Below are 193645 nucleotides of genomic sequence, written 5' to 3'. Positions count from 1 at the left end.
CCTGACCCTGATGAACCGCTACATCAGCGGTGACAACGTGCACACCGCCACCGTCGATGATGGCAAGGAATGGGGTCGCGAGAGTGAGCTGGCCTACACCGTGCAGAGCGGCGTCTTCAAGAGCCTCAACGTAAAATGGCGTAACTCGTCGCTTCGTCGTGACTTCAGCACCAACGAGTTCGACGAAAACCGTCTGATCTTCAACTACCCGATTTCGCTCCTGTAACACCCATGGAACCCGTGCCACGAGCGCCTGCCAGCGCCATGGCATGCCCCGGCAAGGATGCCGACCTAGAGCGGTTCGTCGATCAAACGTTGACAAGGTAGCGGAAGGATAAGGATATTCCCTCTCGGTCGTACGACAACTTATAACAACTGTACCTCTCACTGTTTGCTCAGGTAATGCCATGACCACCACACAGATCCGCCACCCCTTCAATCGCCTGCTGCTGACCGGCGCCGCCGGCGGCCTTGGCAAAGTCTTGCGCGAACGCCTCAAGCCTTATGCCCGCCACATTCGCCTGTCGGACATCGCCAACATGGCTCCGGCCATCGACGAAAGCGAGGAAGTGGTGCCGTGCGACCTGTCTGATAAGCAGGCCGTGCACCAACTGGTGGAAGGCGTCGATGCCATCCTGCATTTCGGTGGGGTATCGGTTGAACGCCCGTTCGAGGAAATCCTCGGCGCCAACATCAGCGGCGTGTTCCACATCTATGAAGCCGCGCGCAAGCACGGTGTCAAACGCGTGATCTTCGCCAGCTCCAACCACGTCATCGGTTTCTACAAGCAAGACCAGACGCTTGACGCCCATTGCCTTCGTCGTCCGGATGGCTACTACGGCCTGTCCAAGTCCTACGGTGAAGACGTCGCCAATTTCTACTTCGATCGCTACGGCATCGAGACCGTGAGCATCCGCATCGGCTCGTCGTTCCCGGAACCACAGAACCGTCGGATGATGAGCACCTGGCTGAGTTTCGACGACCTCACCCAACTGATCGAATGCTCGCTCTACACGCCGAAAGTCGACCACACCATCGTCTACGGCGTCTCCGCCAACCGTGACGTCTGGTGGGACAACAGCCACGCCGCGCACCTGGGCTACAAGCCCAAGGACACGTCGGAAATCTTCCGCGCCAAGGTCGAAGCGCAGCCAATGCCGGCCGCCGATGACCCGGCCATGGTTTACCAGGGCGGTGCCTTCGTGGCTGCCGGCCCGTTCGACAACTGATTCGCCTGTTGTACATGGGATACACACGAACCAAGGAATCACCATGCAAGCCGAATTGATCGTCGACGCACGCAATGCCGTCGGGGAAAGCCCAGTGTGGGTCCCCGAGGAAAATGCCCTGTATTGGGTGAACATCCCCAGCGGTGGCCTGCAGCGCTGGAACGCCAGCAGCGGAAAGGTCCAAGGCTGGGAAGCTCCCGAAATGCTCGCCTGCATCGCCCGCCACCAGGACGGCGGCTGGATCGCGGGTATGGAAAGCGGTTTCTTCCGCCTGCATCCCAATGACGACGGCAGCCTCGACAGCGAATTGTGCGCAAACGTCGAGCACACTCGCACCGACATGCGCCTCAACGACGGCCGTTGCGATCGCCAGGGCCGTTTCTGGGCCGGCAGCATGGTGCTGAACATGGGCGCCAACGCCGACGAAGGCCGGATGTACCGTTATGACGCCGGGCAACGCAGCCCGGTCGAGGCGCAACTGAGCAGTTTCATCGTGCCCAACGGGCTGGGTTTCAGCCCCGACGGCCGGACGATGTACCTCTCCGATTCGCACCCGCTGATCCAGCAGATCTGGGCCTTCGACTACGACATCGATAGCGGCACGCCGTCCAATCGGCGCTTGTTCGTCGACATGATGCCGTTGGCCGGGCGCCCGGATGGCGCGGCGGTGGACGCCGATGGTTGCTATTGGATCTGCGCCAACGACGCCGGGCTGATTCACCGCTTCACCCCGGACGGACGTCTCGACCGTTCACTTGAAGTGCCGGTGAAAAAACCGACCATGTGCGCCTTTGGCGGCAGCCAACTGGACACCCTTTTCGTGACCTCGATTCGACCGGGTGACGACAACGATCCGCAATCCCTGGCCGGTGGCGTGTTCGCCCTCAAGCCTGGCGTCAAGGGCCTGGCTGAACCTGCGTTCGGAGGATGGAAACACTCCGCCAACTGATCTGCTTTGCCGCTTCACATCGATAGACATAAAAACAACAACACTGGAGATTGACCATGAATTTCAAACGCACACTTCTGATCGCGGCCTTGCCCCTGGCCTTCCTGGCCCAGGCGGCACACGCTGAACTCACCCTGAAAATCGCCGACATCCACCCCAAGGGCTACCCGACCGTGGTCGCTGAGGAGTCCATGGGTAAAACCCTGGAAAAGGAGAGCAAGGGCGAACTGAAGTTCAAGTACTTCCCAGGTGGCGTACTGGGTTCTGAGAAAGAAGTCATCGAGCAGATGCAAGCCGGCGCGATCCAGATGTCTCGCGTCAGCCTGGGCATCGTCGGGCCTGTGGTGCCGGACGTGAACGTCTTCAACATGCCGTTCATCTTCCGCGACCAGGCGCACATGCGCGCCGTCATTGACGGTGAAGTGGGCGATGCGATCCTCGACAAGATCACCAACTCTGAATTCGGCCTGGTGGCCCTGGCCTGGATGGATGGCGGCACGCGCAACCTTTACACCAAGAAACCGGTGCGCAAGATCGAAGACCTCAAAGGCATGAAGATTCGGGTAATGGGCAATCCGATGTTCATCGAAACCTTCAACGCCATGGGCGCCAACGGTATCGCCATGGACACTGGCGAGATCTTCAGTGCCTTGCAGACCGGCGTGATTGACGGCGCGGAAAACAACCCGCCGACCATGCTTGAGCACAACCACTACCAGAACGCCAAGTTCTACAGCTTGACCAATCACCTGATCCTGCCCGAGCCGATCGTGATGTCGAAAATCACTTGGAACAAGCTCACGCCAGAGCAGCAGGAGATGGTGAAAAAGGCCGCCAAGGCTGCCCAGGCTGAAGAGCGCCAACTGTGGGATGAAAAATCCGCCAAAAGTGAAGAAAAACTCAAGGCTGCCGGCGTCGAGTTCATCAAGGTCGACACAAAGCCCTTCTACGACGCCACCGCACCGATCCGGGCCAAATACGGTGCTCCGTATGCCGACCTGATCAAGCGCATCGAAGCTGTCCAGTAAGGCCTCTCAATCTGTACTCATGAAACGGCTGGGCGCGCCTGCGGTTAAAAGGCGCGCCCGGTTACGGTGGAACCCGATGAAGAATTTGCTGCTGCGTATCAACGACACGATCTACATGACTTGCATCTGGGTCGCCGGCCTGTCTGTCCTCGCCGTTGCGCTGATGATCCCTTGGGGCGTGTTCGCCCGCTACGTCCTCGGCACCGGCTCAAGCTGGCCGGAGCCCACCGCGATCTTGCTGATGATCGTATTTACCTTCATTGGTGCTGCTGCCAGCTACCGCTCCGGCTCGCACATGGCCGTGGACATGGTCACCAGCCGCATGCCCCCGCACTTGCAAACCCTGGCTTCGGTGTTCACCCAGCTATTGATGGCGGCGGTGTGCATTTTCATGACTGTCTGGGGCACCAAGCTGTGCATGACCACCTGGAACCAGTTCATGAGCGCCATCCCTACCCTGCGCGTTGGCATCACTTACATGCCGATCCCGATCGGTGGGTTCCTGACCCTTATTTTTGTCCTGGAAAAACTCTTGCTGGGTGACCAAAGCAAGCGTCGGGTCGTGCAGTTCGACCTGGTCGAAGAAAACGAAGGTGCCGCTTAATGGACGCTCTGATTCTGCTGGGCAGTTTTTTGCTGTTGATCCTGATCGGCATGCCGGTCGCCTACGCATTGGGCGCCGCCGCCCTGATCGGGGCTTGGTGGATCGATATTCCGTTCCAGGCCATCATGATCCAGATAACCGGCGGGGTGAATAAATTCTCGCTGTTGGCCATTCCGTTCTTCGTCCTGGCCGGCGCGATCATGGCCGAGGGCGGCATGTCCCGCCGCTTGGTAGCATTCGCCAGCGTGCTGGTCGGTTTCGTCCGTGGTGGCCTGTCCCTGGTCAACCTCGTGGCCTCGAGTTTCTTTGGCGCGATCTCCGGTTCCTCGGTGGCGGACACCGCGTCGGTTGGTTCGGTGCTGATCCCGGAAATGGAACGCCGTGGTTACCCGCGTGAATTCGCCACCGCCGTCACCGTCAGTGGTTCGGTACAGGCGCTGCTGACACCGCCAAGCCATAACGCCGTGTTGTACTCGCTTGCTGCCGGCGGCACCGTCTCCATCGGTTCGCTGTTCATGGCCGGCATCGTCCCCGGCATCATGATGAACCTCTGCCTGATGGCGCTGTGCCTGGTTTTCGCGAAAAAACGCAATTACCCCAAGGGCGAAGTGATTCCGCTCAAGCAAGCGTTGAAGATCTGCAAGGAAGCCATGTGGGGCATGATGACCTTGTTCATCATCCTTGGCGGCATTCTGTCCGGCGTATTCACCGCCACCGAATCCGCCGCCATCGCCGTGGTGTGGGCGTTCTTCGTGACTATGTGCATCTATCGCGACTACAAGTGGAGCGAGTTGCCGAAACTGATGCACCGCACGGTGCGCACCATCTCCATCGTGATGATCCTGATCGGCTTCGCCGCCAGCTTCGGCTACATCATGACCCTGATGGAAATCCCGGCGAAGATCACCACCGCGTTCCTGACGCTGTCGGACAACCGCTACGTGATCCTGATGTGCATCAACGTGATGCTGCTGGCCCTGGGCACTGTGATGGACATGGCGCCGCTGATCCTGATCCTGACGCCGATCCTGATGCCAGTCATCGTCGGCATCGGCGTGGACCCGGTGCAGTTCGGCATGATCATGCTGGTGAACCTGGGTATCGGCCTGATCACCCCGCCGGTGGGCGCGGTGTTGTTCGTCGGCTCCGCCATCGGCAAGGTCAGCATCGAAAGCACCGTCAAGGCCCTGCTGCCGTTCTACGGCATGCTGTTCCTGGTCCTGCTGCTGGTGACCTACGTGCCTGCCATCTCGCTGTGGCTGCCGAATCTGGTGCTGTAACCCAACAGTGAGCAAGCCCCCCTTGTGGCGAGGGAGCTTGCTCCCGCTGGACTGCGCAGCAGGCCCCTCCGTGTCAATCGGGGCGCCTGCTTCGCAGCCGAGCGGGGGCAAACTCCCTCGCCACAAGAGCTTTCTGCCCCTTTGAAAAAGACCCTGCCATCATGACGCCCCCTCTCCTCCACCTCCAAGACGAACTCACCCGCCTCACCCTGGCCCCGCACCTGGGCGCCAGCTTCGTTGAATGGACCTTGCGCAGCACCGGAGCCCCCCTGCTGCGCCCTCCTGCGCCACAAGCGGTGGAAAATGGTCTGCCGGGCAAGCTCGGCTGCTTCCCATTGATCCCCTGGTCCAACCGAATCGCCCAAGGTGGTTTCGATTGCCCCGGTGGCTGGCTCGCCCTGGACGCCAACAGCCCCAACGATCCGTTTCCCATTCACGGCAGCGCCTGGCAGCAACCTTGGCAGGTGGCCGAACAGAGCGCACAGGAAGTCTTGCTGCAACTCGACAGCCAAACACCGTTCGCCTATTGCGCCAGCCTGCGGATCCGCTTGAGCGGCGGCCAGCTGCAAATCGCCCTGCACGTCACGCACATGGCCGAACAGGCTGCCTGGCACGGGTTGGGTTTGCACCCATATTTCCCGCGCACTGCCGGTACGCGCCTGCAAACCCGCGCCAGTGAAGTCTGGATGTGCGACGCCGCGAAACTGCCGACGGAACTGACGGACGTTCCTTCTGACTGGGATTTCCAACAAGCACGGTCGCTGCCGAAGACCCTCGTCGACAACGGTTTCGGTGGTTGGGACGGACGATGCCTGATCCAACAGCCGGACCTGGGTTACGAACTGGAATGCCGTGCCAGCGGCAGCGGGTATTTCCTGTTGTACTGCCCTGTGGGTCTGGACTTTTTCTGCATCGAACCGGTGAGTCATCCGGTCAATGCCCATCACCTGCCAGGACGGCCGGGGCTGCGATTGCTGGAGCAAGGGCAGTCGGTGGCGCTGGGGTTTTCGATGCAGTGCCGAGAGCTCTAGGCGGCACACGATCCCTTGCTCGACGATAAGAATCTCTCAAGCCGCGCACGCCTGTTGTCAGGTGTGAACGCATTTGCAGGCGCCCTGTGCCTCACTTAAGCTGCGGACCCTATGTTGTGAATCTCCAGGATTGCAACCGCTTCTTCCCGCACAGGTCCGCTGTCATGCCCGCGCAGATCCAAAGCTTCCTTGATGCTGCTTCGAAGACCTACACCTATGTCGTTTACGAACAGGATGGCGGGCAGTGCGCAGTGGTCGACCCGGTGCTCGACTACGACCCGGCCTCGGGCCGCAGCGGTACCGCGCAGGCTGATCGGGTGATCGCTTTTGTGCGCGAACATCGATTGACGGTGCAATGGCTACTGGAAACCCACGCCCACGCCGACCACCTGTCCGCCGCGCCTTATCTGCGCCGGGAACTGGGCGGCAAGATCGCCATCGGCGAGTCTATCGGCCAGGTGCAGAACGTGTTCAAGGCCCTGTTCAACCTGGAACCACAATTCGCCGTCGACGGTTCGCAATTCGATCATCAGTTCGCACCGGACGAGTCCTTCCTCATCGGCAATCTCAAGGCCACTGCACTGCATGTGCCCGGCCACACCCCGGCGGACATGGCCTACCTGATCGACGGCGATATGATCCTGGTGGGCGATACGCTGTTCATGCCCGACGTGGGCACCGCTCGCTGCGACTTCCCGGGCGGCGATGCCCACCAGCTCTACACCTCGATCCGCAAGCTGCTGGCCTTCCCTGCTGGCGTACGGTTATTCGTGTGCCACGACTACCCGCCGCAGGGACGCGAGCCTCAGTGCATGAGTACGGTGGGTGAGCAGCGCCAGTACAACATCCATGTGCGCGATGGCATCGACGAGACGTCGTTCGTGGCCATGCGCACCCAGCGCGACAAGACCCTGGGGATGCCGACGCTATTGTTGCCGGCGATCCAGGTGAATGTGCGCGCCGGACACCTGCCGCCGGCCGAGGGCAATGGTGTGACCTACCTGAAGATTCCGATCAACCAGCTCTAGGCATTCGGGACTGCAGCGCGAAGCGGTCCCAAAGCCCTTTAATGCTCAAGTGCCCAACGTCAACCCATTGGCCGGCAACGGCAGCGCGGTCTTGTAGCGCACCTGCTTGAGGGCGAAGCTGGAGCGGATGTTCGCCACGCCCGGGACCTTGGTCAAAAAGTCCATCATGAACCGCTCCAGCGACTGGATCGTCGGCACCAGTACGCGGATCAGGTAATCCGGATCGCCCGCCATCAGGTAGCACTCCATCACCTCCGGCCGGTCGGAGATCGCCTCTTCGAAATGCTGCAGCGCCTCTTCCACCTGCTTCTCCAGGCTGACATGGATAAACACGTTGACGTGCAAACCCAGCAGGTCGGCGTCCAGCAGCGTGACCTGCTCACGGATGACCCCTAGCTCCTCCATCGCCCGGACGCGATTGAAGCATGGCGTCGGCGACAGGTTGACGGAACGGGCGAGATCGGCGTTGGTGATGCGGGCGTTTTCCTGAAGGCTGTTCAGAATGCCGATGTCGGTGCGATCCAATTTACGCATGAGACAAATAATCCTGTTTTTTATCGTTGTGCAGATTTTTTATCTGCAAATGATCTGAACAGCAAGCCAACAGAGAAAAATATTCTTCTTCGTCGAGCCTATGATTGTTGTAGGACAATTTCCCACCTACCCAGGGAAATTCGTCAGCTAGCGCGCCCACTACAAGAAATTCACAAGATCGAGCGTAGAAAGCCATGAACCCAGCGTACGAACCGCTACGCCTGCACGTTCCCGAACCTTCGGGCCGTCCCGGCTGCAAGACCGACTTTTCCTACCTGCATCTGTCCGATGCCGGCACGGTGCGCAAACCTCCCATCGACGTCGAACCCGCCGACACCGCCGACCTGGCCCGCAGCCTGATCCGCGTACTCGATGACCAGGGCAACGCCTTGGGCGACTGGGCCGCGGACATTCCCGTCGAGATCCTGCGCAAGGGCATGCGTGCCATGCTCAAGACGCGCATCTACGACAACCGCATGGTCGTCGCCCAGCGTCAGAAAAAAATGTCGTTCTACATGCAAAGCCTTGGCGAAGAAGCCATCGGCAGCGCCCAGGCCTTGGCCCTGAATATCGACGACATGTGCTTCCCCACCTACCGCCAGCAAAGCATCCTGATGGCCCGGGAAGTGCCGCTGGTGGACTTGATCTGCCAACTGCTGTCCAACGAGCGCGATCCGCTCAAGGGCCGGCAATTGCCGATCATGTACTCGGTCAAGGACGCCGGGTTCTTCACTATTTCCGGCAACCTCGCCACCCAGTTCATCCAGGGCGTGGGCTGGGGCATGGCCTCGGCGATCAAGGGCGACACCAAGATCGCCTCGGCCTGGATCGGTGACGGCGCCACTGCCGAATCGGACTTCCACACCGCCCTCACCTTCGCCCACGTCTACCGGGCGCCGGTGATCCTCAACGTGGTCAACAACCAGTGGGCGATCTCCACCTTCCAAGCCATCGCCGGCGGTGAAGCCACCACCTTCGCCGGACGCGGCGTCGGTTGCGGCATCGCCTCCCTGCGGGTGGATGGCAACGATTTCATGGCCGTCTACGCCGCCTCGCGCTGGGCCGCCGAACGCGCCCGCCGCAACCTTGGCCCGGCGCTGATCGAATGGGTCACCTACCGCGCCGGCCCGCACTCCACCTCGGACGATCCTTCGAAGTACCGCCCCGCCGACGACTGGAGCCACTTCCCGCTGGGCGATCCGATTGCCCGCCTCAAGCAGCACATGGTGAAGATCGGCCAGTGGTCCGAAGAGGAACATGCCGCCGTCACCGCCGAACTCGAAGCCGAGGTGATCGCCGCGCAGAAGGAAGCCGAGCAGTACGGCACCCTCGCCGGTGGGCAGATTCCAAGCGCCGCGACCATGTTCGAAGACGTCTACAAAGAGATGCCGGAGCACTTGAAGCGCCAGCGTCAGCAGTTGGGGATCTGACATGAACGATCACAACAACAATATTGCGTTGGACACCGCCATGACCACTACCACCATGACCATGATCCAGGCCCTGCGCTCGGCCATGGACGTGATGCTCGAGCGCGACGACAACGTCGTGGTGTTCGGCCAGGACGTCGGTTACTTCGGCGGCGTGTTCCGCTGCACCGAGGGCCTGCAGAACAAGTACGGCACCTCGCGGGTGTTCGACGCACCGATTTCCGAAAGCGGCATCGTCGGCGTGGCGGTGGGCATGGGCGCCTACGGGTTGCGGCCGGTGGCCGAGATCCAGTTCGCCGACTACGTCTACCCGGCGTCGGACCAGATCATTTCCGAAGCCGCGCGCCTGCGCTATCGCTCGGCCGGCGAGTTCACCGCGCCGATGACCCTGCGCATGCCTTGCGGCGGCGGCATCTATGGCGGCCAGACCCACAGCCAGAGCATCGAGGCGATGTTCACCCAGGTCTGCGGCCTGCGCACCGTCATGCCATCCAACCCCTACGACGCCAAGGGCTTGCTGATCGCTTCCATCGAAAACGATGACCCGGTGATCTTCCTCGAACCCAAGCGCCTGTATAACGGCCCGTTCGACGGCCACCACGATCGTCCGGTAACGCCGTGGTCGAAACACCCCTCGGCGCAGGTGCCGGACGGTTACTACACCGTGCCGCTGGACGTCGCCGCCATCACCCGTCCGGGCAAGGACGTGACGGTGCTCACCTACGGCACCACGGTCTACGTTTCCCAAGTGGCAGCCGAAGAAACCGGCATCGATGCCGAAGTCATCGACCTGCGCAGCCTCTGGCCGCTGGACCTTGATACCATCGTCAAATCCGTGAAGAAGACCGGCCGCTGCGTGGTCGTCCACGAAGCCACCCGCACCTGCGGTTTCGGCGCCGAGCTGGTGTCGTTGGTACAAGAACATTGCTTCCACCACCTGGAAGCGCCCATCGAGCGTGTCACCGGCTGGGATACTCCCTACCCGCACGCGCAGGAATGGGCGTATTTCCCTGGGCCGTCCCGTGTGGGCGCGGCGTTGAAACGGGTCATGGAGGTCTGAATGGGCACGCACGTTATCAAGATGCCGGACATCGGCGAAGGCATCGCGGAAGTAGAATTGTCGGTGTGGCACGTCAAGGTCGGCGACATGGTCGTCGAGGACCAAGTGCTGGCCGATGTCATGACTGATAAGGCGATGGTGGATATTCCTTCGCCAGTGCATGGCCGGGTCATCGCCCTGGGTGGCGAGCCGGGTGAGGTCATGGCGGTGGGCAGCGAACTGATCCGCATCGAAGTCGAAGGCGCGGGCAACTTGAAGGAATCGGCCCAACCGGCTCCCGTTGCGGCGGCTGTACAGGCACCAAAAGCAGCGCCAGTGGCCAAGCCTGAACCGGTGGCGGAAAAAACCACCGCGCCACGCTGCGCCCCGCAAGCGCCTGCGGCCCGCGCGCCTGAAGAGCGCCCACTGGCCTCGCCGGCCGTGCGCAAACACGCATTGGACCTGGGTATCCAACTGCGCCTGGTCCAGGGCAGCGGCCCTGCCGGGCGAATCCTGCATGAGGACTTGGAAGCCTACCTGGCCCAGGGGTCGTCACCCCAGGCCAAGGGCGGTTCGGGTTATGCCGAACGCCACGACGAGCAGCAGATCCCGGTGATCGGCATGCGCCGCAAGATCGCCCAGCGCATGCAGGAAGCCACCCAACGCGCCGCCCATTTCAGCTACGTCGAGGAAATCGACGTCACCGCCCTGGAAGAGCTGCGGGTTCACCTGAATGAAAAACACGGCGCCAATCGCGGCAAGCTGACCTTGCTGCCGTTCCTGGTCCGCGCCCTGGTCGTGGCCCTGCGCGACTTCCCGCAGATGAACGCCCGCTATGACGACGAAGCCCAAGTCATCCACCGCTCCGGCGCGGTGCATGTGGGTGTTGCCACCCAGAGCGATGTCGGCCTGATGGTGCCGGTGGTGCGTCACGCCGAGGCTCGCAGCCTGTGGGACAGCGCGGCGGAAATCTCGCGCCTGGCCACGGCCGCACGCAATGGCAAGGCCAGTCGCGATGAGCTGTCCGGTTCGACCATCACCCTGACCAGCCTCGGCGCGTTGGGCGGTATCGTCAGTACGCCGGTGCTGAACCTGCCGGAAGTGGCGATTGTCGGCGTGAACAAAATCGTCGAGCGGCCCATGGTGATCAAGGGCCAGATCGTGATCCGCAAGATGATGAACCTCTCCAGTTCCTTCGATCACCGGGTGGTCGACGGCATGGATGCGGCGCAATTCATCCAGGCCTTGCGCGGTTTGCTCGAACAACCCGCCACCTTGTTTGTGGAGTAAGTGATGCAGACTTTGAATACCACCCTGCTGATCATCGGCGGCGGCCCTGGCGGCTATGTGGCGGCGATCCGTGCCGGGCAACTGGGCATCTCGACCATCCTGGTGGAAGGCCAGGCGCTGGGCGGTACGTGCCTGAACGTTGGCTGCATCCCGTCCAAGGCGTTGATCCATGTGGCCGAGCAGTTCCACCAGACCCGCCACCACAGCCAGGGCTCGGCCTTGGGCATCACCGTTGCGGCGCCCACCCTGGACATCGGCAAAAGCGTGGAGTGGAAGGATGGCATCGTCGATCGCCTGACCACTGGCGTCGCCGCGTTGCTCAAGAAGCACAAGGTCCAGGTCATTCACGGCTGGGCCAAGGTGGTCGATGGCAAGACGGTCGAGGTTGGCGACACCCGCATCCAGTGTGAACACCTGCTGTTGGCTACCGGCTCGAAAAGCGTCGACCTGCCGATGCTGCCGGTGGGTGGACCGATCATTTCTTCCACCGAAGCCCTCGCCCCGTCTTCGGTGCCCAAGCATCTGGTGGTGGTCGGCGGTGGCTACATTGGCCTGGAGCTGGGCATTGCGTATCGCAAGCTTGGCGCCGAGGTCAGTGTGGTGGAAGCCCAGGAGCGGATCCTGCCGGCCTACGACGGTGAGCTGACGCAGCCGGTGCACGAAGCGCTCAAGCAATTGGGCGTGAAGCTGTACCTCAAGCACAGCGTCGAAGGTTTCGATGCCCAGGCCAATACCTTGAAGGTGCGTGATCCCAATGGCGACACCCTGAGCCTGGAGACTGACCGGGTGCTGGTGGCCGTCGGTCGCAAACCCAACACCCAGGGCTGGAACCTCGAAGCGCTGGACCTGGCGATGAACGGCTCGGCAGTGAAGATCGACAATCGCTGCCAGACCAGCATGCGCAACGTCTGGGCCATCGGCGACCTGAGCGGCGAACCGATGCTCGCCCACCGGGCCATGGCCCAGGGCGAGATGGTCGCCGAGCTGATCGCTGGCCAACATCGCGAGTTCAACCCGACCGCCATCGCGGCGGTGTGCTTCACCGATCCGGAAGTGGTCGTGGTCGGCAAGACGCCGGACGAGGCCAACGCTGCCGGACTGGACTGCATCTTATCGAGCTTCCCGTTCGCCGCCAACGGCCGGGCCATGACGCTGGAATCGAAAAGCGGTTTCGTCCGGGTCGTGGCGCGCCGGGACAATCACTTGATCGTTGGTTGGCAAGCGGTTGGCGTGGGGGTGTCGGAGCTGTCCACAGCGTTCGGCCAATCCCTTGAAATGGGCGCGCGCCTGGAAGACATCGCCGGCACCATCCACGCCCACCCTACGCTGGGCGAGGCGGTGCAGGAAGCAGCCTTGCGGGCGTTGGGGCATGCGTTGCACTTGTAATAGCCGTGGGTGAATAACTTGTGGGAGCAAGCCTTGCTTCCACAATCCCTCACAACGACCGCAGGGCTGTTTTCAGCTGCAGGATTCATGTAACAGGCTGCGAAACACCCCCGGAATGAAGTATTGTTGTCCCCATTCAAAACGTCAGAAGCCTTGAACCGTTTCGACGGTTGTCAGGAAATAGAGGGTGTCATGGGTAACGAGAGCATCAATTGGGACAAACTGGGCTTTGACTACATCAAGACCGACAAGCGCTACCTGTCGCACTGGCGCGATGGCGCCTGGGACGCGGGCACCCTGACCGACGACAACGTGCTGCACATCAGCGAGGGCTCCACCGCCCTGCACTACGGTCAGCAATGCTTCGAAGGCCTGAAGGCCTATCGCTGCAAGGACGGTTCGATCAACCTGTTCCGCCCGGACCAGAACGCCGCCCGCATGCAACGCAGCTGCGCCCGCCTGCTGATGCCGCACGTCGACACCGAGCAGTTCATCGAGGCCTGCAAGCAAGTGGTCCGCGCCAACGAGCGCTTCATCCCCCCGTATGGCACTGGCGGCGCGCTGTACCTGCGTCCGTTCGTGATCGGCGTGGGTGACAACATCGGCGTGCGCACCGCACCGGAGTTCATCTTCTCGATCTTCTGCATTCCGGTCGGCGCCTACTTCAAGGGCGGCCTGACGCCGCACAATTTCCTGATCTCCAGCTTCGACCGCGCCGCCCCGCAAGGCACCGGCGCCGCCAAGGTCGGTGGCAACTACGCAGCCAGCCTGATGCCCGGCTCCCAGGCCAAGAAGGCCAGTTTCGCCGACTGCATCTACCTGGATCCGCTGACCCATTCGAAAATCGAGGAAGTCGGCTCGGCCAACTTCTTCGGCATTACCCACGACAACAAATTCATCACCCCCAACTCCCCATCGGTCCTGCCGGGCATCACCCGCCTGTCGCTGATCGAACTGGCCAAATCGCGCCTGGGCCTGGAAGTGATCGAAGGCGACGTGTTCATCGACAAGCTGTCGGATTTCAAGGAAGCCGGCGCCTGCGGTACCGCAGCGGTGATCACGCCGATCGGCGGCATCAGCTATAAGGACAAGCTGCACGTGTTCCACAGCGAAACCGAAGTCGGCCCGATCACCCAGAAGCTCTACAAAGAGCTGACCGGCGTACAGACCGGCGACGTGGAAGCGCCGGCGGGTTGGATCGTCAAGGTTTGATCAAAGCCCCCTGGGCACTTGGGGGCTTTTTCTTGGCGAGGGGATTTATCCCCGCGGGGTTGCGAAGCAACCCCCAGGTATTTGGGTGAGCCACAAAAACCATGCGAGCGCTTCGCACTCGAGCGGGGCGGTGCGACGTTTCGCTGAATCCTCTCGCCACAGGGTTGCTCACCTGAGTAAAAAGCCCACCGCTGTCCTTGCAGGGGTGGGCTTTTTTACATCTTCTTTCAGTTACTCCCGAGGCAAACCGGCCATCGCCCCCAACGCTGGCGAAACCAGCCGTAACCGCTGACCAGCAGTATTTTCGCTCGATACCAACGTCGCGCCAACGGTAAAGTTCGGCTCCAGCGGCTCGTCCTCCCGCACCGGCATGCCTGGGGTGAGTTCGTCTACGCCTACAGCGGCGTGATGGAAATCGAGATCGCCTGGCACCGTTACCTGGCTCCGCCGCAAGATCCCTCGTTTTTTGTTCAGCGCAGGTCCATTGTGGGCGCGAGCCTGCCCGCGAAAGCGCCAGTGGACTCAACCTCCGTCTCGGGACTAATCCCAAACCGCGCCGCCATCTCCCGCTGCCCAGTGACGGTCAACCCCAGCGCCCGGCTGTCCAGGTCCTGGATTACCCATTTGCGCTTGATCGCCACTTGCAGCAACGCCGCCCCCAAGGCACCGCCCAAGTGCGGCCGGCGCATGCTCCAGTCCAGGCATGGGCAGGCGAACCGGCGTCGTTGGGCCGTCAATGCCTGCGCATCAATGCCCAAGCTTTCAAACAGCACCTCACCCGATTCACTCAGCCGATAACCCTGCCCTTCTCCATCGAGCAACCACCCGACTTCGAGCAAGCGGTCGTGCAGCCGCACCGCCAGGGTGCCGGCCATGTGGTCGTAGCAGGTGCGGGCAAACTGCAGGCGATCCGGCGTGCGCGGCGTGAACCTCGGCGCGGCGTTCTGGCCTATCACCATCAATGCTTCAAGAGCTTCTGCGACGCGTTTATCGGCGAGGCTGTAGTAACGATGACGACCTTGCACGTGCAAGCGCACCAGGGCCAACTCCTTGAGCTTCGCCAGGTGGGCGCTGGCGGTGGAGGTGCTGACCTCGGCGATGCTCGCCAGCTCCGTACTGGTGCGGGCGTGGCCGTCCATCAGGGCGCAGAGCATTCGGGTACGGGCCGGTTCGGCAATCGCCGCGGCCACCTGGGACACTCCAACATCGTGTTGCTCTGCGCTCATATTTCGCTCCCGGACGAATCAAGCCATGCGTGGACTGGAGAGAGTAGCAGCACTTTCCACTCAAACGAGGCCTCCGTCATGGATCCGATCACCGCCGCGACACATACCGATCCCTACCCTTACTACGCGACCCTTCGCGCCAGCGGCGGGCTGAGCTTGCACCCAGGATCGAACCTGTGGATCGCCAGCAGCGCCGAAGCGGTGTGTGCCGTCTTGCATCATCCCGACTGCCATGTGCGCCCCGCGAACGAGCCGGTGCCGAAGGCGATTGCCGAGGGTCCCGCGGGCAAGGTATTCGGGCAACTGATGCGCATGAACGAGGGTGAACGACAACGCTGCCCAAGGGCGGCGATTGCGCCGAGGTTGCAGGATATCGATCCCCGCGAGGTCGAGGCATTGGTCCAGGCGCGTTTGCTCAGGAACGGCGCCGAGGGTGTACACCAGGCGCAGTTCATCGGCCCCGTCAGCGTGGTGGCGCAATTGCTGGGTTTCAACCCGACGGACAGTCATCTGGTCAGCGAGCTGACGGGGGATTTCGTCGCCTGCCTGTCGCCGCTGAGCCAGGCGAGGCAACTGGAAGCCGCGCACCGGGCCAGCGAACAACTGACCAGGCTTTTCCAGGAGCGGATCGTCGCGCAGGACAGTCGGTTGTTGAACGGGATATGCCAAGGCTTGGAAGACGTCGATCCAGACAGCCGGATCGCCAACCTGATCGGCCTCCTTTCGCAAACCTATGACGCCACGGCCGGCCTGATCGGTAATGCGTTGCTGGCGTTGATCCGTGATCCCACCTTGCACCACGCCCTTCGGGATGATCCCTCGCAGATCAGCCTGTTACTGGCTGAAGTCCAGCGTTTCGACCCTGCGGTGCAGAACACCCGACGCTTCATTGCCGCCCCGTGCGAGATTCTCGGCGCTGCGCTGAAGCAGGGCGACGCTGTGCTGGTGCTGCTGGCCTCGGCCAACCGCGACCCACAACTCAATCCACAGCCCGACACCCTGCTGTTGGATCGCCCGAATCGGCGCAGTTTCAGTTTCGGCAGCGGCCGCCACGAATGTCCAGGCCAGGCCCTGGCAATGGAGATCGCCCGCGCGACCTTAAGTGCAATCCTGGAAGCCGAGCCGCGCCTGGATCAGTTGGCCTGGCACCACCGCGCCTCCGTCAATGGACGCATCCCATTGTTCAGCAACCGACCATAAACGAAAGCACCCTCAATCATCCCGCGTCAGGACTTCCAGCAACTCGATTTCAAAGATGAGGTCGGCATTGGGCTTGATGTGGGCGCCCATGGACCGTTCACCATAAGCCAGGTGGGCCGGCACCAGCAGCTTGCGCTTGCCGCCCACCCTCATGCCCATCAGCCCCATGTCCCAGCCCTTGATGACCCGGCCCGTGCCGATCACGCATTGGAACGGCTTGCCGCGGCTGTAGGAGGAATCAAACTCCGTACCGTCTTCGAGGGTGCCGCGATACTGGGTGGTAATCAGCGCGCCCTTGACTACGCTTTTGCCATCGCCCTCTTCCAGGTCGATGATTTGCAGCGCTTCAATCATGGTGTTATTCCCGTGAGATCCAGGCGCGGGGTTTTCGCAGAAACTTGCGCGACAGGCAACCTTTTGCGGCAAAGGGAACCGCAACGACCACTTCGGTTCACATGGGTATCGACCCTGCATTTCAGATAAGGATGTTCTGATGATCGACTCTCGCCCGCTCCACGGCTTCATTCCGCCTTACATTCTCAACCGCATCATCGCCCATGGCTCCGAACAGCAACGTTCCAGCGCCCTCGGCACCCTCACTCATGTCAAGAACCTTCGCCACAACCCAGGCCCGCCCAGCAACCTACCCGCTACGGCCAGGCTCCCCAAGCCCGGCGAGGCCGGCCAACCAACGCGCAGCATCCACGACGCCCAGAACGGCATGGAACTGCCGGGCCAGCCAGTGCGCCTGGAGGGCCAGCCGGCCAGTGGCGACCCGGCGGTGGACGAAGCGTACGACGCCCTCGGCGCGACCTATGATTTTTTCTGGCGAGTGCTGGAGCGTGACTCCATCGACAACAAGGGGTTTGCCCTGGTCGGCAGCGTGCACTACGGCAAGGACTACGAAAACGCCTTCTGGAATGGCGCGCAGATGGTATTCGGCGACGGCGACGGCGAGATCTTCCAGCGCTTCACCCGCTCCCTCGACGTGGTGGCCCACGAATTGGCCCATGGCGTCACCGAGAGCGAAGCCGGCTTGATCTACGCCAACCAGTCCGGTGCGTTGAACGAGTCGATTTCCGATGTGTTCGGCGTGCTGGTCAAGCAATTCGTACTGGGCCAGACCGTCGAGCAGGCCGACTGGCTGATCGGCGCCGACCTGCTCACTGACAAGATCAACGGTGACGGCCTGCGCAGCATGTCCAACCCCGGCACGGCCTACGATGACCCGCTGCTGGGCAAGGATCCCCAGCCGGCGCACATGCGCGAGTTCGTCATCACTCGCGAAGACAACGGCGGCGTGCACATCAACTCGGGCATTCCCAACCGGGCCTTTTATCTGGTGGCAACCGCGCTGGGCGGATTCGCTTGGGAAAAAGCCGGGCGAATCTGGTATGACACGCTGTGCGACCGGAAACTGGCCAACGATGCGTCCTTCAGTGCCTTTGCCCGCCTGACCGTCGAGCATGCCCGCCAGCGCTTCGGCGAGCGCGAAGTCAGGGCGGTACAGGAAGGCTGGGCACAGGTGGGCGTCGACCTGAACGAGGAGAACGGATGAAAAACCTTCCAGACCTAGGCGACAAAGCAGTCGTGAAGCTGTCGCGCCAGGGCGGCGTCGCGGCGATCCACGCCTTGACCAGGCCCCGGGAAATCGAGTTCGCCCAATGCGACCTCGACCAACGCACGCGCATCTGCTCGGTGCTGGAGGGGTGCTTGCCACTCACCTCCTCCACGCCCGGCCGGGGCGACCAGCGTTATTTCCAGATCGAGGTGCGCTACCGGTCCAACGACCACGACGACGAGATGGTGCTGCAGGTGCCCGAGGACCAGGCACCTGGCGAATTGGTTCATTTGTGGGATAAAGGCGAAGTGCTTTAGCGTGTTGCCGGAACGATCTTGACGATAGCGCCGGACACGGTTTCGATCAGCAGGTATTTATCATCGATGTGCACCCATTGCTGTTCTTTGGTCGGCTGCTCGAGTTTTTTCTGCTTCCAGTCCTTCATTGCCCTGTCGGCACGCTGATAGTCCGCCGGAACGCGGTCGTTTTCCACCAACCGGCGGCCATTGCTCGGCGAATGCTCCAGGGCGTCTCCGGTTTTCTCGACGGCTTGCGCGACTGGCCCAAAGGCTCCGAGGCCGGCGACCAGGACAAGGCTGGCGATGAGGGTTGGTTTGCGCATAAAAAACTCCAATTAGTCCAAGGTACTGAATCTGGGACTTCGGCGGCGGCGAATCATTCCTTTTTCAATAGGACTGGCACAATCCGTGGCGAGGGAGCTTGCACCCTCGCCACGGATTGTGCCTGGCATGGCATAGTGATGAGCCTTGGCCCAACACCTGCCGGACGGACCCACCATGAGCACCACCCCCTCTTCCCCTGCCCTCAAGGAAATCTTCAACAGCGCCCGTCTCGAACATATCGCCACCGAAACGCGCGCGGTGTACCCAGCCTTCGATGCCAAGGCGTTCCTGGACATGGCCAACGATGGGCTCGCGCAGTTGTCGGTGATGCAGCGCATGGCGCGAGTCAGCGAATGCCTGCATGCGGTCCTGCCCCTCGATTACGAAGCTTCGCTGCAAGTCCTGCGTGCCCTGGCGCCCCGGCTGAACAGCATGTTCGTCAGCATGTTCCTGCCGCACTACGTGGCGTCTTACGGTCGACATGCCTTCGAATCCTCCATGGACGCGCTCAAGTACTTCACCCGGTTCGGTTCTGCGGAGTTTGCCGTGCGGCATTTCCTGCGCGATGACCTGGCGCGCACCCTCGCGGTCATGCATGACTGGGCACGGGACGCCAACGAGCATGTGCGCCGTCTCGCCAGCGAAGGCAGCCGCCCGCGTTTGCCATGGTCGTTCCACCTGGAACCGATCCAGGCCAACCCGGAACTCACCGCCGCGATCCTCGAAACGCTCAAGGCTGACGACAGCCTGTACGTGCGAAAATCCGTCGCCAACCACCTGAACGATGTGACCAAACAGCATCCCGGCTGGGTCCTCGACCGCATCGAAAGTTGGCCGCTCCAGGACCGCCACACCGCATGGATCGCCCGGCATGCCCTGCGCAGCCTGATCAAGCAAGGCAATCCTCGGGCGCTGGCGGTGATCGGAGCGGGTGGCAAGGCGCAGGTCGAGGTCTCGGATCTGCAAGTGCTGCCGGCAGTGATTCGCCTGGGCGAGCAAGTCACGCTGTCGTTCAAGGTGCAGTCGACGCTTCCCGAGAACCAGCGTTTGGTGATCGATTACGCCATCGACTACGTGAAGGCATCCGGCGGTACGTCGGCCAAGGTATTCAAGCTCAAGACTTTCGACCTGCCAGCCCTGGCGTGCGCCAATCTCAGCCGCTCCCAGCACATTCGCGAGCTGACCACGCGCCGGCACTATGAGGGCCGGCATGCGGTGCATGTGCTGATCAACGGCGAGCGGCTGGGCAGCACCGCGTTCGACATCGTCCCCTGAGCAGCCGCCTCAGGCGATTGCCATGCGCGGGAACTGGCGGATGCTGTTGAGGAAATGCTCGGCGGGCTGCGGATGCCCCAGCAGATAGCCTTGCAATGAATCGCAGCCCAACTGGGTCAGGAAGTCCTGCTGCACGTCGGTTTCCACCCCTTCGGCGACAATCCGCAGGCCCAGGGCCTGGCCGAGGGCGACGATGGCCGAGACGATGGCCGCGTCGTCGCTGTCGTGCTCCAGGTCACGGACGAAACCGCGATCGATCTTCAATTCGTTGGCCGGTAAGCGCTTGAGGTACATCAGGCTCGAATAGCCAGTGCCGAAATCATCGATGGACAGGTCCACGCCCATGTCCGACAACTGCTGCAACACCGTCATGCTCGCGTCCGCGTCGCTCATGGCGGTGGTCTCGGTGATTTCCAGGGTCAGGCTGTTGGGCGGCAGGTGGTGCGTCTCCAGCGCCTTGGCGACGCTCTGCACCAAGCCTGCGTGACAGAACTGCAACGCCGAGAGATTCACTGCGATGCGCCAGTCGGTGTAGCCCAGCACGTACCATTCGCGCATCTGCCGGCAGGCTTCGTTGAGCACCCATTCGCCGATCGGAATGATCAACCCGGTCTTCTCCGCCAGGTCGATAAAGGTGTCGGGCATCAACAGGCCCTGGGTCGGGTGGGTCCAGCGCAGCAATGCCTCGGCGCCCACCGGACGCCCCTTCGCGGCGTCGAACTTGGGCTGGTAGTGCAGGCTGAACTGCTTCTGTTCGACGGCGATGCGCAAATCCTGCAGCAATTGCAGTTGCTTGCGGGCGTTACTGTTCATCGAGGCGTCGAAAAAGCTGTAGCCGTTCTTGCCGGCGCCCTTGGCGTGATACATCGCCGCGTCGGCGTTCATCAGCAACTCGTCGGCGCTCTGGCCGTTACCGGGGTAGAGCGCGATGCCGACGCTGGCGGAAATCTGCAAGTCGTGGTCGGCGACCCGGAACGTACGACCGATCAGCCCGACCTGACGTGCTGCCAGGCGCAAGGCGTCGTCAGGCTCGGCCAGTTGCACCAGCAGCACGAACTCATCGCCGCCGATCCGCGCCAAAGTGTCCTGGCTGCGCAAGTCTTCACGCAGGCGCAAGGCGACGTCCCTCAGCAGCAGGTCGCCCATGTGGTGGCCAAAGGCGTCGTTGACCGGTTTGAAGCCGTCCAGGTCAATGAACATCAAGGCGAAGCACCCGCCCTGCTCCTGCACCCGGTGCATGGCCTGGCCGATGCGGTCCGCCAGCAACACGCGGTTGGGCAATCCCGTCAGCGGGTCGTGCAAGGCCAGTTGGGTCAGCTCGCGATTGGCCTGCGTCAGGGACCTGGCCAACTCAGCAGTACGGGCTTCCAGGCGTGCGTCGAGGATTGAGGTCAGCAAGGCAATCGCCAGCACGGCCAGGGTGGTGATCAGTACCAGATTGTCCAGGCCCTTGCCGCTCAAGCCATCGAGGGAACCGCAAAAACTGCCCTCGCTGAATTGCGCCGCCGCCATCCCGGTGTAGTGCATGCCGACGATGGCAACACCCATCACCACCGCGGCACCGGCGCGGGCCAGGCGTACATGGGGCGTGTTCTGGCGAAGATGAAAGGCAATCCACAACGCTGCCGCGCAGGCCACCACGGCGATCAACAAGGAGGCGCCGAACAACGTCGGGTCATAATCGATGCCCGGCTGCATCCGCAACGCGGCCATGCCGGTGTAATGCATGGCACTGATGCCGGTGCCCATCACCAGCGCGCCGAACGCCAACTGCCAGGCCCGCAGTTGGGGCTGGCTGACCAACCACAAGGCAAAGCCGCTGGAAAGAATGGCGATCAACAGCGACAGTGCGGTGATCGCCACGTCGTAGCCAAGCTCCACCGGCAACGTGAAGGCGAGCATGCCGATAAAATGCATCGACCAGATGCCCACGCCCATCGCCAGCGCGCCACCGGCCATCCAGAAATGCTTGGCGCGGCCCTGGGCCGTGGCGATACGCCCAGTCAGGTCCAGGGCGGTATAGGACGCCAGGATGGCAACAAACAAAGAAATCGAAACGAGAGCAGGTGAATAGCTACCGATTAGCATGGGTTTTTCTCGTGACCAGAAGGCCGTACTGCGTCCATGCCCGGTTGAAAAGTCGGCGATTGTACACAATCGGTACGGCCGTGCACGGACCGCACATCAAAAAGCCATCATCCTTGGAAGAATTGCGACGAAAGACACTGGGTTGTTAACGACCGGTGGTTTGTGGGAGCAACTGTCGCGGATGATTCATACTTCGAGCCTCGCCACGCGACAGTGAAGCCCCATGCCACGTCTTACCCGCACCCATCCGCGACTCTCCCTGGCCACCGTCATCGGCCTGGCAGCAGGCCTGTTGATCCCGACGGATTCGATCATCAGCAATATCCTTATCGGCTGGAACACCGGGGTCTGGAGCTATCTGCTGCTGATGTTCTGGCTGACGGTGAGGGCCAAGGCGCCAGATGTGAAGCGCATCGCCGAAATGGAAGACGAGAATGCCGGGTTGGTGCTGCTGATGGTCTGCATCGCGGCACTGGCGAGCCTGGCGACCATTACCTTTGAACTGGCCGGCAGCCGCGAGCTGCAAACCGCCGACAAGTTGCTGCATTACGGCGTGACCGCGTTGACCGTGATCGGCTCATGGTTGTTGATCGGGGTGATCTTCAGCGTTCATTACGCCCGCTTGTTTTACACCTGGAACGGCAAGGAGCCGGCCCTGCGTTTTGCCGAGGGACTGACGACACCCAACTATTGGGACTTCCTGTACTTCTCGTTCACCATCGGCGTGGCGGTGCAGACCTCGGACGTGGGGGTTGCCACGCGGCAGTTGCGCAAGATTGTGCTGGCGCAGTCGTTGATCGGGTTTGTGTTCAACACGGCGATATTGGGGTTTTCGATCAATATTGCGGCGGGGTTGTTTGGGTGACTTGTTTTGGGGCCACGTTGTGGCCCAGCGGGAGCAAACTTCCACGGTGTCAGGCTTCAGGTGTCGGCAGCCACAGCCTGAAGCGTGCCCCTCCTAGCGGCGAATTCTCGACCGTCAGCGTGCCGCCCTGGGCTTGCAGGGCGCGGCGGCTGATCGCCAGGCCGAGGCCGAAGCCGCCGGTGGCGCGGTCGCGGCTGCGGTCCAGGCGATAGAACGGCTCGAACACGCGCTCGCGCTCGCTGTCGGGAATGCCGATGCCGTCATCGTCGACCCAGATTTCACACCCCTGTTCGCTGACCAGCACACCGACCTGTATGCGCTTTTCACAGTAGCGCATGGCATTGCGCAGCAGGTTCTGCAAGGCGCGGGCGGTGAGGCGCGGGTCCAGCACAAAACGCTCCAGCGCCCCGTGCAGCAGCACGTCGATCACCACCTCCGGCGCGGCCAGGTCTTCATCGAGGCTGCCGAGGATGCTGTCGATGAACTCGTCCAGCGGCACTTCGACCCGCTCCGGCAAACACTCCGGGTTTTGCAGACGACTGTAGGACAACAACTCCAGTACCAACTCGTCCAGCTCACGAATGTGCGCTACCAACCCTTGCAGGCGCTCGCGGCTGGCCGCTGGCATGTCCTCCGACAACGCCAGGGCCAAGCCGAAATCGAGCCGGGTCAGCGGCGTGCGCAGTTCATGGGATACGGCGTTGAGCAGGTCCCGCTGCTGGTTGAGCAGGTTCTCGATGTCGCCGGCCATGGTGTCGAACACATGGGCCAGGCTGCCGATGTTGGAACTCGGCGCGATCTTCGTACGCTCACTTAAATGTCCCTTGCCGAAACGCTCGGCGGTGAACTTGAGGCGCTCCAGATCACGCCAGTGCGGGCGTAGCCAGAGCAGCAGGCAGGCCAGCATCGTGGCGCCGATCAGCACATTGATGCTCCAGTAGAGCCAACTCACGTCCGCCGGGTCGGGCGGGACGATCATCTTTACCGCCGTGCGCTCGTCCAACGGCGCCGCCGCGAGGGTGCGCCAACCCCAGTCGCCGATGCGCACCACGTTCTCGCCACGCTTGAGGCGCGCCTGCTCGGTGTCGGTGAAACCCGTGTCCTCGGTGGTCGCCAGCTCGATGCGCAACGGCTCGAACTCCTTGTCCATCTGCGCCGCCAGCGCCGGCCATTGCTCGCTGGGCACGGCGCGGAACTGCTTGACGATCAAGGTTTGCAGCCCACGGGAATAATCGAGGTTGTACGCCTGGAAGCGCTCATGAAACAGGCGGATCACCAATTCCGGCATCAGGTAGATCGCCGCGCTGTAGGAAACGATGGTGACGAGATAGAGACGAATCAGCAGCTTCCACATCGATCAGCATTCCCACTCGGAGCGGCTGAACAGGTAGCCCTTTCCCCAAACGGTCTTGATCTTGCGCGCCTCGCCGGCGTTGTCGTCGAACTTGCGCCGTAGCTTGGAAATGGCCACGTCCACCGAGCGATCGGTGCCATTGAACTCGATGCCGCGCAGGCGTTGCAGGATCTGATCGCGGCTCAGCACTTCGCCTGAATGCCGGGCCAACACCACCAGCAGGTTGTACTCGCCACTGGACAGCTCCACCGGTTGGCCGCGCCAGGTCACCGTGCGCTCGGACAGGTCGATGCACAGGTTGCCCATGACGATGCGGTCGTTAACGGTCTGCGGTTCGGTCAGGCTGCTGCGCCGCAGCAACGTGCGCACCCGAGCGAGAAGCACCCGCGGCTCGCAGGGTTTGGTGACATAGTCGTCGGCGCCCATCTCCAGGCCCAGCACCTGGTCGTGGCTGTCGTCCCGGGCGGTGAGCATCAGGATTGGCAACGTCGCCGAATCGGCCCGTAGCAGGCGGCAGACCTGCAAGCCGTCCAGCCCCGGCAGCATCAGGTCGAGAATCACCAGGTCCGGCGGATTGGCCCGCGCCCGCTCACGTACGTGATCGCCCCGGTTAAGCACGCTGACGTGATAGCCGTTGCGCTCCAGATAGCTGGCGATCAGTTCGCAGAGGGCGGCGTCGTCTTCGACGAGGAGGATGTTGGGCATAGGTGGGTCCGCTAAGTGCTGTGGCGCCTGGCAGGGCCTCATTGCGAGCAAGCTCGCCTCCACACAGGTCTTCGGTACGGCGCAAAAGCACTGTGGGAGCGAGCTTGCTCGCGATGGCGACATATCCGGCGCAGGAAATCTCAAGCCGCCAAGGATATACGCCCTCGTCCACCCATGAGCAAAACCCTTACACAATTTCACACACGCCCACGGCGTTATATCGCAAATAAAGAAATGCCCCGACATTTGTCGAGGCATTTCAATTCAACCCAAAGCAGGAACCATTACTTAGAAGAAATAGCTCACCCGCAGGCTCCCGCTCCAATCCTGGCTGACCGTTGTCCCCTTGCTGCCGCCGACCTGACCCGACACCTGCCAGTTACGCTGAGCTGGCGTCCACTTCAAGCCCGCGCCGTATTCAAACGCGGTACTGGCACGGTCGTCATCGAAGCTGTCATCGTTGATCCGGACTTCGTTGGTCTTCACGAACTCATGGTTGACGCCGGCCGACAGGCTAGGCTCCAACAGGCTGCCGTTGTCGAGACTGATTACGCGCCCGCCCCTTACGCCGACATTTCCCTGCACGGAGCGCATGGTGTCGGCCTTGACCTCAAGGCCGTTGTCGAGTCGATAGCTGTCGCTCTGGGTCACGCCCATCGAGACCCGCACCTGTGGCTCGATGAAGTAATCATCTTGCAAGCGAATGTGCTTGCCCACAGCCACCGAACCGCTGGCACCCAGCGCCTTGTAATCACCCTTGGAGCGCGTCCCGTCGCTCATGGTCACCCTGGCCTTGTTGTTGAACTGGTTGATCTTTGCCATGGCATTGACAAATACACCGCTCTGGACGTCGAAGGTGCTGCCGTAAACCCCGAAGTTCACGCTGTCGACCGTTGCGCTGGACCCATAACGCAGGTCCATGTTGGTGTGGCTGGTACCCACGAACCCACCCAGGACCCATGCGCGATCACCGATATCCACCAGGGTATCGGCGCCGCCGGTGATTCCGTTCTGGTTCTGCGAATAGCCATCACCATAGGCATTATCGACGCTGTACTGATTGCCGTAGGTGCGTATCCAGACACTGTTACTCAATTTGCTGTCGTTATCGGTGGCCGAACGCATCGACGCATCGGGCCGTGCGCTGAGCCCTCGGTCACCGATCTGGTCATTGAGCATGTTCATCTCGGCGTTCAACACGCTGCGAGCACTGCCGGCCAAGGCCAAGGCAGTATTGGTGGACGGGCTGACGGTGTCTCGGTCGGGATTGAGGTACAAACCTTCCCCGTCCTTCTTCAACCGATAGACGAACGTGCCGGCATCGACTGTCTCACGACCACCCAGCGAGAAACTCGCGTCGCCAGCAGCGATGTTACCGATCTTGACGGCTTCGGCACTGGTTGGGGTAGTTCCCGTTGCGGAGACAAGTAATTGATGTTGGCCACTGGCGGTACCGGTCACATTGAGGAAGTCCGTGGTGCCGTTCCCCAGGTCGGTGCCCATGACAAAGGTGCCGTTACCGGACAGCTCGCCGATATTCAATTGTTGGAATTGCTCATTGGTGCCCATGCGGACCACACCACTGCTCAGACCGAGGCGCTGCACGGTACTGTCACCCGTCATCACCCATTGCGCCGCATTGTTGATATTCAAGTTACTGGAGTTGGTGATCTGGCCGGTCAGCACAGATCCGTTATTGAGCAATACGCTACCGTTGGCATCCGAGAGGACGTCGCCGGTCATCTGGCTGTTGTTGTCCAGCTTCAGGTCGAATACGTTTTCCACGTTACCGTTGATCACCGAGCCGTTATTCAAATTAACGACCGCTCCCGTACCCGCAACGGCCAGTACGTTGCCGTTCAGCGTGCTGTTGCTGTTGAGGTTGGTGTTGGTAACATTTTGCAGATTGCCTTCAAGGGAAGAGCCATTCTGCATCAGCCACGACACGGTGCTGCCGGTGTCGGCAATGATGTTGCCGCGTAACGCGCTTGCATCGACATTGACATTGACGGTGGAGCTATTGGCGGCCTGCAACAGCGTCCCGTTACCACCGTTCAACTGCGAGCCATTGAGCACGTTGATATTCGCAACAGCACCTGGCGCACCGAAGGAGCCGACGACGATTGCCGAGCCCGTGCCCCCCGTTACGAGTGTACTGTTCAATGTCACCGTACTGGAATTGACGCCCGTAATGTCCACGCCGACTTGTAGGCCGTCCTGCCCACCGGTAATGGTACTTCCGGTCGCCGAAAGCGTGGCCCCTTCCAGCCGAACGCCATAACTGGTGGCGCCGGTGCCACGCAAGGTCGAGTCGTTGACTGTCAGGACGCTGAAGCCCACGGCATCTGCACCGCCGATAACACCGCTAATGGTGCTTCCGCCAGTAACCGTGGCACTGGAGGCGGTCGGAGTATTGACGTTGCGCCCCAACAACAGGCCCATGCTGTTAGTGCTGGTAATGGTGCTGGCATCGATAGTGGCAGCGCTGTCGCTAAGGGCGAGCCCCCCCCTTCCCGTCGAGCTCGTCACAGTCGCACCAGACATCGCGACGTTGGAGCCCTCGCGGGCTTCAATCCGCTCACTCTGCCCACCATTGAATACGACATTGGCATTTTCCGAACGGATCGTGAGCGCGTTGGCACTATTTATCGTTAATGTTCCGCCCTGGGACACAGCCCAGGCTTCTGGCGCCGGAGGATTGGTGACCGTTGCACTTTCGCCGGGAACAAGAACTCTGGCATGAACTGCAGGGGTACCGACAAGTAATATGGCGAGCAGGCATCCCGCCTTCTTAGGTGTTATAAACAATGGTAAATCAGACATAAGCACTCCGGACGACAAGCTTCAGGAAACCTTTCGCAAAGACAAAAAGTCATTAAAAAACGTTCGCTAGACTAAACAGCAACCAGAACGATAGATGTCGGAATTTCCTTCATGAGAAGTAGGATTAATCCGCTTATAAGGACTGTCATAACAGCTCGCCGGGCCAACAGTATCGCGAGAGAGCCTGTCTCTCCCGCGACACATACCTCATGATGTTTTAGGGAGCAGCAACAGCCGCTGTCCTGTCGCAATACTCGAAACTGTTCGAGATGTTATCCATCTGCTTGATGATGGGGATCGAGCTTTGCGTACCACTAATATTGGCGGTGTACCAGTACTTGCCATATGCAACTGTATTGCGGAATGGCTGCGCAAGTTTAAATACTGCAGCATCGGCAACGGTAGCGACATCGGGTGTAGCGGCGTCCAGAATAGTATGCGAGTTTGAAACATCCGTCCCCGTGATGAGATTAGTTCCAGCGGCATCCGTATAAGCGGCAAAATGTACCGTAATGATCGTGCCCGTTGGAAGGTTGGTTGGATCTTTAGGAATCGTCATTGATAAAGTCCAAGTGGCAGTCGTAACAGGCTGAAGCATCGCAAAACACTCTATAAAGTCCCTGACGGCAGGATTGCGAACCCTGATAATTGGGGGCTGTAGATCAATCCTCCGCCCTTGAACAGTGACTGTTTGGGAAGGCGATCTAATTACATTTTTGTCGATCCCTGTTTTCTGCCGCGTCCAGTGAGCGAGCACGGAAGGGGTGGGAAGCGCGGCTATGACAGTCGCCAAAATAGGCACTTCAAATTCGTCCGCGTTATTAAAAGGTGAAAAGTCGCCCACGAGCTGATTATTCACATAACACTTGACCGTTTCCGATGGCGCGATAGGCGGATCCGTCAGGGCGAGCACCACTTTAAACTTACCGGCTTTGTCGCGATCTCCTGGTTCAAGCACGTTGGGCGTCTGGGATTGCCCCGTTACTACAGGCAACTGAAATGCTGGGTTGGTCAGGTCAGGCAATTCCGGATATAGCCCACCTGGAGGATAAAGATCCAACCAGAAATTCAGAATAGGAGAAGCAAATGCCGTTATTGGCGTCCCCCTTTCCAATTCAACATAGGCTCTGACTTCCATGGGATCGGTTGAGGCACCAAAAATATCGGCCAGCCCATTATCATAAGGAATTGGGAAATTCAAATCGACATCGGCAAGGGGTTGGGGGCCAAACACTATATAATTGGTCTGGTTACCTGGCTGATCAATGTAAAACTTAATTTGGTCACCGGGTTCCGCATTATCGATGGGTAACCGCTCGACGATACCCAACACTCCGCTGCCGGCAAAATCATCGAGGTATATGGCTGTCGCCCCGTCCGGATCAGTGACCGGGACTAAAGGACGCTTATTCAAGACAGGATCCAGCGCAAGCGCCAACGTCAGCACGGCGGCGGACGTTGAGCTCGCACTTCTGTTTCCAGGGAGGTCCGTCCAGAAATAATGGATGTTGACGCGCCCGTTCGGCAGCCCTCGTAATTCGCTGCTCGCTACCGTAAAAGCGCCAGTAGCACCGACTGCTGCGTTAAAGACCTCAAGATCCACACCGCCTGCAGTAAGATGGACCTCTAGCACATCGTCCAAACGACGCAGCGGATAGGCGACATTGACCGTAAACTCCAAATTTGCGTTAGCAGCCAGCCACGCTTCGTTGATGGTTCTCAATGCATCCGAGGGCCCATTGGTCAAGGTCGGTGTAGGTGCAGGCGGGCCTTTTCTTCGCGTTGGGAACTTGACTTCGAACGGTGCCGTTCGGTCTATGTTGAACTCCACGACATTTGACGGATCATCGACGCCTCCGCTCCCTTTATACATAATCAACTTAACCTGCCAACGGGTAGACTCCGGGGGCTGGGCATCCTCGGTAAAATCATCCGCTGGAAACTCAATAGGTATGGTGCCCGAAGGCCGATCAGCGATATCCCCAAGTTCTACCGTGTATTTAGGATCCCCAATATCTCCTCCTGCCTTGGCATAATACAAATCTACGTTATCGAGATTGTCTTCGTCCAATGGCCGCGTTAATTTCACAATAAGTTTACCGGACTCCAAAACAACAATCGGAATTGACTCATCCGCCAATGTATCGACAGCGATATCTATTGAAGCAATACCCGAATGCGTCGAGATGGGGCGCGGTTTCGGAGGAAGTAATTTCATAGCCATTTCAGTGTCTCCAGTTGCATTAATATTTGAAGGACCACTTCCACCAGATGTAGCCCTGTCTATTTTTACCACCCCTTCACTTGACTCCGCCACGAGCCGCCCCCCTTGGAATATCTGATAAACAACCACGGCAGAGTCATTATTAAATAAACGACTAATGTATGATTCAAACGGAACAACCAAATCAAATCCATTTGCTATGTCTTGTACTTGAAGCGTCCGTTCCCAAACACCGAAGGTTCCAGGCACTGGCGGACCGCTGCCATTCAGGCTTGAATAACCTTGCCATTGAACCTTTGCCTGATCCCCTGGCAGCGCAATATTGGTCAAACTCGGCACTCTGATCGTAGCGCCACTGGTCATCGGCGGATCGCTCCGATTATTCAAATAGCCCCAGTCATTTGCCTGAGGGAAGCTTGGTTCGTCCAATATGATGAGTGGCGTATGATCTATGGTGAGTTGTCTCTTGGGAGAGGGATCATCAATGCCGCCTGAAGCCTTCCATATCTTATAGTAAAGATGTGCCACGCCATCATTTTTCAAATGCTGAGGTGTCAAATCGAAGTATAAAAAAACGTCACTCAACGGTACTGGATAAAGCTTTTCATACAGATTTGTCTCTTGTCCATTTTGAACCCAAATAATCCAGAGCTCATCTTTGGGCTCCGGGGCCGGCCAATACGGAATAACAATTTTAGTCCCTAGCTGTAAAATGTCGCGAGACACATGACCTTCCAGATCATTATCATCTACGCCTTCCACCGTGAGGGGCTTCGCCAGAACTCCGCCACCAGCGCTTTGCACGTGATTTTCTTCTAACGAAGCCATCATGATCACCTTGTCAATGACTTGAATCGAAGTCTTCGAAACCCGTAAGGCTATTTAGCGCCCGGCGATAATTATTTCCTACTGTCAGATCTGACAGGTAACAGCGCCGTTCATCCGATAAACAAGAGAACCGAGGCTTGATTAAACGGAGGAAGGAATCAAACAAATTACGAGGGGGGAAGGCCCCTTGATAGCGGACGAGCCCCTCTCCGTTACCAATGGATCAGAATGGGATCAGCGCTAACTTAATGGTTAGACAGAAGCATCTACTAGCCGCGTGGCGCAATCTGCAATCCGTCCACAAGCAACGGCCAGTTGCCTCTTGTCAACCACCAACCCAATCCGAATATGCCCCGCCGCACTCTGCCCGAACGCCTCCCCCGCCAGCACCGACACGCCATAACCGTCCAGCAGCCGCTCTGCAAATGCCTGAGCTGCCAAACCGGTCTCGCGTACATCGACCATCACGAACATGCCGCCGTCGGGCCGCACGGGTTTGAGGCCGGGGCAGTTTCCAAGCGCTGCGCACACCAAATCCCGACGCTGGCGATATTCCTCACGCATCCGCGCCACTTCAGGCAGGTCCTGCTCCAACGCAACCTGGGCGGCGCGCTGAACGAAGTCGGGCAGGCCGAACAGCATGCACAGCGACAGGTTGGACAGATGTTCGGCAAGGGATTCGGGGCCGATGGCCCAGCCGATGCGCCAGCCGGTCATGGCGTGGGATTTGGACAGGCTGTTGATCGTCGCGGTGCGCTCGGCCATGCCCGGCAGGCCGGCCGGGCTGATGTGTTGGCCTTCGTAGAGCAGATCGCTGTAGACCTCGTCACTGATCAACCACAGGTCATGGTCGATGCACAATTGCGTCAAGGCTTGCCAGGTGGACAGCGGCAGGCTGGCGCCGGAGGGGTTGTTGGGGCTGTTGATGAGCATGGCGCGGGTGCGCGGGGTGATCAGCCGGGCGACATCGTTCGGCTGGACGCGGAAGCCATTTTCCGGCGTCACCGCCACCGGCACCACTTTCGCCCCGCAGGCACCAAAGACAGCTTCGTAGGTGACGTACATCGGCTCGGCGACAATCACTTCATCGCCGGGGTCGAGCAGGCATTGCGCGACGGCATAGACGGCACATTGCGCGCCGGGCAACACCGTAACGTGCTCGGCACCCACCGGTTGGCCGCAGCGCTGTTGGTGTCGCCGGGCGATGCTGGCGCGCAGCGAGTGCAGGCCTCGGGTATCCGAATAATGGGTGTCACCCGCCCGCAAGCTGGTGACGGCGGCTTCGACAATGGCCGGCGGCGTGTCGAAATCCGGATCGCCCACCGAGAGCAACAGGACTTCCCTGCCCTCCTCGCGCATGGCCAGCGCCCGGTCATGAATTTCCCAGGCGGCGGCGCCGTCACCGGTGATGCGTTGGGTCAAGGCTGAGAAGCGCATGTGTTTCTCCTGTGGGCGCGGTGTCCGGTCTCAACCCTATCTCAATCAATCACAGATGCCAGTCAACGGCTGCAAATGGGTACGACCTGTCAGGTCTGACAGTAGCACCAGCGCACCGCCGTGCCATTTAATCGAGGGGCAATATCTGCGCACCGTCAATGACAAACCGCACAGCGGATGTCGGGAGGTAGGAATGGAAATGCTGACGCCGCTAAAGGTCTTTCACGCCCTGAGCAGCCACAAGGACGAGGACGGCGCGTACTACAGCGAAGAGAATCTCTTGCCCGATTGGGCAACCCAATTCGATCTGCTTCTGCAAATCCAGCACCCCTGGCCTGGCTCGGCCGTAGAAAACCAGAAGGACACGTTGCAACTATGGATGCTCAAGCCAGGCCGCCATGTTTATGAACAGGTTGAAACCTTCGTTCTGGAAGGCCTGATTACCTTTCCGCGCTTCATAACGCTGGGCAAAGAGCATTTGGAAGAAGGCGTCAGCAAAGTGAAATTTGAGGTGATAACCCAAGCGGGTGAGTTTCATGAGTCCGAAGCAGTGACGTTCACCGTCGACAAACGGGTTCCCTTGAACGGTCAGAGACCGGTCGAAGCCGTGATTGATAACGAATTGACCGATGAGGGCGTGACCAATGCGTACCTGAAAGCGCACTGCTACATGGTCCCGGTAGTCATCCCGGTCTACGAAGGTCAGACCACCGGACAGCAGATTACCGTCTTCTGCGGAGGTCCCGACGCCCCGCCGGTGGCCGTGGCCGTGGTTCGCACCCCGGACCCGCTCAATGTGCCGGGAGGGCAGGCATTGCCGACGGTCGTGATGATTGCCGACTATGTCTTTCACTCTCTCGCCAACGGGGTACACATGCTGTTCTACCGGATCGCCAACCGCGCCGGGCTACAGACGACTAACTCCATGGGAGTTTTCATACGCGTCGGGCATGCCGGTACCGGCTCGGCAAACAAGCCCCGGGACGGTGGACTACCCGCATGACCGGGCCTGCGCATTGACGCCCCGCCCTCGACCATGCTCTCCTGTGCGCCAGTTTGGGTGCCCTTCACAGGGTGAAACGGGAAACCGGTGAATCGTGTGCTTTACTTCAAGCCCACGTCAGTCCGGTGCTGCCCCCGCAACGGTAAACGAGCGAAGCGTCGAATCCACTGTGCATGCGCATGGGAAGGTGACGTTTGCTGGCACGGCCAAGGCCCTGTCCCTCGTGAGCCCGGAGACCGGCCCATGACTCATTGACAACAAACCCGCGGTGGGCGGGCGCTGTTCGAATCCCGGCGAGCCTTCGCCCGGGTTCTCATTGCGCTCGTTCCGCCCGCTGACAGACCAGAGGGAAGCGCCATGTCGACCATCAGCAGCACCGCCCGCACCATCAGCAGCACCGTCACCCTGAGCCAGCGCCTGGGCGCGGCGGTCCTCGCCTCGATCCTCGGCGCGGGCCTGGTTTATTTCGCCGGTTTCTCCCACATCGAAGCGGTGCACAACGCGGCCCACGACACACGGCACAGCGCCGCGTTCCCGTGCCACTGAGACCCAACGACATGATCAAGCGTATCGCGCAAACCGCTGGGTTCAGCGGGCTACTGGCCGCCCTGCTGCTGACCCTGCTGCAAAGTTTCTGGGTATCGCCGTTGATCCTCCAGGCGGAAACCTTCGAGAAGGCGCCGACGACCGAACTCCATGAACACGCCGCAGGGGCCGCACACACCCATGACGCCGAAGCCTGGGAACCGGAAGACGGCTGGCAGCGCGTTCTCTCCACCACGGGCGGCAACCTGGTCGTCGCGGTGGGTTTCGCGCTGATGCTGGCGGGCCTGTACACCTTGCGTGCGCCGACGCGCACGTCGCAAGGTTTGCTCTGGGGCCTGGCCGGCTACGCCACCTTCGTCCTGGCGCCGACCCTCGGCCTGCCACCGGAATTGCCCGGCACGGCAGCGGCGGATCTGGCCCAACGGCAGATGTGGTGGATCGGCACGGCAGCGTCCACGGCGGTGGGCATCGCGCTGATTGCGTTCGGTCGGCATTGGCTGTTGAAGGTGCTGGGCCTCGCCATCCTGGTGACGCCTCATGTGATCGGCGCGCCCCAGCCCGAAGTGCATTCGATGCTGGCTCCCGAGGCGCTGGAAACTGAGTTCAAGCTCGCCTCGCAATTGACCAACATTGCGTTCTGGTTGGCCTTGGGCCTGATCAGCGCCTGGCTGTTCCGCCGCGGCGCCCAGGCCCACCACGACGCATGAACGGCAAGCCGATCCTGGTGGTCGGCCTCGGCTGCCAGCGTGGTTGCCCGGCCAGTGTACTGCGGGCACTGCTTGACCAGACTTTGCAGGTCCACGGCATTACGCTCGATCAGGTACGGGCGTTGGCCAGCATCGATCTCAAGCGCGACGAACCGGGCCTGTTGGAGCTGGCAGGGCAGTTGTCGTTGCCGCTGACGTATTTCAGCGCCGCGGAACTGGCCAGCTATCAAGCGCGGCTCAGCCATCTATCCGAAATCGCCTTCGCACGTACGGGCTGCCATGGCGTCGCCGAAAGCGCCGCTCTGGCACTGGCCGATCGATTGGGCAATCCGCCCGCGACATTGCGGGTCACGCGTCAAAAAGACCCGCAGGCCACGTTGGCATTGGCGGTGACTTCGTAACGCTCGATAATCGCCCGCCGAATCATGAGCGCTGCTCATGCAAGCTCCCATCTTTCTACAGGAATCGGTCATGACCGTTTACTTCATCGGCGCCGGCCCCGGCGACCCCGAACTGATCACTGTAAAGGGCCAGCGGCTGATTCGCAGTTGCGCCGTGATCATCTACGCCGGTTCCCTGGTGCCGGCAGCGGTCCTGGAAGGCCATCGCGCCGAACAGGTGGTCAACAGCGCCGAGCTGCACCTGGAACAGATTATCGATTTGATCAAGACCGCCCACCTCAAAGGCCAGGATGTGGCCCGTGTGCATTCCGGCGACCCAAGCCTTTATGGGGCGATCGGCGAGCAGATCCGTTGCCTGAGGGAACTGGGCATTCCTTTCGAAATCATTCCCGGCGTGACCGCCACCTCAGCCTGCGCCGCCCTGCTGGGTGCCGAGCTGACGTTACCGGACGTCTCCCAGAGCGTGATCCTGACCCGTTACGCGGACAAAACCGCCATGCCCACGGGAGAAGAACTGGTCAGCCTGGCGCAACACCGGGCGACCATGGCGATCCACCTGGGGGTCAATCATCTGGAAAAAATAGTCGACGAACTGCTGCCCCACTATGGCGCGGATTGTCCGATAGCGGTGATTCACCGGGCAACGTGGCCGGATCAGGATTGGGCGGTGGGGACGCTTGAGGATATCGCCGTGAAGGTGCAGGCCAAGGGCTTCAGGCGTACGGCGTTGATTCTGGTGGGACGGGTGTTGGGCAATGATGTATTCAGCGAGTCGTCGCTGTACCGCGCCGGGCATGCGCATCTCTACAGGCCGTGACTTGTCGGCTCAACCGATTTTATGTGGGAGTTTTTGTGGCGAGGGGATCTATCCCCGCTGGGCCGCCCAGCAGCCCCATAATCCTGAATTTTGCGGCTGGATGAGGGGGCGCTACGCGCCCCAACGGGGATAAATCCCCTCGCCACGGCTAAATCCCGTCGCCACGGAGATCCCCTCGGCACAGAGATCCCATCGCGACAATCAGTAGTAGGCGTTTTCTTTCTGCGTGTGGTCGGTCACGTCGCGCACGCCCTTGAGTTCCGGGATGCGCTCGAGCAAGGTGCGCTCGATGCCTTCCTTCAAGGTGACGTCGGCCTGGCCGCAGCCTTGGCAGCCGCCGCCGAACTGGAGCACGGCGATGCCGTCTTCCACCACGTCGATCAGCGATACCTGGCCGCCGTGGCTGGCCAGCCCCGGGTTGATTTCGGTTTGCAGGTAATAGTTGATGCGCTCGTTGACCGGGCTGTCGGCGTTGACCATCGGCACTTTCGCGTTCGGCGCCTTGATGGTCAGTTGGCCGCCCATGCGGTCGGTGGCATAGTCGACCACCGCATCGTCCAGGAAAGCTTCGCTGAACGAGTCGATGTATGCGGTGAAGCTCTTGAGCCCCAGCGCGGTGTCCTCGGATTTTTCTTCCCCCGGCTTGCAGTAAGCAATGCAGGTTTCAGCATACTGGGTGCCGGGCTGGGTAATGAAGATGCGGATCCCGATACCCGGGGTGTTCTGCTTGGACAGCAGGTCGGCCAGGTAATCGTGGGCGGCATCGGTAATGGTAATGGCGGTCATGGAAACTCCTCGCAGGCTTGCCGGCAGTTTACGCCAATCATCGCGCCGGACAAAGTCCCAGTATTTTTGTCAGGAAAGCAGCCGACGGCGCAAGGGCCCGCCGTCGGCTGCTTGTTCAGAGGTTCTGGTAGCGATTCATGTCGAGTACGCCCGCTTCCACGGGGTCGGTTTCCTGGATGTATCGGCTCAAGTCATGGAAATACTGCCAGAACTGCGGGTGACTGCGCCGGATCCCCCAGCGCTCGACGATGCGCTCGAATGCCGCTGCGTCCGGCGCGCGTTCCATTGCATCGACGAACGCCGGCACCTGCCCGGCGGGGATGTTGAAGATGAAGTTCGGATAGCTGCTGAGCACACCCGGGTAGATGGTCAGCGTGTCCAACCCTGGCTGGTAGCGGCTTTCTTCGCCCAGCAGGAACGCCACGTTGCTGTGGGCGCGGTTGCGCAGCAGGCTGTAGACCTCACGGCGACCGCTCGCGGTTTCGACGCGCAGCATCGTCGCCTCCGGCAATTGGTCGATCACCTTCAAGCCCGCCGCCGGGCGTGACACCAAGCGATTTAACGCCTGCTCGGCGTTCTGCAGCGTTGGATCGATGTTCGGGCGCGAGCAATAGGCGCCGTCGCAGCGATTGATCGGATCGGGACGAGCGTTCAGTTCGCCATAATGGGCCAGCAACTGATGGGCGAAATCGCGCTTGGGGTCCGCCTCGCTGAGCTTGAGGGCCGTCGGTTTATCGTCGTCGATCGCCTCGTAATCGAGCCACATCTTGAACTTCCCTCCAGCCTGATACCAGTCGTCCAGATAGCCCTCGCGGGAATCGGCTGGCATCAGGCGCAGGAAATTCTGTTCCGCGCCATTGCGGATCAAGTCGAAATACAGCCGGGTCTGGGCCTGGTGGGAGACGTTGCCGAACACGTCGAAATTCACCGCCAGTTGATAATAGGTGCGCTCCAGCAGCGGGAAGTCGAACAGCCACATCGTCTGCGGCACGTCGCCAATCAAGCCCTTGGTCACCGAGGCACTGTCGAAATGCCGGAAGATGCTCAGCAGCGCATTGTCATTGCCGGCCCACAGCGTCGACCAGCTCGGCGCCGGCAGCTCGGCGTAACTGTCGCGGCGCAGGGCTTCGTATTCGTTGCGCTTGTCGCGATAGTCGAGCCAGAGGCTGACGACACTCCCCACGTCATCGTTCTGCCCCGGCATCGCCAGTAGCGGCGTGGCCTGGCCGCGGTAGTTCGGGTCGGTGATGTACAGGTCGTGCTCGGGCGCCTGGAACAGCGCCCAGAAGTTATCGCGAATCACGTCCGTGGCGATCTGGCCCCGGCACACCGGACCGCGGATGAAGGTACGCACGAAATACTCGGCGTTATCGAGCATGAATTGGTAGCGGGCCTGGGCCGGGATCGCCTCGAACGTGGAAAACGGATTGGCCCGGCGCTCCGGCCCGTAGCCCGGCAACGCGCTGACCTGCCAGTTGCCGCTATAGAACAGGCTCTTGATCCGCGCCATTTTTGCCGCGCTCAAGCCATAGGTGATATGGGTCTTGTGCACGATCACCCCCTGCACCGGCCACAGCCGGTAATAGATGCGGGTACCGGGGTCATCGTTGGGGCGACGGGTGTTGATCAGGTCGATCGGCTGGCCGGTGGGCGTGCGCGAACGCACCCACTGGAAGAAATGCCCCGGCTCGCCGCCCTTGAAATAGATGTGCGCTAAAAACCAATGTTCGAACAACCAGCGGCCCACCAGGCTTTCCCGTGCGCCGGGGGCGTTGAGCAGGTTTTCCCATTGCACCACCTGCAGGGCTTCGGCGGCGCTCGGTGCCAAGGCCTGCTGGTCGATAGGCGCGCCGGCGGCCAGCCAGCGCTGCAGCGTCTGGTATTGCTGATCGGTCAGGCCAGTGACCGCCAGAGGCATGCCTTCCTTTGGATGGATAGCCGCGTAGGCTTCAAATTGGTCTGGCATCGGGCAACTGTTGTTGCGATTGAGCCCAAGCACGATGTCTTCGGGCAACTTGGCGTTCGGCTGCAATGGCGTGCTGTGCCCTAGCTCCAGCATGCGGGCCATCAACGCAGCCTGGCTGCCCTGGGCATCGATGACCGAATAGAAACCCTTGCGCTGCCAGGCCCGCTGGCCGGACGCATCATAGAACAACCGAGTCGGATCGGCGGCCTGGCGTCGTTCGCCGTCGTACACCGACAGCTTGCTCGCCCCTCGTGCCGCACCTTCGCCGCTGCCCAGGTTCAACTGGCAGGGAGAGTCGTAGCAGGCATGACAGGCCACGCATTTCTCTGTGAAGATCGGCTGGATGTCGCGGGCGTAGGAAATCGCGGGAGTGGGATTCCCGGCGGCTGCGGTAAAAGACAACAGCAGCAACAGACTGCCGAATAAGACGCGGTACGGCATGTCTCGGTCCCTAAGAGATAATTCGGCGATTCTACCGGGCCAGCATCGCCTTGCAAACATGAGCAGCTTTCATGCAAAAGCCTCACATGATCAAATCCTACGCAGGTTTGCTATTATCCGGGCCTTCGTAATGGTCTTTTTTTCCGGGTAGTCCTATGTCTGATCGCAGCGCTCGCCTTTATCTTCTCCAGCAAGCCCTCAAGGAACGCATCCTGATCCTCGATGGCGGCATGGGCACGATGATCCAGAGCTACAAGCTGGAAGAACAGGACTACCGTGGCAAGCGTTTTGCCGATTGGCCAAGCGACGTCAAGGGCAACAACGATCTGCTGGTGCTGACTCGCCCCGACGTGATCGGCGCCATTGAAAAAGCCTACCTGGATGCCGGCGCCGACATCCTGGAAACCAACACCTTCAACGCCACCCAAGTGTCGCAGGCCGACTACGGCATGCAGGGCCTGGCCTTTGAGCTGAACCTGGAAGGCGCACGCCTGGCCCGCAAGGTCGCCGATGCCAAGACCCTCGAAACGCCGGACAAGCCGCGCTTCGTTGCCGGTGTGCTCGGCCCGACCAGCCGCACCTGCTCGCTGTCACCTGACGTGAACAACCCAGGCTACCGCAACGTGACCTTCGACGAACTGGTGGAGAACTACACCGAGGCCACCAAGGGGCTGATCGAAGGCGGCGCCGACCTGATCCTCATCGAAACCATCTTCGACACACTCAACGCCAAGGCCGCCATCTTCGCCGTGCAAGGCGTCTATGAAGAATTGGGCGTCGAGTTGCCAATCATGATTTCCGGCACCATCACCGACGCCTCCGGCCGCACCCTCTCCGGCCAGACCACCGAAGCCTTCTGGAACTCGGTGGCCCACGCCAAGCCCATTTCCGTCGGCCTGAACTGCGCCCTCGGTGCCAGCGAACTGCGCCCGTACCTGGAAGAGCTGTCGAACAAGGCCAGCACCCACGTATCGGCCCACCCCAACGCCGGCCTGCCCAACGAATTCGGTGAGTACGATGAACTGCCGGTGGACACCGCCAAGGTCATCGAAGAGTTCGCACAGAGCGGTTTCCTGAACATCGTCGGCGGCTGCTGCGGCACCACCCCGGCGCACATCGAAGCCATCGCCAAGGCCGTGGCCGGCTATGCCCCGCGGCAGATTCCGGAGATTCCACGGGCGTGCCGCCTGTCGGGCCTGGAACCGTTCACCATCGACCGCAACTCGTTGTTCGTCAACGTTGGCGAGCGGACCAACATCACCGGCTCCGCCAAGTTCGCCCGGCTGATCCGCGAGGACAACTACACCGAAGCATTGGAAGTGGCCCTGCAACAGGTCGAGGCCGGCGCCCAAGTGATCGACATCAACATGGACGAGGGCATGCTCGATTCGAAGAAGGCCATGGTGACCTTCCTCAATCTGATTGCCGGCGAACCGGACATTTCCCGGGTGCCGATCATGATCGACTCGTCCAAATGGGAAGTGATCGAAGCGGGCCTCAAGTGCATCCAGGGCAAGGGCATCGTCAACTCCATCAGCATGAAGGAAGGCGTCGAGCAGTTCATCCACCACGCCAAGCTGTGCAAGCGCTACGGCGCCGCCGTGGTGGTGATGGCCTTCGACGAAGCCGGCCAGGCCGACACCGAGGCGCGCAAGAAGGAAATCTGCAAGCGCTCCTACGACATCCTGGTCAATGAAGTCGGTTTCCCGCCGGAAGACATCATCTTCGACCCGAACATCTTCGCTGTCGCCACCGGCATCGAAGAGCACAACAACTATGCCGTGGATTTCATCAACGCCTGCGCCTATATCCGCGACGAACTGCCGTATGCGCTGACCTCCGGCGGCGTGTCCAACGTGTCGTTCTCGTTCCGCGGCAACAACCCGGTGCGCGAAGCGATCCACTCGGTGTTCCTGCTGTATGCGATCCGCGCGGGCCTGACCATGGGCATCGTCAACGCCGGCCAACTGGAGATCTACGACCAGATCCCGGTAGAGCTGCGCGACGCCGTGGAAGACGTGATCCTCAACCGCACCCCCGAGGGCACTGATGCCCTGCTCGCCATCGCCGACAAGTACAAGGGCGACGGCAGCGTCAAGGAAGCGGAAACCGAGGAATGGCGCGGCTGGGAAGTGAACAAGCGCCTGGAGCACGCGCTGGTCAAGGGCATCACCACTCACATCGTCGAAGACACCGAGGAGTCGCGGCTGTCGTTCGCCCGGCCGATCGAAGTCATCGAAGGCCCGCTGATGGCCGGCATGAACATCGTCGGCGACCTGTTTGGCGCCGGCAAGATGTTCCTGCCCCAAGTGGTCAAGTCCGCCCGCGTGATGAAGCAAGCGGTGGCGCACCTGATCCCGTTCATCGAGGCGGAAAAAGGCGACAAGCCTGAAGCCAAGGGCAAGATCCTCATGGCGACGGTCAAGGGCGACGTGCATGACATCGGCAAGAACATCGTCGGCGTGGTGCTGGGGTGCAACGGCTATGACATCGTCGATTTGGGCGTGATGGTACCGGCGGAGAAAATCCTGCAGGTGGCCAAGGAAGAGAAGTGCGACATCATCGGCCTGTCCGGCCTGATCACCCCGTCCCTGGACGAGATGGTGCACGTGGCGCGGGAGATGCAGCGCCAGGATTTCCATTTGCCACTGATGATCGGCGGCGCCACCACCTCCAAGGCCCACACGGCGGTGAAGATCGAGCCCAAGTACAGTAACGACGCGGTGATCTACGTCACCGACGCTTCCCGCGCCGTCGGCGTGGCGACCCAGTTACTGTCCAAGGAACTCAAGCCGGCGTTCGTCGAGAAAACCCGCCAGGACTACATCGACGTGCGCGAGCGCACCTCCAACCGCAGCGCCCGCACCGAGCGCCTGAGCTACCCCGCCGCCGTGGCCAAGAAGCCGCAGTTCGACTGGAGCAGCTACCAGCCGGTCAAGCCGACTTTCACCGGCGCACGGGTGCTGGACGACATCGACTTGAACGTGCTGGCCGAGTACATCGACTGGACGCCGTTCTTCATTTCCTGGGACCTGGCCGGCAAGTACCCACGCATCCTCACCGACGAAGTGGTTGGCGAAGCGGCCACCGCGCTGTACGCCGATGCCCGGGCGATGCTGCGCAAGCTGATCGACGAAAAGCTCATCCGCGCCCGCGCCGTGTTCGGCTTCTGGCCGGCCAACCAGGTGCATGACGACGACCTGGAAGTCTACGGCGACGACGGCAAGCCACTGGCGCGCCTGCATCACCTGCGCCAGCAGATCATCAAGACCGACGGCAAGCCGAACTTCTCCCTGGCCGATTTCGTCGCGCCGAAGGACAGCGGCGTCACCGATTACGTTGGCGGCTTTATCACCACCGCCGGCATCGGCGCCGAAGAAGTTGCCAAGGCCTATCAGGAGGCCGGCGACGACTACAACTCGATCATGGTCAAGGCCCTCGCCGACCGTCTGGCCGAAGCCTGCGCCGAATGGCTGCACCAGCAGGTGCGCAAGGAGCATTGGGGTTACGCCAAGGACGAAAGCCTGGACAACGAGGCGCTGATCAAGGAGCAATACACGGGCATCCGCCCTGCCCCCGGCTACCCGGCCTGCCCGGATCACACCGAGAAAGCCACCCTGTTCCGCCTGCTCGATCCAGAGGCCAGCGAACTGAAAGCCGGGCGCAGCGGCGTGTTCCTTACCGAACACTACGCGATGTTCCCGGCGGCGGCGGTCAGCGGCTGGTACTTCGCCCATCCCCAGGCGCAGTACTTCGCCGTGGGCAAGATCGACAAGGATCAGGTGCAGAGCTACACCGCGCGCAAGGGTCAGGACTTGAGCGTGACTGAACGCTGGCTTGCGCCGAATCTGGGTTACGACAACTAAGTCCTTCAGAACGGATCGCAGCCTTGGCGCGCTGCGATCTTTTTCCATGGGTTGTCTATGCTTGTCCCAAACCCATGGCAGACGAGGGATTTATGGACGACAACAAACCGCCAACGCTGTTGCAGATGATGCACAGCGTGCTTGCCGCCGCGTTCGGTGTGCAGAGCGGCAAGAACCGCGCCCGGGATTTCACCCATGGCAAGCCGAGTCACTTCGTGATCCTTGGCATCGTGTTCACGGTGATCTTCGCCCTGACGCTGTTTGGCATCGTCAAGCTGGTGGTGCATCTGGCGGGGTTGTAGCTCTATCTACCTGCGACACAACCTTGTGGGAGCGGGCTTGCTCGCGAAAACGGTGTGTCAGTCACTGTCGATGTTGACTGAAACACCGTTTTCGCGAGCAAGCCCGCTCCCACATTGGGATTGCGTTGACGACAAATTATTGATGACTGACCCAGAACACTGCGGTGCCCACCACCAGGATAATCAGGAACAGAATGGCCCAGGCATCAACAGTGCTGTCGCTTTTCCTTGCTTTGGTCGGATTGCTCATTGCATCGCCTCTTGTCGGTTTTGTAGGTGATTGCATAGGGACTCGTCCACAGTTAAGACGATGATTGCCCGCACGACAAATGTGGGTTAGGCAATAATCAATCTCATTAGTCGATTTGGTTCTTTACATATACTCAAACATCACTTTTGCGCATAACCCAAAACAGGTATCTTGCACCGGCTCCCCTAGGAGTGCGCGGCCGTGCGCGCAGAATTGCCGAGGCAGAACCCGATTCCAGCGAGCCAACATGCAGCTGTTTCTGATCGGCCCAAGCCTGAGACCGAGACTTATATGTACGTATATGACGAGTACGATCAGCGGATCATCGAGGACCGCGTCAAGCAGTTCCGTGATCAGACCCGACGCTATCTGGCAGGCGAGCTGAGCGAAGAAGAGTTCCGCCCTCTGCGCTTGCAGAATGGCCTGTATATCCAGCGCTTCGCGCCGATGCTGCGCGTGGCCGTGCCTTATGGCCAACTGACCTCGCGCCAGGTGCGCAAGCTGGCCCAGATTGCCCGCGACTATGACAAGGGCTACGCCCACATCAGTACCCGGCAGAACGTCCAGTACAACTGGCCGGCCCTGGAAGATGTCCCTGAGATCCTGGCCGAACTGGCCACCGTGCAGATGCACGCGATTCAGACCAGCGGCAACTGCCTGCGCAACGTCACCACCGACCAGTTTGCCGGCGTCGCGGCCGACGAGCTGATCGATCCACGTCCATGGTGCGAAATCGTTCGTCAATGGACGACGTTCCACCCCGAATTTGCCTATCTGCCGCGCAAGTTCAAGATCGCCATCAACGGATCGAGCTCGGACCGCGCGGCCATCGAAGTCCATGACATCGGCCTGGAGACGGTCTACAACGCCGCCGGCGAGCTGGGCTTCCGTGTGCTGGTGGGCGGCGGCCTGGGCCGTACACCGGTGGTCGGCGCGTTCATCAACGAATTCCTGCCGTGGCAGGACTTGCTCAGTTACCTCGACGCCATCCTGCGGGTGTACAACCGTTATGGCCGTCGCGACAACAAGTACAAGGCGCGGATCAAGATCCTGGTCAAGGCCCTGACGCCTGAAGTGTTCGCCGAGAAGGTCGAGGCCGAGATGGTCCACCTGCGTGGCGGCCAGACCACCCTGACCGAAGCCGAAGTGCATCGTGTCGCCAAGCACTTCGTCGATCCAGCCTATAAGGCCCTGGACAACCAGGACGGCGAACTGGCTGCCCTCGACAAGGAACACCCGGGTTTCGCCCGCTGGCGTACTCGCAACACCCTCAAGCACAAGAAGCCGGGCTACGTTGCGGTGACCCTGTCGCTGAAACCAACCGGCGTTGCGCCTGGCGACATCACCGACAAGCAACTGGACGCCGTGGCCGACCTGGCCGAGCGCTACAGCTTCGGCCAACTGCGCACCTCCCACGAGCAGAACATCATCCTGGCGGACGTTGAACAGAGCCAGTTGTTCACCCTGTGGGGCGAGCTGCGCGAACAAGGCTTTGCCACGCCGAACATCGGCCTGCTGACCGACATGATCTGCTGCCCGGGTGGCGACTTCTGCTCCCTGGCGAACGCCAAGTCGATCCCGATCGCCGAATCGATCCAGCGCCGTTTCGACGACTTGGACTACCTGTTCGACATCGGCGAACTGGACCTGAACATTTCCGGGTGCATGAACGCCTGTGGCCACCACCACGTCGGCCACATCGGCATCCTCGGCGTGGACAAGAAAGGCGAAGAGTTCTACCAGGTCTCCCTCGGCGGCAGCGGCAGCCGCGACGCCAGCCTGGGCAAGATCCTCGGCCCATCGTTTGCCCAGGATGACATGCCGGACGTGATCGAGAAGCTGATCGACGTGTACATCGAACAACGTACCGAAGACGAGCGTTTCATCGACACTTATCAACGTATCGGCATCGACCTCTTCAAGGAACGCGTCTATGCAGCGAATCATTAAGAACAACGAAGTCATCGACGAGACCTGGCACCTGCTGCCCAAGGACGCGACTCTCGATGGCATTTCCAACTGCGACGATCTGATCGTGCCCCTGGCCCTCTGGCGCGATCACGCCCACGCCCTCAAGGCCCGCGACGGCGGCCTGGGTGTGTGGCTGGACGCCGACGAGGAAGCGGAAGAAATCGGTGATGACGCCAACCAGCTCCAAGTCATCGCCCTGAACTTCCCGGCCTTCACCGATGGGCGCAGCTACTCCAATGCCCGCCTGTTGCGTGAACGCTATGGTTTCAAGGGTGAATTGCGCGCCATTGGCGACGTGCTGCGCGACCAGTTGTTCTACATGCGCCGTTGCGGGTTCGACGCCTTTGCCCTGCGTGCCGACAAGGACCCGTACGAAGCCCTTGAAAGCCTCAAGGATTTCTCGGTGACTTATCAGGCCGCCACTGACGAGCCGCTGCCGCTGTTTCGTCGTCGCTGAAACCTGATGCATGAAAAAGCCCTGGACCGGGTGACCGGTCCAGGGCTTTTTTTGTGAGCAAGCCCACCTCGAATCCATTGTGGGCGCCAGCACTTTCTGGCTAGTTACCAGAACCGCTGCTGGGTCAAACGGCTCCACCAATTGAGCAACACCCGATCCACCGAACCGCTCGCTGCCATGCCGATGCGCTCCTGCAGGCTTTTGCGCTCGGCATAGTGCAGGTGATAAAGCTCGGCGCCCTTGGCTCGTTCGGCCAGGTATTCATCGCTGGTCTTGAGCTCGTCTACCAGGCGCTTTTCCAGCGCGGCAACACCGAGCCAGACTTCGCCGGTGGCCACTTCGTCGATTGCCAGTTGCGGACGGTAAGTGGCGACGAAGTTCTTGAACAGCTCATGGGTGATGTCCAGGTCTTCCTGGAATTTCTCCCGGCCCTTCTCGGTATTCTCGCCAAACACCGTCAAGGTGCGTTTGTACTCGCCAGCGGTCAGCACTTCGAAATCGATGTCGTGTTTCTTCAGCAGGCGGTTGACGTTGGGCAACTGGGCCACGACGCCGATGGAGCCGAGAATGGCGAACGGGGCGCTGATGATCTTCTCGCCGATGCACGCCATCATGTAGCCGCCGCTGGCCGCCACCTTGTCGATGCACACCGTCAACGGCACGCCAGCCTGGCGGATCCGCGCCAGTTGCGACGAGGCCAGGCCGTAGCTGTGGACCATGCCGCCACCGCTTTCCAGGCGCAGGACCACTTCGTCCTTCGGGGTCGCCAGGGTCAGCAGCGCCGTGATTTCGTGGCGCAGGCTTTCGGTGGCGGATGCCTTGATGTCACCGTCGAAATCCAGCACGAAGACCCGGGACTTGGCCGCCGGTTTGTCCTTTTGTTTTTCTCGGCTTTTTCCGCCTTGCCTTGGCTCTTGCGCAGGGCCTTGAGCTGGTCCTTGTCCAGCAGGGTCTGCTCCAGGCGCTCACGCAGTCCTTTATAGAAGTCGTTGAGCTTGCTGACTTGCAACTGCCCCACCGACTTGCGCCGCCCCTTGCTGCGCAGCGCAGCGAAACTGGCCATGACCACCAGGATGGCAATCACCAATGTCACCGTCTTGGCCAGGAAACCGGCGTATTCGACAAAAAACTCCACAGCGACTCCTTAAATGCAATGCGCCACTGAACGCAGGCGCGTAACGCTGCCAGCATACCCATGCGCCTGCCCTGCTGCCAGCCATGAAATCTGTGGTTACGTTCGCTTGGACACGCCACGATAAGGCTGTAACGAGCATTTCAAACAAGCGTATGTTTTTTCATTGACAGGCCACCGCCATCCTCATAACCTCGCCAAACCTTCAACGTACCGGGATGACGCGGACGTGGGCAGCATTTATCTGATTCGACATGGCCAGGCCTCCTTTGGTGCGGATGACTACGATGTCCTTTCGCCCAATGGCATTCGCCAGGCGCAAGTGCTGGGCAGTCACCTGGCGGAACTGGGTGTCGTGTTCGATCGCTGCCTCTCGGGTGACCTGCGTCGCCAGCAAGACACCGCCACCGGCGCGCTGGGCCAGATGACTACCGCCGGCCTGCCGGTTCCCGAACTGGAAATCGACGCTGCCTTCAACGAATTCGATGCTGACGCGGTGATCCGCGCCCTGCTGCCGGACATGCTGTCCCAGGAGCCCGAAGCTCTCGACATCTTGCGCAACGCCGCGCAGAACCGCGCCGAATTCCAACGCATCTTCGCCCTGATCGTCGAGCGCTGGCTCAGCGGTCGATACGACCCACCGGGCCTCGAAAGCTGGCTGGGTTTCGTCGAGCGAGTCCAGGCTGGCCTGCACCGCATCCTCGACAATGCCGACAAGACCCACAAGATCGCCGTGTTCACGTCCGGCGGGACCATCACCGCCCTGCTCCACCTGATTACCCAGATGCCCGCCAGACAGGCCTTCGAGCTGAACTGGCAGATCGTCAACACCTCGCTCAACCAACTGAAATTCAGGGGGCGCGAGGTGGCCCTGGCTTCCTTCAACAGTCATGCCCACCTGCAGCTGTTGAAGACCCCGGACCTCATCACCTTCCGCTGAGTCCGGTTCGCTGTAGACCCTTGCTGTATCACCCCGAATAAGGATCGAAACCATGACCTCCGTAGCCGACGCCGTAAAAGCCATGCAAGCCAAGTTCAACCCAGCCGCCGCTGCCGGCCTGGACCTGGTATTCGGTTTCAACATCACCGACGAAGACAAGCAGTATGCCCTGATCGTCAAGGACGGCACTTGCGACATTCAAGAAGGCGAGAATCCAGACGCCAACTGCACGCTGGTCCTGGACAGCGAGACCCTCAAGGGCATCGTCAGCGGCGAAACCGACGGCATGCAGGCGTTCATGGGCGGCAAGCTGCGGGTTGAAGGCGACATGATGCTGTCGATGAAACTGTCCGAGCTGTTCCCAGCCTGAGATCGGGTCCGAATCCTGGCTGTACCCAAATCCCGCCCTCGTGGCGGGATTTTTTGTTTCTCGCCTGAAACTCTTACAATGCACGTTCCATCCGCCTCGGCCTGAATATGGACATCGACCTCGCCCGTACCTTTCTGGAAATAGTTCGCCATGGCAGCCTTGCCGCTGCGGCGGAAAAACTGCATGTCACCCAGACGGCGATCACCGCCCGGGTACAGAAGCTCGAAAGTCAACTCGGCTGCGCGTTGTTCGTGCGCAACCGCGCCGGCGCACGACTGACCACCGATGGCGAAGCCTTCGTGGTCTATGCCAACCAGCTCGTGCAGACCTGGGAAGCCGCCCGTCGCGACCTGCCATTGCCCGAGGGCTATCGCAACGTCTTGCATCTTGGTGGCGAGGTCAGCTTGTGCAATCCGTTGATGCTTGCCTGGGCCGGGGAGCTGCGCCAGAAGATCCCCGGCCATGCCCTGCGCATGGACATCCGCGACGGCGAGAAACTGTTGCAGCAATTGGAATTGGGGCTGCTGGATGCCGCGGTGGTGTATCAGCCCGAGTATTGGCCGAGGCTGCAAGTCGAGCAATTGCTGGAAGAAAAGCTGATCCTGGTGCGCCTGGCCGCTCGCCCCGAGCCCTATGTCTACATCGACTGGAGCGCCGACTTCCGACGGCAGCACGACACGGCACTGCCGGACAAGGCCAAGGCCGCCGTGACGTTCAATCTTGGCCCCCTGGCGTTGCAGTACATCCTGGAAAACGGCGGCAGCGGTTATTTCCGCACCCGGGTCGTGCAGAGCTACCTGGACAGCGGCATCCTGGAGCGAGTGGCCAAGGCGCCGGAATTCAATTACCCCACTTATCTGGTGTATTCCAGGGACCGGGATTCGGCAGCATTGCAGCAGGCATTCGAAGTCCTGCGGGACATCGTCAAGACCGGCAGCGACTGGTCCCAGCGCTGGGATCCGCTGGGCTGATGAGTTCGGGTGGGGCCGCCTCGCGGCCCAACGGGAGCAAGCTCCCTCACCCCAAAAACGCTTGGCAGATGGCCGTTACGGCTAATTCTGCATCAGCGCGGCGATCTGGTCCTTGACCTGCAGCCGTTCCTTCTTGAGCGTCTCCAGAGCGGCGTCGGACAGCACAGCGGGTGGTTTCTCGGCCTTTACCACCTCGGCATCAAGCTTGGCGTATTTTTTGATCAGCGCGTCGAGACTCTCGTCCTCGCGGCGTTTTTTCAGGATGTCTTCTTCTGTGCACTTCAGATCCTGGCAGAGATCATGGGACACCGGCATGGAGCACCTCCTTAGTGAGTTCGACGGCACGCGCTTTTCGGGGCGCTGCCTGTCAGCAGCATGGCCTTGCCGGTCGGGTTCTGTCGACCGCCAATCCGACCAGCGGTGACCGTTCGTCGTGCCACGACGCGCTCCGATCAAACCTTCCGCCGCGCTTTCCCCTCCATTGATCAGTACCACGAGAATCACCTGTATAACCTGTGTGGAGACTGACCTATGGACAGATTTACCCTGCGTCAACTCGGCCTGGCTGTTGCCCTGAGTAGCAGCATGGGCATGGCATGGGCCGCGACGTCCAACGACTTTGTCGACAACGCGGCGGCCGGCGGCATTGCGGAAATCGAAACCAGCAAGATGGCGCTGCAAAAAAGCCAATCGGCGGACATCAAGGAGTTCGCCAACAAGATGATTGCCGATCACACCAAAGCCAACGAAGAGTTGAAGGCACTGGCGCAAAAACATGACATCGAAGTGCCTGACGACACCACGTTGATGAAAAAAGCCAAGGCCAAGATTCTCGACGTGCGGGACGAGTCCTTCGATCCGGCCTACGCCAACAACCAGGTGATGGCCCACGAAGAAACCATCGCCCTGTTCAAGAAAGAAGCAGAGACCGTCACGGACGACAAAAAACCTGGCAGTACTGAGCTGAAAGCCTTTGCCCAGAAAATGCTGCCGGATTTACAGCAACACTTGGAGATGGCCAAGAAACTTCAAGCGGCCCACCCGAGTAAATAACGCCATATAGGAAAGCCCGACTATCGAGTCGGGCTTTTTGTTATCAGCTATCAGCCGTATCAATATCAGCATCAGTCTTGTCACCGGGCCCGGCCCGATCCGGCTCCGGCTTGAAACCCGGGCTATAGGTATTGTCATTATCCTGATGGTGATTCTTCTGATCGACCTCATGGGCAGCACTATGAGCCTCGTGCGCTCCAGCCGGGCCGGCGGGCTGGCTACCCGACACTTGAGGGTCGACGGCCGGATCGTTACGCGAGGACGGGTTTTGCGTCTGGCCTTGTTGCTGGGTATTTGCAGGATCGCTCATTGGACACCTCATTCATGACAAGGCCGGAGAGTGATCGGCCCTGGTCATTCGAAGGCAGAACAGCGGCTTGGGTTCCATTTTTTACAACCCCGGACTCAATTGCCCAGCACCGAACTGATCATTCGCACCAAGGCATCCGGGCTGTAGGGTTTGCTCAGCAGGTGCGTATCGGGGCTCAACTGATGGTTGCGCGAAATGATGTCGCGGGTGTGCCCCGACGTGAACAATACCGGCACCGGCGGGGTCTGCATCTTGGCCCAGGCCGCCAGGTCGGAACTCTTGATCAGGCCGGGCATGACCACGTCGGTAAAGATCAGGTCCACCGAAACGCCGTCGAGCAGCAGTTTCATGGCCTCGTCGCCGTTGGCGGCGGTTAGCGTCCGATAGCCGAACTGCTCCAGCAACTCCACCGAGGCGCCGCGCACCTCATCGTTATCCTCGACCACCAGGATGGTTTCCTCGAGGCCTGGCTGAAGCTCGCGGGGGTGCGTCTGTTCCGGAGCTTCGGGCTTGTGGCTGCGGGGAAAATACATATGCACTTGAGTGCCTTCACCCGGGAGGCTGGAAATTTCGATATGCCCGCCGCTCTGCTTGACGAACCCGAACACCATGCTCAATCCAAGCCCCGTGCCTTGGCCGTCGGTCTTGGTGGTGAAAAACGGCTCGAATACCTGGTTCAGGACTTCGGGAGCCATTCCAACGCCACGATCGACCACCGAAAGTCGCACGTAATCCCCCGCTGCAACCCCTTTGCCGGCGCAGGACGATTCGTCCAAGGCAATGTTTTCCCCCAGCATGCTGATGACCCCTTCGCCCCCCATGGCGTCGCGCGCATTGATCGCCAGGTTCAGCAAGGCATTTTCCAACTGGTTGCGATCGACGTGGATGCACCACGGCTCAGGGGGCAACGACACCTCGATGCGGATGGTTTCGCCCAGCGCCCGCTGCAACAATTCACCCAGGCCATCATAGATGCGCCGGGGATTGTAGACCGCCGGGGACAACGGCTGGCGACGAGCAAAAGCCAGTAACTGCGACGACAGCTTGGCGCCCCGCTCCACGGCTTCAATGGATGCGCCGACCCGCCGTTGCACGTTGGGATTGTCAGGCTCATGGCGAGCCAGCAAATGCAGGTGGCCGGCGATCACTTGGAGCAGGTTGTTGAAATCATGGGCGACGCCTCCGGTGAGACCGCCGATGGCTTCGAGCTTCTGCGATTGGCGCAACTGCTCCTCTGCCGCCAACCGTGCCTGTACCTCATTGGCAACGCGTTGTTCCAGGTCGCGGGTGAATTTGAGCAGCGACGCTTCGGCGGTCTTGCGCTCGTTGATGTCGATCAGCACACCCGGAAAACGCAGGGGCTTGCCCAATGCATCGAACTCGCATCGACCACTGGCCAACACCCAAAGGTAATCGCTTTCGCCGCGGCGCAAACGATATTCGGCGGTGTAGGGAGCACCCGTGCGCACGGTCAAGTCGACCCGTTGTTCGACGTCGTCGATGTCATCGGGATGAATTCGCTGCCGAGCGATGTCGATGGGCAGTGCGTCCAGCGGGCATTCGGGCGGATAACCAAACGTACGGGCGAAACGATCGTCGCCCGACAGTGTGTCGGTGGCGATATCCCAGACGAACGACCCTAGCAACGGCCCGGCCGAAAGCGCCAGCTGGATACGCTCGTTGACCGCTCGATAGCTGCGCTCGGCCTCTTGCCGGGCCCGCTCGCTCAGCACCAGCTCGGTGGTTTCTACCACGATCGCCAGAACGCCCGCGGGCGATTGGTCATCGTCGGGCACCGGGCTGTAGTAGAGGTCCATCCAGACGTCTTCAGGCTTGCCGTCGCGCAGCAGCACCAGCTCCTTGTTGCGGTAGGACAAGGTGCCGCCAGCCAGGCACACGTCCAGCACGTGGCGGTTGAATTCGGCGACTTCCGGCCATCCCAGCTCCACCGCGCTCCCCAGCAGGTAGGGATGGCGACCGCCAGCGAATTCGGCATAGGCGTCGTTATAAATCATGAAGCCTTGGCGGTCCCACAACATGACCATCGGCAATGGCGAAGCGAGCATCAGCTGGACTGCGCTGCGCAGGCTGGCGGACCAGTGCTCGATCGCACCCAACTCTGTGCGACTCCAGTCGTAGGCACGGATTCGCCGGGCCATTTCTCCGTCCCAACCGGGACACCCGTTACTCTGGGATAAGAACTTCATGGAACGTCTCTCACCTCAAGCTACCAGCAGGGAAGCGGCATACCACAAGTCCCTTGTGCTAGTGCTTCGAGCGCGGGGTTGGCAATTGGTTTCATGTTGAAATCCTTGCGCCGATTCCTGTGGTGAGGGAGCAAGCTCCCTCACCACAGGGTTCGGGGTGTCTAGCGGAAATCCCGACTGCGCACATGGATGCCCGCCAGCAACTCGCTCAGGTCGCTCAGGCGTCCGGCGATCAGGTGGCGGACCTCGCCGACACTCTCCCAGCGCCCATCCACCCTGAGCAATTGCGACCCTACCAGGACCTTGCGCTGGCGTTCGGCCAAATCACGCCAGACCACCACGTTGAGATTGCCGAATTCGTCTTCCAAAGTGACAAAGGTCACGCCACTGGCCGTGCCCGGGCGTTGGCGACCGGTGACCAGCCCGGCGACGCTGACGTTGCGGCCATGTTCGACAGCCTGCAGTTCCCGCGAGCTGCGGCAGCGCCGGGCACGCAATTCGGAACGCAGCAGCGCCAACGGATGAGGCCCCAACGTCGTGCCCACGGTGGCGTAGTCGGCGAACAGGTTTTCCCCGACTGTGGGCGTCGGCAAGGCCACGGGCGGTTCCTCCTGGCTGGGCAGCCCTGCGAACAGGCCCAGCTGTTTTTCCACCCCGGCGATTTCCCAGCGGGCGCGATGGCGGTCGCCGGCCAGGCCGCGCAAAGCGTCGGCGTCCGCCAGTTGTTCCAGGGCACGGGCATCGAGTCGCGCGCGCTCACCCAGGTCGGCTACATCGATGAAAAGCCGCTGCCTGCGTGCCGCCTCGATACGCCGGGCATCGTCCTCGCGAAAACCCTTGATCAGGCGCAAGCCCATGCGAATCGCCGGTTGCCGGCCTTCCATCGGTTCCAGGCTGCATTCCCAATCACTGGCTCGCACGTCCACCGGACGGATCTGCAACTGATGCCGGCGGGCATCCTGGAGGATCTGGTCCGGGCTGTAGAAACCCATGGGCCAGCTATTGATCAGCGCGCAGGCGAACGCCGCCGGCTCGTGGCATTTGAGCCAACTGCTGGCGTAGGTCAGCAAGGCAAAACTGGCGGCGTGGGACTCAGGAAAACCGTAGTTGCCAAAGCCCTTGATCTGTTCGAAGAGCTGCGCGGCATATTCAGGTTTGTACCCTTTGGCCTCCATGCCATCGGCCAATCTTTTCTTGTGCGGTTCAAGCCCGCCGTGGCGCTTCCAGGCGGCCATGGATCGGCGCAACTGGTCCGCTTCGCCCGGGCTGTAGCCGGCGGCGACGATGGCGATCTGCATGACCTGTTCCTGGAACAGCGGAATGCCCAAGGTACGGCCCAGCACCTCTTTCAATTCCGGCGACGGATAAGTGATCTTCTCTTCCCCATTCCGTCGCCGCAGGTAAGGGTGCACCATCCCGCCCTGGATCGGTCCCGGCCGCACGATCGCCACCTCGATCACCAGGTCGTAATATTCCTTGGGCTTGAGCCGAGGCAACATCGCCATCTGCGCCCGGGATTCGATCTGGAACACACCGATGGTATCGGCGCGGCTGATCATCTCGAAGGTGGCCCGATCATCCTTGGGCAACGACGCCAGGGTATGGCGCACGCCCCGGTAATGCGCGATCAGGTCGAAGCAACGGCGGATCGCGCTGAGCATGCCCAGGGCCAGGATGTCCACCTTGAGCAGCCCGACCGCATCGAGGTCGTCCTTGTCCCACTGGATGATGGTGCGCTCGGCCATCGCGGCGTTTTCCACCGGCACCAGGGTGTCGAGCGGCTGCTGGGAAATCACGAAGCCGCCGGGGTGCTGGGACAGGTGCCGGGGAAAGCCGATCAGTTGCTGGGTCAGGCTCAGCACCCGGCGCAACACCGGGCTCTGCGGGTCGAAGCCGCCCTCGCGCAAACGCTCCACCGGCGGCGCTTCATCGCTCCAGCGCCCGCAGCAATCGGCCAGCGCATTGACCTGGTCCGGCGGCAGGCCCAGGGCCTTGGCGACGTCGCGCACCGCCCCGGCACCGTGGTAGCTGCTGACCACCGCCGTCAACGCCGCGCGATGCCGACCGTAGCGCTGGAACACGTACTGGAGGACTTCTTCACGACGCTCGTGTTCGAAATCGACGTCGATGTCCGGCGGTTCATTGCGCTCGCGGGACAGGAAGCGTTCAAACAGCATGTCCGTCTGGGCCGGGTCGATTTCGGTGATGCCCAAGGCGTAGCACACCGCCGAGTTGGCTGCCGAGCCCCGGCCCTGGCAAAGAATGTGGCGACTGCGGGCAAAACTGACGATGTCCTGCACGGTGAGGAAATAACTGTCGTAGCCCAGTTCGGCAATCAGCTCCAGTTCCTTGTCGATCTGCGCGCGCACCTTTTCTGTCACGCCCTCCTTCCAGCGTTCACGCAAACCGCGCTCGGTCAGTTCCCGCAGCCAGGACGCAGGATCATGGCCCTCGGGCACCAGCTCGCGGGGGTATTCATAGCGCAACTGACCGAGGTCGAACGTGCAGCGCCGGGCGATCTTCAAGGTTTCATCGAGCAAGGCGCGGGGATAGAGACCGGCCAGTGCCTCAAGGCTACGCAAGTGGCGCTCGCCGTTGGGGTGCAGGCGCTGGCCGGCCTCGGCGACGGTGACGTGGTGGCGGATGGCGGTCATGGTGTCCTGCAAGGCGCGGCGGCCCCGCACATGCATGTGCACATCGCCCGTGGCGACGGCCGGCAGGCCCAAGCGTTCGGCCAATGCGAGCAAGTCCGCCAGCCGCCGTCGGTCGTCTTGCCCGCAATGCAGCTGCACGGACAACCAGAGTCTTGCGTTGAACACCTGTCGGAGCCAGCGCCCTTGCGCCTCGGGCTCCTTGCCATCGGGCACCCACAACGCGAGCAGCCCTGGCAGCGGCTCGTCGAAGTCTTCCCGGACGATGCGATAACGGCCTTTCTCGCTGCGGCGCCGGGCGCGGGTGATCAGTCGACACAAGGCTTGGTAGCCCTCAAGGTTCTCCACCAACAACACCAGCTTCGGACCGTCCTCGACCTGGATCTCGCTGCCGACGATCAACTGCAGCTCCAGTTCCCTGGCCGCCTGCCAGGCCCGGACGATGCCGGCCAGGGTGCATTCATCGGTGATCGCCAGGGCCCGATAACCCTGCTGCCTGGCGCGACGGCACAGTTCCAACGCACTGGAGGCGCCGCGCTGGAAACTGAAGTTCGACAGGCAATGCAGCTCGGCATATTCGACATTCATGCGAACCAGCCTTGCAGCCACAACGGCCCGCCCTCGCCCACCGGCCGATAGGCCCAGCCGCGTTGGCCGGCGCGGGTTTCGACCAGGTAGTAATCACGCCGTACATCAGCCCCGTCCCACCAGCCGGATTCGATGCGCTCCGGGCCCATGAGAATTCGCACTTGGCCCTCGGGCAGCGCCTGGGGCTCGCCGAGCAGCCAGCCGGGACGCTGGATATCATCGCGCAGCGGGCACGCCTGTTGTTGCGGCTGGGGTTTCATCTGCCAAGCGCATTCGGGTCGATGATCATCGCCAAACCCCAGCCCTTGCACGGCTTCATCCCCCAGGCGCGCCCGCAGCCGTTCGCGCAGTTGCTCCCACGGCAAGGACTGCTGGGGACGTTCATCGAACAATTCCAGGCGCTGGGGCACGAAGCTCGGCAGGTCTTCGGCACACAAGCGAAAACCGCGTACCGGAGCCTCGACCTGCACCTGTTCGAGACGGCCACGGGCCAGCTCGAACAACATCGAAGCATCCCGCTCGGCGCTGAGCAGGCCGACCTTGATGATCGTGTCCGGCAAACCGGCATGCTCCAGGTGCAAGTCGAAACGCTGCACGCCGCTGTCGCGTCCGCACAGGTAGGTCGACAGATCGCCGGTCAACCGGCGCAGCGGAAACAGCAATGCCTGGTGGGACTGCACGTCATAGTTGAGTTCGATGCGCACATCGAAACGGTCCGGGGGCAGGTAGAACGACAGCGCCAGGGTACGGCTGCCCACCAGCGCGTCGAGGTGCTTGAGCATGCCGGCTTCGAAACGCCGCGCCAAGGTGTGCCGGGGCAAGGCCTGGACTTGGCTGAGCTGGCGAAGGCCCATGCGCGACAAGGCCGTGGCAACCTCGGGTGCCAGGCCGACCCGGTCCACTGGCATTTGCCCAAGGTACGCTTGCAAGGTCTCGTTATCGGGTACCACCAGGGCGTCGTAGGCATTGGCCAGCATCCGCGCCGCCACGGGATTGGGGGCGGCGACGATGCGATGGCGAAAGCCCAGTTCAGTCAGTTCGGCCCGCAAACGCGCCTCGAATACCGGCCACGGCCCGAACAGCCCCAGGCTCGATTCGATTTCAAACAGCACTGTGCGCGGGTAATGCACGCTGACCTGGGAGCTGAAGCGGTAGGCCCACGCCGCGAGGAATTGTTGCCAGTATTGGATTTGCGTCGCGTCGTACTCGGCAGTGGCGAACCCTTTACTCAAGGCCTGGGCGGCGGTCATGCTCTGGCCGGGGCGCAGGCCCAGGGCGCGGGCCGGTTCGTTGACCGCTTGCAGCACCCGGCGCTGGGCCGGACCGGTCAGCAGCGCCAGGGGCGCGTCGGGATCGGGGCGCTGGCGCAGCGCGGCGTCCAGCGCCAATTGCGGGAAAAGGATACAGACCCAGCGCATCGCAACCTCAATGCCCTGCGTACGCGGGAAACGCAATCGGCGCCGAACGCGCCAGCCCGCCCCGGGACTTGAGCACCCGCAATTGCGCGGGCCGGGCATCGATGGCGATGCGCAAGGCCGCCGGGGACGGGTTGATGGCTTCCTGGAGCGAGCGCCAGGCGAACGCCAGGGTCTGGCCGGTTTCCGCGGCGACCTGCAAACGGCGCAAGGCTCGGTCATCCGCCTGGCGCGGCCAGCACAACACCGCGCCGCAACTGCCCGAACGCAGGCATTGCTCGGTGGCCCACAAGGCTTCCCGTGGATCGGCCTGGATGATCGACAACTGGCGCAAGTCCACCCCGGCATTTCGCCAGGCCTGGGGATAGGGCACGAACGGTGGCGCCACCAGCACGATCCGCTCCCCCGCCGCCGACAACCGCGCCAGGGTCGGCCACACCAGTTGCAACTCACCCACGCCCGGCGCGCCTATGAGGATTTCCGTCAGCGCCGCTTCCGGCCAGCCACCACTGGGCAATGCTGCGTCCAGCGCCGCATGACCGGTGGGTTGTGGACTGGCGGCCGGTGGCGCAGGCCGGCCCTTCCAGACCTGGCCGCCATTGAACAGCGTGTCCAGCGCAACGACGGCCCCCATCAGCCTTGCCTCACCAGGCCACAGAACACGCCTTCTATCGCCAGGTCCTGGTCGGCTTCGACGATGATCGGCTGATAGGCCGGGTTGCGGGGCAGCAGGCGTACGCGCTCGCCGACGCGCTCGAAACGCTTGATGGTCACCTCACCGTCCAGGCGCGCCACGACGATCTGCCCGTTGGCGGCCTGGGGCGTACGTTGCACGCCCACCAGGTCGCCGTCGAGGATACCGTCCTCGATCATCGAGTCGCCTTGGACGCGCAACAGGTAATCCGGCGCCTTGGTGAAAATCGCAGGGTCCAGCAACAGGCGGCTGTGGACCTCCGCATCGGCGCCAATCGGCCGGCCGGCGGCCACCCGCCCCAGTACCGGTACGTCCAGCAGCTCGGGGCGCGGCGGCTGGTTCAACAGCCGAATGCCTCGGGCCTGGTGCGGATTGACCTCGATGAAACCGGCCTCGGTGAGCGCCAGCACATGCTTGCGCGCTACGCTGCGAGAGGCGAAACCAAACGCCTCGCTGATTTCTGCAAGGCTGGGAGGCTGGCCCTGCTCGGCGATGCGTTCGCGAATAAAGGTCAGGATGGCGCTACGGCGGGGAGTGAGAGTCGTCATGGAGTACATTTGTACTCCTGTCGGTTTTTTCTGACAAGCGCCGCCAGTCAGTTCACAACCGCTTATGGTTTCGCCCTTGCGCGCTCAATGCTGGTTTCTTTGGGAGCCGTGGCGTGATCAGGGCAGCAACAATCCCTGCTCGCGCTCGCACAACTGCACAACGTAATCCCACAGCACGCGCAGCCGCACTGATTTATGCAGTTCGCGGCGGGTGCTGATCCAGTAGCTGCGGCAGATGGTTTCGTCCGGCAACAGCGGCACCAGCGTCGGGTCGCCGCTGGCCATGTAGCACGGCAGCACGGCGATCCCCAGGCCCGAGCGCGCGGCCTGTTGCTGGGCGATGACGCTGGTGCTGTGGAACACGACGCGGGGCTTTCGGCAAAAACTGTTCAGGAACATCAGCTCCTGGCTGAACAACAGGTCATCGACGTAGCCGATCCAGGCATGACGGGCCAGGTCCTCGCGGCTGCGCAAGGGGGGTGAGCGATCCAGGTAGGCCTGGCTCGCATAGAGCGCCAGGCTGTAGTCGGTGAGCTTGCGCGTCACCAGCAGGTCGGCCGCGGGACGTTCGAGGTGAATGCTGATTTCCGCTTCGCGGTTGAGGATGCTGACGAATCGCGGCACCGCCACCAACTCCACCTCCAGCCCTGGATAGCGCTGGAACAACCCGTCCATGCGACTGGCCAGGAACATGATGCCCAGCCCTTCCGTCACCCCCAGTCGGATCTTCCCCAAGGGTGCGCTGGATTGGGTGATGTCCTCCTGGGCCAGCAGCGCGACGTTTTCCATGGCCTCGGCATGCTTGAGCAGCGTCTCGCCGGCTGGGGTCAGCTCATAGCCCTGGGCATGCTGGACAAACAGCGCGGTGCCGAGGCTTTTCTCGATGGCCTCGATGTGCCGGGCCACCGTGGCATGTGTGGTGTTCAGGCGCCGTGCAGCCGTCAATAGACGCCCGCTGCGTTGCAATTCCAGGAAATAGCGCAGGTCATTCCAATCGAACATGGGGCGATCCTTGAACGCGCCTGACGGCAGTGGTGTTTATAAACGCACAGCAGCTGCGCAAAAACTAACATTCTTTTGACGAAAACTAACAACTAGGATGGATCTCACAAAAACAAGAAATGAGGTCGCGAATGCAACCTGTCGTCGATGAATACGATTACGTGATCGTGGGCGCCGGCCCTGCCGGGTGCTTGCTGGCCAATCGGCTTTCGGCCGACCCGCAACACCGGGTGCTGCTGCTCGAAGCCGGCGGGCGCGACAACTACCCGTGGATTCACATTCCGGTCGGCTACCTGTTCTGCATCGGCAACCCGCGCACCGACTGGTGCTTCAAGACCGAGGCACAACCGGGCCTGCAAGGGCGTGCCCTGAGCTATCCGCGCGGCAAGGTATTGGGCGGCTGCTCGTCGATCAACGGCATGATCTACATGCGCGGCCAAGCTGCGGACTATGACGGCTGGGCCGCGGAAGGCAATTGTGGCTGGGCCTGGGACGACGTGCTGCCACTGTTCAGGCAGAGCGAAAACCACTTCGCGGGGGACTCCGAACTCCACGGCGCGGCCGGCGAATGGCGAGTCGAACGCCAGCGCCTGTCATGGCCGATCCTTGATGCCTTTCGCACCGCCGCCGAGCAGAGCGGCATCCCCAGCATCGACGACTTCAACGGTGGCGACAACGAAGGCTGCGGCTATTTCCAGGTCAACCAGAAGGCCGGGGTGCGCTGGAACGCGGCAAAGGCCTTCCTCAAGCCGATTCGCAATCGCTCCAACCTGACGGTAATGACCGACGTCGAAGTGGACCGCCTGCTGTTGCGCGATGACCGCGCCGACGCCGTCAGCGCTCGCTGGCAAGGTCAGACAATGCGCTTCAAGGCCCGCAAGGAAATCGTCCTGTGCGCCGGTGCCATCGGTTCTCCCGGCATATTGCAGCGCTCCGGGATCGGCCCGCGCAGCCTGCTGCAACGCTTGGGTATCGGCGTGGTACACGAGTTGCCGGGCGTGGGCGGCAACCTGCAGGATCACCTGCAACTGCGGCTGATCTATCAACTGGAAAACGCCCGCACCCTGAACCAGATTGCCGGCACGCTGCTGGGCAAGATGGGCATGGGCCTGCGCTATCTGTATGACCGCAGTGGCCCGCTGTCCATGGCCCCCAGCCAACTCGGCGCGTTCGCCCGCTCGGGACCGGAACAGACCTCGGCCAACCTCGAGTATCACGTGCAGCCATTGTCCCTGGAGCGTTTCGGCGAACCGCTGCACAGCTTCCCGGCGTTCACCGCCTCGGTGTGCGATTTACGCCCGATGAGCCGCGGTCGCGTGGACATTCGTTCGGCCGATCCGGCTGAAGCGCCGTTGATCCAGCCCAATTACCTGAGCCACCCGGAAGACTTGCGGGTCGCCGCCGATGCCATTCGCCTGACCCGACGGATCGTCGCCTCCCCGGCCCTCAGTGCCTTCAAACCGGTGGAATACCTGCCCGGCCCGAGCCTGCAAACCGAAGAAGAACTGCACCAGGCCGCCGCCCGCATCGGCACGACGATTTTCCACCCGGTGGGCACCTGCCGCATGGGCCAGGACGGCGATGCGGTGGTGGATGCGCAACTGCGCGTGCACGGCATCAAGGGCCTGCGCATCGCCGATGCCTCGATCATGCCGCGCATCACCTCGGGCAACACCTGCTCGCCAACGTTGATGATTGCCGAGAAGGCGGCGCGAATGATCCTCGAGCCCGCCATGACGAGCATCACGCTGCAAAAGGAGCCCGCCACGGTCTGAAAAGACAGAAAGAACCCTGGTGGTAGCGAGCCTGCTCCCACAGGCGCATGAGTCGATTCAAGGAAAGTGTGTCATATCAGGAGACGCCCACCCGGCGTCGCAGTGGAACAACAAAAACAATCACTGTGAGGGATACCGCTATGTCCGAGCATGTTCAGACCCTGGAAGCCACGCGCAGCGCCGGCACCAGCCAGGAAACCCAGAAAGTCATATTCGCCTCGTCCCTGGGGACGGTGTTCGAGTGGTACGACTTTTTTCTCTATGGCGCCCTGGCGGCGGTGATCAGCAAACAGTTCTTTGCCGGGGTCAACGACACCACCGCGTTCATTTTCGCCCTGATGGCCTTCGCCGCCGGTTTCATCGTGCGGCCGTTCGGTGCGCTGGTGTTCGGTCGGTTGGGGGACATGATCGGGCGCAAGTACACGTTCCTGGCCACCATCGTGCTCATGGGCCTGGCGACGTTCTGCGTCGGCCTGCTGCCCAACTACGCCAGCATCGGCATTGCCGCGCCGATCATCCTGGTGGTGTTGCGCATGCTCCAGGGCCTGGCCCTGGGCGGTGAATACGGCGGCGCGGCGACCTATGTGGCCGAGCACGCGCCGATGGGCAAGCGCGGCTTCCATACCAGTTGGATTCAGTCCACCGCCACCCTCGGGCTGTTGCTGTCGCTGCTGGTGGTGCTCGGTTGCCGCTACTTCACCGGCGATCAATTCGAGGTCTGGGGCTGGCGCATTCCGTTCCTGCTGTCGATCCTGCTGCTGGGCATTTCCACCTGGATTCGCCTGAGCCTGCACGAGTCGCCCGCCTTCCTGAAAATGAAAGAAGAAGGCAAGTGCTGCAAGGCGCCGATCCGTGAATCGTTCGGCAAATGGGAAAACCTGAAAGTGGTGCTGATCGCGCTGTTCAGCATCAACGCCGGGCAAGCGGTAACCTTCTATGCCGCGCAATTCTACGTGCTGTTTTTCCTCACCCAGTTCCTCAAGATGGACCCGGCCCTCGCCAATAGCCTGCTGATCGTGAGCGTGGTGATCGGTGCGCCATTCTTCATTTTCTTCGGCTGGCTGTCGGACAAGGTCGGGCGCAAACCGGTGCTGATGATCGGCCTGTTATTGGCGACGGCGTTGTATTTTCCGATCTTCAAGACCCTCGCCCACTACGCCAACCCGGCCATCGACCTGGCAAGCCGCCAGGCGCCGATCAGCGTGATCGCCGACCCGGCCACCTGCACCTTCCAGTTCGACCCGGTGGGCAAGGCGCGCTTCGACAGCCCCTGCGACAAGGTCAAGACCTTCCTGGTCAAGCAAGGCCTGCCCTACAGTAGCGTCGCGGCACCGGCCGGCAGCACCGTGCAGGTCAGCATCGGTGACGTGAAGCTCGAAGGCTACGACGAAGCCGCCCTGCGCGGCGCGGTAACGTTGGCCGGCTATCCGCAACAAGCCGACGCCCAGCAGATCAACCGGCCGATGATCGTGGCCTTGATCGTCGCGCTGATCATCATCTCGGCGATGTGCTACGGCCCGCTCGCGGCGCTGATGGTCGAGCTGTTTCCAACCAGGATCCGCTACACGTCGATGTCATTGCCGTATCACATCGGCAATGGCTGGTTCGGCGGTTTCCTGCCTACGGTGTCGTTTGCCCTGGTGGTCTACACCGGAGACATCTTCTACGGGCTGTGGTACCCGGTAGTGATCACCGGCGTGAGCCTGGTGGTCGGGATGATCTGCCTGCGGGAAACCCGCAACGTGGACCTGGACACTAACTGAACCCGAGTGTGGCGAAGGAATGAACGTCCTTCGCCACAGATTTCAGAAACGTGCCTTCACCGTCGCGGTGAAGTTGCGGGGTTCACCGTAATAGTTACCGAAGCTCTCCGTCCCGATGGTGGAGTAGTAACGCTTATCGAACAGATTGTTGCCATTGAGCGCCACTGACCAGGTGTCATCGATGCGGTAGCCAACGCGGCCGTTCCATACGGCATAACCGGCCTGGGTGATCTTCTCGCCGCTGGCCGGCGACACGCGGAAGTTATCGCTTTGGGCATTGACCCCGGCGCCAACGCTGAAGCGTTCCAATGCCCCGCCGAGGGCGTAGTCGCCCCACAGACGCAGCATATGGCGTGGCACGTAGCTGTTGAACGAGCCACCGTTGAGGCTGGTGTCTATGTCGTCGAGGGTCTTGGTCTGGGTGTAGGTGTATCCGGCCAGCAACTGCAGCCGCTCGATGACCTCGCCGCTGATCTCGGCTTCGAAACCCTGGGCGCGAACCTTGCCGGCGTTTTCGTAGCAATAGCCATCCGACGACGCACAGCTTGAGTTGTAGTCGGTCTGGGCCTGGTCTTTCTGCACAGTGCGGAACAGGTTGAAAGCGGTGTTCAAGCGGCCCTCGAACCATTCGCCCTTGATCCCCAGTTCGTAACTCTCGCCCATTAACGGCTTGAGCGCCGAACCACTTTGCGAGCGGTAATTGCCTTGGGGCGTAAAGATGTCCGAATAGCTGGCGTAGGCGGTCAGGTGTTGGTTGAGGTCCAGCAACACACCGGCAAACGGCGTGACCTGGCCGGTCTCGGTGCTCCTGGCGTGTTCCGTACCGCCCGTGAGAAATACCGAGTCACTCTTGGAGCTGTACCAGCTCACCCGGCTACCCACTACGAAGGTCAACGGGTCCGCCAACTTCAGGCGAAGCGTCGAATACACGCCGTGCTGCTCGGTTACAGTCTTGACCGGCCCCCCTCGCGTCGAGTTTTCGATGAAGTAGCTGTCGTCCGGTTCGGGAATGTGCCGGTCCGGATCGAATACATTCTGCTTCTGCGGCAACAAGGCGACCGAGTAGAAATCGTCTTTGTCCGAACGACTGGCATTGACGCCGAAGATCAGCTCATGGCGCTGGCCGAAGGCGTCGAACTTGCCGTCCAGGTAGGCGTCGAGACCGTAATCGACCTGATCATAGTCGTACGTGCTGCCGAGCAAATTAGTGGTCGAGGAACCGGGTGCCACCGAGCCCGATGCAAAGGCGTATTTGATGTCCTGGGTATTTTTCGTATAGACCCCCGCGAGCTTCACGGCCCAGTCGTCGTTGAGCTGGTGCCGCAGGTCGCCGAACACTGTGGTCCGCTGGCTGCGCCAGGTATTCCACGACGGGTCCAGGCAAGTGGAACGACTGAGCTTCAAATCGCTGCCATTGCGGTAGCGTGGAAGCCCACCCCAGCACGGGCTCGCATCGACGTCCTCATAGGCCACGCCCAGGCCAAGCGTCGTGTCGGGGGTCAGGTCGACGTCCAGGGCGCCGTAATAGACCTGGTCCTTGCGCCGGGCATCGTCGTAAAAATAATGCCGGCTCTGCTCGGCGATCACTGCCCTGCCCCGTACAGTGCCGGCGTCGTTCAGGGGGCCGCCTGTATCGACTTGCCCGCGGTAGTTGTCCCAAGTGCCACCCGAGAGGCTGAGTTCAGTCTGGGGCGTGGCCTGGCCGCGCTTGCGAACGAAATTGACGCCACCTGAAGTACCGCCGGAACCTTTCATCATCCCGGCGGCGCCGCGCAGGACTTCGACTCGATCGTAATAGGCCATGTCACTGCTGAAGCTGTCCGCCTGGACATAGCTGTTGCCCATGTCCAGCGGAACACCGTCGTACTGGTATTGACCCGACATTCGGAACCCGCGGGAATAGAAATACTTGCCGCCCATGGTCGAATCGTAGACGGTGATGCCGGGCGTTTTTTCCATGACCTGATCGATGGTGTTCAGGTTCTGGTCGTCGAGCATCTTGCGGGTGATCACCGTGACCGATTGCGGCGTCTCGCGCAGCGCGTGTTCGCCTTTGCCGATGGTGACCGCTCCGGTGGTGTAGGAGCCGCTATGTTCGGTGGTCGCCGTGAGCAGTTGCCCGTCAATGGTGGTCGTGCCCAATTCCATCGCCGAACCGCGAGACGGCACGGCCCGAAGCCGATAGGTCCCGCTGGCCTGGGGCTCGGCTTGCAGGCCGCTATCGCCCAGGATGCGAGCAAATCCGTCGGCCACGCCAAAGGAACCGTTCAAGCCTGGCGACTGCAATCCGTGGAGTTGTGCGGCATCGAACGAGAGTGCAACACCCGCCTGGCTGGCGAAGCGCGTCAGCACATCCATGAGGGTACCTGCGCCAATATCGTAAGCCTGCACCGAACGTTGCTGGCTCGAAGCGCCTGGCATCGTGCTCGCCTGTACCATCCAGGCACTGGACGACGTAGCAGCCAACAACCCGATTTTCATTGCAATCGCCAGACGACCTGGCGCGTTCACGCGAGACATGCGTCCCCTCCCCACAGTCAAGAAATTCACTGAGGGATGAGCCGAACGATGCCGACAAAAAGTGCAAAACATTTTTAATTGCACGGGGGGCAAGGGTTATCCGCTATGGGACACCTGAACCCAGAACCGGCTGTATCGAGTCACCCGCAATGGGAAACCGCTCTCGAGCGCCGCAAGGGCAAGGTCGGTATTGTCGATGGGGAAAACCCCGGAAACTTTCAAATCGCCAATCGCCGGGTCGCAACGCAGTACTCCCATGCGATAGCGCGACAGCTCTGCCAGCAACGCATCCAATCGACGGTCGATGGCAATGATGCTGCCTCGTTGCCAGGCGCCGACCGATACGTCGTTGGCCCTTGGCCTGCCCAGCGACCGGTCGCTGAAATCCAGCTGGCTACCGGCATCGACCCGCGTCGCGGGGCCGCCACTGCGCAAACTGACCTCGACGGCCTTCTCAAGCACCGCCACCTCGCCACGCTGGGCCTGGGCGCGGACGATAAAACGGGTTCCCAAGGCCAACACTTCGACTTGTTCGGTAATGACCTTGAAGGGGCGCTGCGCAGGATCGACTGCAGTTGTGACGATAATCTCCCCCCACAACAGACGAACAACGCGTTGTTTGCCATCGAAACGAACGTCGATCGATGTGTCAGTGTTGAGCAGTACGGTGCTGCCGTCCGCCAATTGGAACGCTCGCCGCTCGCCGATGCCGGTCCGGTAATCGCAACGCAAGTTCTGCGCGGTCTCGCTTCGCCAGCCCAACCACCCCAGGCAACCGGTGGTCGTGAGCAACAAGGCGCTTCGCAACACTTGCCGTCGCGAACGGCCAGGAAGTTCGCTCAAGGTGGGGGCGGCCAATGCGCCCGGCACGCTGGCCATTTGTTCAGACACCGCCGCCATGCGTTGCCACGCCTGATCATGCAACGGATCCGCGGCCAACCAGGCACGCCATCCGGCCCGATCCGCGTCAGCCGCGGTACCGGAGTGAAGCCGGGCGTACCATTGCGCCGCGGCACGAATGGCTTGCAGTTGCTCGGGTGACAGGCTCATGCAAGCTGCAACTGGATCTGCATCAGGCAGCAGTGTTCCATGGCCTTGGCCATATGGTTATTGACCGTGCGCACGCTGACGTCCAGGCGCTCGGCGATCTGCGGGTACGTCAGGCCGTTGAATTGCGACAGGATGAACACTTGCTTGACCCGCGGTCCCAGCCCTTGAAGCAGCCGATCGATTTCCATAAGGGCCTGGAACAGGATCGCCTGCTCTTCCAGCGACGGCTGCTGCCGTTCAGGCATGGCGGCCAGCGCATCCAGGTACGATTGCTCAAGGGAGCGGCGGCGAAAAAGGTCAACCAGCAAGCCTTTGGCGATCATCGACAGATAGGGCCGCGGCTCGCGTATATCCAGGGCCGAGCGCGCCTTGATCACGCGAACGAAGGTATCCTGGGCCAGGTCTGCCGCATCAAACGTGTTACCCAGGCGCTTGCGCAGCCAGCCTTGAAGCCAGCCGTGATGGTCGCAATACAGATCGTTGACGGCACTGCGTAGGTACAGATCGTTGGCGGACATGACAATGGAATAATTCGCGACTGATAATGAATCGCATTGTCATCGCAGCAACCGCCGCTTTGCAACCCAAACATGCGCGGACGGTCCCTGCCCTGTCGCTCCGGGGTCAGTGCACTGAATGGCTTTTCACGGTGCTTTCCACCAGGTCCAGCATCTGCCCCAGCGCCCATGGCTTGGCGATGAACGAGGCCTGGTGCTTGATCCCGGCGCTTTCCGGGGTCTCGAACCCCGACATGATCAGCAGCGGTATCTGCGGCCAACGATCCCCGGTCAGATTGGCCAGGTCGGCGCCGTCCATTTCACCGGGCATGGTGATGTCGGTCAGTAGCAGGTCCACGTAATCGGCGCTCTCTTCCAGGAATGTCAGCGCCGAATCGGCGCTTTCCCTTGGCTCGACGACAAACCCTTCTTCCTCCAGGATCTCACAGAGAAACTCCAGGATGGTCGGATCATCCTCAACAACGAGAATCAAACGTGTGGTCGCCTGTCCGTTGCCCTTCGGCATCGAATTCATGAAAGTGACTCTCCTTGATTCCATTAACGTGCGTCGCGGTTTGAACCGCTCTGCAAGTTATGAGCGATGCCCTTGCGATTAATTCATTCTGCTTGCCCATGCAGGCGCCGGGCTGCCTCGTCTAACGGCGGTTGTAACGCAGCGCAACGTTTTTATCTGTATATCCATACAGATAAAGCTTGCCCCGGCGCCAATCCCTGACCATGCTAGCGCCCCATGAAACCTGCTCAGGAAGAGGCGTTATGCGGTTGTACCTGTGTGAGAAACCGTCCCAGGCCAAGGACATCGCCGCGGTGTTGGGTGCCACCCGTCGCGGCGACGGTTGCTGGCTGGGCGCGAACGTCACGGTGACCTGGTGCATCGGCCATTTGCTGGAGACTGCCCCGCCGGACGCCTACGATGCCCGCTACAAGCGCTGGGTGCTGGCCGACCTGCCCATCGTGCCGGCCCAATGGAAGATGAAGGTCAAGCCGAAGACCGCGAGCCAGTACAAAGCGGTCAAGCGGCTGCTGGCAGAGGCAAAGGAACTGGTCATCGCTACCGATGCCGACCGCGAGGGCGAAATGATCGCCCGGGAACTCGTCGAACATTGCCGCTATCGCGGGCCGATCCAGCGACTCTGGCTGTCAGCCCTCGACGAAGCCTCGATCCGCAAGGCCCTCGCCGCCCTCAAGCCGGGGGCGGAAACCTTCAACCTGTATCACTCGGCCCTCGGTCGCTCCCGGGCCGACTGGCTGATCGGCATGAACATGAGCCGCCTGTTCACGCTGCTGGGGCGCCAGTCCGGTTATCAAGGCGTCCTGCCGGTGGGCCGCGTGCAGACACCAACCCTGCGTCTGGTGGTGGATCGCGACCGCAGCATTGCCGATTTCGTACCGGTCGCCTATTGGGCCATCGACGTGCAACTGAGCCACGCCGGAACGGCGTTCACCGCCCAGTGGCGCGCCGACCCGGATGCCTGCGACGACCAGGAGCGCTGCCTGAACCAGGCCATGGCCCGGGAGGCCGCCCAGGCCATGAGCAACGCCACAACGGCGCGAGTGACCAGGGTTCGCACCGAGCGCCTGCGCGAGGCGCCGCCGCTGCCGTTCGACCTGGGCACCTTGCAGGAAGTCTGCTCGAAGAAACTTGGACTCGGCGCCCAGGAGACCCTGGACATTGCCCAGTCGCTCTACGAGACCTACAAGCTCATTACCTACCCGCGCAGCGATTGCGGTTTCCTGCCCTTGAGCCAGCACAGCGAAGCACCCGCCATCCTGGCCGCCCTCGCCCAGGCCGATCCGGGCCTTGCCCCGCTGCGCGATCACCTGCAGCCACAGCGCAAGTCCCGGGCCTGGAACGACGCCAAGGTCAGCGCGCACCACGGCATCATTCCCACGGCGGCGGCGAAGAGCCTCGACAAGCTCGCCGGCAAGCAACGCGCCGTCTATACACTGATTCGCGCACGTTACCTGGCGCAGTTCCTGCCCCACCATGAATACGACCGGACCCAGGCCGACTTCGATTGTGCCGGGCAGGACCTGCGTGCGGTGGGCAAGCAGATCGTCGAGCCCGGCTGGAAACGCGCCCTGCCCGAAGCATTGGCGCCCGCGCGAGGGCGGGAAGCCCCCACGCCGCAAACCCTGCCGCCGCTGGCCGAGGGCCGCGACTGCAACGTCGACGCGGTGACACCAAAGGATTTGTGGACCCAACCGCCCAAGCCGTTCACCGAAGGCGACCTGATCAAGGCGATGAAAAACGTCGCCAAGCTGGTGGAAGATCCACTGCTCAAGCAGAAACTCAAGGACACCACAGGCATCGGCACCGAAGCGACCCGGGCCTCGATCATCCAGGGCTTGCTCGACCGTGGCTACCTGCTGAAGAACGGCAAGGCCCTATCCGCCACCCCGGCGGCCTTCAGCCTGATCGACGCGGTGCCCCGGGCGATTGCCGACCCCGGCACCACCGCCATCTGGGAACAAGCACTGGACATGGTGCAAAGCGGTGAGATGAGTTTGGAGGAATTCGTCACCCGGCAAGCCGCCTGGATGAGCAAGCATGTGGCCCGCTGCCAAGGCATGAGCCTGACCATCAACGGCCCGGCCAGCCCCGCCGGACGAGGCGCCGCGCCGTGGAAGAACAAACGCAAGCCGTCCAAGCGCAAGGCTGGCGGTGCGCCGCGCAAGGCGAGCAAGGCCACTTGAACTCAAAGGAGGTCCTGTGGCGAGGGGATGAATCCCCTCGCCACAGATGAATACCTCACCAAGGATTAGGTCACCCAACTCAGGTGGTTTTTCATACCCAAACCATTTTGTCCGACAATATGTAGTGACCAAAAATAATCACTACAAAACCGTTGACGCCTCCGATTTCGCCTTGCATGATGCAGACGTCTCCCCGATCGGGAGTACAGGCAAATGTTTGAGCAAGCTCGTCTGACCGCCGAGCTGTTTTTTGGATAAGGGACTGCTCACAAGGCAGATTGAAGGTGCTGACCTGGCATGACCGTCCGGTAACAAGGACGAGAAACGCTGGCGAATCAATCCTCATGACGCATGGGCTCGACCTTTGAAGTCGACACTGGCCTGAAGATTCTTCGCTGTTTCTCTTCGTTGTAGCGCATTTGCGTAGCAGCCCTTCGATTAACACTACATAACCGATTGCACGACCCCGCAGAAGTCCTGCGGATGAATGCTGACGGCCTGATTTCGGTATCAGGCAGGCACTTACCGAACGGCGAAGTTTTGCGAACCACCAGACAGATCAACCAAATGGTCAAGGGGCTTACACATGAATCTGAATAATCAACCATCTATTGATGAACTGGCTCGCATGTTCGCAGCACACAAGGACAGCCTGGATAGTCATATCCTGTGGATCAGCAAGACCGGCCAAGTCCATATGGACTGCCTCTCGCCTTTCACCCAGGAAGAGGAATTCGACAAGCACCAGCAGGATCTCTGCGCTCGACTGAAGATGTACCGCCGCGGGCAAGGCTACGTCGGCAAGAAAGCCGCGGCCGACAAAGACTTCATGGGCCGCGTCCTGCAGACGCTGACCCAGGCCTGGCAATCGGTGCAGCATTCGTCTGAGGTCCGGGTCATCGACCGCCTCTGCTGATAGCCCACAAACAAAAAGGGCCCGCTCCTGATTCAGGAGCGGGCCCTTTTTTGTGCAACGGGAAACTAGAACACCGACCAGCCAATCCGTTGGCTGAGCAATTCCAGCGCCGCCATGCCGGCCAGGGAGTTGCCGGCCGCGTTGAGCTCCGGCGACCAGACGCAGACCGTGAACTGCCCTGGCACCACGGCGACGATCCCGCCGCCCACACCGCTCTTGCCCGGCAAGCCGACACGGTAGGCAAAGTTGCCCGCCTCGTCGTACAGGCCGCTGGTGGCCATGATGGAATTGACTTGCTGAGTCTGGCGAGCGCTGAGGATCTGCTCGCCGCTGTGCTTGCAGAAACCGTCATTGGCGAGAAAGCAGAACGCCCGGGCCAGGTCGATGCAGTTCATTCGCAGCGCGCAATGGCTGAAATAACTGCGCAACACCGCTTCCACATCGTTATGGAAATTGCCGAAGGATTGCATCAGGTAGGCCATCGCCGCGTTGCGGGCACGGTGCTGATACTCCGACTCGGCGACCTTGCCGTCGACCATCACCTGGGGATTACCGGACAGACGCCGTACGAAATCACGCATCGACAGCGCCGGAGCGGCAAAGCGTGACTGGTTGATATCACAGATCACCAAGGCTCCGGCATTGATGAATGGATTGCGCGGACGGCCCCGTTCGAACTCCAGTTGCACCAGGGAGTTGAAAGGCTGGCCGGAGGGCTCATGGCCCAAGCGCTCCCAGATGGCCTCGCCGGAATGCCCGATGGCCTGCACCAGGCTGAATACCTTGGAAATACTCTGCACCGAAAACGCGGTCTCGGCGTCGCCCGCGCAATACATCTCGCCGTCATTGCTATAGACGGCAATGCCCAACTGATTGGCCGCCACAGTGCCAAGGGCGGGAATGTAGTTGGCCACCTTGCCCTGACCGATCAGGGGGCGAACCGCATCGAGGATCTCGTTCAACAGTGCTTGCATATGCGCAGGGTCCAATCATTCCCCGTTCGAGTGCGGGGATACAGACGCTAGACGCCGATGGGCAGGTTCAGAGCACACTGGGTCGGCTAAAAAAACGTGGCGAGGGAGCTTGCCCCCTCGCCACAAAAGCGGCGTCCGACCATGACTTTCAAAAAGCTGCGCGGGCGCTAGTCACGAAATCCAGCGGTCTATAGTCAAGGATCAACCGGCAGGAGGTAAACGATGCGCCAAATCATGCAAAAAGAACCCTGGTGGGCCGCACCGCCCCAGCCCGGGCAGGATGAAACTGAATTGGAGTGGGGATGGCTGGTGATCTACAGCGAAGGCGAGCCGCGCTTCGAATTCATCAAGGAACGCCCCACGGACGAACAGATCCGCCATCGCAAGGGTTGTCGCGTCACGCTGGGGTCGGACTAGGAAAAGGGCCTCTGGTCAAGGCACGACGGCAGGCAATTCCACCGGCCGACCGGAAAGATCGGCTTGCATCAGGTTGTCGTCGATTTCCCCGGCCAGGTAATACACCGGAGCCATCACCCCGCTGAGGGGATGCTTGAGGGACTTGAACCAGGCTTCGTCGAAAGCCGCGCTCAGGCTCTTGCGGATCTGTGCTTCCATGTCCTCCCGTTCACCCTCGTGGATCATCGCGCGGATGCCCGCCACGCCGACTGAAATCAACGCCCCTGCGGCTTTTCCGGCCACCGCCGCTGCCGCCCCGGCCGCCCCTCGCGTGGCGAATTGCGCTTCGATTTTTTCACTGGTGCGTTGCGCCACTGTCGCTATTACCGCGTCCGACGGCCCTGAACCGGTGTCCGCCGCCCTGTCGACATGATCGATCAACGCCGCGTAGGCCGGTAGCGTATTGAGCGGTTCGGTGTGGACCATCTCGTACAACGACGCGTTGCGGGCCGCTGGTGGGCCCAGGTTGATGGCGGTAATGGCGTGCAAGCGCCGGTTCATCACTTCGGGCGGGATGCGATGTCGCTGGGCAATCACCGGGATCTGCTGATTGAGCAAGCGCACGTAGTACCCGGTCGCGTTGGCCCTGATCGCCTCGGGATCGATTTCCACCGCGACGGGCGCCAGCACCTGCTCGCGATACTGCTCCTGCAAGTATGCCGCCAGGCGCTTGGCCGCCGAGTCCGCCTCGCCCTCGGCGCTGGCTGAATACCAACTGACTTTCAACGCCAACCATTCCTGGGTCCAATAACTGCTGAACCACGGGATGAACTCAGCCTCCGTGCGCTCGTAGACCAACACCCGCCAATGCTCCATCGAGCCGCGCGCGTACAGCTGAGCCTGTTCGAGGGCGCTTTTCGACGCGGCGATGATCTGCCGGTCAACCTGTCGCCAAGTGTCCTGGGCAATCGCTACCGTGGCGACCTGCTGGCCGCGTTGTGACGTGGCGCACCCCGCCAGGACGAGCATCACGACCAGCATCAGCGAACGCAGCACGATTGCGCCACCCGGGCATCAAGGGATCCATGGACTTGAGTATAGGCGTTGCAATCGTGTCGGTCCCTGTGACGAGGGTCGCAGCAGTCAGAACCGGGTGAAGTGCGCGAACTGCCAGTCCTGCGCCGATTCCTGCGCGGTAGGCTTGGGGCTGGCGCCACTGGGTGTCCAGTCGGTGCGCTGGCCCACCAGCGTGCCCAGGTAGGGCCTGGCGATTTCCAGCACGCGTTCGTAATCCATCTGTTCGGGTTCGACGATACCGCGATCCGGATGCTCGACCGCCCAGACGATCCCCGACAGGACCCCCGCCGCCACTTGCAGGCTGGTGGCGTTGTTGAACGGGACCAGCGCCCGGGCTTCGTCGATGCTCAACAGCGAGCCGAACCAGTAGGCATTCCAGTCGTGCCCCATGAGCAACACGCCCAGAGCATCGACCCCGCCGCTGTCGATTTCACCGTTGAGGATGCGTTGCCGGGTTTGGGTCTGCCAGCCTCGGCCGATCAGCTCATGAACCGACAGCAACGCGTCATTGCAAGGGTGATAGGCGTAATGCAGCGTTGGCCGATAGATCAATTTGCGTTGATCCTTGACGGTCAGCAGGTCGGCCGTCGAAGCGGTCTCGTGATGGGTGATCATCATGCCCAGGCATGGACCGCCCAAGGGTGTCCAAGTCTTTACCAACACACTGGCGCTCGGCCGCTCCAGATAGATCGCGTTACGGCTGCCGAAGCGGTGTCGCCGCGCAAAAGACGGCCACGTGCGCTCGTGACTGCCCCAACCCAGCTCCGCCGGCTGGCTACCCTCACTGATAAATCCGTGCACCGACCAGGTGTTGACGAACTCATCATCCTCTTTGAGACGCTGGGAGCATTGGGTATCGCGTTCGGCAAAATGAATGACCTTGATGCCCAGTCCCATGCACAACCTGGCCCAATCGATCCCCTCACCGGCCTCGGGTAGCGGATGGCCCAACTGCACGGCCAATTCCATCAGCCCAGCCTTGAGCAAATGCGTGATCAAGCCAGGGTTGGCGCCGTGGGCAACCACTGCCGTCGGCCCCCTGCCCAATCGCTTGCGCAAATCCAGCACCTGGTAGCGCAATGCATAATTGGTGCGGTGGGAAAGGTCCAACTGTGGATCGTTGTAGCCGCCGGCCCAGGGCTCGACGCAGGTGTCCAGGTACAGCGCGCCCTTGTCGGAAGCATAGGCAATGACCGCCAGGGAGCTGACCTCCACCGACAGGTTGACAATGAAATCCCCCGGTTGGACGAAGCGATCCAGGGTTTGCGCGAAGTTCTGCTCGGTCAACGCCTCACAGATAAACTGAATACCTCGCTCCTTGAACCAGATGTTCTGCTCGATTACTGGGGCGATGACGGTGATCTGTTGGACCTCGATGTCATCTTGTCCCAGCAGCAAGGGCAAGGTGGCCCGGGCAATGGAGCCGAAGCCGATGAAGACCAGATGGCCGGTGAACGGGACCTGATGTTTCATGTGTTGCTTCCTTGAGAACGGTGTATTTCCCATGAAATAACCGAACGACGACCGAAGCTACTGTCAAGGTTGACAGGTGCGGCGCGGATCCAGCCGCGCCGCACCTGCTTGCGCCTACGAAGTCCCCAGCCCGCCGGAAAGATCCGCGCCGGAATGCACCCGTCCGTTGGCCGGCGTGACGCTAGGCTCATCACGATGCTCGGTGGTCTTGCTCACCGTATCACGCACCGTTTCGTAGCCCTCGCGAGCCTTTTGCTTGGCCTTGTCGGCCAAGCCGGCGCTGGTCTTGCCCATCACCCGCTGTTCGGTGGAAGTGCTCGGCAAGGCTGCGCCCAACATGGCGCCCAAGGCGATACCCGCGGCCGCCATCATCAACGGTTGCTCCTTGAGCAGGCGGCTGAACTGATCGCCCAGGTCGTGCGAACCCTGGCTCATTCGATCACCCGTTTCATGTGCACGATTGCGGGCATGACGAGCACTGGCGCTCAAATCATCGGCCATGTGCGAGGCCTTGTCCTTGAGGTGGTGAAAGCCTTCGCGCAAGGAGTCGGTGGTGTCATGCAAATGGTTCCTGGCACTGCCCAACCCACTGGCCAGCCCATCGGTCCAGCCGCTGGAATCCTGGTCAGGACCGACACGATAGCCAACCCGTGATGGGTGGTTCTGGCCGAGCATCAACCAGCACAGGCCAACCGTAGTCAGCACGGTCGGCACCGGGTTGTTGCGCACCGTAGTGCCCAGGTTGCCAAAAAAATCCGCGCCATTTCCCTTCACCAGGCCCAAGGCCTGATCGAGCATTTGCCCTGGGGTGAATTTGCTGCCCAAGGCATCGACGATGTGGCTGATATGGGCGCGCTGCTCATCGATCTCGCGCTCGATGGTCTCCGGGCTTTTCTGCGATTCGGTTTTGAATTCATCCTTCATGAGGCTTTCCTCCGCAGGGCTTCCTGATCTTTGTTCAAGGCGTCGAGCGTTCGGTCAGGCTTGAAATGGGACGGTTCGAATTGCTTCTTGCCGGACTGCACCATGACGAAACCGATGATCATCGCCACCACGCCCACGATCAGCGCGGCCAGCCAGGGCGCCATCATCGTGCTCAGGCCATACACCACCGCCATCAGCAGAATGATGAAGCCGGCCATCAGCACCATCGCGCCGCCCGCCACCCCCGCGATACCCGCCTTCAAGGTGTTGAGGCTGGCTTGGAATTCCGCCTTGGCCAATGCCAGTTCCTTGGTAAACAGTGAGGGCACTTCGTGGGTCAACTGCCTGAGCAGGCCCATGACCGAGGCATCGTTTTCGGGCACCGAGGCCCCTGCGGAACGCTGGATATCCGGGTCTGGTCGATTCATCACAATTCTCCTCTGGTATTGGCCGAGCCCGGCAGCGAGCCGGTAGCTGAATCACTGGGATGGTCCTGCACGCTGGGTGAAGTCGGGGTGACGCCCGTGGCGAGTCCGCTGCTAGTCGCCGCACCCGGACCAATAGGGTCGGGCATCGGATCGAAGGGCTGGGCGCCGAAGCCTTCGGCCGGTGGCTCCGCCCGTTCGGCGCCAGCGTGGTCGACCTCTGTGGCCATCGCAGAAGTGCCGGCCTTGAGGAACCGCGACAGCCCGAAGCCCACTGCGATACTGCCGGCGAGGAACAGGCCCGGGTTATCCCGCGCCAAACGCGAGCCGTCATGCAACAGTTGCTCGGCGCTCTTGTTGCGCAACTTGCTGGCCAGGCCACTCATGCTGTCGGCCATGTCTGCCAGGTAATGCGACAAGCCCAGCGTGTCATTGGCTTCGAGTTCCGACATGGCTGACTTGGCGCCACGCGCCAATGCATCGATCTGGTCCGCCGCGGTATCGCGGTACTGGCCGAAATGCGCATCGGCCTGCTCGCGAGCGCTGCCGATGGCTTCGTTCACGTCATCCTTGATGTGGTTCAGGGGTTCTCCAGCTCGCCCCTGGCTTGCGGTGCCGCTTTGTCGCTCGGGGTTGTTGTCCGGGATAGTCATGTCTGTCCATCGCCTCCGTGATGAAAAACTCAACATCAGGCACTGCCTGGGCCATGCCTGGACCAGTGCCTCTCAGAACAAGTGACGGGACGCGCGGGAGCCGAGTTCCAACGAGTTCCACGGTTTGACGCCGTGTGGTCGCAGGGGCCGCTGGGTTGGGTTTCGCTAGAAAAAGGGCATTGGTGAGAACACCAATGCCCTTTCTGGTACAGGACCGATGGCGAGGGAGCTTGCTCCCTCGCCACAAAAAGCGGTTATATCGACATCAAGACTCCATCGTCGCCGCCTGGTTGCCACCCTGCTCGGCTATCTTGGACAGCTTCTCGTCGGTGGCTTTTTCTTCCTTGAGCGTCGCCAGCAGCAGGCCGACCACTTCATCGCCCAGGTTCAAATGCTTGGCCATGGCGATCAAGGTGCCGTAGCTGGCGATTTCGTAGTGCTCGACTTTCTGCGCAGCGCCGATCAGCCCCGCGTCGAGCACCGCACCTTTGTCGATTTCCTCGATCAACTCTTTGGACTCTTCCACCAGCCCTTCCATGGCGATGCACTTCATGCGCTTGAGCTTGATGCCCGCCACTTCGACCAAGGTGTCGATGCGTTCGATCTGCCCTTGGGTTTCTTCAAGGTGATCGTTGAAAGCCTGAGCCAATAACGGATTGGTGGTGGCGCGGGCCATCCGCGGCAACGCGCGGGTGATCTGCTTTTCAGCGCTATAGACGTCGGACAGCTCGTGAATGAACAGGTCCGTCACTGTTTTTCTGGCCATCTGGAGATCCTCCGATCGGTGAATGGTGAAGCCACGCTTCACCTGTTCAACACTGACTCGGAGGTTTTTGTGGATGTTCAAGAAATCTGCGAACGGCTGGACGGAGGGTTGCGAGGCGCAGCGTCAACCCAGCGCTGTGTCCAGGAACATCATCACTGCGAACCCCATCATCAAGCCCAGGGTCGCCGGCGTTTCGTGGCCATTGCGGTGGGTTTCCGGAATCACTTCGTGTGACACCACGAAGATCATCGCCCCGGCCGCCAGGCCCAGGCTGATGGGATAAGCCACCGCCACGCCGGAAGACATGCCCAGCCCGATTACCGCCCCCAGGGGCTCCATCAAGCCTGAGCCGACCGCAATCAGCGCGGCGCGCAACGTGCTAATCCCGGTCACTCGCAGCGCCATGGCGATGGCGAGACCTTCGGGAATGTCCTGGATCGCGATGGCGGTGGTCAGGGGCAGGCCGACCTTGAAGTCGCCGTTGGCAAAGCTCACGCCAATGGCCATGCCCTCCGGCAGGTTGTGCAAGGTGATTGCCAGGACGAACAACCAGACCCGGTTGATGCGCTTGGCCTCGGGGCCGCGCCGTCCACTCAACTCGTGTTCATGGGGTACGAAGCGGTCAAGGCCGATCATCAGTGCCACGCCCAGCCCCAGGCCAATGACGACGACCAGGGCGGCGAGCAATTGGTTGCCGCAGATGACCTGCGCGGCTTCGATGCCCGGCAGGATCAGCGAAAACGAACTGGCCGCGAGCATCATCCCGGCCGCGAAGCCCAACATGATGTCCTGGGTACGCGATGAAATATCGCGCAGCACCACCGCCGTCATCGCGCCCAGCGCCGTAGCGGCAAAGCCGGAGGCCCCGCCCAGTGCCGCATAGCCCAGGTTCTGGCGATCGGCCCCCACCAGCGCGTTGTAGCCGCTATAGAGCAACAGCACGGCGACCAGGGCCAACCCGAGCCAGAAGGTCAACCCCAGCAGCAGATTGTTTTGCACAGGATCAAGCCATGTACGCCAGGGCGATCGGATCCGGGAGGTGGGCTGGTCCATCGAGTGTCCTTGTTGGTTTAACCACACGGTGCTTGATCGTCACCCGCAACCACAGGGACGATCAAGTCATATGTTCAGGCGAGGGAGCCAGGCCCCTCGCCAACGCCTCACAGCTTCTCGTTTTGCATCCCTGCGCCCAGGTCAGCACCTGTCGTGGGATTGCTCTCCGGGTTGGACATCGTCCGCGCCTTCATGTCCATCAATAGCGCTTCGTCTTTCTCACTCAACTGCACGCTGGCCAAGCCATCTCCACCATCGACCGCCGGCGTTGGGTTCTCGACGAATTCCCAATCGTCCCCCTGGTTCCAAGGCCCGCGCACCGAAGGTTCGCCCTGGGACATGTTGAAGTACACGTTGGTGAACTCCGGCATGCCAGGCAGCTTACCTTGCGGGAAGTTGGGCTGGATGGAATGAAGGGCTTTTTCGAAGGACAACTGGTGGGCAATTTCACGGGTCATCAGGAAGCCCAGGGCTTCTTTTACCCCAGGGTCGTCAGTCACGTTCATCAACCGCTCGTACACGATTTTCGCCCGGGCTTCGGCGGCGATATTCGAACGCATGTCCGCCGTGGGTTCGCCGATGGTGTCGATATACGCAGCGGTCCAAGGCACACCGGCCGAGTTGGTCAACGGCGAACCGGCGCCATACAGCACGCTGGTGATGTGGGAGTCATTGCCGGCGCCATTGATCTCGCGGTACAGCTGGCCCTCCTGCTCGACACCTTCGGCCATCTTGCCCTTGGCGCCCTTGTTCAGCATCACGATGATCGAGCCGATCACCTCCAAATGGCTGAGCTCCTCGGTGGCGATGTCCATCAGCAGATCCTTGCGGCCCGGATCATCCTCCGACAAGGCCTGGGTGAAATAACGCGACGCCGCCGCCAGTTCGCCCTGGGCGCCGCCAAATTGCTCTAGCAACAGGTTGGCGAGTCCTGGATTGGGCTCGGCGACACGCACGGTATATTGCAATCGTTTGTTATGAATGAACATGATTGAACTCCTCGGTCAGGACACAGTTCATGGGAACCCTGCCGACGACAGGCCCATGAAAGTCAGAAGAAGTTGAACGTATAAAATTTATTTTTTATTCACAACAAAAGACGAATGGTAGTGGCAAGCCATACAAAACCATCCACGCCTTGATAATGAATAAGTTAAGCGAAGCCGGGCATGACATGCCCGACTATAAAAAACACTTCTATCAATAACCGGTACAAGCCTCATGCCAGTGGCATGAGGCTTGTAGACCACGGAACATTACGATTTGCGACCGCCGCCGTGGCTGTTTTCACCACCTTTCTTGCCGGCTTCGGAAGCTTTTTCCCGGTCATTGGCGAAGTTGCCGCCAGAGGCTTGGCCCCCTTTGCGGCCGGCTTCCGATGCCCGTTCAGGGTCGTTGGCAAAATTGCCACCCGAGGCTTGTCCACCTTTGCGGCCCGCCTCTGCGGCACGTTCCGGATCGTTGGCAAAATTGCCACCCGACATATGGCCACCCTTACGGCCGGCCTCGGCTGCGCGTTCCGGATCGTTGGCGAAGTTGCCACCCGATGCCTGGCCGCCTTTCTTGCCGGCTTCCGATGCTTTCTCACGATCGTTAGCGAAATTGCCAGGGTTGTTATTACCTGTATTTGCCATTTCATTCACCTCGTTAGTTGCTATTTGCGAACCCCGTTGGCTCGTACTTATTCGGAAAACATGACGCATCCAAGGTTTGAAGAAAGTTCTTCAAAGGGCGACGAACGGTCAATGACTTATTTATATACCGCTGCGCTTGCAACCAATTGAAATCCGCTATCAAGCAAGCGACGCTCAATTAACACAATCGCCATGCGTAACTATGTGAGGGCGAGCTTGCTCGCGAATGCAATTTACCAGTCGACCTGACTGTTTAACTTTCAAGTGCTTTCCCGAGCAAGCTCGGTCCCACATTGGCCCACGCCGAAGATTCGAAACAGTGCGTGTCTTTCCACGCTGTCCGCCAAGGGCCGGATGGCGCCGGCACCCCTCTGCACCGGTCTCGCCACCCTGGCCTCGCGCCGTTCCAGGAAGCCAAAACTCGCGGGCTGCCGGTGTTGTCTTGCACCACCGCACTGACCGGCTTGCGGCGTCCGGGTACCCTGTCGCCGATACCCGGATAAAGCGTTATTCAGGGCGAGATAGGGTCGCTGGCCGGGAACGTCTCCTCCAGCGCTTCATCCAGCTGATTGTTGGTAATGTCCCGCTCGCCGACCTTGCCGCTGCGTTCGCAATGGCAGTCCTGCGCCGGGCATGGCTCGCCGTTTGGATGTTGTTCTGCGCAGGCCTGGCTGCAATACGCCTCGCCGTCATGATTGAACACCCGCTCGGGATCGACGTCGCAATGGCAGCCAGGGCAGCCACATTTCAATTCACTCATGTTCTCCTCCTGCACTTGCGGCTATCAGGATCCCACCAGCAATTGCACCTCAAGGTTCGCTGCCGCAACGCCATGCTTGGCCACATACACCTCATCTGCCCAACCTTTGGTCAGGTTGCGATAGGTCTGGGTGCCCACGGCCGTGCCGCTGTCCCATTCAATGACATCGCCAATATCAACGTCGTTGGCGGGACCCAGTTCGAGCACCGTGTGGCCGTCCTCTTCCGTCACGTAGACGCCCACCCTGGCGCTCTGTCGATTGATGGCTCTTACCTCACCGGTGGTCTGCTTCATACCTGTCCTCTTTGCGTTTGACGGCAGGTTCGGGCGTGGCCGGAACGTGTCCGGCCGCGCCTTTTCATGCGGCTCCAACCTCAGCGCTTGGCTTCGGTATGCGGGTTGGCCGAACGCTCCAGGAACGCCTGGGTGATTTCCGGCAAGTGATCGCGCAGCCAATCGGCCATGGCGATCTCCTGGGGCAGGATCTGTTCGCAAGCCCGCTGGGTTTCCACGTCCCCGGCCACTTTTGCCGCTTCGATCAGCACCGTGTAGGAAGCGATCTCGAGGTTCTCGAATACATAGCCACTCATGGCGCCCTTGACCACTTCGTCACTCATCGCCATGCCGCCCATGGCCTGACCGAACGCCATCAGCTTGCCGGCCATGTCCTTGAGCATCGACGGGCTGCCGCCCAGGCGCTGGATGCATTGTTCCACCAGCTTCTGCTGCCCCAGCGTCTCTTCGATGTGCTGTTCGATCCGGGCCTTGAGCACCGGATAATGCTCCAGGCGCTCAGCCTGGGCCTTGAGCATTTTCTCCGCTTGCTGTTCCATTGCATGAGCATCGTTGAGCCAATCCAGCAGGTTTTCTTTAGGGGTTGCCATTGCGTTCTCCTTGTTCAGTGTTCATTGACGCACTGTCGTGCGAGAGCTCTGAAATACCGCACATAAGGTGGATGTTCCCCGCACCGGGAAAGTTTGAATAAACAGCGCCGCAGAGCGACGAAAGGCGTACCGAGAGGACGATGCTAACCTCAACGACTCCTAGCCAGCGGAGCACAGCAATGCCCGACGATCTTCACCGTGAACCGATCGAACAACTGCAGGAATACCTGGCCGGGCGCCGTTTCCTGGTGCTGACCGGCGCGGGCATCAGTACGCCATCCGGTATCCCCGATTACCGTGATAGCGACGGCGTTCGACGGGGCCGGCAACCGATGATGTACCAGGAATTCCTCGCCAAGCCCGAGGCCCGGAGGCGCTACTGGGCGCGAGCCATGCTCGGCTGGCCACGCCTGCGCCAGGCCCGCCCGAACCTGGCTCATGAGGCCCTCGCGGCATTGCAAGTGGCGGAGCGCATCAGCGGGCTGATCACCCAGAATGTCGATGCCTTGCATGACCAGGCCGGAAGCCGCCAGGTCATCGAGCTACATGGCAGCCTGCATCGAGTGCTGTGCCTGGATTGCAGCCAGCGGAGCGACCGCCAGCAAATCCAACTCATGATGGAAACGCAGAATCCTTACCTGGCCGGCGTCGACGCGGTACAAGCCCCGGACGGCGATACGTTGCTGGATCCGGCATTCGAGGCGCGCTTCCAGATCCCCCGTTGCCCTCATTGCAATGGCGAGCGGCTGAAACCCGATGTGGTTTTTTTCGGAGAAAACGTCGCCGCCCCCACAGCGTCCCGCGCCATGCAAGCCGTAGAACAAGCGGATGGGCTGTTGGTGGTGGGTTCTTCGTTGATGGCGTATTCGGCCTTTCGCCTCTGTCGGGCAATCAAGGATCAGGGCAAGCCGCTGCTGGCGATCAACCGGGGCAAGACCCGGGCTGATGAGTTGCTGGATTTGAAGGTGCAAGTGCCGTGTGAAGAATTGCTACCGCTGCTGATCTGAAGCGCACAGCCATCCCCTGTGGGAACGCGATCACCAAGGAAACAGGTCGGCTTCAAGGCCGCCCCGTCCAGCTTTTGATCTGCGGGCCCGGTGGTCACCCCACGATCAACTGGGTCCCGATATCCTGATCCCTGAACGTATCGAACAACGCCTGGGCCGCCGCCGACAACTCGTAGCCCGGCTTGGTCAGCACGCCGATGGCCCGTTCGATCACCGGATCGCCGAGGGTGATGCAGCGGGCGCCCAGTTCGTGCATCTGGCCGACACACAAGGCCGGTACGGCGCTCACGCCGAGGCCGCTGGCAACCATTCGCCCGACGGTCGCCAGTTGATGACTCTCGAATTCCACCGGCAATTTCATGCCTCGCGCTTGCAGATGTTCCTCGAGCATCACCCGCACGGTAGAGGGCCGTTGCAGGGTGATGAACGGCTGCTCCAGCAGGGTCTGCCATTGGACTTCGTCGCGCTGGGCCAGTGGCGAATCCAGGGGCACCACCGCGACAAAACGATCGAGGTACAACGGCGTGAACGCCAATGACGAGCCCTGCATGGGCTCGAACGCCACGCCCAGTTCCACATGACGATCGCGGACCATTTCCAGCACCTGCTCGTTGATCACATCGTTGACCGTGACGTTGACATTCGGGAAGCGCGCGCGGAAGGTCTTGAGGATCGGCGGCAACAGGTTGCCGGCGAAAGATGGCATCGCGGCCAGCGTCACGCGGCCACGCTGCAAGGTGAAGCGCTGGCGCATTTCGTCTTCGGCGTTGTCCCAGTCGGCCACCAGCCGACGGGCCAGTGGAAGTAATGATTCGCCTTCGGGCGTCAACGCCACGTTGCGCGTGTTGCGGCTGAACAGGCGACCACCGAGCCCTTCTTCCAGGGCTTTGATCGTCAAGCTCAGGGCCGACTGGGAGAGATGCAGCCGCTCGCAGGCCACGGCGAAGCTAAGGCTCTGGGCCACGGCCAGGAACGCACGGATTTGCTTGAGGGTCATGGTCGCTGCGCTCCAAGGGCAATTGTTGAGTTTTATCAATCAATCAAATCTAAAAATCAACTTAACAAATATATGACTTGGCGCAACACTGCATTTCATTGCGACCCCATTCAAGAATAAAAGAGGTGTCTATGGCAGGTTTCGACAAACGCGTGAATTCTTACGAAGAAGCGCTGGACGGCTTGAAGGACGGCATGACCATCATCGCCGGCGGCTTCGGTCTGTGCGGCATTCCGGAAAACCTGATCGCCGAGATCAAGCGCAAGGGCACCCGTGACCTGACCGTGGTCTCCAACAACTGCGGCGTAGACGGCTTCGGCCTCGGCGTGCTGCTGGTGGACCGCCAGATCCGCAAGGTGGTGGCTTCCTACGTGGGTGAAAACGCCCTCTTCGAACAGCAACTGCTGAGCGGCGAAATCGAAGTCGTGCTCACGCCCCAAGGCACCCTCGCGGAAAAGATGCGCGCGGGCGGCGCAGGCATCCCGGCCTTTTTCACCGCTACCGGCGTCGGTACCCCCGTGGCCGAAGGCAAGGAGGTGCGCGAATTCCATGGCCGCCAGTACCTGATGGAAGAATCCATTACCGGTGACTTCGCCATCGTCAAAGGCTGGAAAGCCGACCATTTCGGCAACGTGATCTATCGTCACACCGCCCAGAACTTCAACCCGCTGGCGGCCACCGCGGGCAAGATCACCGTGGTGGAAGTCGAAGAAATCGTCGAACCCGGCGAGCTGGACCCGGCACAGATCCATACCCCCGGCATCTACGTCGACCGGGTCATTTGCGGCACGTTCGAAAAGCGCATCGAACAGCGCACCGTCCGTAAGTGATCCCCTGCCCCCGGCCCGAATGAAGGAATGACACCATGGCACTTTCCCGCGAACAAATGGCTCAGCGCGTCGCCCGCGAAATGCAAGACGGCTACTACGTGAACCTCGGTATCGGCATTCCGACCCTGGTTGCCAACTACATCCCCGAAGGCATGGAAGTCATGCTGCAATCGGAAAACGGCCTGCTCGGCATGGGCGCGTTTCCCACCGAAGCGGAAGTCGACGCCGACATGATCAATGCCGGCAAGCAGACGGTCACCGCGCGCATCGGCGCTTCGATCTTTTCCTCGGCCGAATCCTTCGCCATGATCCGTGGCGGCCATATCGACCTGACGGTGCTCGGCGCGTTCGAAGTGGACGTCGAAGGCAACATCGCCTCGTGGATGATCCCCGGCAAGCTCGTCAAGGGCATGGGCGGCGCGATGGACCTGGTGGCGGGTGCCGAGAACATCATCGTCACCATGACCCATGCGTCCAAGGACGGCGAATCGAAACTGCTGCCCCGTTGCAGCCTGCCGCTGACAGGCGCCGGCTGCATCAAGCGCGTGCTGACGGACCTGGCCTACCTGGAAATCCAGGACGGCGCCTTTATTCTCAAGGAACGTGCCCCCGGCGTCAGCGTCGAGGAAATCGTCGCCAAGACCGCCGGCAAACTGATCGTGCCGGACCACGTCCCTGAAATGCAGTTCGCTGCCCAGTGAGGAGAAATTCGATGCAAGAAGTCGTGATTGTCGCCGCAACCCGCACCGCCATCGGCAGCTTCCAGGGTTCGCTGGCTTCCATTCCCGCGCCGGAGCTCGGTGCCGCGGTGATTCGTCGGCTGCTGGAACAGACCGGCCTGTCGGGCGAGCAAGTCGATGAGGTGATTCTCGGCCAGGTGCTGACCGCAGGCTCCGGGCAGAACCCGGCGCGCCAGGCGTCAATCCTCGCCGGCCTGCCCCACGCGGTGCCGGCGCTGACCTTGAACAAGGTCTGCGGCTCGGGCCTCAAGGCGTTGCACCTGGGCGCCCAGGCGATCCGCTGCGGCGATGCCGACGTGATCATTGCCGGCGGCATGGAAAACATGAGCCTGGCCCCCTACGTCTTGCCGGCCGCCCGTACCGGCCTGCGCATGGGCCACGCAAAAATGATCGACAGCATGATCACCGATGGCTTGTGGGATGCATTCAACGATTACCACATGGGCATTACCGCCGAGAACCTGGTGGACAAGTACGGTATCAGCCGCGAGGCGCAAGACGCCTTTGCCGCCGCGTCCCAGCAGAAAGCCGTCGCCGCCATCGAGGGCGGCCGCTTCGCCGATGAAATCACGCCGATCCTGATTCCCCAGCGCAAGGGCGACCCGGTGGCCTTCGCCACCGACGAACAGCCACGCGCCGGCACCACCGCCGAATCCCTGGGCAAGCTCAAGCCGGCGTTCAAGAAAGACGGCAGCGTCACGGCGGGTAACGCCTCGTCGCTGAACGATGGCGCCGCCGCCGTGATCCTGATGAGTGCGCAAAAAGCCAAGGCGCTGGGGTTGCCGGTTCTGGCGAAAATCAGTGCCTACGCCAATGCTGGCGTCGACCCGGCGATCATGGGCATCGGCCCGGTCTCGGCCACTCGCCGCTGCCTGGACAAGGCCGGCTGGTCGCTGGACCAATTGGACCTGATCGAAGCCAACGAAGCGTTTGCCGCCCAGTCCCTGGCCGTGGCCAAGGAACTGGAATGGGACATGGACAAGGTCAACGTCAACGGTGGCGCCATCGCCCTGGGCCACCCGATCGGTGCTTCGGGCTGCCGGGTGCTGGTGACGCTGCTGCATGAAATGATCAAGCGCGACGCCAAGAAGGGCCTCGCGACCCTGTGCATCGGCGGCGGCCAAGGCGTGGCCCTCGCATTGGAACGGGCGTAACCGACAACAGGCACGACGGTGGCGGCGCGGACCCACGATATTCGCGCAACCATCGGCACCACCACCGGCGCGGCTTTGGTTGCGCCGGTTTTTTTATGCCTTGAGTTTGCTCCGTCAGCCTGAACAGCCAGATCCCCTGGCCAGAGTTTTTTTTAATGCCAAGGGCATTGGATAGTTCTTCAGCCCCCCGCACCAAAGCGGTCACGGCTGTTGGTCAGATGCAGCCACATCGCCGCGCGGGCGGCGTCGGGGTCCTGGCGCTTGATGGCGTTGAAAATCGCTTCGTGTTCCAGGTTGGCAAACTGGGCGAGCCTGCCCAGGTCCGCCTGGCCACGTTCGGCCAAGTTCACCCGCGTACGTGGAATCATCGCGCTGCCCAGGTGCTGCATGATTTCGACAAAACAGGTGTTATCCGTGGCTTCGGCGATCAACAGGTGGAAACGCCGGTCAGCCTCGACGCAACTGTCATTGCTGCTGAGCAACTGCTGATAGTCATCCAGGGCCTCGCGCATCTGTTGCAACTGTCGCTCGCTGCGACGCTGGGCGGCCAGTGCCGCCGCCTGGGCCTCCAGGCCAAGGCGCAACTCCAGGATTGCCCGGACGCCCGCCGCGGTATCAACGTTGAGCCGCAACCCCGGCTCCCCGGTCTGCTCCAGCACAAAAGTGCCAATGCCATGACGGGTCTCAACCAGCCCCGAAGCCTGCAATTTGGAAATCGCCTCGCGCACCACCGTGCGGCTGACCCCGTGCTCGCGCACGATGGCGCCTTCGGACGGCAGTTTCTGCCCCGGCTTCAACTGCCCCAGCAAAATGCTCTGGCTCAACTTCGCCACCAGGTCATGGGCCAGGTTGTGGGTGCGCTTGCGCAGGGGCGCTTCTGTGTCTTGCTGCATCGGGCGGGCTTCCTTGAAGACAGGCTTGTCGATCCTATCACTGGCGGCGTTGCAAGTACTCCTCGGAACACTCTCAACTTGTATGACAACACGCAAGATTGACCTTTATCTAACGCTGAGCCTGGGCAAATATGGCAGGTCTTCCCAAACTCAGAAGCCCTGTAAAAACCCTTCGATAACGGCGAACAGCGCTATAAATAGGGCATAAAAAGCTTCAACAACCAATCCAATCGAACTCAAAAACAGCTTGTCAGACAAAAAAATCGACTTGTATGATGTCTATCAACATCGACACCTGCCCAATACCGCGCATAAAAACAATAACTCAAGGATTCCATACACGATGACTACGCCAGAAACCAGCAAAGCCCCGATCATCACCAGCATGCAAGTCGTCCCGGTGGCCGGCCACGACGGCATGCTGCTGAACCTCAGCGGTGCCCATGGTCCGTTCTTCACCCGCAACATCGTTATCCTCAAGGACAACGCTGGGCACACCGGCGTCGGCGAAGTGCCCGGCGGCGAGCGTATTCGCCAGACCCTGGAAGACGCTCGCTCGCTGGTGGTCGGCAGCCCCATCGGCACCTACCAGAAAATCCTCAACAGCGTGCGCCAGGCTTTCGCCGACCGGGATGCCGGCGGCCGAGGTCTGCAGACCTTCGACTTGCGCATCACCATCCACGCCGTCACCGGCCTCGAAGCTGCGTTGCTGGATCTGCTCGGGCAGCACCTGGATGTCCCGGTCGCGGCCCTGCTCGGCGAAGGCCAGCAGCGCGACGAAGTGAAGATGCTCGGCTATCTGTTCTATGTTGGTGATCGCCAGCAGACCGACCTGCCCTACCGCAGCGAACCGGACGCCGATAATGACTGGTTCCGCGTCCGTCATGAAAAAGCCCTGGATGCCGACGCCGTGGTGCGCCTGGCCGAAGCGGCCCACGCGCATTACGGTTTCCAGGACTTCAAGCTCAAGGGTGGCGTGCTCAAGGGCGACGAGGAAATCGAAGCCGTGACGGCGCTGGCCGAGCGCTTTCCCCAGGCGCGAATCACCCTGGACCCCAACGGCGCCTGGTCACTCAAGGAAGCGATTCGCCTGTGCCGCGACCAGCACAAAGTGCTGGCGTACGCCGAGGACCCTTGCGGCGCAGAGAATGGCTATTCGGGCCGTGAAGTGATGGCCGAGTTCCGCCGCGCCACCGGCCTCAAGACCGCCACCAACATGATTGCCACCGATTGGCGCGAGATGGGCCACGCCATCACGCTGCAATCCGTGGACATTCCCCTGGCCGACCCACATTTCTGGACCATGCAAGGTTCGGTGCGCGTGGCGCAGATGTGCAATGAATGGGGCCTGACCTGGGGCTCGCACTCCAACAACCACTTCGACATTTCCCTGGCGATGTTCACCCACGTCGCGGCCGCCGCACCGGGGGACATCACCGCCATCGACACCCATTGGATCTGGCAGGACGGCCAACGGCTGACCAAGGCGCCGTTGCAAATCAAGGGAGGCTGCGTGCAGGTGCCGAAGAAACCGGGGCTGGGGATCGAGCTGGACATGGACCAGTTGGCCAAGGCTCACGAGCTGTACAAAGGCATGGGGCTCGGGGCGCGGGACGATTCGGTGGCGATGCAGTATCTGATCCCGGGCTGGACGTTCAACAACAAGCAGCCTTGCCTGGTTCGCTAGCATTCAGCAACTCGATTCTTCTGTGGCGAGGGGATTTATCCCCTCGCCACAGTCATCTGCTGCTGTTTCGCTATTAACCCTCCGGCCGCAAAATCAGCACCGCCAGCGGCGGCAGGTTCAGTTCCAACGATAGTGCCTGGCCATGGCTGGGGATCGCCTCGGTGGAGGCGCCGCCGCCGTTGCCATAGTTGGAGCCGGCGTAGGTGTCGGCATCGCTGTTGAGCAGTTCCACCCAACGACCGCCAAACGGCACGCCGACCCGATACGCCTCGCGCGGGACCGGTGTGAAGTTGGCGACCACCAACACCGGCCGACCGTCCTTGCTCCATCGCAACCACGCATAGACGCTGTTGAGCGCATCGTCGCCAATCAGCCATTGGAAGCCTTGGGGCGCATCGTCCTGGTCGTGCAGCGCCGGCTCTTCCCGATATAGACGGTTCAGGTCGCTGACCAGTTTCTGCACCCCCCGGTGCTCGGGATATTGCAGCAGGTACCAGTCCAGTTGCTGGTCATGGTTCCACTCGCGCCATTGGCCAAATTCGCAGCCCATGAACAGCAACTTCTTGCCCGGGTGGCCCCACATGAAACTGAGATAGGCCCGCAGGTTGGCGAATTTCTGCCAGCGATCTCCAGGCATCTTGTCGATCAGCGAGCGCTTGCCGTGGACCACTTCGTCGTGGGAAATCGGCAGCACGAAACGCTCGGACCAGGCGTACACCAGGCCAAAGCTCAACTCGTTATGGTGGTGGGCGCGGTACACCGGATCCTGCTGAATGTAATGCAGCGAGTCGTGCATCCAGCCCATGTTCCACTTGTAGGCGAAACCCAGGCCGCCCTGTTGCGTGCTCTGGCTGACGCCGGGCCAGGCGGTGGACTCTTCGGCAATGACCAGCGCGCCCGGGGTTTCCAGCGCGACCACATCGTTGAGGTGCCGGAGGAAATCGATGGCTTCCAGGTTCTCCCGTCCGCCGTGGCGGTTTGGCACCCATTCACCGGCCTTGCGCGAATAGTCGCGATACAGCATCGAGGCCACGGCATCCACCCGCAGGCCGTCGACGTGAAAATGCTTGAGCCAGTGCAACGCCGACGCCAGCATGAAACCGTGGACCTCGGTGCGTCCGAGGTTATAGATCAGCGTGTCCCAATCCTGGTGGAAACCTTCCAGCGGGTTACCGTATTCGTACAGCGCGGTGCCGTCGAACTGGGCCAGGCCATGGGTGTCGGTCGGAAAGTGCGCGGGCACCCAGTCCAGGATCACGCCGATGTCGGCCTTATGGCAGGCGTTGACGAAGGCGGCGAAATCATCGGGCGAACCGAACCGCGCCGTCGGGGCAAATTGCGACAACGGTTGATAGCCCCACGAACCACCGAACGGGTGTTCCATGATCGGCATCAGCTCGATGTGCGTAAAGCCAAGATCCTTGACGTAGGGAATCAACCGCTCAGCCAGTTCATGCCAGTTGTATTGGCGGGAGACTTCGCCCGCCTCGTCGATCTCGCACTGCCAGGATCCGGCGTGCAGCTCGTAGATCGACAGCGGCGCGCCCGGTAGCTGGCGTTCACGGCGGCTCTGCATCCACTCGTCGTCATGCCATTCGATGTTCAGTGGCGAAGCGACCTTGGACGCCGTGTCAGGCGGCAACTGCGTGGCCAAGGCCACCGGGTCGGCCTTGAGCGGCAGGATGCCGTGGGCACCGAGGATCTCATACTTGTACCCTTCGCCCGGCCCGAGCCTGGGGATGAATATTTCCCACACGCCGGACGGATAACGGATGCGCATCGGATGCCGGCGTCCGTCCCAGACGTTGAAGTCACCTACCACCGAAACCCGGCGTGCGTTCGGCGCCCAGACGGCGAAGCGCACGCCATCGACGCCGTCCACCGTTTTCAGTTGCGCACCGAGGCAGGCACTGAGGTCGCGATGGTTACCTTCGGCAAACAGGTAGAGATCCATTTCCCCCAGCAGCGGGCCGAAGCTGTACGGATCCTCTGCGACCTGCTCGCCGCCGGCCCAACGGGTGCGCAACAGGTATGGCTGGGCACGGTCGAAATGGCCGACGAACAAACCCGGGGTCTCGGTGATCTGCAACTCGCCCAGCTCTTCCCCGCCGTCACGGGCGAGCACATGCACGCTCAACGCACCGGGCAGGTAGGCCCGGATGAATTGCCCACCGGCCCCATCGCCATGAGGGCCCAGGATCGAAAACGGGTCGTGGTGTTCGGCGCGCACCAGCGCGTCGATGTCGTGGGGGGCCGGCAGCAATGACTCTTTGGCCTGCCCCTGTGATTCCTTGTTCGAGACGCTCATGATTCTCTCCACTAAATCGGTCCGGCTAAATCGGAAAAGGGTTTGAGCCCACTCAATAACCCGTACAGGCCGTGCAGCGGCACGGGCAGCCAGGCAGGGCGATTCTCGGCTTCATAAGCCACTTCGTAGGCCGCCTTCTCCAGGCCGAACAACGCCAATGCGGCGTCCTCGCCTTCAGCATCCTTCCACTCATGGGCAAGACTAGCTGCCGCCAGCCGATATGCCTGGACAAATGCCTGGCGAGCCTCGACCAGATAACGGTCGGCGACACGTTTGCGCGCCGCGTCGGCATCGGCCGTGCTGTCGACGGTGTGCAGCTGGACCGCCATCGCCGCCGCGTAGTCGAAGGAGCGCAGCACACCGCTGACGTCCTTGTACGGGCTGTGCTTGCCACGTCGTTCGTGTAGCGGTCGCGCCGGCTCGCCTTCGAAGTCGATCAGGTAGGCATCACCCTTGATCACCAACACCTGCCCCAAGTGCAAATCGCCATGTACCCGAATGCGCAAGCCGCCGGCGGCCTTGCCGGCCAGTTCCTGGACGTGGGCCAGCACGGTTTTCCTGTGTTCCAGCAAGCGTGCGACCATCGCCTGGTCCGCAGGGTTCAATTGGTCCTGGTTCTGCTTGAGCAGACGCAAGGCGTTTTCCACCTGGGCGGCGACATCCTTGCCGATGGCCTGGGCTTCCTTGGCACTGGTAGGCTGCGGCGCAAAGTCCGGGTTGTCGGTTGGCTGGGCGAGCACCTGGTGCATTTCCCCGAGACGCTGGCCGAGCATGCCGGCGAAATCCTTCAGTTCGCCCAAGGCGTTGTAATGCTGTTCCTGCTCCGACACGGCATCCGCCAGCTCGTCGCGCAACGCCCGTTCGAGGTTGTTCTGGGTCCACTCCCAGGCATCGCCCTGATTGCTCAGGTAACCCTGGGCGATCATCAGCAAGGCATCTTCGCCCTGGGCGTCGCGGCGAATCACCGAACCCAGCAGCGGCGAGATGTTGCTGAAGCCCGCCGCAGTCAGGTAAGCGCTCATCTCCAGTTCCGGGTGCACGCCGGACGCAACCTTGCGGATCAACTTGAGCACCAGGCTGCCGCCCACCACCACCGAACTGTTGGACTGCTCGGCGGACAGGTAGCGAACTTCGGGCTCGGCCCCCAGGTTCAGCGCCGCCAGGCCCTCGGTAGGTTCAAAGCGCAACTCGCCGTCGGCGCACGGCAACACCGTGCCGGCCTGGATGCCTTGGAGCACGGCCCGAATGAAGTTTTCCAAAGTGAACGCATCGGTGATCAAGCCGACCTGGCGACCCCGGCGCACCCGCGACAAAGCTAATTGCTGAGGCAGCGCGGCGCCGACCTGATCCTCGGCCAGCAGACCGAACGGCAGTTGATAACGCAAGGTTTGGCCAGCACTGGTGACGTCGATTTCGCTCAACAACACAGGGTGTTGCGGATCGCCAAAACGCACGCCATAGACGATGTCGACTTTCTCGATGGCGCTGTCCTTGCCGGCAAACCAGCGGCGGTTCTGCAGCCAGTTCGGCAGGATGCCCTGCTCCAACGTGGCGCGCGACGGCGCTTCAAGCAATTCTTCCAGGCGTTTCTTCAGCACCAGCGTGGTGAAGTCCGGCAGGCTCTGGGCGGGCTCGACGTGCCAGCTCGGCATCTGGTTTTCCGCTGCCAGGGCGAACCAATAGAAGCCGTATGGCGCCAGGGTCAGGAGGAAATTCAACTGGCCGATGGGCGGGAACGCATTGCCGCCGAGCATTTCCACCGGGACCATGCCAGCGTAGGCCGACAGATCCAGCTCGGCAGCCTGGGCGCTGCGCGACACGTTGGCCACGCACAAAATGATTTCGTGCTTGCCGTCCGGGCCGGTGTACTCGCGGGTGTAGGCCAGGATCCGCCGGTTGCTCGGCGACAGCATCTTCAACGTCCCCCGGCCAAAGGCCTTGGATTGCTTGCGCACGGCCAGCATCCGTCGGGTCCAGTTGAGCAATGAATGAGGGTCACCGGACTGGGTCTCGACGTTCACCGACAGATAGCCATACAGCGGGTCCATGATCGGTGGCAACACCAGGCTGGCCGGGTCGGCGCGGGAAAAACCGCCGTTGCGGTCGATGGACCACTGCATCGGCGTGCGCACGCCATCGCGGTCGCCCAGGTAGATGTTGTCGCCCATGCCGATCTCATCGCCGTAATACAAGGTCGGCGTGCCGGGCATCGACAGCAACAGGCTGTTGAGCAACTCCACACGGCGGCGGTCGCGCTCCATCAGCGGCGCCAGGCGTCGACGAATGCCGAGGTTGATGCGCGCTCGACGGTCGGCGGCGTAGTAGTTCCACAGATAGTCGCGTTCCTTGTCGGTGACCATTTCCAGGGTCAGCTCATCATGGTTGCGCAGGAAAATCGCCCATTGGCAGTTGGCCGGGATCTCCGGCGTCTGGCGCAAAATGTCGGTGATGGGGAAACGGTCTTCCTGGGCCAGCGCCATGTACATGCGCGGCATCAAGGGGAAGTGGAACGCCATGTGGCACTCATCGCCATTGAGGCCTTGGGCATCGCCGTCGCCAAAGTAAAGCTGGGTATCTTCCGGCCACTGGTTGGCCTCGGCCAGCAACATGCGGTCGGGGTAATTGGCGTCGATTTCGGCGCGGATCAGCTTGAGGACGTCGTGGGTCTCGGGCAGGTTCTCGTTGTTGGTGCCGTCGCGCTCGATCAGGTACGGGATTGCGTCCAGGCGCAGGCCATCGATGCCCATGTCGAGCCAATAGCGCATCACCGACAGCACGGCCTTGATGACCTGCGGATTGTCGAAATTGAGGTCTGGCTGATGCGAATAGAAGCGGTGCCAGAAGTATTGGCCGGCCACCGGGTCCCAGGTCCAGTTGGACTTCTCGGTGTCGAGGAAAATGATCCGCGTGCCGTCGTATTTGTGATCGTCATCGGACCAGACGTAGAAATCCCGGGCCTTGGAACCTTTCTTGGCCTTGCGCGCGCGCTGGAACCACGGGTGCTGGTCGGAGGTGTGGTTGATGACCAGCTCGGTGATCACCCGCAGGTTGCGCTTATGGGCCTCGGCGATGAAACGCCGCGCGTCGGCCATGGTGCCGTAGTCGGGGCTGACCCCCCGGTACTCAGCGATGTCATAGCCGTCGTCACGCCGGGGCGAGGGGTAGAACGGCAGCAACCAGATCGTGTTGACGCCCAGGTCGGCGATGTAATCAAGCTTGTCGATCAGCCCAGGAAAATCGCCGATCCCGTCGTTGTTGGAGTCGAAATAGGATTTGACATGGACCTGATAAATGACTGCGTCCTTGTACCAGAGCGGGTCATTGATGAACGTGGCAGACCGGGGTTTCTTGGCCATTTGCAACTCCTGCTGATTCTATAAAGCCGCGGGTTACAGGCTTGTTCTTTGGTATTACGCAGTGTTTTGTGGCGAGGGGATTTAATCCCCGCTGGGCTGCGAAGCAGCCCCCTGAAATCACGACTGCTGCGCAGCCGAGCGGGAGCAAGCTCCCTCGCCACAAGCGCCGGTCCTGCGCCTTATGTCACGCTGATCCGCCAGATCCCGAACGGCTGGTACGCCGGGTCGATGCGCATGAACTGGTACTTGCCATACCAGGTCCAGCGGTGGCCGTTCATCAAATCCTCGCCTTGGGTCTGGGCGTCGTCCGGCAGGCCCATCTCCCACAGCGGCAATTCGAAATTGGCTTCCTGTGGGTTATGCGGATCGAGGCTCACCGCCACCAGGATGAAATTGCTGCCGTCCGGCGTGCGCTTGCCGAAGTACAGAATGTTGTCGTTCCAGGCGTTGTAGATCTTCAGGCCCAGATGCGTATGCAGCGCCGGGTTCTGGCGGCGGATACGGTTGAGCTGGGCGATCTCGGCGATGATGTTGCCCGGCGCGGTGAAGTCCCGAGGGCGGATTTCGTATTTCTCCGAATCGAGGTATTCCTCCTTCCCCGGCACTGGCGCCGATTCACACAACTCGAAGCCGGAATACATGCCCCACAGGCCCGAGCCCATGGTCGCCAGCGCCGCACGAATGAGGAAGCCCGGGCGTCCCGAGTGATGGAGGAACGCCGGGTTGATGTCCGGCGTGTTGACGAAAAAATTCGGCCGGTAGCATTCGCGCCAGGGCGATTCGTTGAGTTCGGTGAGGTACGCCGCCAGCTCGGCCTTGGTGTTGCGCCAGGTGAAATACGTGTAGCTCTGGGAATAACCGACCTTGCCCAGGCGTGCCATCATCGCCGGCGTGGTGAAGGCCTCTGCGAGGAAGATCACCTCAGGGTGTTGCGCACGAACATCGGCAATCAACCACTGCCAGAACGGCAACGGCTTGGTGTGGGGGTTGTCGACCCGGAAGATCTTCACCCCCTCGTTGACCCAGCCGACAACGACGTCGCGCAGTTCAAGCCACAGGCTGGGAATCGCATCGGCGGCGTAGAAATCGACGTTGACGATGTCCTGGTATTTCTTCGGCGGGTTCTCCGCGTATTTGATCGTACCGTCCGGCCGCCAACTGAACCAACCCGGATGCTGCTTGAGCCAAGGGTGGTCCTGGGAACATTGGATGGCGAAATCGAGGGCGATCTCCAGGCCGTGGTCGGCGGCAGCGGCCACCAGGCGACGGAAATCATCCCGGGTGCCCAATTGAGGATGGATCGCCTCGTGGCCGCCCTCCTCGCTGCCGATGGCATAAGGGCTGCCCGGATCGTCTGGACCGGCGGTCAGGGAATTGTTGGGGCCTTTGCGGAAGCTGCGGCCAATCGGATGGATCGGCGGAAAATACAGCACGTCGAAACCCATGTCCTGAATCACCGGCAGGCGCGAGTGCACGTCGTTGAAGGTGCCATGGCGATTGGGATCATCGGTGATCGAGCGGGGGAACAGTTCGTACCAGCTGGCGAACTCGGCCCGCTCGCGCTCGACGTCCAACGGATACTCTGCGCTGATGCTCAGGTAGGGCCGATGGTCGGCCAAGGACATCAAGTCGGCGCTGCGCGGCGTGAGGAACAACGCCACTTGCTCCTCCGGCAACAAGCCTGAGAGTTCGTGATGCAACGCCGCCAGTTGTTCGCTCAACTCGCCGTCGCTACGCTCGGCGGCGTGTTGCACGTGGTTGCGGCCTTCCTGCAACTCCAGGCTGATGGGCACCCCGGCGGCGTATTTCTTTTCCAACTCGTAGCGGAAGCTGGCGAACTGGTCGAACCACGCCTCGATACAGAACACGTAGCGGCCGACAGCCGGTACCGTGAACTGACCGCGCCAGCCATTGTTGCCCAGCTCGGTCATGACCTCGCTGTTCCAGATTTCGTCCTCCAGCGCCCGCCAGCGGATTCGCACGGCCAATTTGTCATGGCCATCGGCGAACACCTTGCTGGTCACCGTCACGTCCTGCCCGGCGAGTGCCTTGGCGGCAAACTGCCCGCCATCGATCACCGGCATGGTGTCTTCAATTGCAATACGCGGCAACAACAAGGCCTGGGACAACGGCAAATGCGGGTTGTAATCCAAGTCGGTCGGCTGTTCGGCAGTCATCGAGCATCGCTCCTTTTACGCCCCATGGACGCGCTTGTGGCGGTAAAGGCCCAACGGGTCCCTGATTAAACTCACTTAAGCTCCGAACCGGACCGGCAGCCAAAAGTTCAGCGGGATGTACCGGCCGGCTACGGGGAATCAAACCCGTCGAACGGTGGTCAACCGTACAAGCACGACTCAAGCCACTTGCGTCCCGGAGGCCCGACCCGATGACCATTCCTATCCCGGCCGAAACACCCGACCCGAACATCGACGACCCCAACCTGCCGCCACCCGGACCCGATCCGGAGCCGATTCCCGAAAAAGACCCACCGCTGGATCCGCAGCCGCCCCTGGGCGACCCACCGAGCGAGGCGCCGCCGGAGCGGGTTTGATAGACAGACCGGTGGATCATTTGTGGGAGCGAGCCTGCTCGCGAATGAGGCGCGTCATTCAGCATAGATGCTGGAATGCTCGCCGCCATCGCGAGCTAGCTCGCTTGGATACGTAGCCTGGCTCGTGGACGGGCTACAACTTCTCGTCCTTCTCCAACGCCCGCACTATCACCGGCATCACACTGAAAATCGCCAACGCCAGCACGGTGCTGAGCACCGCCGTCGCCTCCCGGCCGAGCCCGGCGGCGACGCCGATGGCGGCGGTCATCCACAGGCCTGCGGCGGTGGTCAGTCCCTTGACATGACTTTCGTCGCCGTCGGTATTTTTCAGGATGGTGCCTGCGCCGAGGAAACCGATCCCGGCGACGACGCCCTGTATCACCCGGCTCATCGCGTCAGCCTGGGACCCGGACATCTGCGGCACCAGCACGAACAACGCAGCGCCCAGCGCCACCAGCATATGGGTGCGCACCCCGGCGGCCTTGCCCTTGTGCTCACGCTCGAACCCCAGGATGCCCCCCAACAGTGCAGCCATCACCAGGCGCACCGTGACCCGCGTCATTTGCTGGGCATCGGTGATGTCGGCGAACTCCGCTTGCAGGGTTATCCAGACTTCATCCCACCACGATTCCATGGACCATCCTCTCTTCGCTCGATAAACGATTGACCGCAAGCGATGCGAGACGTGCGACCGCTGATCAGCCACGAAGAACCCTGCCGGTCGGCTGACGCCTAACGTTCAGACATACAGGAAGGAGCAGTACCATGACTGTACGTATCGACGATAACCGGACCTGTCATTTCGACACCCCCAACGGTTCGGAACAACGCCCGGCCAGCGAGCTGACCATCATCACCGACCCGGACAAGGCCATGTCGGCCGTGGAGCTCAATGGCGGGCGGGTCTACCTGACTGAAGCGGAGGTGGATGCCCTGACCGTGGCCGGGGCGGTTGATGGGAGGCAGAATCTGAAGGCGACGGATGGGGGATCGGTTATCTGATTGTTTCTAGATTCATCCTGGGATTGGTGTGTAGATCCGTTGCCGCAGGAACGGATCTACACACCAATCCAGAAGGTGCTTCAAACTGTCGCAGACCAAGGCCTCCACGACATCTGATCCGGTTTTTATCAATCCACCTGAGTCTGTTATGCAAACAGTTCGATGGTCATAGTGCCCCGGCCAGATAGCGGCTGATGAGCGACCGACCATGAGCGAAAGAATCCCCGCCCAACTGATACAAACATTCGACCCCGCGCCCAACAAGATCAAGGCCAGGACCACCGACAACCTGATCCATACCCGCAGCTTCACCGGCGTGTTCCGCACCTTGCGCATCAGCGGTGCCGGTGTGCTGTTTTTGCTGTTCTTCGGCACGGTATGGCTGAACTGGGGCGGTCGCCAGGCGGTGCTCTGGGACCTTAGCGAAAGCAAATTCCACATCTTCGGCGCGACCTTCTGGCCCCAGGATTTCATCCTCCTGTCCGCCCTGCTGATCATCGCCGCGTTCGGCCTGTTTGCGATCACCGTTTTCGCCGGGCGCGTGTGGTGCGGCTATACCTGCCCGCAGAGCTCATGGACCTGGATATTCATGTGGGTCGAGAAAGTCACCGAAGGTGAACGCAACCAGCGCATCAAGTTGCAGGCTGCGCCGTGGGGCTTGAACAAGTTGGCGCGGCGCTCGGCCAAGCACACGTTGTGGCTCGCCATCAGCCTGCTCACCGGCCTGACATTCGTGGGTTACTTCACCCCGATACGTCCCCTGGCCGAGGAACTGCTGACCTTGCAAATCGGCGGTGCCAGCCTGTTCTGGGTGCTGTTCTTCACCGGGGCCACTTACCTCAACGCCGGCTGGCTGCGCGAAGCGGTGTGCATGCACATGTGCCCCTATGCGCGATTCCAGAGCGTGATGTTCGACAAGGACACGTTGACCATTTCCTATGACGTAGCCCGTGGCGAAATTCGCGGCCCGCGCAAGCGCGAGGTGAATCCCGCCAATGTCGGGTTGGGCGACTGCATAGACTGTCAGATGTGTGTGCAGGTCTGCCCCACCGGCATCGATATCCGCGATGGCTTGCAAATGGAATGCATCGGTTGCGCGGCGTGCATCGACGCCTGCGACTCGATCATGGACAAGATGGGCTACGCACGCGGCCTGATCAAATACACCTCCGAGCACCAACTGCAAGGGGGCAAGACTCATCTGCTGCGGCCACGGCTGGTGGGCTACACGGCGGTATTGCTGGTGATGATCGGTGCCCTGGCGGTGGCGCTGGCGGAGCGCCCGATGGTGTCGCTGGACGTCAGCAAGGACCGTGGGCTGTTCCGTGAAAACAGCCAGGGCCAGATCGAGAACATCTACAGCCTGAAAGTCATCAACAAAACCCAGCAACACCAGGCGTACGAGTTGTCCTTGGTAGACGGCGACGGCTTCGTCCTGCAGGGCAAGACACACCTGAGCCTGGCGCCGGGGGAAATCGTCGACGTACCGGTATCGGTGGCGATGCTCAGCGAACGGCCCCGGAGCGGTTCCCAGGAGATGACCTTCAAGGTCGCCGACAGTGACCAGCTGCAAGTCTATAGCGTGGCCAAGAGCCGTTTTGTCGCACCGATGAACCGCTGAACCCGTAAGATGCCGAGCACCTGTGAGACCATGCCTGGTTGCACAGGTGCAACGTCCCTCATGACCGGACCCGCCATGAAACGCTACGAAAAATTTGCCGATGACATCGCTGAACTGATCCGCTCCGGCATGCTCGGGCCGGGCCAGCGGGTGCCGTCGGTGCGCTACGCCAGCCAGACTTATGGTGTCAGTCCATCCACTGTGTTCCAGGCCTATTACCTGCTGGAGCGACGCGGACTCATCCGGGCCCGGCCGCGCTCCGGCTACTTCGTCAACAATCATGCGCCGCGCCCGTTCTGCGAACCTGTCGTCAGCAACCAGGTGCACGAATCCACGGCAGTCGACGTCAGCGAACTGGTGTTTTCGGTGCTCGATTCGATCAAGGATCCCGCCACCGTGCCATTCGGCTCGGCGTTCCCCAGTCCCACGCTGTTTCCGCTACAGCGACTGTCCCGCTCGTTGTCCAGCGCCACCCGGGACATGGACCCGCGCGTGGTGGTCACCGACATGTCCCCGGGCAATCCGCAACTGCGCCGCCAGATCGCCTTGCGCTACATGATCGGCGGGCTGATGTTGCCCATGGAGGAACTGTTGATTACCAACGGTGCCCTGGAAGCCTTGAACCTGTGCCTGCAGGCCGTGACCGAGCCGGGCGACCTGGTGGCGATCGAAGCTCCCGCGTTCTACGCCAGCCTCCAAATACTGGAACGGCTGAAGCTCAAGGCCGTGGAAATTCCGGTTCATCCGCGTGACGGCATTGACCTGGAGGTACTGGAACAGACCCTCGCGCGCCATCCAATCAAGGCCTGCTGGTGCATGACCAGCTTCCAGAATCCCATGGGCGCGACCATGCCCGAAGCGCGCAAACAGGCGTTGGTGGAACTGTTGCGCCGACATCAGGTTCCGCTGATCGAGGACGACGTCTATGCCGAACTCTATTACGGCCAGCAGGCCCCCAAACCGGCCAAGGCCTTCGACACCGAAGGGTTGGTGATGCATTGCGGCTCGTTCGCCAAGAGCCTGGCCCCGGGTTATCGCATCGGCTGGGTCGCCGCCGGGCGCTACGCGCAGAAGATCGAACGGCTCAAGCTGATGACCTCGCTGTGCGCCTCGATGCCAGCCCAGGCCGCGATCGCCGACTACCTGCAACATGGCGGCTACGACCGGCACCTGCGCAAGTTGCGCTATGCCCTGGAAGAACAGCAGAGTGCGATGCTTGCCGCCATCGGCCGTTATTTCCCGGACCAGACCCGCGTCAGCCAGCCGGCGGGCGGTTACTTCCTCTGGCTGGAACTGCCGGAACAGATCGACTCGCTGAAGCTGTTCCAGATGGCATTGGCGCAAGGCATCAGCATCGCGCCCGGGCCGATCTTCTCACCGACCCGGCGTTTCCGGAATTGCATTCGGCTGAACTATGGCGGGCCTTGGACCGAAGTCTCGGAAAAAGCCATGGAGACGTTGGGGCGGATTGTTCGCTCGTTCTGAGCGCGATGTCGTCCTTGAGGTTGTCTTTGCGAGCAGGCTCGCACACAGGGACCGCGTTCAACATGTGGGCGAGCCTGCTCTCGAATAGGCGGCACTGACTACGAATGGCTGAAAATCAGCGCCCACCACCAAGGTCCACAAACGTCCCGGTCGCATACGAAGCCTTGTCCGACAGCAACCAGATGATCGCTTCGGCCACTTCGTCCGGACGCCCGCCCCGGGCCATGGGAATCGCCGATTCGAGTTTGCTGACCCGGTCCGGATCGCCGCTCAGGGCGTGGAAATCGGTGTAGATATAGCCCGGACGGACCGCGTTGACGCGAATGCCCTCGCCGGCGACCTCCTTTGACAGGCCGACGGTGAAGGTGTCCAGCGCTCCCTTGGAGGCCGCGTAGTCGACATATTCCGACGGTGCGCCCAAGCGGGCGGCAACCGACGAGACGTTGACGATGCTGCCACCCTGCCCGCCATGCCGGGGCGACATGCGCAGCACCGCATGCTTGGCGCACAGGATCGGCCCCAACACATTGGTCTTCATGATCTTGAGGATGCGGAACTCAGACATTTCATCGAGCCGGGACTTGTGGGCGACCGTACCGGCGTTATTCACCAGGGCGGTAACGCGGCCCAGTTCGGCGTCAACGCGGTTGAACAGGCCGACCACCTCATCTTCGATGCTCACGTCGGCCCGCACCGCAATGGCTTGCGCGCCTTTGGCCCGGACCTGTTCGAGCACGTCCTGGGCCGCGTTTTCATCGGACTGGTAATTGATGCAGATCCGATAGCCCAGGTCGGCCGCCAACAGCGCCGTGGCCGCCCCGATTCCGCGTCCGCCACCGGTGATGACGATGACTTTATCCACGCTTGCTCTCCCGTTCCACGCAAACACGTCGGGCCCAAGAATAGCGTTGACCCGACGTTTTGCACAACGCGGCTCGCTTACCGGGGCGGTGGCACGCCCTAGCGGGCCAGCGCGCGCAGGTCCAAGCGCCCGTCCAGCAGCGGTGGGCACCAGTAATAGCCGCCGGTAATCGGCCGGCTCATGCGGTACAAGCCATCTGTGATGCCGTCTTCGAGGCCGCTCATGCGGCGCAGTTGCGCCTCGAATGCGTCCAGGGAGAAACCGAACGCCAGGAACATCAGGCCAGCACGATCACCTTCGATCCACGGCATGGAACGGCGTACGACGAAGGCCTCCGGGGCAAAGCTCTCCTGGGCAGTACGCTTGACGTGGGCCGACTCCGGCGCCTCTTCGATTTCTTCGTTGTCGCTTAGGCGCCGGCCCATGATGTTGTCGCGCTCATGGGGTTGCATCGCGGCAAATCCGTCCAGGTCGTGCTGCCATTGCTGGATCGCGGCGAAGCTGCCACCGCGCAATCCATCGACACCCTGGGCCAGGGCGGCAGCGATCGCCGCTTCATCGTGGGGGTTTTCGGTGCCATCTTCGTAGCCGGTCAGGTCATGGCCGGTCATATGGCGGAAGGTTTCGTTCATCTGCACCAGGCGCAGGGCCGGTGCCAGCGCCGCTTCAAGGGCGCGACTGCGGTGCATCAACTCGCCCCGGTCCTCGCCATGCAACCAGCACCAGAGCGCGTGCTGGGTCGACGGGTTATCCACGCCGACCCCGGCCAACGCAGGAAACGCCCGCAAACCTTCAACCTGAGCCCCCAAGGCCTGCACCAGCGACTCACCGAAGCCGACAACCGCACGGCCATCCAACTGCAGCAGCAACTTATCGATCGCAGCCGGCAGTGCCTCGACCGATTCCAGGGCAAAAAACAGATGACGAGCCTGAGGCGGAACAGGGGTGGCGAGAATGCCGGGCTGGTAGTAACTCATGGGAACTCCTTCAGAAAGAGCCGCGAGTTTACCCGGCGGCCGCCGCTTTGTGTCGTTTGGCTTGAGGCCTCGGGAAACCGAGCCATTTTGTGGGAACGCTCCCACAGCCCTGTGGGAGCACTCCGAAGCAAGCCTGCTGCCCATGGCTTCGGATTGCCGGGCAACCAAAAACGCCCTAGATTGACCATCCCTCAAGGAAGGCCAACGAGAGCTGTCCATCATGCACATCGCCAAAACGACACTTGCCGGGATTTTTTTCCTGTTCTGTGGGACGTCCGTGGGCTTTGCCCAGGAGCGCATTGAAGAAACGGTCAATGCAGTTATCCAGCCCCTGATGAAACAGCAGGACATCGCGGGCATGGCGGTGGCGATCACCCACAACGGCCAGCGGCAGTTTTTCAATTATGGCGTTGCCTCCAAGGACACCCGCAAGACCGTGACCGACCAGACCCTGTTCGAAGTCGGTTCAGTCAGCAAGACCTTTACCGCAACGCTCGGCGCCTATGCCCAGGCCCAAGGCAAGTTGCAACTGTCGGACTCCGTCGGCGGCCATGCCCCCGAATTGCGCGGCAGTGCCCTTGAAAACGTGCGCCTGCTGGACCTAGCCACCTACAGCGCCGGCGGCCTGCCTCTGCAGTTTCCCGATGATGCCGACCATCCCGACCGGATGTTCAGCTATTACCAGGCCTGGAAGCCCCTCTACCCGGCCAGCACCCAGCGGCTTTATTCGAACCCGAGCATCGGCCTGTTCGGCTATCTGGCGGCCCGAAGCCTGGGACAGCCTTTCGATGATGTCATGCAGCAGACATTGATGCCTGGGCTGGGTCTCAAGCGCAGCTACGTACGGGTTCCGCAAGATCAACTGGGTCGATACGCCCAGGGTTACGCGAAGGATGGCAAGCCCGTGCGCGTCGGACCTGGTGCCCTGGATTCCGAGGCGTACGGGGTAAAGACCAGCTCAGCGGACCTGATTCGTTTCGTCGAGGCCAACCTGCGACCGCAAACGCTGGACGAGCCCTTGAAACAAGCCATCGCCACGACCCATACGGGTTTCTATCGGGTTGGCCAGATGAACCAGGGCCTGGGCTGGGAGTTCTACCCCGCCCCGTTCACCCTGGAGGATTTGCTCGCCGGCAATACACCGCAGATGGCCCTGACCCCACAAAAAGTCGAAGCGCTCAGCCCGCCCCGCCCGGCGCCGGACGGCAGCTGGATCAACAAGACAGGCTCAACCAACGGCTTTGGCGCCTATGCCGCGTTTGTGTCTGGAAAGGATTTGGGGATCGTGATCCTGGCGAACAAGAACTACCCGATCGAAGAAAGAATAAAGGCCGCGCACAAAATCCTGGCGGCCTTGGAACAGCAATGAGGTCCGCTTTTGGTGGCGCGGGAGCCTGCTCCCTCGCCACGCAAGACCTTGTCGCTAGTCCTCGAGCGCCTTCGGCGCGGGCGCAGGTTTCGCCGCTTTACCCGGTTTGGCACCTTTTGCGTCTTTAGCGGGTTCGGGTTCCGGCGCTGGTGGCGGGGCTGGCACCACGGCTTCCTTTTCAGCAGAGGGCAATTTGTCGACGGTATCGAACAGCTCGCTCAGTTTGATCTCGCCGGAATGCTCAAGCTTCTTTTCCCCATCCTTGCCCACCAGGATGATCTTAGGCAGCGCACCGGCGCCCAGCTTGAGGGAACGGATCAGCGCCATGGTGCTTTGCGGGTCAAGATCCTTGCCATCCCGTTGCCCGATGGTGTTGAACACGGTGTAGAGCATCATGTTTCGTTGGGAAAATCCCTGCTTGCCCTCTGGCTTTTCAAGCTCTGCTTTCAACTTGGACCATGCAGGATCGACGGAGCTGGGCGCGATAATGATCAAGGGGCGGGTCTTGCCCACCTCCGCCACCAGGGGTGAGTCGCCGTCAGCGGCGAACAAGGGGCCGACGAAGGCCAGCAAGGTTGCGAAGGTCAACGACCGAATAAGCATGCGCCTCTCCTTTTGATATTTACGCTGTACTGATTGCACATGGCGGCGATTGTTCCGCGAGAGTCGCCCGATACCGCAGTTGCCTGCCCTGAAGCTTAGGCCACCGGCCCCATAGCGCAACCGCGTCACACCGGGTTCAAAGGCCGAACGGGAAGGTATCCTCCTCATGCTCCAGGGTGTGAGGCGTGGGCAGCGGCGTGACCGCTTCGGTCTGTTCGAACCAGAGCCAGGCGTCGAACTGCTCGGCCAGGACCGCTTCGAAATAATGGCTATGGCGTTCGGTTTCAGGGCGGTAGATTACGCCAATGGCGCGTTCGAGCAGCGGCTCGGACAACGCGTCCAACAGTGCCTCGTCAGGACTTGCCCGCCAATCTGTCAGTGATGCGCGGACACCCGCCTGGAGAAATTCCCGCTCCCAACTGCCGGCCAATGCCGGCTGCACCTGCTTGATTTTCATCGGCGAGTCCCAGTCATCGGCCGCCGCCACGCTGCCATGGTCGGTCCCCATGCCCAGCAGCACCGCGTCGCGGCCGTAAGCCATGCGACACAACTGGCCAACATTGAATTCGCCTTCCCAACCCATGCGCGTCGCCGCGGCATTGCCGATGTGGGAGTTGTGCGCCCAGACAATCGCTTTCGCATCGGGCCCGCGGTGTTCCAACAGGCTTTGCAGGGTGTCGAACATATGCCGGTCCCGCAGGTTCCAGGAAGACTTGCCGCCGCGATACATCGCTCGGTAGTACTGCTCGGCAGCACGCACCACCCGGGCATTCTGGATGGCGCTGAAGAAGCCTTCGTCATCCTTGATCAATGGATCGAGGCGTTCGGCGAGCAACGTGTTGAGCTGCTCGACCACCGCGTCCTCGCAGGTCGCCAGGTTGCCGCGCTCGGTAAAATGGCCGTAGAGCGCCGGTTCGTCGTGCCACGGCGTCAGGCAGCCATAACGATGCCGGGCATCACGGGCCAGATGGGGATGTGCCTTGTCGAGGTAGTTGAGCACCTCGTCGATGGAGTGCCGCAGGCTGTAGACGTCCAGCCCACGAAACTCCACGCGCCGAGCGTCCGGCTGCCCGAGGTTGTAGTCGCGCAGCCAGCGGACGAAGGACTGGACATCCGTATTGCGCCACATCCAGCTTGGAAACCGAGCGAAAGCCTGCTGTTTCCAGGCCGAGGGCCCGAGATTGCGCACGCAGCGGTCGACTTGACCAGCATCGGGCCAGTCGGCTTCGACGGCCACAATCCCGAAGCCATGATGCTCGACCAGATGGCGGGTGATGGCGGCGCGGGTGCGGTAGAAATCATGGGTGCCATGGCTGGCTTCGCCGATCAGCACCACCTTGGCATCGGCGAAGCGATCAAACATCTCGCCAAAGGCCGGGCTGTCCTCGGCGGGCAACGGTTCGGCGTGATGACGCAGGATATCGGCAATGTCGGTGCGAGGTTCGGCGCGACGACGGCGCAGGCGTTGCAGCAGATCTCTGGCTGGGCTATTCATGGATCGAGGCCTCATCAGTACCTGGTTTACAGGTATGACTATCCCTAGCGCCCCATGACTCCGAGCAAATCAGAACGCCAGTTTGAAGCCGATCATCGCCAACATCACCGCCAGGCAAGGGCGCAGGAGCTCGTCGGAAATACGCCCCGACAAGTGGCTGCCCAGGTAGATGCCCGGCAATGAACCGATCAGCAAGAAGCCGAGGATGTGCCAGTCCATATTGCCCATGCTTGCGTGACCCAGGCCGGCCACCAGGGTCAGCGGTACGGCATGGGCGATTTCGGTGCCCACCAGGCGCTTGGTAACCAGGAACGGATAGAGGATGAACAGCGCGACAGTGCCCAGGGCGCCGGCGCCGATGGAGGTCAACGCGACCATCGTGCCCAGCACCAACCCGGTGATCACGGTAAGGAGGTTGAGTCGCGAGCCGCTGGGATTGTAGTGGCCGCCGGCGCGGTCGTGGGCGAATTGCAACAGGCGCTTCTTGAACAAGATCGCCAGGGCGGTGGCAAACAGCACAAAGCCCAAGGCTTGCTTGATCACCGCGTTCATCGCGTCCGGCGAGCTGTTCAGGCTGCTGAGAAACCACAGGGTCAGCCCGACTGCCGGCACGCTGCCCAAGGTCAGCCAACCGGTGATGGCCCAGTCGATATTGCGGTTCCTGGCGTGAACCAACACGCCGCCGGACTTGGTGATGGCCGCGTACAGCAGGTCCGTGCCCACCGCCGTTGCCGGGTTGATGCCGAACCACAACAGAATGGGGGTCATGAGCGATCCGCCACCCACGCCAGTCATCCCGACGATGAAACCGACCACCAGGCCCGCTACGACTAAACCGACATTACCGAAATCCATCAAACCCGTCTCAGCACGACCGCGTGAAAAATCTGGCCGCGAGCATAGCGATTTTTCTTATAACCCCCCTATATCGATGTGATCTATCTTTATTCCATTATTCGCTACTGTACCGGCAGGAAATTCAGGAACAGCAGGCTCTGCGCGTAGTTCAACCCTATCCGTCGGTAGCGCTCGTCAAGCATCTGCGTCAACAGGTCCAGGCGTGCGACGATTTTCCCGAACTCGACGGCAAAGCTCAGGTTGCTGCCCTCCTCCGAAATTTCATTGGAAAACAGCACCGGCGTGCCGTCCTTGTTCTGCCGTTGGCCGAGCAGCCACGTTGCCTTCTCGATATTGCGCGCGGCGTTGCTGACAAAGCGCGGATCGATAGTGTCGGTCATGTAGAACTCGAGGCGGTTGCCGTGGGCCGTTACCAACATGCTGCCGATGGCGTAGATGAACGCACCGACGCGATCACCGAGAAATTCCGGACTCATGGCGTAACTCAAGGCCGCCAGGTCTTTTCTATTGCCCAGGGCCGGCAACGGCTGCTGTTGCTCGATGGCTTGGCGCACTTGCTTGACGGCGATGCGGGCATCCAGGAAGCCTGATTTGCGCAACTCTTCCGGGTTGCGCAGATAAAGCTTGTGCATCAGCAGATACAGGCTCTGCAAATTATCGTGCATCGAGAGCGTGGCCATGCGGTCGACGCTGGTCTGCAAGAATTCCTGGGGCCTGGCGTTGCTGAACTGCGTGACGATGTCCTGGCCTTGCTGGTGGCTGCAGCCGCTAAGCAACAGCAACAGGCCCGCCAACAGCGAGCCGCAGCGACGTGGCGACACCATCATGGAAAGTAAAACACCCATCGAATCTCGTCTGGACAGGGGGAAACGGTGGGGCTCGCCGCTTCCTGGCCATGGATAGAGCGGGAAAAACCTTGAAAGTGCAGTGCCTTGGCGCAAAAGCTCACGCTTGGCCAAGGTTCGCCTCGATGAATTAGTCTTACTTTTTAATTGATAAATCCCAATTTATGGCTATAAATCCCTTCTCCACCCACAAATAGAAAGACTACTGAACAGAAAAACCTTCATCGCTGTCCGACCAAGTGACGGACTCGACCCGCGTTAAAACAACAACAAAACAACAGGAAGGAAGGTCACACTCATGCTTGAATCCAGACATCTGCTCACGGCCCTCGGAGTTTCTCTGATGATTGCCACCTCTTCCCAGGCCGCCGGCCTGACCAATGAACGCGTCGCCTTCGGCAAGACTGACGACGGCACGGCGGTTGAAAAATACATACTGCGCAACAGCCACGGAATCGAGGCGACGGTGATCACCTACGGCGGCATCCTCCAGTCGCTGATCGTGCCGGACAAAAATGGCATGACCACCGACATCGTCCTCGGCTTCGACGACGTCCAGGGCTACCAGAAGAACGGCAACGTGTATTTCGGCGCGACCATCGGCCGCTTCGGCAATCGCCTGGCTGGCGGCGCGTTCGAGCTGGACGGCAAGCGGTATCAGGTGCCGCAGAACGACAAGGACAATTCGCTGCACGGCGGGCCGCAAGGGTTCGACAAGCGCGTCTGGAAAGCCGAGGCGAGCAACGACAAGGACTCGGTCGGCGTGACCCTGACCTACCTGTCCAAAGATGGCGAGATGGGTTTCCCGGGTAACCTGAAGACTGACGTTACCTACAGCCTCAATGACAAAAACGAACTGCGCATCGACTACAAGGCCACCACTGACAAACCGACCGTGCTGAACCTGACCAACCACAGCTACTTCAACCTGGCAGGCGCAGGCAACGGCGACATCCTCAAGCAAGTCGCGACCCTGCACGCGTCCCGCTACACACCGGTGACCGCCAAGCTGATTCCCACCGGCGAACTGGCGCCAGTCGCCGGCACACCGATGGATTTCACCAAGCCCACCGCCATCGGCACGCACATCAAGGCGGATCATCCGCAGTTGAAATTCGCTGAACCGAAACAGGGTGGCTTCGATTTCAACTGGGTGCTCGATGCCAAGGGTGACGTGGGCAAACTCGCTGCCGATGTCCAGGATCCGCAGTCGGGACGGCGCCTGCAGCTGTACACCACCGAGCCGGGCGTGCAGTTCTACACCAGCAACTTCCTAGACGGCACGATCAAGGGCAAGCAAGGCAAGGTGTACCCGCACTGGGGCGCATTCACCCTGGAGACCCAGCATTTCCCCGACTCGCCCAACCAGCCGGATTTCCCGACCACGCGACTTGATCCGGGCCAGACCTACACCCAGACCATGGTGCTGAAGTTTTCGGCCGAATAATCTCCTGCAACCGATCGTTCCCGCCTTTCGCGCGGGAGCGATCAAACCTGAACGCCTGGTCTATCCTGCTGCCACAGCTTTCTCGATCAGCACGACAGGAGACGTGAATGAAAACTCTGGAATTGGCCGGCGTATCCGTTCCGGTAATCGGCCAGGGCACTTGGCGCCTGGGTGAAGAACCGTCCCATCACAAGAAGGAAGTGGCTGCCCTGCGCTTGGGTATCGAGCTGGGCATGACCCTGATCGACACCGCCGAAATGTACGCCGAGGGTGGCGCCGAAAAAATCGTTGGCGAAGCGATCACCGGGCTGCGCGATCAAGTGTTCCTGGTGAGCAAGGTCTACCCCCATAACGCCAGCCGCAAAGGCGTCCCGTTGGCTTGCGAACGCAGCCTGCGGCGGCTCGACACCGATTACATCGACCTCTACCTGCTGCACTGGCGCGGCCAGTACCCTTTGGAAGAAACCGTCGAAGCGTTCGAGCGCCTGCGCGAAGAAGGCAAGATCGGGCGCTGGGGCGTGTCGAACTTTGACGTTGACGATATGGAGGAACTGGCATCGCCGGCCTGCGCCACCAACCAGGTGCTGTACAACTTGCAAGAACGCGGCATCGAATTCGACCTGCTGCCCTGGAGCCAACGGCAACACATGCCGATCATGGCTTACTGCCCGGTTGGCCAGGGCGGACATTTGCTAAAGGATCACACCGTGCAGCAAATCGCCGAGCGCCACCGTGCAACGCCGGCACAGATCGCCCTGGCCTGGCTGGTGCGCCAGGACAACGTCATCGCCATTCCCAAGGCCACGCAGCCTGAACATGTACGCCTGAATGCCGAGGCGGCGAATCTGCAACTTGAGTCCCAGGATCTGGCGGCGCTGGACCTGGTGTTCCCGAAGCCTGATGGGAAGCAGCGGTTGGCGATGGTTTAGTTTCCCTACGAGGGTTGGGCACCACCCACAGGTTCGTGCTTGGTAGCTATAACAGGGAACTAGAACAACCCCATCTGCCCGCCAATCAACGTCGAGAAATCATCGTCGACAAACGGCAGGATCGCATCCGCCACTGGCTGTAGCTGCTTGGTCACGTAATGGTCGTAATCGATCGGCGCACTACGGGTTTCCAGCGGCTCGGGACCGGCGACGGTGATCACGTAGCTGATCCAGCCTCCGTTCTGATACTGCCGGGGCCGCCCCTGGCGTTCATTGAACGCGTCGGCGAGCCGCGCCGCCCGTACGTGGGGCGGCACGTTGCGTTCGTAGTCATCCAGGGGCCGGCGCAGGCGCTTGCGGTAGACCAGGCGTTCATCGAACGCACCGGCCAGCGTCTGCCGCACATAATCGCGCACGTAATCCTGATAGGGCTGTCGATGGAAGATCCGTCCGTACAGCTCCTGCTGGAACTGGCGGGCCAGCGGCGACCAGTCGGTGCGCACGGTCTCCAGGCCTTTGTAGATGATTTCATCGCTGCCGTCGGCACGGGTCACCAGGCCGGCGTAGCGCTTCTTGCTGCCCTCCTCCGCACCGCGGATGGTCGGCATCAGGAATCGCTTGAAATGAGTTTCGAATTGCAGCTCCAACGCGCTCTCGAGCCCGAACTCTTCACGTACCTGCTCGCGCCACCAATGGTTGACGTAAGCCACCAGTTCGCGGCCGATCACCGCGGCCTCTTCCTGGCCGTGGGGGCGGCGCAACCAGACGAAGGTTGAATCGGTGTCGCCGTAGATCACCACGTGCCCCCGGGCCTCGATCAACTGCCGGGTGCGCTGCATGATTTGATGACCGCGCAGTGTGATGGACGACGCGAGGCGCGGGTCGAAGAAGCGACAACCACTGGAGCCGAGTACGCCATAAAACGCGTTCATGATGATCTTCAGCGCCTGGGACAACGGTGCATTGTGTTCACGCTTGGCAGTTTCCCGGCCTTCGGCAACCCGCGCCACGATTGACGGCAGGCAATGTCGGGTACGAGAGAACCGCGCCCCGCGAAAGCCTGGGACCGATTCATGATCGCCTGGATGGCGAAGCCCTTCGATCAAGCCCACCGGGTCAATCAGAAAGGTGCGGATAATCGAGGGATACAGGCTCTTGTAGTCGAGCACCAGCACCGACTCGTAGAGCCCCGGTTGCGAATCCATGACAAACCCGCCAGGGCTGGCCTCGGGCGGACGCTGGCCGAGGTTCGGCGCGACAAAGCCCTGGCGGTGCATCAGCGGCATGTACAGGTGCGTGAACGCCGCCACCGAGCCTCCGCTGCGATCCGCCGGCAGGCCGGTGACACTGGCGCGCTCCAGCAAGAATTCCAGCAGATCGGTCTTGGCGAAGATCCGCGTGACCAATTCGCAGTCCTTGAGGTTGTAACGGGCAAGGGCCGGCTTGTCCTCTGCAAACATGCGATTGATCTCGTCCATGCGTTGGTACGGGTTGTCGATGGACTTGCCTTCGCCCAGCAGGGTTTGCGCGACGTTTTCCAGGCTGAAAGACGGGAAGCTCCAGGTCGCCGACCGCAAGGACTCGATCCCGTCGATGATCAATCGGCCGGCCGCCGAGGCGAAGAAGTGATTGTTGCGAGCGCCATGTTCGCGCCATTGCATTTCCTCACCGCCACGCCCCAGCCGCAACGGTACGGCCAGCCGGCGGGCATGCTCGTGCAGCACGCGCAAATCGAACTGCACCAGGTTCCAGCCGATGATTGCGTCGGGGTCGAAGCGGGCGAACCACTCGTTGAGTTTCTTCAACAGCAGCGTTCGGGACTCGCAGTACTCAAGCTGGAAATCTACGTTGCTATCATCACCATTCGGCGGCCCGAGCATGTAGACCTGGCGTTCGCCACAGCCTTCCAGGGCGATGGAATACAACTCGCCTTGGGCGGTGGTTTCGATGTCCAGGGACACCAGTCGTAGCGGCGGCCGGTATTCGTGGGCCGGTTTCATCTGGGCGTCGAGCAGCAGGCCATCGGCCGTTGGCGTGCCGCCGAACCAGACCGGGGCGGTGATGAAGCGCTCCATCATGTAGCGCTCCGGTGGCCGGATGTCGGCTTCGAACACCTCCACGCCGGCGCGCCGCAGCGTAGTGTCCAGGCGCATCAGCTGGGCATGTTGTCGGCAATACAGGCCCAGCACCGGGCGGTGCTCGAAATCCAGCAGGTCCAGGGGACGCAGTTCGACCTCTTTTTCGCCCTGCAACAGCGCTTCGGCCTGGCCACGCTGGACCTGCGGCACAAACGCCACCGAAGGCTGCAACGGCAGGCGCACGCGCCGGGGGCCGGCATCGGTCGCCAGCCAGAACTCGACTTCGGTGCCCGCCGGGGTGTCGCGCCAATGCCGGGTGAGGACGAAGCCCTGCTGTAGATCCACCGCTAAAACCTCGAAACCTGGATGTCACGCATTCTACCCGTGGCGCGCGCGCTCATCCCACCGAGATCTGTTTCACGCGCCATGACGCTTTTGGACGACTGACTGCCGCTTTATCGCTTGCCCTTCGCCGTTGGGTCTACGATTCTTTAACCACCCGCAAAAAACGACACCTGAGGCCTCCCATGAAAACCGTCGCGCAGTTGCTCCGGATAAAAGACGAGAAGAACCAGCAAGTGCACACCATTTCACCGGACGACATGGTTTTGCAGGCCCTGATGCGCATGGCCGAGAAAAACGTCGGTGCCTTGCTCGTGGTCAAGAACGACGAAGTGCTGGGCATCATCAGCGAGCGTGACTATGCGCGCAAAATGGTCTTGCACGGGCGCTCCTCGGTGGGCACGAAAGTGAGCGATATCATGGTCTCCCCTGTCGTTACCATCGATCCACACCAGAACGTCGAGACCTGCCTGAGCATCATGACCGAAAAACACCTGCGGCATTTACCAGTGGTGGAGGACGGCAAGCTCGTCGGCCTGTTGTCCATCGGCGACCTGGTAAAAGAGGCCATCGCCGAGCAGGCGGACCTGATCAGACAACTGGAGCAATACATTCGCGGCGAATGATCGCTCGGGCGGGTTGCTCATTTGCGACTCACTTCTATATTGAAAGAGTTGCCCTTCCGAGCATCCCCATGGCCGCTACCGAACGACTGATCATTTGTGAACATTGCGATGCGGTGTACGAGCCTGTCGAGCTCGTCCCGCATCAAAAAGCTTCGTGCGTGCAATGCCATGCCGTGATCCAGCGCTACAACGGCCTGACCATCGAACAGCGCCTGGCCCTGACCATTACCGCTGCCGTGCTGTGGGCCTTCGCCAACGTCTATCCGGTGATGAGCATCCGCCTCCAGGGCCTTAGCAACAGCGCGACCTTGTGGGATTCCGTCGTTGCCCTTAGCCAAGGGCCCATCACCTTCATCGCCCTGGTCGCCGCGGTCGCGATCATCATTGCCCCAGCCTTTCAACTGGCCCTTTTGCTTTGGGTGCTGGGCTACGCCTACTCCAATCGGCGGGCACCGGCTTTCAACCTGTGCATGCGCAGCCTGGAAACCCTGCGTCCGTGGAGCATGCTGGAGGTATGCCTGCTGGGGGCGTTGATCGCAGTGATCAAGCTTGCCGGGTTACTGGATGTACTGCCCGGCATCGGCCTGTTCGCCCTGGCAGCCTTGAGCCTGCTGATGATCCGTATTGCCGGCCGCGATGTCCGCGATCTTTGGGACACCCTGTGAACGGCCCACCGCCGGGCAACCCGCCCCAGGCCAGTGACCTTAACCTGTGCCTGTGCCACAGCTGCGGCCTGGCTTGCGACATGAGCGACGAGCCCGAGACCTGCCCGCGATGCGATGCGCCGCTGCACCGGCGCAAGCCCGACACCCTGGCCCGCACGTGGGCCTATATGCTGGCGGCGCTGGTGTTCTACATCCCGGCCAACCTGTTGCCGGTCATGAATACCCAGATGCTCGGCGATGGCGCGGACAGCACGATCATCAGCGGCGTCGTCGAGTTCTGGCACAGTGGCGCCTGGGACATAGCCCTGATCATCTTCATCGCCAGCATCGCCGTGCCAGGGATAAAGTTCGTCGTCCTGACGCTGCTGCTGGTGACCGTGCAGCGGCGCAGCACCTGGGCCCAGGTCCAGCGAGCGAAGCTGTATCGGTTGGTCGAGGTCATCGGCTACTGGTCGATGCTCGATGTGCTGGTCGTCGCACTGGTGGCGGCACTGGTGAAATTCCAGGCCTTGAGCGACATCGAACCGCGACCGGGAATCTTGTTCTTCGGCCTCGTGGTGCTGTTTACCATGCTGTCGGCCATGAGTTTCGATCCACGGCTGATCTGGGATACCCAACCATCCGAGGAGGTCATGGATGAAGCCACAAGCCACTGATGGACAGCCCGCACCGGGCCGGGCCCACGTCACCCGCCGTCGCTGGTCGGTGTCGCTGGTGTGGATCGTGCCGATCATCGCCGTGCTGGTCGGGGTGTCCCTGGTGGTCCATAACTGGCTTCAGGAAGGCCCGACCATCACCATCACCTTCAAGACAGGCGAGGGCCTGACCGCGAACAAGACCCCGGTCAAGTACCGCAACGTAGTGATTGGCCAGGTGACCGACGTGCAACTGAGCGCCGACCAGAAAAACGTGACCGCCACCGTCAAGCTCGCCAAGACCGCGGACACGTTCACCCATGAAGACTCGGTGTTCTGGGTAGTCCGGCCGCGCATCGGCGCGGGCGGTATCTCCGGGATCGATACCTTGCTGTCCGGGGATTTCATCGGCGCCGACGCCGGCCATTCGACGGTGCGCGCCAAGTCCTTCACCGGGCTGGAGGCCCCGCCCCCCATCACTTACGGCGAACCGGGCAAGCGCTTTACCCTGCACTCCCAGGACCTCGGTTCGCTGGACATCGGCTCGCCGGTGTACTTGCGCAAGATCCCGGTGGGCCAGGTGGTTTCCTATGCATTGGACGCCGATGGCAAGGGCGTCAATATCGAAGTGTTCATCAATGCGCCGAACGATGCCTATGTCACCGAGAACACCCGTTTCTGGAACGTCAGCGGTGTCGACGTAAACGTCGGTGCCAACGGTTTCGCGGTCAAGACCGAATCCCTCTCTGCCCTGCTGGTCGGCGGCATTGCCTTCCGGGCCCCGGAGTACAGCCCCAACGACACTCCCGCCGCTGAAAACAAGAATTACGAACTGTTCGCCGACCAACAGAGCGCCCTCGCCCCGCCCAGCGGCAAGGCGCAATACCTGGCTTTACGCTTCGACCAGGCTTTGCGCGGCTTGCGCGTCGGTGCCCCGGTGGAATTCCTCGGTATCGAGATCGGCCGGGTGGTCTCCATGAATCTGGACTTCGACGAGAAGCAGCGCTCGTTTCCCGTCAATGTCGGCATCGTGATCTACCCTCAATTGCTGGGCAAGGCTCATGAAAAGCTGCTCAAGACGCTCAATCACAATCCGGAAGACGAAGCCGCTGCCGCCCGGCTGGTCGGCAGTTTCGTCGAGCGGGGGCTGCGCGCCCAGGCGCGTAGCGGCAATCTGCTGACGGGGCAGTTATACATTTCCCTGGATTTCTACCCCAAGGCGGAAAAGGTCGCCTTCGATCCGGCAGCACGCCCCCTGCGGATCCCGACGATTCCGGGCAGCCTGCAGCAGCTGCAGGAACAACTGCAAACGGTGGTCGAGCGCATCAACAAGCTGCCGCTGGAAAGCATCGCCAGCAATCTGGACGGCAACCTCGTGGAACTGCGCAAAGGCCTGTCGCAGTTCAACAGCAAGACCCTGCCGGGCGTACAAAGCACCCTGCAGGACGTGAGCAAGACCTTGCAGTCGGCGAACTCGACGTTGGCCGAAGATTCGCCCCAGCGTGAACAACTGACCCAGACCCTGGACGACCTGGGCCGTATGTCGCGATCGCTGCGCGAGCTGTCCGACTACCTTGGCCGGCACCCTGAATCGCTGCTTCGCGGCCGTCCGAAAGACGCGCCGGCGCAGAACCTGACTTTTCCGGTGAAAGAATGATGACAGGAGCACGCTTGATGCCGCTGACGCTGAAGTCTTCATTGATCGCCCTGGCGCTGTTGCTTGGTGCCTGTCGCAGCGATCCCATTCACTATCACACCCTGAGCCCGGTCAACCCGGCGGGCCAGGCACGCGTGGGTGCGGATATCCAGATCGAGCAACTCAGTGTCCCGCCGCAAGTGGATCGCACCCAGATGGTGGTGCGCCAGGGCGAGAGTGGGCTGGCCATCCTCGAAACCGAGTGGTGGGGCTCAAGCCTGGCCGATGAACTGCGCAGCAGCCTGGACGAGCAACTGAGCAACCCCGGAACGCCAAAGCGATTACTGCGGGTGGAGGTGCAGCGCTTCGACTCGATTCCCGGTCGGTATGCCCGCATGGACGTGCAGTGGCGGCTGCGCACCCTGGGCAGCGATGCCCAGGCCCTTACCTGTCGCAGCAGCCTGCAAACACCGGCCACGGGCAGTATCGATGACTTGGTGAAGGGCCATCAGAACAACGTCCGCCGATTCGTCGACCTTGTCGGGCAAGCGGCATCGCGCAACGCCTGCCCTTGATTCAATCGGGCCAATGCAGTGAAAGCACGGGCGCAACTCGCGGGTGACGATCGATGCGCTCCAGCAAGGCAAAGAATTGCGGGCGGGCGCTGAGCATCGCTTCACGGGTTTCGACCCATTTCGTGATCACCGCCGCCAGGATATCCAGCGCCCCGGGCTCGGCCCCGCCGAGGAACGGCGTGGCTGGAAACTGGTCGGCAAACAATGCCCAGTTGCGATACAGGCGCTGTTTCGTGCCGGCCACCAATCGTTCCCGTGCGACCTCATCCGCGTCAGGCAGCCAGCGCCGGGGAAAATCGATAATGCCAATGGGCGTGTAGCAATTGGCGGCGATATAGACCAGGCCGCGTATGCCCTGCGCGCGCTGGGCCGGGTCCTGCGGCAGCAGTTTCGATTCAGGGAACGATAACCCCAGGTGAATCAGGATCGCCGCCGCCTCGGTCAGGACCGAGCCGTCTGGCAACAGCAGGGTCGGTACCTGTTTTTGCGGATTCAACGCCTCGAGTTCTTTCGCCGCGTCGTTGTCCTCGGTCGAATAGGTATCCACACGACGATAAGGCACGCCGCAGATGTTCAGGGCGACCTCGACCGCCGCGGAGCCGGACTGGCTGTGGCCGAATAATTGATACATGGACTTGCCTCCTGAAAAGGGACTCTGCCGGTAGAGCTCGCCGTCCCATGAGTGTTCCATCAATCTGACTGCCCCTCCCCCCGACGAGGTATCACCGCCGTCGATGTTCACCATCACGTCAATGAAGTTCTCATGCTCCCTGCCCGGCGCAACAATGGCCCCACACAAACAACACCCCCCGGAGCACACCATCATGAAACGCCAAATCATCCTCAGCTTCGCTTTCTCGGTACTGGCAGCCAACGTATTCGCCGCCTCTTCCCAACCAGTCATTGCCGAAGGTGGTTCCGACCGCCTGATCGAAAACCGCGTCGCCGAAGGCGGTGCTGATCGCCTGCTGGAACGCCGCGTCGCCGAAGGTGGCTCCGATCGCCTGCTGGAACGCCGCGTCGCCGAAGGTGGCTCCGATCGCCTGTTGGAACGCCGCGTCGCCGAAGGTGGCTCCGATCGCCTGCTGGAACGCCGCGTCGCCGAAGGTGGCTCCGATCGCCTGTTGGAACGCCGCGTCGCCGAAGGTGGCTCCGACCGCCTGCTGGAACGCCGCGTCGCCGAAGGTGGCTCCGACCGCCTGTTGGAACGCCGCGTCGCCGAAGGTGGCTCCGACCGCCTGCTGGAACGCCGCGTCGCCGAAGGTGGCTCCGACCGCCTGGCTCAGAACCGTGCATGAGTGGCGTTACCGCGATGCCTGACGCGCTTCTAAATGACCTTCAATATGAGTCATGGCGAGGACACCCCCTCGCCATGACGGTCCAACCCACTTGCAAGTCATCCCCCTGAAAGCCCGGCCTCAACCGCCGGGCTTTTTCATGGCCAACGGTTTCAGCGCCCAGAAGCCCGCGCCATGCACCGCTGATAGCGTTCATCCACGCGCTTGGCGAACCATGCGGTGGTCAGTTTTCGAGTGATCTTCGGACTCTTGAGCACGATGCCCGGCAGCACCGCCCGAGGCAGCGGCTTGCCCTCGGCGTTCTCAGCCAGTTCGAATACCCGCTTGTAGAGCTTGCTGTCTTCGAACGCGAGGCTGTCACCCAACTCCAGCTGATCGCGGATGGTCGGGTTGCGCATTCCCAACGACTTGCCCAAGGTGCGCACCGCCAGTTCCGTGCTGCCCGGCATGATCGAATCATGCAGGATCAAATCGCCATCCAGCGCCAGGGAAATGCCCGAAGCGCGACTCACTGCATGCTGGAACGCCGCGTTGCGACTGGCGTACCACCCCGCGTTGAAGTCGGCGAATCGGTACAGCGGTTCGGTGTAGCTCACCGGATAGCCCAGCAAATGGGCAATGCCGAAATACATGCCGCCCCGACGGCTGAACACTTCCCGCCGAATCGAACCATCAACCGTGTAGGGATAATTGCGCGCATTGGCTTGGGCGAACGCGATACTGACCTGCATCGGGCCACCCGTGTGTACCGGGTTGAAGCCGTCGAACAGCGTCTTGCCCAGCGGCACCATGCTGATGAAGTCATCGAAGATCGCACTGAGTTCTTTCTCGCTTCGCGCCGCGTCGAGGCGGTCGCTGTAGCTTTTGCCATTGGGCGATCGTACCTGGAGCGCACCGCTGACGAGGAATCCGGGAATGTGCACCTTGGCCGCGCGACGATCGATTTCCTGCCGGGCGATCTTGCCCAGTCCCGGCACGGCGGGATCGGCCTGGAAAGTCGACTCCTGTTCGGTCACCGCCAGCACCGAACAGATGTTCTGCGTCGTCGTTGGGATCTGCTGCGCGGAAAAGGCCACGTAGATGTCCGTGGCCCAGCCTGCCCGATCAGCAGTCTTGGCCGGCATCAACCGAACGATCTGCGCCTTGACTTCGCCAGGCTGGCGCTCAGGTTCCTGGGCCTGGCGAGTGCCGCAGCCGGCCAGGGCCAGCAAGGCGACCAGGCTGGTCGTCAAATGATTGAGTTGCATGGTGCTCCATCAAATCCATTGTTCGGGAGCAACCATACGACCAAAAGCCGGCAGAAATCCAATGTCGCAGCGAGCTTGCCCGCACCAGCAACGGACCGTGCCCGGTCAGATCCCACTCAACGCCAGGTCCATCGCAAAGTAGGTGAAGATCAAATCCGCCCCGGCCCGCTTGATCGCGCCAAGGCTTTCTCGCACCACGCGGGCTTCGTCGATGGCGCCGGCCTGGGCGGCGAACTTGATCATCGCGTATTCGCCGCTGACCTGGTACGCCGACAAAGGCAGGTTCGAGGCCTGGCGAATGTCGCGAATGATGTCCAGGTAGGCTCCGGCGGGCTTGACCATCAGCGCATCGGCGCCTTCCTGCTCGTCGAGCAAGGACTCGCGCAAGGCTTCGCGACGGTTCATCGGATTCATCTGGTAGCTCTTGCGGTCGCCCTTCAACGCGCTGCCGCCGGCTTCGCGGAACGGGCCATAGAGCGCCGAGGCGAATTTGGTGGAATAGGCCATGATGGCCGTCTGGGTGAAGCCCGCGTTGTCCAGGGCCTTGCGAATGGCCTGGACTTGCCCGTCCATGGCCGCCGACGGCGCAATGACATCGGCCCCGGCACGCGCTGCCGCCACGGCTTGCTTGCCCAGGTTGACCAGGGTGCGGTCGTTATCCACTTCATGGCCGTGCAGCACGCCGCAATGGCCGTGATCGGTGTATTCGCAGAAGCAGGTATCGGACATCACCACCATTTCCGGCACGGCATCCTTGCAGATCCCGGCCATGCGCGACACCAGCCCCCGCTCGCTCCACGTGTCGCTGCCGTCGCTGTCCAGATGATGAGACACGCCAAAGGTCATTACGGACTTGATACCCGCACGGGCGTAACGCTCGATCTCGCCGGCCAGTTTCGATTCGGGGATGCGCATCACGCCCGGCATGCTCTTGATCGGCACAAAATCGTCGATTTCTTCCTCGACGAAAATCGGCAGGACCAGATCATTAAGGGTGAACTCGGTTTCCTGGAACAGGCTGCGCAAGCTCGCGTTGCGGCGCAGACGGCGTGGACGTGCTTCGGGGAACTGGCTGGACATGGGACTCCGGGGGCAGGTTTGGATCACGAGGAAAAGCTTATGCCCTGGCCGGCCAGGGCACAAACGTCGGTGGAAAAACAGAGTATTACCGCCAAGGCAATAATCCACTCACAAGGTCAGCGAGCCATTGATGCAAGTCACCACTGCGCCGCCAATCCAGACCTCATCGCCAATCTGCTCGACATGAATCCGCCCGGCACGCCCCATCGTGACCCCTTGGCTGACCACGTAAGAGGATGGCGCCAACTGCTTGCCCAGCATCCACTGGGCGAGCCCGGCGTTCAGGCTGCCCGTGGCAGGGTCCTCCGGCATGCCATCGCCCGCGATAAAACCGCGTACTTCGAATTGCGCGTCGGTGCCGTCCACCGCTGGGTTCCAAGGCGCGACAACGCCCACGGCCAGATCTTGCAATTGCTGATAATCAGGCTTGAGGGTCAAGACCTGCTGGCGGTCCTTGAGCATCAAGGCCAACCAACCGGCGCCGTTGTCGACCCACTGCGCTTGGACAATCGCCTCGGCCGCGAGACCCAGCCCCTTGCGCACTCGCTCGCGTACTTCAAGCTCCAGCGGGCCGGACTTGAGCAAGGGCGGCGCGAGAAAGGCCAGCCCGTATTCGCTGCGGCGAACCCTGACCAGCCCAACGCCACATTCCTGCACGATTTCCTGCCCTTTCGGCACGCCCCCGGCTTCCAACCATGCATGGCAACTGCCCAGGGTCGGGTGCCCGGCGAACGGCAGTTCGGTCGATGTGGTGAAGATACGCACCCGGTAATCGGCTTCCGGGTGCTGGGGCGCCAGTACAAACGTGGTCTCGCTGAGGTTGGTCCAATTGGCAAACGCAGCCATGCGTTCATCACCCAAGCCATCGGCCCCCAGCACTACCGCCAGCGGATTGCCCTTGAGTGACGCTTCGCTGAACACATCCAACTGCTTGAAATCGAACCGACGGGGCATTGTCATTGTGGAATCTTCAAGCCGCGAGCCACCGCCGGCCGCGCCAGGAAACGCTCCAACACCCGTGTGACATTGGGAAAATTCTCGATACCCACCAGGTCACCCGCCTCATAGAACCCAAGCAGGTTGCGCACCCATGGAAACGTCGCGATATCGGCGATGGTGTAGCGCTCGCCCATGATCCAGTCCCGGTCTTGCAGACGGCCATCGAGGACATTGAGCAGGCGTTTGCTTTCCTCGACATAACGGTCGCGCGGTCGCTTGTCCTCGTAATCCTTGCCAGCAAATTTGTTGAAGAACCCCAGCTGTCCGAACATCGGCCCGATCCCACCCATCTGGAACATCAGCCACTGGATCGTCTCGTAGCGCGCCGCCGATTCCTGGGCGAGCAATTGACCGCTCTTGTCCGCCAGGTAGATCAGGATCGCCCCCGACTCGAACAACGCCAGCGGCTGATCCCCAGGACCATGAGGATCGAGAATCGCCGGAATCTTGTTGTTGGGATTGAGCGACAGAAACTCGGGCGATAGCTGATCGTTGCTGGCGAAATCGACCTTGTGAGGCTCGTACGGCAGGCCGATCTCTTCGAGCATGATCGAGACCTTCACGCCGTTGGGGGTTGGCAAGGAATAGAGCTGGATCCACTCCGGGTACTGGGCAGGCCATTTTTGGGTGATGGGGAATGAGGTCAGGTTGGGCATGAGCTGGATTCCAAGTGTCAGCCAGAAAGCAGAAGCATAAATCAGCTGATCCAGCTTTGGGCCATCGCCCCTTCTTAAATCCGCAATATCGCGTAGCTAACATTCGCGTCATTACCTGGAGGGATGCTGTAAGGCCAGGATCGAACCAACGGGTGGAAACGGACTCAGAGAACTGCCCCGAGGAATCGAAGCGGCGTAACGACAAGGAAAAACACCCAAGCCCACAGGCTTCGCGGTGCCGAGGTTTGTCAGCCTGAATCGAGACCATCGAAGACGTCTATCCCATGATGAACCCACAGAGATTCACCCCGTACTTCAAACGCCGTTCGTGGCTGGTACTGCCGACGCTGCTTGTGATCTGCGGATTGGTGTTGTCGCTGGAGTCGAGTGTCAGCCGCGCCCAGCCAGTCGACGGAGTCCAGACACTGGTGTTCCTGCGTCACGCCGAGAAACCTGCCGCAGGCTTGGGGCAACTCAACTGCCAGGGCCTCAACCGCGCCATCGACCTGGCGACCCTATTGCCGGAAAAATTCGGCAAGGCCGACTATGTATTCGCCGCCAACCCGACCCGAAATGTGGAGGAAGGTGAGCTGGACAACTCCTACAGCTATATCCGCCCGTTGATGACCATCAGTCCCAGCGCCATCAAGCTGGGTTTGCCGGTAAACATCGAATATTCCGCCAATGACACCCGTGACCTGGCCGGCGAACTGATGGACGACAAATACCACAACTCCACCATCTACACTGCCTGGTCCCATGGCTACCTGCCGGACCTGATCAACGAGGTTGCAGGTGAAGCGCTGGGCAAGCGGCATACGATTACCGACGACTGGGCGTCGAGCGATTTCGATTCACTGTACGTACTGACCCTGACGTGGCACAACGGCAAGGCCAGCCTCACCAGCCAGAGCTATAAGCAAGGGTTGGATAACGGGCAGGAGACGTGCCCGACGTAAGCAACAGGCCACTTCTATCGGCTGAACTTGTGGAAGCGAGCCCGCTCGCGAAAGCGGTTTTTCGGTCATTGAAGTGGTGTCCGCACTGACCTCCTCGCGAGCAGGGGCTCGGTTCAGGATGGCGCCCTACCCGCCCCGACCTGCACGCTCGCGCAGGTATTGCAACACCGCCGCCTGCTCCCCGGCGAACTCGATGCGCCCGCCCTTCTTTTCCCGCTGGAATACATACATCGGGTCGTAATATTCGCGCAGCAAGCCTTCGATCCAGTCGCGATGCAAATCGACGGCTCCGGTATTGGCTTGCTCGGCCAGGGCCGCTTCCATGATGTCCATCAATCGCCGATGACGGTCGCCACCCAGGCGCCTGTGAATGTTGTCGAGGCTCGACAGCAGTCGTTCGGAAAACAGCGAGAAGCCTTCGTCGCCATGCACATCGATGAATTCGGCGCAGAGGTTGATCACATAATCGCGCAGGATTCGCTCGACTCGCCGCTCCAGGCTGTCTTCCAGCCAGACCATCGGCACCTGCTGCATGCGTTGGTACAACGGCAGCGGGACGGCACAGCTGCCCACCATCCGGCTTTCGTCTTCCAACACGAAGTGCTCGATGCCGGCAGCGCGCTTCTTCAGCACATCCACCGCCAGCAGGTTTTCGAAATCGATGTTGGAGGGCTGCCCGGTGGCGCGCTTGCCGAAGCTTGAACCGCGATGGTTGGCATAGCCTTCCAGGTCCAGGGCGTTGGGCAGTTGCGCCAGCACTTCGGTCTTGCCCGTGCCGGTCATGCCGCCCAACAAGACCAGGTCGCACTGGGCCGCGGCCTGCTCGACGGTGTCGAGCAGGAAGGTCCGCATGGCCTTGTAGCCACCACCGACCCGGGGATAATCGATGCCGGCTTCATCCTTGAGCCACTGCTGGACAATTTGCGAGCGCAAGCCGCCACGGAAGCAATAAAGCACCCCGTCGGGATTGGAACGGGCAAATTCGGCCCAGGCCTGGATGCGTCGGGCCTTGGTGTCGCCGCTAACCAACTGATGCCCCAGGACGATGGCGGCTTGCTGCCCCTGCTGTTTGTAGCAGGTGCCGACGCGCTGCCGTTCGATGTCGGTCATCAAGGGCAGGTTGACCACGCCGGGAAACGCACCCTTGTGAAATTCAATGGGCGCGCGGGTGTCCATCATCGGACGATCGTTGAGGAAGATGTCGCGGTAATCGGTAATGTCATGGGGCATCAAGACACCTCGACCGCGTGGCTCTGTCGCTCGACCAGTTCGCCAATCGGCTCCAGCGCAAGGCCCAGCTCGACGGCGACCCGCAGGAACTCCTCCTCGCCTTCTGGCGTGACGGCAATCAGCAGGCCGCCGCTGGTCTGCGGGTCGCACAGCACGCGCTTGTGCAGTTCCTGGACACGGCCGACCTTGCTGGCGTAACTGTCATAGTTGCGCAGCGTGCCGCCCGGCACGCAGCCCTGGTCGAGGTAGTACTCGACGCCCGGCAAGCGCGGTACCGCGTCGTAGCGGATGCGTGCGGTGAGCTGGCTGCCATCGGCCATTTCCACCAAATGTCCGAGCAAGCCGAAACCGGTGACATCGGTCATTGCGGTCACCCCGTCGAGTTTGCCGAAACGGCTACCCGGCTTGTTGAGCGTGCACATCCAATCCCGGGCCAGGCCGACGTCGGCAGCGCGCAATTTACCTTTCTTTTCCGCAGTCGTGAGGATGCCGATGCCCAGGGGTTTGGTCAGGTACAAGCGGCAACCCGCGATGGCGGTGTCGTTGCGCTTCATGTGGCGTTTTTGCACGAGGCCGGTGACCGCCAGGCCAAAAATCGGCTCTGGCGCATCGATCGAATGCCCGCCCGCCAACGTGATACCCGCCTCGTCACACACCGAGCGGCCACCGCGAATCACTTCCCGGGCGATTTCCGGCGCCAGTACGTTGACCGGCCAGCCGAGGATCGCAATCGCCATCAGCGGGTCGCCGCCCATGGCATAGATATCACTGATGGCATTGGTGGCGGCGATGCGTCCGAAGTCAAACGGATCGTCGACGATCGGCATGAAGAAGTCGGTGGTCGAGACCACCCCGCGCTCGTCGTCGATGGCATACACGGCCGCATCGTCCCGGGAGGCGTTGCCTACCCACAGCTTGGGGTCAAGGTTCTGCGCACCGCTGCCGGCCAGGATCACCTCCAGCACCTGGGGCGAAATCTTGCAGCCGCAACCGGCACCGTGGCTGTACTGGGTCAGGCGAATCGGCTCGCTCATGGGCATACCTCTCGTAAGTCAAGGTCGGCGATTCTACCAGCAACGCCCACCGTCCACCGCCAGTGGCGATCATTCGCCGCGCATCCGACGGAATTTTTCCGATGTCGCACGACTCACTTGAACAATAGCCGAGCCTTCACCGGGAGATTGCCGATGGACCCAAACCCAGCCGCAGACACTCATCTTGATTACGGTCTCGACACGCTGTTCGGTCGCGAGACCAAAAGCGTCGATTGCCAATTCGATGTCAAGCGCCTCGATGATGGCGAGCCGCCGTGGTTTGCCCTACATGTATTCCCGCCGTTGCCAGAAGACCTGGCCAAAGCCCAGATCGTGGTGTTCAGCGCCGAGGGTCGGCGAATGAGTGGCATCGTCCGACGTACCGAGCGCTTGGCTGATGACAGCCTGCAATTGGACGTCGAGCCGGACTGAGCCGTTCAGGCGCGCGGCGTACTGCTGCGGTACATGAACACCAGCGCCAATGCCAGGCAGGCCATGGCCAGCAGGCGGCTGCTGGACAGCTCGATAGCCGGGTTGCCCAGCCAGCCGAAGTTGTCGATCAGCATGCCCATGCCCAGTTGCCCGACAATGACCGCCACGGTTGCTACGGCCGTGCCGACTCGCGGCACCGCGCCGACCATCACCATCATGTACACCACGCCAAACAGCGCGCCGCAGAGCTGCCACTTGGGCACCTCCAACAGACTTACCGTATGGGCCGGCTCGAAAAACACGATCAACAGCCCGGTGACCACCGTGCCCACCACAAAGGTCAACAGGCTGCTGCGCAGCACGCCGACCGTCTCGCCCAGGCGCCCGTTGATGGCGGCTTGCACGCTCAGTACTGCGCCGGCGGCGACCACCACCAGCAATAACAGGATGATGCTCATCTCAACCTCGGGCAATCAGGACAAGGGCCACGACAATCAACGCCAACGCCAGCCAGCGCTCGCCGTTGACGCGCTTGCGAGTGGCGCCGAACCAACCGAAATGGTCGATCAACACGCTTTTGCCGACTTGACCGGAGAGGATCGCGATCATTGTCATGGCAACGCCGATGTGGGGGGTGGCGAGCGTCAGCACCACCACGTAGATCGGCCCCAGGAAGCCGCCGATCAATTGCCAGCGCGGCAGCTTGTCCAAAGATGGGCCTCGCTGCGGCCCGCTGAGCAACAGCAGAAGGAACAACAGCGCCGAACCCACGCCAAAGATGCTCAACGTCGCCCAAAGGTGGCCGACCTGGACGCCAAGCGGCCCCAGCAGACCCGCCTCCACCGACAGCCCCATGCCCGCGAGGATGACAAGGGGCAGCAGCAGCCACCGCAAGAATGTTCGAGGTGATGCCGCAGCAGTGACCGGCGCGGCCGTGTTGGTTGATGTCGATTGCATCGGGTAAACCTGTCTGGAAAAGAAACGATGGGCATTATCGGCTGGCACTGTTGTGCGATAAATGGGAGCATCCCAACAACACTTTTGCGTAACACGCACAGCGGACTCTTCCCATGCAAGGTCTTGATGAACTGGGTTTCAAGGCGCTCCGATTGTTTGTTGCGGTGCTCGACCAGGGCAGCTTCTCGGAAGTGGCCCGGCGCGAGGGGCTGGCACCGTCATCGATCTCCCGCCAGATCCAATTGATGGAGCAGGCGCTGAACCAGCAATTGCTCTATCGCCACACACGCGCCGTATCACCCACCGAAGCCGGCCGCCTGCTCGGGCACCATGCACGGTTGTTGCTGGTGCAGTTGGAAGAAGCCGAACAAGCCTTGCAGGAACAGCACAGCGAGCCGGCCGGTCTGGTACGGATCAACGCCCCCGTGGTATTCGGACAGCGACACCTGACGCCCTGGCTGGGCACGTTGTGCGAGCGCTATCCCAAGCTGCAACTGGATATCCAGCAGACCGACAGTTATGTCGACCCGCTGCAGCAAGGTGCCGACCTGCTGTTTCGCATCGGCCCGTTGCACGATTCCAGCATGCAGGCACGAATCGTCGCGCCGCACCGTTTCCTGATCGCGGCGAGCCCCGCCTACCTGGCCCGCCATGGCACGCCACGCAAGCCCCAGGACCTGGCTGCCCATCAGTGCCTGGCCTACAAAGGTGTGACGGGCCAACAGCGCTGGTTTTTCCGACGCCCCGGTCAAGCCTGGACGCCCTACAGCGTCAGGGGCCCAATCACCGGAAACCACGCCGATACCCTGACCCAGGCCGCGGTGCAAGGCCTGGGCCTGGTGATGTTCCCGTCGTGGCTGATCGGCGAAGCCGTGCGCACCGGCACGCTGGTGCCGGTGCTGAGCGACTACGAAGCATCCAATAGCCTCGAACCCCAGCAAATCGCGATTCTCTGGCCGGGCAGCCGACGCCTGTCGGTGAAAGTGCGCACGGTGATCGACTTCTTTCTCGAGCGTTTCGGAGAGGTGCCCTACTGGGATCGTCCTTGATGGCCGGGCGCTGGAGTCAAGGGCCCGGCACGTGGGATGATCGAATTCCCGATCGAGCGTCCATGGAGCGTTTCAATGTCATCGCTGAGTAAACCAGCCACCGCCCTGCTGCTGATGGCTTTCGCCAGCCTGGTCGCATTGCCTGCCTTGGCGGCCCAGCCCAAAGCCGTAGCGCAGGCACCCGCACAGAAGGTTTCGATGCTGGGCGGCAAGTTCAGCTTCACCCTGCCCAACGGATTCACGGCGACGCCTTTGTCGGCGGGTGAGGTAGATCAAGGGACCGCTGGGGCGAGCGGTACGATGTACAGCAATGCCACCACCAGGACAGTAGTGATCGCGGCGGAGAACACTCTGGTTGGCGGCGCGAACGTAAAAGACAACGACGCAGCCTTTCTCGACGCCACGTTCGCTGATTTCGCTGTTCAGAAAACCAAGGCCCTGCCGGATGCCAAGATTCTTGGCGAACAGAGCCTGACCCAGAAAGCGACCGGCCTGGGCCTGCGCCGGCTCGATACCAAGGCCACGCAGGGTGGCGGACCAACGTTGGACACCACGTTGATCGCTGCGTCCGGCACACGCATGGCGGTGGTGCAGATCATTTCCCGGGCCAGCGACCAGGTGGGCCATGAGGCGTTGGTGAAGCAGATCGCCAGCGGGAAGTGATGACCTGCTGCGATGTGCCTGACCTGTGGGCCGGTGTGTGCATCAGGGATTGAGTCGTTCCAGCCAGGCCCGCAAGTCCTTCACTTCCTGCGCACTGATGCTATGACCAAGACCTGGATAGCCGTGGAACTCCGGCTCCAAGGCCAGCGTTTTGAGGAAAGTATCGGCGCTGGTGCCGTCATCGTAGGGAATGATCGGATCCATCGTACCGTGGCCAATGAACACCGCCAGCGCCCTGCGCTTTTCGTCGGGCGTCAGCTCGGCCCGCAGCACCGGCAGGATTCGCCCGCCCATCGCGGCAATGCCACCGACGGCTTCAGGGTGTCGCAAAGCGATTTCGTAGCTCATCATCGCGCCCTGGCTGAACCCCACCAGGTAGACGCTGCTCGCATCGGTCGGGTACTTGGCCCGAGCCTTGTCGATAAACTCCATGAGCATCTGGCCGCTGTCCTTCAGGTCCGAAGCTTCACCGTCATACGCGCCTTCTCCCTTTTTGGCGAACCACTGGTAGTGACCCGGTTCCATGACCTTGGGTGCGCGCACCGAGAGGTAGTTGTAGTGCCTGGGCAGTTCATCCGCGAGCCTGAGCAGGTCTGCTTCGTTGCTGCCCGAACCGTGCAGGAAAATCACCAGCGGCCGGTTCCGGGCCTGCTCGTCGGCGCGGGCCAGGTAATTGAGCGGCAGGTCCGTGTGCAACGACGGTTGGGCCTGCACGCCGGCGGATACCAGCAGCAGGAACAGGGCGAACGCTTTGAGCATCAGTCTTCCTCCATCATTTGATAGCCGCACGGCAACGACCGTGCGGTGAGGTAGACAGCACTTATCAGTCGTTGATCAATTTCCCCGCCCGGATCGGCTCGCGCCCGGCGACTTTCGCCTGCCAGATGCCCGGCTGGGTGTAGCGCCCACGGTCCAGGGCAAACAGTACCCCGCTGGTGCCCGCTCGGACAACGGTGACCCGGTCATTCAACGGATCGACCACCTCGAACAGCGGATCGCCCCGCTCCACCCACTCCCCGGCTTCACGCAGGAAACTCACCACGCCATGGTGCGGCGCGAACAGGTATTGCGTGCCTTCGAATGGCAACCCCTCGCAGCACGCCTGCGGCGCGGCCGGCCAGTCACCATCGATCAAACCCTGCTCCGCAAGGAATCCCAGGATGGCTTCGCAATTGGCCTGGGCCTGCTCGACCCGGGTGTCGCCCATGCTGCCCAACTCCAGCGTCGTCGCCAGGTTGGCGGGCGGAATGGCCGCCTGCGGGAAAATTTTCCCCAGGCGCAACCACGGCGTCGAGCAAGACTCATCGAACGAACTGCCGCCGGAGTCTTCACACAACAACGCCACGCCGGCTCCCAAGCGCGCGGCCAATGAGCGCCACTGCGGCCACTGTTGCGGCAAGGCATACAAGTGGATCGCGGCCTCGAAATCACAGTGCAAGTCCAAGGTCACATCGGCATCGCAGGCGTGGCGGAGCAATAGCCGGTGCAGCGCTTCGAGTTGAGAAGGAGGTGGCGGCAGATCATCCAGCACCTCGACCATCGTCTGGCGGATCAAGGTGATATTGGCAGCCGGGTCATCCCCGAGGCGCTCACCGATGCGTTGCGCCACCGGGGCGCTGAGTTCGACGAAGGAACGGTTGAAATTCTTGCCACTGCCGAGCTCGAAACGCCCCATATGAGCGCTTTGCAGATGCTGATCCAGGCCGATGGGATTGGCCACGGGAACGAGCTCGATCACCCCTTTGAGCAGGCCTCTGGCCTCGAGATCGTTGAGTCGTTTCTTCAATTCCCATGCCGTGCGCATGCCCGGTAATTCATCCGCATGCAGGCTCGCCTGGATATACGCCTTGCGCGGCCCATGGCCGTAACGAAACACGCTGAGCGAACGCTCCGTGCCCAGGTGGCTCCAGGGCAAGGTATGGTCGATGCGTTGCATAGGCTCTCCAGATATCGGTTTCTCGACAGGCGCAGGGTAAAACAATTGCCCATGAAAAAGGTGGCCGGCCGGGTCAGCGGCGGGCCACCTGCAGGCTTCAGCGATTAATGCCCGTAGACATCAAAGGCGAAGTACTTGTCTTGCACTTTTTTGTACGTGCCGTTGGCGCGGATTTCAGTGATGGCCGCGTTGAATTTATCGGCAAGCGCCTTATCACCCTTGCGCACCGCAATACCTGCCCCGCCGCCGAAGTACTTGGCGTCCTCGTAGGTCGGCCCCACGAAGGCAAAGCCTTTGCCGGCGTCGGTCTTCAGGAAGCCTTCGTCGAGGGTGACGGAGTCGGCCAGCGTCGCGTCGAGGCGACCGGCAACCATGTCCAGGTTGACTTCCTGCTGGGAGCTGTAGCGCACCAGGTTGATCCCCGCTGGCACCAACACTTCGGTGGCGAAGCGGTCGTGGGTGCTGGCGCGCAACACGCCGACTTTCTTGCCCTTGAGCTCGGTCAGCGGGTCCTCGACGTCGGTGCCCTGCTTCATCACGAAACGCGCCGGGGTGTGGTAGTACTTGATAGTGAAGTCGACGTTTTTCTTGCGATCATCGGTAATGGTCATGGACGACAGGACCGCGTCGATTTTCTTGACCTTCAGCGCCGGGATAAGGCCATCGAATTCCTGCTCGACCCAGACACACTTGACCTTCATCTGCGCGCACAGCGCGTCGCCGATGTCCACATCGAAGCCGGCCAGCTTGCCGTCGGGGGTTTTCATCGAAAAGGGAGGATAGCCGGCCTCGATCCCGAGACGGATCGGCTTGGCGTCTTCGGCCACGGCTGAGAAGGATAATACGGACAGTGCCAGGGCACCGAACATGACAAGCTTCTTCATTTTTGCTCCTGAGTGCGCAGGTTCTTTTGATCGTTATTGGCAGATTCGGAAACAGCGTTCGGTCTGGAAAAACCGAAGTGGGCGGGAGTCTAGAGGGGCACTCGGGAGGGAAATTGCGTCAAGGCGACGGATAGTTATAAAAATATGCTGCTGCGTTGTAACACCGCATTACAGTGGAAGCGACCTGGATCGCTTCCACTTCAGGCGTGCAGTTCAGCAATCGCAGCCGATTGCCTGCTCCGCCACGCGCTCTACGGAACCGGTCAGGCGAAAGCCCTCGTCGAGCCAGCCCATGACACCGCCGATCATTTCCTTGACCGGGTACCCGAGGGTCGCCAGGCGCACCGCAGCCTTATTGGCGCCGTTGCAGTGTGGCCCGGCGCAATAAACCACGAACAAGGTCGTCGGGGGATAGGCCGCCAGCGCCTGCGCCGTTAGCGTACGGGTTGGAAGGTTGATTGCGCCCGGTACGTGCCCGCGTTCGTAGGCCAGCGGTCCGCGCACATCCACCAGGACAAAATCGACGTCGCCCGTTTCCTGGCTGGCATGTACGTCGGAACAATCGGTTTCGAACATCAGGCGCTGGCTGAAGTGTTGCAATGCCAGGTCGGATGGCGCGGCAGGCACTGCTCTAACGGGGCTGGTCATAGGTTCTACTCCTGGAACAAAAAGGGCTCGAAGAGACTTTATCGAGCTGGTGCGTACCGCTACAGTGGCGGATACGACACTCTGTGGGAATTTTCCGTCAAATGCAGCCTGCTCCCGGCCTCGTCGCAATCCTTGCCTACGACGGTCTATGCACGTTCGAATTCGGCGTAGCCGTCGAGATATTCGGCCTGGCCCGGCCCGAGTTCGAGTTTCCCTGGTATGAGCACCGCATCGTCGCCGTCGACGACGGCCCGATGCGCGCCATGGGCGGCTTCCAGGTGCTGGCCGATGGTGGTATGGAACTGCTCGACTGCGCCCGGACGATTATCGTGCCGGGCTGGCGCATTCACAGCGGCCCGCCTTCCGAGGCACTGCTCCAGGCCCTGCGGCGAGCCCATGATCGCGGCGCCCGCTTGCTGTCGATCTGTTCAGGCGCGTTTGTGCTCGCCGCGACCGGACTGCTCGATGGCCTGGGCGCCACGACTCATTGGCGCTACACCGATGAACTCGCCGCGCGATACCCGGCAATCGATGTAGACCCTGACGTGCTGTATGTCGATTCCGGCCAAGTGATCACGTCGGCTGGCAGCGCGGCCGGCATCGATGCGTGCCTGCATCTGGTCGCGCGCGATTGCGGAGCACAAGTCGCCAACGCCGTGGCACGTCGGCTGGTCATGCCGACGCAACGCACCGGTGGCCAGGCACAGTTCATTCCGTCACCGGTCAGCCGCACGCCGCGCAGCGATCTGTCCGGCGTCATGCAATGGGCCCGGGAGCGTCTCCACGAGCCGCTGGGGGTGCGCGAACTGGCGAGTCACGCCGCCATGAGCGAACGAACATTGCTGCGCCGCTTCACCCAGGCATCTGGCCTCTCACCCAAGGCCTGGCTGCAACATGAGCGCCTGGCGCGGGCGCGGGAATTGCTGGAGAGCACCAAGGACAACACCGACATCATTGCCCAGCTCTGCGGTTACCGCTCGGTGGAAAGTTTTCGCGTGGCGTTTCGTAGCGTAGTGGGGGTGGCGCCCTCGGTGTACCGGGAGCGGTTTGGCCGGGGATAAAGGCGCCATCACTTGCGCAACAGGTATGTATCCATGATCCAGCCATTGGCCTGACGCGCTGCCTTGCGGGTGCGCTCGATGTCATCAGCCACGTCCCCCAGCCGACCTGCGACGAGGATTTCGCCTGCCGTTCCCACATAGGCCCCCCAGTAGATCTGCAGGTCAGGATCGTTCACCTGGCGATACGCATCCTCTGCATCGAGCATCACCACCACGCTCGCGGCGTCGCCGACCTGCCCCGCCGCCAACCGTCGGCCAGTGGTAATCTCCAGCGAACCGCCAATGCTGTTCAACGGTACTTTATGTCGCGCCGCGAGGGCCTGGATGCTGGTAATGCCTGGGATCACCTCGAACTCGAAGACGCAGCGTCCCGCATCGAGGATCGCCTGCAGGATTCGCAGCGTGCTGTCGTACAACGATGGATCGCCCCACACCAGGAAACCGCCGCATTGCCCGTCTGAAAGTTCCTCTTCGATCAGCCTTTCAAAAATGGCCTGCTTCGCGCTGTTCAGCTCGGCGACTGTGCTTGCATAGTCTGGGTCGCCACGCTGGCGCTCGGGGCAGCAGGCTTCGACAAAACGGTACGGATGATCAACGATGTAGCGTCGACAGATGTCGCGGCGCAGGTCCAGCAACGCGTCCTTGGCAGGGCCTTTGTCCATCAGGAAGAACACGTCCACCTGATTCAAGGCTTTCACCGCCTGCATCGTCAAGTAGTCCGGATCGCCTGCTCCAATGCCAATCACTAGAAGCTTTTTCATCATGGTGCCTCCAAGGCTCGCAAGCGCCAGACCTCGTTGAATCGCAGGTCAACGACGCCAAGGGGCTCGATATCGATACGGTTGAACATGGCAGGTGAACAGCCCAGCACATTCACCACGGCGGCGCGGATCACGAATGGATGGGTGACGGCCAAGCAATGGCCAGGGGTCGTTTCCAGGGTCGTCAGCCAGTCACCGACACGCCGACACAAGTGACTGACGGATTCACCGCCGTGCGGCGCGGCATCCGGATCGTCACGCCAGGTCCGCAGGTGTTCCGGCTCGCTGGCGAGCAACTCGTCGACGGACATCCCGCGCCATCGTCCGAAATCGCAATCGGCCAGCGCCGGGACCACCCTCGGTGTGTCACCCAACAAGGCCGCCGTCTGGCGCGTGCGCAGCTCGGGCCCGCAGAGCAGATGCCGGACATCACGGTATTGACGACCGACCTCGGGACGCTTCGCCAGCCAGCCGGCATCCAGCGGTTCGTCCAGGCCGAAGCGAGCGGCTTTCTGAGCGACGGTGCGGCCATGGCAAATCAAGGTCAATCGGGTGGTTTGCACGCTGGGTACTCGGGCGAATGGATGGCGTTCGTGACAGGAAAATCCCGTCATTTCTTGTACATCACCTTATATGAAGTTAAATAAACTTGGACAAAAAGGCGTTAAGTCCGACACCAACTGAAGCAATACCTGACATATGCGGCCACCTCAACCAAACCCTTGCCCTACAAGGGCTACACATAATTCCAGACTTTTTAAACGGAACGTAAAAACCTCTGGACACGTAGCACCTGCTACCCAAATACTATTTTCGACTTAAGGAAAAACAACCCCGACACCCATCCAGGCAAGGAGCACGGATGCCTCTCTCCAGAGACCAGACCAGCGATCCGTGCCTGTTTTTACCGCCATCGGGACGCCGGGCCGTAGGTGCCCTGCGCAAGTGGATGCTGTTCGAAGCTGCGTCCAACGCGCCGGTTCAAACCAGTCCTGCCTTGGGGGCCCGGGAGCCGGCCTCGCCCAAGGCGCCGCCACCTGCCGAACTTTGTGAACACTATGCGTGAATCCATTGAATGCGCCGAATCGGGTCTATACACCAAGCCTGCTTTTCGATTGCTGCGGGGAGAGTCTGAGCACCCGCTGCTGCTGGTTTGTGAACACGCCAGTCGATTCATCCCAGGCGCGCTGAACGACCTGGGCCTGGATGAGACGGCTTCCCAGGATCATGTCGCCTGGGACATCGGCGCACTGGCCTTGGCCGAGCGATTGTCCGAGACCCTCGGCGCGACGCTGCTGTCGGCCAACTACTCGCGGCTGTTGATCGACTTGAACCGCCCGTTACACGTCCCCGACAGCATTCCGGCGCAAAGCGAGATCTACCAGATCCCCGGTAACCACTCGCTGGACGACGCCACGCGCCAATACCGCCAGCAGTGCCTGTTCCATCCATTCCACGATCAACTGCGAGCCCTGATCGACCGGCGCCTGGCCGACAACCGGGTCGTGCGCGTGGTGGGTATCCACAGCTTCACCCCGGTGTTCTACGGTCAGCCGCGCGCACTCGAGGCCGGCGTGCTGTTCGGCGAAGCCAGGGAATACGCCCAGCGCATCGTCGAGGGGCTGGCCAGGCATTCGCTGCGGGTGGCCGGCAACCAGCCCTACAAGGTCAGCCCGTTGAGTGACATGACGGTTCCTGTCCATGGCGACGGTCGCGGCCTGGATTCGGTGTTGATCGAAGTACGTAACGACCAGTTGCGCTGTCCCGAGTCGGTGCGGACCTGGAGCGCCTACCTCGCCCCCCTGCTATAAACACGACGGTTCGGGATTTTCAGCCGCAAGGCTAGCAATGCGTGGACAACGACAGTGATCGTCAAGCCCGGTATCCATCAGCGGGCTCTTTGGAACAGGAGTGCAATCCATGCTGGCTTTACGTCCAGTTCAATTGACCGATTTGCCGCAACTGCAACAGCTGGCCCGCGATAGCCTCGTAGGCGTCACTTCGCTTCCTGACGACATCGACCACCTGCGGGAAAAAATTCTCGCGTCGTGTGCTTCGTTCGAAGCCGAAGTGCAGACCCCAGGTGGGGAAAATTATTTTTTTGTCTTGCAGGACCTTGAATCGGGCCACCTCGCGGGCTGTTCCGAAATCGTCGCCACCACGGGGTGCGGCGAACCGTTCTACAGCTTGCGTAACCGACCGTTCTCCAGTGAATCCCGGGAGCTGAACATCCAGCACGGCGTACCCGCGCTGTCGCTCTGCCAGGATCTGAGCGGCCAAACGCTGCTACGGGGGTTCCACATCGACGCCTCACGTGTTCGCACGCCGCAGTCGGAGTTGCTCTCCCGGGCACGGCTGATGTTCATCGGTGCCCATCCCCGGCGCTTTGCCGACTCGGTGATTACCGAAATCGTCGGTTTCAGCAGCGAGGATGGCCAGTCGCCCTTCTGGGACGCCGTGGGGCAGCATTTTTTCGACCTGCCCTACATCGAGGCCGAACGTCTTTGTGGCCTGCGCAGCCGGACCTTCCTGGCTGAGCTGATGCCTCAATACCCGATTTACGTCCCCATGTTGCCGGCCGCGGCCCAGGCCTGTATCGGGCGAGTCCATCCCGAGGGCCAGGAAGCCTTCGATATCCTCGAGCGCGAAGGTTTCGAAACCAACAACTACGTGGACATCTTTGACGGTGGCCCCACCCTGCACGCCCGAATCGCGAACATCCGCTCGATCGCCCAGAGCCGCTTGGCTATCGCGCGCCAGCGCCGACAGATCGACGCCACGGGTCGTTACCTGGTCAGCAATGATCGCCTGGGTAATTTCCGCGCCATCGTCGCCGACCTGGAAGTCAACGGCGAAAGCTCTGTTTTTCTAGCTCCCGACATGCTGGCCGCACTGGACATCGCAGAGGGTGACTGGATCCGGGTGGCCAGCTTATGAATGCCCGGCATGATCAAGGAGCGACACCATGATTGTCCGCCCGGTCGTCCTGACCGACCTGCCTGCATTGATGGACCTGGCGCGCTGTGCCGGCCCTGGGTTTACCAGCCTGCCGGCGAATGAAGAACGCTTGGCGCACCGGGTGCGCTGGGCCCAGCGAACGTTCGCCGGGCAGGTTGAACGGGCCGATGCCGACTACCTGTTCGTGCTGGAGGATGATGACCGGCAGGTGGTGGGGATCAGTGCGCTGACCGGTGCGGTTGGGGTACGCGAGCCCTGGTACAACTATCGCGTGGGTGTGACGGTCAGCTCGGCGCCTGAATTGGGCATCCAGCGACAGATCCCGACGCTGTTTCTCAACAACGAAATGACCGGACAATCGGAAATCTGCTCGTTGTTCCTGCGTCCCGAGCAGCGCCGGGGCCATAACGGTCGTTTGCTGTCCTTGGCGCGCTTGCTGTTCGTCGCCGAGTTTCCGACCCTCTTTGGTGAAAAACTCATTGCCGAACTGCGCGGCCATGCCGATGAGCAGGGCTGCTCGCCCTTCTGGGACAGCCTGGGAAGGCACTTCTTCCAGAAGGATTTCAGCTACGCCGATCAGCTGTCCGGCATGGGTAACAAGTCATTCATCGCCGAGCTGATGCCGCGCCAGCCGCTCTATACGTGCCTGCTCACCGAACAAGCCCAGGCCGTGATCGGCAAGGCTCATCCCAATACCGAACCGGCCTTGAGGATCCTCAGTGCCGAAGGTTTCGCCCACAAGGGATACGTCGATATTTTCGATGCTGGCCCGGTGGTCGAGGCAACGGTGTCGAAGATCCGTAGCGTGCGCGACAGCCAACCGCTGACGTTGGCAGTCGGCATACCGGACGAACAGGCGCCGGTCTGGCTGATTCACAACCGGCGCTTGGAAAACTGCCGCGTCACCAGCGCCCGCGCCCACTTGCATGGCCACAACCTGCTTGTCGACCGCATCACCGCCAAACGCTTGCAAGTGCAACCGGGGGACACGGTACGGGCCGTACCGCTGCATAAACAAGGCCGGCAGGCGAAGGCGGCATAACGACCCGCTGTATTTCTTTGTAATTACTTGCCCTCATGCAACGTGAGGGCAAGGCAACACAAGCAACGGACAACAACTTCCCCGTCAGCCGACATAGCGACAAAGTACAACTAGCAATACTTATCAACAAATGCAAAGTTGCTCCATCCCCGGGCCAACCCCATACTTTGCGACATCGCCCCGCCGCAATGAAAATGATCATGATAAAAAATCTAATCTCCAAGAAAAATTCGCCTACAGACATAGCGAAAACAATTAAAGAATTGGACATGACATCGGAAGCACGACAACTGATTTCTCAACTGATGGCCGAACCAGCCTTCGCCACGGCGCAATCCCGGCGGGCAACAATAATGAACATCACAAACACACATACGAGAACCCTGGTACTGCACAAGACCAACAAGGTCAACATAAGTATCAAATTATCCAAGTTCGACCCTACCCCCGCCCCGCTGTATTCAGTGCCCGGCCAAAGCATTTTATTCGCGCTCGACCAACCATTCGAGATCCAGCGATACACTGTCAAGGAGGGTCGTATCGAAAAGGCGGCCATTGCAATGATCGACAAGAAAAATCCGTTGATCATCGATGGTCATCATATGTTGTTTGACTATATCCAAACACGTCGGGAGCCAGCCAAACTGACAGGGAGAATTAATTTTCCAAACAGAGCCATGGATATCAGCGTATTTGATCGTGTCTCGCTGCGTAAGATCGCCTGGTTACCTCACGATGAAAGTGCTGCCCGTTATCTGGTGAGCCTGGAACTGCTCGACACAATTCAGGACCCTGAAATGCACAGGGTCGCGGGGGAACTGATCTACCACTATCACCCCGCCGTGGCATGGAAGGCCTTTCAGATCCTCTATCGGACCGACCGATTAAACGCTTTGAACTACGTCCAACTGCTGAAAAAACACCAGAACGCCCGACTGGACGACTTACTCCGGCCTCTGGAGGCAGCATGAACCTAAAGACATTTATCACGCGCTTGGAAACTTATGATAGGCAGCGAGACAATACGAGGATTATCGAAGACCTACGGCAACTAGCCAGAAACCGTTCTTTATTGAGCGATCATATTTATGCAACGATCCAGCAGGACGGTTTTAGCACGCACAACAGTATTTACAATGCTTATGTATTTGTTCTGCATAGCAATGAGGAATTCACCCTTCGCCTGGGCTTCTGGTCACCCGTCAACAGCACCGATGAGAGCGAAACATTTATCTATGATTTAAATCATAGTCATGACTTTGAGATGTATGCTGCCGGCTACAGCGGTGATGGTTACATAACCGTCATCCGGGAAATACTCGACGACTTGCCATTGAAAGCGGGTAAATCTCCCCGACTGGGAGAAGAACGCAAAATAAAACTTGCACCGGGTGAAGTCCTTTACATGCCTGCATTACGAGAAGTCCATAAACAAAGCGCGCCGCAGGCAATGTCCGCATCCCTGAGCTTACTCATTCACCCTGAAGGGTTGATAAGGACCGACGAAGCATGGTGCTTCGATAGAAACCATGTCCCGCTTTACCCTGGCATTACTTCGCAAGAGACGGCGCTGTTTACAGACACGCTGTCGTTGCTAAAAACCGAGCTGCCCTGGGCCGCTCAATAATCGGAGATGTAAACCAACCATGAATCATTCGATGAAAAACTGGGATGAAGCTCCCTTGCTACGTGCAGCGGCCAAAGCGCTGGATACAGCCGTCCAATTGAAACAGGAAGGCGACATGCCCTGCGGCGAATACACGCTTCGCTACAACGTCGCAAACATCCATGAAATAAAAAATATATGGCGGGCAACAGCTCAGGAGGATGACAAATAAGTTATAGGGGTTTTTTCATGGCTGCAGACCTTCCCGGTCTGCGGCCCTTTTTTGGTGCACTGCAAAGCATGGCCCATGCGCGTTCGACATAATCTTTTATCCCCACAGCGTGATAGCCTTTGGCTCTTTGGCGTTGACACTTTTGCTCAAGCCTTTCCATTCCATTGGTGGATCTCATATGTCCAGGCTTTCCCATCAAGATTTGCGTCGCAACTTCCGGCAATTGCTGGCCTCCAAGACGTGCTACCACACCGCCTCCGTGTTCGACCCGATGTCGGCGCGCATTGCCGCCGACCTGGGTTTTGAGGTGGGGATCCTCGGCGGCTCGGTGGCGTCATTGCAAGTGTTGGGCGCACCGGACTTTGCCTTGATCACCCTCAGCGAATTTGCCGAACAGGCGACTCGGATTGGCCGCGTGGCACAATTGCCGTTCATTGCCGACGCTGACCATGGCTACGGCAATGCGCTTAACGTGATGCGTACCATCATCGAACTCGAACGCGCCGGCGTGGCTGCGCTGACCATCGAAGACACCTTGCTGCCGGCCCAGTTTGGCCGCAAGTCCACCGACCTGATCAGCGTGGCCGAAGGCGTCGGCAAGATCCGCGCCGCCCTGGAAGCGCGCGTCGATCCGGAGATGGCCATCATTGCCCGGACCAACGCCGGGATACTGCCGGTCCAGGAGATCATCAGCCGCACCCAGCAATACGAACGTGCCGGCGCCGACGGTATCTGCATGGTGGGCGTCCAGGATTTCGAGCACCTGGAAAAGATCAGCGAGAACCTGAACGTGCCGTTGATGCTGGTGACTTACGGCAACCCGTTGCTGCGAGACGACAAGCGCCTGGCCGAGCTGGGTGTTCGGATCACCATCGATGGCCACGGCGCCTATTTCGCCGCGATCAAAGCGACTTACGACAGCCTGCGGGAGCAGCGTCAGATCTTCACCCAGGCATCAGACCTGAGCGCCACCGAGCTGACCCATACCTATACTCAACCCGAGGAATACATCCGTTGGGCAGAGGAATACATGAGCGTCAAGGAGTAACTGGCTCAGTGTCGAAGCGGCCATCATCGCGAACAAGCTCGCTCCCACAGGGTTTACCGGTGGGAGAGCTCACACCTTCAGCGCTCGCTACGCAACATCTCCTTGGGCACGTATTTGCCGATCTCGAACTTGCCGATAGCGGCGCGGTGGACTTCATCCGGGCCGTCGGCCAGGCGTAGCGTGCGCTGCATGGCATACATGTAGGCCAGTGGAAAATCGTTGGAAACCCCAGCCCCGCCGTGAATCTGGATCGCCCGGTCGATGACTTTCAAAGCCACGTTCGGCGCAACGACCTTGATCTGGGCAATTTCGCTCTTGGCCACTTTGTTGCCGACGGTGTCCATCATGTACGCCGCCTTCAACGTCAGCAGGCGAGCCATGTCGATTTCCATACGCGAGTCGGCGATCTTGTCGATGTTGCCGCCCAGGCGCGCCAACGGCTTGCCGAATGCGGTGCGACTGATGGCGCGCTGGCACATCAACTCCAATGCGCGCTCAGCCATGCCGATCGAGCGCATGCAGTGGTGAATCCGACCTGGGCCGAGGCGGCCTTGGGCAATCTCGAAACCGCGGCCCTCGCCCAACAGGACGTTTTCGTAAGGCACCCGCACATTGTCGAACAGCACCTCGGCGTGGCCGTGGGGCGCATCGTCATAACCAAACACAGGCAATGGCCGGACGATCTTCACCCCGGGCGTGCCCACCGGCACCAGGATCATCGAGTGCTGGGCGTGACGGGGTGCGTCGGGATTGCTAAGGCCCATGAAAATCAGGATTTTGCAGCGCGGGTCGCAGGCGCCTGAGGTCCACCACTTCTTGCCGTTGATCACCCACTCGTCCCCGTCGCGCTCGGCACGGGCAGCCATGTTGGTGGCGTCGGAGGACGCGACGTCCGGTTCGGTCATGGCGAAGGCCGAGCGAATTTCGCCCCGCAGCAACGGCTCGAGCCAGCGTTGCTTCTGTTCTTCATTGGCGTAGCGCACCAGCACTTCCATGTTGCCGGTGTCCGGCGCCGAGCAGTTGAACGGCTCCGGCCCCAGCAGCGAGCGCCCCATGATTTCCGCCAGCGGCGCGTATTCCAGATTGGTCAGTCCGGCGCCCAGTTCGGATTCGGGCAGGAACAGATTCCACAGCCCCTCGGCCCGGGCCTTGGCCTTGAGCTCCTCCATGATCGCCGTCGGCTGCCAACGGTAGCCTTCGGCCACTTGTCGTTCGAAAACCGCTTCGGCCGGGTAGACATAGGCATCCATGAACGCCGTGACACGCTCACGCAGTTCCTGCACCTTGGGGGAATAGGCAAAATCCATGGGAAAGCACCTTCTTGGCAGAGGTTGTTTTAGGTCATGGAATCGATGCTAGTTGAGCTACGAAAATTTACCTAACCTATTCTCGGCGTGTATTAACATTCATCACCGATATATGGTTCACTGATTTGCATCGCCACCCGGCACCTCATACAAGCCCAAGAATAAGAGTGCAGCGCCATGAATCTGAGCAAGGTCGACCTCAACCTTTTCATTGTCTTCGATGCGATCTACACCGAAGCCAACCTGACCCGCGCCGGGCAGATCGTCGGCATCACTCAGCCGGCCGTGTCCAATGCCCTGGCGCGTTTGCGCGAGACCTTCAACGACCCGCTGTTCGTGCGCACCGCCCAGGGCATGGTGCCCACGCCGATGGCCCAGAACATTATCGGGCCGGTGCGCAACGCCCTGTCGCTGCTGCGGGTGTCGGTGCAGGAAAGTCGGATCTTCAACCCGCTGCAAGCGGTCAAGACTTATCGCATCAGCATGACCGACCTCACCGAGGGCGTGATCCTGCCGCCATTGTTCCAGCGCCTGCGTCGGCTGGCGCCGACCGTGGCCATCGAGAGCTTCCTGTCCAAACGCCGGGAAACCACCAAGGAACTGGCCGCCGGGCGCCTGGATTTCGCGGTCGACGCCCCGCTCAACACCGATCCACAAGTGCGCCACGTCAAGCTGATGGAGGACCGTTACGTCTGCGCCATGCGCAAGGGCCATCCGTTGGCAAACAAGGAAAAACTCAGCCTCGACGATTACCTGGCCCAGACCCACGTGCATATATCCAGTCGCCGCAACGGGCTGGGTTACGTGGACCTGGCCCTCGGCAAAATGGGCATCCAGCGCAAGATCGCCCTGCGCTCCCAGCATTACCTGATGGCTTCCCAGGTGCTTCAACAAACCGACATGGTCATGACCGTTCCCGAGCGCTTCTCGCGCCGCCATGACTTGCACGCGTTCCTGCTGCCCGTCAATGACGTGCCGCCGGTGGAAACCCATCTCTATTGGCATGAAAGCACCGATCAGGATCCGGCCAACCGGTGGATGCGTGAACAGATGATCGAGCTGTGCCAACAGGTGACGGCCCATGAAAAGAAGCTAGAGAAGGTTTAGGGCGGTCGGCAGATGGTGGGAACGAGTTTGCTTGCTCCCACAGGCCCCGATTGCTTGACGCGCACGTCAACCTGCCATTAGCTTAGCGCCAACTCCTATCGTTTCGAGCGCTTCCATGAGCAGCCAGACCTACAGCATCTCCGACCTCGCCCGCGAACTGGATATCACCACCCGAGCCATCCGCTTCTATGAAGAACAGGGCCTTTTGCGTCCGGAGCGTCGAGGCCAGGAACGTGTCTACTCGCCACGGGACAAGGTCAGCCTGAAACTGATCCTGCGGGGCAAGCGCATTGGTTTTTCCCTCGCCGAATGCCGTGAGCTGATCGAGCTGTACGACCCCACCAGCGGCAATCAGAAACAGCTGCACAGCATGCTGGCAAAAATTGCCGAGCGTCGCGAGCAACTCGAACAGCAACTGCTGGATATCGAGCAGATGAAACTGGAACTCGACACCGCCGAGGAACGTTGCATCCAGGCATTGGAACAGACGATCAAAAGCGAAGAAATCGTCCAGTAAGGACATCGTCCCACACCGAGCCCACCTTTATTACTACAGGTCAATCCTCATGTCCCTTCCCTCTTTTGTACGCCTGATCGAAGTTGGTCCCCGCGACGGCCTGCAGAATGAATCGCAACCGATCAGCGTCGCCGACAAGGTCCGCCTGGTGGATGCCCTGAGCGCCGCCGGCCTGGGTTACATCGAGGTCGGCAGTTTTGTCTCACCCAAATGGGTGCCGCAGATGGCCGGTTCGGCTGAAGTGTTCGCGCAGATCCAGCGCAAGCCCGGTGTTACCTACGGCGCCCTGGCACCGAATCTGCGGGGGTTCGAGGACGCACTGGCGGCAGGCGTCAAGGAGGTTGCGGTGTTCGCGGCGGCGTCCGAAGCTTTTTCCCAGCGCAACATCAACTGCTCCATCAAGGAAAGCCTGGAACGCTTCGCACCGATCATGGACGCCGCCAAACAGCACGGTGTCAGCGTGCGCGGTTACGTCTCTTGTGTGCTGGGCTGTCCTTATGAAGGCGCGGTCTCTCCCGAGCAAGTCGCCTGGGTCGCCAGGGAACTGTATGGCATGGGCTGTTACGAGGTTTCCCTGGGCGACACCATCGGCACCGGCACCGCCGGCGCCACACGCAAGATGTTCGAAGTGGTTTCGGCCAACATTCCTCGGGAAAAACTGGCGGGACATTTCCATGACACCTACGGCCAGGCAATGGCCAACGTCTATGCCAGCCTGCTGGAAGGCATCGCGGTGTTCGACAGCTCCATCGCCGGCCTCGGTGGCTGCCCCTATGCCAAGGGTGCCAGCGGTAACGTTGCGACTGAAGACGTGCTGTACCTGCTTAATGGCTTGGGTATTGAAACCGGTGTAGACCTGGACGCCTTGATCGCTGCGGGCCGGCAGATCTGTGACGTGCTCGGCCGCCCGTCCGGTTCGCGCGTCGCCAAGGCCCTCAATGCACAATGAGGTGTTACCGCTGGCTTTGTAACAGCAGCGAAACGAGTAACACGGAAACAATTTGTCAGGTTTGGTCCGACGATATTTTTAGCGAAAATACTCAACTATTTGATTTATATGGATTTTTAAAAGTTGGCACGGCACCTGCTATATCTCTGGCACAACAAGAATAAAAAAACGCAGCAAACCTAATAAAAACAAGACGAAACGACTCTGGCATAACAAAAACAACACGGCAGAGACGCAGCTAACAGATTTTTTTGGAGAAGGTGTGCTTTTCAGGGTGCTTCCAGGAGCAACCCGCAACCGGGCAGAGAACAATAAAACTACCTTCAGGTAGCTCCCGAATCGGTTGGATCGCCAGGCGAAAAAGCAGATCAGCGCTCAAAAAAATACGTTTGCTCTTGATCCCGGATGGGGATCGCCAAAAACAGCGGTAAAGGGCCACGGCTGCCAAAAACAACAACAGGCCGCCCCTCAATAATAAAAAAAGAGCACGCGACGACAAAATTAAAGGGGAGCTTCGGCTCCCCTTTGTGCTTTCCGGGATTTGGATTTTTCGATCAATCCTTGAATGCGGCGTGTCAGTTGTCGACGTTTTGCAAGACACACCGCATCGCAAGCAAGCTCGCCCCCCGCAGTTATTACTCAGCCGTCATGATCGCGCAGCTCCTCCATGCTGATTTCCCGCATGCGGAATTTCTGGATCTTGCCGGTGACTGTCATCGGAAATTCTTCGACAAATTTGAAATGACGCGGCGTCTTGAAGTGGGCAATGCGCTCCTTGCACCACGCCTGCAGTTCCTGCTCGGAGGCGCTGTGGCCGGGATGGAACTTGATCCACGCCACGATTTCCTCGCCATAGCGCGAGCAAGGAATGCCGATTACCTGCACGTCGGCCACTGCGGGATGGGTGAAGAAGAACTCCTCCAGCTCACGGGGATAAACGTTCTCTCCGCCGCGGATGATCATGTCCTTGTTCCGCCCGACAATGCGCACGTAACCCTGCTCGTCCATGGTCGCGAGGTCGCCGGTGTGCATCCAGCCCTGCGAATCGATGGCCTCGGCGCTGCCCTTGGGGTTGTTCCAATAGCCGAGCATCACGCTGTAGCCCCGAGTGCACAGCTCACCGATGGTCCCGCGAGGGACGATATCGCCCGCGGTGTCGATGATCTTGCTTTCAAGTTGCGGCTGGGTTCGTCCCACTGTGGTCACGCGTAATTCCAACTCATCCGTAGGACCGGTCTGCAACGACACCGGACTGGTTTCCGTCATGCCGTAGGCAATCTGCACCTCAGCCATGTGCATCTCGCTGATGACGCGCCGCATCACCTCGATGGGGCATGTGGCGCCAGCCATGATCCCGGTGCGCAGGCTGGACAGGTCGAAATCCCCTCGCTGGGGCTGGTCGAGCATGGCGATAAACATAGTGGGAACGCCATACAACGCAGTGGCCTTTTCCTCGGCAACGGTACGCAGGGTCAACAATGGGTCGAAGGCATCGCTTGGGTAAATCATGGTGCTGCCGTGGGTCACGCATCCCAGGTTGCCCATGACCATGCCGAAGCAGTGATACAGAGGCACCGGGATCATCAGTCGGTCGCCAGCGGTCAGGCCCAGGCTTTCGCCGACCATGTAGCCATTATTGAGAATATTGAGGTGACTGAGGGTCGCGCCCTTGGGAAACCCGGTGGTGCCGGAGGTGTACTGGATATTCACCGGCTGGTCGAAATGCAGACTCTCCTGGCGCTCGGCCAGCTGCCGTGGCGACACCGCAGCGCCGAGGGCAGCCATCTGCGACCAAGGAAGAAAGCCCGAGGGCGGCTGCGAATCAAGGCTGATCACACCGCGCAGGTCCGGCAGGCGCTCGCTTCGCAATTGCCCGATCGATTGCTCCGCCAATTCCGGCACCAAGGCTTGCAACATGGCGTGGTAATCCGAGGTCTTGAACGCTCCCGCGCACACCAGCCATTGGCAACCGGATTGCTGGAGCACGTATTCCAGCTCGGCGGCGCGATACGCCGGATTGATATTGACCAGAATCACGCCGATTTTCGCAGTGGCAAACTGACTGATGCACCACTGCGCGCAGTTGGGCGCCCAGATGCCCAAGCGGTCGCCGTCCTGCAAGCCCAGCGCCAGGAAGGCCCGGGCATGCAGATCGACAGCTTCGGCCAGTTCTCGCCAGTTGTAGCGCAGGGACTGGTGACGAACCACCAGCGCCTCGCCGTCGGGGAATTGGGCCGCCGTCTGGTCGAACGCCTGGCCGATGGTCTGCGCGAGCAAGGCCTTGGCCTGGGAGCCGCGGGTATAGCTGGGTTGCGGTTGAGAACCGGGTTGATCCATGACGCGCCCTCTTATCTTTTTTAGTGGGGGTATCGGTGAATCTCATGCAAAAGCGGCCCTACTCTCGCCCAAGTTGACGTTAACGTAAAGAGCAATTGACAGCCGTTCGTCACGAGCTTACGTTAACGTAAAGGTGAGAGCAGCCCTGCTACTTTCCGCACCCGACAAAAAAGCCAAAAGGTGTCCCATGAGCTACCCATCCCTGAATTTTGCCCTCGGCGAAACCATCGATATGTTGCGTGACCAGGTCCAGTCCTTCGTCAAGGCAGAGCTGGCGCCTCGGGCGGCCCAGATCGACATCGACAATCTGTTCCCTGCCGACATGTGGCGCAAATTCGGCGACATGGGCCTGCTGGGCATCACCGTACCGGAAGAATACGGCGGCGCCGGCCTGGGTTATCTGGCCCATGTCGTCACCATGGAAGAAATCAGTCGCGGCTCGGCCTCGGTCGCCCTCTCCTACGGCGCTCACTCCAATTTGTGCGTCAACCAGATCAACCGCAACGGCACCCACGAACAAAAAAGCAAATACTTGCCCAAGTTGATCAGCGGCGAACATGTCGGCGCCCTCGCCATGAGCGAACCGAACGCTGGCTCCGACGTTGTTTCGATGAAGCTTCGAGCCGACAAGCGTGGCGACCGCTACGTGCTCAACGGCAGCAAGACCTGGATCACCAACGGTCCGGACGCCAATACTTATGTCATCTATGCCAAGACCGACCTCGAAAAAGGCCCGCATGGCATCACCGCTTTCATCGTCGAGCGCGACTGGAAAGGTTTCAGCCGCAGCAACAAGTTCGACAAGCTCGGCATGCGCGGTTCGAACACCTGCGAGCTGTTCTTCGATGACGTCGAAGTGCCGGAGGAAAACATCCTCGGCGTACTCAATGGCGGCGTGAAAGTGTTGATGAGCGGCCTCGACTACGAGCGTGTGGTTCTGTCCGGCGGCCCGACCGGCATCATGCAGGCCTGCATGGACCTGATCGTGCCGTACATCCACGACCGCAAGCAGTTCGGCCAGAGCATCGGTGAGTTCCAGCTCATCCAGGGCAAGGTCGCCGACATGTACACCCAGCTCAACGCCAGCCGCGCCTATCTGTACGCAGTGGCCCAGGCATGCGAGCGCGGCGAAACCACCCGCAAGGACGCCGCCGGGGTCATCCTCTACAGCGCCGAGCGCGCCACGCAAATGGCGCTGGATGCCATCCAGATATTGGGCGGCAATGGCTACATCAATGAATTCCCGGCTGGCCGTCTTCTACGGGACGCCAAGCTGTACGAAATCGGCGCCGGCACCAGTGAGATCCGTCGGATGTTGATCGGCCGCGAACTGTTCAACGAAACCCGCTAACGGAGCTGACCATGGCCACGCTGCATACTCAGCTCAACCCACGTTCGCCCGAATTCATCGCCAACCGCGACGCAATGCTTGGGCAGGTCGAGGCCTTGCGCACCCTGCTCGCCCACATCCAGCAAGGCGGCGGCCCCAAGGCACAGGAGCGGCATACCTCCCGGGGTAAATTGCTCCCACGCGAGCGCATCAATCGCTTGCTGGACCCGGGTTCGCCCTTTCTCGAAATCAGCCCACTGGCGGCCTACGAAGTGTATGGCGAAGACGTCCCGGCGGCCGGGGTGATCGCTGGCATCGGTCGCGTGGAGGGCGTCGAATGCATGATCGTCGCCAACGACGCGACGGTCAAAGGCGGTTCGTATTATCCCCTGACCGTGAAAAAACACCTGCGGGCCCAGGCCATCGCCCAACAGAACCGCCTGCCGTGCATTTACCTGGTTGACTCCGGCGGCGCGAACCTGCCGCGCCAGGACGAAGTGTTTCCCGACCGTGAGCATTTCGGCCGGATCTTCTTCAACCAGGCCAACATGAGTGCCCAAGGCATCCCCCAGATTGCCGTGGTCATGGGCTCCTGCACTGCAGGCGGCGCCTACGTGCCGGCGATGGCGGACGAGGCGATCATGGTCCGCCAGCAAGCGACGATTTTCCTCGCCGGCCCGCCGTTGGTGAAAGCCGCGACCGGCGAAGTGGTCAGCGCGGAAGACTTGGGTGGCGCCGATGTGCACTGCAAGATTTCCGGGGTAGCCGACCATTATGCCGACAGCGATGAGCATGCCCTGGCATTGGCCCGTCGCAGCGTGGCCAACCTCAACTGGCACAAACTCGGTCAGCTGCAGCAACGCCAGCCCATCGCTCCGCTGTATGCCAGTGACGAGCTCTACGGTGTGGTGTCGGCCGATGCCAAACAGCCGTTCGATGTGCGGGAGGTGATCGCGCGGCTGGTGGACGGCTCGGTGTTCGATGAATTCAAGGCGCTGTTCGGAACGACCCTCGTGTGCGGCTTCGCCCATTTGCACGGTTATCCGATCGCCATCCTCGCCAACAACGGCATCCTGTTCGCCGAGGCCGCGCAGAAGGGCGCGCACTTCATCGAACTGGCCTGCCAGCGGGGGATTCCCCTGCTGTTCCTGCAAAACATCACGGGGTTTATGGTCGGCCAGAAATACGAAGCCGGTGGCATCGCCAAGCACGGCGCAAAACTGGTGACCGCAGTGGCCTGCGCCCGGGTGCCGAAATTCACAGTGATCATCGGCGGCAGTTTCGGCGCAGGGAACTACGGCATGTGCGGTCGCGCCTATGACCCGCGCTTGCTGTGGATGTGGCCGAATGCGCGGATCGGCGTGATGGGTGCCGAGCAAGCTGCCGGCGTACTCGTGCAGGTCAAGCGCGAACAGGCCGAACGCAGCGGCCAGCCCTTCAGCGCCAGCCAGGAAGCCGAAATCAGGCAGCCGATTCTCAATCAATACGAAGAACAGGGACACCCCTATTACTCCAGCGCACGACTGTGGGACGACGGCGTCATCGACCCGGCGCAGACCCGCGACGTGCTGGGGCTGGCCCTGTCCGCGTCGCTGAACGCGCCCATCGAACCGAGCCGCTTCGGCGTGTTCAGGATGTGACCTGGAAGATGCCCATGAACCATTACAACACGCTCGAACTGCTCACCGACCCTCGCGGCTTTGCCACCCTGTGGCTCAGCCGCGAGTCGAAAAACAACGCATTCAATGCCGAGATGATCCGCGAGTTGATTCTCGCCTTGGACGAGGTCGGCAGCGATCCAACCTTGCGTTTTCTGTTACTCCGCGGTCGTGGCAAACACTTCAGCGCCGGCGCCGACCTGGCCTGGATGCAACAGTCCGCCGAGCTCGATTACCACACCAACCTGGACGACGCCCGGGAACTGGCGGAGCTGATGTACAACCTCGCCAAGTTGAAGATTCCAACCCTGGCGGTCGTCCAGGGTGCCGCGTTTGGTGGAGCGCTGGGCCTGATCAGTGCCTGCGACATGGCCATCGGAGCCGACGAGGCACAATTCTGTCTGTCGGAAGTGCGCATCGGCCTGGCCCCGGCGGTGATCAGTCCGTTCGTGGTGCAGGCCATCGGTGAGCGCGCGGCGCGACGTTACGCCCTGACGGCCGAACGCTTCGGCGGGCAACGTGCGAAAGAAATCGGCTTGCTGTCGGAAAGTTACCCGGCCGAGGTGTTGAACGATCAGCTCGGGCAATGGATCGACAATCTGTTGCTCAACAGTCCAGCGGCCATGCGCGCCAGCAAGGAGCTGCTGCGTGAAGTCGGCAACGGTGCTCTCACGCCTGCGCTACGCCGCTACACCGAAAACGCCATCGCTCGGATACGTGTCAGCCCTGAAGGCCAGGAGGGCCTGCGGGCTTTCCTGCAAAAACGCCCACCTGGCTGGCAAACCGAGTCGAACAACAAGGAGCCGCGTCAATGACCGCCCCTGCCCTCACTACGTTACTGGTTGCCAACCGGGGCGAAATCGCCTGCCGCGTCATGCGCACAGCCAAGGCCATGGGCCTGACCACCGTTGCCGTGCACAGTGCCACGGACCGTGACGCGCGCCATTGCCGTGAAGCCGATATCCGTGTCGACCTGGGTGGTAGCAAGGCCGCCGACAGCTACCTGCAAATCGACAAAGTGATCGCCGCAGCCCAGGCCAGCGGTGCACAGGCCATCCACCCCGGCTACGGTTTTCTTTCCGAGAATGCCGGGTTTGCCCGGGCTATCGAAAAAGCCGGGCTGATCTTCCTTGGCCCTCCCGCCTCGGCCATCGACGCCATGGGCAGCAAATCCGCCGCCAAGGCCTTGATGGAAACCGCCGGCGTGCCGCTGGTGCCCGGCTACCACGGTGAAGCCCAGGATCTGGAAACCTTCCGCGCCGCTGCCGAACGCATCGGTTATCCGGTGCTGCTCAAGGCGACCGCGGGCGGCGGCGGCAAGGGCATGAAGGTCGTTGAAGACGTCAGCCAATTGGCCGAAGCACTGGCATCGGCGCAGCGCGAAGCGCTATCGTCGTTTGGCGACGCGCGCATGCTGGTGGAAAAATACCTGCTCAAGCCGCGCCACGTGGAAATCCAGGTGTTCGCCGATCAACACGGCCACTGCCTGTACCTCAACGAACGCGATTGCTCGATCCAGCGCCGGCATCAGAAAGTCGTCGAGGAGGCGCCCGCTCCCGGCCTCAGTCCGGCGCAGCGCCAGGCAATGGGCGAGGCCGCCGTGCGCGCCGCCCAGGCCATCGGTTATGTCGGCGCGGGCACGGTGGAGTTCCTGCTGGATTCGCGGGGCGAGTTCTTCTTCATGGAGATGAACACCCGGCTGCAGGTCGAGCATCCAGTCACCGAAGCGATCACAAGTCTCGACCTGGTGGCCTGGCAAATCCGCGTGGCCCAGGGCGAGCCGCTGCCCATCACGCAAGAGCAAGTTCCGTTACTGGGCCATGCCATCGAGGTGCGGCTCTACGCCGAGGATCCGACCAACGACTTCCTCCCCGCCACCGGTCGCCTGGCGTTGTACCGCGAATCCGCTGGGGGCGAAGGTCGGCGGGTCGACAGCGGTGTCGAGGAAGGTGACGAGATTTCGTCCTTCTACGACCCTATGCTGGGCAAGCTGATCGCCTGGGGTGAAAACCGTGAACAGGCCCGTCTACGGTTGCTGGCCATGCTGGACGAGTTCGCCATCGGTGGCCTGAGGACCAACATCGGCTTTCTGCGGCGCATCGTCGGCCATCCGGCCTTTGCAGCGGCGCAACTCGATACCGGATTTATCCCACGCCACCAGGCGCAATTACTGCCTGAACCTGGCGAATTGGATGATGATTTCTGGTACTCGGCAGCCCATGCCTTTGCCTCGGGCATGACATCACGCGTTCGCGCTGATGACGTCAATTCCCCTTGGGCCGATAACACCGGCCTGCGCTTGGGAATGCCAAGGGAAACCACCCTGCATCTGAGCTGTGACGGCCGGGACCGGGCGGTGACCTTCGACGTGACCGACCGTTGGGCCGAGCTCAAGGGCGAGCATCTGGTCATCGAACGCAACGGTCTGCGTCGCAGCCATCGGGCCATTCGCCAGGGCGACAGCCTTTATTTGCAATGGGGAGGCGATCTGCATCGCATCGATTCCTACGACCCGTCAGCCGCCGCCGAAGCCAGCCACAGCCACCAGGGCGGCCTGCTCGCCCCCATGAACGGCAGCATCGTCCGGGTGCTGGTGACAGCCGGTCAAACGGTGGAAGCCGGCACGCAGTTGGTGGTGCTTGAAGCCATGAAGATGGAGCACAGCATTCGCGCGCCCAAGGCAGGCGTGATCAAGGCGCTGTATTGCCAGGAAGGTGAGATGGTCAGCGAGGGCAGCGCGCTGGTGGCACTGGAATAGGTATCGGCCCATCCCGGGCCGATACGTTTCAGAACCTGATGGTTGCCTGCACAACCACGCCGATAATGCGGCATTGCTCGGTGTACAGGGTTTTTGGGTAAGTAGGATTGAGCGGGACCAGATAACGCTGGCCGCTCTCTTCGATCAGTTTGCGAAAAGTTGCATCGCTGCTGCCGGGCAGTTGCGCGATCACCAGTTTGCCGGGCACCGCCTCGATGGCAGGATCAACCAGGATCGACATGCCTTCGGGGATGCTCAGCCCGCTCGGCGCGGTCATCGCGTCACCCACCACGACCAGCCAGAAAGCGTCTCCCTGGGCATGGTAGTCCGTCAGCTCGTAGCGCGGCGGCTGGTATTCGACCAGGTCGCCCTCGCGGACGGCGCCGATGTCATGCCAGTCGTTGACCGGATAGCGGAAGTACGGGTTGTACTTCTGCGCCAGCGCCATGCCTTCGTCAGTGGAGGTGTCCGGTTCGCGGATCACCATCGCCACTTCAAGGAACTCGAGTCCGAGCTCCTGAAGCACCCTGTTCATGTCTTCAAGACTGGGTTGCCGACGCTTGGTCAGCCAATGGCCGACACCGCCCTGGGACATCCCCAAACGTTCTGCAAGCACCACTTGCGTGATGTGCAGCTCCTTCATCTTGGCCTTGACCAACTCTATCCATTTATCCATGAACGGCACGATACGTGGATGACCACGCCCATCAAAACACAAATTGTAGTATTTAAATCGTCGTCACAATTACGAAGCGTACTAAGCTGGATCCAGGATTTCATACCAACACGGAGAAACTCGACACCATGGACAAGCCCAACAAAGACGAGCCCGCCCTCCTTCCAGACGGCCATTTCCCCTCGCTTCAGGATTGCCCTGCGGCCAAACGCGCCTTGGACTATTACTTGAAACCAGGTATTGCGGACGCCGAGGCGGAACATCGTTTTTTCGACGTGAACCGCAACATCAGCGCAGAGGAAGCCCTCGTCCATGCCTGCGACCTGCTGCGCTGCGCAGCCGCTACCGCCCAGGAATCAGCCAGCCGCCTCAGCGGCCCGAGCCGCGACCTGGCATTTTCGGTGGTGCACATGATCGACCTGGTCAAGGTCATGCTCGATCGATCGCTGGACGGTTACCCCACTCGCTCGGCGTAACGCCTGGAGATGGCCCGCATGCGAGCCACGGGAAATAATTTCCAATAGGTGCAATAAAAACATTTGACTTGCAAATGATAATGATTATTATTGCATCAACTGATCGCGAGATCAGTCGATAGACCAGAAGACCTTGGTCGGACTTCTGGAATATCTCCTCATCAGGCTAATCACGGTTTTTGACCCGGCTTTTTGCCGGGTCTTTTTTTTTGCCGATTTTCGGCTTATGGCTTCAGGCTAATGAAGTCTTTGGGTGTCGCAGAATTCGGTGCCGGCGATGATAGCAAACGCACATTCGTTTAAAAACGCCCTGTATTGCGTCGATATGAAATGATCGACAGGCAGTACTTGAGAATCATTCAACGACTCTCTAACCTGCTAATGCGTCCAGGGAGGACGCCCCCTCCCCCTCGACAGCAAATCGTCCCGGTTTCCCCTTCCTTGCGTGTAAAGTAACGGCCATAAGAATCCCAGGCAGGAATTGTGACCGTGGCTAAATCTTCCTTTGATATCAGCGCCAGTTTCGACAGCGGCAACATTGAGGTGGTGGACGTCAGCAACCCCTTGCAATCGTTGCTGAAGATCAGACCCGACACCCGCAGTGCCCATTTCCAGTGGTTCCACTTCAAGGCCAGCGGTTTGCACGTCGGCCAGGAATATTCCTTCCGCCTGCTCAATGCCAGCCAGTCCTCCTACAACAAGGCATGGACCGGCTACCAGGCTGTCGCTTCCTATGACCACGTCAACTGGTTCCGTATTCCTACGCAATTTGAAGGCGATGCCCTGCGCTTTCACCTGGAAGCCGAACAACCTCACGCCTGGTTTGCCTATTTCGAACCTTACAGCCGCGGCCGCCACGACTGGCTGATCGAACAAGCGCAGCACAAGGCCGGTACCGAACTGCTGGCGACTGGCAAGAGTGTCGAAGGCCGTGACATTCAATTACTGCGCAAGGGCAGTGGTGTAGAAGGACGGCGGAAAATCTGGATCATCGCGCAGCAACACCCTGGTGAACACATGGCCGAATGGTTCATGGAAGGCATCATCGAACGCCTCCAGCACCAGGACGATGCCCAACTGAACCGGTTGCTGGCCAAGGCCGATCTGTACTTGGTGCCGAATATGAATCCCGACGGCGCTTTCCACGGCCACCTGCGCACCAACGCGATGGGCCAGGACCTGAATCGGGCTTGGCAGAACGCCAGCCCGGAAATCAGCCCTGAAGTCTTTTTTGTACAGCAGCAAATGGAAAAGTATGGCGTCGATGCGTTCCTGGACGCTCATGGCGACGAAGAAATCCCCCACGTGTTCACGGCGGGTTGCGAAGGAAACCCCGGCTACACGCCGCGCATCGCCGAACTCGAAGAACGTTTTCGCAGCCACCTCAAACGCCAGACCAAAGATTTCCAGACTGCACACGGCTACATCCGCGACGAACCAGGCCAGGCCAACATGACCTTGGCCTGCAATGCCGTCGGCCAGAAATACGACTGCCTGTCCCTGACGCTGGAAATGCCGTTCAAGGACCACGACGACCATCCGAACCCACGCACCGGCTGGTCAGGCAAACGTTCGATGCAACTGGGCAAGGACGTGTTGAGCACCCTCGAATCCATGGTCGACGAGTTGCGTTGACGAGCCACCCCCGGTACTCGTGGCGATAGCGCTTGTTCTTTCGCCACGGGTCGTACGGTTAGTCCCTGCCCCGCAACATGCTGTCCAACACCTCATCCCGGCGCACCCACCCGTGGAACAGCGCCGCCGCCAGATGCACCAGCACCGTCAGGAACAACAGGTAAGCCAGGTAGCCATGAGCCTTGCGCAACAGTGCAAAGGCCTGGGCATTCGCGGGCAGGATGGAAGGCAACCGAAGCGATTCGCTGAGCATCACCGGGTCTCCCGCTGCCGATATCATGGCCCAGCCCAACAGCGGCAGCACCAGCATCAAGGCATACAACAAGACATGCGAAGCCTTGGCCGCCAATGCCTGCCAGCCCGGAAGGTCGGCCGGCAGCGGTGGTACCTGCGTGGTGAAGCGCACCAGCAGGCGCACAATCACCAATAGCAAGATAGCGATGCCCAGGGGCTTGTGCAGTTGGAGCAACCACGCATGGCGCTCAGACACCGAGGCGACCATGCCAGCGCCGATGAACAACATGGCAATGACCATCAGGGCCATCAGCCAATGCAGCAGCCGAGCCAGCGGCGCAAAATGTCGAGGGGCATTCATGGACGGGACTCCTGAGTGGCGGGCAACTGGCTGACTTCGCTGGTACGGCGCAGATAGGAACTGGCGTAGGCAGCCGAACGCGCCGCCAACAGCGGATCATCGGAGCCTTCGATTCCGCTGGGCAGGATCAGCGGGTCATAGTTGATGTCACGGCAATCGCCGTTGTCCTGCGCCTGGGCGCGCTCCAACACCAGGGTACCGGCGTTGAGCACCTTGCGATCGGCGGGCCAGGCCTTGCTGGCGTCGTTGACCGGATCGCCCGGGTTGGCCAAGGTGATGTTCAGCTGCCAGCGCAGTGGCCCGGCAGCCAAGCGTTTGGTCAGGTCCTGTTCGAGAAAGTCGGCGCCTTGGGGTGGGGTCGCATCCGCCGCGTCCTGACTCATGGGTGCCACGCCCCAACGCACTGCCTGGCGTTGTCCGCCTGGGCCAACCAGGTAGAACGCATTGATGCCGTTATAGGTTTCAGTGGCATAGCTGGCCGAAGGCTTGGCCGTCTTGATCCATTGCAGGAAAGGCGCTGCCTCGGGATGCGCGGCAAAGAATGCCGGCACTGCCGCGGGGTTTGGCTTGCCCGTGGCCGGGTCCGGCGATTGGGCCTGTTGAAGCTGATAGAAGGCCTCTGGCGTAGCCACAGGGAACACCGGCATGCTGTTCATACCCGTGCGCCATTGCTGTCCGTCGGACTGGGTGAAACGCAACGCCAGGCTTCGGATCGGCACACTGCCGTCCGGTGCGTAGGGATTACCGCTCGGCAGCGCAAAGCGGCCAACCACCGGCGTGCGCGGTTCATTGAACACCTGTGCGCTGGAGTAGGCACGGGCCTCGCCACTGCTTTCAAAATAACCGGCAACGCAGACGCCTTTGGAGTGATTGCGTCGGAAACCCGCATGGATCCCGTTGTTTGTTTCCAAGACATTGACCAGAGCCTTAGGCGTCAGGCGTTGTGGGTCGAGTGTGCCATTGACGTAGGCAAACGCCCCGGCCAACGCAGCAACGACCACGGCAATGGCCGTCAGGCGCAATGTCAGGCTGGCGGCGCTCAACGACGGCCGGCGTTCAGAAGAAGGGTCAACCATTGGGAGACTCCAAGGCACAAGGCCATTTGTGGAAAGGACCCGTCAGACGAAAGCCCAACGGGTTTATTCCCACGCTCCATATTTATTTTTACTTCGCTGGAATAATCTGGCTCCCGGATCGTCTTTCCATGCAACGCAGTCACTGCCCAGCGAAGCCACCGGCTCATGAACGAAATCGACGACCAGCTGCGCCTGCTCATCCCACGGCTACGACGTTTTGCCGTGTCGCTGACACGCAATCCCAGCAATGCCGATGACCTGGTCCAGGCCTGCCTGGAACGGGCCCTGTCGAAATGGAACGACAAGCGTGCGGACGGTGATTTGCGGGCCTGGCTGTTCTCGATTCTCTACCGCCAGTTCCTCGATGCCCATCGTCGTTCAAGACGGTACGCGCGCATGCTGGAGTTCTTCACCGGGCGCGACGATGCTCATCCGTCCGCGGAGCGCAGCGTCATTGCCCAATCGTCACTCCAGGCTTTCGATCAGCTACCTGCCGAACAGCGCGCGCTACTGCTGTGGGTATCGGTGGAAGGCTTGAGCTACCAGCAAGTCGCCGACATCCTGGACGTGCCGACCGGCACCGTGATGTCGCGCCTGTCACGCGCCCGCCAGGCCTTGCGTCAACTCAGCGACGGCGAAATCGCCCGCCCTGCCCTGCGAATACTCAAATGATCAGCATGCCCCCCAGCGACAACGACTTGCACGCCTACGTCGATCATCAACTGAGCGAAGCCGACCGGCAACAAGTGGAGATTTACCTGGCCAACCACCCTGCCGCGGCCAAGCGCGTGCGAGCCTGGCAACAGGACGCGCAGCACCTGCGCACGACCCTGAGCGCAGCGTTGCACCAATCCGCCAATCCGAACCTGGACCCGGCGACCATCCGTCAACGCCTCAAGCATCGAACCCACCGCCAATTGGCCAACGCGGCGGTATTGATGGTGGCAATCGGAGTCGGTGGATTCGGTGGCTGGCACGCCCGGCAAATGACCCTCCTCAGTGCCGCAGCCCCCATGGCTGACGCGCTGCAGGCGTATCGATTGATTGCCCAGCAAGGCATCTTGCCCGCCGACTACCAGTCAGGCGACAAGCAGGGTATGCAAGGTTGGCTGGATCGCTATTTCGCCCAGGCCGACCGCTTGCCGGACCTCACGGGAGCGGGTTTCAAACCGGTCAGCGGGCGATTGCTCAGCACCGATCAAGGCGCGGCAGCGATGGTGGTCTATCAGGATGCCGGCGGCCAGAAGATCAGCTTCTATATCCGCCCACCAGGCCCGAGAAATTTCCTGCTGCCCCGTGGCAGCCGGCGTGACGGTGAACTCCAGGCCGAATACTGGTCCGGACCTGGGTACAACTATGCGATGGTGATCCCGAGCGATACGTCGGCGGCGCAGACGCTCAAGCAGACCCTGGATTTCTGACAACTATCACCTTGTGGGAGCGAGCAAGTCCGCTCCCAAAGTCTGCAACGATGCGCAAGACTTCATTCACCCCTGCCTGAACACCTGCGAAGGCCTGCGCAGCAGCGGGTCGAACGGGTTGATCCGCGGTCCGATCAGGGCGGCTTCGCGCTTGAGCATTTCCACCACCGTCGGCAGGCGATCCGGCCCGAGCCGGTCGCTGATCGTCGCCACGCTCAACGCCGCCACGGCCCGACCTTCGCGATCGAGAATAGGCACGGCCACCCCGGCCATGCCTTGCAGCACACCGGTGTTGCGCCCGGCATAACCCAGCGTGCGGACGTTTTCCACTTCCGTGCGCAGGAAGACCTCATCGTACAGATGAAAGTCCTTGAGCCGCGGCAAGTTGTATTGAATCACCGTGTCGCGCTCTTCCTCCGGCAAGAACGCCAGGATCGCCAGGCTGCCCTGCCCCACGCCCAAGGCCACCCGGCCGCCGATGTCGCCGGTGAATGTACGGATCGGAAACGGCCCCTCGCTGCGATCCAGGCAGATCGCGTCGAAACCACAACGTGCCAGCAGAAAGAGCGAATCCCCCAGCGACGCCGACAACCGCAACATCGCGGGCCTGGCCAATTCCCGCAGGTTGCCGGTGTTGCCGGCGCGGGCGGCCAGGGCAAAGAAATCCAGGCTCAAGCGGTAGCGTTTGCTGCGCGCATCCTGCTCGACCATGCCCTCATCCATCAGGTTGCGCAGCAAGCGGTGCGTGGTGGGCTGGGAAAGACCGATGCGTTGGGCAAGTTGCGTGACTCGCTCGCCCCCCTCGGCCGTCTCGCCCAGGCTCCGCAGGACGGCAAACAACCGGGAGACCGAGCCGACCCCCACTTCACCCTTATCAATATTCCGCCCAGTGGAATCTGGCATATGGTTTCTCTTCAATAAATTTACTCACCGAATGAAACTGAAAATAGTCATCGCTTCAGTGAAATAGTCAGTTGAGCCCATCCTATTCTTCGTCCTACTCTGCGTCCAGACAGGGGCGATTCGAACAACAGCGGCAGCCGACTTGAAATCGAGCGCCAACGCACCCCGCGACATCCTTTCGTATCTGCCCATACAAAAAAGCGCGCCTTGCGGCGACGCATAACAATCTCAGGTGGAGCGCAGTCATGGCTTTCGTGCAACTTCAAGACTTGAGCAAACGGTATGGCGACCTGGACGCCGTGGTCGCCACCAACCTCTCGGTTGAGAAAGGCGAATTCGTCTCCCTGCTGGGGCCGTCCGGTTGCGGCAAGACCACCACCCTGCAAATGATTGCCGGCTTCGTCGAAGCCAGCAGCGGCCGCATCCTGCTGGATGGGCGCGACATCACCCACGCCAAGCCTGCCAGCCGCGGCCTGGGCGTGGTGTTCCAGAGTTACGCGCTGTTTCCGCACATGTCCGTCAAGGACAACGTCGCCTTCGGCTTGCGCATGCGCAAAGTGCCCAGCGCCGAATTGCAATCGCGGGTTGATCGAGTACTCAAGCTGGTGCGCCTGGACCGGCATGCCGAGCGTTACCCACGAGAGCTTTCAGGCGGCCAGCGCCAGCGCGTGGCACTGGCCCGCGCGCTAGTGATCGAGCCTCCGGTGCTGCTGCTCGACGAGCCGCTGTCCAACCTCGACGCCAACCTGCGCGAAGAGATGCAGTTCGAAATCCGCCGTATCCAGCGCGAAGTCGGTATCACCACGCTGATGGTCACGCACGATCAATCCGAGGCGCTGTCGATCAGCGATCGGGTCGTGGTCATGCAGGCCGGCCGTATTACCCAGATCGACGCGCCTTACACTCTTTATGAACACCCGCGCACCGAGTTCATCTCCGGCTTCGTCGGCAAGGCCAACCTGCTGCCCGGCGAGCGTGACAGCGCCGGCGTCGTGCAAGCCTGCAGCGCTGGTCAAGGCGCGCTGACCCTGAGCCTGCGTCCGGAAAAAATCGACCTGTGCGCTCCCGGGTCCGGGCGGCTGCAAGGCACCGTCACCAACCGTTTCTTTCTAGGCAGCCAATGGCTTTATGGCGTCGCCACCAGCCTGGGTGAACTCAGCGTAGTGCGGCGCAACGACGGCTCGGCGCCCCTGGCCGAAGGCACCGCCGTCGGCCTGGACTGGGACCCTACGTTGCTGCGGGTGTTGAGCGCCGACGAGGTGCTGGCATGAAGCTGCTCGACGCCATAAAGCGCGGTCGCCAAGGCTACTGGATGTCGGCGCCGGCGCTGGCCTTGTACCTGGGCCTTTTGGTAATTCCCCTCGGCCTGACGCTGGTGCTGTCATTCAACGTCTTCGACTACGGCTCGGGCATCAACAGCGAGGCGTACACCTTCGAGCACTACACCAGTCTGCTGGGCGACCCGTACTTCTACGAAATCTTCCTGCGCACCTTCTGGATCAGTGCCCTGACCACGCTGCTGTGCGTGGTGATCGGTGTACCCGAGGCCTACATCCTCAGCCGCATGGGCGCGCCGTGGCGTTCGATCTTCCTGATCCTGATCCTCACGCCGTTGCTGATTTCGGTGGTGGTGCGAGCGTTCGGCTGGAGCTTGCTCCTCGGCGCCGATGGGCTGGTCAACCAGACGCTGCAAGCCCTTGGCGGCTCGCCGATGAAACTGCTCTACACGCCGTTCGCGGTGGTCATCGCCCTGGTGCACGTGATGCTGCCGTTCATGATCATTCCGGTGTGGACCTCATTGCAAAAACTCGATCCAGCCGCCGAACAAGCCGCTCTTTCCCTGGGCGCGAGCCAATTCACGGTGATCCGCAAGGTGGTGCTGCCACAGATCATGCCTGGCGTGTTGTCCGGCACGTTGATCGTGTTCGGCCTCGCCGCCAGTTCGTTCGCCATCCCCGGCCTGCTCGGCGGGCGTCGCTTGAAAATGGTCGCCACGCTGATCTACGACCAATACCTGTCGGAACTGAATTGGCCGATGGGTGCCGCCATCGCCGTCGCGCTGTTGCTGCTCAACCTGCTGATCATGCTGTCCTGGAACCGCATGATCGAAGGCCGCTACAAGAAGTCATTGGGGTAATTCTTCATGTCCAGGAACGGTCCTTTCGCCCTGTTGTTTCATGCCTTGGTGGTGGTGTTCATGCTGGCGCCGCTGGTGGTGGTCTGCCTTGTCGCCTTCACGCCGGAAAACACCTTGAGCCTGCCCACTACGGTGTTTTCCCTGCGCTGGTTTCGCGCCGTGTTCGAGCGCGCGGATTTTGTCGATGCGTTCTACAACAGCCTGATACTGGCGTTCAGCGCGGCCTCGCTGGCGACATTGATCGCCGTGCCGGCGGCGTTGGCGATCACCCGGCTGGAGTTCCCAGGCAGGGACTTCTTCAACGGCCTGTTCCTGTCACCGATCATCATTCCGCACCTTGTGCTGGGCGTCGCGCTGCTGCGGCTGTTTGCACTGATGGGTGTGAATGGCAATTTCAGCTGGCTGATCTTCGCCCATGTGCTGGTGATCACGCCCTATGTGCTGCGCCTGGTATTGGCCTCGGCCATCGGCCTGGATCGCAGCGCCGAACAAGCCGCGCAGTCATTGGGGGCCGGTCGTTTCACCCTGTTCCGGCAGATCACTCTGCCCATGATTTTGCCAGGCGTCGCCGGAGGCTGGCTGCTGGCGTTCATCAACAGCTTCGATGAAGTCACGCTGTCGATCTTCGTCACCTCGCCGGCCACGCAGACTTTGCCAGTACGCATGTACGTCTACGCCACCGAATCCATCGATCCGATGATGGCGGCGGTGTCGGCGCTGGTGATCGCGCTGACAGCGCTGACGATGATTCTGCTCGATCGGGTCTATGGCCTGGATCGGGTCCTGGTAGGCAAACAATGAGGGCGCCATGGCTCTGCTGAAACGACTGGCCGAAAGCGATCGCCCGGCCCTGAAGTTCATGCTCGACGGCGAACCGGCCAGCGGATTGCTGGGCGATACCGTGCTGACCGCCGTGCTGACCTGCAGCGAACACGTGCGCGGCAGCGATTTCAGCGCAGAGCCCCGTGCCGGCTTCTGCCTGATGGGCGCGTGCCAGGATTGCTGGGTCCGCCTGGGCGACGGCCGCCGCGTGCGCGCTTGCTCCACAATGCTCGAAGCCGGCCAGCAGATCAGCCGCGAACCGGGGCGCCAGGTATGAAACCCATCGTCATCATCGGCGCCGGCCCCGCCGGTATCCGCGCTGCGCAAACCCTGGCCGCCCATGGCATCTACCCGGTCCTGTTGGATGAAGCCGCGCGCGGTGGCGGGCAGATCTACCGGCGCCAGCCCGCGAACTTCACCCGTTCATCGGACAAGCTGTATGGCTTCGAAGCAGCAAAGGCCAACGCTATCCACCAGACGCTGGAGGAGTTGCGCCAGCAGCTCGATTACCGTCCCGACACGCTGGTATGGAACGCCGAAGCCGGTCAGCTGGACACCTTGCACGAGGGCCGCGCCGCTCGCCTGGACTACGCCAGCGTGATCGTCGCAACGGGTGCCACCGACAGGATCCTGCCGGTGCCTGGCTGGACACTGCCGGGGGTCTACAGCCTGGGCGCGGCGCAGATCGCCCTGAAGTTCCAGGGTTGCGCCATCGGCGAGCGAGTGGTGTTCGCGGGCAGCGGGCCGTTGCTGTACCTGGTGGCGTACCAATACGCCAAGGCCGGCGCGAACGTTGTCGCGGTTCTCGACAGCTCGCCGCTGAGCGCCCAGGCGCGCGCCCTCCCCGGCCTGCTCGCGCAACCGGCGACGCTCGCCAAAGGACTCTATTACCGCGCCTGGCTGACGACTCATGATATCCCGGTACATCAAGGCGCCAGCCTCACGCTCATCGAGGGTGAGCGCCGAGTGCAATCGTTGAAATGGCGCAGCAAAACAACCGAGCGCACCCTCGATTGTGATGCAGTCGCCTTCGCCCATGGCTTGCGCAGCGAAACGCAACTGGCCGATCTGCTGGGCTGTGAATTTGCCTGGAGCCCGCTCAACCGTGCCTGGCTGCCGCAACGCGACAGCGCCGGACGCAGCAGCTCGGCCGGCGTCTACCTGGCCGGCGACGGCGCCGGGATCATGGGCGCCGACGCCGCCGAAATGGCCGGAGAGCGGGCGGCCCTGGCGCTGCTCGAAGACCTGGGGTACCGAGTCGACCCGCAACGTTGCGCCCAGCTGGAACAGTCCCTCGAACGCATCGGCCATTTCCGCCAGGGCCTGGAGCGGGCCTTTGTCTTTCCCGAGGATTGGGCGAGCCGCGCGACCGATGACTTGATGATCTGCCGCTGCGAAGAGGTCAGCGTCGCAGATATCCGCCAGGTGGTGGGCGAAGGTCACTGGGAGATCAACCGGGTCAAGGCCCATTGCCGGGTCGGCATGGGGCGCTGTCAAGGGCGGATGTGCGGTGCCGCGGCAGCAGAAATCATCGCCCGTGAAAGTGGCCGCGCCGTTCGGGACATCGGTCGACTGCGGGCACAGGCGCCCGTCAAACCCGTGCCGTTTGGCCTGGAGGTGGAGCCATGATCGAGGTCGATGCGGTGATCATTGGTGGCGGCATCGTCGGCGCCTCGGCGGCGTTGTTCCTGAGCAAGGCCGGCCGTCGCGTGGCGCTGTTGGAGCGGGACTTCTGCGGCTCGCATTCCAGCGGCGTGAACTACGGCGGCGTGCGGCGCCAGGGCCGTCCGTTGTCGCAACTGCCGCTGTCGCAACGGGCGCATGAGATCTGGGGGCAATTGCCGCAGTTGATCGGCATTGACGGCGAGTATCAGCGCAGCGGCCATCTGAAATTGGCTCGCAGTCTCGATGACTTGCGTGCGTTGCATGACTACGCCGCCAGCAGCCAGGGCTTTGGCCTCGATTTGCAACTGCTGGATCGCGACGAATTGCGCAGGCGGTTTCCGTGGGTCGGCACCGTGGCGGTCGGCGCCTCGCTGTGTCCGGATGACGGTCACGCGAATCCGCGCCTGGTCTCGCCAGCATTTGCCCAGGCGGCCCGCAGGCATGGCGCGCAGGTGCATGAACAGTGCCCGGTCAGCCAGGTAACGCACGACGGCCAGCGCTTTGCCGTGCGCACCGAAACCGCTGTCGAATTCCGCGCACCTTGGCTGCTGAACTGCGCCGGGGCCTGGGCGAGCCGCTTCGCCGCGCAGTTTGGCGAAGCAGTGCCCATGCACGCCGGGCACCCGGCGATGCTGGTGACCGAGCCGCTGCCTGTGGTAATGGACGCCAGCACCGGCGTCGAGGGCGGCGGCATCTATGCCCGACAAGTCGCCCGGGGCAATTGCGTACTGGGCGGCGGCCAGGGTTTTGCGCTGGACGATGCCCGCGCCCGTCCCGGCCAGAGCGCAGTTATCGAGATTCTGCGCCAAGCCGTCGAACTCTATCCGTTCCTCGAGGGCGCCCAGGCGATCCGTACCTGGAGCGGCACCGAAGGCTACCTGCCCGATCGCCAACCGGTGATCGGCCCCAGCAGCACCCAACCCGGTCTCTTGCACGCGTTCGGCTTTGCCGGCGCGGGCTTCCAGATCGGCCCGGCGGTGGGCCAGGCGCTCACCGAAATCATCTGCAGCGGGGCCTCGTCCACGCCGCTGGATGCGTTTTCAATCACCCGGTTTCACTCCATCTCCGTTGCTTGATAGAGGAAGGTCGCGCCAATGAATAACGTCAAACGCAGTGCACTGTTCGGTTTCTGCTCGCTGGGTTCCGCTTGCCTGGGCGCCCTGCTCCCGGTCACCCAGGCCTTGGCCGAGCCGACGCTTTACCTGGGCATGAACGGCGGCACCATGGAGCGCCTGTACGCCGACAAAGTCTTGCCGGCCTTCGAGAAAGCCAACAACGTCAAGGTGGTGATCGTGCCGGGCACTTCGGCCGACATCCTGGCCAAGGTCCAGGCCAGCAAGGGCAACCCGCAGATGCACGTGATGTTCCTGGACGACGGCATCATGTACCGCGCCATCGCCATGGGGCTGTGCGACAAGCTGCAGGACAGCGCGCCCCTGGCGCAGATCCCGGCCAAGGGCCGCATCAAGGACCAGGCCGTCGCCGTCAGCCTCGGCGTCACCGGCCTCGCCTACAACACGCGGCTGTTCAAGGAAAAAGGCTGGAGCACGCCGACCTCGTGGATGGACCTGGCGGACCCACGGTTCAAGGACAAAGTAGTGTTTCAATCCGTGGCCTCATCCACCTTCGGCCTGCACGGTTTCCTGATGTTCAACCGGATCCAGGGCGGCAGCGAAACCGATGTCGAGCCAGGCTTCAAGGCCTGGCCGAATACGGTCGGGCGCAACGTGCTGGAGTACATTCCCAGCTCGGCGAAAATCTCCGAGATGTTGCAGACCGACGAAGCGGCGCTGTTCCCACTGACGCCGACCCAGGTGACCGCGCTGAAACTCAAGGGCATGCCGGTCGAATACGCACAACCGAAGGAAGGTGCGGTGGTCCTGAACGTCGCCGAATGCGCCGTCGCCCAGAACAGCGAACCTGAACTCGCGCAAAAACTTGCGGCGTTCCTGCTGACGCCCGAAGCCCAGGCGATCGCCCTGGAAGAAGGCGATCAGATTCCGTCCAACCCCAACACACCGACCACCGACAAGACGCGTGGCCAGGTAGAAGCAATGAAGCAGTACCTGGAAACCGCGATCGCGGTGGATTGGGATCAGGTCAACGAACAACGCCCGGCCTGGAACGCACGGTGGAACCGCAGCATCGAGCGCTAGGGCCGCTGGCGCTGCCTTTTTTGTTTATCATGCGGGCCTGCGCGGGTTTCACCTGCGCTCGGCCCCTTGATAACAGCGATCGCCACCATGCACACCCTCACCCAACTCCAAACCGGCCAACTGTCGGGCATTACCCGACTAAAGCTGTCATGCGGCCTGACGGAGTTTCCCCAGGAAATTTTCGATCTCGCGGACTCGCTGGAAATCCTCGACCTGAGCGGCAACCTGCTCGACACGCTGCCAGCGGATCTCAATCGCCTGACTCGCCTGCGAGTGTTGTTCTGTTCGGATAATCGCTTCGTCGAACTGCCTGAGTGCCTGGGCCGTTGCAGCGCATTGACCATGGTCGGCTTCAAGGCCAACCGCATCGAGCGCGTGACCGGCGCAGCCTTGCCCCCCCTGTTGCGCTGGCTGATCCTGACCGATAACTGCATCAGCCAGTTGCCGGAGGAGCTGGGCCGGCGTCCCCACCTGCAAAAATTGATGCTGGCAGGCAACCGCCTGCGGCAGTTGCCGCAAAGCCTCGCACAGTGTCATCGCCTCGAATTGCTGCGTGTTTCCGCCAATCAACTGGCCGAGCTGCCGTCGTGGTTGTTGGAAATGCCGAGTCTCAGTTGGCTGGCCTACGCGGGTAACCCGTTGGAAACTGAAGCCAATGCCCAGGCGCTGCATGTCGCCACACCGATCGACTGGTCCCAACTGAGCTTGCAACAGTCGTTGGGCGAAGGGGCATCGGGCGTGATCCACCAAGCGCTATGGCAAACGCCAGGCCAGGCCGGGCGCGACGTCGCGGTGAAGCTCTACAAAGGCCAAATGACCAGCGATGGCTCGCCGCTGCATGAAATGCATGCGTGCATCACCGCTGGCAAGCATCCGAACCTGATCGAGGTGTTGGGTCAGGTCAACGGTCACCCCGAGCACCAGGAAGGGTTGGTGATGGCCCTGATCGGCCCCGATTACCGCAACCTGGCCGGGCTGCCGAGCCTGGAATCCTGTACGCGTGACGTCTATCCCGACGAACTGCGCCTGCGCGCCGATGTGGCCGTGCGCATCGCCCAAGGCATTGCCCGTGTGGCGGGTCACCTGCATCGGCGAGGCCTGACCCATGGGGATCTGTATGGCCACAATATCCTCTGCAACGACCAGGGCGATTGTTTACTGGGGGATTTTGGCGCGGCGTCTTTCCATGCTCCGGTTGAGGACCGGCAGACCCGCGCGTTGCAACGCATTGAAGTGCGCGCCTTCGGGATTTTGCTGGGGGAGTTGCTGGCGCGGATCGAACCGGCGTCGAGTATCGAGGATCTTTCACGATTGAAGGATCTGGAGGCGCGCTGCTGCCAGCCGGATGTACTGGCGCGGCCGGGGTTTGACGAGATAGAAGGTCTACTGCACTAGCGTGGCGAGGGAGCTTGCTCCCTCACCGCTGCGGCTTCGGCTTAACCCGCCAGGCCGACAAACATGTCCTGCACGTCGTCGTGGTTGTCGAGACCTTCGAGGAACGCCTCGACTTCGGCCATCTGCTCGTCGGTCAGGCCGCTGACCGGATTCTTCGGCTGATAGCCCAGTTTGGCGGACAACACGGTAAAGCCCTGTTCCGGCAACGCCTTTTGCACGGCATCAAGGTCGGCAGGATCAGTGATGAACAACGTCGCGCCGTCCTCGCCCGGTTCGAAATCCTGGGCACCGGCCTCGATGGCGGCCATTTCCGGATCAGCATCGGGGCTGTCCGGGGCGGCTTCGATCATGCCCACGTGGTTGAAGTCCCAGGCTACCGAACCCGACGCGCCGAGTTGGCCCTTGCGGAACGCAACGCGAATCTCGGCCACGGTACGGTTGATGTTGTCGGTCACGCACTCAACGATCAGCGGCACCTGATGGGGCGCGAACCCTTCGTAGGTCACACGATGGTATTGCACGGTTTCGCCAAGCTGGCCGGAACCCTTCTTGATCGCACGCTCCAGGGTCTCGCGGGGCATCGAAGCCTTTTTAGCCTGCTCGACCACCAGCCGCAGGTGTGCGTTGGTGGCGACATCGGCACCGTTTCGCGCCGCAATGGTGATTTCCTTCACCAGCTTGCCGAAGATCTTGCCCTTGGCGTTGGCAGCCGCTTCTTTGTGTTTAACCTTCCACTGTGCGCCCATTACTCACTCTCTTGTCTGACGCGCCGAGACATCTGCCGGCCGGCGCTGTGGCGCAAGTTTATACGGCCTAAACCGGCTGATCGACCAAAAAATCGCGGCGGCCCAATCGACATTTTCACAACATGCTGTAGGGGGTTTCTGAAATAGCGATTTGGGGACAGCGTCACGCGCCGGGGTTTCGTACCCTTTGTACTCTCTCCCTCAGCCAGGATGGGCCGCGATGCGCAACGACACGGAACACCCTTTCAGCTTGACGATCATCCAAAGCGATATGCGCTTGCAGGTCCTGAGGCTCAACGGCCAGGAAGCGCTCAATCAACCGTACCGCTTCGACCTCGACCTGATTGGCCTGATGCCGCCGATCAGCCCTGACGTTTTGCTCGGGCAAGCAGCCTTCCTACGCCTGGAAGGTCAGGCGGGCATACATGGCGTCGTGCACAGCATCAGCCTGACCGCGGGTGCTGCGCATCGCGTTGGTTATCGCGTGACGCTGGTTCCTTACCTCCAGCAGTTGGAACAAGGTCCGCGGCGGCGGATCTTTCATCGGCTCAGTGTCGTAGAGATCTTGCAGAACCTGCTGGAGGACAACGCACTGCCTGCCCATAGCTATCGCTTCGAACTGCCAAATGGGCAGTATCCGCGTCGCCCGTTTTGCATCCAGTACGAAGAAAGCGACCTGACGCTGCTGCAGCGCTTATGCGAAGAGGAAGGCATTCACTACCATTTCGAACATACGCCCCAGGGCCATGTCCTGGTGTTTGCGGAAGACCCAAAGAGCTTTCCTTTACAGTCGGCTGGACTGCTCTCGCACGCAGAGGCGGATAAGCGCGGCACTATCACGCGGTTGTATCAACGCCATCACTCGGTCCCCCCTGGGCCGCCCGAAGGGTTTCGTGATCGGGCGGTGGCCGAGGAAACCAACCCCACGTTACCGGTCCCCCAGGATTCAAGGCACGAAAGAATGCGTGACGACCCCGCGAAAACCCACCGCTTCCAGGCGGGCCGGCGGCGTCTCGAACGGTTGCGCTATCGAAAACGGGAGATCCACGGGCATACCACCTCCTCGGCCATGCGCAGCGGTCATATCGCACAGATCGATGGGCATCCGGTATCGACGTTCAATGATCAATGGCTGATTACAGAGGTCCGGCACCGTGGACGGCAATTCTCCATCCTGCAGAGGAACCTGCCGGACACACCATCGGCCAAGCATTACCGCAACCGGTTCTGCGCGATTCCCTGGTCTTCCGTGTACCGACCGCCCATCAAGCATCCCAAGCCATGCATACCCGGTTATCACCTCGCCTATGTGCTCGGCCCGACAGGTCAGGCTGCGACGCCCGACGACCAAGGTCGGATCATGGTCAGCCTCTGGCGTCGCGATGATGAAGGCATTGTGCTGCCCGTGTCGCGCCTTGCGACCGACAACCCACCTTCCTGGGTGGGCGGCAGCGAGGTACTGGTGAGCTTCCTTGACGGTGATCCCGACCGGCCGGTGTTGTGCGCCAGATCGCTCCAACCCGTCCCGGACAACGGCGGCCCCGTATCAACGTCCCCCTCGACGACGGGCAACAACGATGTGAGCCTTCTATTCGACTGGCTCTTGAATCCACCGGACATGACGCCTTGAGGGATCCCGTGGCCTGGTCGAGAGCGGGCTCCCCGAGGCTGATGGCAAGACCATTCGGCGAGCGAATCATAAATTCATCGGGTCAACTTGATCTGCCTCATGCGAACCCAACGAAACGGGCATACAGTCCAAGCACAACGCTGCCCAGACAGCGCTTTACCCTGACGACTGGAGATACCCGCATGCCCTGGAAAAATTCCACAAACCGCTACAGTACCGTCACGGTCACCTTGCACTGGTTGATGCTGGTGCTGCTGGCCGTGGTTTATGCCTGCATTGAGTTCCGAGGGATTTTCCCCAAGGGCAGCGACGGTCGAACGTTGATCAAGGAAGCGCACTTCATGCTTGGCCTGACCGTGTTCGTGCTGGTCTGGCTGCGCCTGTTCGCCCGAAGCATGGGCAAGGCACCCGCAATCTTTCCGGCATCGCCCGCCTGGCAAACCTTCCTGGCGCGCCTGATGCACTGGGCGTTGTACCTGTTCATGGTTGCCATGCCACTGCTGGGTTGGCTGATCACCAGCGCCGAAGGGCATCAGGTGATGTTCTACGGTTTTGACTTACCGTTGCTTGTCGAGCCGGACAAGGCGTTTGCCGAGCAACTGGAAGGCTGGCATGTGCTTGGCGGCACCGTCGGCTATTGGTTGATTGGCCTGCATGCGTTGGCCGGGCTGTATCACCATTATGTGGTGCGCGATAACACCTTGCTGCGGATGCTGCCCAAGCGCGGTTGAGCACCGCTTACTCAAGTCCCCGGCGGCCCTGCAAACCGCCGGTGTGAACGAAGATCAAGCGAGTGCCCGGCTCGATCGCACCGGCCTCGACGCGAGCCTTGAGCAACATCAGCGCCTTGCCGGTGTAGAGCGGCTCCAGTTCGATGGCCTGGGTGGTTTCGATGAACGCGGCGAGATCACTGTCAACCCGGCCGAAGCCACCACGGCTGCCATCAAACAGCTCATAATGCGGATCGGCAAGGCCCGCTGCACTTACGATGCTTTCGACGTTCTGCCTGACGCCATGGCCTTCGGGCACCGCCAGGACGCCATGCACCGGGCGTTTGCCTGCTTCAGCCAGCACCAGGCCCGCGAGCGACGTTCCGGTGCCGCAGGCCAGCCACCAGCCGTGATAGTCCTCCCAGCCCAACGCCGCCAGTTGGTCACGTGCACAGCTCGCCCAGGTCATGCAGCCTTGTGCACCCGGAAGTCCCGCACCGCCTTCCGGCACGGGCCAGAAGCCAGGGTATTGCGACTGCCAAGGCGTCCAGAAGTTTGCGTCATGACGCCTGCGGTATCCTTCGTAACCCAACCAGTGCAGCGTCATGCCGAACGCTTTCAGGTCCAGTACCGTCGGCGTTTCCCGAGGATGGCCCCGCAACAACCCCACCGTTGGAAAACCGAAGCGCTTGCCCGCAGCGGCCAGCGCGTGCAAATGATTGGAATAAGCGCCGCCCAGGCTCATCACACCTGCCGCACCGGCCTGATGGGCAGCGAGCAGGTGGTGAAGCAGCTTGAACCATTTGTTGCCGCTGATCAGCGGATCGATCCGGTCCAGGCGCAAGACCGCCACTTCGACGCTGGCGTGGGCGAGCCAGTCCAAGTGAAGGCGTTCGAGGCGAGGTTGGGGATGCCAGTCTAGGGCGGGAAGAAGCATGGCTGCGGGCCGGGTGGAAAACAGGCCAATATGTTAACAGCTGGTCGCGGACTCCCTGGCATCCGAAGAAACGGTGGGCGCGAGCAGGCTCGCTCCCACCGAGGATCCCGGGAGTCTACACAATTGCGCCTTACAACTGCGCCGCCAACCGCGAACCCTGGTTGATCGCACGCTTGGCATCCAGCTCCGCCGCCACGTCGGCACCGCCGATGAGGTGGACCGTTTGCCCAGCCGCTTCCAAGCCATCCTGCAACTCGCGCAGCGGATCCTGGCCGGCGCAGATGACCACATTGTCCACCGCCAACACTTGCGGCTCGCCCGTTTCGCCGATGCGAATGTGCAGGCCCTGATCGTCGATCTTCAGGTACTCGACGCTGTTGAGCATCTGCACCTGCTTGTTTTTCAGGCCCGTGCGGTGAATCCAACCGGTGGTCTTGCCCAGGCCGTCGCCGACCTTGGACTTCTTGCGCTGCAACAGGAACACCTGCCGCGCCGGCGCATGGGGTTGAGCCTTGATCCCGGCCACGCCGCCGCGGGCCTGGAGGTGCGTATCGATACCCCACTCCTTCCAGAACGCTTCGCGGTCCTGGCTGGTGGCAACGCCCTGATGCACGAGGAACTCCGACACGTCAAAGCCGATCCCTCCGGCCCCAATCACCGCAACGCTACGGCCAACCGGTTTACGCTCGAGAATCACGTCCAGGTAGCTCAACACCTTCGGGTGCTCCACACCTGGAATCGCCGGGACACGCGGCGCGATGCCGGTGGCCAGGATGATCTCGTCGAAACCGCCAGCCACCAGTTGCGCCACGTCGACCCGGGTGTCGAGACACAACTCGACGTGGGTGGTCTGCAACTTGCGCTTGAAATAACGCAGTGTTTCGAAGAACTCTTCCTTGCCGGGCACACGCTTGGCAACGTTGAACTGCCCGCCAATTTCACTGGCCGAATCGAACAGCGTCACCTGATGGCCGCGCTCCGCCGCTACGGTGGCGGCAGACAACCCGGCTGGGCCGGCGCCGACCACGGCGATTTTTTTCACGTGGGTCACGGGCAGGTAGTTGAGTTCAGTCTCATGGCACGCCCGCGGGTTCACCAGGCAACTGGTGAGCTTGCCGCCGAACGTATGGTCCAGGCAGGCCTGGTTGCAGCCGATGCACGTATTGATTTCGTCCGCCCGGCCAGCGGCAGCCTTGTTGACGAAATCCGGGTCCGCGAGGAAGGGCCGTGCCATGGATACCATGTCGGCGTCGCCCTCGGCCAGGATTTGCTCGGCGACCTCGGGCGTATTGATGCGGTTGGTGGTGATCAGCGGAATGCTCACCGAACCACGCAGCTTGGCGGTGACTTTACTGAACGCCGCCCTCGGCACCTTGGTGGCGATGGTGGGAATACGCGCTTCATGCCAACCGATGCCCGTGTTGATGATTGTCGCGCCGGCCTGCTCGATGGCCTTGGCCAACTGGACGATCTCTTCCCAGGTGCTGCCCCCCTCCACGAGATCGAGCATCGACAGCCGGAAAATGATGATGAAATTCGGGCCGACCGCCTCGCGTACGCGACGCACGATTTCCACTGGCAGGCGCATGCGGTTTTCGTAGCTGCCGCCCCAGCGGTCGGTACGATGGTTGGTGTGGGCCGCCAGGAACTGGTTAATGAAATAGCCTTCCGAGCCCATGATCTCGACACCGTCGTACTCAGCCTTCCGGGCCAGTACCGAACAAGTGACAAAATCACTGATCTGCTTTTCGATGCCCTCTTCGTCAAGCTCTTTTGGCTTGAACGGGTTGATCGGCGCCTGGATCGCGCTCGGCGCCACCTGCTTGGGGCTGTAGGCATAGCGGCCGGCATGGAGAATCTGCATGCAGATCTTGCCGCCCGCCTCATGCACCGCGCGCGTCACGATTTGGTGCTTGAGCGCTTCTTCCTCCGTGGTCAGCTTGGCCGCACCGGAATAAACGCCCCCCTCGTCGTTAGGGCCGATCCCGCCGGTTACCATCAAGCCCACGCCGCCCCGGGCGCGCTCGGCAAAATAGGCCGCCATGCGCTCGAAGCCACCGGGCTTTTCTTCCAGGCCGGTGTGCATCGACCCCATCAGGGTACGGTTGCGCAGCGTGGTAAAGCCCAGGTCCAGCGGGGCCAGCAAATGCGGGTAATGAGGGGCGGTCATCGGTAACTCCACAATGGGCGATCACGGAAAAATGTGGAAGCTCTGTGGCCTCCATCAGTCATGGGTGACAGCGTAAGAGTCGGAACCGGAGCGCTCAATGACCGAAACGGACAAGTTAATGATCAAAATGCGCAACACAATCGGCACGCCAATCATTCGCTACTGCTCGACAGACGGCTACCCGCCCTTTCGCTAATCCTTTGTTTTACCGTACCCTGCCCGGTGTCCTGATGAAAAATCACGAACCTGTAAGCGGCCGTTGACTGTCCCCATGCGCAAATTTCTGTACCTGCTCCTCTCACTGGCCTTGATGGCTGCCGTTATAACTTACGCGCTGTGGACGGCGGATCGTCCAGTCGGCCATTACCTGTCAGACCTGCGCATCAACCTGGCGGTCGACCAGGGTACGCCCGCCGATCGGGGCAACTTGCTCGGTATCCAGCCTGAGCTCTTTCCCACCGACTACCAAAGTCCTGGACGCCTGCGGCGCAAGTTGGCCGCCTATCTGCAGGCGGCGCGCGACCAAGGGCTTCTCAACGACAAAACCATCGTGGTCCTGCCTGAGCACATCGGGACCTGGCTGATGGTCAGCGGCGAAAAAGACGAGGTGTATCAAGCCGCCACGTTGAAACAAGCCATGCATTGGCTCGCCGTCAGCAATCCGTTGGCCTTTCTTCGTGCCTTGGCGGGCGCCAAGGGCAATAGCCGCCTGGACGATGCTTATCTGCGGATGAAAGCAGACGCCATGGCCCAGGATTACCAGGCGCTGTTCGGTGGCCTGGCGAAGGAGTTCGGCGTGACCCTGGTGGCCGGCTCCATCGTGCTGCCCGAGCCGAGCATCAGCGAAGGTGAGCTGAAGATCGGTCGCGGCGCGCTCTACAACAGCAGCCTGGTATTCGGCCGCGATGGCCGTCCGATCGGCCAACCCGTGCGTCAACGCCATCCAGTATTCGACCAGCGGGACGTGCTCGAGGCGGAAGAAACCCAGGCTTTCGTGGCCATAGACACACCCGCCGGTCGCCTGGGCGTGCTGATCGGCAGCGACAGTTGGTATCCGCTTCATTATCGGCAACTTGATGAGCAGCACGTGCAATTGATCGCCGTGCCTGCCTTTGTCATTGGCCGCGATACTTGGGACAAGCCCTGGGCAGGCTACAAAGGCCTGTCCACGCCAAGCGAAGTGAGCCTCAAGCCCGGCGAGATAACCGAAGGCCAGGCTTGGCGTCGCCTGACGTTGACCAGCCAGGTGCCGGTCAGCCAGGCCAAGGGTGGCGTCAGTGTGTTCTTGCGTGGCCAGTTCTGGGACAACGGCAGTGCCGGCCAAAGCTTTATCAGCCATAGCGGCCAGCAGTTCCCCGATGGCGAAGCGCGTGGCGCCCGCCTGTTGAACCTCTGGCTGTGAGCATCAAGCCCCAGCCGATGCGCCTGGGCGACCTGTCCGTGGGTTTCGTCCACAGCCTTGCCGACGCAGTGGCCAGCCATGGGAAGGATCCGCAGCCATTGCTCGAACAATACGGCCTCGACACGGCGCGCCTGGCCGAACCCGGGGCGCGCCTGTCGATTCCCCGCTACATGCGCCTGGGGCATGCCGCGATCCAATTGACACAAGACCCGGCCCTGGGACTGCGCATGGGGCAGCTCAGCCGCTTGAGCCAGGCCGGGCTCGCAGGTGTTACCGCCGCGCAGGCGCCGACTGTACGAGAAGCCGCGCGGTGCATGATCCGCTTCGAGCCCCTGTATGGTTCCAATTATCGTGGGCAATCGAGCTTCCATGAGGACGCCCGAGGCGCGTGGCTGCGGTTCTACTCCATCAGTCCCTATAACGCCTATAACCGCTTCGTCGTGGATTCGATTCTTGCTGGCTGGCTTACGCAGTTGTCCAGCGTGAGCGAAAGGGTGCTGCACGCCGAACGCATCGACATCGAATTCGAGGAGCCTGCCTATGGGCAGGCCTACCAGATACTGGGCAACTGCCCAATACAATTCGGTGCCGGGCAAAACCAGCTGCGCCTGGGCCTGGAAAGCCTCGCCCAGCGCAACCCGCAACACTGCCCCAGTACCTGGCGGCACTTGGTTCAATTATGCGAAAGGGAACTGGAACAACTGACTCGCACGCGCACCTTGCGTGAACGCATCATTCAATTGCTGGGGCCTCTGCTCAGCGGCGGTCGGGAACCAGGCCTTGAAGAAGTGGCGACGCGCCTGAAGCTGCCAACCTGGACGTTACGCCGCAAACTTGCGCAAGAAGGTACGCAATTCAGGGCGATCCTCAACGACACCCGTCGAGACTTGGCCATGACGTACATTCGCGACACGGAACTGGCATTCGGCGAAATCGCCTACTTGCTGGGGTTCGCCTCGGCGGAAGCCTTCCAACGCGCGTTCAAGCGCTGGAACAACCAGACGCCGGGGGATTTCCGCCGCAGCCGCAAGGGAACATGAGCGTCAACCCCCGGAGCCAGCCGTCTTCATGCCTCGTTGTACCAAGCCAATACCGGCCCGCCCTTACAGCTCAGTCGCGTCTTCGGCGGGTTCCAGTGGGTCCAGCTCATAGGCTTGGTATTCCAGCAGCTCTTCCTGATAGTCGTCCATTGCATGTCCTTCCCAATCGTTGAACCAAAGCCTGATGGCCTGGAATCAGCATAAAGCTGCCATGTGAATAAAACATGAAGCCAAGGCCTCATGAATTAAACGTAGCACAGCATCTGGGATTTAAAGCCAGGACATGTAGCAAGGGATTACCACCCTTGCTACAGCGACTCAGGAGGCCGGAAGCGGTTGGATCGGTTCTGTCGGCGCGGGCAAAGTGCTGGCCGGCGGCGCAGTGATGGTTTCCGTTGAAGACGGCGCGTAGGACTCGGGCTCGCTGGGTGCGATCGGCGCAGGCTCGACGGGCGGCGCAACCGGCTCCGATGCGGCGGGCGCAGGTTCGGCCGGCGCCGGGGCAGCCTGCTCGACCGGCGCGGCGGGCGCGGGGGCTGGCGCAGGCTCCGGTGCTTGCAATGCCGCAGGGGCTTGGGCTGGGACCGGAGCCAAGGCAGCCGGTTCGGTCTTGGGTTCCGGCACGCCAAGCTCGGTTTTCGGCTTGTCGACGTTTTCGACGGCTTTCTTGGCTTCCGGTGGCAGGAACAGCTCCACCAGCGCAAAGAAGCGCTCATAGAACTTGGCCGCCGAAACGGTCTCGCTGGCCACCTTGACCATGGAATCGTCCGATGAACCGATCGGCATCGAGACCGATCCCAACACGCCCACGCCCAGGCTGGCGGAGTTGTTGATTTTCTTCAGGGCGTAACGGTCCTGCAGGGCGTTGGCGAACATAGTGGCGCGATGGCCCGGGCCACCATCCTCGGCGCAGACCAGGTTGAAGCTGATCTCCATGTGGGTATCGCCAGTCTGCTGGAAACTCTTGTGGCCGCTGACCAGCTTGGGGTCGCTGCTGGTGATGATGTAGCCCTGGCTGAGCAATGCCCGACGCCCTGCTTCACAGGTCGCCACGTCAGTCACCGGATAGGTTCGCGAGAACGTGCCGGAATCATCAAAGTTCTCGTGCTCGTAAATGGCCGTTTTCTTTGAAGAACAGCCAGCTGCGACAGTCAGCAGCAATGCCAGCCCAACGGTGCGCATGTGAAATGATCTGAACATTGAACATCCTGGAGAAAACAGTCCGGCGCGTATTGTGCAACAGAACGCCGCCGGGCAGCTTGGGTAATCGTGTCTCAAAGGGGTTACAAGTCTACGGGGGCTTTCCCACGGGAAAAAGACACACGGAGGACGAATCGGCGCACATCCCCGCTTGCGGCAATACACAGATACAAAAAGACCCCGGCATTTCGGCCGGGGTCTCGTCGCAGACGCATCAGGTTGCTCAGAAGCGCTTGATGTCCGCCTCGCTTTCCAACTGCTTGCGGAACGCCGCGAAGTCCTGCTGACCAACACGGGACGCCAGGTAGCGGCGGTACTCGGCCTTTTCTTCCTCGGTCGGTGCCGCGCCTTCGTTGACGCCGTTCAAGCGCAAGACCGTCACGCTGCCGTCAGGCAGGGTCACGCTCGCGAACGTCGGTTTGTCCTTGGACTCCGGCTTGGACATGCGGAACAGCGCCTGCAGCACAGCAGGATCGATGCCTTCCTGGCTGCGGGTTGCCGCTTCGACAGCTTTCCATGACTGGCCATTGACAGGCTTGTCCAGGGCAACCTTGCCATCACGCAGGCTGGCGATCAGCTCGTCGGCCTGGGTCTTGGCATCGGCGCTGGCGTGTTCCTTGGCCAGCTGGGCGCGTATGGGTCCGGCGACGCTTTCCAATGGCATTTGCGCAGGCTTGCGGTGCTCTTTGGCACGCAGCACCACGACCGTTTCCGGGTCCAGCTCGATGGCCGTGCTATTGGCGCCCTCTTCCAGCACTTCCGGGCTGAACGCAGCAGTGATAACGGCGCGGTTGGCCGCAATCCCTTCACCGCCCTCACGACCGAACGGTGCCGATGTGTGCACGGTCAGCTTGAGGTCCTGGGCAGGTTGCGCCAAGTCCGAGGCCTCGAACGAAGCGTCTTCCAATTGCTTGGTCGCCTCGACGAAACGCTGCTCGACCTGCTGGGCCTTCAGATCGCGCGTCAGCTTGTCCTTTAGGCTGGCAAAGGTCGGTACTTCAGGCGCTTCGACACCCAGCAGCTTGATCAGATGCAGGCCGAAATCAGTGCGCACCGGTGCTGAAACCTGACCCTTGCCCAAGGCATACAGCGCCTTTTCAAATTCAGGATCGTAGACGCCAGGACCGGCAAAGCCCAGGTCACCACCATTGTTCGCCGAGCCCGGATCCTGGGAATACTCTTTCGCCAGGGCTTCGAACGATTCGCCTTTGGCCAGGCGGGCCTGGATTTCCTCGATCTTCGCCTTTGCCTGGGCTTCAGTGACCTTATCGTTCACTTCGATCAGGATATGCGCCGCACGGCGCTGCTCGGACAAGTTGGCGATTTCTTTCTGATACGCCGCTTGCAAGTCTTCATCCTTGACGCTGACCTGATCGAAGAAAGAGGCTTTCTTCAGCTCGAGGTAATCGATGACCACCTGATCAGGCGTCATGAATTCCTTGGCGTGCTGATCGTAGTAAGCCTTGACCTCGTCATCGGTCAGCTTCACCGCCGATGGGTCGGCCTTGAGGGTGAGCGTGGCGAAGTCGCGGGTCTGCTTTTCCAGGCGGGCAAACGCCAGCACCTGGGCATCGGTGACAAAACCGCTGCCAGCGAGACCTGCACGCAGTTGGCCGATCAGCATTTCCTGCGCCAGCATCTGGCGGAATTGCAGACGACCGTAACCCAACTGACGGATGACCTGGTCGAAACGCTCGGGACTGAACTTGCCGTCGACCTGGAATTCAGGCGTCTGCAGGATCACCTGATCCAGCGCCGCTTCGGAAAAAGCGAACTTCGCGTCATGGGCGCCTTGCAGCAACAGCTTGCGGTCGATCAGGCCCTTTAGCGCCGAGTCGCGCAGCATCTTCTCGTCCAGCAAGGAAGCGTCGAAATCCTTGCCCAACTGTTGCATGAGCTGGCGGCGTTGCATGTCGACCGCTTGGCTCAGCTCGTTCTGGCTGATTTCTTCGCCGTTGACCTTGGCCGCTTCATTGCTATTCGAGGTGGCTTGAAAAATGGCTTCGAAACCGGTCAACGCCATCAATGCGACGATGATCCCGATGATGGTCTTGGCAATCCAGCCTTGTGAATTGTCCCTGATATTCTGCAGCATGCGTCCCCCAGAAACGGTTGAACTTCAAATTTAGGCAACCGTGGAGCGTGGGTAGAATCCGGATAGAAGAAAGGCGCATCCGAGGATGCGCCTTCTCGTAACTGGCGGAGCGGACCGGGCTCGAACCCGCGAGCCTCGGCGTGACAGCCCGGATGTTACCGGACGCATTACCGCTCCGCTGCCAAGCCAGGCATGACCCCGACCCGGATAAACTCAGTGAAACCTTAGTTAACGGCTTCTTTCAGCGCTTTGCCAGCCTTGAAGCCTGGCTTTTTGGCAGCAGCGATTTGCAGCGTCTTGCCAGTCTGCGGGTTGCGGCCAACACGTGCTGGACGATCAGTCACGGAGAAGGTACCGAAACCAACCAGAACAACGGAGTCGCCGGCCTTGAGAGCGCCAGTGACGGATTCGATTACAGCGTCCAGCGCACGGCCAGCAGCAGCTTTCGGGATATCAGCGGATGCAGCGATAGCATCAATCAGTTCCGACTTGTTCACTCTAAGTCCCCTTATATCTATTTGAGATGATTCTAAGTTTTTTTGGTGAAAGCAAAAACGAGTGCTGAATGGCCTGCAGACACTTAAGAGCCGCTTTATAACAAGGGCTCTAAAAAACTGTCAAGGAAGGCCCCCCAGGCAAATGCGTATTAATGCGTGCTAATTCTTTCCTTAGAGTCAGACTCTCGCTTTTCTTCCTTCGCGACAATCTCCGGAGCCACATCCGGCAAGGGCTCCGGCGCGTATTGCAGCGCAATTTGCAGGACTTCGTCAATCCATTTAACGGGTTTGATCTGAAGATCCTGCTTAATGTTGTCAGGAATTTCCTTCAGATCACGGACGTTCTCTTCGGGAATGATCACAATCTTGATCCCACCGCGGTGAGCCGCCAGCAGTTTTTCCTTCAAGCCGCCAATTGCCAGGACCTGGCCGCGCAGGGTGATTTCACCTGTCATCGCCACATCGGCACGCACCGGAATACCGGTCAGTGCGGAAACCAGGGCGGTGCACATGCCCACGCCGGCACTCGGCCCATCCTTGGGTGTTGCCCCTTCAGGCATGTGGATGTGGGTGTCGCGCTTCTCATGGAAATCCAGGGGAATGCCCAGGCTGCGTGCACGGCTGCGGACAACCGTCAGCGCTGCCGTGATCGATTCCACCATGACATCGCCCAGGGAGCCGGTCTTGATCAACTGGCCCTTGCCCGGCACCACGGCGGCTTCGATCGTCAGCAACTCGCCACCGACCTGCGTCCACGCAAGGCCGGTCACCTGGCCGATCTGGTCCTGCTGTTCGGCAAGGCCGTAGCGGAATTTACGCACGCCCAGGAAATGCTCCAGCAGGTCTGAAGTGACCTTGACCGCAAAGCGTTTCTCCAGCGCATGCTCTTTCACCGCCTTGCGGCAAACCTTGGCGATCTGGCGCTCCAGCCCACGCACACCGGCTTCGCGGGTGTAGTAGCGAATGATGTCGCGGATCGCTTCCTCGTCGAATTCCAACTCGCCTTTCTTCAGGCCATTGGCCTGGATCTGCTTGGGCGAAAGGTATTTGACGGCAATGTTGATCTTCTCGTCTTCGGTGTAGCCCGGTAGACGAATCACCTCCATCCGGTCCAGCAACGCTGGCGGGATGTTCATGGAGTTGGAGGTGCAGAGGAACATCACATCCGACAGGTCGTAGTCGACTTCAAGGTAGTGGTCGTTGAAGTTGTGGTTCTGCTCGGGATCGAGGACTTCCAGCAACGCCGACGCGGGATCGCCGCGCATATCGCTGCCCATCTTGTCGATTTCATCCAGAAGGAACAGCGGATTGCGCACGCCGACCTTTGTCATTTTTTGAATCAATCTTCCCGGCATCGAACCGATGTAGGTACGACGATGACCACGGATTTCCGCTTCGTCGCGCACGCCGCCAAGGGCCATGCGCACGAATTTACGGTTGGTGGCATGGGCGATCGACTCCGCCAGGGAAGTTTTACCAACCCCGGGAGGACCTACCAGGCACAGCACCGGGCCACGAATCTTTTTCACGCGCTTTTGTACAGCGAGGTATTCAAGGATACGTTCCTTGACCTCTTCGAGACCGTAGTGGTCGGCATCAAGGATGTCCTCGGCACGCGCCAGGTCCAGGCGTACCTTGCTCTGGGCTTTCCACGGCACCTGGACCAGCCAGTCGATGTAGGAGCGCACCACGGTGGCTTCGGCCGACATCGGCGACATTTGCTTGAGCTTGTTCAGCTCTGCCTGGGCCTTGGCCAGGGCATCCTTCGGCAGGCCGGCGGCATCGATGCGCTTTTTCAGCTCTTCGATTTCGTTGTGACCTTCATCGCCATCGCCGAGCTCTTTCTGAATGGCCTTCATCTGCTCGTTCAGGTAGTACTCGCGCTGGCTGCGTTCCATCTGTTTCTTGACCCGGCCACGAATGCGCTTCTCAACCTGCAGCAGGTCGATTTCGCCATCGAGCAACGCCAATACGTGCTCGACACGGGCCGAGAGGTCGATGATTTCGAGGATTTCCTGTTTCTGCTCGATCTTGAGGGCCATGTGGGCCGCCATCGTGTCGACCAGGCGTCCGGGCTCATCGATGCTGTTAAGCGACGACAGCACCTCGGCAGGCACCTTCTTGCCCAACTGCACGTACTGTTCGAACTGCGACAGCAGGCTGCGCACAAACACCTCGGATTCACGCTCGGGCGCATCGACCTCGTCGATCAGCGAGACTTCGGCACGGCAGTGGCCGTCGACTTCGCTGAAACGCTCGACCGCCCCGCGCTGCTCGCCCTCGACCAGCACTTTCACCGTGCCATCGGGAAGCTTGAGCAGTTGCAAGACCGTTGCAATCGTACCTACGCGATAAAGTGCGTCTTCACCGGGATCATCGTCGGCAGGATTTCTCTGAGCGATCAGAAGAATCTGCTTATCACCCGTCATCGCGGCCTCCAGGGCTTCGATGGACTTCTCGCGCCCCACGAACAGCGGGATAACCATGTGCGGATATACCACGACATCGCGCAATGGCAGGAGAGGCAATTCGATGGTTGTCTTCATGATTTCGCCTCTACGGCGGCCGTAAGGCCGTAAACAGATGGAAGTAAGCTTGAAACCAAGATGGGGGCAGCCTTCAAAAAAAACAAGCGCTAAGACACCTCTAAAACGCGCTAATAGCAAAGGGGCCCGAAGGCCCCTTCTTTTATTTCAACTGCAGGACGCTCAAGCGTCCGGTGCAGCCTTGGCAGCCGGCTCACTGTTTTCGTAGATATACAGCGGCTTGGACTTGCCTTCAATGACGCTTTCGTCGATCACGACTTTACTCACCTCGGACTGCGAGGGGATTTCATACATCGTATCGAGCAGCACGCCTTCGAGAATCGAGCGCAACCCACGGGCACCGGTCTTACGCTCCAGGGCTCGCTTGGCAACCGCTTTCAACGCGTCGGAACGGAACTCGAGATCGACATCTTCCATTTCGAACAACTTGGCATACTGCTTGGTCAGGGCGTTTTTCGGCTCGGTCAGAATCTGCATCAACGCCGCTTCATCCAACTCATCCAATGTCGCCAGGACCGGCAGACGGCCAACGAACTCAGGGATCAGGCCGAACTTGACCAGATCGTCAGGTTCGACTTCACGCAGGGATTCACCGACCTTCTTGCCCTCTTCCTTGCTGCGGACTTCGGCGTTGAAACCGATGCCGCCACGGGTGGAGCGGTTCTGGATGACCTTTTCGAGGCCGGAGAACGCACCGCCGCAAATGAACAGGATGTTACGGGTATCGACCTGCAGGAACTCCTGCTGCGGATGCTTGCGACCACCCTGGGGCGGTACGGAAGCGACCGTGCCTTCGATCAACTTGAGCAAGGCCTGCTGCACGCCCTCACCGGAAACATCCCGGGTAATGGACGGGTTGTCGGACTTGCGGGAAATCTTGTCGATTTCATCGATGTAGACAATGCCCATCTGGGCCTTTTCCACGTCGTAGTCGCACTTCTGCAACAACTTCTGAATGATGTTCTCGACGTCCTCGCCCACATAACCCGCCTCGGTGAGGGTGGTTGCATCGGCGATGGTGAACGGAACGTTCAGCAAGCGGGCCAGGGTTTCGGCCAGCAGGGTCTTACCCGAACCTGTCGGGCCGATCAGCAGGATGTTGCTCTTGCCGAGTTCGACCTCGTCATTCTTTTTGTCACGCTGGTTCAGGCGCTTGTAGTGGTTGTACACCGCTACGGCCAGTACCTTTTTCGCGCGTTCCTGACCAATAACATACTGGTCGAGGATGCCGCTGATTTCTTTAGGCGAAGGCAACTTATGCGCGCTGCTTTCGGCCTGGGCTTCCTGCACCTCCTCGCGGATGATGTCATTGCACAGGTCGACGCACTCGTCGCAAATGAAGACCGAGGGGCCGGCAATCAATTTGCGTACTTCATGCTGGCTTTTGCCACAGAAGGAGCAATAGAGCAGTTTGCCGTTGTCCTCGCCGTTGCGGGTGTCAGTCATTCGATCGATCCAAATCCGATAGGCTTGCAACACAAGATGAAGGCAATTGCGGGCTTTTTCAAGCCCGCAGATGATCGGACCTGCCGACCAACCTCATTTTGAGCTGCTTATTTTAAGCAGGGCGCTGGCTGATCACTTCATCGATCAGGCCATACTCACGTGCAGCTTCAGCGCTCATGAAATTGTCGCGATTGGTATCGCGCTCGATTTCTTCAAGCGTGCGCCCGCTGTGCTTGGCCATCAAGGTATTGAGGCGCTCGCGGATGAAGAGAATTTCCTTGGCATGGATTTCGATGTCCGATGCCTGGCCCTGGAAACCACCCAGCGGCTGGTGAATCATCACGCGCGAATTCGGCAGGCAGTAACGCTTGCCCTGGGCACCGGCAGTCAGCAAAAACGCACCCATGCTGCAAGCCTGACCGATACAGGTCGTCGAAACGTTGGGCTTGATGAACTGCATGGTGTCGTAGATCGACATGCCTGCGGTTACCGAACCGCCAGGGGAGTTGATATAGAGATGGATATCCTTGTCCGGGTTTTCGGCTTCAAGGAACAACAGTTGCGCACAGATCAGGTTGGCCATGTAGTCCTCTACCGGCCCCACCAGGAAGATCACGCGTTCCTTGAGCAGACGCGAATAGATGTCATAGGCACGTTCGCCACGGGCGGACTGCTCGATAACCATAGGGACCAGACCGCCTGCGGCCTGGATGTCAGAGCTCTGCTGATAAAAAGAATTGCGGGACATGTCTCGCAGTCACTCCCAAATAGTTATGTCTTGAATACGCATAAGCCAGCGCGAAGGCTGGCTTATGGTGTGTATTTCTTACCGCAGAACCATCAATCGGCTTGTGGAGCTTCCACCGGCTTGACCGCTTCTTCGTAAGAGACCGCTTTGTCGGTCACGCTAGCTTTCTGCAGAACAGTATCCACAACTTGTTCTTCCAGCACAACCGAACGGACTTCGTTCAGCTGCTGGTCGTTCTTGTAGTACCAGGACACCACTTGCTCAGGCTCTTGATAAGCCGAAGCCATTTCCTGGATCAGCTCGCGAACGCGGGCTTCGTCAGGCTTGAGTTCGAACTGCTTGACCACTTCAGCGACGATCAGGCCCAGTACGACGCGGCGCTTGGCCTGCTCTTCGAACAGCTCGGCCGGCAGTTGGTCCGGCTTGATGTTGCCGCCGAACTGTTGAACGGCCTGGACGCGCAGACGGTTCACTTCGTTGTCCAGCAGGGCCTTCGGCACTTCGATCGGGTTTGAAGCCAGCAGACCGTCCATGACCTGGTTCTTGACCTTGGACTTGATGGCCTGGCGCAACTCACGCTCCATGTTCTTGCGAACTTCGGCGCGGAAACCTTCCAGGCCGGTTTCCTTGATGCCGAACTGGGCGAAGAATTCTTCGTTCAGCTCAGGCAGCTTCGGCTCCGAAACGCTGTTGACGGTCACGGTGAACTCGGCGGCCTTACCCGCCAGGTCCAGGTTCTGGTAGTCCTCAGGGAAGGTCACGTTCAGGACGCGCTCTTCACCGGCCTTGGCGCCAACCAGGCCATCTTCGAAACCAGGGATCATGCGACCGGAGCCCAGCACCAGCTGGGTGGCCTTGGCGGAACCGCCGGCGAACACTTCACCGTCGACCTTGCCGACGAAATCGATGTTCAACTGGTCTTCGTTCTGGGCAGCACGATCAGTCGTTTCGAAGCGAGTGTTCTGCTTGCGCAGGATGTCGAGCATCTTGTCCAGGTCGGCATCCGAAACGTCGGCGCTCAGGCGCTCGACAGCAATGGATTCGAAACCGGCAACAGTGAACTCAGGGAACACTTCGAACGTGGCAACGAACTCGAGGTCCTTGCCTTTTTCCAGCACTTTAGGCTCGACGGAAGGAGCGCCAGCCGGGTTCAGCTTCTGCTCGACCACTGCTTCGTAGAACGAAGACTGGATCACGTCGCCCACGGCTTCCTGGCGCGCGTCAGCTTCGTAACGCTGACGAATCACGCTCATTGGCACCTTGCCTGGGCGGAAACCTGGGATTTTGGCCTTTTGGGCAGTCTGCTGCAGACGCTTGTTGACCTGAGTCTCGATACGCTCAGCTGGCACGGTGATGCTCATGCGGCGCTCAAGAGCAGATGTATTTTCAACAGAAACTTGCATGGATATTCCTCGTTGCACAGACGTTGGCCGGGCGTTTCCGACCCCAGAATCAAGGGCATGCATTCTAGTAGGTCAAACTCAAGAAGTCACCCTACTGAAAACGCGCTGGAAACAGGCTCCGGATTTAGGACGGGACAAACGGTCATGCCCCGCCCGGATTGCAAATACAGCCGATTCAGTCCAAGGCTCTGCGCCAATGCTTCTATATATAGAAGCGATTTGTCCGGTCACACATTTTCCGGTCCCACAAGAGACCAACGGACGCATCACGCATCATCACGAAACAAATTCGCGACGAATCAACCACTGCACCTCATTCCGAAATGGCGCCGAACAGCAAAGCCAAAACCGCTGGAAACGAAAACGGCGCAGCCCTTTTCAGGTTCTGCGCCGTTCTCTGCTAATTAAATAGCGACTTGTATGGTGCGGACGGAGAGACTCGAACTCTCACACCTTGCGGCGCTGGAACCTAAATCCAGTGTGTCTACCAATTCCACCACATCCGCGTATCAAGCTTTTAAAGCAAAGGCACCAGACCGTTAAATCTGGCGCCTTTCTAGAATATGGGGTGGACGATGGGGATCGAACCCACGACAACGGGAGTCACAATCCCGTGCTCTACCAACTGAGCTACGCCCACCATATTGCCTTGTTGCCTTACTTGTGCCAAAGCTGCCTAATGGCGCACCCGGCAGGACTCGAACCTGCGACCATCCGCTTAGAAGGCGGATGCTCTATCCAGCTGAGCTACGGGCGCCTTTTTAATCTGTATTCTTGGACGATTACAAACTAAGTGCTTTCAGCTTCACCGAGTTTAAACAACCAACTCTGCTCCACCTTCTTAACCAGTGCTAGGCTGTGCCCGACAAGTGCGACGAATGTTATAGACGGCCCGATAGGTCGTCAACTCTTTTTTAAAAAAATTCATTTAATTAAAGGGGTTAGGGGAATTTACAGACCAAGCGCCTTTGCCCTCACGCCTCGGCATGCGAGAATGCGCTCTCTTTTTTTCCCCTCTCGATGGTTAACCACGCGCAATGACTGCACAACTTATCGACGGCAAATCGATCGCCGCCAGCCTGCGCCAGCAGATCGCCCAACGAGTCACCGAGCGCCGCCAGCAAGGCCTGCGTACGCCCGGCCTTGCGGTGATCCTGGTCGGCAGCGATCCTGCCTCTCAGGTTTATGTCTCGCACAAGCGTAAAGACTGTGAAGAGGTCGGCTTCCTTTCCCAGGCCTACGACCTGCCTTCCGAAACCACTCAGCAAGCGCTGGCCGATCTGATCGACCGCCTCAACGATGATCCAAACATCGATGGCGTCCTTCTCCAGCTGCCCCTCCCTGAACACCTGGATGCTTCGAAGCTGCTGGAGCGCATCCGCCCCGACAAAGACGTCGATGGTTTCCACCCTTATAACGTCGGCCGCCTCGCCCAGCGCATTCCACTGCTGCGCCCGTGCACACCCAAGGGCATCATGACCTTGCTGGAAAGCACCGGTGTGGACCTTTACGGGCTCGACGCCGTGGTAGTTGGCGCCTCCAATATCGTTGGGCGTCCAATGGCCATGGAACTTCTGTTGGCCGGCTGCACCGTCACCGTAACCCACCGTTTCACCAAGGATCTGGCTGGCCACGTCGGCCGGGCCGACCTGGTGGTGGTTGCCGCCGGCAAGCCTGGCCTGGTCAAGGGCGAATGGATCAAGGAAGGCGCCATCGTCATCGACGTGGGCATCAACCGCCAGGACGACGGCAAGCTGGTCGGCGACGTGGTGTATGAGACCGCCCTGCCCCGCGCCGGCTGGATCACTCCGGTGCCTGGCGGCGTTGGCCCGATGACTCGCGCCTGCCTGCTGGAGAACACGCTGTACGCGGCCGAGACGCTGCATAGCTGACAGCAGCCCCAACCCAACCTGTGGGAGCGAGCGTGCTCGCGATAGCGGACACCAGCCAACATATCCGTTGACTGACACGCCCCTATCGCGTGCGCGCTCGCTCCCACAGGTAGTTCAGGGGCCGGCGCTTTGATCAGACTCGCGCGCTCGAACTACATTTTTTTCAGATTCAATTCCCCAGAATCAGCCTTCCATTAAACTTTATTTATTCAAGTGTCCTGGTGGCACCGGCATATAGCGCCATCTTCACCCATACTCATAAAATGCGGCGGTTTTTCAACAAGCCACTGCTCAACGAGCACTCTTAACTCTATCGAGTCTACTCGCGTGAAAATCCGTCTTTCGATCATCAGCCTGTTTTTTGCTTTCACAGGTCCTTTCATCACGCAAAACGTCATCGCGCAGGAAACCATTGCGGCCCCAAGGGACACGTCGAAACTGCAAGTCGCTTCCGGCAGCGCCATCCTGTTGGACCTGCAGAGCGACAAAGTGGTGTATTCGAGCAATCCCGACGTCGTGGTGCCGATCGCGTCGGTGACCAAGTTGATGACTGGCCTGATCGTGTTGGATGCCAAGCAGAACCTGGATGAATACATCTCCATGACCATCGCCAACACGCCAGAAATGAAAGGCGTGTATTCCCGGGTCAAGCTCAACAGCGAACTGTCGCGCCGGGATACGCTGCTGATTGCACTGATGTCTTCGGAAAACCGCGCCGCTGCAAGCCTTGCCCACCATTACCCGGGTGGTTACGCGGCATTCATTGCAGCGATGAACGCCAAGGCCAAGGCCCTGGGCATGACCAGCACCCATTATGTCGAACCCACCGGCCTGTCCATCCACAACGTGTCGACCGCCCGGGACCTGACGAAACTGCTGATCGCCGCCCGCAAATACCCTTTGCTAAGTGAACTGAGCACCACCAAGGAAAAGACCGTAACGTTCCGCAAACCGGTGTATAGCCTGGGCTTTCGCAACACCGATCATCTGGTTCACAAGGCCAACTGGGATATTCAATTGACCAAGACCGGTTTCACCAACCAGGCGGGTCACTGCCTCGTATTGGTGACCAAGATGGGCAATCGTCCGATGGCACTGGTCATTCTCGACGCGTTTGGCAAATACACTCACTTCGCCGATGCAAGCCGCATCCGTAGCTGGGTCGAGACAGGCAAAAGCGCCAGCGTCCCGGCCGTGGCCTTGCAGTACAAGGCCGCGAAGAATCTCAAGAGTCGCCAGAGCGGTGTGGTGGAAGCGTCCAAATAGGACGGGACAGGCCAGCAAATGAAATAGCCCCGACTCGTCGGGGCTATTTGCATTCAGGGCTTCAAATCACCCAGCGGGTCATAAGGCCTGGAAGAAGGCGGATCCTGGTCCTTCTCGTCCCGGGGCGCCTTGGCCGGCCCTATCGGGTCGACTTGAGGGTCGTCGAGGTCCGGGGAGTCGGGATCGAATCCCAGATCATCGTCGCCGGATGAATGTTCGGAAGAATGCGGTCCCGAAGGTGTTTTCGACTGTGCCATAGCTGCCTCCTCGAATCATGGCCCGGAGACTCCGGGCCCTGACGGTAAGAACGCGAGGCATGCCGAGTCGTGCCCGGCAGGTGACGAACGGGGCCGGCACTCAGCGGGCGGCACCCAACGCCTTGGTGGCACGCGCTGCCGCCTGTTCCTGCCCTGCCCCGGCCAATTCATCGGCGGCTTTCAACCAGCGCTGCGAATCGACATTGGCCGGCAGTTGCCCAGGCTGCTGGATCAATACCGCCCAACCGCCAGCGCCTTTGAAAGCCGACTCGAATGTACTGAAACTCATCAAGGAACGGCGATTCATGCCCGAGCGCAGCAGCACCGTGCGCTTCTGTCGGTTATAACCGGCAAGGATCGCGTAGCGCGGCTCAGTCCAGAACGCCGAGCCCTCGGTATAGCGCAGCAACACCGGGTAACCGGCGGCCACCTGTTCGAGCAATGCACCTAGCTCTCCGTCGAGGGGATACACCACCAGCCCATATTCACGCGCCAGGGTTTGCAGATTCTGCTGCAAACGGGCCTCGCCGCCGGGCAGGTGCAATGGTTTTTCCAACAGCCCTGGGGTAATCACGGTGCCTTGCAGCGTCAACAAGGCCGCCAGGGATTGCGGCGCGCCCTGGAACATTTCGCCACGGAAGAACGGCACGCTGTTGAGCTCGACCCGTTCAGGCAGACGCTTGATCTGCGGCGATACGCTTCCCGCGCAACCCGCCAGGGCGGCGAGACACACCATTGCCACTACCAGTGATCGAAAAGATGAAATTACCGACGACATGATGACTCTCTTTATTCAGACAGCCCCGGCGTCAAGGCCGGGCTTGGGCCGACGATCATAAGTCGCGCGCCGGCCTGGGTATAGCCATAAGCGACAGTTTCGGCACCGCGATAGAACCAACCGATCCGTTGCTAACGCCAGGGATCGACTGCCGGTAACACTTGAGCGACTAGACTGTCCATTGTAGTGAGTGCATAGCCCGGTTCCGGGCAGAAGGAGGCACAGATGAGCCTGATGACGACTATTGTGATGCTGGTATTCGGCTGGCTGAGCGTAGCGGCGGCCATGTTGTGGGGCGTGCTGCGGATCGCCCGCCGTCACCATCCCGCCCCAAGGCCGGAAGCGCAGCACACCTCGAAATCTTCCAGGCGCCCCGCCACCGCGCACTAGGTTTCCAATGCCATGAAAAAGCCGCCCGGGCGTTCAACCCGGGCGGCTTTTGTCTGCCTTGGATCAGGCTTCGTCGACCAAGGCCTTCTGCTTGGCGCGACGGGACAGCATGTTCAGCACTTCGATAGCCGCCGAGAAGGCCATGGCCGCGTAGATATAGCCCTTCGGCACATGGGCACCAAAACCTTCGGCGATCAGCGTCATGCCGATCATGATCAGGAAGCCCAGGGCCAACATGACCACGGTGGGGTTGTCGTTGATGAATTTCGCCAGCGGCTCGGCGGCTAGCAGCATCACCAGTACCGAAACCACTACCGCAATAATCATGATCGGCAAGTGCTCGGTCATGCCCACCGCCGTGATGATGCTGTCGATGGAAAACACCAGGTCAAGCATGAGGATCTGACCGATCGCGGCGGCAAACCCCAGGGTGACGCCAGAAGTGGCCGACTTCGGATCATCGGGCGCCGGGTCCATGCTGTGATGGATCTCGGTGGTCGCCTTCCACAACAGGAACAGGCCACCGGCGATCAGGATCATGTCCTTCCAGGAAAACGCCTGGCCGAGAATTTCGATGACAGGCTCCGTCAATTGGACGATGAAGGCGATGGTGCTCAGCAGGCCCAGGCGCAGGATCAACGCCATGCCGATACCGATCCGCCGCGCCTTGGCACGGTGTTGCTCGGGCAACTTGTTGGTCAAGATCGAAATAAAGATCAGGTTATCGATGCCAAGTACGATTTCCATGACGACCAGGGTTGCCAAGGCAATCCAGGCGGTGGGGCTGGCGGCGAGCTGTAACAAGTAATCCATGGGTCAGTCCTGACTCGATATGACGGGGTTAAATGGTCTTGGTGGGGGATTGGGATTCTTCTGTGTCTTTCTCAGGCTCTTTCTTGGGACTGATCAGTCCACCCGTGGCCTCGCTGAAGGCTTGTTCGGCCGCCTTGTGCGTATCATCGATGGCTTGCTTGGCCGTTTCGACCGCTTGCTCCTTTAACTGCTCGGCCAGTTGCTGAGCACTTTTTTCCGCTTGTTCGCAGCCCACCAGGGCTGTCGTGGAAAACGCGAGCAAGGCTGCAAGCCCCACGTATTTGTACTTCATGCGCAATGCCTCTCAGGGAATAGACGGAGCCCGAAGATGGCTCACCGATGGCCCGAGATTCTAGAGGCGCACATACTTCAGGAAAATTCGTATTTTCAGCGGCTATACTTCGGTTTTTACGAAGCGGTGCACGCCATGCTCAATTATCGACAGCTGCATTATTTCTGGGTGGTGGCGAAAACCGGCAGCATCGTACGGGCCTGCGAGCAACTGAACCTGACCCCGCAAACCATCAGCGGACAGATTTCACTGTTCGAACAAACCTACAACATCAAGCTGTTCCGCCGAGTCGGACGCCAATTGGAACTGACCGAGGCCGGCCGCCAGACGTTGCCTTACGCCGAGCACATGTTCCAACTGGGCGGTGAGTTGGAGCTGATGCTGCGGGCACAGCCCAACGAGCAGCAAACGCTGTTCCGGGTTGGGGTGGCGGATGTCGTCCCCAAGTCCATCGTTTATCGACTGCTGGCGCCGACCATGGAATTGAGCGAGCCGCTGCGCATCACCTGTCGCGAAGACAAGCTCGAACGCCTGTTGGCGGACCTGGCTATCCAGCGCCTGGACCTGGTGATATCCGACAGCCCGATGCCAAGCCATTTGGACATCAAGGGCTACAGTCAGAAATTGGGGGAATGCGGGATCAGTTTTTTTGCCACCCCGGCGCTGGCCGACCGTCATGGACAGGATTTCCCCCACGGCCTGCATGACGCCCCGCTCCTGATCCCCGGACCGGAGACGGTCGTGCGCAGCCGACTGCAACGCTGGTTCGCCGAACAACAAATCCAGCCACGCATCGTCGGTGAATTCGATGACAGCGCGCTGATGCAGGCATTTGGCCAATCAGGCAGCGGGATCTTCATCGGTCCCAGCGTGATCGCCGAGGAGGTCAAGCAGCAATACGGCGTGCAGGTGATCGGCCAGACCGATGCCGTGAGCGAGTCGTTCTACGCTATTTCGGTCGAGCGCAAGGTCAGCCATCCGGGCATCGTCGCGATCGCCGAAGGGGCGCGGCGCGAACTGTTCAGCGTCTAGCGCTGCATGCAGGCGGCAGGTGGCTTGAAGGCCATCAGCAATAGCGCCAGCAGGATCGATACCAGAATGAACCCCGCCGCGGCGAAACCGACCTTGCCCAACCCGAGGGTGTCGATGACCCGCCCACCTACCATCGCGCCCAGGCCGATTCCCAGGTTCGCACCGGCGATATTCAGCGACG

At 61.0% G+C, this 193645-nt stretch carries 180 protein-coding genes, 3 tRNA genes, 2 pseudogenes and 1 riboswitch (1 of these 186 only partly in view); of the genes and pseudogenes, 95 read left to right on the top strand and 90 right to left on the bottom strand.

What is annotated here, in order from left to right:
- From JZ00_RS11275 to JZ00_RS11240, 8 genes are all read left to right on the top strand, one after another.
- The coding region (locus JZ00_RS11275; protein ID WP_039589358.1) for an OprD family outer membrane porin at nt 1–226 on the top strand (226 nt) is incomplete at its 5' end.
- A 181-nt stretch (nt 227–407) separates the two neighbouring features.
- Nucleotides 408–1229 carry an NAD-dependent epimerase/dehydratase family protein gene (locus JZ00_RS11270; protein WP_039589356.1) on the top strand — a complete coding sequence of 274 codons (822 nt, stop codon included), beginning with the start codon at nt 408–410 and terminating at the stop codon, nt 1227–1229.
- A 43-nt stretch (nt 1230–1272) separates the two neighbouring features.
- Nucleotides 1273–2178 carry an SMP-30/gluconolactonase/LRE family protein gene (locus JZ00_RS11265; RefSeq protein WP_039589353.1) on the top strand — a complete coding sequence of 302 codons (906 nt, stop codon included), beginning with the start codon at nt 1273–1275 and terminating at the stop codon, nt 2176–2178.
- 56 nt (nt 2179–2234) lie between these two features.
- Nucleotides 2235–3206 (top strand): TRAP transporter substrate-binding protein, encoded by a 972-nt coding sequence (locus tag JZ00_RS11260; protein ID WP_039589352.1) that lies wholly within the window; start codon nt 2235–2237, stop codon nt 3204–3206.
- A gap of 76 nt (nt 3207–3282) precedes the next feature.
- On the top strand, nt 3283–3810 hold the full coding sequence (locus tag JZ00_RS11255) for a TRAP transporter small permease (RefSeq protein WP_039589348.1): 528 nt from the start codon (nt 3283–3285) through the stop codon (nt 3808–3810).
- The gene (locus JZ00_RS11250; RefSeq protein ID WP_039589347.1) at nt 3810–5090 is read left to right on the top strand and encodes a TRAP transporter large permease; all 1281 of its coding nucleotides are present in this window, start codon (nt 3810–3812) and stop codon (nt 5088–5090) included. Before JZ00_RS11255 ends, JZ00_RS11250 begins: the two co-directional genes overlap by 1 nt.
- 161 nt (nt 5091–5251) lie before the next feature.
- Nucleotides 5252–6121: an aldose 1-epimerase gene (locus JZ00_RS11245; RefSeq protein WP_039589345.1), complete on the top strand. Its 870-nt coding sequence runs from the start codon at nt 5252–5254 to the stop codon at nt 6119–6121.
- Between the two features lie 164 nt (nt 6122–6285).
- Nucleotides 6286–7149: an MBL fold metallo-hydrolase gene (locus tag JZ00_RS11240; protein WP_039589343.1), complete on the top strand. Its 864-nt coding sequence runs from the start codon at nt 6286–6288 to the stop codon at nt 7147–7149.
- Between the two features lie 45 nt (nt 7150–7194).
- Here JZ00_RS11240 and bkdR read toward each other — a convergent pair whose 3' ends face one another.
- Nucleotides 7195–7683, bottom strand: coding sequence for a Bkd operon transcriptional regulator BkdR (bkdR, locus tag JZ00_RS11235; RefSeq protein WP_003202929.1), 489 nt, complete (start codon nt 7681–7683; stop codon nt 7195–7197).
- A 194-nt stretch (nt 7684–7877) separates the two neighbouring features.
- Here bkdR and JZ00_RS11230 point away from each other — a divergent pair, with 194 nt between their 5' ends.
- From JZ00_RS11230 to JZ00_RS31785, 6 genes and pseudogenes are all read left to right on the top strand, one after another.
- Nucleotides 7878–9113, top strand: coding sequence for a 3-methyl-2-oxobutanoate dehydrogenase (2-methylpropanoyl-transferring) subunit alpha (locus tag JZ00_RS11230; RefSeq protein ID WP_030141238.1), 1236 nt, complete (start codon nt 7878–7880; stop codon nt 9111–9113).
- A 1-nt stretch (nt 9114) separates the two neighbouring features.
- Nucleotides 9115–10173 (top strand): alpha-ketoacid dehydrogenase subunit beta, encoded by a 1059-nt coding sequence (locus tag JZ00_RS11225; protein ID WP_039589338.1) that lies wholly within the window; start codon nt 9115–9117, stop codon nt 10171–10173.
- A complete protein-coding gene (locus tag JZ00_RS11220; RefSeq protein ID WP_039589337.1) occupies nt 10174–11442 on the top strand; it encodes a dihydrolipoamide acetyltransferase family protein in 1269 nt (422 codons plus the stop codon).
- 3 nt (nt 11443–11445) lie between these two features.
- Complete coding sequence (gene lpdA / locus JZ00_RS11215) at nt 11446–12828, top strand: dihydrolipoyl dehydrogenase (RefSeq protein ID WP_039589334.1); 1383 nt, start codon at nt 11446–11448, stop codon at nt 12826–12828.
- Nucleotides 12829–13020: 192 nt separating this feature from the next.
- Nucleotides 13021–14040 (top strand): branched-chain amino acid aminotransferase, encoded by a 1020-nt coding sequence (locus JZ00_RS11210; protein ID WP_039589333.1) that lies wholly within the window; start codon nt 13021–13023, stop codon nt 14038–14040.
- Between the two features lie 363 nt (nt 14041–14403).
- A pseudogene (locus JZ00_RS31785) lies at nt 14404–14493 on the top strand (AraC family transcriptional regulator); the annotation flags it as partial.
- Between the two features lie 17 nt (nt 14494–14510).
- On the opposite strand, the gene JZ00_RS11200 reads toward JZ00_RS31785, so the two are convergent.
- A complete protein-coding gene (locus tag JZ00_RS11200; protein ID WP_039589329.1) occupies nt 14511–15266 on the bottom strand; it encodes an ArsR/SmtB family transcription factor in 756 nt (251 codons plus the stop codon).
- 78 nt (nt 15267–15344) lie between these two features.
- On the opposite strand from JZ00_RS11200, the gene JZ00_RS11195 reads away from it, so the two are divergent.
- A complete protein-coding gene (locus JZ00_RS11195; RefSeq protein WP_039589323.1) occupies nt 15345–16466 on the top strand; it encodes a cytochrome P450 in 1122 nt (373 codons plus the stop codon).
- Between the two features lie 12 nt (nt 16467–16478).
- Here JZ00_RS11195 and JZ00_RS11190 read toward each other — a convergent pair whose 3' ends face one another.
- Nucleotides 16479–16820 carry an FKBP-type peptidyl-prolyl cis-trans isomerase gene (locus JZ00_RS11190; RefSeq protein ID WP_039589322.1) on the bottom strand — a complete coding sequence of 114 codons (342 nt, stop codon included), beginning with the start codon at nt 16818–16820 and terminating at the stop codon, nt 16479–16481.
- Nucleotides 16821–16959: 139 nt separating this feature from the next.
- Between JZ00_RS11190 and JZ00_RS11185 the strand changes: the two genes are divergently transcribed.
- Both JZ00_RS11185 and JZ00_RS11180 read left to right on the top strand, forming a co-directional pair.
- On the top strand, nt 16960–18024 hold the full coding sequence (locus JZ00_RS11185) for a M4 family metallopeptidase (RefSeq protein ID WP_039589321.1): 1065 nt from the start codon (nt 16960–16962) through the stop codon (nt 18022–18024).
- Nucleotides 18021–18344: a protealysin inhibitor emfourin gene (locus JZ00_RS11180; RefSeq protein ID WP_039589319.1), complete on the top strand. Its 324-nt coding sequence runs from the start codon at nt 18021–18023 to the stop codon at nt 18342–18344. Before JZ00_RS11185 ends, JZ00_RS11180 begins: the two co-directional genes overlap by 4 nt.
- Here JZ00_RS11180 and JZ00_RS11175 read toward each other — a convergent pair.
- Nucleotides 18341–18649 (bottom strand): RcnB family protein, encoded by a 309-nt coding sequence (locus tag JZ00_RS11175; RefSeq protein WP_039589318.1) that lies wholly within the window; start codon nt 18647–18649, stop codon nt 18341–18343. The genes JZ00_RS11180 and JZ00_RS11175 overlap by 4 nt on opposite strands.
- A 175-nt stretch (nt 18650–18824) precedes the next feature.
- Between JZ00_RS11175 and JZ00_RS11170 the strand changes: the two genes are divergently transcribed.
- The gene (locus JZ00_RS11170) at nt 18825–19925 is read left to right on the top strand and encodes a DNA alkylation repair protein (RefSeq protein ID WP_039589316.1); all 1101 of its coding nucleotides are present in this window, start codon (nt 18825–18827) and stop codon (nt 19923–19925) included.
- A gap of 9 nt (nt 19926–19934) precedes the next feature.
- Here the strand turns inward: JZ00_RS11170 and JZ00_RS11165 are convergent, their stop codons facing one another.
- The gene (locus JZ00_RS11165) at nt 19935–22013 is read right to left on the bottom strand and encodes a putative bifunctional diguanylate cyclase/phosphodiesterase (RefSeq protein ID WP_039589315.1); all 2079 of its coding nucleotides are present in this window, start codon (nt 22011–22013) and stop codon (nt 19935–19937) included.
- A gap of 223 nt (nt 22014–22236) precedes the next feature.
- Here JZ00_RS11165 and JZ00_RS11160 point away from each other — a divergent pair, with 223 nt between their 5' ends.
- A complete protein-coding gene (locus JZ00_RS11160) occupies nt 22237–22878 on the top strand; it encodes a DUF1345 domain-containing protein (protein WP_039589314.1) in 642 nt (213 codons plus the stop codon).
- Nucleotides 22879–22927: 49 nt separating this feature from the next.
- Here the strand turns inward: JZ00_RS11160 and JZ00_RS11155 are convergent, their stop codons facing one another.
- From JZ00_RS11155 to JZ00_RS11135, 5 genes are all read right to left on the bottom strand, one after another.
- On the bottom strand, nt 22928–24232 hold the full coding sequence (locus JZ00_RS11155) for an ATP-binding protein (protein ID WP_039589312.1): 1305 nt from the start codon (nt 24230–24232) through the stop codon (nt 22928–22930).
- Nucleotides 24233–24235: 3 nt separating this feature from the next.
- A complete protein-coding gene (locus JZ00_RS11150) occupies nt 24236–24937 on the bottom strand; it encodes a response regulator (protein ID WP_030141219.1) in 702 nt (233 codons plus the stop codon).
- A gap of 288 nt (nt 24938–25225) precedes the next feature.
- On the bottom strand, nt 25226–27379 hold the full coding sequence (locus JZ00_RS11145; protein ID WP_152668424.1) for an autotransporter outer membrane beta-barrel domain-containing protein: 2154 nt from the start codon (nt 27377–27379) through the stop codon (nt 25226–25228).
- A gap of 598 nt (nt 27380–27977) precedes the next feature.
- Nucleotides 27978–30812, bottom strand: a complete 2835-nt coding sequence (locus tag JZ00_RS11140) for a hypothetical protein (RefSeq protein ID WP_200900477.1) — start codon at nt 30810–30812, stop codon at nt 27978–27980.
- A gap of 252 nt (nt 30813–31064) precedes the next feature.
- A complete protein-coding gene (locus tag JZ00_RS11135) occupies nt 31065–32249 on the bottom strand; it encodes a pyridoxal phosphate-dependent aminotransferase (RefSeq protein WP_039589308.1) in 1185 nt (394 codons plus the stop codon).
- A 193-nt stretch (nt 32250–32442) separates the two neighbouring features.
- Between JZ00_RS11135 and JZ00_RS11130 the strand changes: the two genes are divergently transcribed.
- The 5 genes from JZ00_RS11130 to cobM all read left to right on the top strand — a co-directional run bounded on the left by JZ00_RS11130 (nt 32443) and on the right by cobM (nt 35723).
- On the top strand, nt 32443–33252 hold the full coding sequence (locus JZ00_RS11130) for a hypothetical protein (protein ID WP_039589306.1): 810 nt from the start codon (nt 32443–32445) through the stop codon (nt 33250–33252).
- Between the two features lie 38 nt (nt 33253–33290).
- Nucleotides 33291–33511: riboswitch (cobalamin riboswitch) on the top strand.
- A gap of 98 nt (nt 33512–33609) precedes the next feature.
- Nucleotides 33610–33798: a CbtB domain-containing protein gene (locus JZ00_RS11125; protein ID WP_039589304.1), complete on the top strand. Its 189-nt coding sequence runs from the start codon at nt 33610–33612 to the stop codon at nt 33796–33798.
- Nucleotides 33799–33809: 11 nt separating this feature from the next.
- Nucleotides 33810–34505 carry a CbtA family protein gene (locus JZ00_RS11120; protein WP_039589302.1) on the top strand — a complete coding sequence of 232 codons (696 nt, stop codon included), beginning with the start codon at nt 33810–33812 and terminating at the stop codon, nt 34503–34505.
- A complete protein-coding gene (locus JZ00_RS11115; RefSeq protein WP_039589300.1) occupies nt 34502–34906 on the top strand; it encodes a cobalamin biosynthesis protein in 405 nt (134 codons plus the stop codon). Before JZ00_RS11120 ends, JZ00_RS11115 begins: the two co-directional genes overlap by 4 nt.
- 70 nt (nt 34907–34976) lie before the next feature.
- The gene (cobM, locus tag JZ00_RS11110; protein ID WP_039589298.1) at nt 34977–35723 is read left to right on the top strand and encodes a precorrin-4 C(11)-methyltransferase; all 747 of its coding nucleotides are present in this window, start codon (nt 34977–34979) and stop codon (nt 35721–35723) included.
- Nucleotides 35724–35924: 201 nt separating this feature from the next.
- On the opposite strand, the gene nfuA is transcribed toward cobM, so the two are convergent.
- A complete protein-coding gene (gene nfuA, locus JZ00_RS11105) occupies nt 35925–36509 on the bottom strand; it encodes a Fe-S biogenesis protein NfuA (protein WP_039589296.1) in 585 nt (194 codons plus the stop codon).
- Nucleotides 36510–36624: 115 nt separating this feature from the next.
- Complete coding sequence (locus JZ00_RS11100) at nt 36625–38916, bottom strand: fatty acid cis/trans isomerase (RefSeq protein WP_039589291.1); 2292 nt, start codon at nt 38914–38916, stop codon at nt 36625–36627.
- A 155-nt stretch (nt 38917–39071) separates the two neighbouring features.
- On the opposite strand from JZ00_RS11100, the gene metH reads away from it, so the two are divergent.
- The 4 genes from metH to JZ00_RS11080 all read left to right on the top strand — a co-directional run bounded on the left by metH (nt 39072) and on the right by JZ00_RS11080 (nt 45762).
- Entirely contained in the window at nt 39072–42782 is a 3711-nt protein-coding gene (gene metH, locus JZ00_RS11095) for a methionine synthase (protein WP_039589288.1), read from the top strand.
- 92 nt (nt 42783–42874) lie between these two features.
- Nucleotides 42875–43084: a DUF2970 domain-containing protein gene (locus tag JZ00_RS11090; protein ID WP_039589287.1), complete on the top strand. Its 210-nt coding sequence runs from the start codon at nt 42875–42877 to the stop codon at nt 43082–43084.
- 541 nt (nt 43085–43625) lie between these two features.
- Nucleotides 43626–45284 carry a nitrite/sulfite reductase gene (locus JZ00_RS11085; protein ID WP_039589285.1) on the top strand — a complete coding sequence of 553 codons (1659 nt, stop codon included), beginning with the start codon at nt 43626–43628 and terminating at the stop codon, nt 45282–45284.
- Complete coding sequence (locus JZ00_RS11080; RefSeq protein ID WP_030137966.1) at nt 45268–45762, top strand: DUF934 domain-containing protein; 495 nt, start codon at nt 45268–45270, stop codon at nt 45760–45762. Before JZ00_RS11085 ends, JZ00_RS11080 begins: the two co-directional genes overlap by 17 nt.
- Before the next feature lie 104 nt (nt 45763–45866).
- Here JZ00_RS11080 and sohB read toward each other — a convergent pair.
- Nucleotides 45867–46897: pseudogene (gene sohB, locus JZ00_RS11075) on the bottom strand (protease SohB).
- Nucleotides 46898–47123: 226 nt separating this feature from the next.
- Between sohB and JZ00_RS11070 the strand changes: the two are divergent.
- The 3 genes from JZ00_RS11070 (at nt 47124) to JZ00_RS11060 (ending at nt 49175) form a co-directional block, all read left to right on the top strand.
- The gene (locus JZ00_RS11070; protein WP_039589282.1) at nt 47124–47834 is read left to right on the top strand and encodes a histidine phosphatase family protein; all 711 of its coding nucleotides are present in this window, start codon (nt 47124–47126) and stop codon (nt 47832–47834) included.
- Between the two features lie 52 nt (nt 47835–47886).
- Nucleotides 47887–48204 (top strand): SCP2 sterol-binding domain-containing protein, encoded by a 318-nt coding sequence (locus JZ00_RS11065; RefSeq protein ID WP_007959502.1) that lies wholly within the window; start codon nt 47887–47889, stop codon nt 48202–48204.
- A gap of 107 nt (nt 48205–48311) precedes the next feature.
- A complete protein-coding gene (locus tag JZ00_RS11060) occupies nt 48312–49175 on the top strand; it encodes a LysR family transcriptional regulator (RefSeq protein WP_039589279.1) in 864 nt (287 codons plus the stop codon).
- 81 nt (nt 49176–49256) lie between these two features.
- On the opposite strand, the gene JZ00_RS31915 is transcribed toward JZ00_RS11060, so the two are convergent.
- Nucleotides 49257–49679 carry a YdcH family protein gene (locus JZ00_RS31915; protein WP_412177668.1) on the bottom strand — a complete coding sequence of 141 codons (423 nt, stop codon included), beginning with the start codon at nt 49677–49679 and terminating at the stop codon, nt 49257–49259.
- Between the two features lie 27 nt (nt 49680–49706).
- On the opposite strand from JZ00_RS31915, the gene JZ00_RS11050 reads away from it, so the two are divergent.
- Nucleotides 49707–50228 carry a DUF4142 domain-containing protein gene (locus JZ00_RS11050; protein ID WP_039589271.1) on the top strand — a complete coding sequence of 174 codons (522 nt, stop codon included), beginning with the start codon at nt 49707–49709 and terminating at the stop codon, nt 50226–50228.
- A 43-nt stretch (nt 50229–50271) separates the two neighbouring features.
- Here JZ00_RS11050 and JZ00_RS11045 read toward each other — a convergent pair whose 3' ends face one another.
- The 7 genes from JZ00_RS11045 to JZ00_RS11015 all read right to left on the bottom strand — a co-directional run bounded on the left by JZ00_RS11045 (nt 50272) and on the right by JZ00_RS11015 (nt 59643).
- Complete coding sequence (locus tag JZ00_RS11045) at nt 50272–50538, bottom strand: hypothetical protein (RefSeq protein ID WP_039589269.1); 267 nt, start codon at nt 50536–50538, stop codon at nt 50272–50274.
- A gap of 95 nt (nt 50539–50633) precedes the next feature.
- Nucleotides 50634–52745, bottom strand: a complete 2112-nt coding sequence (locus tag JZ00_RS11040; RefSeq protein WP_039589266.1) for an ATP-binding protein — start codon at nt 52743–52745, stop codon at nt 50634–50636.
- Between the two features lie 161 nt (nt 52746–52906).
- Complete coding sequence (locus tag JZ00_RS11035; protein ID WP_162488964.1) at nt 52907–56005, bottom strand: error-prone DNA polymerase; 3099 nt, start codon at nt 56003–56005, stop codon at nt 52907–52909.
- Entirely contained in the window at nt 55981–57402 is a 1422-nt protein-coding gene (locus tag JZ00_RS11030) for a Y-family DNA polymerase (protein WP_039589264.1), read from the bottom strand. The genes JZ00_RS11035 and JZ00_RS11030 overlap by 25 nt, the downstream gene beginning before the upstream one ends.
- Nucleotides 57403–57409: 7 nt before the next feature.
- The gene (gene imuA / locus JZ00_RS11025; protein ID WP_039589262.1) at nt 57410–58033 is read right to left on the bottom strand and encodes a translesion DNA synthesis-associated protein ImuA; all 624 of its coding nucleotides are present in this window, start codon (nt 58031–58033) and stop codon (nt 57410–57412) included.
- Nucleotides 58033–58650: a transcriptional repressor LexA gene (gene lexA, locus JZ00_RS11020; RefSeq protein ID WP_039589261.1), complete on the bottom strand. Its 618-nt coding sequence runs from the start codon at nt 58648–58650 to the stop codon at nt 58033–58035. Before lexA ends, imuA begins: the two co-directional genes overlap by 1 nt.
- Before the next feature lie 108 nt (nt 58651–58758).
- Nucleotides 58759–59643, bottom strand: coding sequence for a LysR family transcriptional regulator (locus JZ00_RS11015; RefSeq protein WP_039589260.1), 885 nt, complete (start codon nt 59641–59643; stop codon nt 58759–58761).
- Between the two features lie 131 nt (nt 59644–59774).
- Between JZ00_RS11015 and JZ00_RS11010 the strand changes: the two genes are divergently transcribed.
- Both JZ00_RS11010 and JZ00_RS11005 read left to right on the top strand, forming a co-directional pair.
- On the top strand, nt 59775–61418 hold the full coding sequence (locus JZ00_RS11010) for a GMC family oxidoreductase (RefSeq protein WP_039589258.1): 1644 nt from the start codon (nt 59775–59777) through the stop codon (nt 61416–61418).
- Nucleotides 61419–61558: 140 nt separating this feature from the next.
- The gene (locus JZ00_RS11005) at nt 61559–63181 is read left to right on the top strand and encodes an MFS transporter (protein ID WP_039589256.1); all 1623 of its coding nucleotides are present in this window, start codon (nt 61559–61561) and stop codon (nt 63179–63181) included.
- A 42-nt stretch (nt 63182–63223) separates the two neighbouring features.
- Here the strand turns inward: JZ00_RS11005 and JZ00_RS11000 are convergent, their stop codons facing one another.
- The 4 genes from JZ00_RS11000 to JZ00_RS10985 form a co-directional block, all read right to left on the bottom strand.
- A complete protein-coding gene (locus JZ00_RS11000; RefSeq protein ID WP_039589254.1) occupies nt 63224–65701 on the bottom strand; it encodes a TonB-dependent siderophore receptor in 2478 nt (825 codons plus the stop codon).
- Between the two features lie 96 nt (nt 65702–65797).
- Entirely contained in the window at nt 65798–66751 is a 954-nt protein-coding gene (locus JZ00_RS10995; RefSeq protein WP_039589252.1) for a FecR domain-containing protein, read from the bottom strand.
- On the bottom strand, nt 66748–67269 hold the full coding sequence (locus JZ00_RS10990) for a sigma-70 family RNA polymerase sigma factor (RefSeq protein WP_039589250.1): 522 nt from the start codon (nt 67267–67269) through the stop codon (nt 66748–66750). Before JZ00_RS10990 ends, JZ00_RS10995 begins: the two co-directional genes overlap by 4 nt.
- Nucleotides 67270–67375: 106 nt before the next feature.
- Nucleotides 67376–67783 carry a response regulator gene (locus JZ00_RS10985; protein ID WP_039589248.1) on the bottom strand — a complete coding sequence of 136 codons (408 nt, stop codon included), beginning with the start codon at nt 67781–67783 and terminating at the stop codon, nt 67376–67378.
- A 242-nt stretch (nt 67784–68025) separates the two neighbouring features.
- On the opposite strand from JZ00_RS10985, the gene JZ00_RS10980 reads away from it, so the two are divergent.
- Both JZ00_RS10980 and JZ00_RS10975 read left to right on the top strand, forming a co-directional pair.
- Nucleotides 68026–69966 (top strand): DNA topoisomerase III, encoded by a 1941-nt coding sequence (locus tag JZ00_RS10980; RefSeq protein ID WP_039589247.1) that lies wholly within the window; start codon nt 68026–68028, stop codon nt 69964–69966.
- A 586-nt stretch (nt 69967–70552) separates the two neighbouring features.
- Complete coding sequence (locus JZ00_RS10975) at nt 70553–70882, top strand: hypothetical protein (protein WP_039589245.1); 330 nt, start codon at nt 70553–70555, stop codon at nt 70880–70882.
- Between the two features lie 65 nt (nt 70883–70947).
- Here JZ00_RS10975 and glsB read toward each other — a convergent pair whose 3' ends face one another.
- On the bottom strand, nt 70948–71856 hold the full coding sequence (gene glsB, locus JZ00_RS10970) for a glutaminase B (protein ID WP_039589241.1): 909 nt from the start codon (nt 71854–71856) through the stop codon (nt 70948–70950).
- Between the two features lie 222 nt (nt 71857–72078).
- On the opposite strand from glsB, the gene JZ00_RS10965 reads away from it, so the two are divergent.
- Entirely contained in the window at nt 72079–72273 is a 195-nt protein-coding gene (locus JZ00_RS10965) for a hypothetical protein (protein ID WP_039589239.1), read from the top strand.
- Nucleotides 72274–72288: 15 nt separating this feature from the next.
- Here the strand turns inward: JZ00_RS10965 and JZ00_RS10960 are convergent, their stop codons facing one another.
- From JZ00_RS10960 to JZ00_RS10905, 12 genes are all read right to left on the bottom strand, one after another.
- Nucleotides 72289–73308 (bottom strand): hypothetical protein, encoded by a 1020-nt coding sequence (locus JZ00_RS10960; RefSeq protein WP_052742300.1) that lies wholly within the window; start codon nt 73306–73308, stop codon nt 72289–72291.
- Nucleotides 73309–73395: 87 nt separating this feature from the next.
- Nucleotides 73396–74802, bottom strand: a complete 1407-nt coding sequence (locus JZ00_RS10955) for a saccharopine dehydrogenase C-terminal domain-containing protein (protein WP_039589232.1) — start codon at nt 74800–74802, stop codon at nt 73396–73398.
- 114 nt (nt 74803–74916) lie between these two features.
- Nucleotides 74917–75726, bottom strand: coding sequence for a DUF3618 domain-containing protein (locus tag JZ00_RS10950; RefSeq protein WP_039589231.1), 810 nt, complete (start codon nt 75724–75726; stop codon nt 74917–74919).
- Entirely contained in the window at nt 75723–76154 is a 432-nt protein-coding gene (locus JZ00_RS10945; protein ID WP_045156437.1) for a phage holin family protein, read from the bottom strand. The genes JZ00_RS10950 and JZ00_RS10945 overlap by 4 nt, the downstream gene beginning before the upstream one ends.
- Nucleotides 76154–76804 carry a hypothetical protein gene (locus JZ00_RS10940; RefSeq protein ID WP_039589230.1) on the bottom strand — a complete coding sequence of 217 codons (651 nt, stop codon included), beginning with the start codon at nt 76802–76804 and terminating at the stop codon, nt 76154–76156. The genes JZ00_RS10945 and JZ00_RS10940 overlap by 1 nt, the downstream gene beginning before the upstream one ends.
- Before the next feature lie 265 nt (nt 76805–77069).
- The gene (locus JZ00_RS10935) at nt 77070–77570 is read right to left on the bottom strand and encodes a YciE/YciF ferroxidase family protein (protein WP_030139706.1); all 501 of its coding nucleotides are present in this window, start codon (nt 77568–77570) and stop codon (nt 77070–77072) included.
- A gap of 123 nt (nt 77571–77693) precedes the next feature.
- A complete protein-coding gene (locus JZ00_RS10930; protein ID WP_039589229.1) occupies nt 77694–78623 on the bottom strand; it encodes a ZIP family metal transporter in 930 nt (309 codons plus the stop codon).
- 107 nt (nt 78624–78730) lie between these two features.
- A complete protein-coding gene (locus tag JZ00_RS10925; RefSeq protein ID WP_039589228.1) occupies nt 78731–79612 on the bottom strand; it encodes a manganese catalase family protein in 882 nt (293 codons plus the stop codon).
- A gap of 267 nt (nt 79613–79879) precedes the next feature.
- The gene (locus JZ00_RS31910) at nt 79880–80257 is read right to left on the bottom strand and encodes a con-10 family general stress protein (protein WP_039589227.1); all 378 of its coding nucleotides are present in this window, start codon (nt 80255–80257) and stop codon (nt 79880–79882) included.
- Nucleotides 80258–80768: 511 nt separating this feature from the next.
- On the bottom strand, nt 80769–81017 hold the full coding sequence (locus JZ00_RS10915) for a metallothionein (RefSeq protein WP_039589226.1): 249 nt from the start codon (nt 81015–81017) through the stop codon (nt 80769–80771).
- A 24-nt stretch (nt 81018–81041) separates the two neighbouring features.
- Complete coding sequence (locus JZ00_RS10910) at nt 81042–81311, bottom strand: hypothetical protein (RefSeq protein ID WP_039589225.1); 270 nt, start codon at nt 81309–81311, stop codon at nt 81042–81044.
- Between the two features lie 80 nt (nt 81312–81391).
- Nucleotides 81392–81901 carry a ferritin-like domain-containing protein gene (locus tag JZ00_RS10905; RefSeq protein ID WP_039589224.1) on the bottom strand — a complete coding sequence of 170 codons (510 nt, stop codon included), beginning with the start codon at nt 81899–81901 and terminating at the stop codon, nt 81392–81394.
- Nucleotides 81902–82080: 179 nt separating this feature from the next.
- Between JZ00_RS10905 and JZ00_RS10900 the strand changes: the two genes are divergently transcribed.
- Nucleotides 82081–82908, top strand: a complete 828-nt coding sequence (locus JZ00_RS10900; RefSeq protein ID WP_039589223.1) for an NAD-dependent protein deacetylase — start codon at nt 82081–82083, stop codon at nt 82906–82908.
- Nucleotides 82909–83002: 94 nt separating this feature from the next.
- Here the strand turns inward: JZ00_RS10900 and JZ00_RS10895 are convergent, their stop codons facing one another.
- A complete protein-coding gene (locus JZ00_RS10895) occupies nt 83003–83905 on the bottom strand; it encodes a LysR family transcriptional regulator (RefSeq protein ID WP_039589222.1) in 903 nt (300 codons plus the stop codon).
- A gap of 131 nt (nt 83906–84036) precedes the next feature.
- On the opposite strand from JZ00_RS10895, the gene JZ00_RS10890 reads away from it, so the two are divergent.
- Genes JZ00_RS10890 through JZ00_RS10880 form a run of 3 tightly spaced genes read left to right on the top strand, consistent with a single transcriptional unit; the run spans nt 84037 to nt 86629 of the window.
- Entirely contained in the window at nt 84037–84735 is a 699-nt protein-coding gene (locus JZ00_RS10890) for a CoA transferase subunit A (protein WP_039589221.1), read from the top strand.
- A gap of 35 nt (nt 84736–84770) precedes the next feature.
- Nucleotides 84771–85436 carry a CoA transferase subunit B gene (locus tag JZ00_RS10885; protein WP_003180355.1) on the top strand — a complete coding sequence of 222 codons (666 nt, stop codon included), beginning with the start codon at nt 84771–84773 and terminating at the stop codon, nt 85434–85436.
- An 11-nt stretch (nt 85437–85447) separates the two neighbouring features.
- Complete coding sequence (locus JZ00_RS10880) at nt 85448–86629, top strand: acetyl-CoA C-acetyltransferase (protein ID WP_039589220.1); 1182 nt, start codon at nt 85448–85450, stop codon at nt 86627–86629.
- 179 nt (nt 86630–86808) lie between these two features.
- Here JZ00_RS10880 and JZ00_RS10875 read toward each other — a convergent pair whose 3' ends face one another.
- Complete coding sequence (locus JZ00_RS10875) at nt 86809–87522, bottom strand: FadR/GntR family transcriptional regulator (protein WP_039589219.1); 714 nt, start codon at nt 87520–87522, stop codon at nt 86809–86811.
- Between the two features lie 343 nt (nt 87523–87865).
- Here JZ00_RS10875 and gudD point away from each other — a divergent pair, with 343 nt between their 5' ends.
- Nucleotides 87866–89209: a glucarate dehydratase gene (gene gudD, locus JZ00_RS10870; protein ID WP_039589218.1), complete on the top strand. Its 1344-nt coding sequence runs from the start codon at nt 87866–87868 to the stop codon at nt 89207–89209.
- Nucleotides 89210–89282: 73 nt separating this feature from the next.
- Here the strand turns inward: gudD and glgB are convergent, their stop codons facing one another.
- The 3 genes from glgB to JZ00_RS10855 form a co-directional block, all read right to left on the bottom strand.
- Nucleotides 89283–91517: a 1,4-alpha-glucan branching protein GlgB gene (gene glgB, locus JZ00_RS10865; protein WP_039589217.1), complete on the bottom strand. Its 2235-nt coding sequence runs from the start codon at nt 91515–91517 to the stop codon at nt 89283–89285.
- An 11-nt stretch (nt 91518–91528) separates the two neighbouring features.
- Nucleotides 91529–94873, bottom strand: a complete 3345-nt coding sequence (treS, locus tag JZ00_RS10860) for a maltose alpha-D-glucosyltransferase (RefSeq protein ID WP_039589216.1) — start codon at nt 94871–94873, stop codon at nt 91529–91531.
- Between the two features lie 179 nt (nt 94874–95052).
- Nucleotides 95053–97050 carry an alpha-1,4-glucan--maltose-1-phosphate maltosyltransferase gene (locus JZ00_RS10855; RefSeq protein WP_039589215.1) on the bottom strand — a complete coding sequence of 666 codons (1998 nt, stop codon included), beginning with the start codon at nt 97048–97050 and terminating at the stop codon, nt 95053–95055.
- Nucleotides 97051–97259: 209 nt separating this feature from the next.
- Here JZ00_RS10855 and JZ00_RS31220 point away from each other — a divergent pair, with 209 nt between their 5' ends.
- Entirely contained in the window at nt 97260–97424 is a 165-nt protein-coding gene (locus JZ00_RS31220; protein WP_198725323.1) for a hypothetical protein, read from the top strand.
- Nucleotides 97425–97557: 133 nt separating this feature from the next.
- On the opposite strand, the gene JZ00_RS10850 is transcribed toward JZ00_RS31220, so the two are convergent.
- Nucleotides 97558–98058: an MgtC/SapB family protein gene (locus JZ00_RS10850; RefSeq protein ID WP_039589214.1), complete on the bottom strand. Its 501-nt coding sequence runs from the start codon at nt 98056–98058 to the stop codon at nt 97558–97560.
- 131 nt (nt 98059–98189) lie between these two features.
- On the opposite strand from JZ00_RS10850, the gene JZ00_RS10845 reads away from it, so the two are divergent.
- The 3 genes from JZ00_RS10845 to mapR all read left to right on the top strand — a co-directional run bounded on the left by JZ00_RS10845 (nt 98190) and on the right by mapR (nt 101532).
- Entirely contained in the window at nt 98190–98426 is a 237-nt protein-coding gene (locus JZ00_RS10845; protein WP_039589213.1) for a DUF3203 family protein, read from the top strand.
- 208 nt (nt 98427–98634) lie between these two features.
- Nucleotides 98635–100047, top strand: a complete 1413-nt coding sequence (gene ccoG, locus JZ00_RS10840; RefSeq protein ID WP_039589212.1) for a cytochrome c oxidase accessory protein CcoG — start codon at nt 98635–98637, stop codon at nt 100045–100047.
- A 75-nt stretch (nt 100048–100122) separates the two neighbouring features.
- Nucleotides 100123–101532 carry a GntR family transcriptional regulator MpaR gene (gene mapR / locus JZ00_RS10835; protein WP_039589420.1) on the top strand — a complete coding sequence of 470 codons (1410 nt, stop codon included), beginning with the start codon at nt 100123–100125 and terminating at the stop codon, nt 101530–101532.
- Between the two features lie 115 nt (nt 101533–101647).
- Here the strand turns inward: mapR and JZ00_RS10830 are convergent, their stop codons facing one another.
- Together JZ00_RS10830 and JZ00_RS10825 are read right to left on the bottom strand one after the other, a co-directional pair.
- Entirely contained in the window at nt 101648–102394 is a 747-nt protein-coding gene (locus JZ00_RS10830) for an SDR family oxidoreductase (RefSeq protein ID WP_039589211.1), read from the bottom strand.
- Nucleotides 102395–102492: 98 nt separating this feature from the next.
- Nucleotides 102493–103371, bottom strand: coding sequence for a Dyp-type peroxidase (locus JZ00_RS10825; RefSeq protein WP_039589210.1), 879 nt, complete (start codon nt 103369–103371; stop codon nt 102493–102495).
- Nucleotides 103372–103591: 220 nt separating this feature from the next.
- Here JZ00_RS10825 and ampC point away from each other — a divergent pair, with 220 nt between their 5' ends.
- Nucleotides 103592–104740: a class C beta-lactamase gene (gene ampC, locus JZ00_RS10820; RefSeq protein ID WP_039589209.1), complete on the top strand. Its 1149-nt coding sequence runs from the start codon at nt 103592–103594 to the stop codon at nt 104738–104740.
- Between the two features lie 54 nt (nt 104741–104794).
- Here ampC and JZ00_RS10815 read toward each other — a convergent pair whose 3' ends face one another.
- The 4 genes from JZ00_RS10815 to JZ00_RS10800 form a co-directional block, all read right to left on the bottom strand.
- Entirely contained in the window at nt 104795–105343 is a 549-nt protein-coding gene (locus tag JZ00_RS10815; RefSeq protein WP_039589208.1) for a DUF4174 domain-containing protein, read from the bottom strand.
- A gap of 136 nt (nt 105344–105479) precedes the next feature.
- A complete protein-coding gene (locus JZ00_RS10810) occupies nt 105480–106838 on the bottom strand; it encodes an erythromycin esterase family protein (protein ID WP_039589207.1) in 1359 nt (452 codons plus the stop codon).
- A 69-nt stretch (nt 106839–106907) separates the two neighbouring features.
- On the bottom strand, nt 106908–107693 hold the full coding sequence (locus JZ00_RS10805) for a sulfite exporter TauE/SafE family protein (RefSeq protein WP_039589206.1): 786 nt from the start codon (nt 107691–107693) through the stop codon (nt 106908–106910).
- Nucleotides 107694–107797: 104 nt separating this feature from the next.
- Nucleotides 107798–108523 (bottom strand): hypothetical protein, encoded by a 726-nt coding sequence (locus JZ00_RS10800; RefSeq protein ID WP_046509598.1) that lies wholly within the window; start codon nt 108521–108523, stop codon nt 107798–107800.
- Nucleotides 108524–108839: 316 nt separating this feature from the next.
- On the opposite strand from JZ00_RS10800, the gene JZ00_RS10795 reads away from it, so the two are divergent.
- Together JZ00_RS10795 and JZ00_RS10790 are read left to right on the top strand one after the other, a co-directional pair.
- Complete coding sequence (locus JZ00_RS10795) at nt 108840–109988, top strand: aldose epimerase family protein (protein ID WP_039589204.1); 1149 nt, start codon at nt 108840–108842, stop codon at nt 109986–109988.
- 107 nt (nt 109989–110095) lie between these two features.
- Nucleotides 110096–110917, top strand: a complete 822-nt coding sequence (locus JZ00_RS10790) for an aldo/keto reductase (protein WP_039589203.1) — start codon at nt 110096–110098, stop codon at nt 110915–110917.
- 59 nt (nt 110918–110976) lie between these two features.
- Here the strand turns inward: JZ00_RS10790 and JZ00_RS10785 are convergent, their stop codons facing one another.
- Nucleotides 110977–113340: a DNA polymerase II gene (locus JZ00_RS10785; protein WP_039589202.1), complete on the bottom strand. Its 2364-nt coding sequence runs from the start codon at nt 113338–113340 to the stop codon at nt 110977–110979.
- A 182-nt stretch (nt 113341–113522) separates the two neighbouring features.
- On the opposite strand from JZ00_RS10785, the gene JZ00_RS10780 reads away from it, so the two are divergent.
- The 5 genes from JZ00_RS10780 to JZ00_RS10760 all read left to right on the top strand — a co-directional run bounded on the left by JZ00_RS10780 (nt 113523) and on the right by JZ00_RS10760 (nt 117474).
- A complete protein-coding gene (locus JZ00_RS10780; RefSeq protein WP_039589201.1) occupies nt 113523–113963 on the top strand; it encodes a CBS domain-containing protein in 441 nt (146 codons plus the stop codon).
- Nucleotides 113964–114031: 68 nt separating this feature from the next.
- Nucleotides 114032–114628, top strand: coding sequence for a paraquat-inducible protein A (locus JZ00_RS10775; RefSeq protein WP_039589200.1), 597 nt, complete (start codon nt 114032–114034; stop codon nt 114626–114628).
- Nucleotides 114625–115284, top strand: coding sequence for a paraquat-inducible protein A (locus JZ00_RS10770; RefSeq protein WP_039589199.1), 660 nt, complete (start codon nt 114625–114627; stop codon nt 115282–115284). The genes JZ00_RS10775 and JZ00_RS10770 overlap by 4 nt, the downstream gene beginning before the upstream one ends.
- Nucleotides 115265–116920, top strand: coding sequence for a PqiB family protein (locus JZ00_RS10765; RefSeq protein ID WP_039589198.1), 1656 nt, complete (start codon nt 115265–115267; stop codon nt 116918–116920). The genes JZ00_RS10770 and JZ00_RS10765 overlap by 20 nt, the downstream gene beginning before the upstream one ends.
- A gap of 17 nt (nt 116921–116937) precedes the next feature.
- Complete coding sequence (locus JZ00_RS10760) at nt 116938–117474, top strand: PqiC family protein (protein WP_039589197.1); 537 nt, start codon at nt 116938–116940, stop codon at nt 117472–117474.
- Nucleotide 117475: 1 nt separating this feature from the next.
- On the opposite strand, the gene JZ00_RS10755 is transcribed toward JZ00_RS10760, so the two are convergent.
- Nucleotides 117476–118105, bottom strand: coding sequence for a glutathione S-transferase family protein (locus JZ00_RS10755; RefSeq protein ID WP_039589196.1), 630 nt, complete (start codon nt 118103–118105; stop codon nt 117476–117478).
- Between the two features lie 193 nt (nt 118106–118298).
- On the opposite strand from JZ00_RS10755, the gene JZ00_RS10750 reads away from it, so the two are divergent.
- Nucleotides 118299–118772, top strand: a complete 474-nt coding sequence (locus tag JZ00_RS10750) for a hypothetical protein (protein ID WP_039589195.1) — start codon at nt 118299–118301, stop codon at nt 118770–118772.
- A gap of 152 nt (nt 118773–118924) precedes the next feature.
- On the opposite strand, the gene JZ00_RS10745 is transcribed toward JZ00_RS10750, so the two are convergent.
- The 4 genes from JZ00_RS10745 to JZ00_RS10730 all read right to left on the bottom strand — a co-directional run bounded on the left by JZ00_RS10745 (nt 118925) and on the right by JZ00_RS10730 (nt 122754).
- Nucleotides 118925–120019, bottom strand: coding sequence for a DUF1615 domain-containing protein (locus tag JZ00_RS10745; RefSeq protein WP_039589194.1), 1095 nt, complete (start codon nt 120017–120019; stop codon nt 118925–118927).
- Nucleotides 120020–120124: 105 nt separating this feature from the next.
- Entirely contained in the window at nt 120125–121099 is a 975-nt protein-coding gene (gene hemB / locus JZ00_RS10740) for a porphobilinogen synthase (protein WP_039589193.1), read from the bottom strand.
- Between the two features lie 108 nt (nt 121100–121207).
- A complete protein-coding gene (locus tag JZ00_RS10735) occupies nt 121208–122053 on the bottom strand; it encodes a PhzF family phenazine biosynthesis protein (protein ID WP_039589192.1) in 846 nt (281 codons plus the stop codon).
- Between the two features lie 2 nt (nt 122054–122055).
- A complete protein-coding gene (locus JZ00_RS10730; protein ID WP_039589191.1) occupies nt 122056–122754 on the bottom strand; it encodes a glutathione binding-like protein in 699 nt (232 codons plus the stop codon).
- Nucleotides 122755–123038: 284 nt separating this feature from the next.
- Here JZ00_RS10730 and JZ00_RS10725 point away from each other — a divergent pair, with 284 nt between their 5' ends.
- Entirely contained in the window at nt 123039–123713 is a 675-nt protein-coding gene (locus tag JZ00_RS10725) for a hypothetical protein (protein WP_039589190.1), read from the top strand.
- Nucleotides 123714–123839: 126 nt separating this feature from the next.
- Here JZ00_RS10725 and mnmH read toward each other — a convergent pair whose 3' ends face one another.
- Nucleotides 123840–124943 carry a tRNA 2-selenouridine(34) synthase MnmH gene (mnmH, locus tag JZ00_RS10720; RefSeq protein WP_039589189.1) on the bottom strand — a complete coding sequence of 368 codons (1104 nt, stop codon included), beginning with the start codon at nt 124941–124943 and terminating at the stop codon, nt 123840–123842.
- A complete protein-coding gene (gene selD / locus JZ00_RS10715; protein ID WP_039589188.1) occupies nt 124943–125977 on the bottom strand; it encodes a selenide, water dikinase SelD in 1035 nt (344 codons plus the stop codon). Before selD ends, mnmH begins: the two co-directional genes overlap by 1 nt.
- A 153-nt stretch (nt 125978–126130) precedes the next feature.
- Between selD and JZ00_RS10710 the strand changes: the two genes are divergently transcribed.
- On the top strand, nt 126131–126409 hold the full coding sequence (locus JZ00_RS10710; RefSeq protein ID WP_039589187.1) for a hypothetical protein: 279 nt from the start codon (nt 126131–126133) through the stop codon (nt 126407–126409).
- Between the two features lie 5 nt (nt 126410–126414).
- Here the strand turns inward: JZ00_RS10710 and JZ00_RS10705 are convergent, their stop codons facing one another.
- Nucleotides 126415–126867 (bottom strand): DMT family transporter, encoded by a 453-nt coding sequence (locus JZ00_RS10705; protein WP_039589186.1) that lies wholly within the window; start codon nt 126865–126867, stop codon nt 126415–126417.
- A gap of 1 nt (nt 126868) precedes the next feature.
- Nucleotides 126869–127366 carry a DMT family transporter gene (locus JZ00_RS10700; protein ID WP_039589185.1) on the bottom strand — a complete coding sequence of 166 codons (498 nt, stop codon included), beginning with the start codon at nt 127364–127366 and terminating at the stop codon, nt 126869–126871.
- A 113-nt stretch (nt 127367–127479) separates the two neighbouring features.
- Between JZ00_RS10700 and JZ00_RS10695 the strand changes: the two genes are divergently transcribed.
- Nucleotides 127480–128415, top strand: coding sequence for a LysR family transcriptional regulator (locus JZ00_RS10695; RefSeq protein WP_039589184.1), 936 nt, complete (start codon nt 127480–127482; stop codon nt 128413–128415).
- Nucleotides 128416–128490: 75 nt separating this feature from the next.
- Nucleotides 128491–129078, top strand: coding sequence for a DcrB/PsbP domain-containing protein (locus tag JZ00_RS10690; RefSeq protein WP_039589183.1), 588 nt, complete (start codon nt 128491–128493; stop codon nt 129076–129078).
- 42 nt (nt 129079–129120) lie between these two features.
- On the opposite strand, the gene JZ00_RS10685 is transcribed toward JZ00_RS10690, so the two are convergent.
- From JZ00_RS10685 to JZ00_RS10670, 4 genes are all read right to left on the bottom strand, one after another.
- Nucleotides 129121–129837, bottom strand: a complete 717-nt coding sequence (locus tag JZ00_RS10685) for an alpha/beta hydrolase (protein WP_039589182.1) — start codon at nt 129835–129837, stop codon at nt 129121–129123.
- 64 nt (nt 129838–129901) lie between these two features.
- Complete coding sequence (locus JZ00_RS10680; RefSeq protein ID WP_039589181.1) at nt 129902–131014, bottom strand: M14 family metallopeptidase; 1113 nt, start codon at nt 131012–131014, stop codon at nt 129902–129904.
- A 104-nt stretch (nt 131015–131118) separates the two neighbouring features.
- The gene (locus JZ00_RS10675; RefSeq protein WP_039589180.1) at nt 131119–131898 is read right to left on the bottom strand and encodes an ABC transporter substrate-binding protein; all 780 of its coding nucleotides are present in this window, start codon (nt 131896–131898) and stop codon (nt 131119–131121) included.
- A 213-nt stretch (nt 131899–132111) separates the two neighbouring features.
- Nucleotides 132112–132546 carry a rhodanese-like domain-containing protein gene (locus JZ00_RS10670; RefSeq protein ID WP_039589179.1) on the bottom strand — a complete coding sequence of 145 codons (435 nt, stop codon included), beginning with the start codon at nt 132544–132546 and terminating at the stop codon, nt 132112–132114.
- Nucleotides 132547–132647: 101 nt separating this feature from the next.
- Here JZ00_RS10670 and ftrA point away from each other — a divergent pair, with 101 nt between their 5' ends.
- A complete protein-coding gene (ftrA, locus tag JZ00_RS10665; protein WP_039589178.1) occupies nt 132648–133607 on the top strand; it encodes a transcriptional regulator FtrA in 960 nt (319 codons plus the stop codon).
- Between the two features lie 8 nt (nt 133608–133615).
- Here ftrA and cobF read toward each other — a convergent pair whose 3' ends face one another.
- Together cobF and JZ00_RS10655 are read right to left on the bottom strand one after the other, a co-directional pair.
- Nucleotides 133616–134368, bottom strand: coding sequence for a precorrin-6A synthase (deacetylating) (gene cobF, locus JZ00_RS10660; RefSeq protein ID WP_039589177.1), 753 nt, complete (start codon nt 134366–134368; stop codon nt 133616–133618).
- On the bottom strand, nt 134368–134931 hold the full coding sequence (locus tag JZ00_RS10655; RefSeq protein ID WP_039589418.1) for a histidine phosphatase family protein: 564 nt from the start codon (nt 134929–134931) through the stop codon (nt 134368–134370). The genes cobF and JZ00_RS10655 overlap by 1 nt, the downstream gene beginning before the upstream one ends.
- 299 nt (nt 134932–135230) lie before the next feature.
- On the opposite strand from JZ00_RS10655, the gene JZ00_RS10650 reads away from it, so the two are divergent.
- From JZ00_RS10650 to JZ00_RS10615, 8 genes are all read left to right on the top strand, one after another.
- Complete coding sequence (locus JZ00_RS10650; protein ID WP_039589176.1) at nt 135231–135434, top strand: hypothetical protein; 204 nt, start codon at nt 135231–135233, stop codon at nt 135432–135434.
- Nucleotides 135427–136179 carry an N-formylglutamate amidohydrolase gene (locus JZ00_RS10645; RefSeq protein ID WP_039589175.1) on the top strand — a complete coding sequence of 251 codons (753 nt, stop codon included), beginning with the start codon at nt 135427–135429 and terminating at the stop codon, nt 136177–136179. The genes JZ00_RS10650 and JZ00_RS10645 overlap by 8 nt, the downstream gene beginning before the upstream one ends.
- Before the next feature lie 109 nt (nt 136180–136288).
- Nucleotides 136289–137305, top strand: a complete 1017-nt coding sequence (locus tag JZ00_RS10640) for an arginine N-succinyltransferase (protein WP_039589174.1) — start codon at nt 136289–136291, stop codon at nt 137303–137305.
- Between the two features lie 28 nt (nt 137306–137333).
- The gene (astA, locus tag JZ00_RS10635; protein ID WP_039589173.1) at nt 137334–138368 is read left to right on the top strand and encodes an arginine N-succinyltransferase; all 1035 of its coding nucleotides are present in this window, start codon (nt 137334–137336) and stop codon (nt 138366–138368) included.
- A 269-nt stretch (nt 138369–138637) separates the two neighbouring features.
- Entirely contained in the window at nt 138638–139339 is a 702-nt protein-coding gene (locus tag JZ00_RS10630; protein ID WP_235433071.1) for a hypothetical protein, read from the top strand.
- Nucleotides 139336–139995, top strand: coding sequence for a hypothetical protein (locus JZ00_RS10625; protein ID WP_039589171.1), 660 nt, complete (start codon nt 139336–139338; stop codon nt 139993–139995). Before JZ00_RS10630 ends, JZ00_RS10625 begins: the two co-directional genes overlap by 4 nt.
- 31 nt (nt 139996–140026) lie before the next feature.
- A complete protein-coding gene (locus JZ00_RS10620; protein ID WP_232916618.1) occupies nt 140027–140206 on the top strand; it encodes a hypothetical protein in 180 nt (59 codons plus the stop codon).
- A 178-nt stretch (nt 140207–140384) separates the two neighbouring features.
- Nucleotides 140385–141254, top strand: a complete 870-nt coding sequence (locus JZ00_RS10615) for an isocitrate lyase/PEP mutase family protein (RefSeq protein ID WP_039589169.1) — start codon at nt 140385–140387, stop codon at nt 141252–141254.
- Nucleotides 141255–141331: 77 nt separating this feature from the next.
- Here JZ00_RS10615 and JZ00_RS10610 read toward each other — a convergent pair whose 3' ends face one another.
- Complete coding sequence (locus tag JZ00_RS10610) at nt 141332–142561, bottom strand: acyl-CoA dehydrogenase (protein WP_039589168.1); 1230 nt, start codon at nt 142559–142561, stop codon at nt 141332–141334.
- A 177-nt stretch (nt 142562–142738) separates the two neighbouring features.
- On the opposite strand from JZ00_RS10610, the gene JZ00_RS10605 reads away from it, so the two are divergent.
- From JZ00_RS10605 to JZ00_RS10595, 3 genes are all read left to right on the top strand, one after another.
- Nucleotides 142739–143668, top strand: coding sequence for a LysR family transcriptional regulator (locus JZ00_RS10605; protein ID WP_039589167.1), 930 nt, complete (start codon nt 142739–142741; stop codon nt 143666–143668).
- A gap of 115 nt (nt 143669–143783) precedes the next feature.
- Nucleotides 143784–144185, top strand: a complete 402-nt coding sequence (locus tag JZ00_RS10600) for a MerR family transcriptional regulator (protein ID WP_039589166.1) — start codon at nt 143784–143786, stop codon at nt 144183–144185.
- A gap of 49 nt (nt 144186–144234) precedes the next feature.
- Nucleotides 144235–145134, top strand: a complete 900-nt coding sequence (locus JZ00_RS10595) for a hydroxymethylglutaryl-CoA lyase (protein ID WP_039589165.1) — start codon at nt 144235–144237, stop codon at nt 145132–145134.
- 639 nt (nt 145135–145773) lie between these two features.
- Here JZ00_RS10595 and JZ00_RS10590 read toward each other — a convergent pair.
- On the bottom strand, nt 145774–147471 hold the full coding sequence (locus tag JZ00_RS10590; RefSeq protein WP_039589164.1) for an AMP-binding protein: 1698 nt from the start codon (nt 147469–147471) through the stop codon (nt 145774–145776).
- Nucleotides 147472–147658: 187 nt separating this feature from the next.
- Between JZ00_RS10590 and JZ00_RS10585 the strand changes: the two genes are divergently transcribed.
- The 4 genes from JZ00_RS10585 to JZ00_RS10570 are packed head-to-tail and all read left to right on the top strand — an operon-like array spanning nt 147659 to nt 153217.
- Nucleotides 147659–148822, top strand: coding sequence for an isovaleryl-CoA dehydrogenase (locus JZ00_RS10585; protein ID WP_039589163.1), 1164 nt, complete (start codon nt 147659–147661; stop codon nt 148820–148822).
- A gap of 11 nt (nt 148823–148833) precedes the next feature.
- On the top strand, nt 148834–150441 hold the full coding sequence (locus tag JZ00_RS10580; RefSeq protein ID WP_039589162.1) for a carboxyl transferase domain-containing protein: 1608 nt from the start codon (nt 148834–148836) through the stop codon (nt 150439–150441).
- 14 nt (nt 150442–150455) lie between these two features.
- Entirely contained in the window at nt 150456–151274 is an 819-nt protein-coding gene (locus JZ00_RS10575; protein ID WP_039589161.1) for a gamma-carboxygeranoyl-CoA hydratase, read from the top strand.
- Nucleotides 151271–153217 carry an acetyl/propionyl/methylcrotonyl-CoA carboxylase subunit alpha gene (locus JZ00_RS10570; protein ID WP_039589160.1) on the top strand — a complete coding sequence of 649 codons (1947 nt, stop codon included), beginning with the start codon at nt 151271–151273 and terminating at the stop codon, nt 153215–153217. Before JZ00_RS10575 ends, JZ00_RS10570 begins: the two co-directional genes overlap by 4 nt.
- A gap of 28 nt (nt 153218–153245) precedes the next feature.
- On the opposite strand, the gene JZ00_RS10565 is transcribed toward JZ00_RS10570, so the two are convergent.
- A complete protein-coding gene (locus JZ00_RS10565; protein ID WP_039589159.1) occupies nt 153246–153893 on the bottom strand; it encodes a LexA family protein in 648 nt (215 codons plus the stop codon).
- 128 nt (nt 153894–154021) lie between these two features.
- Here JZ00_RS10565 and JZ00_RS10560 point away from each other — a divergent pair, with 128 nt between their 5' ends.
- Together JZ00_RS10560 and JZ00_RS10555 are read left to right on the top strand one after the other, a co-directional pair.
- Entirely contained in the window at nt 154022–154369 is a 348-nt protein-coding gene (locus tag JZ00_RS10560; protein WP_039589158.1) for a DUF6124 family protein, read from the top strand.
- A 483-nt stretch (nt 154370–154852) separates the two neighbouring features.
- Complete coding sequence (locus tag JZ00_RS10555) at nt 154853–156004, top strand: M14 family metallopeptidase (RefSeq protein ID WP_039589157.1); 1152 nt, start codon at nt 154853–154855, stop codon at nt 156002–156004.
- Nucleotides 156005–156062: 58 nt separating this feature from the next.
- On the opposite strand, the gene JZ00_RS10550 is transcribed toward JZ00_RS10555, so the two are convergent.
- Together JZ00_RS10550 and JZ00_RS10545 are read right to left on the bottom strand one after the other, a co-directional pair.
- Complete coding sequence (locus JZ00_RS10550; protein ID WP_039589156.1) at nt 156063–156599, bottom strand: cytochrome b; 537 nt, start codon at nt 156597–156599, stop codon at nt 156063–156065.
- Nucleotides 156596–157675, bottom strand: a complete 1080-nt coding sequence (locus JZ00_RS10545) for a catalase family peroxidase (protein WP_039589155.1) — start codon at nt 157673–157675, stop codon at nt 156596–156598. The genes JZ00_RS10550 and JZ00_RS10545 overlap by 4 nt, the downstream gene beginning before the upstream one ends.
- A gap of 165 nt (nt 157676–157840) precedes the next feature.
- Between JZ00_RS10545 and JZ00_RS10540 the strand changes: the two genes are divergently transcribed.
- Both JZ00_RS10540 and JZ00_RS10535 read left to right on the top strand, forming a co-directional pair.
- On the top strand, nt 157841–158347 hold the full coding sequence (locus JZ00_RS10540; protein ID WP_039589154.1) for a sigma-70 family RNA polymerase sigma factor: 507 nt from the start codon (nt 157841–157843) through the stop codon (nt 158345–158347).
- Nucleotides 158344–159096 carry an anti-sigma factor family protein gene (locus JZ00_RS10535; protein WP_039589153.1) on the top strand — a complete coding sequence of 251 codons (753 nt, stop codon included), beginning with the start codon at nt 158344–158346 and terminating at the stop codon, nt 159094–159096. Before JZ00_RS10540 ends, JZ00_RS10535 begins: the two co-directional genes overlap by 4 nt.
- Before the next feature lie 66 nt (nt 159097–159162).
- Here JZ00_RS10535 and JZ00_RS10530 read toward each other — a convergent pair whose 3' ends face one another.
- Entirely contained in the window at nt 159163–159999 is an 837-nt protein-coding gene (locus JZ00_RS10530; protein ID WP_039589152.1) for an IclR family transcriptional regulator, read from the bottom strand.
- A gap of 245 nt (nt 160000–160244) precedes the next feature.
- On the opposite strand from JZ00_RS10530, the gene JZ00_RS10525 reads away from it, so the two are divergent.
- From JZ00_RS10525 to JZ00_RS10490, 8 genes are all read left to right on the top strand, one after another.
- Nucleotides 160245–161270 (top strand): ABC transporter ATP-binding protein, encoded by a 1026-nt coding sequence (locus tag JZ00_RS10525; protein ID WP_039589151.1) that lies wholly within the window; start codon nt 160245–160247, stop codon nt 161268–161270.
- On the top strand, nt 161267–162136 hold the full coding sequence (locus JZ00_RS10520) for an ABC transporter permease (RefSeq protein ID WP_039589150.1): 870 nt from the start codon (nt 161267–161269) through the stop codon (nt 162134–162136). Before JZ00_RS10525 ends, JZ00_RS10520 begins: the two co-directional genes overlap by 4 nt.
- A gap of 6 nt (nt 162137–162142) precedes the next feature.
- Nucleotides 162143–162937 (top strand): ABC transporter permease, encoded by a 795-nt coding sequence (locus JZ00_RS10515; protein ID WP_039589149.1) that lies wholly within the window; start codon nt 162143–162145, stop codon nt 162935–162937.
- Between the two features lie 7 nt (nt 162938–162944).
- Nucleotides 162945–163235 (top strand): (2Fe-2S)-binding protein, encoded by a 291-nt coding sequence (locus JZ00_RS10510; protein WP_039589148.1) that lies wholly within the window; start codon nt 162945–162947, stop codon nt 163233–163235.
- A complete protein-coding gene (locus JZ00_RS10505; RefSeq protein WP_039589147.1) occupies nt 163232–164587 on the top strand; it encodes an FAD/NAD(P)-dependent oxidoreductase in 1356 nt (451 codons plus the stop codon). Before JZ00_RS10510 ends, JZ00_RS10505 begins: the two co-directional genes overlap by 4 nt.
- Nucleotides 164584–165699, top strand: coding sequence for an NAD(P)/FAD-dependent oxidoreductase (locus tag JZ00_RS10500; RefSeq protein ID WP_039589146.1), 1116 nt, complete (start codon nt 164584–164586; stop codon nt 165697–165699). Before JZ00_RS10505 ends, JZ00_RS10500 begins: the two co-directional genes overlap by 4 nt.
- A gap of 18 nt (nt 165700–165717) precedes the next feature.
- Nucleotides 165718–166779, top strand: coding sequence for an ABC transporter substrate-binding protein (locus JZ00_RS10495; RefSeq protein ID WP_039589145.1), 1062 nt, complete (start codon nt 165718–165720; stop codon nt 166777–166779).
- 87 nt (nt 166780–166866) lie between these two features.
- A complete protein-coding gene (locus JZ00_RS10490) occupies nt 166867–168174 on the top strand; it encodes a leucine-rich repeat-containing protein kinase family protein (RefSeq protein ID WP_039589144.1) in 1308 nt (435 codons plus the stop codon).
- Between the two features lie 41 nt (nt 168175–168215).
- On the opposite strand, the gene JZ00_RS10485 is transcribed toward JZ00_RS10490, so the two are convergent.
- On the bottom strand, nt 168216–168920 hold the full coding sequence (locus tag JZ00_RS10485; protein WP_039589143.1) for a YebC/PmpR family DNA-binding transcriptional regulator: 705 nt from the start codon (nt 168918–168920) through the stop codon (nt 168216–168218).
- A gap of 220 nt (nt 168921–169140) precedes the next feature.
- On the opposite strand from JZ00_RS10485, the gene JZ00_RS10480 reads away from it, so the two are divergent.
- Together JZ00_RS10480 and JZ00_RS10475 are read left to right on the top strand one after the other, a co-directional pair.
- Nucleotides 169141–170550 carry a type VI secretion system Vgr family protein gene (locus JZ00_RS10480; RefSeq protein ID WP_039589142.1) on the top strand — a complete coding sequence of 470 codons (1410 nt, stop codon included), beginning with the start codon at nt 169141–169143 and terminating at the stop codon, nt 170548–170550.
- 182 nt (nt 170551–170732) lie between these two features.
- Complete coding sequence (locus JZ00_RS10475; RefSeq protein WP_039589141.1) at nt 170733–171281, top strand: cytochrome b; 549 nt, start codon at nt 170733–170735, stop codon at nt 171279–171281.
- Nucleotides 171282–171288: 7 nt separating this feature from the next.
- On the opposite strand, the gene JZ00_RS10470 is transcribed toward JZ00_RS10475, so the two are convergent.
- Nucleotides 171289–172197 carry a 1-aminocyclopropane-1-carboxylate deaminase/D-cysteine desulfhydrase gene (locus JZ00_RS10470; protein ID WP_039589140.1) on the bottom strand — a complete coding sequence of 303 codons (909 nt, stop codon included), beginning with the start codon at nt 172195–172197 and terminating at the stop codon, nt 171289–171291.
- A gap of 130 nt (nt 172198–172327) precedes the next feature.
- Nucleotides 172328–174367 carry an oxidoreductase gene (locus tag JZ00_RS10465; protein ID WP_039589139.1) on the bottom strand — a complete coding sequence of 680 codons (2040 nt, stop codon included), beginning with the start codon at nt 174365–174367 and terminating at the stop codon, nt 172328–172330.
- 271 nt (nt 174368–174638) lie between these two features.
- Here JZ00_RS10465 and JZ00_RS10460 point away from each other — a divergent pair, with 271 nt between their 5' ends.
- Nucleotides 174639–175769, top strand: coding sequence for a carbon-nitrogen hydrolase family protein (locus JZ00_RS10460; RefSeq protein WP_039589138.1), 1131 nt, complete (start codon nt 174639–174641; stop codon nt 175767–175769).
- Between the two features lie 2 nt (nt 175770–175771).
- Nucleotides 175772–176809: an AraC family transcriptional regulator gene (locus JZ00_RS10455; RefSeq protein ID WP_039589416.1), complete on the top strand. Its 1038-nt coding sequence runs from the start codon at nt 175772–175774 to the stop codon at nt 176807–176809.
- A 318-nt stretch (nt 176810–177127) separates the two neighbouring features.
- Here the strand turns inward: JZ00_RS10455 and JZ00_RS10450 are convergent, their stop codons facing one another.
- From JZ00_RS10450 to JZ00_RS10405, 10 genes are all read right to left on the bottom strand, one after another.
- Nucleotides 177128–178009: a DUF2242 domain-containing protein gene (locus tag JZ00_RS10450; RefSeq protein WP_039589137.1), complete on the bottom strand. Its 882-nt coding sequence runs from the start codon at nt 178007–178009 to the stop codon at nt 177128–177130.
- 223 nt (nt 178010–178232) lie between these two features.
- Nucleotides 178233–180104, bottom strand: coding sequence for a SurA N-terminal domain-containing protein (locus tag JZ00_RS10445; protein WP_039589136.1), 1872 nt, complete (start codon nt 180102–180104; stop codon nt 178233–178235).
- 224 nt (nt 180105–180328) lie between these two features.
- A complete protein-coding gene (locus tag JZ00_RS10440) occupies nt 180329–180601 on the bottom strand; it encodes an HU family DNA-binding protein (RefSeq protein ID WP_008077714.1) in 273 nt (90 codons plus the stop codon).
- 149 nt (nt 180602–180750) lie between these two features.
- Entirely contained in the window at nt 180751–183147 is a 2397-nt protein-coding gene (gene lon / locus JZ00_RS10435; RefSeq protein ID WP_039589135.1) for an endopeptidase La, read from the bottom strand.
- A 162-nt stretch (nt 183148–183309) separates the two neighbouring features.
- Complete coding sequence (clpX, locus tag JZ00_RS10430) at nt 183310–184593, bottom strand: ATP-dependent Clp protease ATP-binding subunit ClpX (protein ID WP_039589134.1); 1284 nt, start codon at nt 184591–184593, stop codon at nt 183310–183312.
- A 112-nt stretch (nt 184594–184705) separates the two neighbouring features.
- Entirely contained in the window at nt 184706–185341 is a 636-nt protein-coding gene (gene clpP / locus JZ00_RS10425; RefSeq protein ID WP_030140021.1) for an ATP-dependent Clp endopeptidase proteolytic subunit ClpP, read from the bottom strand.
- 92 nt (nt 185342–185433) lie between these two features.
- Nucleotides 185434–186744 (bottom strand): trigger factor, encoded by a 1311-nt coding sequence (gene tig, locus JZ00_RS10420; RefSeq protein ID WP_039589133.1) that lies wholly within the window; start codon nt 186742–186744, stop codon nt 185434–185436.
- A 421-nt stretch (nt 186745–187165) separates the two neighbouring features.
- A tRNA-Leu gene (locus tag JZ00_RS10415) sits at nt 187166–187250 on the bottom strand.
- A 58-nt stretch (nt 187251–187308) separates the two neighbouring features.
- A tRNA-His gene (locus tag JZ00_RS10410) sits at nt 187309–187384 on the bottom strand.
- A 40-nt stretch (nt 187385–187424) separates the two neighbouring features.
- Nucleotides 187425–187501: transfer RNA gene (locus JZ00_RS10405), tRNA-Arg, on the bottom strand.
- 280 nt (nt 187502–187781) lie between these two features.
- Here JZ00_RS10405 and folD point away from each other — a divergent pair.
- Nucleotides 187782–188636 carry a bifunctional methylenetetrahydrofolate dehydrogenase/methenyltetrahydrofolate cyclohydrolase FolD gene (gene folD, locus JZ00_RS10400; RefSeq protein ID WP_039589132.1) on the top strand — a complete coding sequence of 285 codons (855 nt, stop codon included), beginning with the start codon at nt 187782–187784 and terminating at the stop codon, nt 188634–188636.
- 327 nt (nt 188637–188963) lie between these two features.
- Nucleotides 188964–189902 (top strand): D-alanyl-D-alanine endopeptidase, encoded by a 939-nt coding sequence (pbpG, locus tag JZ00_RS10395; RefSeq protein ID WP_039589131.1) that lies wholly within the window; start codon nt 188964–188966, stop codon nt 189900–189902.
- Between the two features lie 53 nt (nt 189903–189955).
- On the opposite strand, the gene JZ00_RS10390 is transcribed toward pbpG, so the two are convergent.
- Both JZ00_RS10390 and JZ00_RS10385 read right to left on the bottom strand, forming a co-directional pair.
- The gene (locus JZ00_RS10390) at nt 189956–190159 is read right to left on the bottom strand and encodes a DUF6021 family protein (protein WP_039589130.1); all 204 of its coding nucleotides are present in this window, start codon (nt 190157–190159) and stop codon (nt 189956–189958) included.
- Between the two features lie 100 nt (nt 190160–190259).
- Nucleotides 190260–190937: a peptidase C39 family protein gene (locus tag JZ00_RS10385; protein WP_039589129.1), complete on the bottom strand. Its 678-nt coding sequence runs from the start codon at nt 190935–190937 to the stop codon at nt 190260–190262.
- Between the two features lie 225 nt (nt 190938–191162).
- On the opposite strand from JZ00_RS10385, the gene JZ00_RS31215 reads away from it, so the two are divergent.
- The gene (locus tag JZ00_RS31215; RefSeq protein ID WP_196304788.1) at nt 191163–191327 is read left to right on the top strand and encodes a hypothetical protein; all 165 of its coding nucleotides are present in this window, start codon (nt 191163–191165) and stop codon (nt 191325–191327) included.
- A gap of 63 nt (nt 191328–191390) precedes the next feature.
- On the opposite strand, the gene JZ00_RS10380 is transcribed toward JZ00_RS31215, so the two are convergent.
- Together JZ00_RS10380 and JZ00_RS10375 are read right to left on the bottom strand one after the other, a co-directional pair.
- Complete coding sequence (locus JZ00_RS10380; RefSeq protein WP_039589128.1) at nt 191391–192140, bottom strand: TerC family protein; 750 nt, start codon at nt 192138–192140, stop codon at nt 191391–191393.
- Between the two features lie 28 nt (nt 192141–192168).
- The gene (locus JZ00_RS10375; RefSeq protein WP_039589127.1) at nt 192169–192432 is read right to left on the bottom strand and encodes a hypothetical protein; all 264 of its coding nucleotides are present in this window, start codon (nt 192430–192432) and stop codon (nt 192169–192171) included.
- A 135-nt stretch (nt 192433–192567) separates the two neighbouring features.
- Here JZ00_RS10375 and nhaR point away from each other — a divergent pair, with 135 nt between their 5' ends.
- Nucleotides 192568–193464 (top strand): transcriptional activator NhaR, encoded by an 897-nt coding sequence (gene nhaR, locus JZ00_RS10370; RefSeq protein ID WP_039589414.1) that lies wholly within the window; start codon nt 192568–192570, stop codon nt 193462–193464.
- Here nhaR and JZ00_RS10365 read toward each other — a convergent pair.
- Nucleotides 193461–193645 carry the final stretch of an MFS transporter gene (locus tag JZ00_RS10365; protein WP_039589126.1) on the bottom strand. The gene runs 976 nt beyond the window's last position, so only the last 185 of its 1161 coding nucleotides appear in the window; its start codon lies beyond the right edge, outside the window; its stop codon occupies nt 193461–193463. The two genes, nhaR and JZ00_RS10365, sit on opposite strands and share 4 nt — an antisense overlap.

The organism is Pseudomonas frederiksbergensis (assembly GCF_000802155.2).
Lineage (GTDB): Bacteria > Pseudomonadota > Gammaproteobacteria > Pseudomonadales > Pseudomonadaceae > Aquipseudomonas > Aquipseudomonas frederiksbergensis_A.
Note: the sequence above shows the minus strand (reverse complement) of the source record. Positions and strands in the feature narration are given on the sequence as shown.

Coding starts and splice junctions, on each gene's coding strand:
- JZ00_RS11270 (WP_039589356.1), top strand. CDS start 408: ATGACCACCACACAGATCCGCCACCCCTTCAATCGCCTGCTGCTGACC.
- JZ00_RS11265 (WP_039589353.1), top strand. CDS start 1,273: ATGCAAGCCGAATTGATCGTCGACGCACGCAATGCCGTCGGGGAAAGC.
- JZ00_RS11260 (WP_039589352.1), top strand. CDS start 2,235: ATGAATTTCAAACGCACACTTCTGATCGCGGCCTTGCCCCTGGCCTTC.
- JZ00_RS11255 (WP_039589348.1), top strand. CDS start 3,283: ATGAAGAATTTGCTGCTGCGTATCAACGACACGATCTACATGACTTGC.
- JZ00_RS11250 (WP_039589347.1), top strand. CDS start 3,810: ATGGACGCTCTGATTCTGCTGGGCAGTTTTTTGCTGTTGATCCTGATC.
- JZ00_RS11245 (WP_039589345.1), top strand. CDS start 5,252: ATGACGCCCCCTCTCCTCCACCTCCAAGACGAACTCACCCGCCTCACC.
- JZ00_RS11240 (WP_039589343.1), top strand. CDS start 6,286: ATGCCCGCGCAGATCCAAAGCTTCCTTGATGCTGCTTCGAAGACCTAC.
- bkdR (WP_003202929.1), bottom strand. CDS start 7,683: ATGCGTAAATTGGATCGCACCGACATCGGCATTCTGAACAGCCTTCAG.
- JZ00_RS11230 (WP_030141238.1), top strand. CDS start 7,878: ATGAACCCAGCGTACGAACCGCTACGCCTGCACGTTCCCGAACCTTCG.
- JZ00_RS11225 (WP_039589338.1), top strand. CDS start 9,115: ATGAACGATCACAACAACAATATTGCGTTGGACACCGCCATGACCACT.
- JZ00_RS11220 (WP_039589337.1), top strand. CDS start 10,174: ATGGGCACGCACGTTATCAAGATGCCGGACATCGGCGAAGGCATCGCG.
- lpdA (WP_039589334.1), top strand. CDS start 11,446: ATGCAGACTTTGAATACCACCCTGCTGATCATCGGCGGCGGCCCTGGC.
- JZ00_RS11210 (WP_039589333.1), top strand. CDS start 13,021: ATGGGTAACGAGAGCATCAATTGGGACAAACTGGGCTTTGACTACATC.
- JZ00_RS11200 (WP_039589329.1), bottom strand. CDS start 15,266: ATGAGCGCAGAGCAACACGATGTTGGAGTGTCCCAGGTGGCCGCGGCG.
- JZ00_RS11195 (WP_039589323.1), top strand. CDS start 15,345: ATGGATCCGATCACCGCCGCGACACATACCGATCCCTACCCTTACTAC.
- JZ00_RS11190 (WP_039589322.1), bottom strand. CDS start 16,820: ATGATTGAAGCGCTGCAAATCATCGACCTGGAAGAGGGCGATGGCAAA.
- JZ00_RS11185 (WP_039589321.1), top strand. CDS start 16,960: ATGATCGACTCTCGCCCGCTCCACGGCTTCATTCCGCCTTACATTCTC.
- JZ00_RS11180 (WP_039589319.1), top strand. CDS start 18,021: ATGAAAAACCTTCCAGACCTAGGCGACAAAGCAGTCGTGAAGCTGTCG.
- JZ00_RS11175 (WP_039589318.1), bottom strand. CDS start 18,649: ATGCGCAAACCAACCCTCATCGCCAGCCTTGTCCTGGTCGCCGGCCTC.
- JZ00_RS11170 (WP_039589316.1), top strand. CDS start 18,825: ATGAGCACCACCCCCTCTTCCCCTGCCCTCAAGGAAATCTTCAACAGC.
- JZ00_RS11165 (WP_039589315.1), bottom strand. CDS start 22,013: ATGCTAATCGGTAGCTATTCACCTGCTCTCGTTTCGATTTCTTTGTTT.
- JZ00_RS11160 (WP_039589314.1), top strand. CDS start 22,237: ATGCCACGTCTTACCCGCACCCATCCGCGACTCTCCCTGGCCACCGTC.
- JZ00_RS11155 (WP_039589312.1), bottom strand. CDS start 24,232: ATGTGGAAGCTGCTGATTCGTCTCTATCTCGTCACCATCGTTTCCTAC.
- JZ00_RS11150 (WP_030141219.1), bottom strand. CDS start 24,937: ATGCCCAACATCCTCCTCGTCGAAGACGACGCCGCCCTCTGCGAACTG.
- JZ00_RS11145 (WP_152668424.1), bottom strand. CDS start 27,379: ATGGGCCTGTTGTTGGGGCGCAACGTCAATACTCCGACCGCCTCCAGT.
- JZ00_RS11140 (WP_200900477.1), bottom strand. CDS start 30,812: ATGGCTTCGTTAGAAGAAAATCACGTGCAAAGCGCTGGTGGCGGAGTT.
- JZ00_RS11135 (WP_039589308.1), bottom strand. CDS start 32,249: ATGCGCTTCTCAGCCTTGACCCAACGCATCACCGGTGACGGCGCCGCC.
- JZ00_RS11130 (WP_039589306.1), top strand. CDS start 32,443: ATGGAAATGCTGACGCCGCTAAAGGTCTTTCACGCCCTGAGCAGCCAC.
- JZ00_RS11125 (WP_039589304.1), top strand. CDS start 33,610: ATGTCGACCATCAGCAGCACCGCCCGCACCATCAGCAGCACCGTCACC.
- JZ00_RS11120 (WP_039589302.1), top strand. CDS start 33,810: ATGATCAAGCGTATCGCGCAAACCGCTGGGTTCAGCGGGCTACTGGCC.
- JZ00_RS11115 (WP_039589300.1), top strand. CDS start 34,502: ATGAACGGCAAGCCGATCCTGGTGGTCGGCCTCGGCTGCCAGCGTGGT.
- cobM (WP_039589298.1), top strand. CDS start 34,977: ATGACCGTTTACTTCATCGGCGCCGGCCCCGGCGACCCCGAACTGATC.
- nfuA (WP_039589296.1), bottom strand. CDS start 36,509: ATGACCGCCATTACCATTACCGATGCCGCCCACGATTACCTGGCCGAC.
- JZ00_RS11100 (WP_039589291.1), bottom strand. CDS start 38,916: ATGCCGTACCGCGTCTTATTCGGCAGTCTGTTGCTGCTGTTGTCTTTT.
- metH (WP_039589288.1), top strand. CDS start 39,072: ATGTCTGATCGCAGCGCTCGCCTTTATCTTCTCCAGCAAGCCCTCAAG.
- JZ00_RS11090 (WP_039589287.1), top strand. CDS start 42,875: ATGGACGACAACAAACCGCCAACGCTGTTGCAGATGATGCACAGCGTG.
- JZ00_RS11085 (WP_039589285.1), top strand. CDS start 43,626: ATGTACGTATATGACGAGTACGATCAGCGGATCATCGAGGACCGCGTC.
- JZ00_RS11080 (WP_030137966.1), top strand. CDS start 45,268: ATGCAGCGAATCATTAAGAACAACGAAGTCATCGACGAGACCTGGCAC.
- JZ00_RS11065 (WP_007959502.1), top strand. CDS start 47,887: ATGACCTCCGTAGCCGACGCCGTAAAAGCCATGCAAGCCAAGTTCAAC.
- JZ00_RS11060 (WP_039589279.1), top strand. CDS start 48,312: ATGGACATCGACCTCGCCCGTACCTTTCTGGAAATAGTTCGCCATGGC.
- JZ00_RS11050 (WP_039589271.1), top strand. CDS start 49,707: ATGGACAGATTTACCCTGCGTCAACTCGGCCTGGCTGTTGCCCTGAGT.
- JZ00_RS11045 (WP_039589269.1), bottom strand. CDS start 50,538: ATGAGCGATCCTGCAAATACCCAGCAACAAGGCCAGACGCAAAACCCG.
- JZ00_RS11040 (WP_039589266.1), bottom strand. CDS start 52,745: ATGAAGTTCTTATCCCAGAGTAACGGGTGTCCCGGTTGGGACGGAGAA.
- JZ00_RS11030 (WP_039589264.1), bottom strand. CDS start 57,402: ATGCGCTGGGTCTGTATCCTTTTCCCGCAATTGGCGCTGGACGCCGCG.
- imuA (WP_039589262.1), bottom strand. CDS start 58,033: ATGGGGGCCGTCGTTGCGCTGGACACGCTGTTCAATGGCGGCCAGGTC.
- lexA (WP_039589261.1), bottom strand. CDS start 58,650: ATGTACTCCATGACGACTCTCACTCCCCGCCGTAGCGCCATCCTGACC.
- JZ00_RS11015 (WP_039589260.1), bottom strand. CDS start 59,643: ATGTTCGATTGGAATGACCTGCGCTATTTCCTGGAATTGCAACGCAGC.
- JZ00_RS11010 (WP_039589258.1), top strand. CDS start 59,775: ATGCAACCTGTCGTCGATGAATACGATTACGTGATCGTGGGCGCCGGC.
- JZ00_RS11005 (WP_039589256.1), top strand. CDS start 61,559: ATGTCCGAGCATGTTCAGACCCTGGAAGCCACGCGCAGCGCCGGCACC.
- JZ00_RS11000 (WP_039589254.1), bottom strand. CDS start 65,701: ATGTCTCGCGTGAACGCGCCAGGTCGTCTGGCGATTGCAATGAAAATC.
- JZ00_RS10995 (WP_039589252.1), bottom strand. CDS start 66,751: ATGAGCCTGTCACCCGAGCAACTGCAAGCCATTCGTGCCGCGGCGCAA.
- JZ00_RS10990 (WP_039589250.1), bottom strand. CDS start 67,269: ATGTCCGCCAACGATCTGTACCTACGCAGTGCCGTCAACGATCTGTAT.
- JZ00_RS10985 (WP_039589248.1), bottom strand. CDS start 67,783: ATGAATTCGATGCCGAAGGGCAACGGACAGGCGACCACACGTTTGATT.
- JZ00_RS10980 (WP_039589247.1), top strand. CDS start 68,026: ATGCGGTTGTACCTGTGTGAGAAACCGTCCCAGGCCAAGGACATCGCC.
- JZ00_RS10975 (WP_039589245.1), top strand. CDS start 70,553: ATGAATCTGAATAATCAACCATCTATTGATGAACTGGCTCGCATGTTC.
- glsB (WP_039589241.1), bottom strand. CDS start 71,856: ATGCAAGCACTGTTGAACGAGATCCTCGATGCGGTTCGCCCCCTGATC.
- JZ00_RS10965 (WP_039589239.1), top strand. CDS start 72,079: ATGCGCCAAATCATGCAAAAAGAACCCTGGTGGGCCGCACCGCCCCAG.
- JZ00_RS10955 (WP_039589232.1), bottom strand. CDS start 74,802: ATGAAACATCAGGTCCCGTTCACCGGCCATCTGGTCTTCATCGGCTTC.
- JZ00_RS10950 (WP_039589231.1), bottom strand. CDS start 75,726: ATGAAGGATGAATTCAAAACCGAATCGCAGAAAAGCCCGGAGACCATC.
- JZ00_RS10945 (WP_045156437.1), bottom strand. CDS start 76,154: ATGAATCGACCAGACCCGGATATCCAGCGTTCCGCAGGGGCCTCGGTG.
- JZ00_RS10940 (WP_039589230.1), bottom strand. CDS start 76,804: ATGACTATCCCGGACAACAACCCCGAGCGACAAAGCGGCACCGCAAGC.
- JZ00_RS10935 (WP_030139706.1), bottom strand. CDS start 77,570: ATGGCCAGAAAAACAGTGACGGACCTGTTCATTCACGAGCTGTCCGAC.
- JZ00_RS10930 (WP_039589229.1), bottom strand. CDS start 78,623: ATGGACCAGCCCACCTCCCGGATCCGATCGCCCTGGCGTACATGGCTT.
- JZ00_RS10925 (WP_039589228.1), bottom strand. CDS start 79,612: ATGTTCATTCATAACAAACGATTGCAATATACCGTGCGTGTCGCCGAG.
- JZ00_RS31910 (WP_039589227.1), bottom strand. CDS start 80,257: ATGGCAAATACAGGTAATAACAACCCTGGCAATTTCGCTAACGATCGT.
- JZ00_RS10915 (WP_039589226.1), bottom strand. CDS start 81,017: ATGAGTGAATTGAAATGTGGCTGCCCTGGCTGCCATTGCGACGTCGAT.
- JZ00_RS10910 (WP_039589225.1), bottom strand. CDS start 81,311: ATGAAGCAGACCACCGGTGAGGTAAGAGCCATCAATCGACAGAGCGCC.
- JZ00_RS10905 (WP_039589224.1), bottom strand. CDS start 81,901: ATGGCAACCCCTAAAGAAAACCTGCTGGATTGGCTCAACGATGCTCAT.
- JZ00_RS10900 (WP_039589223.1), top strand. CDS start 82,081: ATGCCCGACGATCTTCACCGTGAACCGATCGAACAACTGCAGGAATAC.
- JZ00_RS10895 (WP_039589222.1), bottom strand. CDS start 83,905: ATGACCCTCAAGCAAATCCGTGCGTTCCTGGCCGTGGCCCAGAGCCTT.
- JZ00_RS10890 (WP_039589221.1), top strand. CDS start 84,037: ATGGCAGGTTTCGACAAACGCGTGAATTCTTACGAAGAAGCGCTGGAC.
- JZ00_RS10885 (WP_003180355.1), top strand. CDS start 84,771: ATGGCACTTTCCCGCGAACAAATGGCTCAGCGCGTCGCCCGCGAAATG.
- JZ00_RS10880 (WP_039589220.1), top strand. CDS start 85,448: ATGCAAGAAGTCGTGATTGTCGCCGCAACCCGCACCGCCATCGGCAGC.
- JZ00_RS10875 (WP_039589219.1), bottom strand. CDS start 87,522: ATGCAGCAAGACACAGAAGCGCCCCTGCGCAAGCGCACCCACAACCTG.
- gudD (WP_039589218.1), top strand. CDS start 87,866: ATGACTACGCCAGAAACCAGCAAAGCCCCGATCATCACCAGCATGCAA.
- glgB (WP_039589217.1), bottom strand. CDS start 91,517: ATGAGCGTCTCGAACAAGGAATCACAGGGGCAGGCCAAAGAGTCATTG.
- treS (WP_039589216.1), bottom strand. CDS start 94,873: ATGGCCAAGAAACCCCGGTCTGCCACGTTCATCAATGACCCGCTCTGG.
- JZ00_RS10855 (WP_039589215.1), bottom strand. CDS start 97,050: ATGACTGCCGAACAGCCGACCGACTTGGATTACAACCCGCATTTGCCG.
- JZ00_RS31220 (WP_198725323.1), top strand. CDS start 97,260: ATGACCATTCCTATCCCGGCCGAAACACCCGACCCGAACATCGACGAC.
- JZ00_RS10850 (WP_039589214.1), bottom strand. CDS start 98,058: ATGGAATCGTGGTGGGATGAAGTCTGGATAACCCTGCAAGCGGAGTTC.
- JZ00_RS10845 (WP_039589213.1), top strand. CDS start 98,190: ATGACTGTACGTATCGACGATAACCGGACCTGTCATTTCGACACCCCC.
- ccoG (WP_039589212.1), top strand. CDS start 98,635: ATGAGCGAAAGAATCCCCGCCCAACTGATACAAACATTCGACCCCGCG.
- mapR (WP_039589420.1), top strand. CDS start 100,123: ATGAAACGCTACGAAAAATTTGCCGATGACATCGCTGAACTGATCCGC.
- JZ00_RS10825 (WP_039589210.1), bottom strand. CDS start 103,371: ATGAGTTACTACCAGCCCGGCATTCTCGCCACCCCTGTTCCGCCTCAG.
- ampC (WP_039589209.1), top strand. CDS start 103,592: ATGCACATCGCCAAAACGACACTTGCCGGGATTTTTTTCCTGTTCTGT.
- JZ00_RS10815 (WP_039589208.1), bottom strand. CDS start 105,343: ATGCTTATTCGGTCGTTGACCTTCGCAACCTTGCTGGCCTTCGTCGGC.
- JZ00_RS10810 (WP_039589207.1), bottom strand. CDS start 106,838: ATGAATAGCCCAGCCAGAGATCTGCTGCAACGCCTGCGCCGTCGTCGC.
- JZ00_RS10805 (WP_039589206.1), bottom strand. CDS start 107,693: ATGGATTTCGGTAATGTCGGTTTAGTCGTAGCGGGCCTGGTGGTCGGT.
- JZ00_RS10800 (WP_046509598.1), bottom strand. CDS start 108,523: ATGATGGTGTCGCCACGTCGCTGCGGCTCGCTGTTGGCGGGCCTGTTG.
- JZ00_RS10795 (WP_039589204.1), top strand. CDS start 108,840: ATGCTTGAATCCAGACATCTGCTCACGGCCCTCGGAGTTTCTCTGATG.
- JZ00_RS10790 (WP_039589203.1), top strand. CDS start 110,096: ATGAAAACTCTGGAATTGGCCGGCGTATCCGTTCCGGTAATCGGCCAG.
- JZ00_RS10780 (WP_039589201.1), top strand. CDS start 113,523: ATGAAAACCGTCGCGCAGTTGCTCCGGATAAAAGACGAGAAGAACCAG.
- JZ00_RS10775 (WP_039589200.1), top strand. CDS start 114,032: ATGGCCGCTACCGAACGACTGATCATTTGTGAACATTGCGATGCGGTG.
- JZ00_RS10765 (WP_039589198.1), top strand. CDS start 115,265: ATGAAGCCACAAGCCACTGATGGACAGCCCGCACCGGGCCGGGCCCAC.
- JZ00_RS10760 (WP_039589197.1), top strand. CDS start 116,938: ATGCCGCTGACGCTGAAGTCTTCATTGATCGCCCTGGCGCTGTTGCTT.
- JZ00_RS10755 (WP_039589196.1), bottom strand. CDS start 118,105: ATGTATCAATTATTCGGCCACAGCCAGTCCGGCTCCGCGGCGGTCGAG.
- JZ00_RS10750 (WP_039589195.1), top strand. CDS start 118,299: ATGAAACGCCAAATCATCCTCAGCTTCGCTTTCTCGGTACTGGCAGCC.
- JZ00_RS10745 (WP_039589194.1), bottom strand. CDS start 120,019: ATGCAACTCAATCATTTGACGACCAGCCTGGTCGCCTTGCTGGCCCTG.
- hemB (WP_039589193.1), bottom strand. CDS start 121,099: ATGTCCAGCCAGTTCCCCGAAGCACGTCCACGCCGTCTGCGCCGCAAC.
- JZ00_RS10735 (WP_039589192.1), bottom strand. CDS start 122,053: ATGCCCCGTCGGTTCGATTTCAAGCAGTTGGATGTGTTCAGCGAAGCG.
- JZ00_RS10730 (WP_039589191.1), bottom strand. CDS start 122,754: ATGCCCAACCTGACCTCATTCCCCATCACCCAAAAATGGCCTGCCCAG.
- JZ00_RS10725 (WP_039589190.1), top strand. CDS start 123,039: ATGATGAACCCACAGAGATTCACCCCGTACTTCAAACGCCGTTCGTGG.
- mnmH (WP_039589189.1), bottom strand. CDS start 124,943: ATGCCCCATGACATTACCGATTACCGCGACATCTTCCTCAACGATCGT.
- selD (WP_039589188.1), bottom strand. CDS start 125,977: ATGAGCGAGCCGATTCGCCTGACCCAGTACAGCCACGGTGCCGGTTGC.
- JZ00_RS10710 (WP_039589187.1), top strand. CDS start 126,131: ATGGACCCAAACCCAGCCGCAGACACTCATCTTGATTACGGTCTCGAC.
- JZ00_RS10705 (WP_039589186.1), bottom strand. CDS start 126,867: ATGAGCATCATCCTGTTATTGCTGGTGGTGGTCGCCGCCGGCGCAGTA.
- JZ00_RS10700 (WP_039589185.1), bottom strand. CDS start 127,366: ATGCAATCGACATCAACCAACACGGCCGCGCCGGTCACTGCTGCGGCA.
- JZ00_RS10695 (WP_039589184.1), top strand. CDS start 127,480: ATGCAAGGTCTTGATGAACTGGGTTTCAAGGCGCTCCGATTGTTTGTT.
- JZ00_RS10690 (WP_039589183.1), top strand. CDS start 128,491: ATGTCATCGCTGAGTAAACCAGCCACCGCCCTGCTGCTGATGGCTTTC.
- JZ00_RS10685 (WP_039589182.1), bottom strand. CDS start 129,837: ATGCTCAAAGCGTTCGCCCTGTTCCTGCTGCTGGTATCCGCCGGCGTG.
- JZ00_RS10680 (WP_039589181.1), bottom strand. CDS start 131,014: ATGCAACGCATCGACCATACCTTGCCCTGGAGCCACCTGGGCACGGAG.
- JZ00_RS10675 (WP_039589180.1), bottom strand. CDS start 131,898: ATGAAGAAGCTTGTCATGTTCGGTGCCCTGGCACTGTCCGTATTATCC.
- JZ00_RS10670 (WP_039589179.1), bottom strand. CDS start 132,546: ATGACCAGCCCCGTTAGAGCAGTGCCTGCCGCGCCATCCGACCTGGCA.
- ftrA (WP_039589178.1), top strand. CDS start 132,648: ATGCAGCCTGCTCCCGGCCTCGTCGCAATCCTTGCCTACGACGGTCTA.
- cobF (WP_039589177.1), bottom strand. CDS start 134,368: ATGAAAAAGCTTCTAGTGATTGGCATTGGAGCAGGCGATCCGGACTAC.
- JZ00_RS10650 (WP_039589176.1), top strand. CDS start 135,231: ATGCCTCTCTCCAGAGACCAGACCAGCGATCCGTGCCTGTTTTTACCG.
- JZ00_RS10645 (WP_039589175.1), top strand. CDS start 135,427: ATGCGTGAATCCATTGAATGCGCCGAATCGGGTCTATACACCAAGCCT.
- JZ00_RS10640 (WP_039589174.1), top strand. CDS start 136,289: ATGCTGGCTTTACGTCCAGTTCAATTGACCGATTTGCCGCAACTGCAA.
- astA (WP_039589173.1), top strand. CDS start 137,334: ATGATTGTCCGCCCGGTCGTCCTGACCGACCTGCCTGCATTGATGGAC.
- JZ00_RS10630 (WP_235433071.1), top strand. CDS start 138,638: ATGACATCGGAAGCACGACAACTGATTTCTCAACTGATGGCCGAACCA.
- JZ00_RS10625 (WP_039589171.1), top strand. CDS start 139,336: ATGAACCTAAAGACATTTATCACGCGCTTGGAAACTTATGATAGGCAG.
- JZ00_RS10620 (WP_232916618.1), top strand. CDS start 140,027: ATGAAAAACTGGGATGAAGCTCCCTTGCTACGTGCAGCGGCCAAAGCG.
- JZ00_RS10615 (WP_039589169.1), top strand. CDS start 140,385: ATGTCCAGGCTTTCCCATCAAGATTTGCGTCGCAACTTCCGGCAATTG.
- JZ00_RS10610 (WP_039589168.1), bottom strand. CDS start 142,561: ATGGATTTTGCCTATTCCCCCAAGGTGCAGGAACTGCGTGAGCGTGTC.
- JZ00_RS10605 (WP_039589167.1), top strand. CDS start 142,739: ATGAATCTGAGCAAGGTCGACCTCAACCTTTTCATTGTCTTCGATGCG.
- JZ00_RS10600 (WP_039589166.1), top strand. CDS start 143,784: ATGAGCAGCCAGACCTACAGCATCTCCGACCTCGCCCGCGAACTGGAT.
- JZ00_RS10595 (WP_039589165.1), top strand. CDS start 144,235: ATGTCCCTTCCCTCTTTTGTACGCCTGATCGAAGTTGGTCCCCGCGAC.
- JZ00_RS10590 (WP_039589164.1), bottom strand. CDS start 147,471: ATGGATCAACCCGGTTCTCAACCGCAACCCAGCTATACCCGCGGCTCC.
- JZ00_RS10585 (WP_039589163.1), top strand. CDS start 147,659: ATGAGCTACCCATCCCTGAATTTTGCCCTCGGCGAAACCATCGATATG.
- JZ00_RS10580 (WP_039589162.1), top strand. CDS start 148,834: ATGGCCACGCTGCATACTCAGCTCAACCCACGTTCGCCCGAATTCATC.
- JZ00_RS10575 (WP_039589161.1), top strand. CDS start 150,456: ATGAACCATTACAACACGCTCGAACTGCTCACCGACCCTCGCGGCTTT.
- JZ00_RS10570 (WP_039589160.1), top strand. CDS start 151,271: ATGACCGCCCCTGCCCTCACTACGTTACTGGTTGCCAACCGGGGCGAA.
- JZ00_RS10565 (WP_039589159.1), bottom strand. CDS start 153,893: ATGGATAAATGGATAGAGTTGGTCAAGGCCAAGATGAAGGAGCTGCAC.
- JZ00_RS10560 (WP_039589158.1), top strand. CDS start 154,022: ATGGACAAGCCCAACAAAGACGAGCCCGCCCTCCTTCCAGACGGCCAT.
- JZ00_RS10550 (WP_039589156.1), bottom strand. CDS start 156,599: ATGAATGCCCCTCGACATTTTGCGCCGCTGGCTCGGCTGCTGCATTGG.
- JZ00_RS10545 (WP_039589155.1), bottom strand. CDS start 157,675: ATGGTTGACCCTTCTTCTGAACGCCGGCCGTCGTTGAGCGCCGCCAGC.
- JZ00_RS10540 (WP_039589154.1), top strand. CDS start 157,841: ATGAACGAAATCGACGACCAGCTGCGCCTGCTCATCCCACGGCTACGA.
- JZ00_RS10535 (WP_039589153.1), top strand. CDS start 158,344: ATGATCAGCATGCCCCCCAGCGACAACGACTTGCACGCCTACGTCGAT.
- JZ00_RS10530 (WP_039589152.1), bottom strand. CDS start 159,999: ATGCCAGATTCCACTGGGCGGAATATTGATAAGGGTGAAGTGGGGGTC.
- JZ00_RS10525 (WP_039589151.1), top strand. CDS start 160,245: ATGGCTTTCGTGCAACTTCAAGACTTGAGCAAACGGTATGGCGACCTG.
- JZ00_RS10520 (WP_039589150.1), top strand. CDS start 161,267: ATGAAGCTGCTCGACGCCATAAAGCGCGGTCGCCAAGGCTACTGGATG.
- JZ00_RS10515 (WP_039589149.1), top strand. CDS start 162,143: ATGTCCAGGAACGGTCCTTTCGCCCTGTTGTTTCATGCCTTGGTGGTG.
- JZ00_RS10510 (WP_039589148.1), top strand. CDS start 162,945: ATGGCTCTGCTGAAACGACTGGCCGAAAGCGATCGCCCGGCCCTGAAG.
- JZ00_RS10505 (WP_039589147.1), top strand. CDS start 163,232: ATGAAACCCATCGTCATCATCGGCGCCGGCCCCGCCGGTATCCGCGCT.
- JZ00_RS10500 (WP_039589146.1), top strand. CDS start 164,584: ATGATCGAGGTCGATGCGGTGATCATTGGTGGCGGCATCGTCGGCGCC.
- JZ00_RS10495 (WP_039589145.1), top strand. CDS start 165,718: ATGAATAACGTCAAACGCAGTGCACTGTTCGGTTTCTGCTCGCTGGGT.
- JZ00_RS10490 (WP_039589144.1), top strand. CDS start 166,867: ATGCACACCCTCACCCAACTCCAAACCGGCCAACTGTCGGGCATTACC.
- JZ00_RS10485 (WP_039589143.1), bottom strand. CDS start 168,920: ATGGGCGCACAGTGGAAGGTTAAACACAAAGAAGCGGCTGCCAACGCC.
- JZ00_RS10480 (WP_039589142.1), top strand. CDS start 169,141: ATGCGCAACGACACGGAACACCCTTTCAGCTTGACGATCATCCAAAGC.
- JZ00_RS10475 (WP_039589141.1), top strand. CDS start 170,733: ATGCCCTGGAAAAATTCCACAAACCGCTACAGTACCGTCACGGTCACC.
- JZ00_RS10470 (WP_039589140.1), bottom strand. CDS start 172,197: ATGCTTCTTCCCGCCCTAGACTGGCATCCCCAACCTCGCCTCGAACGC.
- JZ00_RS10465 (WP_039589139.1), bottom strand. CDS start 174,367: ATGACCGCCCCTCATTACCCGCATTTGCTGGCCCCGCTGGACCTGGGC.
- JZ00_RS10460 (WP_039589138.1), top strand. CDS start 174,639: ATGCGCAAATTTCTGTACCTGCTCCTCTCACTGGCCTTGATGGCTGCC.
- JZ00_RS10450 (WP_039589137.1), bottom strand. CDS start 178,009: ATGTTCAGATCATTTCACATGCGCACCGTTGGGCTGGCATTGCTGCTG.
- JZ00_RS10445 (WP_039589136.1), bottom strand. CDS start 180,104: ATGCTGCAGAATATCAGGGACAATTCACAAGGCTGGATTGCCAAGACC.
- lon (WP_039589135.1), bottom strand. CDS start 183,147: ATGAAGACAACCATCGAATTGCCTCTCCTGCCATTGCGCGATGTCGTG.
- clpX (WP_039589134.1), bottom strand. CDS start 184,593: ATGACTGACACCCGCAACGGCGAGGACAACGGCAAACTGCTCTATTGC.
- clpP (WP_030140021.1), bottom strand. CDS start 185,341: ATGTCCCGCAATTCTTTTTATCAGCAGAGCTCTGACATCCAGGCCGCA.
- tig (WP_039589133.1), bottom strand. CDS start 186,744: ATGCAAGTTTCTGTTGAAAATACATCTGCTCTTGAGCGCCGCATGAGC.
- folD (WP_039589132.1), top strand. CDS start 187,782: ATGACTGCACAACTTATCGACGGCAAATCGATCGCCGCCAGCCTGCGC.
- JZ00_RS10390 (WP_039589130.1), bottom strand. CDS start 190,159: ATGGCACAGTCGAAAACACCTTCGGGACCGCATTCTTCCGAACATTCA.
- JZ00_RS10385 (WP_039589129.1), bottom strand. CDS start 190,937: ATGTCGTCGGTAATTTCATCTTTTCGATCACTGGTAGTGGCAATGGTG.
- JZ00_RS31215 (WP_196304788.1), top strand. CDS start 191,163: ATGAGCCTGATGACGACTATTGTGATGCTGGTATTCGGCTGGCTGAGC.
- JZ00_RS10380 (WP_039589128.1), bottom strand. CDS start 192,140: ATGGATTACTTGTTACAGCTCGCCGCCAGCCCCACCGCCTGGATTGCC.
- JZ00_RS10375 (WP_039589127.1), bottom strand. CDS start 192,432: ATGAAGTACAAATACGTGGGGCTTGCAGCCTTGCTCGCGTTTTCCACG.
- nhaR (WP_039589414.1), top strand. CDS start 192,568: ATGCTCAATTATCGACAGCTGCATTATTTCTGGGTGGTGGCGAAAACC.